The sequence below is a fragment of the Nonomuraea sp. NPDC049758 genome (assembly GCF_040674635.1).
Lineage (GTDB): Bacteria > Actinomycetota > Actinomycetes > Streptosporangiales > Streptosporangiaceae > Nonomuraea.
Genome location: NZ_JBFAMZ010000001.1, coordinates 508367 through 739052, shown reverse-complemented (window position 1 = coordinate 739052; position 230686 = coordinate 508367). Strand labels below are relative to the sequence as shown.

Below are 230686 nucleotides of genomic sequence, written 5' to 3'. Positions count from 1 at the left end.
GCCCGACCAGTCGCCCTTCGGCCAGCAGCCCGACCAGGCTCCCTTCGGGCAATCTCCGCACGGCCAGCCCGACCAGGCCCCGTTCGGGCAATCTCCGCACGGGCAGCCCGACCAAGCCCCCTTCGGGCAGTCTTCGCACGGTCAGCAGCCCGAGCAGGCCCCGTTCGGGCAGTCTTCGCATGGCCAGCCCGACCAGGCTCCCTTCGGGCAGTCTTCGCACGGCCAGCCTGACCAGACCCCCTTCGGGCAGTCTTCGCACGGGCAGCAGTCCGAGCCGTACCAGCAGCAGCCCTACCAGCCGGCCAGGGCCGCGCTTCCCGCCGCGTCCGCCGAGCAGCCCTTCGGCAACCCCCAGGCATCGGCCGGTCAGCCGTTCGGGCAGCCGCAGGGCTTCGGCCAGGACCAGGGGTACGCCCCGCCCGCCTACACCCCGTCCGAGACGCTGCCCGACACCGGCTACCAGCCGCCGGCCGGCGAGTACACTCCCGCGCCGTACGTCCCGGCCGACAGCCAGCCCAGCGCGTACGGCCAGTCCGGCTACCCCACCCCCGACAACCCGTACGCCCCGAGCAACAGCTCCCCGAACGCCTTCGCCGACCAGGCGTACCCGAGCGGCGAGACCAGCCCGAGCGTCCCGTACCCGCAGGCGGACCCGCAGCAGCCGTACCAGGACCGGCAGAACGCCTTCGACCAGCAGGGCGGCCAGCAGGGCGGCCAGCCGTTCACCGGCTACTCCGGCCACCAGTACGCCACCCCCGCCTTCCAGGAGCCGGACCCGCCCGTGGACCCGCGCTCCCAGCAGCTCCTGGACGCCTACCAGCAGGCCGAGACCTACCAGAGCTCGACGGCCGCCTCCGGCACCCAGCCCGACCTGCGGGTGCCCGACTACGCCGGCCAGCCGGCCAGGCCGTACGACGACCCGTTCGGCCACCCGCAGCAGGCCCAGCCGTACCAGCAGCAGCAGAACGCCTACGAACCCCAGCAGGGCCAGTACGAGCAGCCCCAGACCTACCGCCCCACCCACCAGGCCCCGGCCGGCTGGAACGAGGCGCAGAGCGAGTCGACGATGCGGCTCGACCCCTCGCAGTTCGGGGACGCCCTGGGCGCCCAGAACCGCCCGGGTGACGACCCAATCGACCCAACGGCCATATACACGCCCAACGAGCCACGCAGGTAACGGACCGGCAAACGACGGCTAGAGAGAAGGTGGCCCAAAGGGCGGGCGTCTACCCCGCCCTGGTACGGTTCCGACCGCTGACAGCGTTGAACGAACCGGGTCGAAGCCTTGCTGTGCAGGGGGCCTCGGCCTGGTGCGAACACCACATGCCGAGCACACCGGGGCGAGAGTCGGTCTTTCCCCGGATACCGTCATGCCGCTTGACGTCACGTACGGCACGCGCGTGTAATTACAACCATGTTGTTACGCCTTCCCGTGGGTGGGTAGGAGGAAGGCGTCCATGGGGGGCTCCATTGCGGGCGGGCGGCAGGGAGGTGTGCAGTGACCGATCCGGTCATCGCACAGGATCAGCTTGACGCTGAAGAACTCGGATGGCAGGAGCGTGCGTTGTGCGCGCAGACCGATCCGGAGGCGTTCTTCCCGGAAAAAGGCGGCTCCACCCGAGAAGCCAAGAAGGTTTGTCGATCGTGCGAGGTCCGTGCCGAGTGCTTGGAGTACGCGCTCGAACACGATGAGCGCTTCGGCATCTGGGGTGGGTTGTCGGAGCGGGAGCGCAGACGGATCAAGCGCCAGGCCGTTTAGGGGATATGAGCGAAAGGGTCACGCGGTAGCCCGCGTGGCCCTTTTTCGCGTGTGATGTCACCTGTAGGGTGGGCGCGCCTGATCAACGCTGGAGTCGCCCGCCCATGTCACGCCCCCTCGTCACCGCGATCGTCGTCGCCCATGACGGCGGCCGCTGGCTGGGGGACACCTTGCGCGCGCTGGCTGGTCAGAGCCGCAGGCCGGAGCGCGTCGCCGGGGTCGACAACGGCAGCAGGGACGGCTCGGCCGACCTGCTCGCGCAGACGCTCGGCGCGTCCAACGTGCTCACGCTCCCGCGCTCGGCCTCCTTCGGCGACGCGGTGGCGGAGGTGCTGGACCGGCTGCCGCCGTGCGGCCAGGACGAGTGGCTCTGGCTGCTGCACGACGACTGCGCCCCCGACCGGCGGGCGCTGGAGGCCCTGCTCATGGCGGCCGAGCAGGATCCCAAGGCGGCGGTGCTCGGCCCGAAGCTGCGCGACTGGCTCGACCGCAGGCGCCTGCTCGAACTGGGCGTGACCGTCGGCCTCACCGGACGCAGGGACACCGGGCTGGAGCCGCGCGAGTTCGACCAGGGGCAGCACGACGGCACCCGGGAGGTGCTCTCGGTCTCCACGGCGGGCATGCTGGTCCGCCGCGACGTCTGGGAGCGGCTCGGCGGCCTCGACCCGCTGTTCCCGCTCTTCCGCGACGACCTCGACCTGTGCTGGCGGGTGCGCAACGCCGGGCACCGGGTGCTGGCCGTCACCTCGGCGGTGGCCTGGCACGCCGAGGCGGCGGCCCGCAGACGGCGGCGCATCACGGTCAGCGGCGACCATCCGCGCAGGCTCGACCGGCGCAACGCGATGTTCGTCGTCATGGCGAACCTGCCGTTCCGCGTGATGGTGTGGGCGCTGCTGCGGAACCTGGCCGGGTCGGCCCTGCGTACGCTGCTGTTCCTGGTGGGCAAGCAGCCGGCGAACGCGCTGGACGAGATGGTGGCGCTGGGGTCGATCCTGGCGCATCCGTTCCGGCTGCTGAAGGCGCGCAGGGCCCGCCGCGAAGGCCGTAAAAAGGGATTTATTCGTATAAAGCGGTTGCTGACGCCGCCGGGGGCGGCCTACCGGCGGCTGACCGACATGGTGCAGAGCTTCCTCGCCGGCGCGGGCCCCGTCGACTCCGCCGGCCGCCACCACCACGCCACTCCCGAGGACGACGAGGGCGGCGCGCCCGCCGACACCGGCGCGGTCAAGGGCTTCCTCCGGCGGCCCGGCGTCGTCCTCATGATCGCCCTGGCCGTGATCTCGCTGGCCGCCGAACGGTCGCTGCTCGGCGGCGACCGGCTGGGCGGCGGCGCGCTGGTCCCGGTCACGGGCGGCGCGGGCGATCTGTGGCGGTTCTACACCGAGGGCTTCCACGACATCGGGCTCGGCTCCACCGATTGGGCGCCGCCGTACGTGGCGCTGCTGGCGCTGGCCTCGACCCTCGCACTCGGCAAGACGTGGCTGGCGGTGTCCGTGCTGCTGCTCGGCTCGGTGCCGCTGGCCGGGGCGTCGGCGTACCTGGCGACCCGGCACGTCATCCCGGCGGTGCCCGCGCGGGCGTGGGCGGCGGGCACGTACGCGCTGCTGCCCGTCGCGACCGGCGCGATCGCCTCCGGACGGCTCGGCACGGCGGTGGTGTTCGTGCTGGTCCCGGTGTACGCCGCGCTCGGCACCACGCTGCTGTCCGGGGAACGGCGCCGCGCGCGGCGCGCGGCCTGGGCGCTCGGGCTGCTGCTGGCCGTGGGGACGGCGTTCGTCCCGCTGGTGTACCCGCTCTTCGCGGTGCTCGGCGTGCTGGCCGCCGTCGCGTACGGCGGGGTGCGGCGCGGCGTGGTGACCTCCATGGTGATCGCGCTCGCGGTGCCCGTCGCGCTGCTGCTCCCGTGGCTGGCCGGGCTGGTCACCGACCCGGGCCGGATCCTCCTGGAGGCGGGCCTGCACGATCCCGCCCTGGTGGCGGCGGGGCTCGCGCCGGAGTCGCTGCCGGCGCTCAGCCCGGGAGGGCCGGGGCTGCCGCCGTTCTGGGTGACGGCCGGGCTGGTGGTGACGGCGCTGGCCGCGCTGCTCATGCGCCGCCAGCGGCTGATCGTCGCGATCGGCTGGGGCATCACGTTGTACGGCGTGCTGGCGGCCGTCCTGGTCAGCCGGATCAGCGTCGAAGGGGCGCGGGCCTGGCCCGGCGTGCCCCTGGCGTTCGCGGGGACCGGGCTGCTGGTGCTCGTCGGCCTGACCGCGCACCGGCTGGCCGAGCTGCGGGCCGACGGCGGGCTGCGCCGGATCGGCGCGTCCCTGGTGGTGGCCGCGGCGGTGAGCACGCCGATCCTGGCCGCCGGCTATTGGGTGGCGTACGGAGTGCGCGGCCCGCTGACCGGCCACGCCCCCGACGTGCTGCCCGCGCTGGCCGCGTGGAGCACCCGGCACGGCGAGCGCACGCTGGTCGTCAAGGGGGACGCCTTCACCGTGCTGCACGGCCGTACCCCGCTGATCGGCGAGGCGGAGCTGCCGGTCGCGTCCGAGGGACGGTCGAAGGTGGCGGACGCGGCGCGCGGCCTGGTCGGCGGCCGTGGCGGAACCGACGCCGCGACGCTGGCCCAGCACGGGATCGCCATGCTGGCGGTGGCCGCGCCGGTGCCGCCGGCACTCGCCAGGTCGCTGGACTCCCAGCCGTCGCTGGAACGCATGAGCCTGTCGGAGGCGGGCGGCCTGTGGCGGCTGACCGAGCCGTTCACCCGCGTGCCCGCCCAGCCGGCGGACGTCCTGCACGCGCCCTGGTTGTGGACCCAGGGCGTCCTGGCCCTGGTCGTGCTGGTCCTGGCCATGCCGGGACGCCGGGGGAGCGGCGCGGTCGAGGGCGTCGAGGCGGCCGTCCCCATGCCCGCGGGGGTGCGATGAAGGCGTTCGTGGAGAACAGGTTCGGCCTGCTGGTGCTGGTCGTGGTGGCCCTGTCCGCCCTGTACGGCGTCGCCCTCGTCACCCGCCCGGCCCCCGTCCCGGCCAGGGCCGAGGGGCCGCGGAAGGTCGCCGTCGAGTCGGTGACCGCCGTCTGCCCCGGCGCCGAAGGCGCGCGGATGAACGTCTACCTGCCCGGACGCCTGTCCCACGAGGTCATGAAGAACGCCGAGCCGTACGTGACGAACGGCCCGGGAGCGCTCGAAGCCGGATACACCACCCGGGTGACCTCGGGCGCGGCCCGCGGGTTGTCCGGGGTGCGCTGCACGGAGCCGGCGCAGTCGGCCTGGCTGGCCGGCCCCGGCCCCGCGGCGGCCGACGTGATCCTGCACCTCACCAACGCCGACAAGGCCCCGGCCCAGGCCGACGTCGAGGTGTACGCGGCCGAGGGCCTGGTCTCCGGCGACGCGGGCCGCGGCCTGGAGATCGCGCCCGGCGAGCACAAGGAGATCGACCTCAAGACGCTCGCACCCGCGGCCGACGTCATGGCCGTCGGCGTGACCACCGTCTTCGGCCGGCTCGCGGTCGCGGCCAGGGCGTCGATGCGCGGCGGCGGCGTGGACTGGCTGCCGCTCGCCGCGCCCCCGGCCACCCGCGTGGTGGTGCCCGGCATCCCCGGCGGCGGCGGGCGGCGTGAGCTGCTGGTCGCCGCCCCCGGCGAGAACGACGTGTCCGTGCAGGTCAAGGCGGTCAGCGAGGACGCCGCGTACGCGATGAGAGGCCGCGAGAGCGTCGACGTGCCCGCCGGCAGCGTGGTCGCGCTGGACGTGACCACCGGGATCGGCGGCGAGTCGGCCGCGCTCGTGCTGACCGCGCCCGCGCCGATCGTGGCCGGGCTGGTCGCCACCGGCACCGGGCAGCGGCTGGACGTGGCGTTCACCGCGGGCACGCCCCCGCTCGACCTGGGCAGCGCGGTCGCGGGCAACGGTCCGGGCACGCGGCTGCTGTTCACCGCGCCGGACGGGCCGGGCGAGGTCAGGGTGCAGGAGGTGCCGGCGAAGGGCGCGGCGGGCAGGCCGTACGACGTGGCGGTGCCCGCCGGGCGGACCAAGGAGGTGCGGCTGCGCGGCAAGGGCGAGTTCGCCGTGGTCGTCACGCCCGTGTCGGGCCAGGTCTACGGCGGCCGGGTCATCGAGGAGCGGGAGAAGGACGGCCTGCTCCTCACCGCCCAGCCGCTCGCGCCCGCGCGCGTGTGGACCGTGCTGCCCGCGCTGACCGACAGCGCCCGCGTGGTGCTGCCCGACTGAGCCACGGATGAGCCACAGGGGAGCCGCGGGTCAGCGGCGGTCGTCGTAGCCCGGGTCGACGGTCTCGGGGGCGAGGCCGAGCAGCGTGGCGACCTGCTCGACCACCGTGTCGTGCACCATCGCGCCCAGGGTGTCGCGGTCGCGGGCGCGCGCCTCCAGCGGACGGCGGTAGATCACCACCGCGGCCGGTGACTGCCCGCTGGCCGCGTCGGCCCGGCCGAACGGGATCGGCTCGGTGCCCATGCTCGGGCCGTCGCCCAGCTCGTTGAGCGGCGGCACCTCCTCGACCGCGAACTCCACGGCGGACAGCTGTTTGTCCCACCGCGGCCGCAGCCGGTCGACGGCGTCGAGGACGAGGTCGTCGAAGCGCTCGCTGCGGGAACGGGCCATGGGGACGTGGGAGGGGGCGAGGGGGCCGCGCAGGCCACGACCGTGGCGATCGCGCCGTCTGGGACCGCGCTTTGGAGTCACCGCCCAAGTGTAAGGGCACGTGCCCGCGAACCCCCGGAGCCCCCGCCCGCGTCGCCGCCCTCAGGGAGCGGGGGAAGGAGCGCTTCCGACGGACGCCCTCGCGCCCGGCTGTTCGTTCCGGCTGTTCACCTTCCTCGGTCGTCGATCAAGGAATCCCGAAAGTGCGGCACGACCGGTGTGGCGTCGGCGGCGAGGGGGCAAGGTTGTCCCTCAGGCGCGCGCATCGGCGCATGTGGGTGGAAAGCCTGCGACAGGTGTCCGAATTGTGGCGACACGCTCGTTAAGAGCGCTCAGATAGTGGCGCCTCGCACTCTTACCAGATACGGTCCCTCCGTGAGCCCCGTCCGCCGCTGTTCCCGCACCGCTTGCAGCCAGCCTGCCGTCTTCACGCTCACGTACGTATACGCCGACTCGACCGCAGTTCTCGGCCCTCTGGCGACGTACGCCGAGCCACACTGTTACGACCTGTGCGCCGAACACGCCGAGCGGCTGACCGCTCCCCGCGGCTGGGAGGTCGTCCGGCTCCCCACCGACGGCAACTCCCCCAGCTCAGACGACCTGGAGGCGCTGGCCAACGCGGTCAGGGAAGCCGCCAGGCCCACCCCGTCCGGCAGCGGCGAGCCGGTCGGCCAAGGGGTCGAGGTCGGGCGCAGGGGCCACCTGCGCGTTCTCCGGTCGGCCCAGCAGCACCGCGACCGGTAGGCTCGTTTCACACGACAAACGACCTAGGGGCGGAGCTGGAGAGTGGGCGACCTCGCCAAGATCTTCAAAGCGTACGACGTTCGCGGGGTGGTTCCCGACGAGCTCGACGAGCCGATCGCCGAGGCCGTGGGTGCGGCGTTCGTCGAGGTGACCGGAGCCGCGTCCGTCGTGGTCGCCCATGACATGCGAGAGTCCTCCGTGCCGCTGGCCGAGGCGTTCGTCAGGGGGGCCCGCTCGCGCGGCGCCGACGTCGTGTTCGCCGGGCTCGGCTCCACCGACCTGCTCTACTACGCCAGCGGCAGCCTGGGCCTGCCCGGCGTGATGTTCACCGCCAGCCACAACCCGGCCCGCTACAACGGGATGAAGATGTGCCGCGGCGGCGCGGTGCCGATCGGCGGCGAGACCGGGCTGGCCGAGATCCGCGACCGCGCGGCCGAGCTGCTGGGCGCCCCCGCCGCCCCGACCGGGTCGCTGATCGAGAAGGACCTGCTGTCCGGCTACGCCGCCCACCTGCGCGGGCTGGTCGACCTGTCGGCGATCCGGCCGCTCAAGGTCGTCGCCGACGCCGGCAACGGCATGGCCGGCCACACCGTCCCGGCCGTGTTCGAGGGCCTGCCGCTGGAGCTGGTCCCGCTCTACTTCGAGCTCGACGGCAGCTTCCCCAACCACGAGGCCAACCCGCTGGAGCCGCAGAACCTCCTCGACGTGCAGCGGGCAGTCGTCGAGAGCGGCGCCGACCTGGGCCTCGCCTTCGACGGCGACGCCGACCGCTGCTGGGTGGTCGACGAGCAGGGCGCGTCCGTCTCGCCGTCGGCCGTCACCGCCCTGGTCGCCACCCGCGAGCTGGCCAAAGACCCCGGCGGCACGATCATCCACAACGTGATCACCTCGCTCGGCGTGCCGGAGATCGTCCGCGAGCATGGCGGCACGCCCGTGCGCACGCGCGTCGGCCACTCCTTCATCAAGGCGGAGATGGCCCGCACCGGCGCGATCTTCGGCGGCGAGCACTCCGCCCACTACTACTTCCGCGACTTCTGGTTCGCCGACTCGGGCCTGCTCGCCGCGATGCACGTGCTGGCCGCGCTCGGCGAGCAGGAGCGCCCGTTGTCCCAGGTGGTGGCGGCCTACTCGCGCTACCACGCCTCCGGCGAGCTCAACAGCGCGGTCGCCGACCAGGATGAGGCGCTGGCGCTCGTCCGCGCGGCCTTCGCGGGCCGCGGCGAGGTCGACGAGCTCGACGGCCTGACGATCACCGGCCCCGACTGGTGGTTCAACCTGCGCGCGTCCAACACCGAGCCGCTCCTCAGGCTGAACGCCGAGGCGGCCGACGAGAGCAAGATGAAGGCGATCAAGGACGAGGTCCTCGCCATCGTGGGAAGGGTGTCACTGTGAAGATCGACGACTGGCTGCTGGAGATCCTGGCCTGCCCGGCCTGCAAGGCGCCCCTGCGCGCCGAGGCCGAGACCGAGGAGCTGGTCTGCACGGACTGCGGTCTGATCTACCCCGTGCGCGACGACATCCCCGTTCTGCTGGTCGATGAGGCAAGGAAGCCGTGACCTGGGAGCCCGGGCGGCTCGATGACCAGCAACACCTCACCGCGGCCGATCCGGGCGGCATGCTGCTCGCGGTCGCGGCCTCGGCCGCCCAGGTGCGCACGGGTCACCGTGCCGCGGTCGAGGCCGGCGTCGACCGGCTGTCCGCCCAGGGCCGCCCGCGGGCCGTCGTGGTCGCGGGCATGGGCACGGCGGGCCTGACCGGGGACATCCTCGCGGCGGTGTGCGGCAACGGCGTGCCGGCGCCGATCGTGACGTTGCGGTCCTACCAGTTGCCGGGCTGGGTCGGTGCGACCGACCTGGTCATCGCCGTCTCCGCCACCGGCGACGACGACGAGACGGTCTCCGTCGCCGTCCAGGCCGTCCGGCGGGGGTGCGGGCTGCTGGCCGTGTGCCCGCCGGGCTCGCCGCTGGAGGCCGTGGCCGTGCAGGCGTCGGCGATCCACGTCCCGGTGCGGGTCGAGGGGCAGCCGAGGTCGGGGCTGTGGCTGCTGACGGTTCCGGTGATCGTGGCCGCGTCCGCGCTCGGGCTGGTCACCGCCGGGTCCGAGGTGTTCGAGCGGGTGGCCGCGATCCTGGAGGACATCGCCAACCGCTGCCGTCCCTCCAGCGAGTCCTTCGTCAATCCGGGCAAGTCCCTCGCCATGGACCTGGCCGAGAGCATCCCGATGATCTGGGGTTCCTCTCCGGTGGCCTGCGCGGCGGCGTACCGGCTGGCCTGCCAGCTGAACGAGACCGGCAAGTACCCCGCGGTCTTCGGCCAGCTGCCCGAGGCCGGCCACAACCAGGTGGCGGCCCTGGAGGGGCCACGGGCCGAGCGGGACATCTTCGCCGACGAGGCCGGGCCGACGCTCAGGCTCGTCATGCTGCGCGACGTCGAGGAACATCCCCAGGTCACGCGGCAGCGCGAGGCGTCGTTGCGGCTCGCGCACGACCGTGACGTGCCGGTCACCGAGCTGACCGCGGAGGGCGTGCATCCGCTCGAACGGCTGGCCGCGCTCGTCGGCCTGGCGGACTACGCCGCCACCTACCTGGCCCTCGGCTACGCCGTCGATCCGACGCCTGTGGCCACGATCACTGAGCTTCGGGCCAGGGTTTCCCAATAGGATCCCATGTCAGGGTCTTTTTAGGTGATCTTTATGAGCGGAGACGTCCGGTGAGCGCGAGTGGTGGCACGAAGGCAATCATTGCGGCGCTGAGCGCCAACCTGGCGATCGCGGTGTCGAAGTTCGTGGCGGCGTTCTTCACCGGGTCGTCCTCGATGCTGGCCGAGGGCATCCACTCGGTCGCCGACTCGGGCAACCAGCTCCTGCTGCTGATCGGCGGGAAACGGGCCCAGCGGGCCAGCGACAAGACCCATCCCTTCGGCTACGGGCGCGAGCGGTACTTCTACGCGTTCGTGGTCGCCGTCGTGCTGTTCACGATCGGCGCGGTCTTCTCCCTCTACGAGGGCTGGCACAAGATCTCCGAACCGGCCGAAGTCGACAGGCCCATCTGGGCGTTCGCGGTGCTGATCTTCGCGATCATCGCCGAGGGCTTCTCCTTCCGTACGGCGATCAAGGAGTCCAACCCGCTGCGTGGCAAGCAGTCGTGGTTCGCCTTCATCCGCCGGTCGAAGTCGCCCGAGCTGCCCGTCATCCTGCTGGAGGACCTGGGCGCGCTGCTCGGTCTGATCTTCGCGCTGTTCGGCGTGACGATGGCCGTCATCACCGGCGACGGCGTCTGGGACGGCATCGGCACCCTCATGATCGGCGTGCTGCTGGCGATCATCGCGGTCGTGCTGGCCGTCGAGACCAAGTCGCTGCTGCTCGGTGAGGGCGCCTCGCCCGAGGTCGAGGAGCAGATCCGGGCCGCGCTGGAGGGGGCGCCCGAGGTGGCCAGGATCATCCACATGCGCACGCTGCACCTCGGCCCCGAAGAGCTGCTGGTGGCCGCCAAGATCGCGGTCGAGCACGACGACACGGCCGGCGAGGTGGCCCGCGGCATCGACGAGGCCGAGCGGCGCATCCGCGACGCCGTGCCGATCGCGCGGGTGATCTACCTGGAGCCCGACCTCGACCGGCTGCGCACGACGACGAGCTGACGCTCGTCCCGGAAGCCGGCCGCGCACGACGGCCGGCTGACGCCCCGTGGGGCGTGTGACGCTCAGCCCTGGGGTCGTAGGAGCCTCAGGGCCTTCTCCTTCTCGAAGTCCAGGGCCCGGCGCGGCACCTGGATACGGCCGATGCGCACGCCCAGGTCGCGCACGGCCGCGGCCACCTGCGGCTCGCTCAGCACGCGCAACGCGAAGGCCAGCTCGGCGGGCGAGACGTCGAACCGTTTCTCCAGCTCCACCCCCTGCGCCACGGCGGCCAGCTCCTCGGGTCCGAATCTGCGGTGCGCCCCCCGCTCACGGACCGGCGGCAGCAGGCCCAGTGCCTCCCGGTATCGGAGCATTCGTGGGGACATGCCGAGCCGCTTGGCCGCTTCCGTGATGCGCATCCTTACATTCTTACGTCAGTTTCGCTGTCTCGGAGATGCGGGGCTGCCCGAGCGCCGCCTAAACTCGTCCGCGACAGCAATCGTGACGCGAGGGGAATCCCGATGGACTTCAAGGTCGCCGACCTTTCACTTGCCGATTTCGGCCGTAAGGAAATCCGGCTCGCCGAGCACGAGATGCCCGGCCTCATGGCGATGCGCAAGGAATACGCGGCCTCCCAGCCCCTCCGCGGCGCGAAGATCATGGGCTCCCTGCACATGACGATCCAGACGGCCGTGCTCATCGAGACGCTGGTCGCGCTCGGCGCCGAGGTCCGCTGGGTCAGCTGCAACATCTTCTCCACCCAGGACCACGCCGCCGCCGCGGTCGTCGTCGGCCCCGAGGGCACCGTCGACGACCCCAAGGGCGTCCCCGTGTTCGCCTGGAAGGGCGAGACGCTGGAGGAGTACTGGTGGTGCACCGAGCAGGCACTCACCTGGCCCGGCGGTGACGCCCCCAACATGATCCTCGACGACGGCGGCGACGCCACGCTCCTCGTGCACAAGGGCGCCGAGTACGAGAAGGCCGGGGCCGTGCCCCCCGCCGGCGCCGACGACCCGGAGGAGTGGCACGTCATCATCGACCTGCTCACCCGCACGGTCGGCGAGGACAAGCGCTGGACGCGCATCGCCGAGAGCATCAAGGGCGTGACCGAGGAGACCACCACCGGCGTGCACCGTCTCTACGAGATGCACAAGAACGGCCAGCTCCTCTTCCCGGCGATCAACGTCAACGACTCGGTCACCAAGTCGAAGTTCGACAACAAGTACGGCTGCCGCCACTCCGTCATCGACGGCCTCAACCGCGCCACCGACGTGCTCATCGGCGGCAAGGTGGCCGTGGTCTGCGGCTACGGCGACGTCGGCAAGGGCTGCGCCGACGCGCTGCGCGGCCAGGGCGCCCGGGTCATCGTCACCGAGATCGACCCGATCTGCGCCCTCCAGGCGGCCATGGACGGCTTCCAGGTCACCACGCTGGAGGACGTCGTCGGCATCGCCGACATCTTCGTGACCACCACCGGCAACTTCAACATCATCACCGCCGAGCACATGGCGCAGATGAAGCACCAGGCGATCGTCTCCAACATCGGCCACTTCGACAACGAGATCGACATGGCCGGCCTGGCCAAGCTGCCCGGCATCGTGAAGAACAACATCAAGCCGCAGGTCGACGAGTGGGTCTTCGCCGACGGCCACTCGATCATCGTGCTGGCCGAGGGCCGCCTGATGAACCTGGGCTGCGCCACCGGCCACCCCAGCTTCGTCATGTCCAACTCCTTCACCAACCAGGTGATCGCGCAGATCGAGCTGTTCACCAAGACGGCCGAATACCCGATCGGCGTCTACACGCTGCCCAAGCACCTCGACGAGAAGGTCGCCCGCCTCCACCTCGACGCGCTCGGCGTCAAGCTCACCGAGCTGACCAAGGAGCAGGCGGCCTACATCGGCGTGCACGTCGAGGGCCCGTACAAGTCCGACCACTACCGCTACTGATCGGCCGGGCGGCTCCGGGAGGGGGTCCCTCCCGGAGCCGTGCCTTTTCGCGAGGGGCTGGGCATGGATCTCTGGGAAAGCGGCGAGCGGCAGATCTCCTGGGCCGCGCGCTCGATGCCGGTGCTGACCGCCATCGGTGAGCGGTTCGCGCTCGAACGCCCGCTCGACGGGCTCAAGATCGCGGCCTGCCTGCACGTCACCGCCGAGACGGCCGTGCTCATGGGCGCGTTGAAGGCGGGCGGCGCCGAGATCGCGCTGGCCGCCTCCAACCCGCTGTCCACCCAGGACGACGTGGCCGAGGCCCTGCGCGCGTACGGGATCGCCGTGCACGCCCGGGCCGGGGTCGATCGCGCCACCTACTACCTGCACATCCACCAGGCCCTCGACCTCGGCCCCGACCTCGTGCTCGACGACGGCTGCGACCTGGTGAACATCCTGCACACCGAGCGCACCGACCTGCTGGAAGGCGTGAGCGGAGGGTGCGAGGAGACCACGACCGGCATCATCCGGCTGCGGCAGATGGCGGCCGAGCAGGCGTTGCGCTTCCCGGTCGTGGCCGTCAACGACACCCGTACGAAGCGCATGTTCGACAACCGGTACGGCACCGGGCAGTCCACCCTCGACGGGATCATGCGCGCCACCAACACCATGCTCGCCGGTCGTACGGTCGTGGTGGCCGGGTTCGGGTTCTGCGGGCGCGGCGTGGCCGAGCGGGCCAAGGGGCTCGGCGCGCGGGTCGTCGTCACCGAGATCGACGCCGTAAAGGCCCTCGACGCCACCCTGCAGGGCTACGAGGTGCGTCCCATGGCCCAGGCGGCGATGATCGGCGACCTGTTCATCACCGTGACGGGCAACCGGGACGTCATCAGGGCCGAGCACCTGTCCGTGATGAAGGACGGCGCGATCCTGGCCAACGCCGGCCACTTCGACGTCGAGATCGACGTGCGGGCCCTCGACGAGATGGCCCGCGAGGTGCACCGGGGGGTGCGCCCGAACACCGACGAGTACGTCATGCCCGACGGCAGCCGCCTGCTGCTGCTGGCCGAGGGCCGCCTGGTCAACCTGACCGCCGCCGAGGGCCATCCGGCGGCTGTCATGGACATGTCGTTCTCCGCGCAGGCGCTGGCCGTGGCCTGGCTGGCGGGGCAGCGGGCGGGCCTGGTGCCCGGCGTGTACGACGTGCCGGAGGAGATCGACCACGAGGTGGCCAAGCTCAAGCTGGCCGCCGCCGGCATCGGCATCGACACGCTGACCCCGGAGCAGGAGGACTACCTCCACTCCTGGCGGGTCGGCTCCTAGGAGACCAGAGCTCCTAGGAGACCGGAGCTCCTAGGAGGCTAGAGGGCCGCCTGCATCTCCTGCATGCGGCGGATCTCGGCCGTCTGGGTGACGCTGACGTCCGTGGCCAGCTCCTCGATCTTGATGTGCGAGCCCGCGGTCAGGACCCGGTCGGACATCTCCAGGGCGCCCAGATGATGTTTGATCATCAGCTCCAGGAACAGCCGGTCGAAGTCCTTGCCCGTGGCCGCCTTCAGCGCCGCCATCTGCTCGGGCGTGGCCATGCCGGGCATGTCGCCGTGCGCCGCGTGGTGGTCGGGCACCTTCTGGTCCTGCTCCTTGAGCCAGGTGGTCATGAACTGGATCTCCGGGCCCTGGGCCGTCTTGATCCGGTCGGCCAGGCCCTTGAGCTTGCCGGAGTCCGCCCTGGTGGGAGCCAGGATCGCCATGTCGAGGGCCTGCCGGTGATGGACGATCATGTCCTGGACGTACGTGATGTCGGCGGCGTTGGCCGTGGGCCCGGGGACGGCGGTGGCCGCCTCTCCCGGGGCCAGCGTGCGGGCCTGCTCGCCGGGACGGCCAGGGGCAAGCACCGGCGCGGTGGAGTCGGCCCGCGGGGCGGAGGACGCGCCGGAGGAGCAGCCGGACAGGGCAATCAGCGTGCCCGCGATGACGATGAGCGCGCCGCGCACTCGGCCTCCTGACTGGCTCGGGACGAGAATGCGGACTCTAGGCCATATACCGCTCCAGCGAAAGAGGTTGAAACGGAACAAGATTTGACACATTGGACACTGGCCAGGTCCTGGCGGCGTGAGCGACGATGGCGGAGATTTATGCCCCCTTTATAGGAGGACCACGGAGTGTTCACCCCCCGCAGGGCCCTCATCCTGGTCGCCGCCCTCGTGGCGGCAACGGGCGCCACACTGCCCGCCCAGGCTGCGGACATCCCGGCTCCCGGCGAGATCGTCATGAGCTCCAACATCACGCACGTCACGAACGTGCCCAAGCCACAGGCGCTGTCCGACATCCACACCGACATGGCCTTCCAGGGCGACTACGCCTTCGTCGGCAACTACTACGGCTTCTCGATCTACGACATCAAGCAGCCGAAGAAGACGTCGCTGGTGAGCTCGGTCGTGTGCCCCGGCGGCCAGATGGACATGTCCGTCTACGGCAACCTGCTGTTCGGGTCCGTCGACTCCTCGCGCAACGACGACTCGTGCAGCAGCACCTCCCAGAGCGCCTCCGTCAAGGAGTCGTGGGAGGGCATGCGCATCTTCGACGTGAGCGACAAGTCCAACCCCAAGTACGTCAAGTCGGTCGAGACCAACTGCGGTTCGCACACCAACACGCTGGTGCCCGGCCGCGACGGCAAGAACGTCTACATCTACGTCTCCTCCTACGGCCCCAACGCGAACTACCCGGACTGCAAGCCCCCGCACGACCTGATCTCGATCATCAAGGTGCCGCTGGACAACCCCGCCGCCGCGGCCGTCATCGGGACGCCGAACCTGTTCCCCGACGGCGGCAACCCCGGCCTGCCGCTGCCGTACCCGAACGGCAAGTCGGCCACCACCGGCTGCCACGACATCACCGCCTACCCCGAGAAGGGCATCGCCGCGGGCGCCTGCATGGGCGAGGGCGTCCTGCTCGACATCTCCGACCCCGAGCAGCCCAAGGTCACCGCGAAGGTGCGCGATGACGTGAACTTCGCGTTCTGGCACTCGGCCACGTTCAACAACGAGGGCACGAAGGTCGTCTTCACCGACGAGCTGGGCGGCGGCAGCCGGGCCACCTGCAACGCGGCCATCGGCCCGAACAAGGGCGCCAACGCCTACTACGACATCGTCGGCGGGCAGCTCGTGTTCAAGGGCTACTTCAAGATCGCCCGTCACCAGGCCGACACCGAGAACTGCGTCGCGCACAACGGCTCGCTGATCCCGGTCAAGGGCCGCGACGTCATGGTGCAGGCGTGGTACCAGGGCGGCATCTCGGTGGTGGACTTCACCGACTCCGCCCACCCGCAGGAGATCGCCTACTTCGAGCGCGGGCCGGACGAGACCGCTCCGCCGCTCGACGGCGGCTTCTGGTCGGCGTACTACTACAACGGCTACATCTACGGCTCGGACTTCAACCTGGGCCTGGACGTGCTCAAGCTCAACGACCCGCGGACGAACCAGGCCAACAGCGTCAAGATGGGCCAGCTGAACGCGCAGACGCAGGGCTCGTACCCGGAGCACGGGCGCGGCGTCCCCGGCGGCAACTGACCCGCTGCATGATCCCGCGCCGCCGGCTCACTGCGGCGGCGCGAACCCGCCCGGAGTCGCCTTCGGCGGCTCCGGCGCGGGCCCCGGCTGAGGCCGCCGCGGAGCCCCCTGCGGATGCGCTTGGGGGTACGGCGCCTGCGGGTACGGCCCCTGCTGCTGGTACGGCCCCTGCGGCGCATAAGGCCCCGGCTGCGGGTACGGCGCGTACGGCGTGGGCCGCGACGCGGCGCCGGCTGCCAGGGCGGCCTGGCGCGCGAAGCGGGCCTCCTCCCGCCGCCGGCGCTCGGCCAGCACCGCGCTCAGGTACGCGTGCGGCGGCACCCCCGCGGGCGCGGCCGGCGACACGAAGGCCGCGGTCTGCGTCGCGATGCGCGCCCCCATGTCGTGCTGGACCTGCGGCGTGAGGTCGTGCCAGCGCATCAGGTACTGCCGGGCGGCCTGCGCCACCTCCTCGGGAAGCTGGGAGAGCTCCAGGGTGGCGGCCCACGCGGCCAGCGGCGGCGGCATGAGGATGGCCTGCCCGCTCTCGCGCGGCCCCCGGTCGGAGATCACGATGGTTCCGGCGAAGATGTCGCCGAGCCGCTTGCCCCGCTGGGAGACCAGCGAGGAGATCAGCGCGGGCGCGCCGGAGAACATCCAGAACTCCACCAGCCCGGCCAGCCCGCGGAACAGCGCCTGCCGGAAGCGTTCCGGGCTGCCGTCGTCGGCGACCACCCGCAGGCCGAGCGCCAGCTTGCCGAGGCTGCGGCCCCTGCTGAGCGTCTCGAAGAGCACCGGATAGCCGATCATGACCAGCACCAGCAGCACGATCATGGCCGCGCCGAGCATGGCGTCGTCCGTGACGACCGCGAACGCGCCGAGGAGCATGTACGCGCCGATCAGCACGACGAGCTGCACCGTCATGTCGATGACGAACGCCAGCGCGCGCGAGGGCATCTGGGCCACCCGCACCTCGACGACGACGGCGTCCCCGGTCACAACCTCTGACATATGTGGAGCCTAACGGCAATGCCGCATTGATCGAGCGGCCACAATGGTCGGGTGGACATCGATGCGTTCGTCACAGCACACCGCCCCGTCTGGGACCGGCTCGACCACCTGGTCAAGAACCGCTCCTCGCTGACCGGCGCGGAAGTGGACGAACTGGTCGACCTCTATCAGCGGGTGTCCACGCACCTGTCCATCGTGCGTTCCTCCTCCCGCGACGCGGTGCTGGCCGGACGGCTGTCGGCGCTGGTGGCCAGGGCCAGGTCGGCGGTGACCGGCGCGCACACGCCCGCCTGGCGGGAGCTGGCCCGCTTCTTCACCGTCTCCTTCCCCGTGGTGGCCTACCGGGCGCGGTGGTGGTGGCTGGCCGCGGCGCTGGCCAGCATCGCGGTCGCGTGGGTGCTGGGGGCGTGGGTGGCCGCCAACCCCGACGTGCAGGCGTCGATCGCCTCGCCGGACGAGATCGCCCAGCTCGTCGACCACGACTTCGCCGACTACTACTCCGAGCACCCCGCCGCCTCCTTCGCCAGCCACGTGTGGGTCAACAACGCCTGGGTGTCGGCCCAGGTCATCATCTACGCCATCCTGCTCGGCATCCCCATCCCGTTCATCCTCTACAGCAATGCCGAGAACGTCGGTGTCTCGGCCGGACTGATGGCCTCCAGGGGCAAGCTGGACATCTTCTTCGGCCTGATCACACCGCACGGCCTGCTGGAGCTGACCGGCGTCTTCCTGGCCGCCGCCGTCGGCCTTCGCCTGGGCTGGACGGTGATCGATCCGGGGCCGCGCAAACGGCTGGAGGCGCTGGCCGAGCAGGGCCGGGCGGTGATGAGCGTCGCGCTCGGGCTGGTCGTGGTGCTGTTCGTGTCCGGCCTGATCGAGGCGTTCGTGACGCCGTCCGGGCTGCCCACGGCCGTGCGGGTGGGCATCGGCGTGCTCGCCGAGGCGGCCTTCCTGGCGTACGTGATCGTCTTCGGCCGCAGGGCCCTGCGCGAGAACGAGACCGGCGACGTCGAACGCGCCCCCGACGTCGCCCCCACGGCCTAGCAGCCCTCGGTCTAGAGCCGGCCCGCGGCCTTCAGCGCCAGGTAGGCGTCCGCCAGCGCGGGCGCGATGTCCTCGGGCGGCGCGTCCACGACCTCGACGCCGTGCCGGCGCAGCCTGGCCGTGATGCGCCTGCGCGCGAGCTGGGCCTGCTCGGCCGCCGCCGCGTCGTAGACCGCCTCGGTGCTGCCGCGCCTGGCCGCCATGGCCGCCACCCGCGGGTCGGACACGCCGGCGACCAGCACCAGGTGCCGCGAGGACAGCTGCGACAACACCGGCATCAGGCCCTCGTCGAGCGCCGCCGCGTTGAGGTCGGTGAGCAGCACGACCAGGCAGCGCCGCTTGGCCCGGGACAGGACGGCGGCCACCATGCCCTGCCCGTCGGCCTCGACCAGCTCGGCCTCGATCGGCGCCATCACGTTGACCAGCGACGACAGCAGCTCGGTACGGGACGCGCCGCTCACCCACGCGCGCACCGCCCGGTCGTAGGCCAGGAAGTCGACCTGGTCGCCGGCCCTGGCGGCGAGCGCGGCCAGCAGCAGTGCCGCGTCCATCGACCAGTCGAGCCGCGGCCAGCCGGGGGCGGGCCGCGGGTCGGGACGTACCAGCAGCCCCGGACCCTGCGCGGCGGCCCCGGCCAGGGGCAGCGGCGCGTCGCCCACCCGGCCCGCCGACGTGCGGCCGGTGTCGAGCACGATCAGCACGCGCCGGTCGCGCTCCGGCCGCCACGTGCGCACGACCACGTCGTTGCGGCGCGCCGTGGCCCGCCAGTCGATGGAGCGCACGTCGTCGCCCACCACGTACTCGCGCAGCGAGTCGAACTCGGTGCCCTGCCCGCGCACCAGCGCCGGATGCCGGCCGTCGAGCTCGCGCAGCCGCGCCAGCCTGGACGGCAGGTGCTTACGCGACAGGAACGGCGGTAGCACCCGCACCGACCAGGGCGAACGGTGGCTGCCCTGACGGGCGGCCAGGCCGAGCGGCCCGACCGAGCGCACGGTCACCGCCACCGACGACCGGTCCCCGCGCCTGGTCGGGTTGAGCGTGACCACGATCCTGCGCCGCTCGCCGCCCGGCACGTCGAGCTCGGCGACCCGGGGGACGGCCCCGGCCGAGGGCGGCCAGGCGTCCCTGATCCGGCCGCGCACCCGCCGGCGGCCCGGGTTCTCCACGATCAGCTCGACCGTGGCCGTCTGCCCCAGCCGTACGAGCGTGTCGCCAGAACGGTGGAACCGCAGGGGCCGCACGGCGCCCGCGAACACCAGGTCCACGATGATCGCGGCGGCCAGCAGCAGGCAGACCCCGGCCAGCGCGGCCCCGGGCTGCGGCGCGAGCAGCACGACCACGATCCCGGCCGCGGCGAGCAGCCCGGCGCGTCCCGTCAGAGCCATCGGCGCCTCCCGGCCGAGCCCGCCGCGGACCTCTCGCGTGCGTCGGAGCGGGCCATCAGCGCGGGACCGGGACCGAGGCCAGGATGCCGTCGAGCAGGCCGTCGGCGGTCGCGCCCTCCAGCTCGGCCTCGGGCCGCAGCTGGACGCGGTGCCGCAGCGCCGGCCTGGCCAGCGCCTTCACGTCGTCGGGCGTCACGTAGGGGCGCCCGGACAGCCACGCCCACGCCCTGGAGGCGGCCAGCAGCGCCGTCGCGCCACGTGGCGAGACGCCGAGCTGCAGCGACGCCGAGCTCCTGGTCGCGCGGGCCACGTCGACGATGTAGCCGAGCACCTCGGGGGCCACGTGCACCTGGGAGACCGCCTCGCGGCCGGCCGCCAGGTCCTCGGCCGTGGCCACGGCCTTGACGTCGGACAGGTCGCGCGGGTCGAAGCCGCGCGCGTGCCGTTCGAGCACCGAGATCTCGTGGTCGCGCGGCGGCAGCGGCACGGTCAGCTTGAGCAGGAACCGGTCGAGCTGGGCCTCGGGGAGCTGGTAGGTGCCCTCGTACTCGACCGGGTTCTGGGTCGCGCAGACCACGAACGGGTCGGGCAGCGGACGGGCCGCGCCCTCCACGCTCACCTGCCGCTCCTCCATGGCCTCCAGCAGCGCCGCCTGCGTCTTGGGCGGGGTGCGGTTGATCTCGTCGGCGAGCAGCAGGTTCGTGAAGACCGGCCCCTCCCTGAACTCGAACTCGCTGGTCTTCGCGTCGTAGATCAGCGAGCCGGTCACGTCGCCCGGCATCAGGTCGGGCGTGAACTGCACGCGCTTGAAGTCGAGCGCCAGGGCCGCTGAGAGAGTGCGCACCATCAACGTCTTGGCCACGCCCGGCACGCCTTCGAGCAGCACGTGCCCCCGGCACAGCAGGGCGATGACGAGCCCGGTGACCACGGCGTCCTGGCCGACCACGGCCTTGGACACCTCGGCCCGCAGCGCGCCGAGCGCCTCCCTGGCCGCCTCGCCCGAGGGGGCCACGCGGAAAGTCTCCTCAGAGTTCACTGACCTGCCTTTCGATGGAGTCCAAGTACCCGGCCAGCGCGACGAGCCCGGCGTCGTCGGCCGGCGGCGGGCCGTACAGTGCGGCGCCGACCACCTGCGGGTCGTCGGCGATGCGCGCCGCCAGGGCCGCGACCAGCTCGTGCGGCCCGGCGCCCTGGGCCAGTCCCAGGCGGGGCGTGAGCCGGTCGACCGTGCCGGCGCGCAGCGAGTCGGCGGCCCGCTGCCTGGCCCGCCTGGCGCGGTAGAGCCTGCCGCGGCCCTCGACCGTCTCGGCGGCCCGCACGACGACGGGCAGCTTCTCGGTCACCACCGGCCCGAGGCGGCGCCCCCGCCAGAACGCGACGAGCGCCACGGTCAGGCAGGTCATCAGGATCGCCCACGGCACGCTCGGGGGCATCAGCTCGTACATCGATTTGCCCTCGGAGCCGGGCAGGTCGAGCGGGGGCGGATTGTCCGGGCGGACCAGCCAGGTGACGGGCCTGCCGGTGCCGACGAGGTTGAGCGCGAGGGCCGCGTTGCCGTCCTCGGGCAGGCGCAGGTTGGTCATGAACGCGCCGTCGCCGACGACCGTGGTGGTGGCGCCGTCGCCGGTGCGGTAGCTGACCAGGGAGTAGCCCTCGCCCGCCGGGTAGCAGGAGGCGGCGCCGGGCGGGCCGTTCAGCACCAGGCCGCCGACGTGCGCGCTGCCGGCCCGCGTGGCGGCGGGCAGCGCGCACCCGGGCTCGCGGGAGCGCACCCGCGACGGCTCGCGCTCGGTGCTCGTGCCGGGGGCCAGCACGCCGAGGCCGGGCAGGTCGCCGACGATCAGCCGGTCGCCGGGGATCTCGGCGAGCCGGTGCTCGTCGAGGTAGGTCAGGTCGGTGACCAGCAGCAGCCGGCCGCCGCCCGCGGCCTTGGCGGCGGCCGCCTCGACCGAGTCGACCCGGTCGACCTGGACGCCCCGCGCCCGCAGCAGCTCCGCCAGCGCCTTCGACCCGGCGAGCGAGGTGTCGGCGGGGTCGAGGAAACGCGAGGGGCCCCGCTGCGGGCCGAGCAGCACCGCGGCCACCGCGACCAGGACGACGACCAGGCCCAGTACGACGATCACGCGGCTCGCCCGCCAGGTGGAGCGGGCGGTGGGGGAGGTGGCGGCGGAGGGCCCGGCGCCCCCCGGCGCGGAGGTGGTGACCGGGGTGGTGGCCGGGGTGGTGGCCGGGGTGGTGTTCGCGCTCGGCGCGCTGCCGGCCGCGGCCGGCTCCGAGTTCCAGACGCTCACGACGGCCCGCCTCCCACGGCGAGCGGGACGGGCCGCGCCTGGCGCAGCCGCTCGTCCAGGTCGCTCATCGCCTGGTACGCGGCCTGCGTGCCGGGCACGCCGCCGTAGCTGACGTCGTCGAACGAGCGCGCGGCGGCGGCCAGCTCGGCGGCGAAGCCGGGCAGCGCCCTGCCCGCCTCGGCGGCCAGCTCGTCGGCCGTGCGGCCCGGCATGCCGTCCACCAGGGCGCGTTCCTCCAGGTCGCGGGCGATGGCGCGGAGGCGTTCGCGGATGGCCTGCGACCATTCGCCCTCGGCGGCCAGGCGTTCGGCGGCCCTGCGGTGCTCGGCGGCGTTGAGCAGGCGCTCGCCGTAGAGGCCGCCGACGGCCATGGCGTTCCGCCGGGCGGTCCTGCGCAGCCGCCAGCCGACCAGCAGGATCACGCCCAGGATGATGAGCGTGATCACGACCGCGGCGATGATCCCGCCGGCCGGGCCGCCGCCCGTCACGGCGTCGGTCAGGTCGCCGATGAACTGGACGAAACGCCGGTAGAGCTGGTCGAACAGGGATTCCTTCTCGTATCCGGGCTTGAGGAGCTCCTCGGCCGCCTTGCGCGCCGCCTCCTCCCGGCCGACCGGGCTCACGACCTGGCTGAGTTGGACGGGTGCCAGAGGTCGTCGGCCGAGGCGTGCACCCAACCCTGGCGCTGCTGCTCGATCGCCGCCGTCTGCAGCACGAGGTCGAACGCCTCGCCGCGCATGCGCCGGTCGGCGTAGAGCAGGCCGGAGACGCCGGCCTGGAAGGGATAGGCGAACATCGAGCTCAGCGTGGCGCCGGCGGCGATGAACACCGCCGCGACCACGGCCGAGCCGGGCGAGCCGCCGCCGAGCATGCCGATCAGCGTCCCGCCGAACGAGAACGGCACCGACAGCACCCCCGACACCAGGCCGACCAGCAGCGACGTCAGCAGCAGGATGCCGAGCACCCGCCAGAAGTCGCCGGTCACCAGGTGCCACGAGCGCCGCATCGCGTCGATCGGACCCCTGCCCTCCAGCACCACGGCGGGCGCGGCGAACGCGAAGCGCGTGGTGATGAACAGGTAGTACGGGATGAACAGCAGGACGAACAGCCCCATCACGCCGATGGTCAGCCCGACGCCCTCGGATGAGGAGACGTTCATCGCCAGCGCCACCACGACCAGCGCGAGGACGATCAGGGGCACGACCATCATGGCGGCCATCAGCCCGACGACCCCGAACAGCGCCGGGAGCCGGCCCTTGCTGAGGTGCCAGGCCTCGGCTGCGGTGATGTTGCCGCCGAAGACGGCCCGGCCGAGGATGCGCGTCAGCACGCCGGTCAGCACCGTGACGACGACGAACTGGATCGCGTACGAGACAAACATGCCGCTGTACTGGGCGACGAGGCCGTAGAAGCTGTCGAGACCGGCGGAGGCGGCCTGCGGGTCGTCGAGGATGTCACCCATCGAGCCGAGCATGACCGCCTGTCCCACGGCCAGCGGCACCGCGCCGAGCAGGGCGGCGACGGCGGACAGGCCGAGCACGGCCTTGGGGTTGGACCTGATCAGCTTGATCGTGCCGTCGAGGATGTCGCCGAGCCCCAGCGGCCGCAGCGGGATGATGCCGGGCCGCAGCGCGGGCGGCGGCATGTAGCCGTAGCCGGGCTGCTGGTAGCCGCCCTGCTGGTATCCCGGCTGTTGGTATCCGGGCTGCTGGTGGCCGGGCTGGGGGTACCCCGGTTGCGGATGACCGGACTGCGGGTGGCCCGGCTGGGGGTAGGGTGGCTGAGGCCCCGGCGGGCCGTAGGGCGGCGGCTGGGGGGCTTCGCCCTGCGGCTCGTACGGTTGGCCGTACGGCGTCTGCGTGGGCGATCCCGGCGCGGTCCACGGTGAAGCCTGCGGGGCGCTGTAGGGCGGGGGCTGTTCGGCAGACCAGCCTGGGGGCGTCTCGGGCGTGCGTCCGTGACCGTCTGACATATCCCAATCCTGGCACGCTGGGCGGGTGGCTGGTGTCACCGAGGTGATTCGCCGGCTCATCTTGCCCTCATTTATCGGCGAAACGGGGCAAGGAAGGCAGCCGGGGATGGCCGAAAGTCGCTCCGTTACCGCAGACTGGGTTTGTGGTTGCCGGGGGAACCTAAAATTCGCCTTTCGCAGGGCTCATGTCCCACACATGGGCCGACCAAGGGTAACCTTCAGCGATCGTGCGGGTATGTCCCACAATGCGTAGAACGAATGAGGGGCCATGAAAGGTCGCGTGCTGGTCGTCGACGACGACGCCGCTCTCGCCGAGATGCTCGGCATCGTGTTGCGCGGAGAAGGCTTCGAGCCGTCCTTCGTCTCCGACGGCGACAAGGCCCTCGACGCGTTCCGGGATACACGCCCGGACCTTGTCCTGCTCGACCTGATGCTGCCGGGCGCCGACGGCATCGACGTGGCGCGCAGGATCAGGGCGGAGTCGGGGGTGCCGATCGTGATGCTCACCGCCAAGAGCGACACGATCGACGTCGTGCTGGGGCTGGAGTCCGGCGCCGACGACTACATCGTCAAGCCGTTCAAGCCCAAGGAGCTCGTGGCGCGGGTGCGGGCGCGGCTGCGCCGCACCGACGAGCCGACGCCGGAGATCCTGCAGATCGGCGACATCACCATCGACGTGGCCGGCCACTCGGTCAAGCGCGGCGAGGAGACGATCAACCTCACGCCGCTGGAGTTCGACCTGCTCGTCGCCCTGGCCCGCAAGCCGCGCCAGGTCTTCACCCGCGAGGTCCTGCTGGAGCAGGTCTGGGGCTACCGGCACGCCGCCGACACCCGGCTGGTGAACGTGCACGTGCAGCGACTCCGCGCCAAGATCGAGAAGGACCCCGAGCACCCCGAGATCGTCGTGACGGTCCGCGGCGTGGGCTACAAAGCCGGCCCCGCCTAGCCTTCGCCCCGCCCCGCCATGCCCCCGACCAGAAAAGCCCGCCGACGGACGATCCGCCAGATTCTCGGCGGCGTCCGCCGGAGGGTGCGCCGTGCGGCGAGCCGGGTGCGCAGCGTGTGGCGGCGCTCGCTCCAGCTCCAGGTGGTCACCAGCACACTGGTGATCTCCGTGACCGTCGTGGTCGTCCTCGGCACGTTCCTGTCCGATGAGATCAACCGGTCCGTGGTCGCGAGCAGCCAGCAGTCGTCGCTCAACGAGGCGTACGCCGACCGGCTGCAGATCGCCGACGCGCTGATCCCGCCCTCCGACGACGGCGCCAAGGCCCCCGACACCGACCAGAAGGTTAACCCGCTCGACGAGGTCATGGACACCGTCACCGGGTCGGGCGAGGACGGCTCCAAGAAGCGCTACGACGTGCTCATACTCAACGAGGACGTGCCAGGCATGTCGCGGGCCTCGGGCCGGGTGGTGCAGGACGACGTGCCCGCCTCGCTCCGGCAGCGCCTGCAGAAGTACATGAACCGGGCCGAGTACGGCAAGACCGAGGCCCAGATCGAGTCGATCAGGTTCGCCGGGCAGAGCCAGGCCACGCTGACGTTCGTGGTCGGCGGCGTCGTGCACGAGCCCATGACCGGCGACGACTACCAGGTCTACCACTTCTTCCCGTTCAGCGAGGAAGAGCAGCTGCTGTCCAACGTCCGGCTGGCCATCGTCGTGGTGGGGCTCGGGCTGGTGCTGCTGCTGGCCGCCATCGCCTACCTGGTCGCGCGGCAGGTCGTCACGCCCGTGCGGCTGGCCCGCCAGGCCGCCGAGCGCCTGGCCGCCGGCAAGCTGGACGAACGCCTCAAGGTGCGCGGCGAGGACGACCTGGCCCGCCTGGCGAACTCGTTCAACGAGATGGCCGCCAACCTGGCGCTCAAGATCCACCAGCTGGAGGAGCTGTCGCAGGTCCAGCGCCAGTTCGTCTCCGACGTCTCCCACGAGCTGCGCACGCCGCTGACCACCGTCCGCATGGCCGCCGACCTGCTGTACGACGCCCGCGAGGACTTCGACCCCATGGCCGCCCGCTCGGCCGAGCTGATGCAGGCCCAGCTCGAACGGTTCGAGTCGATGCTGGCCGACCTGCTGGAGATCAGCCGCTACGACGCCGGCGCCGCCACGCTCGACGTCGACTCCGTGGACATGCGTGACGTCGTTCACCGGGCCATCGCCGACTCCGAGGCGCTGGCCGAGCGCCACTCCACCCGCTTCGACATCCGCCTGCCGCACGAGCCGTGCATGGTCGAGGTCGACAACCGCCGCGTCGAGCGCATCCTGCGGAACCTGCTGTTCAACGCCATCGAGCACGGCGAGGGCAGGGAGATCGTGGTGACCGTGGGGGCCGACCGGGACGCCGTCGCCGTCGCCGTGCGCGACCACGGGATCGGGCTCAAGCCGGGCGAGGAGACGATGGTCTTCGACCGGTTCTGGCGGGCCGACCCGTCCAGGGCCAGGACCATCGGCGGCACCGGGCTCGGCCTGGCCATCTCCCGCGAGGACGCCACGCTGCACGGCGGCTGGCTCCAGGCATGGGGGCAGCCGGGCGAGGGCTCGCAGTTCCGCCTCACGCTGCCCAGGCTGGCCGGCGCCGACCTGAAGGGCTCACCGCTGTCGCTGGTGCCGCCCGAGATCGAGATGCGGCGCACCTGGCGCAGCCACATGACGCCGGTGCTGCTCCCGGCCTCGGGGGACGGAGGCGGCCATGAGGAGGACTAGACGGGTGGGCGCCGCGGTCGCCCTCGTCGCGGCCGTGGCCTGCGCGGGCTCGGGGTGCACCGTGATCCCGGTGAGCGGGCCGTACACGGTGAGCGACACCGGGGGCGGCGATCCGCTGAACAAGCCGTTCCAGCGCATGATCGCCGTCCCGCCGCGCGACGACTGGGACCCCGAGCACCTCATCCAGGGGCTCCAGGCGGCCATGGCGGCCTACCCCGACGACCCCACCGTGCTGGCCAGGTACCTGACGCCCAAGGCCCAGGCCAAGTGGAAGGCGTCCGGGCCGGTGACGGTGATCGAGGACGCGTACCAGGTGGACCCCCCGGGGGAGGGCGACGAGCCGGAGACCTACGGGCTCAAGGGCAAGCAGGTCGCCCGCATCGACCCCGACGACGCGTACGTGCCGCTGTCGGGGAACGCGCCCGAGCGGCTGTTCGTGCTGAAGAAGGACGCCCGGGGCGCCTACCGGGTCGACGACCTGCCGGACGGGCTGCTGCTCACCAAGTCCGACGTGGCGCGGGCGTACCGGCTGACCAACCTGTACTACCTCAACGGCGCCCGCGAGCGCCTGGTCGTCGACCGGGTGTGCCTGCGGCTCAAGCCGACCGAGACCTTCGCCCAGACCATCGTCAAGCGGCTGCTCAAGGGGCCGAGCAGCGCGCTGCGCGGCGCCGTGGGCACCGTGTTCCCCGAGGGCACGCGGGTCGAGTCGGTCGGCACCGGCGAGGACCGCGTCCTGATCAACTTCTCGGGCCCGCTCCTGCCGCTCGACCTGGGCGAGAAGGCCGCCCTGGTGGCGCAGCTCAAGTACAGCCTGACCACCAACAAGGTCGCCAACAGCCGCACCATCGAGGTGCAGGTCGACGGCGAGCAGTACTGGACCGAGCCGCCCAACCTGGAGGCCCACTGGCTGGACAACGGCGGCCCCACGCCGTACTACACCAGCAAGGGTTCCGTGCACGTCATGAGCAACGAGGGCCCGGGCGTCGCCGTGTCCGGGCCGGCGGGGGAGGGGAACACCGACTTCAAGGCGTTCGCGCTGTCCACGCAGCAGACCGGCGCGATCGTCGCGGCGCGCACCTCCACCGGCGTCTCGATCGCCGGGCTAACCCCTGAGGGCCGCTGGCAGCAGGTCATCGAGGGCGCCGACCTCACCGACCCCACCTGGCGCCGCGACGGCTCCCTGTGGACGTTCGACCAGCACAACAAGGTGGTCCTGCGATACGACCCCAACGGCGGACGCGGCCCCGAGCGCGTCTCCGCCCCCGGGCTCGACGGCCTCGACGTCACCGCGTTCCGGATCGCCAGGGACGGCGTGCGGGTGGCCCTGCGCACCGGCAAGAACACCGTGCAGCTCGGGGCGCTGAGCGAGGGGCTCAACGGGCCCATGCTCGGCAACCTCCAGACGCTGACCTCGACGGAGGTCGAGTACGAGATCGAGGACATCGCCTGGGAGGACGACGAGCACCTGCTGGTCCTCATCAAGAGCAAGGCCGGGCAGATCCTGAACGAGATCGACATCGGCGACGGCGAGACCATCGGGATCCCGCTGAAGGACCGGCTGGCAGGGGTGACGGCGCTGAACGGGCGGGTGCTCGCGGAGGCGAGCACCGAGAAGGGCCCCAAGATCATCGAGCTCAACCAGGACCGCCAGGGCTGGACCAGCAAGATCGAACCCAACGCCAGGAACCCCTTCTTCCCTCTGGGCTGAACCCACCCCCCGAACCGCCTTCCACCTGGGTTCGGTCGTGCCTGGAGCGGTCCTCCGCCCGGACTGCGAGGGGCCCGGCCCCCTCCTGAGCTGGAGGCGGGTTCCGGAGCCGCGGAACTGTCGGTGCTGAGGGGCATGCTGGGGGCGTGTCGGCGGGGGTGCTTGATGTGTTTCTGCCGCAGTCCTGCGTGGGCTGCGGGCGTGCCGGGGCGCGGTGTTGCGCCGGGTGCGCGGCCGGGATGGCGGTCGCGCCCGCCAGGCGCGGGCCTGAGCCGGGCCCGCCCGGCCTGCCCGAGTGCTGGTCGGCCACGTCGTACGAGGGCGCGGCCCGCGCGGCGATCCTGGCGTACAAGGAGCGGGGGGCGGTGGGGCTGGCCGGCGTGCTGGCGCAGGTGCTGGCGTTCACCGTGCTCACGGCGCTGGGCGCGGCGGCCGGAGCGGGGGCCGGGTGGGCGCGGGGGCCGTTCGCCGTCGTGCCGGTGCCGAGCGCGAGGAGGGCGCTGCGGGTCCGTGGGCACGATCCCATGGGCCGGGTGGCGGTGCTCGTCGCCCGTCATCTGGTCGCGTCCGGCGTGCGGGCCGAGCCGTGGGCGGCGCTGCGGCAGGCTCGGCGGGTGGCCGACCAGGCGGGCCTGAGTTCCACGCAGCGCGCCGCGAACCTCGCCGGGTCCCTCTGTGTGGCCGGGCGCGCGAAAGGCCCTCCAGCGCCGTCTGCGGTGCTGCTGGACGACGTCCTGACCACCGGCGCCTCGCTCACCGAAGCCGCGCGAGCACTGCGCGCCGCCGGGCTGCGGGTGCCGTTGGCGGCCACCGTCGCCGCGACACGCCGAAGATCTTGAAACTGCTCTGCATCACTGTCGGTAAAGAAAGATCCAATTCTTGGGGACGTCTTGAAGGGGGGATGTCTCTTCCCGGGAACAAGAGGTGGCACAGCTCAGGCGACCGGAAGCCGCGTGGCCACAGGGGTTGGCGGCCGCCGGCGTGGGGGTCATTCGGACGTCCGGAACACCGGGAAAATCACGGAAAGTGATCCTTTGGTCGAGCCTCCGGCTGACATTCGCCCAGGATGCGGATAGCGTTCTGACATGGCACCCGTCCGGGTCCGTGGTTGCGCAGAGTCGGTGTCCCCGGCTCTGCTAGCCGAGGCCAGCCGCAGGCAAAACGGTCCACGTAAGGCGACTCTTTGTCGACCGATCACGGTGCGGCTTAGGGGTAAGTCCTGCCTTCCCGAGGGTCCAGATGTCCCTCGCCAGAAGAGAAGGGCAGTAGTGGCAACAGAGCTGCGAAATCCTCAGCAGGCGAATGTGGGGTCGAAGACCAGGTCGGCCGGACGGGTGCCACCCGAGAACCCGGTGACGTCGTGGCGGAAGAGGGTAGCGGTGACAGAGAGGCGGACAGGAAACCCCGTCCGGTACGCACATCGTCGGGCGCTCTTGCTCAGTCGTTAGACGAAGGGGGGCTGTTGCATGGACATCATCGTCAAGGGTCGGCACACAGGAGTGAGTGACCGGTTCCGAGACCAGGTGACGACCAAGCTGGCCAGGATCGAACGTCTGGACAACAAACTCATCCGAGTCGATGTGGAGGTGTCCAAAGAACGCAACCCTCGCCTCGCCGACCAGCGCGAGCGCGTCGAACTCACCATCCATTCGAAAGGCCCGGCCATCCGCGCCGAAGCCTCGGCCGACGACCGGTTCGTAGCCCTCGATCTAGCCCTCGACAAGCTGGAAGGCCGCCTCCGCCGGCTGGCCGACCGGCGCAAGGTCCATCACGGCAACCACTGCCCGCCCTCGGTGGCGGAGCTCACCGCGACGCTCCCTGATGTCGCCGGCCCGCCGTCCCGGGGAGCCAAGCCCGTCCCCGAGCCGGCCGAGTCCTACGAGGACCTGCCGGTGCAGGAGGACAAGCTCGACGACGACATCGTCCCGATCGAGATGGACGGCGACGGCCCGCTCGTCGTGCGGGAGAAGTTCCACAGAGCGGAACCCATGACCATCGACCAGGCCATGCTCGAGATGGAACTGGTCGGGCACGACTTCTACCTGTTCCGTGACAAGGAGAGCGGCCTGCCGAGCGTGGTCTACAACCGGCGCGGGTACAACTACGGCGTGTTGCGGCTCGTAGAGCCCTGATCGCACACCGGAAGATCTTCTCGACCACCCGAGGACCGTGCCATACGTGCCATCATGGCGGTCCGACGGCTCTGGCCCCCCGACGAGGAGGAGACGTGAGCGAGCTCAGTCAGGTTCAGATGAGCGAGCGAAGCGAGGGTACTGACGGGACAACCGCCATGCGGACCGCCGCTACGGCCCCGACCGGGCGTGACAGCGGAGCGGCCGTCCGATGAGCAGGTTCCCCGTGAGCAAGGCAGGCGCAAGTCGGACCGAGGAGGGCTCGTGACCGAGTCCGGCGAGGTCCGCACGGCAGACAGCGAGCCGATCCGCGTGCTGATCGTTGACGATCACGAGCTGATCCGGCGAAGCCTGGCGTTGACGCTGGCCGCGGAGCCCGACATCGAGGTGGTCGGTGAGGCGAGCGACGGGCAGGAGGCGGTCGAACTGGCCGATCGCCTCATGCCCGACGTCGCGCTGATGGACGTGCGCATGCCCCGGCAGGACGGGATCGAGGCGACCAAGAGCATCAGGGCGTCCGTCCCGAGCACCCGCATCATCATGCTGACGGTGAGCGACGAGGAGGAGGACCTCTTCGAGGCCATCAAGGCCGGCGCCACCGGTTACCTGCTGAAGGACGTGCAGATCAACGACGTGCCCGCCGCGGTGCGGGGCGTGCACGAGGGCCAGTCCTTAATCAACCCGGCGATGGCCGCCAAGCTCATCAGCGAGTTCGCGAACATGAGCCGCAAGGAGGCCGAACGCCCGCCGCAGCTCCCCGTCCCCCGGCTGACCGACCGCGAGATGGAGGTCCTGCGCCTGGTCGCCAAGGGCATGAACAACCGCGAGATCGCCAAGCAGCTGTTCATCTCCGAGAACACGGTGAAGAACCACGTCCGCAACATCCTCGACAAGCTTCAGCTGCACTCGCGGATGGAAGCGGTGGTCTACGCGGTACGCGAACGCATGCTGGAGATCACCTGACCCTGGCGCGGTCCCGTGCGGAGGCCGCCGGCCGCGCCCCCTGATGACGTGACGCCGGCGCGGGCTCGTCAGAGCGCTGCCGATCGCGTGATCACGTGACAGGGGCGGGCGCGGCCGGAGTGCCGGCCCGCTGATGAGCTACGGCCGGGGCGCGGTCAGGAGGTGGGCGAGCTCCGGAGGATCGGTGCGTTCGACGCGGACGGCGTCGCAGCCCACCCAATCGGCGGCCGACCACAGGGCGTCGCGGAAGGCGTCGGCCCACTTGGCCGGGGACAGGCCGGGCTCCAGGTGGACCTGACGGGCGACCAGGGTGGTGCCCTCACGAGCCGGGTCGACCCGGCCGATCAGGCGGCCCCCGGCCAGCACCGGCATCGTGAAGTAGCCGTGGACCCGCTTCTCCTTGGGCACGTAGAGCTCAAGCTGGTACTTGAAGCCGAAGACGCGCTCGGTGCGGCCGCGGTGCCAGATCAGGGAGTCGAACGGCGACAGCAGCGTCGTGCGGTGGCGGCCGCGCGGCTCGGACTCCAGCGCCTGCGGATCGGCCCACGCGTTGGCCTGGCCCTTCTTGGCCGGCCAGCCCGCCACCTTGACCGGCACCAGCCCGGCGGCGCCGCTGAGCAGGGCCTGGTCGAGCATCGCCGCGTACTTGCCCTTGAGCCGCAGGAAATCGAGCAGGTCGGTACGGTTGGCCACCCCGAGCGACCGGCCCGCGATGGCGGCCAGCAGGACGACGCACTCCTCGTCAGGCAGGTCGTCGGCCAGCAGGTCGGCGGGCACCACGCGCTCGGTGAGGTCGTAGACGCGGCGCCAGCCGACGCGGCGCACGCAGGTGATCTCACCGATGTCGAGCAGCCACTCCAGCCCGATCTTGGAGTCGGACCAGTCCCACCACGGGCCGCCGTTCTTGGCGCCGCCGACGTCGGACGTCGTGAGCGGGCCCGAGTCGCGCACCTGCTGCAGCAGCTTGTCGACGCTGTCGGGCACCTCGTGCCAGCGGTAGCGCCGGTCGCGGTAGGCGCGGCGCCGGAAGGCGTAGAGCGGCCAGTGCTCGATGGGCAGGATGCAGGCTGCGTGACACCAGTACTCGAAGCTCTGGGCGGGATCGTGCCAGTAGGCGCGCTCGACCGTGGGCCTGCCCACCGCGCCCAGGCGCGCGTAGGCGACCAGCTCGTGGGAGCGGGCCAGGACGGAGATCGTGTCGAGCTGTACGGCGCCGAGCCGGCGAAGCATGCCGCGCACCCCGCCCTTGCGCGCGTCGGCGCCGATGAGCCCCTGGGCGCGCAGGATGACCCGGCGCGCCTCGTCGGCGGTCAGGTCGGTCACGTTCGTCATGCGGCGAACCCCGCGAGGCTTTGGGGGACGGTAGGGCTATCCATGGGAGGAATTTAGCGGCGCCCACCGACAGAATCGGCCCGCTCCCCGGCACGCCCCGGCCGGGAAAGACGCGCCGGGCGAGGGGTGGGAGGGGCGGGGCCGGGTGGGGGCGACACGCCGATGTGCTGGGGTTGGGGAATTGGATGCCGAGAACAAAGAGTCCAGGAGGGGCCGGGCATGGGAACGGCGGGCGCCCGGTTCGTCGGGGCCCGCCGTGTGCCGGGTGGGTCAGCGGTGGTCTTCGGCGCGCATGCCGACGCGCGGCGCGTCGATCACCACGTCCGTGAAGATGTCGAAGACGAGGGCGAGGATGCCGCCGACGACGAACACGCCGGCGCCGACCCAGACCAGCGTCCAGTTGTCGGCCGTCAGCCCGAAGCCGGCCACGATGGTGCCCACCACCATGACAGTCACGGCCAGCCACGAGGAGGCGCGCCCGCCGTGGTTGCCGAGATTCTCCGTGTGCTCGGACTTCTTCCCCTCAACCATGACTAAATCCTTCCTTTGCCGGATATCCCGCTATTGGTGCGAACCGGCGCTCAACCGGCATACCCTCTGCCTTGGCCCCATTCTCCCAGACGTGTCCGGCGCCCTCGTCGTCACGGTGGCTGTGTCTGGTTGCGGAACCGCCTACGATGGCAACCGGGGAAGTTTGTCTCGGCCTCTCCTCCTGGCGGCGCCGCCGGGGTAGACCTGCGAGGAGCTTTACATAAAGTGGCAGCCATTCTCGACAAGATCCTACGTGCCGGCGAAGGCAAGACTCTGCGCAAGCTCAAGCGGATCGCCGATCAGGTCAACTCCATCGAGGACGACTTCACGAGCCTGTCCGACGCGGAGTTGCGCGCGCTGACCGACGAGTTCAAGCAGCGTTACGCCGACGGCGAGAGCCTCGACGACCTGCTTCCCGAGGCGTTCGCGACCGTCCGCGAGGCGGCCCGCCGCGTGCTCGGCCAGCGGCACTTCGACGTGCAGATCATGGGCGGCGCCAACCTCCACCTGGGCAACATCTCCGAGATGCGCACCGGTGAGGGCAAGACCCTGACCTGTACGTTGCCCGCCTATCTCAACGCCCTGTCCGGCAAGGGCGTCCACGTGGTCACGGTCAACGACTACCTGGCCAAGCGCGACGCCGAGACCATGGGCCGCGTGCACCGCTTCCTCGGGCTGGAGGTCGGCTGCATCGTGTCCGGGCAGGCGCCCGACGAGCGTCGCAAGCAGTACGAGGCCGACATCACGTACGGCACCAACAACGAGTTCGGCTTCGACTACCTGCGCGACAACATGGCGTGGTCGCTGGAGGAGTGCGTCCAGCGCGGCCACAACTTCGCGGTCGTCGACGAGGTCGACTCGATCCTCATCGACGAGGCCCGCACGCCGCTGATCATCTCCGGCCCCGGCGAGCAGTCGGGCAAGTGGTACAGCGAGTTCGCCAAGATCGTTCCGCGGCTGCGCAAGGGCGTCGAGGCGAAGAACCCGGGCGAGGAGAGCACCGGCGACTACATCGTCGACGAGAAGAAGCGCACGGTCGGCGTCCTGGAGGCCGGCGTCGAGAAGGTCGAGGACTGGCTCGGCATCGACAACCTCTACAAGCCCGAGCACACCCACCTGGTCGGCTTCCTGAACAACGCGCTCAAGGCGAAAGAGCTGTTCAAGAAGGACAAGGACTACATCGTCGCCGACGGCGAGGTGCTCATCGTCGACGAGTTCACCGGCCGCGTGCTGCACGGCCGGCGCTACAACGAGGGCATGCACCAGGCCATCGAGGCCAAGGAAGGTGTGAAGATCAAGGACGAGAACCAGACTCTCGCCACGGTCACCCTCCAGAACTACTTCCGCCTCTACGCCAAGCTGTCCGGCATGACCGGCACGGCCGCCACCGAGGCCAACGAGTTCCACCAGACGTACAAGCTGGGCGTCGTCCCGATCCCGACCAACCGGCCGATGGTCCGCAAGGACCAGCCGGACGTCGTCTACAAGACCGAGGACGCCAAGTTCAACGCGGTCGTCGAGGACATCAAGGAGCGTTACGAGGCCGGTCAGCCGGTCCTCGTGGGCACCACGTCGGTGGAGAAGTCCGAGCGGCTGTCCAAGGCGCTCAAGCGGCGCGGCGTGCCGCACGAGGTGCTCAACGCGAAGAACCACGCGCGTGAGGCGTCGATCATCGCCGAGGCGGGCCGCAAGGGCGCCGTCACCGTCGCCACGAACATGGCCGGTCGAGGCACCGACATCATGCTCGGCGGCAACTCCGAGTTCCGCGCCGACCTCGAACTGCGCCAGCGCGGCCTCGACCCGGTCGACACGCCGGAGGAGTACGAGAAGGCCTACCCCGAGGCGCTGGAGAAGGCCAGGGCGGCCGTCAAGGCCGAGCACGACGAGGTCACCCAGCTCGGCGGCCTCTACGTCCTCGGCACCGAGCGGCACGAGTCGCGCCGCATCGACAACCAGCTCCGCGGCCGTTCCGGCCGTCAGGGCGACCCCGGCGAGTCGCGCTTCTACCTCTCGCTCGGCGACGACCTCATGCGCCTGTTCAACGCGGCCAGGGTCGAGCTGATCATGAACAGGCTGAGCATCCCCGACGACCAGCCGATCGAGTCGGGCATCGTCTCCAAGGCCATCGCCTCCGCCCAGCACCAGGTCGAGCAGCAGAACTTCGAGATCCGCAAGGAAGTTCTGAAGTACGACGAGGTCATGAACCGGCAGCGCAAGGTGATCTACTCCGAGCGCCGCCGCGTGCTGGAGGGCGCCGACCTGCACGACCAGGTGCGCGGCTTCATCGGCGACGTGATCGACGGCTACGTCGCGGGCGCCACCTCCGAGGGCTTCGCCGAGGAGTGGGACCTCGACCGGCTGTGGAAGGCGTTCGGCGAGCTCTACCCGGTCACGGTCACCATCGACAACCTCGTCGAGGAGGCCGGCAGCCGCGAGGAGCTGACCGCCGAGTTCATCTCCGAGAAGATCAAGGCCGACGCCCTGGAGGCGTACGCCAGGCGCGAGGAGCAGCTCGGGGCGGAGGCCACGCGCAACTTCGAGCGTCAGGTCATCCTGTCGGTGCTCGACCGCAAGTGGCGCGAGCACCTCTACGAGATGGACTACCTGCGCGAGGGCATCGGCATGCGGGCCTACGCGCAGAAGGACCCGCAGATCGAGTACCAGCGCGAGGGCTTCGAGATGTTCTCCGCGATGCTGGAGGGCATCAAGGAGGACTCCGTCGGCTTCCTGTTCAACCTCGAGGTCGAGGTGCAGGAGAACCCGATCGTCGAGGAGGAGGACGCCGCGGTCACCGAGACGCGGTCGATCATCTCCACCGCCCTGCGCGCGCCGCAGCGCCCGGCCGAGCTCGAGTACTCCGCCCCCGGCGAGCAGGGCGACGTCGAGCACACGCGGGTGCGCACCACGTCGGCCGAGCGGGCCGCGTACGGGAACGTCGAGCGCAACGCGCCCTGCCCCTGCGGGTCGGGCAAGAAGTACAAGCGCTGCCACGGCGACCCGAAGAACGCCGTCTGACCCGCTGAGGCGGCCCTGAACGGGCCCCCGTCCCCCTGCGCGAGCAGGGAGGGCGGGGGCTTCGTCGTTCGTGCGCGGGGCGGCTAGGGGGCCGGCGGGGCGGGGGGTTCGTGGCCGGGGGTGGGGATGTTCAGGCGGCGGATCAGGAACGCGAAGATCAGATAATAGAGAACGAAATACAGCAGCCCGAAGCCGATGATCAGCCCGAGCCGGTGGGTGTTCGATTTGCTGGCGTTCAGCAGCATGTCAATGGCGCCGCCGGAGAAGGTGAAGCCGAGCCGCGCGCCCAATTCCGCCATCAGGGCCATCGACAGCCCGGTCAGCAGGGCGTGCACCACGAAAAGCACCGGCGCGACGAAAATGAAGGCGAATTCCAGCGGCTCGGTTATGCCGGTGATGAACGCCGTCAGCCCGGCCGACAACATGATGCCGCCCACGGACTTGCGGCGCTCCGGCGGGGCCGCCCGCCACATGGCGATGGCGGCCCCGAGCAGCCCGAACATCATGACGGGGAAGAAGCCGGTCATGAAGATGCCGGCGCCCTGCTCGCCGGCGAAGTAGCAGTTCAGGTCGCCGGCGGCGTCCCGGGTGGCGCCGTTCACGCCGGCGCGGCACTCGGGCAGGGTGAACCAGACGATGGTGTTGAGGAAGTGGTGCAGGCCGACGGGGATCAGCAGGCGGTTGGCCACGCCGTAGATGCCGGTGCCCACGGTGCCGTGGGCCGAGAGCCAGTCGCCCACGCCGGACAGCCAGTCGCCCACCGGCCGCCAGGCCAGCCCGAACACCACGCCGAGCAGCAGGGCGGCGACGGCGGTGATGATCGGGACCGAGCGGCGTCCGCCGAAGAAGGCCAGCCACGGGGGCGGCTTCAGCCGGTAGAAGCGCTGCCAGAGCAGCGCCGCGGTGATGCCGATGACGATGCCGCCGAGCACGCCGGTGGGGTTCTGGGCCCCCAGGTTGAGCATCGGCCCCTGCGGTGTGGTGACGACGACCTTGTCGTAGACCGCGCCGTGGCCCGCGTCGTAGAAGAGCGTGCGGCTGACGCGGTCGAACACCAGGTAGCCGACCAGGGCGGCGAGGGCGGTGGAGCCGTCGGACTTGCGCGCGAACCCGATGGCGACGCCGATCGCGAACAGGACGGGCAGGTTGTCGAACAGGGCGCCGCCGGCCGCGGCCAGGACGTTGGCGACGGGCAGCATCCAGGGCAGGAGGGCGCCGAGACCGTCCTTGCCGAGCAGGTCGTCCTGGCCGAAGCGGAAGAGCAGGCCGGCGGCGGGCAGCACGGCGATGGGCATCATGAGCGAGCGGCCGATACGTTGCAGCACCGCGAACGTCGCCGACCAGGGCGACGCGCCCATGGTCCTCACCCCCGCTCGGTGGTCCGTCAGCGGGGGAATGCCAGGTTCCTACCACGGCGGGCGTGGCGGAAAACGGCCGCTAGGTCTCGCCGGAGTCGAGGTCGGGCTCGGGTTCCCGGCCCGGCGTCATGATGTCGAACCTGCGGATGAGGAAGGTGAACACGACGTAGTACACGACGCCGTAGATCAGGCCGAGCAGCAGGATGCCGGGCAGGTTCTGGGTGTTGGACTTGCTGGCGTTCAGCAGCATGTCGAGCAGGCCCGCGGAGAAGCCGAAGCCGAGCTGCCCGCCGATGAGCGTGGTGAGCGCCATCGCCAGGCCGGTCAGGACGGCGTGCGCGACCAGCAGCGCGGGCGCGACGAAGATGAACGCGAACTCGATCGGCTCGGTGATGCCGGTGACGAACGAGGCCAGCCCGGCCGAGAGCATGATGCCGCCCACCGTGGCCCGGCGGTGCGGGGGCGCGGCCCGCCACATGGCCAGGGCGGCGGCGGGCAGGGCGAACATCATGACGGGGAAGAAGCCGGCCATGAACTGGCCGGAGTGCGGGGCGCCGCCGAAGTAGCAGTTCCAGTCGCCGCCCAGCACGTGACCGCCCACCTCGCACTGCGGCACGACGTACCAGACGACCGAGTTCACGAAGTGGTGCAGGCCGAGCGGGATGAGCAGGCGGTTGATCAGGCCGTAGATGCCGGTGCCGATCGGGCCGATGGCGGCCAGGGCCTCGCCGGCATGCCGGATCCACTCGCCGAGGACCGGCCAGAGCCAGCCGAACAGCACGCCGAGGAGCAGCGCGACGATGGAGGTGATGATCGGCACGAACCGGCGTCCGCCGAAGAAGGCCAGCCACGGCGGCAGCTTGATGCGGTGGAAGCGCTGCCACAGCAGCGCGGTGACCAGGCCCATCACGATGCCGCCGAGCACCTTGGTGGGGTTCTGCATGCCGTAGTTGATGACCTCTTTGATGCCCTGGTCCTGGACCTGGCGGATGGCCACGGTGTCGCGGATGTCGGAGCCGAAGAACATCACCTTGGTCACCCGGTCGAACACCAGGTAGCCGACGACGGCCGCGAGCGCCGTGGTGCCGTCGGCCTTGCGGGCGAAGCCGATGGCCACGCCCACCGCGAACAGCAGCGGCAGGTTCTGGAACAGCGCGTCCCCGGCCGCGGCCAGCACCTCGGCGACCTGGCTCATCCACGCGAACCCGGGCACGTCGGCCAGGCCGCCGGGGGCCGGGCCGTTGGAGCCCAGCATGTCGGGCTGCCCGAACCGGAAGAGCAGCGCGGCCGCGGGCAGGGCCGCGATGGGCAGCATCAGCGAGCGGCCCAGCCGCTGGAGCACGTTCATCACGCGTGCGAACGGCGAAGGCCGGGCGGCGGCGGTGGTCTCGTTCACCGGGCGTTCCTCCGGGGGGTGGGAGTCAGGCGTCCGCCGGGCAGGCCGTCCGGGCCCGGCGGAGTGGCCCTAGCCCCGTCTAACGGGCATTTCGAGGATGGTCCGCAGCTGATAGCGGTCAGCGCGGTAGGTGGACACGCCGAGCTCCGCGCAGACGCCGCCGGAGAAGGACCTGCGCTGGAGCAGCAGCACGGCGCCGCCGCGCGGCAGCTTCAGCAGGTCGGCGTCGCTCGGGTCGGCGATGCCGCCGTCGATGGTGAGCTCGCCGGCGTCCATGACCAGCCCGTAGCGGCTCTCCAGCAGCTCGTACAGCGATTTGTCCGACAGGTCGTAATCGGCCAGGTCGGGGGCGAGCTTGACCGGGATGTGCGCCCGTTCGATGGACAGCGGCTCGCCGTCGGCCGTACGCAGACGTTCGATGAAGTGCACTTCCTCACCCGGCTGGATCCCCAGCTCCTTGGCCAGGTGGGCGCTGGCCCGCACGATGCGGCGGTCGAGGTCGCGCGAGCCCGGGATCATCCCGCGCGCCCTCATGTCGTCGGTGAACGACGTGAGCTGCAACGCCAGCTCGATCTTGGGCCTGGCCACGAACGTGCCCTTGCCCGGCACGCGGTGCAGGCGGCCCTCGGAGACCAGGTGGTCGACGGCCTGCCGCACGGTCATCCTGGACAGGCCGAACCGCTGGCAGAGCTCCCGCTCGGACGGGATGGCCGCGCCGATGCTGAGCTCGTTGCTGTCAATGAGGTCCAGCAGGATCTCGCGAAGCTGGAAGTACTTGGGCACCGGGCTATCCGGATCGATGTGCGCCACGGATCCTCCCCTCGATCGGCAAAGAAGAAATCTGGATCTGGTGGTGCGGCAGTCTATGGGCAGATTTCTTGTTTGGTGGTCATGGGCTATGGTTCGTACTGGTCTAGTCCGGACTAGACCACATGTCGCGAAAGACGGTCAAGTCCGATACCGGATGAATCGAGGGATGAGCTCAGGATGACCACCAAGATGCGCAGTGAGATCGCCGAGCAGCCGGAAGCGCTGCGGGCCACGCTCGACGCCCTGCTCCCCAGGGTGGGCGAGGTGAAGGCGGTGGGCGAGCAGACTCGCCAGCTGCTGTTCATCGCGCGTGGAACCTCCGACAACGCCGCAGTCTACGGCCGCTACCTGGTCGAGTCCCACGCGGGCCGGATGGGCGCGCTGGCGGCGCCGTCCATCGCGACGACCTACCGGCGCAAGCTCGACCTCGACGGCGTGCTGGCCGTCGCGATCTCCCAGTCGGGCCGGACGGAGGAGATCGTCGAGACCCTGGCCTGGGCCAAGGACTGCGGCGCGAAGACGGTCGGCATCACCAACGGCGGCGAGGACAGCCCGCTCGCCCAGGCGGCCGACGTCGCGCTGTGCACGATGGCCGGCGAGGAGAAGGCCGTCCCGGCGACCAAGACCTACACCACGCAGCTTGCCGCGCTGGCCGTGCTCGCGCTGGGCCTGGGCGCCGACGTGAACGCCGAGGACCTGCGGCGGGTGCCCGACGCGGTGGAGAAGCTGATCGCCGAGCCGGGCGACCTGGACGCGGTCGTCGAGGGGCTGCTGGACAAGCCGGGCGTGGTGGTGTCCGGACGCGGGCTCGCCTTCTCCACGGCCCTGGAGACCGCGCTCAAGCTCAAGGAGGCCTGCTACCTGCACGCCATGGGCCTGTCCTACGCCGACCTGCTGCACGGCCCGATCGCCGTGGTCGACGCCGACACCCCGGCGCTGCTGGTGGCCGCCGAGAACAGCCCCACGCTGTCCGGCACGGTGGCCCTGGCCGAGCGGGTCGTGGCGGCGGGCGCGGCGGCGTACACGATCGGTGGCGGCGACGCGCTCGCGCAGGCCGGCACGGCCGCGCTGAACGGCCCCGACCTGCCCGAATGGGTGGCGCCGATGGGCCTGATCATCCCCGGCCAGCTCCTCACCGAAGCGCTGGCCCGGCGCCTCGGCATCGACCCCGACTCGCCGCGCGGCCTCAACAAGGTCACGCAGACGGACTGAGCGAGGCACCTCGTTTAGCCTGGTCACGGAGTTGGAACGAGGGAGGACCGGATGGCGGCGGATGTGAATGCGATCATCGCCGGTCTCGGCGGTGCCGACAACATCATCGAGATCGAGCCCTGCATCACCCGGTTGCGCACCGAAGTGCACGACGCGTCCAAGGTCGACCAGGCCGCCCTCAAGGCGGCGGGGGCGCACGGCGTGATGGCCGCGGGGAACGTGGTCCAGGTCGTCGTGGGGCCCGAGGCGGACACGATCGCCAGCGACATCGAGGACATCATCGGCTAAGGGCGAGACCATGACGACTGTTCTCGCCCCGGTCGAGGGGGCGGCTGTGGGGTTGGCCGCCGTGCCCGATCCGGTTTTCTCCGCGGGCATGGTGGGACCGGGAACGGCGATCGACCCGCTGCGGGGGCCCGGCAAGGCCGTAGCCCCCATAGCGGGAAAAATCATGAAACTGCATCCGCATGCCTACGTCATCGTGGGGGACGACGGCAGGGGCGTGCTGGTGCACCTGGGCATCGACACGGTGCAGCTCAAGGGGAAGGGGTTCCAGCTGCTGGCGGCCGAGGGCGACAGGGTCAGCGCGGGGCAGCCCGTGGTGGCGTGGGACCCGTCCGTCGTCGAGGCAGGCGGACGGTCCCCGGTCTGCCCCGTCGTGGCCCTGGACGCCCTCTCGGAGTCGGTGACCGGCGTCGTCCAGGGGGCGGTGCACGTGGGGGACGAGCTGTTCACATGGACGTAGACACCGTCGGCGCGGTCCCCGAGACCGGCGTGCGACGCCCCAGCGGCACGGTCGTACCGGCAGAAGACGTCACAATAGGCGTGCCCCCAGCCATGCCGGCGCCCGGCCCGACCGCGAGCGGCCGGCCGCCATTCACGCAAGGGTCCAGCTGGTCTGGACCGGGTACAGGAGGAGAGGCTCATGGGTGAGCGCAAGGTCACGGTCGCGGCGGAGGTGGGTCTGCACGCCCGTCCCGCGGCGACGTTCGTGAAACGGGCCCAGCTGGCCCCGATGGACATCAGCGTCGCCAAGGCCAGCGGCGGCGGCGCCCCGGTCAACGGCAAGAGCATCCTCGCCATCATGGCGCTCGACGTCCGGCAGGGCGAGACCGTCGTGATCACGGCGGAGGGCGACGGCTCCGAGGAGATCCTGGACGAACTGGCCACGATCGCCGGAGCGCCATGAACCTGCGGGGGGTTGGGGTCAGCCCGGGAATCGGGCACGGCCCCGCGTACGTTCTGACCGCCTCTGTGCCCGAACCCCCCGAGGGCTGCACCTACACCGGTGAGGCGGAACAGGAGAAGGAGCGGGCCACGGCCGCGCTCTCACAGGTCGCGGGCGAGCTTGAGGCCCGCGGCAACCAGGCGGGCGGCGAGGCCGAGGAGATCCTCAAGGCCCAGGCGCTGATGGCCGAGGACCCCGGTCTGGTGGTGAAGGTCAGGACCCTCATCGACCGGGGCCTCGCCGCTCCCCGGGCGGTCTTCGAGGCGTTCACGAAGTACCGGGACGTGCTCAGCGGGGCCGGCGGCTACCTGGGCGAGCGGGCCGCCGACCTCGACGACATCAGGGACCGGGTGATCGCCCTGCTGACCGGGCACCCGATGCCGGGGCTGCCGGCCGCCCCCGAGGTGCCGTACGTGCTGGTCGCGACCGACCTGGCGCCCGCCGACACGGCTCTGCTGTCCAGGCGGGACGTGGCCGGGTTCGTCACCGAGCAGGGCGGCCCCACGAGCCACACCGCGATCATGGCCAGGGCGATGGGCGTGCCCGCCGTGGTCGCCTGCCCGGGGGCGACCGGCATCCCCGCCGGCGTCCCCGTCCTGGTGGACGGCACGACGGGCGAGGTGAGCCTGGAGCCGTCCGACGACCACGTGGCCGGCGCGCGGGACGCGGCGGCGGCGAAGCAGGCGGCGATCGGGGCGGCCAAGGGACCGGGCCGGACCGCCGACGGGCACGCGGTGCCGCTGCTGGCCAACGTCGCCGGCCCCGCCGAGCTGGCGGAGGCGCTGGCCGCGGGGGCGGAGGGCGTCGGGCTCTACCGGACCGAGTTCCTCTTCCTCGACCGGGCCGAGGCCCCCGCCGTCGAGGAGCAGCGACGGGCCTACCGGGCGGCGCTGGAGGCCGTGCCCGGCGCCACCGTGGTCGTGCGCACGCTCGACGCGGGCGCCGACAAGCCGCTGCGGTTCCTGCCCGCCCCCGCCGAGCCGAACCCGGCGCTGGGGGAGCGCGGGCTGCGCCTGTTCAGGCGCTTTCCCGAGGTGATGGACGCGCAGTTGCGCGCGCTGGCGGCGGCGGCCGAGCACGCGCCGGCCGAGCTGCTGGTGATGGCGCCCATGGTGGCCACGGCCGAGGAGGCCAGATGGTTCGCCGACGCCTGCCGCGCGCGCGGGCTGTCCAAGGTGGGCGTCATGATCGAGATCCCGTCGGCGGCGCTGCGGGCCGGGCAGCTGGCCGGGGTGGTGGACTTCGTCTCGCTCGGCACCAACGACCTGGCCCAGTACGCCTTCGCCGCCGACCGCCAGCTCGGCACGGTGAGCGGGCTCCAGGACCCGTGGCAGCCGGCGCTGCTCGATCTGATCGCCATGTCCTGCGGCCATGGCAAGCCGGTCGGCATCTGCGGTGAGGCGGCCGCCGATCCGGCTCTGGCGTGCGTGCTGGTCGGGCTGGGGGCGACCACGCTGTCGATGGGGGCGGCGGCGCTGGGCGCCGTGCGGGCGGCGCTGGCCGCGCACACGCTGGAGCAGTGCAGGATGGCGGCGCGCACCGCGCGGGCCCAGGTCACGGCGGCGAACGCGCGCGCGGTCGCGCGCACCCACCTGCCGGGGCTCGCGGCGCTGGGGGTGTGAACGGGCCGTTTTCGGGTCGCGGGACTCGTGCGGGCCGCGGCATGGATACCTTGGAAGGCATGTTCAGACGGATCGGCCCGGCAGGGCTCCTGGTGTTGGCGCTGACCGCGTGCGGCGGCGGCGGTGGCGCCCCGGCGAGCGCGGCCCCGGCGGGCGACGGGGCCACCCCCGCCGCCACCCCCGCGGGCAGCACGACACCGCAGAGCCCGCCGCAGGCCGCGTCCGACCCGGTGCTGCGGGCCCTGCGGCGGATGACGCTGGAGGAGAAGGTCGGCCAGCTGTTCATGCCCGTCCTGTACGGCACCGCCGCCGACACCGTCTCCGGCGAGAACCAGGCCCGCTACGGCGCCCAGACCCCGGCCAAGGTGATCGCCCGCTACCACCTGGGCGGCGTCATCCTCTTCCCGGCGAACGTCAAGTCCACGGCCCAGGTCGTCCAGCTCACCAACGGCCTGCAGGAGGCGTCGAAGAAGGTCCCGCTGCTGGTCGGCACCGACCAGGAGAACGGCCTGGTGTCCCGCATGTCCGCGCTGATGACCGATTTCCCCGGCGCGGCCGAGATCGGCGCCACGAAGGACCCGGCGAACTCCAGGGCCGTGGCCAGGGCGACCGGCGAGGAGCTGCGGGCGCTCGGCGTCAACCTCGACTTCGCGCCGGTCGCCGACGTCAACGTCAACCCGCGGAACCCGGTCATCGGCAGGCGGGCCTACGGCGACGACCCGGCCGCGGTGGCGAAGATGGTCGCGGCGGCGGTCAAGGGCTTCGGCGACGCCAAGGTGGCGGCCACGGCCAAACACTTCCCGGGTCACGGCGACACCTCCGTCGACAGCCACACCGGCCTGCCGGTGATCAAGCACACCATGGCCCAGTGGGAGAGGATCGACGCGCCGCCGTTCAGGGCCGCCGTCGGCGCCGGGGTCGACGCCGTGATGAGCGCCCACATCGTCTTCCCCAAGCTCGACCCGTCGGGCGACCCGGCGACGTTGTCCAAGCCCATCCTGACCGGCCTGCTGCGGCAGAAGCTCGGCTTCAAGGGCGTGATCTCCACCGACGCGCTCAACATGGAGGGCGTGCGCAAGAAGTACGGCGACGGCGAGGTGGCGGTGCGCGCCGTGCTGGCCGGGGCCGACCTGCTGCTCATGCCGTACGACCTGGGCAAGGCGTACCAGGCGGTGCTGGCGGCGGTGAAGTCGGGGCGCGTCTCCGAGGACCGCCTCGACCAGTCGGTGGTCCGGCTGCTCAGGCTCAAGCAGAAGAGGGGCCTGCTGTCGGCGGCGCCCGTCGCGTCGGCGCAGCAGGCGGCCGGCGTGCTGCGCTCGCCCGAGCACCGCAGGCTGGCCGCCAAGGTGCGGGCCGCGGGGTAGGCGCGAGAGCCGATTCGCGGGGTTCTATCCTAGAACCGGATTCGAGCGAGGAGGCGGTCGTGGTCGCAGGGGTGCTCATCGACTGGGGTGGCGTGCTCACGACCAGCCTGACCGACTCCATCGCCCGGTGGCTCGCGGCCGACCGGATCGACGCCGAGCACTACCGTTCGGTGATGCGCGAGCTGGTCGACCACGCCTACCGGGGCGGCGAGGGGCAGAACGTCGTGCACGCGCTCGAACGCGGCGAGCTCGACGGCCCGGCCTTCGAGCGCGATCTGGCCGCGCGGCTGCTCACCCTGGACGGCGTGCCGCCGGTGGCCGAGGGGCTGCTGGAGCGCATGTTCGCGGGCTTCGAACGGGTTGACGCCATGTACGACATGCTCCGCGACGTACGGAAAAATGGTGTTAAGACGTGTTTGTTGTCTAACTCCTGGTCGAACACCTACCCGCGCCACGAATGGGACGGCCTCTTCGACGCGGTCGTGATCTCCGGCGAGGTCGGCATGCGCAAGCCCGAGGAACGCATCTTCCGCCACGCCCTCGACCAGGTCGGACTGCCCGGCGACCAGTGCGTCTTCATCGACGACATCGAGGCCAACATCCTGGCCGCCCGCGAGCTCGGCATCACCGGCATCCACCACCGCGACGCCGACACGACCCTCACAGAGCTGGAGACCGTACTCCGGCTCACGCTGCGACGGGCATGATGGTGCCCTTGCGATTTCGGAAAGGTTCGTGATGCGCGTCTATCTGCCGTGCACCCTCCCCGCCCTCGCCCGCGCGGTCGAGGCGGGGGAGCTGGGTCCGGCCCCCCTGACCGGTTACGCGGTGACCCCCGCGCTGACCGAGTGGTACGCCTCGGGCGACACCGAGGAACTGGAGTACGTCGCGCTGACCGAGGCGGCCCGCGCCTCGCTGCGCATGCTGGCCGCCGACCGCGCCGACGGCGTGGCCGCCGCGCACCGGCGGGTGGTGGTGGCCGCCGAGGTGCCCGACGGCTCGGTCTCGGCCGGCGTCGACCTGGAGGAGCGGGCCCGCGTGCGCCTGGCCGCGGCCGTCCCGATGGCGAAGGTGGCCGCGGTGCACGTCGACGACCACGACGCCGTCGGCGACATCGAGGCCGCCGTCGAGGCGTTGCCCGCCGCCGACGACGGCGACGACGACGCCCGCTTCACGGTCGACGGCGCCGAGGCCCACGAGCTCATGTGGTACGCCACCCAGGAGATCCCGGACCTGCTGGGTTCATAGGATCGTCACCCTTGTCGAATAAGCTTGCTGGGACATGACAAAACACATCATCTGGGATTGGAACGGGACGCTCTTCCACGACGTCGAGGCCGTCGTCGGCGCCACCAACGCCCTGTTCAAGCCGTACGCGCTGCCTGAGCTGACCGCCGACGGGTTCCGTGCGGTCTACACCCGCCCCATCTGGGTCGCCTACGAGCGGCTGCTCGGCAGGCCGCTGGCCGAGGGGGAGTGGGAGCTGCTGGACGACGGGTTCCACGAGCACTACTTCAGGCTCAGCGCCGCCTGCGGGCTGGCCCCCGACGCCGAGGTGGTGCTCGGGGGCTGGGCCGGCACCCAGTCGTTGTGCTCGATGGCTCCCCACGCCCATCTCGTGCCGATCGTCGAGTCCTTCGGCATCACCCGGCACTTCACCCGGATCGACGGGCTGGTCGGCACCACGGGCGGCGAGAAGGCCGTGCACATGACGGCGCACATCCAGGCCCTCGACCTCGACCCCGGCGAGATCCTGGTGATCGGCGACAGCGTCGACGACGGGCTCGCCGCGCGGCACGTGGGCGCGCGGGCGGTGCTCTACACCGGCGGCATGACCACGCGGGCCGAGCTGGAGGGCACCGGCCTGCCCGTGGTGGACACGCTCGCCCAGGCGCTCCAGTACGCCTGAGGGGGATATGCCGGATCCGCCGGGGGGCAGCCCCCGGCCGGGCCGGGGCCGTACCCTTGCCGGGAACCCCTCAGGAGGTCGCCATCAACCGCCTTGTGCTCTGGAACGTCGATCTCACCCTGGTCGACGTCGCCATCGTGACCCGGGACGCCTATGCCGAGGCGTTCCGCGCCGTGACCGGCCGGCCGCTGGTCAAGCTCGTGCCGCCGCTCGGCCGTCCCGACTCCGAGATCGTCTTCGAGACGCTGGCCGTCAACGGCATCCCGGCGCAGGACGACCACCTGCCCAGGTTCCTGGCCGCCCTCGCCCTCGCCTTCGCCGACCGGCGCGGCCGGCTGGCCAAGGAGGGCCGGATGATGGCGGGGGCCAAGGACGCGCTGAAGTCGGTGGCCCGGCTCGACGGCGTCGTGCAGTCGGTGCTGACCGGCACGATCAAGGGCAACGCCGTGCACAAGCTCAAGGCGTTCGGGCTGGACAGGTACGTCGACTTCGAGCTCGGCGGCTACGGCGAGGAGGTCTACCCCAAGGCGACGCTGCTCCAGGTCGCGCAGGGGAGGGCCAAGCAGCGGCTGGGCACGCCGTTCACGGCGGCCAACACGGTGGTGATCGGCGACTCCACGCGCGACGTGCAGGCCGCCAGGATCGGCGGGGCCGCCGTGATCGGGGTCGCCTCGGGGCGGTCGACGGCCGCCGAACTGCGCGAGGCGGGCGCCGACCTGGTGCTGCCCGACCTGTCGGACGCCTCGGAGGTGGTGGCCGCGGTGGCCGGCCTGACCTCCCCGCTGGACCGCAAGGCCGGCTGACCCCGCCCGGTCGCCCCGCCTCCGCCGACACGACACCCAGCCCCGGCTGACGCGTCCCCGTGCGGCGCGTCAGGGCAGGGCGGCGAGGAAGCGGGCGGCGACGGGGGCCGCCACGGCCGAGCCGGCGCCGCCGCCCTCCACGATCACCGCGAACGCCACGTCCCCTTTGTAGCCGATGAACCACGAGTGCGCGGGCGGCTCCTTGCCCGAGCCGTACTCGGCCGTCCCGGTCTTGCCCGCGGTGCCCGCCGGGAAGTGCGCGCCCTTGGCGGTGCCGTCCGTGACGACGGCGGGCATGAGCTTGCGCAGGGCCGACACCACGCCCCGCTCCAGCGGGCGCGGACGGTCGTCGGAGGCCATCTCCTTGGACACGATCCGCGGCGGGATCCAGGCGCCCGAGGCGATTGCGGCGGCGACGGAGGCCATGTTGAGCGGGCTGGCCAGCACCCGGCCCTGGCCGATGGAGGCCGAGGCGAGGTCGGTGTCGTCCTTGGGGTCGGGGAACTCGGCCCGCACGGCGGGCACGCCGGGCCTGATCGGGGTCCCGAAGCCGAAGCTCCTGGCCACCTCGGCCAGCCGGCCGCCGTTCAGCTCGGCCACGCTCATCTCGCCGAACGTCGTGTTGCACGAGTGCGCGAAGGCGTCCTGGAAGGAGAGCGTGCCGTAGTCCTTGAAGCCGGCGTTGTGGAAGGGGAAGCCGCCGATGTTCTTCTCGGCCGGGCAGGTGACCGTCCTGCCGGGCTCGACCCCGTCCGCGACCAGCGCCGAGGCCGTCACGACCTTGAACGTCGAGCCGGGCGGGTACTTGCCGAGCAGCGCCCGGTTGAAGCCGCCGGGCTTGTTGACCACGGCCAGGATCTCGGCGGTCGAGGCGCGCAGCGCCACCAGCGAGGCCGGCTTGGTGACGCCTTCCAGCGCAGCGGCCCCCGCCGCGTGCACCTTCAGGTCGATGGTGGTGCTGAACGGCTTGGTGCCGCCCGGCTTGGCCAGCGTCTCGACCAGCTCGTCACCCTTGTAGAGGCCGATGATGGAGTCGCCGCCCAGGTCGAAGCGGTCGGGGTAGGTCTGCTTGATGCCCTCGACCAGCTGCTGCACCGAGCCGGGGGCGTCCGCGCCGCCGATCTCGGTGCCGTCGGCGGCCAGGACGCGGGTGGAGTCGCGCTTCTGGGCGACCAGGCGCAGCGAGAGGCCCTTCCTGAGCTTGGGGTGGATGGTCGCCGGGGTCCAGGCGACCTTCCAGGCGCCGTCCCGCTCGACCAGCTTGAGCCGGCCGCTGTACGTCCAGTCCCGGGGGCCTCGCAGGCTGACGGAGAAGCCCAGGTAGCCGTCGTCGTCCGGGCCGTTGTCGGCGAAGGGGCCGGTCGAGCGGGGGCGGGTGAAGGTGGCCTGCTCGGCCTTGAGGTCGGTGAGGAAACGCCGGTGCCAGGCCTCGAAGTCGGTGGGCGGGTCGGCGACGAGCCCCCGCATCTTCGCATAATCCTGGACGGACCAGGCCGAGAGGTATTCGTCGGTCGTCTGCTCGGGTGAGCCCTTCGTGCGCAACAGCCAGACCGTGGCCCCCGCCGCCACGATCAGCACGACAAGGACGGTCAGGACCAGCGGCCACCTGCGCCGCCGTCCGCGACGCGATCCCTCCGGCCGGGCGCGCCCGTACAGTGTCCCCGTTTGTGATGCCATGGCCCGAGGACACCAGAGACGGAGGAGTCCCGTCCAATATTGATATGACAGCTATATGGATATAAATCTAGATATAGTGGCTGGTCATGGACTTGGTCCGGCATCTCCGCTACTTCGTCGTCGTGGCGGAGGAACTGCACTTCGGGAACGCCGCGATCCGCCTCGGCATGGCGCAGCCGCCGCTCAGCCAGCGCATCAGACGTCTGGAGGAGGAGCTCGGCGTGCAGCTGTTCGACCGCTCCGCCCGGCAGGTACGCCTCACCGAGGCCGGGCGGCTGCTGCTCGGCGAGTCCCGCGAGATCGTCTCCAGGGTCGAGCGGCTGCGCGAGCTGGCCCGCCGCGGCGACGGCGGCGTGCTCAAGATCGGGGTGCCGCCCGACCTGGCCGCCTCCGTGATCGCCGCCCTGGTCGCGGGCTTCCGCGCGGTCAATCCGGACGTACGGCTCGTCCCCGTCGAGACCTGGACGGCCGACCAGGTGTCCGCCCTGGCCGGAGGCACGATCGACGTCGGGCTCGTCCGCCATCCGGTCGCCGCCCCCGGCCTGGACTTCGGCCAGGTGCTCGTGCAGCCTCTGGGCGTGCTGCTGGCCGGGGACGACCCGCTGGCCGGGGCCGGCGAGGTGCACCTGACCGATCTGGCCGGGCGCGAGCTGCTGATGCCGCCCAAGGAGGGCGAGCCGGGCTGGCACGCCGAGACGCTGGCCGAGTGCCGCCGCCACGGGTACGTGCCCGGCCAGGTGCACCAGGGCGCCGGGCTCGGCCTGGTGCTCGCCGGCCAGGCGGTGGCGTTCGGGCCCAGGGCGGACGTCCCTGGGCTGGCCTGGCGGCCGCTGCTAGGCTCGCCGATCGCGTGCCGGGTCTCCACGGCCTGGCGCGCGGCGACGGGCCCGAAGCAGGACTGGGTCGCCGAGTTCTCGGACGTCGCCGTACGCACGTTGAAGGAGAGCGCCGGGATGACCGACGAGGGCGCCGCGCCCGCGCGGCGGATCAGCCGGAGGCCGGGGATGCTGGCATGAGCGATCCCGACTACGCGGCGCTGTTCCGGATGGCCGGGGTGACGGGCTGGCTGCACGCCTGCGACATCGACTCCGGACGGGAGTCCGGCCACGGCGCCGACGAGCCGATGCCCCTGGCGTCGGTGTACAAGCTGCCGCTGCTGGTCGAGTTCTGCCGGCAGGCCGACGCCGGGCGGCTGGACGCGACGGCCCCGACGACCGTGACGTCCGGCCAGCGGGTCTCGGGGCCCACGGGCCTGTCGGCCATGCTCGACGACGTGACGATGTCGCTGCGCGATTTGGCGTACCTGATGATGGCGGTGAGCGACAACACCTCCGCCGACGTGCTGCTCGACCGGGTGGGCATGGACAACGTCAACGCCATGCTGGACGCCTTCGGCCTCGACGGCACCCGGATGCTGCAGAGCGGCCGCGACCTGTACGAGACCATGGAGCTGGACACCGGCCACGGGTGGCCGTACCTGGATCTCGACGACATCTCCCGCATGCGGGCGCTCGACCCCGCGCACACCAACCGCAGCACCCCGCGCGAGATGACCCGCCTGCTGTCCATGATCTGGCGGGACGAGGCCGCCTCGCCGCAGTCGTGCTCCTGGATGCGCGGCGTGCTCAACATGCAGGTGTGGCCCCACCGGCTGGCCTCGGGCTTCCCGTACGACGACGTCGAGGTCGGCGGCAAGACCGGGTCGCTGCCGACGCTGCGCACCGAGGTCGGCGTGGTCGAGTACCCCGACGGCGGCCGGTACGCGGTGGCGGTGTTCACCCGCTCGTTCAGCACGGCGGTCATCCAGCCGCGCGCGGACGCGGTGATCGGCACCGCCGCCCGTATGGCGGTGGACCACCTACGGAGGTAGCAAGTTATGGGGGAGGTCAGGTATGACTTTCCACCTGACGGGCGACAGGATGGGGCACATGGTTGCTGAAGGTGCGCTTCTCTGGGAACCGACCGGCGAGGTCGTGTCCGCCGCCAAGCTGACCCGCTACCTGGAGTGGCTGGGGCGGTCCGGCGCGAGCTACGAGGAGGTGTGGCAGTGGTCCGTCGACCGTCCTGAGGAGTTCTGGACGTCGATCTGGGACTACTTCGACGTCGTCGGGGAGCGCGGCGACGGGCCGGTGTTGTCGGGGGAGATGCCGGGGGCGACCTGGTTCGCGGGCGCCGAGGTCAACTACGCCGAGAACGCGTTGCGGCGCACCGAGGGCACCGCCCTGGTCTTCGTCTCCGAGGACGGCGCCCGCCAGGAGCTGACCCACGCCGAGCTGCGCGACGAGGTGGCCCGCGTCCGCACCGGCCTGGCCAGGCTCGGCGTCACCAGGGGCGACCGCGTGGCCGGCTACCTGCCGAACATCCCGCAGGCCCTGATCGCCTTCCTCGCCACGGCCTCGCTCGGCGCCGTCTGGTCGGCCGGCTCGCCCGACTTCGGGGTGCCGAGCATCGTCGACCGGTTCCGGCAGATCGAGCCCAAGGTGCTCATCGCGGTCGACGGCTACCACTACAACGGCAAGACCTACGACCGGTCCGACGCCGTGAACGAGATCGCCGCCGAGCTGCCCACGCTGCGCGCCACGGTCTGGATCCCCTACCTGTCGGCGGCCGGCGAGGGCCGCGCCCCCCAGGAGGCCGAGCCGGCCGCCGCGCACGCCCGTTCGGTGCCGCACGGCGAGGTCATCGGCTGGGCGGGGCTGCGGGCCGAGGCGGGGCCGCTGGAGTTCGAGCGGGTGCCGTTCGGCCATCCGCTGTGGATCCTCTACTCCAGCGGCACGACCGGGCTGCCCAAGCCGATCGTGCACGGGCACGGCGGCGTGCTGCTGGAACACCTCAAGTCGCTCGCCTTCCACCAGGACCTGGGCGAGGGCGATGTGTTCTTCTGGTACACCACCACGGGCTGGATGATGTGGAACTACCTCGTCGGCGCCCTGCTGGTGGGGGCCACGCCGGTGCTCTACGACGGCTCGGCCACGCATCCCTCGCCCGCCGCGCTCTGGCGGATCGCCGCCTCGGAGAAGGTGACGTACTTCGGGGTGGGGGCGCCGTACATCATGGCCTCGCTGAAGGCCGGGCTGCATCCGGACGGGCTGGAGCGGCTGCGCGGCATCGGCTCGACCGGCTCGCCGCTGCCGCCCGAGGGCTTCGCCTGGGTCGCCGCCGAGCTGCCCGGCACGCCGATCGGGTCGTTCTCCGGCGGCACCGACGTGTGCACGGGGTTCGTCGGGGCCACGATGCTCCACCCGATCAGGGCGGGGATCATCCCGTGCCGGTCGCTGGGGGCCAAGGTGGAGTCGTACGACCCCAAGGGCGAGCCGGTGATCGGCGAGGTGGGCGAGCTGGTGCTGACCCGGCCGATGCCCTCGATGCCGGTGATGTTCTGGAACGACCCCGACGGGCGGCGCTACTTCGACAGCTACTTCGACGTCTACCCGGGCGTGTGGCGGCACGGCGACTGGATCAAGATCAACGAGGACGGCAGCTGCGTCATCTACGGCCGCTCCGACTCGACACTCAACCGCGGCGGCGTGCGCATGGGCACCAGCGAGTTCTACCGCGTCGTGGAGCGGTTCGACGAGATCGCCGACAGCCTCGTGATCGACACCGGGCAGCTCGGCCAGGAGGGCAGCCTGCTGCTCTACGTCACCCTCGCCGAGGGCGCCGAGTTCGGCGAGCGGCTCGAACGCGCCCTGTGCGCGGCCCTGCGCCAGGAACTGTCGCCCCGGCACGTGCCGAACGAGATCCGCGTCGTGCCCGGCATCCCCCGGACGTTGTCCGGCAAGAAGCTGGAGGTGCCGGTGCGCAAGATCCTGCTCGGCACGCCCGTCGAGGAGGCGGCCAACCCCGACGCCATGGCGAACCCGGAGGTGCTGCGGCACTTCAGCCCGTGACGGGGAGGGCTCAGGGCTCCAGCCCGAACAGGGGGAGGCAGGCGTCGAGGTTGCGGATCTCGACGTCGGGGGACGGCGACCAGTTCTCGCGGGCCATGCGGAAGCGCCGGGTGACGACCGGCTCGCCCCTGCGCGCGTGGACGGTGACGCCGTCCTCGCGGTAGCCGAGCTTCCTGGTCACCGCCAGCGAGGCGTGGTTGTCCTCGAACGCCTCCGTCACGGCGTGCCGGGCGCCGAGGCCGGCGAAGGCAAGGTGCAGGACGGCCCTGCGCATCTCCGTGCCGATGCCGCGGCCCTGGAACCGCCGGCCCAGCCAGGAGCCCGTCTTGACCTCGCGGGCGACGGGAAAGCTGGTCGCCATGACGCCCTGGGTGCCGACGACCTGGCCCTCGTGCACCACGACCAGCTCCAGCGACCAGTCGTCGGCGGTGAACCCGGCCCAGTTGCGGAAGTGGTACTGCACCGTACGGCGGGCCCGCTCGGCCGGGGGCGCCTCGGTCCACGGGAACAGGAACGGCATGAAACCGGCCTCGTGGACGCCCTCGGCCGCCCGGTCGGCCAGTTCGTCGAGGTCGTCGAGGGTGGGGTGCCGCAGTTCCAGCCGCGGCGTGGTGATGGAGAGCTCAAAGAGCGGCCAGTTACGCATATTCCGGCATACTTCCAGGCGTACCTCCGCGTGCGCGACTCCTTTTTTGCCCGGCCCCGAACTTTGCCGGAAAGGATTTGCCGAACGGTGTGCGTTCCGGGTGTCGCCTTGGCTAAGGTTGGGGCTGTTCGGAGGGGTGAAAAGAGGCCGGGCGGGTGAACGCGCAGCTCGCTCCCCGGCCTCTGGAGAAAAGGCGGATGCGTCCATGGCGCATCCGCCTTTTCTTTGTTCCGCTGATTTCGCGCGGGTCTCGCCTCGGTCCACGCTTGCTAAAGGTTTGACCGTGCCGTCGCATAAAAGCGATATGCCGGTTTTTAGTGGGATTTGCCAGTGTCGTGAATTGTCGGCGATCTGGGTAGGCGTTGACCTATGATCACAAAGGTTCGGAGAGCGGTTGTTTTCGCCGCTCTCGGGTGTGGTGGGCTTCCCTTCCTGGCCGGTACGCCCGCCGTGGCGGACACGCCGGACAAAGCGGACAGGGCGCACACGGCGGACGCGGCGGACACGGTTGACATAGAAGACAGGGCGTACCGGCCGGACAGGGTGGACCAGGCAGAGAGGGCCGACCGGGCGGACAAGGCGGATCGGGCGGACAAGGCGGTGCCCGGCGGGGGGATCGTGCTGCGGCCGGGCGACCGCGGCGAGACCGTCAGGCGCCTCCAGGAGCGGCTGCACCGGAACGGCTACTACTACGGCAGGCTCAACGGCGTCTACGACGAGCAGACCAAGTTCGGCGTGTGGGCCTTCCAGAAGCACCGGCACCTGCGTCCTCAGGGTGCGGTCGGGCCGGAGGTGTGGCGGGCCTTCGACCGTCCGGTGCGGATGAGGCCGCTGGTGCCGCGCGGCGAGGCGGACCGGGTCGAGATCAACCTGCGCTACCAGCTGCTCATCGTCTACCGCCACCGCCGTCCGGCGCTCATCTCGCACGTCTCGACAGGCGCGCGGGTGAACTACTGCGAGAACGGCCACTGCGGCAACGCGATCACCCCGACCGGCGACTTCCACGTCACCAGCCGCGCGCCGGGCTGGACCGAAGGCCCGCTCGGCACGATGTACGACTCGCTCTACTTCGTCGGGGGCATCGCCATGCACGGCTCGTCGAAGGTGCCGCTGCGGCCCGCCTCGCACGGCTGCGTCCGCCTGCCGCTGCCCACCTCGAAGCGGCTGTTCGACATGGTGAAGATCGGCGAGCCGGTCTATGTGCGGGAGAAGTAGGTCAGACGCCTTGCGGCAGCCGGAACAGCCGGTCGGGGTCGTAGGTGGACTTCACCTCGGCCAGGCGGGCGGCGTTGGGGCCGTAGTAGGCGCCGCGCCAGCCGGTCAGGTCGGGGTCGACGTAGTTCACGTAGGCGTGCTCGCCGAAGTGCGGGGTCAGCTCGCCGTGCAGGCGGCGCAGCCACGTCCGGTCCGTGCCCTTCGCGTAGTACTGCACGCTGTAGAGCGCGGCCCGGTGCGGGAACGCCGTGGCCGCGGGCTTGACCCGGCCCACCGCGCCGCCGAGCGCGTCCAGCAGCACGGCGTGCCGTCCGCCGCGCGCCACCCCGTCCACCAGGCGGCGCACGCCGTCGGCGGGGAGCTCGGCGTAGGCCAGGTGCGACTTGGCGGCGAACGCCTCCCGCCGCGGCCGGCGGCACTGCGCCACCGGCCGTGACGCGCATCCCGCCATGATCATCATGGCCTCCCGGTACGACGTCGTCCGCACCGACCTCGACGACGGCGCGCCGACCCGCGCGACCAGCGGGGCGAGCAGGCGGTCCAGTGACGCCTTCGTGCCCTCGTACGTGCCGACGAGGAGCACGTCCAGGTCGCGTTCCTCGCGCGCCAGGTGCAGCGAGGACCACAGCTCGTCCGGCGCGGACGGCGCCCACGACTGCCAGGCGCGCACCGCGGCCCCGGCCCTGGACCACGGCCAGTGCAGGAAGAACACGGTCAGGTCGCGGGTGGCGTGGGTGCGGAAGGTGAAGGAGACCGCGACGCCGACGTTGCCGCCGCCACCGCCGCGGCAGGCCCAGTAGAGGCCGGAGTGGTGGGTGGCGTCCGCGGTCAGCAGGCGGCCGTCGGCCGTGACCACGCGTACGGACTCCAGGGTGTCGCAGGTCAGGCCGTACTTCCTGGACACCACCCCGATGCCGCCGCCCAGCGCCAGCCCGGCGATCCCGACCGTGGGGCACGAGCCCGCGGGGATGCTCACGCCATGCCGGGCCAGCCCGTCGTAGACGTCGACCAGCTTGGCGCCCGCCCCGATCGTGGCCCGTCCGGCGGCGTAGGCGACCGTGTTCATCCGGGACACGTCGATGACCAGGCCGGTCCCGGTGGACCAGCCCGCGTAGGAGTGGCCGCCGGAGCGTGGGGTGACCGCGACGCCGCTCGCGCGCGCGAAGGCCAGGCACGCCGAGACGTCCGCCGGGCTCGCGCAGTAGGCCACCCCGCCGGGCCTGATCCGGTCGTAGGCCGGGTTCACCAGGCGGCGGGCGGTGTCGTACCCGGAGTCGCCGGGCAGCACCAGCGTGCCGGCGAGCCGCCCGCGCAGCCGCGCCCAGTCCGGCGGCGGCGCCGACCGTCCGGCGCCGAGCGCGCCGATCAGCTCCGCGCCGCGCGTGCCGGTGCCGTGGGGACCCGGGCCGTACGGTCCGGCGCCGGTGGCCGGCGCGGCGGGCGTCCGCGCGTCGGCGGCCAGTGCCAGCGGCGCGAGCGCGGTGAGGTGGAGAAAGTCGCGGCGGTCCATGGGCGTCCCCCGTCGGTCGTGTCGAACCGATCGATGAGACGCCTGGCCCTCCGGACAAGTTCGTCACAACTACATCACTACCGACATCACCCCGCTGTCCCGCCAAATCCGAAGATGTTGGTACTGGCCCCCACCCGCGTCAGCCCGGGGGCCTTCCGCATCACACCGTCCTTGACCAGCCGCAGCGGCGACGTGGGCGGCTTCGGCGCCTCCCCGCTCGTCTGGACGATCCGCAGGGCCAGCGCCGGGCACATCTCGACCGCCCGCCGCGCGTCCTTGACCATCCACCCCGGCACGTTCCGGAACGACGGGAACCCGTAGTCGTCCAGCTCCACGAACTCCGGCAGCAGGTGCGCGCACAGGCCGTGCCCCTGGCAGCGGGTCCAGTCCACCTCCAGCCGGTACTCGGGCTCCACCTCCGGCTCGGGCATCGGCAGCACGCCGCGCACCGGCCGGCCGCACGAGCCGTGCTCCAGGTGGAGTGCGATCTCGCTCTCGAACGCGTCCAGCGCCGACAGCACGAACTTGGCCGTGCCGTCGGGATGGAAGCACGCGCCACGCCGCTCGACGGCCCGCACGCACCGGCGCACGGCGTCCACGGAGCCCGTGCCCTCGGCGATCGCGCACAGGGCACGCGCCACGTCGGGCAGCCCCAGACGGCAGGGCCCGCACTGCCCGGCCGACTCGGCGGCCAGGTACGAGGCCACCCTGGCCGCCTCGCCCAGCGGGCAGGTGCCGTCACCGAGCGGCACGATGATCCCCGCGCCCAGCGTGGCGCCGGCCAGCTTCATACCCTCCCGCGAGATCACCGCCGACCCGGCCACCTCCGCCGACAGCCACGCGCCGTGGTAGCCGCCGACCAGCACGCCGTCCCCGGCCTCGGCCTCGCACAACGCGAGCACGTCGGCCAGCAGGACGCCGGTCGGCGCCTCGATCACCGCGCCGTTGGCCGCGCCGCCGCTCACCGTGAGCAGGATCGTGCCGGGCTCCTTGCTGGTGCCCACCTCGGCGTACTTCTGGGGGCCGTACTCGGCCAGCAGCGCGAACTGGGCGTAGGTCTCGGTGTTGGACAGCAGGGTCGGCAGCCCGTCCACGCCGCTCGTCGCGGCCCGCCGCTTCCTTCCCGGCGGGATGGCCTCCTCGCCGTTCACGCCGCGGACGAGCGCACCGCCCTCCCCGCTGATGAACCTCTCCGCCAGCCCGACGACCCGGATCGGGATGCGGCTCTCCGAACCGCCCGACACGTTCGCGGCCCGGCGTTCGGCCACTGCCGCCGCCACGGACGACTCGGCCACCTCGCCCTCGACCGTGGCCACGACCACCTCGCGGGCGCCCAGCGCCTCCGCCGCCAGGATGGCGCCGTCCAGCACGAGGTGGGGGTTGCGGGTGAGCAGCATGGCGTCCTTGGAGCTGGCCGGCTCGCCCTCGGCGCCGTTGACCAGCACCACGCTCTCGCCCGTGCCCGCCGCGTCGGCCACGGCCCGCAGCTTGCGGGCGAACGGGAAGGCGGCGCCGCCCCGTCCGCGCATGTCGACCTCGTTCACCATGGAGATGAGCTCGGCCAGCTCGCGCGGCCGCGGCTCGCCGTGCAGTGTCCGGTGCGCGGGCAGGTCGAGCCGCCGGCAGTGGTCGAGCCCGGCGGTCAGCCGCGCCGGGCCCATCCGCAGCACGCGCGGCACCCGGTGCGGGATCACGACCGGCTCCCCGGGGTCGCGCGGCGCGGGTTCATCCGGCCTCCCGGTACCTGCGCCGCGCGTCGGCCAGGCTCACCGGCGCGTCGGCGGCCGCCGTGGCAGCCGCTGTGGCCGCGGCCGTCGCCCGCGGCCGCTCGACGGGCACGTCTGCCGCCACCCCGGCCGTCACGGCGGGCGCCTCCACCCTCTCCGGTACGACGGGCGGCCTGCGCAGCGTGGCCAGCACCCGCACGATCAGCGCGGACCCGACCGCGGCCAGGCACGCCACGTACGACCAGGCCACCCAGCCGGCCGGCGACCGGCCCGCGGTCAGCCCGTGCATGATCGCGATGGGCCAGGCCAGGTAGGCGGCCGAGTGCAGCAGCCGCCACAACCACGGCGTCCCCCGCACGGCGAAGCGGCCCCTGAGCATCCCCGTGGCCACCGCCACGACCATCAGGTCGAAGGCGAGCGCGCCGAACCCCACGTAGATCCCGGCGACCGGCACGACCGCCGCGCCCGGCGGCGCGTGTCCCAGGCTGATCATGAGGACGATGTGCGTGACCAGGTAGGCGAGCCCGATGAGGGCGGTGGCGCGGTGCGCGAGCTGGGCCCTGACCCGGTTGGGCGGGGACAGGAACACGCGTTCGGTGGTGACCAGGCCGAGCGCGACCGTCGCGGTCAGCAGCACCAGGGCGAACACGCCCGCGTAGAACTCTAGGAAACTCACTCCTCGGCCGAGCAGCGCGACGCCGCGTTCTGTCCTGGCCAGCGCGAACACCGACAACAGGACGGCCGTCAACGAGGCGCTCGCCCCCAGCCGGACGTTCCTTGTGTCCAGCTTGGTGGGGGCGTGCCGGGGGTGTCGTCTGTGGAGCATCTATTTCCCTCCAAGGTCGGGTGAGGGTACGACTCGGAAGGCTGATGGGGACGTGTCAGCAGCGGCGACCCCGGTTGATGCACGAGACGACGAACTGCATCAGCCGTTCGGGCATGACGTTGGCGAAGTCCGCGTGGTCGGTGACCGGGTTGTGCTTCTGTTCAGGGAACGCGTCCACGGCGAACGACGGACCCTGTGGAACCGTGTAGGCGAGGAGCATGCGCAGTTGCGGAATCGCCCTGGTGCCTTGCGGACAAGCGCCGTTCTGCCCGGGGAAGACCACGTGCGTGCGGTGATTGGCGCTGTCGGTGTTCTGACCGTCCCAGCAGCTGGGGAAATCCAGAATACGAAGAACCTGACTTCCGCGCGGGCAAAGCGGATATTTATCGGGACTTATGCGATTTGTGAATCCTGTGCAGCTCCAGCGGGCGCGGGCGTTCGCGGCGCCGTTCGTCCCCGCCTTGGCGTCGCCGGTGATCAGGCGCAGGAACCTCGGCATCGCGACGACCCTGGAGGTCGCGTTGCCCCGGAACTGCAGGCTCACCGTGCCGGCGCGGATCACCCGGCCCACGTTGCCGTCGGGGTCCTGGGCATTCGCGTCCACTTTGCGGTCGCGCAGAACTGGCCAGAAGTAAGTGGATTTATCCCCTAGGCGGCAGGTGGTTCCGGCGGCGGCCAGGCTCTCGTCGGTGGAGAAGCCGTCCGTGGACAGGTTGCCGACGTAGTCGTGGAGATGGTGGGCGCCGTTGCTCACGCCGGGGGCCACGATGAAGTTGTCGGGGTTGTTGTGACCGTTGCGGTTGGTGCCGCACTGAGCGACGAACGTGCCGCGTGAGCCGTTCCGGCCGATGCCGGCGTCGAGCCTCAGGGGCTGGACCTGGCGGATGTCCACGAAGTCGGTGACGAACGGGCCCAGGTCCTTGCAGTCGTCGTCCTGTGAGGCCGTGGGGGAGGGGGAGGCGGTCCGGGGCGGCCGGCCACGCCGGTCCTGCGACTGATCACCGGGGTCCTGCGGGTTCTGAGGATTCTGGGGGTCCTGCGGGTCTTGGGGGTTTTGTGGGTCCTGGGGGTCCTGGGGGTCCTGGGGTGTGGCCGTGGGGGTGCGGGGGGAGCGGTCGCGGCGGAACAGGGCGTCGCCTGGGTCCTCCGGCTCCGGCGACTGCGCCGGGTCGCGCAGCACGATCCCGCCGCCCTGCACCTGCTGATCCCCGTCCTGCCCCTGCCGGTCCGGCGCCTGCTGGTCGGGCGCCTGCTGATCCGGAACCTGCTGGTCCGGCACTTGCTGGTCCGGGGCCTGCTGGTCGGGTGCCTGCTCGTCAGGCGCCTGCTGGTCCGGGGCCTGTTGGTCGGGGGCGCGGTCGCGCTGGCGGCGGGAGTCGTCCTGGCTCGCCTGGGCCGGGTCGCAGTGGTCGGCCCGCGCCGGGGCCACGCCGATGACGGCGGCGGACACCAGGCCGCCCGCCGCCACGGCAAGAGCGGTCATGGCCGCGGCCATGCGCCCGGTTCTCATGGTTGTCAGCCGTTGCATGGTGGGAGGTACGCGGGCTTACACCATCAGGTTCACCCATGACCGGAGATAGTTAGAAATAACTGGAGTTATCGGAGTGGCTGCCGGACCGATAACGAAGGTGTAAAGATGTGCCCCGTGCTAGGTCACCTCGACGGCAGGTTCGAGAGTGCGGATGCCGAGGCGGAACATCGCATCGCGGTGCTCTATCAGGAGTTCGGCGGCCCTCTGCTGCGCCACGTACGCAAATCGACTGGAAACGATCTGCAATGGGCCGAGGACGTCGTACAGGAGACCCTGGTCAGGGCCTGGCGAAACTCGGCAAGACTGCAATGGGAACCGAGCCTTTTATGGGCGTGGCTGCTGACAGTGGCCCGCCGCATCGTCATCGACGGACGCCGACGGAAGAGCGCCCGGCCTCACGAGGTCGAGCCGCCCGAAGTCGACCAGATGTCGGTGCCGGACGGCTCCGAACGCGCGCTGTCGGCGATCGTCGTCGCCGACGCGCTGCGCAGCCTGTCCGCCGAACACCGCGAAGTCATTGAGCAGACCTACCTCCGAGACCGTACGATAAGTGAAGCGGCGGAGATTCTGGGGATTCCGCCGGGCACGGTGAAGTCCCGGCTCTACTACGGCATCCGGGCTCTCCGCGAACAGTTGCGTGACAAGGGGGTAGCCGGCTGATGCACGACGGGGTGGCCGCCTACGTCCTCGGCGTCCTCGACGAGGAGGAGCACGAGGCGTTCGAACGCCACCTCGACGCGTGCGAGCGGTGCCAGGCCGAGCTCATCGAGCTGGCCGAGCTTCCCGACCGGCTCGACGACCTCAAGACCGCCCCCTCGGCCTCCGGCGACGATCCCCCCATGTCGATGTCACGTTGACGTCTATGCCCTTTTCGGGTGATATCGGTACGGCGAGGCATACGCCCGGAATCAGGGCCGGGCGTTCAGGGGGAGGTGTTCGGTGGGCATCGACGGTGATGCGCCCGTTCCCCCCGCGCCGGCGGTCCGGCGAGGAAGGCGGCCGGCTGCCGCCCATCTCCCCGGACGTACCCGTCTGCACTACTTCCCCTTGCTATGGGAACGAAGAGCCTGGCTATGAACAGCCATGGCAAACCCTCACAAAGGAGTGAGAGCGAAATGCCGCTCGACGAGGCCAAGGATGAGCTGCTGCAAAGAGCCGCGGAGAGTTGCGCGGTCGGCAGCGAGCACATGAGCGCGGAGGAGGCCCTCTCCTTCCTGCGGTTCTACTACCGCCATGTCGCACCCGAGGACCTGCTCGACCGCAACCCCGTCGACGTGTACGGCCCGGCGATGTCCCAGCGACAGCTCGCCGAGGTACGCCCCCAGGGCCGGGCCGCGGTCCGCGCCTACACCCCCACGCTGGAGGAGAACGGCTGGGACCCGGGGCACTCGGTCGTCGAGGTGGTCACCGACGACATGCCGTTCCTCGTCGACTCGGTCACCATGGAGCTCGACCGGCAGGACATCGGCATCCACCTCGTGGTCCACCCCCAGATGCGGGTGCGCCGCGACATGACGGGCCGGATGCTCGTCCGCGGTCAGGAGGACGTCACCGGCCAGATGCTGGTCGAGTCGTGGATCCACATCGAGATCGACCGTCAGGCCGACCCCGGGGTCCTCAGGCGCGTCGAGGCCGACCTGCAGCGGGTGCTCGCCGACGTGCGGTACGCGGTCGAGGACTTCAGGAAGATGCGGGCCCTGGCCGTCCAGACGGCCGAAGACCTGAGCATGAACCCGCCGCCGCTGGAGCCCGCCGAGGTCGAGGACAGCCTCGACCTGCTGCGCTGGCTCGCCGACGGGCACTTCACGTTCCTCGGCTACCGCGAGTACCGGCTGGAGCACACCGAGCAGGGCGAGATACTGAAGGCCCTGCCCGGGGCCGCGCTCGGCATCCTGCGCGATGACAAGGTGGGCTCCGACAGCTTCTCCGCGCTGCCCGCGGAGGTGCGCGCCAAGGCCCGCGAGAAGCAGCTCCTGATCATCACCAAGGCCAACAGCCGGGCCACCGTCTACCGCGCGACCTACCTCGACTACATCGGGGTCAAGCTGTTCTCGCCCGAGGGCGAGGTGATCGGGGAGCGCCGCTTCCTCGGCCTGTTCACGCACGTGGCCTACAACGAGTCGATCTCCAGGATCCCCGTGCTGCGGCGCAAGCTGGCCGAGGTGCTCAACGCCGCCGGCCACGCGCCCGACAGCCACGACGGCAAGGACCTGATCGAGATCCTGGAGACGTTCCCGCGCGACGAGCTGTTCCAGACCTCGGTCGCCCAGCTCCTCCCGATCGCGCTCGGCGTGCTGCGGCTGCGCGAGCGCAAGCAGGTCAAGCTGTTCCTGCGGCGCGACGACTACGGACGTTACATCTCCTGCCTGATCTACCTGCCCCGCGACCGCTACACCACCAAGGTGCGGCTGAAGATGCAGGAGGTGCTGCTCAAGGCGCTCGGCGGCAGGTCGCTCGACTACAGCGCGATGATCGGCGAGTCCGTGCTGGCCCGGCTGCACGTGGTCGTGCGCGGTGAGCGCGGCAAGCAGCTCCCCGCGCCCTCCGTCGACGTGGAGGAGCTGGAGGCGCGCCTGGCCGCGCTCACCCGCTCCTGGGAGGACGACCTGGCCACCGCCCTCGACGAGATGACCTCCGAGGAGGAGGCTCCCGCGCTGGCCAGGAGGTACGTCTCCGCCTTCCCCGAGGGGTACAAGGCCGACTTCCCGCCCAAGGTCGCCGTGGTCGACCTGCACCGCCTGGAGCAGCTCGTCGCCGACGGCGAGGAGGTGGCGATCAACCTCTACGAGCCGTACGACGCCACCGAGGGCGAGCGGCGGCTGAAGATCTACAAGGTCGGCTCGCCGATCTCCCTGTCGGAGGCGCTGCCCCTGATCCAGCGGCTCGGCGTCGAGGTCGTGGACGAGCGGCCGTACGAGATCGACCGCGACGGCGACGCGAGCACCAAGAACGCCTGGATCTACGACTTTGGCCTGCGCTACACCCCCTCCCTCGAGGTGGACAGGAACGACTTCAAGCGGCTCTTCCAGGACGGCCTGAGCGCCCTGTGGCAGGGCCGCGTCCAGGCCGACAACTTCAACGCCCTCATCCTGCGGGCGGGCCTGACCTGGGAGCAGGTCGAGATCCTGCGGGTCTACGCCAAGTACCTGCGGCAGGCCGGCAGCACGTTCTCGCAGCTCTACATGGAACGCGTGCTGCTGGGCAACGTGCGGCTGGCCCGGCTGCTGGTCCGCCTGTTCGAGGCCAAGCTCGACCCGAGGCGCGGCGACGACGTGCGGGTCGACCTCGTGGAGGCGCTCAACGAGGAGATCCTGGGCGCCCTCGACGAGGTGGCCTCCCTCGACGAGGACCGCATCCTGCGGGCCTACCTGGAGATGATCCAGGCGACCCTGCGCACCAACTACTTCCAGACGGTCGACGGGCAGCGCAAGCCGTACATCTCGCTGAAGGTCGACCCGCAGGCGATCAGCGTGCTGCCGTTGCCGCGGCCGAAGTACGAGATCTTCGTGTACTCGCCCCGCGTCGAGGGCGTGCACCTGCGCTTCGGCAAGGTCGCCCGCGGCGGCCTGCGCTGGTCCGACCGCATGGAGGACTTCAGGACGGAGATCCTCGGCCTGGTCAAGGCGCAGATGGTGAAGAACACCGTCATCGTGCCCACCGGGTCCAAGGGCGGGTTCGTGGTGAAGCAGCCGCCCGCGTCCGGCAACCGCGAGGACGTGCTGGCCGAGGGCGTGGCCTGCTACCGGATGTTCATCTCCGGCCTGCTCGACATCACCGACAACCTGGTCGACGGCAAGGTCGTGCCGCCCGCGGACGTGGTCAGGCACGACGGCGACGACACCTACCTCGTGGTCGCCGCCGACAAGGGCACCGCCACCTTCTCCGACATCGCCAACAGCGTGGCCAAGGAGTACGGCTTCTGGCTCGGCGACGCCTTCGCCTCCGGCGGCTCGGTCGGCTACGACCACAAGGCCATGGGCATCACCGCCCGCGGCGCCTGGGAGTCGGTCAAGTACCACTTCCGCACCATGGGCGTGGACGTGCAGACCACCGACTTCACCGTGGCCGGCATCGGCGACATGTCCGGCGACGTGTTCGGCAACGGCATGCTGCTCTCCCAGCACATCCGGCTGGTGGCCGCCTTCGACCACCGGCACGTCTTCATCGACCCGGCGCCCGACGCGGCCCGCTCGTTCGCCGAGCGGCAGCGCCTGTTCGACCTCCCGCGCAGCTCCTGGGACGACTACGACCCGTCGCTGATCTCCGCGGGCGGCGGCGTGTTCCCGCGTACGGCCAAGTCGATCCAGATCACCCCGCAGATGCGCGAGGCGCTGGGCATCGAGGCGGGCGTCAGCTCGCTGGCCCCCAACGACCTGATCAGCGCCATCCTGCGGGCCCCCGTCGACCTGCTGTGGAACGGCGGCATCGGCACCTACGTCAAGGCCGGCTCGGAGTCCCACGCCGACGTCGGCGACAAGGCCAACGACATGCTCCGGGTGGACGCCGGCGACCTGCGCTGCAAGGTCATCGGCGAGGGCGGCAACCTGGGCTTCACCCAGCTCGCCCGCATCGAGTTCGCCCTGAACGGCGGCCTGGTCAACACCGACTTCATCGACAACTCGGCCGGCGTGGACACCTCCGACCACGAGGTGAACATCAAGATCCTGCTCGACCAGGTCGTCCGCGACGGCGAGCTGACCGACAAGCAGCGCAACCAGGTCTTCACGTCGATGACCGACGAGGTCGCCGACCTGGTGCTGCGCGACAACCACGCCCAGAACGTGGTGCTCGACGCGACCCGCGCCCAGGCGGTCGACATGCTCCACATCCACGCCCGCTACCTGCGCAAGCTCGAACGCGACGGGCTGGTCAACCGGGAGCTGGAGTTCCTGCCCTCGGACAAGACGCTGGCCGAGCGGCGGCAGGCCAGGCTCGGGCTGACCGCGCCGGAGTTCTCGGTCCTGCTGGCCTACACCAAGCTGGTGGCCGACGCCGAGGTGCTGGGCTCCGAGCTGCCCGACGACCCGTACCTGGCCTCCTGGCTGGTGTCGTACTTCCCGTCGGACCTGCGCGAGCGGTTCCGTACGTACATGGACGCCCATCCGCTGCGGCGCGAGATCATCACGACCTGCGTGGTGAACGAGCTGGTCAACGCCATGGGCACCACGTTCATGTTCCGCTTCGCGGAGGAGACCGGCGCCTCCACGTCCGACATCGTGCGGGCGTACCTGGTGGCGCGGGAGGTCTTCGACCTGCCGAGCTTCTACCGGGCCGTGGAGGCGCTGGACAACGAGGTCGACACCGCCACCCAGATCGCCATGCTGCTGGAGGGCCGCAAGCTGGTCGAGCGCGGCACCCGCTGGCTGCTGGTCAACCGGCGTCCGCCGCTCGACCTGGCCGGGTCGGTCGGCTTCTTCCTCAAGGGCGTCAACGGGCTGTCCGCGCACATCCCCAAGCTGCTCACCGGGCCCGACCTGGCCGCGTACGAGGAGCGCCGCGACTCCTTCGTGGCCCGCGGGGTGCCGCAGGAGCTGGCCGAGCGGGTGGCCGCGATGGTGCCCGCGTACTCGACGCTGGACCTGGTCGAGGTGGCGTCCCTGACGGGCCGTCCGGTGAACGAGGTGGCGGAGGTCTACTTCGACCTGGCCGACCGCCTGCAGCTGGCCCGCCTGCGCGAACGCGTCATCGCCCTGCCCAGGGACAACCGGTGGAACTCCATCGCCCGCTCGGCGCTGCGCGACGACCTGTACGCCGCGCACGCCTCGCTGACCCGTGACGTGCTGGCCCACAGCACGTCCGGGCTGCCGCCCGAGGAGCGGCTGGCCCGGTGGACCGACGGCAACGCGGCCGCCGTGGGACGCGCCCGCCAGACGCTGTCGGAGATCTGGGAGAGCGACCACTTCGACCTGGCGACGCTCTCGGTGGCCCTGCGCGCGATCCGCACGCTGGTGGCCGCCAGCAACCTGCCTCACACGGAGGCGTAGGAACCGCCCGAGGGGGCCCTCACTCGCCGCTGGCGCGGGTGAGGGCTCCGTCGTGGGCGACGACCCGGGCGGCGGCCGGGGCCGACAGCGGGGGCACCGCCGTGGCGTACTGGTGGACCTCGGTGAGCTTGAGGCTGCGGCGCACCGACGAGGTCGAGATGGCCCAGCCCGCCTCCGGCGGCACCGGGATGATGTAGGTGTTGTTGGCGACGGTGCGGGTCGAGGTGTTGCGCGACAGCGAGTACTGGATCAGCGCGCCGCCGTCGGCCGTGCGCAGCGCGTAGACCGGCCAGTTGTCGGCGCTGAAGATCGAGTCGTAGCTGAACCCGTCCTTCTTGGCCGTCTCGCGGTCGGTGGCGATCTGCTTGGCCACCTCCGTCGTGTACGGCCCGTCGGCGAGCAGGCCCGCCGTCACCCCGGCCGAGCCGGTCTCGGCCACGCTGGCGTGCACCGGGCCCATGTACTGGGGGCTGATCGTGACGGTCTTGTCGTCGGGCGTCAGCGCCGTGGCGTAGCCGTCGGCGTCGAGCCGCACCCGCGGCAGCTCCTGGCCCGGCAGCAGCTGCGCGGCCGAGCTGAGCAGCCAGTCGTCGCCGCTCTTGGCGAACGTCAGCAGCGTCGGCTGCCCGTTGCGCGTGGCCAGCGCGCTGAACCAGGGCGCCCGCTCGCCCTGGGCGAACCTGGGCACGTAGAGGGTCGGCGAGCCCCAGGCGTAGCGCGGCGGGCGGTCGCCGGTGGACTCGAAGGCGGCCTGCGTGAGCGCCAGCTGCCCGTCGCGGACCAGGTCGGTGCCGAGGAGCAGCCGCCCCGTCACGGGGCTCTCCACGCGCAGCACGTCGTCGGTGGGCAGGATCTCGGCGACCGCCTCGGCCGCCTCCTGACGCGTGACGGCGGGCGGCGGCGCGCTGGGCGAAGGGCTCGCCGCGCCGGTGGCGCCCGCCTTTCCCTGGGTCACCGCCGGGGACGTCTGAGCAGGGCCTGTGCACGCGGTCGCCGCGGCCAGCACGCCGACGGCGAGCGCCAGCATCTTCCCCCGACCGTATGCACGCACCTCGCCATGTTATTCGTGCACGCGAGGGTCGCGTACCCTAGGGAGACGTGGCAGGCATCGATCCGGCAGAAGAGATCAACGAGCTCGCGAACACGCTCCGCAGCATCCAGGACGTGCTCGACCTCGACGCGATGCGCAAGCAGATCGAGGAGCTGGAGCAGCAGGTTGCCGCCCCAGACCTGTGGGACGACCCCGAGCAGGCGCAGAAGGTCACGAGCAAGCTCTCCCATCTCCAGGGCGAGCTCAACCGCGTCGAGGGCGTCGCGCGCCGTCTCGACGACCTGAAGGTGCTCTACGAGCTCGCGGCCGAGGAAGGCGACGACGACACGCGCCTCGAGGCCGACAAGGAGCTGGAGTCACTCAAGACCGACATCGGCGCCCTTGAGGTGCGCACGCTCCTGTCGGGAGAGTACGACGCCCGCGAGGCGCTCGTCACCATCAACTCCCAGGCCGGTGGCGTCGACGCCGCCGACTGGGCGGAGATGCTGCTGCGCATGTACCTGCGGTGGGCCGAGCGCAAGGGCTACTCCACCGAGGTCTACGACACCTCCTACGCGGAGGAGGCCGGCATCAAGTCGGCCACGTTCACCATCAAGGCCCCCTACGCCTACGGCACGCTGCGCGGCGAGCATGGCACCCACCGGCTGGTCCGCATCAGCCCGTTCGACAACCAGGGCCGCCGCCAGACCTCGTTCGCGGGCGTCGACATCGTGCCGGTCGTCGAGCAGACCGACCACATCGACATCAACGAAGACGACCTGCGGGTCGACGTCTACCGGTCCTCGGGCCCCGGCGGCCAGGGCGTCAACACCACCGACTCGGCGGTGCGCATCACCCACCTGCCCACCGGCATCGTGGTCTCCTGCCAGAACGAGCGCTCCCAGCTCCAGAACCGCGCCTCGGCCATGAACGTGCTCCAGGCCAAGCTGCTGGAGCGCAAGCGGCAGGAGGAGGCGGAGAAGATGTCGGAGCTGCGCGGCGCGACCACCACGTCGTGGGGCACGCAGATCCGCAACTACGTGCTGCACCCGTACCAGATCGTGAAGGACCTGCGTACGGGCACCGAGGCGGGCAACCCGTCGGCGGTGCTCGACGGCGACCTCGACGGGTTCATCGAGTCGGAGATCCGCTGGATGCGCAGGGCGGAGTCAGGCACCGACTAGGTGCCTGAGCACCAGCGTCGCGAAGAGCAGCACGAGGAGCAGGACGACGACGAGGGCGGGTGACAGTCCGGCGAAGCCGTGATTGTGCATCCGCTCCCTGTTGGCTCGGCAGAGGGGGCAGCGGCCCTCGATCACGGGGTGGGCGCACTGCGCGCATACGAGGTGTTCACAACTCATGACAGCCCCAAGTCTAGCCGCACAATCGTTTTGTTTCCGTTATGGACGTTCCATGCCAGTCTTCCCCCTAGACTGTCGTCTGGCCAATCGGAACGTCGATCATCAGTAAAGACGGCGCCCCCGATCGGCCGGCGGCGGGAAATGGGCATGTGCCACCCTCGCTTCCGTCCTGACCCCTAGACTGGCATGCCGTGATGCTCTCGTGATCCATTTCGATAATGTCACCAAGGTCTACGCGAACCAGAACCGGCCCGCTCTCGACCACGTCTCCGTCGACGTGGACAAGGGCGAGTTCGTGTTCCTCGTCGGCCCTTCGGGGTCAGGCAAGTCCACGTTCCTGCGTCTGGTCCTGAAGGAGGAGCGGCCCAACTCCGGGGCGATCCACGTCGCCGGCAAGGATCTGGCCCGCCTCTCCAACTTCAAGGTGCCCCACCTGCGCCGCCGCATCGGCTGCGTCTTCCAGGACTTCAGGTTGCTCCCGAACAAGAACGTCTACGAGAACGTGGCGTTCGCCCTAGAGGTGATCGGCAAGCCCAGGCGGTTCATCCGCAAGGTCGTGCCCGAGGTCATCGAGCTGGTCGGCCTGGAGGGCAAGGCCCATCGCATGCCCGACGAGCTGTCCGGCGGCGAGCAGCAGCGTGTCGCCATGGCCCGCGCGTTCGTCAACCGGCCGATGATCCTGCTGGCCGACGAGCCCACGGGCAACATCGACCCCGCGACGAGCATCGGCATCATGAAGGTGCTCGACCGCATCAACCGAACTGGCACCACGGTCGTCATGGCCACGCACGACGCGGCCATCGTGGACTCCATGCGCAAACGCGTCGTCGAGCTGGAGGACGGGAAGATCGTCCGTGACCAGTCGCGTGGCGTGTACGGCCAGGCGTACTGACAGGGAGCGGCAGACACAACATGCGGGCGAACTTCATCTTCTCCGAGGTCTGGATCGGCCTCCGTCGCAACCTGACCATGACGATCGCGGTCGTCATCACCGTGGCAGTCGGCATGGCGATGCTGGGCGTCGGCCTGATGATCAACGCCCAGGTCTCCATGCTCAAGTCCTTCTGGTTCGACAAGGTCGAGATCTCGGTCTTCCTGTGCACCAAGGGCACCGCGATCCCCGAGTGCAACGGCAAGGCCGTCACGCCGGCCCAGACGAAGGCGTTGAAGACCCGTCTTGAGAGCCTCCAGGGCGTCAAGGAGGTCTTCTACGAGGACCAGAGCACGGCGTACGAGAACTTCAAGACGGCCTACCAGGCCAGCCCGACGCTCGTCCAGGCCACCAGGGTCGAGGACATGCCGCAGTCGTTCCGCGTGAAGCTGGTCGACCCCGACAACTACCAGCCGGTGATCGACGCCGTGAAGGGCCAGCCGGGCGTGTCCCAGGTGATGGACCACAAGCAGCTCATCGGCAAGTTCTTCGACCTGCTCGACAAGCTGTCCTTCTACGCGCTGGCGGTCGCCATCGTGCTGGTGCTGGCCGCGGCGTTGCTGATCGGCAACACGGTGCGATTGTCGGCGTTCAACCGGCGCCGGGAGACGGGGATCATGCGCCTGGTGGGCGCCTCGAACCTCTACATCCAGCTGCCGTTCGTCATGGAGGGCGTGATCGCCGGTCTGATCGGCGGCGTCTTCGCGGCCATCATCCTGATCGTGACGAAGGTCCTGCTGTTCGAGGAGATCGCCGGCTACTTCGGCAGCGGCATGGCCCAGCTCGGCTGGGACGCGGTGGCCCAGACCATCACGCTCACCATGGCCATCGGCGTCGTGATCTGTGTGCTGGCCTCGTTCGTGACGCTCCGCCGATACCTCAGGGTGTGAGGAATCGCCGGTAAGGTCGAAGCATGCCACGTGAGACCGGGCGGAAGGTCATCGCCCAGAACAAGCGGGCCCGGCACGACTACCACCTTGAGGACACCTTCGAGGCGGGGCTCGTGCTCCAGGGCACGGAGGTGAAGTCGCTCCGCGAGGGCCGCGCCTCGCTCGTCGACGGCTACGCCAGCATCGACGATGGCGAAGCGTGGCTGCTCAACGTGCACATCCCCGAATACATGCAGGGCACGTGGACCAACCACGCCGCCAAGCGCAAGCGCAAGTTGCTGCTGCACCGCAAGGAGATCGAGAAGCTGGCCGCCATGACCAAGGAGGGCGGCCTCACGATCGTCCCCACGGTCCTGTACTTCCAGGACGGCCGGGCCAAGGTCGAGATCGCCGTCGCCCGGGGCAAGAAGGACTGGGACAAGCGGCAGTCGCTGGCCGAGCAGCAGGCCAAGCGGGAGATGGCGCGGGCCCTGCGGCACCGCAACCGATGAGAGCGGCGGCACTCTAACCGATGACACGCGCGCGCCGCACCCTTGCCGCGACCGTCACCCTGGCGGTCGCGAGCATGACGCTGACCGGCTGCTTCGAGGAGTCCTCGCCGCACGACGCGGTGCGCGACTTCCTCGTGGGCTGGCAGTCCGAGGACTACGCCCTGGCCGCGGGCCGCACCGACGGCGACCCCGCCAAGGTGGGCAAGGCCCTGGCCAACGCCAAGCTGGAGCTCGACGCGGCCTCGTTCCGCTTCAAGATCAAGAGCGTCAGCGTGAACGGCGAGGAGTCCAAGGCCGACTTCCGCGCCGAGGTCGACCTGGGGGAGAACACCCCGCTCTGGGCGTACGACGGCTCGCTGCCGCTGCACCTGGTCGACGGCAGCTGGAAGGTGCGCTGGTCGCCGTCGGTGCTGCATCCGCAGCTCAAGGAGGGCCAGCGGTTCGCGGTCGAGACCAACCCCAAGCCGCGCCAGCCGGTGGTCGACCGGGCCGACGACCCCCTGCAGAACGAGCTCTACGTCTACGTCGTGGGCGTGGTGCCGTCCGCGCTGGGCGACCGGGCCGAGGACGTCGTGGCCAAGCTGTCGGCGATCACCGGCTACGCCCAGGACCGGCTGCTCAGCCGGATCAGGTCCTCGCCGCCCGACAAGTTCGTGCCGCTGGTCACGTTCGGGCGCTCGCGTTACCTGTCGATGAAGTCGAAGCTGGCCGGCATCTCCGGCATCCAGACCGACCCGCAGCCGCAGCCCATCGACCCGGCCGCCCCCAAGCAGATCGTCGGCAAGGTCAGCGCGCTCACCCCCGAGGACGAGCAGAAGCTCGGCGGCCCCCAGCGGGCCGGCGACTCGATCGGCCAGAGCGGCCTGCAGCAGGCGTACCAGGACTATCTGACCGGCTCCACCGAGACCAAGGTGATCACCCTCGATCTCAAGACCGGCCGGCAGGTGGCCAAGCTGCAGGAGTGGCCGGGCCGCCAGAACGTCTCGGTCAAGACCACGATCGACAGCCGCGCCCAGGCGGCGGCCGAGCGGGCGGTGGCCGAGACGGCCACCAGCGCGCTGGTGGCCGTGCAGCGTGACACCGGCGAGATCCTCGCGGTCGGCACCAGCGGGCTCAACCAGGAGAAGGACGCGCTGGCGGGCAGGTTCCCCGCGGGCACGGCCTTCTCGATCGTGGCGGCCGACGCGCTGATCAAGAGCGGCGTCAGCACCAAGCAGCGGCTGGCCTGCCCCGCCGAGCGCACGGTGGGCGGCGCCAAGTTCGTGCACACCAGCCAGACCGCCGGGGTCACGTCGTCGGCCACGTTCCAGGACAACTTCGCCAAGGGCTGCGTGACCGCGCTGGCCTCGCTGGCCCGCCGGGCCAGCGCCGGCGGCCTGGCCGCGAGTGCCAAGGCGTTCGGCATCGGCCAGCCGTGGCGGCTGCCGCTGAAGTCGTTCAGCGGGGCGATGCCCGAACTGTCCAGCGACGCCGACAAGGCCAGGGCCATCGCGGGCCAGACCGTCGAGGTCAGCCCGCTGTCGATGGCGCTGGTCGCGGCGGCCGTGGGGTCGGGCACCTGGCGGCCGCCGGTGCTCGTGACCGCGCCCGCGTCGCCCGATCCGGCGGCGGAGGTCGTCCCTACCAAGCAGCCGGACGCCGTCCCGATGGATCCGAAGGTGCGCAGCGCGCTGACCGCGATGATGCGCGCCGGAGCGGTCGGCAGCCCCGCCCAGGCGGGCCGGGGCAGGGTCTACGGCGTGCGCGCGACGGCGGGCACCCAGGACAAGCCCATGACCTGGTTCGTCGGCTGGCAGGGGGACGTGGCGATCGCCGTCCTGGCCAAGAACTACGACGCGGCGGCGGTCGCGGGCAGCTTCTTCTCGGGCCTTCGTGACTCTGCGTGAAAATCTTGTGACGGGGAGCAACCGTTCCGGGTCGTGGCTGCGTCTTACTGAATGACTGGGCCCGCTCGGGGGGTTGCGGACTCAGTCGCCGTGATGAGATCAGGACTTCATCTCGGGGGAAGTCCTGCCGTCCGGACCGGCTCGACCCTGCCGGTCGGCCCCCGGGAGCGCGTGCTGCTGTGCCACGCTCCCGGGGGTTTCGCCATGCTGGAATTAAGTTGGCGTTGGGGGCGTTGTCCCCTGTAGATTCAGTGTTGCTCGCCTCTGCGTGATGATCAGCGTGAGGCGTGTTGACAACTGCACAGGGGGTGACTGGCTTCGACTTCGATCTTGCAAGCCAGGTGAAGCGGGCCGAGGACTGCGGACATAACCTCGTTAATCCTGTGACCGCAAAACAATAAGTGCCAATTCCAAGCGCACTGAGGTCGGCCAGGGTTCCCTGGCCCTCGCTGCCTAAGTAGCGAAACCTCTGTCAGCCCGGGAGTGCCTTCGGCCCGGTGTCTGGCATCGTTAGAAGGCTCAACCGATCGACCCGGCCACGGGGGAGATCGGGAAATCAAACAGTGGCTGAGCCCGTCGGCGACTCGCCTGCGTGATCGCCGGGGCTGAGAAAAGCACAGCAGGCTGCGCCCGGAGAAGCCCTGACTTGGGGTTGAAGGACGCGGGTTCGATTCCCGCCACCTCCACGTGATCAAAAAAGCCTCCGACCTGCCGATTACTCGGCGGGTCGGAGGCTTTTCGCTGTCCGGAAGACGTGCGCGTCCCGGCTCAGAACGTGCGCAGCCAGCGGCGGAGGCGGTCGAGGGGGGTGCGCGGCTCCAGTGGGGGCAGCAGGCGGCGCAGCTCGTCGTCGGTGGCCGGGCGGGCGTCGAGCGCGGCCTGGCGCAGCGGTTTCGCGTCCACCCGCAGGCCGCCGAGCACCTGGACGGTCACCGTGCCGCGGCGCACCGCGTAACCGTGCGTGTCCTCGCGGCGGACGTAGGTGAGGCCGGAGCCGGCCGGGGTGCACTTCTCGGCGAGATGGCAGACGTCGTCGGTCTGGCTGACGGACAACGTGATGTGGACGCTCTGGCCGCCGTTGCCGGTGTGGTCGGAGGGCGTGTAGACCAGGCCCGCCGGGATGCCCATGAGCTGTGGGGTGTAGCCCGGGACGCGCGCCGTGTAGTAGTCGCCGGTCTGTTCCTGGTCGCCCAGTTCGCGGGCGGTGGCCGGGCGCAGGCTCCGGGCGGCCGACCGGAGCAGGTCGCGGGGGACGGCGGTGCTGCCCACCACCGTGACGTACCGGCGGCCCACCCGTACCTGGTAGCCGTGCTCGACCGGGCCCTGCCGGTGAACCAGGCCGCCGGGCTCGGCCGTGCAGGATCCGGTCGGCAGGTCGGCGTCCTGCGCGGTGGGCTGGCCGCACACGGCCGCGCCCGGCAGGAGCCGGTCGTGGGCGACGATCCTGACGTACCGGTCAGGCGGGATGGCGGCCGGGTCCGCCGGAGTGAAGCCGGAGCCGCCCAGCCCGCCGCCGTAGTCCCGGTCGTCGGGCCGGTAACCGGGGACGGCGACCACGTACGCGGTCTCCCGATGGAGGTTGCCCGCCGCCAGGCGTGCCTCCAGGTCGTCCGGCGGCTCCTGGCGCAGCACGGCCACGCCCGCCCCCAGGAGCGCCACGCTCAGCCCGAGCGAGACGCCCTGGTAGCGCCACCCGCGCAGCAGCGTCCCAGCCACGAGGGCGTACGGAACGCCGCCGAGCACGGCCGCGAGCGGCAGGTCGCGGCTCACCCCGAGGCCGGCTACGTCGGTCACCACCCAGCCGAGGGCCCAGCCGGCGGTTCCCAGGCCCAGCACCAGCAGCGCCCACAGGAACCGGCCGCCGCGCGTCGCGCCGAGAACGGACACGCCGCGGGTGGCCCTGATCACGACGACCAGGTAGCCGAGCAGGGCCGCCACGCCCACTGCGGCGGCGGCGAGGAACGCCGCCTCGTCGCCGGCGAACAGCACGGCCGGCAGGACCAGCCACGCCGTCGGCAGGAAGACCGATCCGGCCGCCCAGGCGCCGACGAGCTGGGCCAGGACCAGCAGCGGCCGCGACGCGATCCCGCCGGGTGGACGGTCGGCCGCGATGCCCGTCAGCCCTTGCCGCTGGTTCGGACGACCGCCGGGCGGCACGGGTTCGGTCAACGGGACGGCTCGAGGATCGTCTTGATGTGCTGGTTGCGCATGTTGATGAGGTGGGTCAGGTGGCGGCGCAGGACCAGCAGCTCGGCCAGGCGGCCCAGGGGGCCGGCGGGGGCGGCGAAGTCGACGACGTCGGTCATGAGGGTGGCGCCCGCGTGCGGAGCCGCCTCGAAGCGGTGTTCGTGCCGCCAGTGGCGGAACGGCCCGGACACCTGCTCGTCCACGAAGTACGCGGGCCGTTCCCAGGCGCTGATCGTGGAGGTCATCCGCCAGGTGAGGCCGAAGTGCCGGGCCTGCCAGGTGACCCGGTCGCCGAGGCCGAGCAGGCCCGTGGTGACCCCCGCGACGGCGCGTTCCGACGAGCCGGCCATGGACGCGGTGTGGGTCTCGACCGAGAGCGACGTGTCGAAGAGCACGTCGGGGGGAGCGAAGACCAGGGTCACGGTCTCGAAACGCGCCATGGCGGCATCCTAGGGATCCCCGTGGGCGCGTGGGCCGAGGGGGTCGGGCTAGTGGGCGCAGCCGGCGTACTCGTCGAGGCGCCGGAACATGGCGGCCAGCATGAGCGGGAACATCGCGACGTGCGCGACGAGCATCAGGACGCCGCCGTCGATGACGCCGAGCCAGAGCAGCGGATAGAGCGGCACGATCGGGACGAACATCGCCGCGCACATCTCCAGCGTCGCCGGCCAGCGGTGGCCGCGGAAGCGCATCCACACGGCCATGCCCACCGACATGTCGACGGCCATGATCAGGTACGCGAGCTCGGGCGACTCGTCGTGGGAGACGGAGAGGCCGACGGCCGACTGGAGGGCGCCGAGCGCGAACATGCCGACGAACATGGCGACGATCATCTCCACGTAGTGGAGGGCGAACTTCGACCAGCGGCGGCCGGTCGCGGAGGGGGTCGCGGGTGCGGGAGGCGTCGGTGTCATGGCTCCGACTGTGGCCGGGTGGGGGGACGGGGACGAGGGGCGAAGCCGTACATGTCCGGAAAGTTGGGTTCTTGGTCTTCCGGACCTACAGTCGTGCCATGGAGTACCGGCGGGTCGTGGTCGTCGCCTACGAGGCGGCCGAGCTGCTCGACATCGCGTGCGTCAGCTCGACGCTGGAGAACGCGAACTGGCACGGCGCCTCACCGTACTACCAGGTACGGCTGGCCACCCCCGGCGGTCATCCCGTGACCACCGCCGGCGCGCTGGTGCTGCAGGCCCAGCTTGCGCTGGAGCGGATCACCGGGCCGCTCGACACGCTCATCGTCTCCGGCGGCACCGGCCACGTGGACGCCGCGGCGAATCCGCTGGTCGTCGGCCATGTCCGCAGGCTGGCGCGGGAGAGCAGGCGGGTCGCGTCGGTGTGCACCGGCGCGTACGTGCTGGCCGCCGCGGGACTGCTCGACGGCAGGCGCGCCACCACCCACTGGCGGGAGGCGGCCGACATGGCCGCCCGCTACCCGCGCGTCACCGTGGACCCGGCCCCGATCTTCGTCCGCGACGGCGAGGTGGCCACGTCCGCGGGGGTCACCGCCGCGCTCGACCTCACGCTCGCCCTGGTCGAGGAGGACAACGGCGCCGAACTGGCCAGGACGGTGGCCCGTGGCATGGTCACCTACCTGCAACGGCCGGGCAACCAGGCCCAGATGAGCATGTTCGTCAGCCCTCCGGCGCCCGCCGACGGCCTGGTCAGGCGGATCGTGGAGCACATCTGCGCGAACCTGGCCGCCGACCTCACCGCGGCCACGCTGGCCGCCGCGGCGGGCGTCAGCGAACGCCATCTCACCCGGCTGTTCCTCCGGCATCTGGGGCAGACGCCGGGCAGGTTCGTGCGGCGGGCCCGTACCGAGGGGGCGGCTCAGCTGCTGGCCTCGACCTCGTTGCCCATGTCCGCGATCGCCGTACGGTGCGGGTTCGGGACGGCCGAGACGCTGCGCCAGGCGTTCGTGGACCGGTACGGCATCCCGCCCTCCCGCTACCGGCTGACCCAGTCGTCCGCGACCGGCTGATCGCCATTTATCCCGCCCGAAAAGGGCAATCCGGGCTAGGGTGTCTGACTTGAGCCTTTTCTGAGCATTAAGGTGATCAGCAGATGCGAAAGACGATCGTGCTCCTCGGGGCGGCCGTCGTCCTGTCCGGATGTGGCATGTTGCCGGGCGGGCAGCCGCAGACCGCCGCCAAGGAGGCGACCACCACCGCCCCCGCGCCGCCGCGGACCGCGCCCGCGCAGACGGCGCCGCCGCAGGCGGACGTGGTCATCGCCACCCGTGAGGCCAAGGTCGGCTCCGGCGGCCAGTACGGCAAGGCCCGCGTCGAGATCACCGCCCTGATGCGCCAGGGCAGGACCGTCACCCTCAACTGGACGATCACCGCCGTCGAGGGCAAGGTCAACGTGCACAACGGCCTGGGCGGCGGCGCGCTCGACTACACGGTCTCCAACGTCTCCCTGATCGACCCGGTGAACGCCAAGCGTTACCGCGTCGCCCGCAACGGCACCGCCGCCGACGCCACCTGCGTGTGCTCCGGCACGCAGGGCCAGTTCCTGGAGGCGGGGGAGTCCAGCACGCTGTACGCGGTCTTCGCCGCGCCGCCGCCGGAGGTCACGAAGGTCAACGTCGAGATGCCGATGCTGGGCGTGCTCACCGATGTTCCGCTCTCTTAGCCTGGCGTTGGCCCTCGTGCTGACGCCCACGCCTGTCCCGGTCCCGTCCGACGCCGCCGGCCCGGTGGAGGACCTGGTGCTGCCGGTCGAGGACATCGTCGGCGAGGTCGAGTCCATGGACGGCGCGCAGAGCGAGACCAGGCAGGGCCGCAAGGTGACGGTCGCGCTGACCAGCGACGTGCTGTTCGCGCTGGACAAGTGGCGGCTGACGCCCAAGGCCCGCAAACGGCTGGCGGACGTGGCCGCGAAGGTCGAGGCGGAGGGCGCGGGCGGCGTCGTCAGGATCGAGGGGCACACCGACGACCAGGGGAGCGACGCGTACAACCTGACGTTGTCGCGGCGGCGGGCGCAGGCCGTGCGCACGGCCCTGGAGAGCCTGCTCGGCGGCGGGAACGTGACCCTCCAGGCGGCCGGATACGGCGAGCGGCGGCCCAAGCTGCCCAACCTGGTCGAGGGCAAGCCGGTGGAACGGAACCGGGCGAAGAACCGGCGCGTGGAGATCGTCTTCACGGCCCGGCAGTAAGGGGTTGAGGGGTCGGCCTGGCGCTGACACGGCGGCCCCGTCGGGCCGTCACTCGGCCTTGAGCTCGCCGAGGGTCACCGTGACGGTCTGGGTGCCGCCGTCGGGGCGCAGGATCTCCACCTTGACCTGGTCGCCGGGCTTGAAGGCGGTGACCTCCTCCGCCAGCGCGGCCATGGTCGTGGTCTTCTTGCCGTTGATCGAGAGGATCACGTCACCGGCCCGGATCCCGGCCTTCTCCGCGCCTCCGCCCTTCTCCACGCTCGCCACGCCCACACCGCTCGGCTGCCCGGTGGCGCCGATGACCGTGCTGCCGCGGATGCCGAGCGCGGCCCGGTGGCTGTTGGTGACCTTGCCGTTCTTCACGATCTGGGCCGCGATGTCGGTGGCCGTGTTGCTCGGGATCGCGAACCCGATGCCGGGCGCGGCCCCGCCGCCGAGCTGAGGGTCGGTGGCGGCGAGGGTCGGGATGCCGATGACCTCGCCGGCCAGGTTCACCAGCGCGCCGCCGCTGTTGCCGGGGTTGATCGCGGCGGAGGTCTGGATCGCGCCGCTGATGGTGGCGCCCGGCGACTCGGGGCTCTGGGGCTCGCTGACGGTACGGCCGAGCGCCGAGACGATCCCGTTCGTGACGCTGCCCGACAGGCCCAGCGGGTTGCCCATGGCCAGGACGATCTGGCCCACCCGCAGCTTGCCCGAGTCGCCGAACCTGGCCGGGCGCAGCCCGTCGGGCCGGTCGACCTTGATCACCGCCAGGTCGCCGGCGCCGAACGCCTTGACCAGCTTGGCCGGGCGGGGCGCGCCGCCGGTGGCGATCGTGACGTTCATCTCGGTCGCCTCGCCGACCACGTGGGCGTTGGTGACGATGTGACCCGCCGTGTCGTAGACGATGCCGGAGCCGAGGCCCACCTTGGTGTTGATCTGCACGATCGACGGCAGGACGTCCGTGATGACCCGCTCGTACGCGCTCTCCAGCGACTGCGGCGCGCTCCCCGGCGCCTCCGCGGAGGCGGTCGGCGAGCCCGGCGTGGTCGTGGCCGGGCTCGCGGTGGCCGTGGAGGTGGACGCCGGGATCGACGGGGACCGCCCGCAGGCGGTGAGCAGTACGACGGCTGCCAGTCCGGCGACGATCTCCCTCATGGGGAGATGTCTGCCCAGCTCAGCGGGAAAGATACGCCTCCCGGACGTCCCGTCTGCTGAGTTTGCCCGTGGGGGTGCGCGGCAGCGACTCGCGGTACTCGATCACCCGGGGGTGTTTCATCCGGGCCAGCCGGGGCCCGCAGTGCCGCAGCAGCTCGGCGGTCAGCTCCGCGCCGCCCGTCACGCCCGGCACGGGCTGGACCAGCGCCACGACCCTGTGCCCCCACTCGGGGTCGGGCACGCCGATCACCGCCACGTCGGCCACCGACGGATGTTCGAGCAGCGCGGCCTCGATCTCGGCGGGGTAGATGTTGACGCCGCCCGAGATGATCAGGTCGGTCCTGCGGTCCAGCAGGAACAGGTAGCCGTCGGCGTCGAGGTAGCCGATGTCGCCGGGGGTGTAGGCGGCGCCGCGCATGGCCGAGGCGGTCTTGCCGGGGTCGCGGTGGTACTCGAAGCGGTTGATGCCGCCGATGTAGACCGTCCCGGGTTCGCCGGGGGCAGCCTCGTGGCCGTCGTCGCCGATGATCGTGAAGGCCATGCCGTCGAGGGCCCTGCCGACCGTGCCCGGCCTGTCCAGCCACTCCTGGGACGACACCATCGTCGCCACCGCGGCCTCCGTCGAGCCGTAGTACTCCCACAGGACGGGACCGAGCCAGTCGATCATCGCCTGCTTGGTGGCGGGCGGGCAGGGGGCGGCGCCGTGGTAGAGGTGGGTGAGGGAGGACAGGTCGTAGGTCTTCCGGTCCGGCACGGCGAGCAGCCGGTGGAACATCGTGGGCACCATGAACGCGTTCGTCACCCGGTGCCGCTCGATCAGCGCCAGCGCCTCGGCGGCGTCGAACCGTTCCGGCGCCACGATCGAGTGGCCGAACTGCAGCGCCATCATCGCCTGGCCGTAGGGGGCCGAGTGGTAGAGCTGCGAGCACACCAGGTGCACCCCGTCGGACGGCAGGCCGAAGTGCCGCCAGCTCTTGCGCATCAGGATGGGGTAGAGGTCCTCGGGCGTCAGGTCGAGCAGCCGGCGGCGCACGCCCTTGGGGCGGCCCGTGGTGCCGGAGGTGTAGAGCATCATCGAGCCGGCCCGGCGGTGCTCGGGCGCGGTGCCGGGCCGGCCGTCGGTCAGGTCGGCGACCGTGAGCGCGCCGGGGGAGACGACCACGTCGGCGCCGCAGTCGGCGACGATGTAGTCGATCTCCTCGGCCGTGAAGTGCCAGTTGACCGGCACCAGGTAGGCGCCGATCTGGTAGGTGGCCAGCATCATGGTGAGGGCGTCGAGCCCGTTCTTCAGCACGGTCACCACGGCGCCGCCCGGCCGGACGCCGCGCGCGACCAGGCCGTGGGAGGCCCTGTTGGCGCGGGCGAGCAGCTCGCCGTAGGTCGCGCCGTCGTCGCCGAGCAGGGCGGGACGGTCCGGGTCGGCGGCTGCGATCTCGTAGAAACCCCTCATGTCCGCAGACCATACAGAATTAGATTCTGCTGGGGGAATAGAGGAATTATCCTGCTCTTCGGTGACGTAACCTCAAGGCCATGGCGGACGTCGGCGACGAGAGATCAGCACAGGACACCCAACCTTTTCGCAAGGTCGTCGTGCCGCCTGCCGAGCAAGTCGTGCCGCCTGCGGAGCAGACGGTCAAGATCCCGCGTCCGCCGCGGCCGGGTGCGTCCCAGCCGGTGCAGCCGACCCCCCAGCCGCCGTCCGGCCCTCAGCTGTCGTCCGGCCCGCAGCCGCGTCCCTACCCCGGGTCGCCCTCGGGTCCGCAGGTGCGCGCGCAGCCTCCGTCCGGCCCGCAGGGACGCCCGCCGCACCCGCCGCAGTCTCCGGGCGGGAACCAGCAGCTCCAAGGCGGCGGCCGGCAGGGGCCGGGACAGGCGCAGGGGCCTGGGCCAGGGGTTGTGCACGGGCAAGGGCAGGCCAACGCGCAAGGGCCTGGGCTCGTGCAAGGGCCGGGGCAGGTCCATGCGCAAGGGCAGGGGCAGCGGCCGGGGCAGGGGAGGGCGTCGCAGCATCAGCCTGTGCAGGTGTGGCCGCCGGGAGCGCCCAGGTCGCCCCAGCCTCAGCCCCAGTCCCAGCCGGGCGCCGCCGGTCCCGTGACGCCGCTCGTCACCAAGCCGCACAAGCGTGGCATCGGGGACATCCCCATCCGCGCGATCTACCTGGCGGGCGCCATCCTCGTCACCGTCACGGCGGTGCTGCTGATCTTCGTCGTGTTCTCCGGCGACGTGCCCACGACCGGCGACCCCGCCGGGACGACGGTCTCCGTCGCCCCCGTGCCGGCCGCGACCGCCACCCCGACCGCCTCCCCGACCCCCAGCGAGACGCCGGTCGCGCTCCCCTCGGTGCCGGCGAGCAAGGCGTTCCCCACGTTGCCGGGCAAGGCGTCCGTGGTGAGCGGGATCATCTCCGACAAGACGAGCGGCATCAGCTACCCGCGCCTGGCCGCGCCCTGGGACGCCAAGTCGTTCGCGCCGTTCACCGTCGCCCAGCGCATCGGCAAGGTGGCGGTGCCGCACACCGTGATCGCCTCGGCCATGTTCCCCGGCGACGCCCCGGAGAAGAAGCCCTCCAAGGACGCCGACTACCGCGAGATGGCCGTCCGCGCGGCCCGCTGGGCGCTGCGCACGCAGTATCCGGCGGGCGCCGAGCTGACCTCCTGGACCGGGTCCGCGAAGGTGCCGGTCGGCAAGGGCTGGTCGCTGGGCTACAAGGTCACCTACGTCTCGGGCGGCAAGACCGAGACCGCCCAGGCCGTGGTGACGGTCGTCGAGGTGGGCAAGACCAAGCCGGCGATGCTGCTGGCCTCGATTCCCGAGAAGAACAAGGCGCGATGGGCTGATTTGAACACACTCGTCCAGCAGGTGCGGCCCCTCTAGGCCAGAAGCATGCTCTAGAATATGGTTCTGGGCATCGGGCACTGACTTTGACCTGGCTGGAGGATGAGCAATGGCGATCGGATTGAGCGAGGAGCACGAGGCGCTCCGCGACTCGGTGAGCGGCTGGGCCGAGCGGAACATCCCCTCGGAGCTGCTGCGATCCGGGTCGGACGAACGTCCGCCCTTCTGGCCGGGGCTGGCCGAGCAGGGGCTGCTCGGCCTGCACCTGCCCGAGGAGTCCGGCGGCTCGGGCTACGGGCTGCTGGAGGCGGCAGTCGCCGTCGAGGCGCTGGCCGAGAAGCTCGCCCCGGGCCCGTACGTGCCGACCGTGCTGGCCAGTGCGGTCATCCACGCCTCCAAGCGGCACGACCTGCTCGAAGCCCTCGCCGACGGCACACTGACGGGCGCCGTCGCGCTGTCCGGCTCGCTCACCGGCTCCCGCGCCGACGACGGCTCGCTGGTCGTGTCCGGCACGGCCGACCCGGTGCTGGCCGGCTCGCTGGCCGACGTGCTGGTGCTGCCGGTGACCACGTCCGAGGGCGAGGAGTGGATCGCCGTCGACGCCTCGGCCGTCACCGTCACGCCGGTCCGGTCGCTCGACCTGACCCGGCCGGTGGCCAAGGTGGAGCTGTCGGAGGCGCGCGTGCCCGCCGAGCGCGTGCTCGACGGGGTGGAGAGCCCCGACGTGCTCAACCTGGCCGCGATCCTGCTCGGCGCCGAGGCCGCCGGGCTGGCGTCCTGGTGCGTCACGGCCGCCGCCGCCTACGCCAAGGTACGCGAGCAGTTCGGCCGGCCGATCGGCCAGTTCCAGGGCATCAAGCACAAGATCTCCCGGATGCTCGTCGCCCTTGAGCAGGCCCGCGCCACCGTCTGGGACGCCACCAGGGCCGAGGGCCGCGAGCTGGAGTACGCCGCCGCCGTCGCCGGGGTGATGGCCCCCGACGCGGCCGTCCAGTGTGCCAAGGACGCGATCCAGACGTTCGGCGGCATCGGCTACACCTTCGAGCACGACGTGCACCTCTACTACCGGCGCGCCCTCACCCTGCGCGCCCTGCTCGGCTCGTCGGCCGAGTGGGCCGCCTCGGTGACCGCGCTCGCCCTGCAGGGCGTCGGCCGCGAGATGGAGATCGACCTGCCCGAGGGCGCCGAGGAACTGCGCGAGGGCATCCGTGCGGAGATCGCCGAGATCGCCCGTCTTGAGGGCCAGGAGCAGAAGCGGGCGCTCGCCGACCGCGGGTTCGTCATGCCCCACCTGCCCCGGCCGTGGGGCCGCGCGGCCAAGCCGCTGGAGCAGGTGCTCATCGCCCAGGAGCTCAAGGCCGCCAAGGTCAGGCTGCCCGCGATGATCATCGGCGCCTGGGTGGTGCCGTCCATCGCCGTGTACGGCACGCCCGAGCAGCAGGAACGTTTCCTGCCCAAGACGCTCAGCGGCGAGATGATCTGGTGCCAGCTCTTCTCCGAGCCGGGCGCCGGCTCCGACCTGGCCTCGCTGCAGATGAAGGCGGAGAAGGTCGAGGGCGGCTGGCGGCTCAACGGCCAGAAGATCTGGACGTCGGTCGCCCACGTGGCCGAATGGGGCATCTGCATCGCCCGCAACTCCTCCGAGGGCACCAAGCACGAGGGCATCACGTACTTCCTGGTGGACATGAAGGCGCCCGGCGTCACGGTCCGGCCGCTGACCGAGATGACCGGCGAGAACCTGTTCAACGAGGTCTTCCTCGACGACGTCTTCGTCCCGGACGACCTGGTCGTGGGCGAGGTCGGCGACGGCTGGAAGGTCGCCCGCAACACGCTGTCCAACGAGCGCGTCTCGCTGTCGTCGGGATCGGGCGGCACCGGTGCGTCCGTGCCCGACCTGCTCGGGCTGATCGGCCGGCTCGGGCGCGAGCTCACGCCGGCCGAGGAGCAGGAGGTGGCCGGGGTCGTGTGCGAGGGGCACTCGATCAACGCGCTGTCGCTGCGGGTCACGCTCAAGCAGCTGGCCGGGAACGAGCCGGGCGCCGACGCGTCCGTACGGAAGCTGCTGTCCACCTCGCACGCCCAGCACGTCTCCGAGACGGCCGTCGGCCTGCTCGGCGCCCAGGCGGTGGTGGCCGCCGACATGAAGCTCGGCGACGCCGGCTACTGGAACCGGGCGGTGCTCGCGACCAGGGCCATGACCATCTACGGCGGCACCACCGAGGTGCAGCTCAACATCATCGGCGAGCGCATGCTGGGCCTGCCCCGGGACCCCGAGCCCGGTAAGTAACACATGTGAGGCTTCGGCGGCTAATCTCCCTTGTGCCCGGACTGTCGGTCCTGGCCCGAGGGAGAGGCGGTGTCACGGTGCGCGAAGGCCGTGCGGGCCGCTGGGGGCCGGCGGCGCTGGGGCTGGGGCTGGCGGTGCTGGCGCTCGGCCCGGCGCTGGGCTGGGGGCTGGTGCTCCGGTACGACCTGCTCTTCGTGCCCGACCCGCCCCTGTGGCCCGACCGCGGCGGCTTCCCCCGGGCGGTGCCCAGCGACCTGGTCGTGGCGCTGCTGTCCAGGGCGTTGCCCGTGGAGATCGTGCAGAAGGCGGCCCTGGTCGCCGTGTTCGTGCTGGCCGCGACCGGGGCGGCGGCGCTGGTGCCGCCGGAGCGCAGGCTCGCCCGGCTCGTGGCCGCCGCGTTCTACGCCTGGAACCTCTACCTCGCCCAGCGGCTCATGCTCGGCCAGTGGGCCCTGCTCCTGGGCGTGGCCGGGCTTCCGTGGGCGATCCGCGCGCTCACGCGGGAGACCTCCGGAGGGTTCGCGCGGTTCGGGCGGCTGGGAGTGGCGTTGCTGCCGGCGGCGGTGGGCGGGTTCCAGGCGATGCTGGTGTCCTGGCTCACCCTGATGCCGATCGCCGTCGCCCGGCGCAGGGTGCCGGTCGCCGCCGGGGTGCTGGTCGCGTACAGCCTGCCGTGGGCGGTGCCCGCGCTCGGCTCGGGCGCGGTGACCGACCCGGCGGGCGTGGACGCGTTCGCGGCCCGCGCCGACGGGCCCTTCGGCGTGCTGGGCAGCCTGCTCTCGCTCGGCGGCATCTGGAACGCCGAGGCCGGGCTGCCGGGCCAGGAGGCGTGGTGGACGGCGACCGCCCGGCTCCTCCTGGTCCTCGCCGGCCTGTACGGCTACGCCCGCCTCCGCACGGCCCCCGAACGGCCCGCCTGGTGGGGCGGCCTGGCGGTGGCGGCGACCGCCGGGTTCTGCGCCGCCGGGCTGGGCGCGTTCCAGCCGGGACGCGAGGCGCTCAAGTGGCTCATCGCCCTGTGGCCTGGATTCGGGCCGCTGCGCGACGGCCAGGTGTACCTGGCTCCGCTGGCCCTGCTGACGGCGGTCGGCCTGGCCTCGGTCCTGCGGTCGGGCGCGCTCGCGCTGGTCGGGGTGCTGGCCCCGGTACTGGCCCTGCCGACGTTCGCGCTGGGCGCGTTCGGCCGGCTGGAGGCGGTGACGTACCCGGCGGAATGGTCGGCGGTCCAGCGGATCGTGGACGGCGACCCGGCGCCGGGCGCGCTGGCGTCGTTGCCGTGGGGCGCCCATCGGGCCTTCGCCTGGAACGGCGGCCGGGTGGTGCTCGACCCGGCGACCAAGCTGTTCCGGCGCCGGGTGCTCTGGGACGACACGTTGCTCGTCGGCCTGCCCGGCGGCGGCCGGCTGCGGGTGCGCGGCGAGGACCCGCTGAACCGCCTCGCCGGTGACCTGCTGGCCGCCGGCGCCTACGGCGACCTGCCCGCCAGGTATCTCCTCATAGCCGCGGGCGAGAACGGGTTCCCGTCCGTGCCGCCCGGCTGGAGAACGGTTTTCGACGGCGAAGAGCTGCGCTTGCTGCGGCGTTGACCGGCTGTTTCATGATGTACCGGAGGGTAACTTGCTTTATCACGGTTTGACCAATGTTATGGATTCAAGACGAAACACGTTCTAGTCTCGGCACACCGCGTCACCGGAAGGAAGGGAGAGCTTCGTGTTGCGACTTCTCGTGGCCCTGGCGATAGGAGCCCTGCTGGCGGTCGGAGCCTCCGTCGCGGTGGTCAACGTGGCCTCACCGTCGCTCACCCCGCCCAACCAGCCGCTCTACAACTACGGCACCAGGTGATCCATCCCGCTTGACGCGGGGCCATACACAGCGAGCACGGAGTGTGGCTCCGCCATGCCCGCATGCCCGCCGACGAGGAGTGATGGTGGTCTTTACCGGTGAGCGCAAGGCGGACACGGCACGGCTGATCGAGCCGCGGAACAGCGACGCGACGGCGGGAGAGCGGCCACTCGCGGGCGTCCGCGTGGCGATGCTCAACTTCCGCGAACCCTGCCAGTCGACGGCCGGCGGCGCCGAGGAGTACGCCTGGCAGGTCAGCCGGTTCCTGCTGACCCAGGGGGCCTCGGTCGTGTTCCTCACCGGCCGCCAGCGCGGGCAGCGCCGCGCCGAGGTGCTCGACGGCGTCGACCTGCGCAGGATGGGCAACCCGTACCTCGTCTACCTGCTGGTCCCGCTCTGGCTGCTGATCCACCGGCGGCGCGTGGACGTCGTCATCGACACCATGAACGGCATCCCCTTCTTCTCCCCGCTCGTCGTCCGCCGCCGCACGCCCGTGATCAGCCTCGTGCACCACGTCCACGACCGGCAGTTCCACGCCTTCCTGCCCGCCTGGCTGGCCCGGATCGGGTGCTTCGTGGAGGGCGAGGTGGCCCGGCTGGTCTACCGGCGCTGCCTGACGGTCACCGTCTCGGAGTCGTCGAGGCACGACCTGGCCACGAAGTTGCGCTGGCTCGCGCCGGTCACCGTCGTGCCGAACGGCTGCGCCGAGCCCGCGCGCAGCGAGCCGCCGGCCGCCGTGGGCGAGCCGGCCCTCGTGTATGCCGGCCGCCTGATCGGCCACAAGCGCATCGAGCGCGTCGTGGACCTGGCCGCCGAGCTCGGCGACGCCTGGCCGGGCCTGCGGGTGCACGTCGTGGGCCGCGGCCCCGAGCGCGACGCCCTGGCCGCCCGGATCTCCGGCCGGGGCCTGGACGGCCGGGTCGAGCTGCACGGCTTCCTGCCCGAGCCGCGCAAGAACGCCCTGCTGGCCGCCGCCCGGCTCAACGTGACGGCCTCGGAGTTCGAGGGCTGGGGGCTGACCGTGATCGAGGCCGCCGCGCTCGGCGTGCCGACCGTGGCCTACGACGTGGCCGGGCTGCGCGACTCCGTGCGGGACGGCGTCACCGGCTGGCTCGTACGGGACGGCGAGAGCCTGGCCGAGGTGACCGGCCGCGCGCTGAAGGAGCTGGCCGACCCGCGGCGGCGGGCGGAGGTGGCCGCGGCCTGCCGCACCTGGGCCGGGGAATTTACGTGGGCCCGAACTGGGGCTAACATGACCGGACTTATCCTGGCGAAACTCCAAGATTGCGGCGGAGCCCCTCAGTGACCCAAGCCTCGCCTGGACCCCCGGGGGAACGCGGGGACTCCATCGTCGAGAGCTACGAGGCCCGGATCAGGCACAGGCTGCGGCTGCTCGCCTCCTGTCTGCTGCTCGGCGCCATCGCGTTCAACACCTCGACCGAGAAGATCATCCCCGAGACGAAGCTCGACATGGCGGTCAACCCGCTGGGCTTCCTCGGCCGGGCGCTGCACCTGTGGGACGGCGCCTACTTCGGCCACCTGCAGAACCAGGCGTACGGCTACCTGTTCCCGATGGGCCCGTTCTACGCGATCTTCCTCAATCTGGGCATGGAGTCGTGGGTCGTCCAGCGGCTGTGGATGTCGCTGGTGCTGTGCGTCGCCTTCCTCGGCGTGGTCCAGCTCGCCCGCGCGTTCGGCGTCGGCGGCCCGCACACCCGCGTCCTGGCCGGCTTCGTGTACGCGCTCGCGCCGCACGCCCAGGCGCTCATCGGCATCAACTCCTCGGAGTTCCTGCCCAGCGCCGTGCTGCCGTGGATCCTGCTCCCGCTGGTCAAGGGGGCCAAGGGCGAGCTGACGCCGCGCCGGGCGGCCGCGCTGTCGGCGTTCGCCTTCCTGTTCTGCGGCGGCGTCAACGCGGTGGCCGAGGCGGCCGTGCTCGTGGTGCCGATGGTCTACCTGCTGACCAGGCGCGGCGGGCCGGTCAAACGCCGCCTGATCGCCTGGTGGCTGCCGCTGGTCGCGCTCGCCTCGCTGTGGTGGGCCGTCCCGCTGCTCACGCTCGGCGGCTACATCTTCTCCTTCCTGCCCTACATCGAGACCGCCACCGCGACGACCGGCGTGACGTCGCTGGTCAACGCGCTGCGCGGCACGTCGAGCTGGCTCAGCTTTCTCACCGTGGACGGCCAGACCTGGCTGCCCGACGCCCACCAGCAGTCCACCGTCCCGTGGCTGATCGTGGTCACCGCCGCCGTGGCCGCGCTCGGCCTGGCCGGGCTCACCCTGCGCCGGCTGCCCGAGCGGCCGTTCCTGCTGATCAGCCTGCTGTGCGGGATCGCGATCATCACCACCGGCCATCCCGGCACGCCGCACGAGCAGTTGATGGTCGGGCTGCTCGACGGCCCGCTCGCCGCCTTCCGCAACCTGCACAAGTTCGACGCGCTGATCAGGCTGCCCGTCGCGCTCGGCCTCGCCGGGCTGCTCTCACTGGCCCGCCCGCGCCTGCGCACGCCCCTGACCGTGCTGGCCGCCGGGCTCGTGACCCTGTCGGGCCTGCCCGTCCTGTACGCCGGCCTCGCCCCCGCCGGCGGCTTCACCGCCATCCCCGACTACTGGCGGCAGGCCATCACCTGGCTCAACCGCAACGCCGGCGACGGCATGGTGCTGGCCGTGCCGGGCGCCAAACGCGGCGAGTACCTGTGGGGCCGCCCCCTGGACGAGCCGCTGCAGGCGCTCTCGCAGGCCCGCTGGGCCACGCACACGATCGTGCCGTGGGGCTCGGCCGGCATCTCGCGGCTCATGGCCGCCGTGGACGACCGCCTGGCCACCGGCAAGGGCTCGCCGGGGCTGTCCGCCACGCTGCGCCGGATGGGGGTGTCGTACCTGGTCGTCCGGAACGACCTGGACCGGGCGACGATCGGCACGGCCTGGCCGGTCCGGGTGCACCAGGCGCTGGAGGACTCGCCCGGCGTCTCGCTCGTGGCCCGGATGGGGCCGGGCGTCGGCATCGCCCAGTACGGCCGGGCCGCCGCCTGGCTGGACCAGCCCTACCCGGCCGTCGAGATCTACCGCGTGGCCGGCGCCGCGCCGCTGGTCGGCACCGTGGACGCCACCCGCCCGCTGCGCGTCGGCGGCGCGCCGGAGTCCGTGCTCTCCCTGGCCGAGCAGGGCCTCCTGGACGACGACCGGCCCGTCCTGCTCAACGACGACGCGGGCGTGGTCAAGGTGCCCGCGCACGACACGATCCTGACCGACACGCTGCGCCGCAGGGAGGTCGCCTTCGCCGACCTGCGCCGCAACGCCAGCGCCACGCTCACCGCCGACGAGCCCCTGCGCGGCAGCTCGCCCTCCAGCGACCTGCTCGACCCCGGCTGGGCGCGGTACGTCTCCACGGCGGGCCTCACCGGCGTCGCGGGCGTCACCGCCTCCAGCTCCGAGGCCGACGTCGGCGCCGCGGCGAACAGCCGCGAGCCGGGCCACCAGCCCTTCGCCGCCCTGGACGGCGACCGCCGCACGAGCTGGCGCTCCACCGGCTGGAACGGCGCCGTCGGCGAGTGGCTGGAGGTGACCTTCGCCGAGCCGCTGACGATCCCCACGATCCAGGTGGCGTTCGAGAACTCGCCGATCGGCCCGCCGCCCAGCGAGGTCGTCGTGGAGACCGGCGCCGGCTCGCTGCGCCAGAAGGTGCGCGCGACCGCCGACCCGCAGGAGCTGGCCGTGCCGAAGGGGCCGGTCGAGCGGCTGCGGGTGAAGGTCGTCGCCACCGCGTACGAGCCGGGGAACCGCCTCGGCGGCCGGGTCGGCATCACCGAGCTCGCCATCCCCGGCGTCCGGCCCGGACGCTCGATCGTCGTGCCCGACCCGCGTGAGGACACCGGCGAGCCGGCCACGATCGCGGTCGCCAGGACCGGCGACGTGCCCGGCTGCGTCCGGGGCTCGGCCGCCTGGAGCTGCGCCAAGGGCCACGAGGTGCTGGGCGACGACGGCAACGGCTTCGACCGCTCCTTCGTCACCGGCAAGGACGGCGCGTACGGCATCTCGGGCCGCGCCACGGTCACCGACCGCGCGACGATCGAACGCCTCAGCACGCTGCCCGGCGACTCCCTGAGCGTGCGCGCCTCCTCCACCGCGGTGGACAGCGGCGCGGCGGGCGGCCGCTGGGCCTTCGACGGCGACCCGAAGACGGCCTGGTTCGCCGACCCGCTCGACCCCAGGCCCACGCTGAACGTCGAGCTGGCCCGCGAGACGAAGCTGTCGCAGATCCGCGTCATCACGCCCGACTCCTACCTCGGCGCCCCTCCCGTCCGGGTGACGATCCGCGCGGAGGGCGGCGTCCGGCAGAGCTGGGTCGGCACGGACGGGCTCGTCCGCTTCCCCGAGATGAAGGCCAGGAAGGTCGCGCTGGAGTTCGGCGCGTCCGGCGGCCGGCCCATCGAGATCAGCGACGTGGCCTTCCCCGGCGTGCGGCCGCTCGGCGCGCTGACCGGCTTCAGGCTCACGCTGCCGTGCGGCTTCGGGCCCACGCTCACCATCGACGGCAACGAGGTGCACACCGCCGTCACCGGCGGCACCCTGCACGACGTGGTCACCGGCCGGCCGGTGACCTTCGAGACCTGCGAGCGGCTGCAGCTCGTGGCCGGTCCGACCCGGCTGTCGGTGCGGCCGGGGGAGTCGTACCGGGTCGAGTCGGCGGTCGTGCGGCACGAGCCGGGCAGCCCCGCGGCCGGGCCCACCGTCATGCGGCGCACGCCGGTCACCACGTGGGCGGCCGGCGAGCGGGTCGTCCAGGTGAACGTCCAGGACGACGCCTACCTGGTGGTCAACGAGAACTTCAACGCCGGCTGGAAGGCCACGCTGGGGGCCGCGGCGCTCAAGCCGGTCCGGCTGGACGGCTGGCGGCAGGCCTGGTTCCTGCCCGCCTTCACGGCCGGGACGGTGACGCTCACCTACGAGCCGGACGAGCCGTACCGGGCGGGGCTCGCCGCGGGCGGGGCGCTGGCGCTGCTCGTCGCCGGGCTGGCGCTGGTGGGCAGGGGCCGGCCGGGACGCCATCTGGCGCCCGTCCTGGCCGGCCGGCCACGGATCCGGCACGTCGCCGTGTTCGCCGTGGCGCTCGGCTACTGGGTCGGCGGGCCGGCGGGGGCGGGCGTGGCCGGGGTGGCGTTCGTGCTGGGCGCCTGGTCGCGTCCGCTGCGGGAGGCCGAGCACCTGCGCGGACGGCGGCGCTGGACCCTGCTGCTCGGGCCGCCCGGCGGGCTCGCGCTCTACCTGGCCGCCACGGTCGCGGTGGCGCTCGGTGCGGGCGGCCTGTGGGCGCAGCTGCTCTGCCTGCCGCTGCTCGGGCAGCTTCTCGTCGAGGTGGCGGCCAGACGCGCGCCGGCCCGGCAGACCACCGTACCGATCACCGTCGCCGCAGGCGGCCCGACCATGACGAGTGTTCCGTGACCGACACGATCAAGCCGCGTGCGGGGACCGTCATCACGGTTCCCGGCCCGGTGGCGCGTGCCGCCCGGTGGGCCCGCCGCCACGGCGTCCTGCTGGCCGGGCTGGTGCTCATCGCCGCCGCGGTTGCGGGCAAGGCGGCCGTCGTCCAGGAGGCGTACTTCAAGGAGGACGACTACGAGTTCGTGGCCAGGGCGATGGAGGGCGACCTGTCCTTCGACTACCTGACCCGGATCCATTTCGGCCAGTTCATGCCGGGCGGCTTCCTGGTGGCCTGGCTGGTCTCCCGGCTGCACCCCTTCGACTGGGGCTGGGCGGCCGGGACGGTGCTGGCGCTGCACGCCCTGGCCGCCCTGGGCGTGCTGCGCATGCTGCGGGTGGTCTTCGGCAGGCGGCCGGCGACGCTCGTGCCGCTGCTGGTCTTCCTGCTCGCGCCGGTCACCGTGCCCGCGCTGGCCTGGTGGGCGGCCGGGCTCAACACCGTGTTCCTCCAGGTCGCGCTGCCCATGGCGGTCGCCTCGCACTGGCACCACCTGCGGACGGGCCGGCTGCGGCACGCCGTGGCCGCGGCGCTGTGGGTGCTGGTCGGGCTGCTGGGCTTCGTCAAGGGGTTCGCGCTGCCGCTGCTGCTGTTCGCCCTCACCGCGATCTACCACGGCGGCCTGCGCGCCGCGCTGCGCCGCCACCTGGCCGCGTGGGCCATGTACGTCACCGTGCTGGTGGCCTTCGGCGCGCTCTACGTCCAGCGGTCGTCGTCGGCGCCGAACACCGGGGCGCTGCCGATCTTCGACCAGGCCCTGGGCTTCCTGTGGGAGCTGCTGGGCAAGACGTTCGCCACCACCGTGCTCGGCGGGCCGTGGCGGTGGTTCGCGGGCGGCGACTGGGGGGTGGCCTCGCCGCCGCTGCCGCTGGTCATCGCCTCCCTCGTCGTCCTGGCCGCGCTGGTGGTGGTCACCAGCCGGTACCGCAGGCGGGCGATCCTGGCCTGGGCCACGCTGCTGGGCTACCTGCTCGTCGCGGACGCGTTGCCGGTGTTGTGGGGACGCGTGCACCTGCTGGGCTCGTTCGTCGGCACCGACACCCGGTACGTCGCCGACGCCGTCCCGCTGCTCGCGCTGGTCGTGGGCCTGGTGCTGCTGCCGCTGCGCGGCGAGGAGGAGCCGTACCGCAGGGCGCTGCCGGCGCGGGAGCGGGTGACCGGGGCGGCAGGCGCGATGCTCGGGCTGTTCGCGGGCGCGTCGCTGGTCACGGTGACGCTCTTCGCCGGGTACCTGGGGGCCGAGCGGCGGCACGACTACATCGAGACCGCCCGCGCCGAGCTGGCCAGGGCGGCCCCCGACAGCGTGATCTACGACCGGCCGGTGCCGACGGAGGTGCTGCCGAACTCGTACGGGACCTACAGCCTGACCTCGCGGGTGCTGGGCGCGCTGGCCACGCCAGCGCTGAGGGCCAGGATGCAGGCGCCGCCCGCCGCGCTCGACGGCCTGGTCTTCGACGACCAGGGCCGCCTGCGCCCGGTGGACGTGCAGGGCATCCCGCTCGTGCCCACGACCCGCGACCGGTGCTGGCCGGTGACCGGCGGGACCGTCCAGGTGCCGCTGGACAACCGCGTCACCCGGGCCGAGGGCACCCTGGTCAGGCTGGGGTACGCGGCCCGGTCCGACACGACGGTCACCCTGTGGATGGGCGACCGCGCCACCGACATGAAGCTGCGCGCGGGCTTCGGCCGGGTCTTCGTGCTGGCCGTGCCGGGCGCGGACCGGATCGTCGTGCACGACGTGCCGCCCGGCCTGTGCCTGGGCGACGTGACGCCGGGACAGGCGGTGCCCCGGCCGTGACCGCCCCGAGCCGAAGGAGCCTCGCGCTGGTGCTGGCCGCCGTGGGGGCCTTCCTGCTGACGCTCATCCCGCTGAGCCGCCTGTACGTCTACGACCGGGTGCTCAAGGCCCCGCTGGAACAGCAGAGCATGACCAGGGCGACCGCCGAGTCGGCCACGTACGTGGACCCGGCGACCATGCGGCAGACGACCGGCGACCTGGTCCAGACCCGGTGGCTGATCGGCGACGTGCTGGCCGGCGACGACGACCGCGCGGTGTGGGGCGAGTCGGTCTCCCTGGCCACCCGCGACGGCCACCGCCTGGACTACCACGAGCGCCGCCTGGCCTTCGACCGGCGTACCGGCGAGATCGTGAACTGCTGCGGCGAGTACCTGGACGAGGACGTCTCCGTCCGGCAGACCGGGCAGGCCTTCCGCTGGCCGTTCAACGCCGAGCGCCGCGACTACCCGCTGTTCGACCTGCGCCTGCGCCGCCCGGTGACGGCCGTCTTCGACGGGGTCGAGCGGGTGCGCGGCGTCGAGACCTACCGCTACGTCCAGCGCACGCCGCGCCGGCTCGTGCCCGGCGAGACGCCGCCGCTGCCGCGCCGCCTGCTCGGCCTGCCCGGCAAGGGCGACGTCGGCCTCGGCCGCTACGCCGAGATCCGGCGCACGTACTGGGTCGAACCGGTCAGCGGCCTGCCCGTCAGGACGCTGGAGGAGGTGACCGAGACGCTGGTCACCGCGGACGGCCGGGGCCGCCTGACCGCCCTGGACGCGGACTTCCGCACCGCCGAGCCGGACGTCGCCGCGGCCCTGGCGACGGCGGCCGCCTACAAGCGCTGGATCCTGCTGCTCGGCACGGTGGCGCCGGTCGGCGGCGGCCTGCTCGGCGCGGGCTGCGTGGCGGCCGCCCTGTGGTTGTCGCGGCGGCGCTCACCTGCGGCGCAGGACGAGGAGCAGGTTCCAGGTGACCAGCTCGCGGATGCCAGGTAGGTGGACGACGTGCCTGGCCCAGCGTGGATGGTAGCGAGGGATCGCGTCGAGGACCTCCACGTCGCGCCTCCTGCGCGCCCAGGCCAGCGGCTTGGCCACGCCGATGGCGTACATGCTCTCGCCGAAGACGTTCTTGGGCGGCCTGCCGTGGGCGCGGGCGTAGCGGCGGGCGGCGTAGTGGCCGCCGAGGTAGTGCCAGGGGGAGGTCTCGTGGCCGCCCCAGGGCGAGAACCAGATCGTGTACGACAGGTAGACCACGCCGCCCGGCCGGGTCACCCGGACCATCTCGTCGGCCATCCGCAGCGGGTCGGGCACGTGCTCCAGCACGTTGGAGGAGAAGCACACGTCCACCGAGCCGGTGGCGAGCGGCAGGTCGAGCGCGCTGCCGAGCACGGCGTCGCGGGGCGGCACGCCGTCGCGCAGGCGCATCTCACCGGCGTCGCAGTCGACGCACAGCGGCCGCGCGCCGACCGCGCGCAGGGCGTCGGCGAAGTAGCCGGGGCCGCCGCCGATGTCGGCCACGGTCGCGCCGGCCAGGTCGGTGTAGGTGGCGAGCTGGGCCACCGTGTCCCTGGCCAGGGTGCCGTAGAAGAAGTCGGGGTCGCTCTGCTCCAGACGGAAGGCGCGCAGCAACCGGACGGATCTGCCGAGATCCGCTCGGAACGGTTCGGTGTCCACGGCGCGGAGCTTACTGCAGTGGAGGGATACGTCCATGGCTGAAGACGTCAAGCGAGCCGAGCCCTTCCAGATCACCATCCCGGCGGTGCGCACCGGGCCGGTCATCGGCATGGGCCTGCTGATCGTGCTGATCTCGCTGGTGTTCCGGGCCAGCCTGCTCAGCAAGGCCTACTTCGTCGAGGACGACTTCCTCTTCGTGGCCGGGGCCGGCGACAGCGGGCCGACCTGGGAGTACCTGATGAGGGTGCACAAGGGGCACCTCATGCCGGGCGCGCTCGGCCTGGTGTGGCTGCTCACGTCGGTCGCGCCGTACAGCTGGGCGCTGGTGTCGTTCGTGACCGTCGCGATCCAGGGGGCCGCCTCGGTCATGTTCCTGGTGCTGCTGCGGCGGCTGTTCGGCGACCGGGCGGCGGTGCTCGCCGCGCTGACCGTCTACGCGTTCGCGCCGCTCACCGTGCCCGCCATGAGCTGGTGGTCGGCCGCGCTCAACGCCGTGCCGCTGCAGCTCGCGCTGATCGCGGCGCTGGCCGCGCACGTCAGGTACGTACGCGAGGGCAGGGGCCGCTGGCGGGCCCTGGCCTGGACCGCCGTCGGGATGGCCTTCTCCACCAAGGGGGTGTTCATCCCGTTCGTGGTGCTCGGCGTCACCAGCGCCTACCTCGGGCGTGGCCTGTGGGCCCGCGCCCTGCTCGCCGAGCTGCGCCGGCCCGTCTGGTGGGCGCACGGCCTGCTGCTGGCCGGGTACGCGCTGCTCTACTGGCTGCGCCGCGACACCGCCGGGGCCGACGCGCTGACCGGCCCGAAGGCCGAGGTGGTCCCGGGGCTGCTGCGCAGGCTGCTGGGCGAGACCTTCCCGACGGGGGCGGTCGGCGGCCCGCTGCGCTGGGGCGGCGTCACCTCGACCGGCGGGCTGGCCGACCCGGCCCCGGTGACCGTGGCCGTGGCGTGGGCGGTGCTCGCCGCGCTGGTCGTGGTCACCTGCGTGTACCGCAGGCGGGCCTGGCGGGCGTGGGCGATCCTGGCGGCCTACGTGGTGGTCGCCGACGCGGTGCCCACCGTGATCGCGCGGGCCACCGCCTGGGACCTGGTCGGCGCCGAGACCCGGTACGTCGCCGACGCCGCCGTGCTCTTCGCGCTCTGCCTGGCGCTGGCCGTCATGCCGGTGGAGGACGAGCCCGACGTCTTACGCCGGCCGGTGCCGGCGAGCATGCCGGCCGTCGGCGGCGCGCTGACCGCCGTCTTCGTCGTCATGTCGCTGATCTCGATCAACACCTTCGGCGACACGCTCACCGGCGACCGGGTCAGGACGTACCTGGAGAACGCGAGAGCCTCGCTGGCCGCGGCGGCGGGGGAGGCCGACATCTACTCCCGTCCCGTGCCGCCGGAGATCGTCCTGCCGTGGAACGGGGAGCGCCGGATGACCTCGTACGTGCTGGCGCCGCTGGCCGACGAGGCGACCAGGGAGCGCATGCGCGACCCGCGGCCCTCGGCGGAGCCGTACGTGCTGGACGACACGGGCAAGCTCGTCCTGGTGGGGCGGGTGGTGCCGTTCTTCGACGCGGTCAAGGGGCGCAAGTGCTACCCGGCGGGCAAGGAGTTCCCCGTCGAGTCCTTCGGCGGGCCCGGCGTGGTGGTGGCCATGTCGTACGTCAGCCCGCGGCCCGTGCAGGTCGTGGTGGAGGTCGGCGAGACGCAGCGGGCGGCCACGCTGCCCGCGACCGGCGCCATGGGCGCGCTGTTCTACGTGCCGCACGACGGGCCGGGCAAGGGCATGCGGATCACCGCGGCCGGGGCGCAGGGTCAGGCGTTCTGCCTCAGGGCGGTGGCCTTCGGCGAGCCGGGCCCGGCGGCGCGCTGAGGCACCAGGCGGATCAGCCGCCTGGCCGGCTCCTCCACGTAGCGGTGGGTGAGCCCGGCCATGGTGACCGTGATGGCGGTGACGGCGACCAGGTTGACCAGGAGGTTGCCGGTCCACGGCCGCTGGCCGGTGAAGTCGTACCAGAGGTAGAGGATGACGAACTGCCACAGGAAGACGCCGTAGGAGATCTGGCCCAGGTAGCTCATCACCCGGCCGCCGAGCAGCTCGTGCACCCGCGTGGGCCGTCCGGCCGCCAGCGCGGCCGGGGCGACCAGGCAGAAGGCGACGAGCGTGTAGAGGCCCTGCTCGGTGAACGCGGTCCAGATGCTGCCCAGGCCGACCGCGCGCGGCCCGGTGAGCGGCGTGGCGGCGATGAGGTAGGCCAGGCCCGCGATGACCCACAACGTGCCCCAGGAGGAGGCCAGCGCGGCGCTCAGCCGCCGTGCGCGGCCGTCCTCGGCCCTGGCCCAGACGGTCAGCACGGCCAGCGCCATGCCGGGCACGAAGAACGTCCAGGAGCGCGGCAGCCACACGTTCATCCAGGGCCGGTAGTCGGGGAAGTACTCGAAGATCGTGTACACGTAGGACAGCGCGCCGAAGGCGGCCAGGCCGATGAGCAGCCGCCGTCCCCTGGTCCGCAGGTCGGGGTCGCCGCGCAGGGCGAACCTGCGCAGCACCGCCGCCATCAGCGGGAGCGTGAGGTAGAAGGTCAGCTCGACCGCGAGGCTCCACATCTGGCCGAGCCCCTTGGGACCGAGGCCGTACCACCAGGGGGTGATGTCGTAGGTGTGCACGAGGAACAACATCTGCGCCCACGTCCAGGGGTCGGCGCGGTGGGCGTCGCCCCACAGCAGCAGCGCCACGGCGACCACCAGCCAGTACGCCGGCATGATCCGGAAGAAGCGTTTCCACAGGTAGCGACGGGTGTCCGGGGCCCGGTCGCCGAGCAGCACCTGCGCCGCCCACGGCCGGTACAGCAGCAGGCCGGAGAGCGTGAAGAAGATCGGCACGCCGATCTCGCCCCTGGACAGCACGCCGCCCAGGAACCCCGGGTCCAGCGCCGTCCCCGCCTCCATGGACACGTGGAACAGCAGGACGGCGAAGGCGGCCACGGCGCGCACGCCGTCGAGCGAGGTCTGGTGTCCTGAGACCACCGGCACCCCGCCCGAAGTAGAACCTGTTTCGGTCACGTTTCCGCATCCCTGGTGACGTCGGTCACTCGTCGCAATAACATACCGGCGAGTAGGTAGTTCGTTTCAGTACTTAACCACCCAAACAGGCGTCAGTGCACCTGCGCACATGGAGGGTCCATGAACCGGGTCGTCGTTGGCAGCGTCCTCATCGCCGTCGGGGCATTCCTCATCGTTCTGGCTCCCCTGGTGCGTCTCCAGGTCGCGCCCGCCTTCATGGCCGCCAAGGGCGACCAGTACAGCATCAGCAAGCTGCACGCGACGGGCGCCCAGTACTTCAGCATCCCGGACGGCAAGGTGCTGACCGCCGACCTCGACATCATCGTCACCACCCGCGGCGACGTGAAGGAGGCCAACGACGACCGCGTCGTCTGGGACGAGTTCACCGCCGTCAACGACGTCACCAACAGCAAGCCGGGCATCAACTTCAGCGAGCGGCGCAGCGCCTTCGACAAGCGCTCCGGCGTCGGCCTCAACTGCTGCGGCGCCAGCATCGACAAAGCCCCGGTGCAGCTCCAGGGCCAGATCTACAAGTTCCCGTTCGACGTGGAGAAGAAGACCTACCAGGTCTTCAACGCCAGCGCGGGCAAGGCGTTCGACGCCAGGTTCGTCGGCGAGGAGCAGGTCAACGGGCTGGCCACGTACAAGTTCGAGCAGACCGTCCCCGAGACCAGGACGCAGACGCTGAACGCGCCCGCCGCCTGGTTCGGCATGGGCACCTCGGGCGACGTGCAGCTGAACCGGTTCTACTCCGGCACCGTCACCTACTGGATCGAGCCCACCACCGGCGCGCCCGTCAAGCAGGAGCAGGTGCGCAACGAGGTGCTCAAGAGCCAGGACGGCATCGAGCGCTCCAAGGCGTTCGTGGCCACCGCCAAGATGACCGACGACACGGTCAAGGGCCTGGTCGACAGCGCCGCCGAGGGCAAGAGCCAGATCAACCTGATCAGGACCACGCTGCCGGTCGTGCTCGGCGTGGTCGGGGTCGTCCTGCTCCTGGGCGGCCTGCTGCTCGCCCTGCGCGGCCGCCGGTCCGCATGAGCCAGGGCGTGGTCGCCCGGCCCTGGTCGCCCGCGCCCGCGCTGGCCCTGGTCAGGGCGGCCCGGCCGCGTCAGTGGCTGAAGAACCTGCTCGTCCTGGCCGCCCCCATGGCGGCCGGGGTGCTCGGGCAGCCGGGCCGCCTGCTCGCGGCGCTGCTCGTCCTGGCCGCCTTCTGCCTGGCCGCCAGCGGCTCCTACCTGCTGAACGACGCCTCCGACGTGGAGGCCGACCGGCTGCACCCGCGCAAGCGCCGCCGGGCCGTCGCCTCCGGCGCGGTGTCGGTGCGCACGGCCCGGGTGGCGGGCGTCGTCCTGCTGGTCCTCGCGCCCGCGGTCGCCGCGCTCACCGGCGGCTGGCAGTCGCCCGCGGTCGTCGCCGGGTACGTCGCCCTGACCCTGGCCTACACGACCTGGCTCAAGCACCAGGAGGTCGTGGACCTCATCGCGGTCGCCGGATGCCACGTGATCAGGGCCTACGCCGGAGCCGTCGCCGTCGGGGTGCCGGTGACCGGCTGGTTCCTGGTGGTCGTCTCGCTGGCCGCGCTGCAGCTGGTGGCCGGCAAGCGCGAGGCCGAGCTGCGGTCGCGGGGCGTGTCGGGGACGCGGGCCACGCTGGCCGCCTACCCGGCCGCGTACCTGACGCACGTGCGGATCATGGCGTCCGGGGCGATGATCGTCACGTACTGCCTGTGGGCGCTGAACGCGCACGAGAACGTGTTCTACGGGCTCAGCATCGTCCCGTTCCTGCTCCTGGTGCTCCGGCACAACCTGCTGGTCGAGCGAGGCGGCGGCGAGGAGCCCGAGGAACTGGTGATCCGCGACCGGCCCACCCTCGTCTTCGCCGCCGCGCTGGTCGTCCTGGTGGGGCTCGGGATCTACGCGTGAGCACGTTCCTCACCGGCTGGGGCCGCACCTCGCCCACCCCCGCCGTGCTGCGCCGCCCGCGCTCCCTGGACGAGCTGCGCGACCTGGTCGTGGCCGCGCCGGGCCGCGGTGTCGTCGCCCGCGGGCTCGGCCGCTCGTACGGCGACGCCGCCCAGAACGCCGGCGGCCTCGTCCTCGACTGCACCGGCCTGGACGCCTGGAGCTTCGACGAGCGCACCGGCGTCGTGACCGCGGCGGGCGGGGTCAGCCTGCACGAGGTGATGACGGCGCTGGTGCCCCGCGGCTGGTTCGTGCCCGTGAGCCCCGGGACCAGGCACGTCACGGTCGGCGGGGCCGTCGCGGCCGACGTGCACGGCAAGAACCACCACCGCGACTCCTCCTTCGGCGCGCACGTGCGCTCGCTCACCCTGGTGACCGCCGACGGCGCCGCCAGGGTGCTGCGCCCCGGCGATCCGCTCTTCCGGGCGACCGTCGGCGGCATGGGCCTGACCGGGGTGGTGGCCGAGGCGACGTTCGGGTGCGTGCCCGTCGAGTCGTCCCTGATGCGGGTGGACGTACGGCGCACCGCCGACCTCGACGAGACGCTCGACGTCATGGCCCGCACCGACGACCGCTACCGCTACACGGTGGCCTGGATCGACCTGCTGGCCCGCGGCCGCCGGATGGGCCGCAGCGTCCTGACCAGGGGCGACCACGCGCCGCGCGACGGGGACAAGGCGCCACCGGTCTTCGCGCCGCGCGCCCGGCTGCACGCGCCGCCGTGGGCGCCGGACGGGCTGCTCAACGGGCTCAGCGTGCGCGCCTTCAACGAGCTCTGGTACCGCAGGGCGCCGCGGAACGCGACCGTCACGCAGGGCATCGCGCCGTTCTTCCACCCGCTCGACTTCGTCGAGGGCTGGAACCGCATGTACGGCCCGCGCGGCTTCGTGCAGTACCAGTTCGTGGTGCCGTTCGGCGCGGAGGAGACGTTGCGCGGCATCGTCGGGTCGTTGTCGGCGCACGGGACGGTGTCGTTCCTGACCGTGCTCAAGCGGTTCGGTCCCGGTTCGGGCGGGTTCCTGTCCTTCCCCGTGCCCGGCTGGACCCTGGCCCTGGACATCCCGGCCGGTCGGCGCGGCCTGAGCGGGCTCCTGCGCGGCTTCGACGAGCGCGTCGCGCAGGCCGGAGGACGGGTGTACCTGGCCAAGGACGCCCGGCTGCGCGCCGACATGATGGCGTCGATGTACCCCGAACTGGAACGATGGCGGAGCATCAGGGACGAGGCCGACCCGGAGGGCCTGTTCCGCTCGGACCTGTCCAGGAGACTACGACTGTGACCACCACTTCTGACGCGAGCCGAGCGGCCGCCGCTGCGGGGCGGGAGGCGTCGTGAGGAACGCGCTCGGGGCCGTGGACAGCGTGCTGCTGCTGGGCGGGCGGAGCGAGATCGGCCTGGAGATCGTCCGGCTGCTGGTCGGGCTGGGCGCGACCAGGGTCGTGCTGGCCGCCAGGGGCGAGCTCACGCCGCCGGCGGACCTCGCCGCCGAGGTGCACGTCCTGCCGTTCGACGCGCTGGACGTGGGGTCGCACGCGGCCGTCCTGGCCGGGGCCGTGGAGCTGGTGGGCGACCTCGACGTGGTGATCTCCGCGTTCGGCGTGCTCGGCAGCCAGGACGACTACGACGCCGACCCGGCCGCCGCCGCCGAGGCCGTCGCGGTCAACTACGGCGGCCACGTCTCCGTGGACCTGCACGCCGCCAGGGTCCTGCGCGAGCAGGGGCACGGCACCCTCGTGGTGCTCTCGTCGGTCGCCGGGGCCCGGGTGCGCAGGGCCAACTTCGTCTACGGCTCGGCCAAGGCCGGGCTCGACGGGTTCGCGCAGGGGCTCGGCGACGCGCTGCACGGGTCGGGCGCGCGCGTGCTGATCGTCCGGCCGGGTTTCGTGATCGGCCGGATGACGAAGGGCCTGCCCCCGGCGCCGCTGTCCTCGACGCCCCGCCAGGTGGCCCTGGCCACCGTGCGCGCGCTGCGCGAGGGCGCGTCGTCCGTGTGGGTGCCGCGGGCGCTCGGCACGGCGTTCGGCCTGCTGCGCCTGCTGCCGCGGCCGCTCTGGCGGCGGCTGCCGCGCTAGAACGCGTTCCAAGCCGGAAGCTTACCGACGAAAGGTTCTAGAGTAGAACACGTTGCAGTTCGGCTGTGGCGCGGCTTATCGTCGGGCCATGCGGACACGGGTCACGGACATGTTCGGAATCGAGCTCCCGATCTTCGCCTTCAGCCACTGCAGGGACGTGGTCGCCGCGGTCAGCCGCGCGGGCGGCATGGGAGTGCTCGGCGCGCTCTACTTCACCCCGGAAGAGCTCGAGATGGAGCTCAAGTGGATCGACGACCACGTCGACGGCAGACCGTACGGCGTGGACGTGGTCATGCCCGCCTCCTACGAGGGCGCCGACTTCGCCCCCGAGGAGCTGGTCGGCCGCCTGCAGGCGATGATCCCCGAGGGGCACCGCGCGTTCGTCGAGAACCTGCTGGGCAGGCACGGCGTGCCGCCCCTGTCGTCCGACGCCGACCCCGGCCGGGTGCTGCTCGGCTGGACCGACGCCACCGCGCGCCCCCAGGTCGAGGTCGCGCTCCGCCATCCCATCGCCCTGCTGGCCAACGCCCTCGGGCCGCCCCCGGCCGACGTCGTGGAGCTCGCCCACCGGCACGGCGTCAAGGTCGCCGCCCTCGCCTCGACCCCGCGGCACGCGCTCAAGCAGGTCGAGGTCGGCGTGGACGTCGTCGTCGCCCAGGGCACCGAGGCCGGCGGCCACACCGGCGAGATCTCGACCATGGTGCTCATCCCGCAGGTGGTGGACGCCGTGGACGTCCCCGTCCTGGCGGCGGGCGGCATCGGGAACGGCCGGCAGATGGCGGCCGGCATGGCGCTGGGCGCGGAGGGCGTCTGGACCGGCTCACTCTGGCTCACCGTCGAGGAGGCCGACACCCCCGAGATGGCGAAACGCCGCATCCTGGAGGCCACCTCGCGCGACACCGTGCGCTCCCGGAGCTGGACCGGCAAGCCCGCCCGCCTGCTCAGGAACGAGTGGACCGAGGCGTGGGAGTCGCAGGAGTCGCCGGGCACGCTGCCGATGCCGCTGCAGTTCATGCTCGTCTCGGACGCCCTGCGCCGGATCGGCCGCTCGGACGCCTCGGAGCTGGCCACGTTCCCCGCCGGGCAGGTCATCGGCCTGACCAACCAGGTGCGCTCGACGAAGGACGTGGTGTTCGGGCTCGTGGAGGAGTACGCGGAGGCCCTGGAACGCCTCGATCGCATCACCCGGGACTGATCGCCCGGCTGTTACCGTGGGGACGTGCCGGTCTTGTACGTGCCGTACCACCTCGATGAGCACCAGCCCGATCTCAACGTGCCGCTGCCCGACGGCGTGCCCGTCGCCGAATTCACCGTGGAGCTGCCCGGCCAGGACGTCTGGTCCCGCCTCGGGCGGCTCTACGACGCCGTCGCCACCACCGTCGAGCGGACCGTGCGGGCGGGGGAGCGGCCGGTCGTGGTCTCCGGCGACTGCACGGTGTCGATCGGCATGACGGCGGGCCTGCAACGGGCCGGGCTCGACCCCTCGATCGTCTGGATCGACGCCCACGGCGACCTCCAGACGCTGGAGACGACCACGTCCGGCTACCTGGGCGGCATGGCGCTGCGCTTCCTGCTCGGCTACCGCTCCCGCGACGTGGCCGACCGCCTGGCCCTGCGCCCGCCGCCGGAGGAGCGCGTGCTGCTCGTCGACGCCCGCGACCTCGACCCGCCCGAGGCCGGCTACCTGGCGTCCTCGGGCGTGACCCGGTCGAGCCTCGACGAGGTGACGCCCGAGACCCTGCCTCCCGGTCCGCTGCTGCTCAACCTCGACCTGGACGTCCTCGACCCGTCCCGCCTGCCCGGCCTGCGCTACCCGGCGGCCGGCGGGCCGGACGTCCCGGCCCTGCTGCGGGCCGTGCGGGTGGTGCTGGACAGCGGCCGGCTCGCCGCGCTCAACCTCGCCTGCACGTGGCATCCGGGCCGGGACGACCCCGGCGGCGTCCGCGAGCACCTGGTGACGACGGTCCTCGACGGCCTGCGGGACTGACTCCTTCCCGCAGGCCGTGGTTCTTCGACAGCGCTCCCTCGGCTCTCGGTCAGCCGAACATACCGGGCACGTAGTCGCCCGCGGGCTGCTGGATGATGACGTTCACCCGGTTGAAGGTGTTGATCAGGGCGATCAGGCACACCAGCGCCCCGAGCTGCTCCTCGTCGTAGTGCTTGGCGGCGTTCGCCCAGACCTCGTCCGGGACGCCGCCGGCGCCGTCGGCGATGCGGGTGCCCTGCTCGGCCAGCTCCAGCGCGGCCCGCTCGGCCTCGGTGAACACCTTGGCCTCGCGCCAGGCGGCGACCAGGTTGAGCCGGATCGGGGTCTCACCGGCGTGCGCGGCGTCCTTGGTGTGCATGTCGGTGCAGAAGCCGCAGCCGTTGATCTGGCTGGCCCGGATCTTCACCAGCTCCTGCGTGGTGTGGGGCAGGCCCGAGTCCATGATGACCTTGTTGGTGCCGATGAGGTGCTTCATGACCTTGGCCGCGACCTGGTTCTCGAAGAGGTTGAGACGGGCTTCCATGACGCGCTCCTTGTCGTCGTCGACTGCTTCCACCTCTCGGACGGGGCAGCCGGACGGGATGTGACAGGAACGGATGTGACGTGCGTCTCTCCTTACGGGGAGTGGTCAGCGGCCTTCGTAGCGGGCCGGGCGCTTCTCGCGGAAGGCCCGGGTGCCCTCCTTGGCGTCCTCCGAGCCGATCACCGGCCAGCCCAGCTCGTCCGACACCTTCAGGGCCTCGGGCTCCGGCATGCCCAGGGTGTCCCGGTACGTCCGCAGAATGGCCTGGACCGCCAGCGGACCGGAACCGGCGATGTCGGCTGCCAGTTCCCGGGCCGTCTCCAGCGCCCGCCCGTCCGGCACGACCCGGTTGACCAGCCCCATCGCCAGGGCCTCGGCGGCGGTCACGGAACGGCCGGTGAGCAGCAGGTCCATGGCGTGGCAGTACGGGATCTGGCGGGGCAGCCGGACCGCGCAGCCGCCCATGGGGAAGAGTGCGCGTTTGGCCTCGAACAGCCCCAGGGTGGCCGATTCCGCCACCACTCTGAGGTCCGTCCCGACCAGGAGCTCCGTGCCGCCGGCGACTGCGTATCCCTCGACAGCGCTGATGATGGGCTTTGTCGGCAAGTCCTCCCTTAAAAGCCCTTTCCAGTGAAAATTCGGGATCTGGGCGGCTCTTGCTTGAACCTCTGGATCGGTCGAGGGTTGGCCCATGGCCTTGAGGTCGGCCCCGGCGCAGAACGTGCCCTCCGCCCCGGTCAGGATCGCGACCCGGATCGAGGGCTCGGCCGACGCGTACGCCCACGCCGAGGCCAGCCCGATCAGCATGTCCGAGGAGAGGGCGTTGCGGGCCTCCGGCCGGTTCATCGTGACGGTCAGGACGTGGCCGTCGCGTTCCACCCGGCAGTGCGGGGTGCTGATCGGCAGAAGCTCCATGTACGCCTCCCAAGTCCCAGAAGCTACTGAATCAAGCGCTTGCTACGAACTTTACCCGCGGGATACGCTCCCCACAGCAAACGAGAACAAGTTCCTGTTTTGCTACGCCTGAGCTGAGGAGATCAGATGGGCACGCTCGGTTTCTGGAGGCTGGCGCAGGCGGATCCCGAGTGGATCGCGGCCGTCGACCCCGACGGCACGGAGCACCGCGCGGGTGACCTCCTGGCCCGTTCGAACCGCCTCGTCCACGGGTTACGCGAGCTCGGCCTGGAGCCGGGCGACGGAATCTGCGGCCTGGTCCCGAACGGCGCGGACGGCCTCGTCCTCTACCTGGCCGCGCTCCAGGCCGGCTGGTACTACACGCCGATCAACTGGCACCTCACCGGTCCGGAGATCGGCTACATCGTGTCCGACAGCGAGGCCAAGGCGTTCTTCGTCCACCCCCGCTTCCTCCAGGAGGGCGCCAGGGGAGCCGAGGCGATCGAGCCGCACCGCCGCTTCCTCCTCGGGGACGGCGGCCAGGACGGCTTCCGCCCGGCGGCCGAGCTGACCGCCGGACAACCGGACACCGCGCCGCCCGGCCGCACGGCCGGCGCCACCATGCACTACACCTCGGGCACCACCGGCCGGCCCAAGGGCGTCAGGCGCACGCTGAGCGGCCTCGACCCCGACGACGGCGCCGAGCTGATGACCTTCCTGCTCGGCCTGTTCGGCATCACGGCCGGGCCGCCCAACGCGCACCTGGTCACCTCGCCCAGCTACCACACCGCCGTCACCCAGTTCGGCGGCAGCGCCCTGCACATGGGCCACACCCTCGTCTACATGGACAGATGGGACGCCGAGGAGACGCTCCGGCTGTGCGAGCGCTACCGCGTCACGAACTCCCACATGGTCCCCACGCACTTCAAGCGCCTGCTCGCGCTCCCCGAGGCCACCAGGGCCAAGTACGACCTGTCCTCGCTCAAGTGGATGATCCACGCCGCCGCCCCCTGCCCGGTTCCGGTCAAATGGGCGATGTTCGAGTGGTGGGGCGACTGCATCTACGAGTACTACGCGGCCACCGAGGGCGGCGGCACCCTGGCCACGCCCGAGGGCTGGAAGGCGCATCCGGGCACGGTCGGCTCCGCCTGGCCGATCAGCGAGCTGCTGATCGCGGACGACGAGGGCGAACCCGTACCGACCGGCACGCCCGGGACGATCTACATGAAGATGATGGGCGTGCCCTTCGAGTACAAGGGCGACCCCGACAAGACCGCCGCGAACCGGCTCAAGGACTACTTCACGGTCGGCGACATCGGATACCTGGACGAGGACGGCTTCCTCTTCCTCTGCGACCGCAAGGCCGACATGATCATCTCTGGCGGGACGAACATCTACCCGGCCGAGATCGAGAACGAGCTCATGATCCACCCCAAGGTCGCCGACGTGGCCGTGTTCGGCATCCCGGACGACGACTGGGGCGAGCAGATCAAGGCCGTCGTCGAGCCCGCGCCGGGCGTCGCGCCGGGTCCCGAGCTCGCGGCCGAGCTGATCGCCTCGCTGGAGGGCCGCCTGGCCCGGATGAAGTGGCCCAAGAGCGTCGACTTCATCGCCGAGATGCCCCGCGAGCCCAACGGCAAGCTGCTCAAGCGCAAGCTCCGCGCACCGTACTGGGAGGGTCACGACCGTGCCATCTGACGATCCGCTGGTCGCCCAGCACGTCCTGGAGTTCCCCGGCGGCTACACCCGCACGACCGGGCCGGTGATCGGGCGCTTCCTCACCGAGTTGCGCGGCCGCCACATCGTCGGAGTGCGCACGAACGAGGGCAAGGTGCTCGTGCCGCCCCTCGAATACGACCCCGCCACCGGCGACCCCGTCACCTCCGAGTACGTCGAGGTCGGCCCGGCCGGCACGGTGACCTCCTGGGCCTGGGTGCCCGAGCCCCTGCGGAACCACCCGCTCGACCGGCCCTTCGCCTGGGCGACGATCCTGCTGGACGGCGCCGACACCGCGCTCGTGCACGCCGTCGCCGCCGACGGCCCCAAGGCGCTGTCGAAGGGCTCCCGGGTCTGGCCGGTGTGGCGCGACCGGCCCACGGGCCACATCACCGACATCTCCCACTTCGCGCCCGAGGTCACGAAGATCGTGTCCAACGTGCGGGCCGAGTACCGCCTCCAGGCGGGCGGCTCGCTCCGCGTCTTCCTGGAGGGCGTCGAGCGCGGCGTCTTCCTCGGCGGACGCTGTGAGCAGTGCGACCAGGTGTACGTGCCGTACCGGATGTCCTGCCCCCAGTGCGGAGGTCTCATCCCGGAGACGCTCGAACTCCCCGACACCGGGACGATCACCACGTTCGCCATCAACAACCTGCCGGATCCGCGCGCGCCGGAAGTGCCGTTCGTCTCCGCCTACATCCTGCTCGACAACGCCGACATCCCCATGATCGCCCTGATCGGCGACGTACCCGCACACGAGGTGCGCCAGGGCATGCGGGTCAGGGCCGTCTGGGTGCCCGAGCAGGAGCGGAGCAAGTCCATGGCGAACATACGCTGGTTCGCCCCCACCGGCGAGCCCGACGTGGAGCTGTCATGAGAGAGGTCGCGATCGTCGCGTTCGCGCAGACCGTCCACACCGACCACGACACCGGGCTCACCGAGCCCGAGCTGATCCTGCCCGTGATCAGCGAGGTCAAGGAGCGGACCGGGCTGACCCGGTTCGGCTTCACCTGCTCGGGGAGCTGCGACTACCTGGCCGGGGCGCCGTTCTCGTTCGTCAGCGCCCTGGACGCGCTCGGCGCCTGGCCGCCCGTCTCCGAGAGCCACGTCGAGATGGACGGCGCCTGGGCCCTGTACGAGGCGTGGGTCCGCCTCCAGCACGGTGACATCGACTCGGCCCTGGTCTACGGCTTCGGCAAGTCGTCGCTCGGCGACCTGCGCACCATCATGACCCTCCAGCTCGACCCCTACTACCTGGAACCCCTCGGCCTCGACCAGCTCTCCCTGGCCGCACTCCAGGCGAACGCGCTCGACGCGGACAGGAAACAGCTCGACGAGATCGTCCGCAGGTCCAGGGCGGACGGCAGGAGCAACCCGTACGCGCTCGACCTGCCCGAACCGGACGGCGAGGAGGTCGCGGTCGAACCCCTCAGGAAGACGGACGTGCCGCCCGTCACGGACGGCGCGGCGGCGATCGTGCTGGCCACGGCGGAACTGGCCGGACGGCTCACCAGCCGCCCCGCGTTCGTCAAGGGCATCGCCCACCGCATCGAGCCCCACTACCTGGGCATGCGGGACCTGGCCAGGTCGGCCTCCGCGGCCGACGCCGCACGAGCCGCCGGCGTCGGCAAGGGCCCGGTCGAGGTGGCCGAGCTGCACGCCCAGTTCCCGCACGAGGAGCTGATCCTGCGCGAGGCGCTCGAACTGGGCGGCGACACGCTGATCAACCCGTCCGGCGGCCCGCTCGCCGCCAACCCCGTCATGGCCACGGGGCTCATCCGCATCGGCGAGGCCGCGCGGCGCATCCTCGACGGCGGCGCGAGCCGCACCGTCGGGCACGCCGCCGGCGGCCCCTGCCTGCAGCACAACCTCGTCACGGTCCTGGAGGCGTGAATCATGGGCAACCGCTGCGCGGTGATCGGGGTCGGGCAGACGCACTACACCACCAAGCGCAGGGACGTCTCCATCGCGGGCCTGGTCCGCGAGGCGGCGCTGCGGGCCCTGGAGGACGCCGGGCTGACGTTCAAGGACATCGACGCCGTCGTGGTCGGCAAGGCGCCCGACCTGTTCGAGGGCGTGATGATGCCCGAGGCGTACCTCGCCGACGCGCTCGGCGCGGCGGGCAAGCCGATGATGCGGGTGCACACCGCGGGCAGCGTCGGCGGCTCGACGGCGCTGGTCGGCGCGAGCCTGATCCAGGGCGGCGTGCACGAGCGGGTGCTCGTGGTGGCCTTCGAGAAGCAGTCGGAGTCCAACGCCACCTGGGCGCTGTCCACGCACCTGCCCTTCAGCGCGTCGCTCGTGGTCGGCGCGGGCGGCTACTTCGCGCCGCACATCCGCGAGTACATGCGCAGGTCCGGCGCGCCCGGCCACATCGGCACGCTGGTCGCCGTCAAGGATCGGCTCAACGCCCTGAAGAACCCCTACGCCCACCTCAGGATCCCCGGCATCGACCAGAAGATGGTCGAGTCCACGCCGATGCTCTGGGAGCCGATCCGCTACCTGGAGACCTGCCCGTCCAGCGACGGCGCGTGCGCGATGGTCCTGGCCGCCGAGCACAAGGTCACCGGCACCCCCGCCTGGGTGCACGGCACCGCCATGCGCTCGGAGCCCATCTTCCGGGCCGGCCGCGACACCGTCAGCCCCCAGGGCGGCAAGGACTGCGCCGCCGACGTCTACCGCCAGGCCGGCGTCACCGACCCGCGCCGCGAGATCGACGTGGCCGAGGTGTACGTGCCCTTCTCCTGGTACGAGCCGATGTGGCTGGAGAACCTGGGATTCGCGGCGGAGGGCGAGGGCTGGAAGCTGACCGAGTCCGGCGCCACGGCCCTCGACGGCGACATCCCGTGGAACGCCTCCGGCGGCGTGCTGTCCAGCAACCCGATCGGGGCCTCGGGGCTGATCAGGTTCGCCGAGGCCGCGCTCCAGGTGCGCGGCCAGGCCGGCGAGCACCAGGTGGACGGCGCCCGCACGGCGCTCGGCCACGCCTACGGCGGCGGAGCCCAGTTCTTCGCGATGTGGATCGTCGGACGGGAGAGACCCTGATGGAGTTCAACCACGCGGACCTGTTCGAAGCACTCGCCGACGTGATCGGGGACCGCACCGCCGTCATCTGCGGCGACCGGCGGCGCACCTACGCGGAGCTGGACGCCGAGGCCAACCGGCTCGCCCATTACCTCGCCGGCCTGGGCGTGCGGCCGGGCCAGCACGTCGGGCTGCATCTGTACAACGGCGTGGAGTACCTGGCCGGGCTGCTGGCCGCGCTCAAGATCCGGGCCGTGCCGATCAACGTCAACTACCGGTACGTCGAGGCCGAGCTGCTCTACCTCTACCAGGACGCCGACCTGCGCGCGCTGGTCTACGACGTCGAGTTCGACCCCCGCGTGGCCGCCGTCGCGCACCAGGCGCCGCTGCTGGAGCACCTGATCGCGGTCGGCGGCGAGTCGTCGATCGCCTCGGCGGTGCCGTACGAGGCGGCGCTGGAGCGCGGCAGGCCGGAACGCGGCTTCGCCCCGCGCACCGGCCAGGACGTCTACATCATCTACACCGGCGGCACCACCGGCATGCCGAAGGGCGCGATGTGGCACGTCGAGGACCTGTTCATGGCCTTCGGCGGCGGCAACCCGTACGGCGACCCGCGCACCACCCCGCAGGAGGTCATCGACGAGGCCGTCAAGGCCACGCCCATGATCATGATGGCCACCTCGCCGCTCATGCACGGCGCCGCGCAGATGGCCACCTTCATCAGCTGGTGGGCGGGCGGGACGATGGTGCTCGTCCCCAAGTTCGACGCGGGCGAGGTGTGGCGGGCGGTCGAGCGTGAGCGCGTGCTGACCATGAGCATCACGGGTGACGCCATGGCCAGGCCGCTGGCCGAGGCGCTGGAGACGGGCGCGTACGACCTGTCGTCGTTGTTCGTCGTCAGCTCGACCGGCGCGATCCTGAGCGGCGCGGTCCGCGACCGGCTCCAGGGCCTGCTGCCCGACGTCATGATCGTGGACAGCTTCGGCTCGACGGAGTCCGGCTACACCGCCTCCGCGCTGCCCGGCTCCACGCCCGAGACCGGGCTGCGCTACCAGCCCAACCCGTCGGCCAGGATCAGCGTCCTGGACGAGCGGGGACGTCCCGTTCCGCCGGGTTCGGGGCAGATGGGGACGGTGGCCAGGTCCGGGCGGGTGGCGTTCGGCTACTACAACGACCCGGACAAGTCGGCGCGCACGTTCGTCACCGACCCCGACGGCACCCGCTGGCTGCTCACCGGCGACCTGGCGACCGTGGACGCCGACGGCACCGTGCACGTGTTCGGCCGCGGCTCGCAGTGCATCAACACCGGCGGGGAGAAGGTGTTCCCCGAGGAGGTCGAGGCCGTGCTCAAGGGCCATCCGGCGGTGTTCGACGCGGTGGTGACCGGCGTGCCGGACGACCGGTGGGGGAGCCGGGTGGCGGCGGTGGTCGAGCCGCGTCCCGGCGTCGAGGTGACCGCCGCCGAGCTGGACGTTCACTGCCGGGCGTCGTTGTCGGGGTACAAGGTGCCGCGTTCGTACGCGTTCGTGAAGGAGATGGTCCGCTCGCCCGCCGGCAAGGCCGACTACCGCTGGGCCAGGCAAACCGCCGAGGCCGCCACCCCCTGACCACTCCCGACTCACCGCCTGACCGGGGCCCGCCTTCCCCCTGGCCTGGCCCCCTCCGCGCAGGCCGCGCCCGCCCTCCTGGCCCGGCGCCCTTGTCAGGGGCTCGCCTTGCTCCTGGCTCGGCGTCGTCGCTCGTGGGCTCAGGCCGCGCGGCGGGCTAGGTCGTGCGTAGTTCGGCCTCCACCTGGGCCGCCTCCTCGCGCCTGCCGGACTTCTCCAGCAGCCGCAGCCGGCCGCGCAGCACGTCGCGCAGCAGCTCGGTGAGTTCGCCGTTCCCGCCGTTCGGGCCGTTCGCGGTGGTGCCGCCGGCGGTCAGGAGGCCGCGCAGCAGGCCGTGCGCGACCCGGAGCGCGGTGTCGGCCGCGTCGTCCCTGCCCAGCTCCTGCTGGCAGAAGCCGAGCCGGGCGTGGGCGACGGCGGCGGCCGGCTCGTCGTCGATCACCTGGGCGCCGCGATGGAAGACCAGGCTGGCCTCCAGCGCCCGGCCCGACTCCATCAGCGCGTCGCCCAGCATGAGCAGGGCGCGGGACAGGATGCCGCCGAGCAGGGGGTTCGCGGGGGCATGGCGTTCGAGCACGGCGACGGCCTCGCGCAGCGGCCCCACCGCCGCCGCCGGCTGCTCGCGCAGCCGGAGCGCGGCGGCCAGCGTCAGCCCCGCCCCCGCCCGGCTGACGTGCAGCGCCTCGGCGTTCATGCCCGTGGTCAGCAGCTCGTCGTAGATCGCGATGGCCTCGCGGGCCCGCTGCTCGGCCTCCGCCGCCGCGCCGGGGCGCAGCAGGGGCAGCAGCTCCGAGCTCTGCGCCAGCGAATCGGCCAGGATCGCCCGGTACGTCAGCTCGCCCGGCGACCGCCTGGCCAGCCGGATCAGCTCCTCGGCCAGCGCGCCCGCCTCCCGCGCCTCGCCCAGCATCATGTGGCACCTGACCAGGCGCTGGGTGGCCAGGGCATGCCTGAGCGTGCGCGGCGGCAGGCCGGTGACGGCGATCCTGGCGTACTCGGCGGCCTCCTCGGGACGCCCGGCGGCCAGCAGGTCGTCGGCGACCGTCCCGGCCACCTCGGCCGCCGCCGCGGGCCGGGCGAGCCGGACGTGCAGCCGCATGGCCTCCACCAAATGGGCCAGCGCCTCCTGCGTCCGGCCGGACGCGCGCAGCACCTGCCCGCGCACCTGGATCGCCTGCGCGCGCACGCCGAGCAGCCCGGCCTCGCCGCCCCGCGCCTCCGCGGCGCGTTCCTGCTCGGCCAGCGACCAGGTCACCGCCTCCAGCGCGGCCTGCGGACGGTCGAGGGCGGCCAGAGCAGCGCCGAGCTGGGCGTACGTGACGGCGGCGACGGCGGGCTCGTCCAGCTCGTCGCAGAGGTCGGCGGCGCGTTCCGAGTGGGCCAGCGCCTCCACCGGCCGACCGGCCTCCAACAGCCTGACCGCGTACCTGTTCAGCGTGTCGGCCAGCGCCCTCCCGTCCTCGGACAACAGGTCCACGGCCTGCTCAAGGACGGTCAGGTCGGCATCGCCGAGCGCGGCCAGCGCCAGGCCCAGGGAATGCCGGTGGCGGGCGTCGAACGCGGCCAGCCCCTTGAGGACGCGGACGGCCGGAGCCGCCGTCGCGCCGCCGAGCATGAGGCAGCGGCCGAACCGCTCGTGCAGCAGCGGGTTCTCGCTGACCGGGGCCTCGCGTTCCAACGCCTCGGCGAACGCCGTCAGCAGCGGTAGCAGCCTGGCGGCCGTCCTCGGGGTGGCCGCGCGCAGGTGGGCGGACAGCTCGTCCACGGCCGTGGTGAGCACGTCGGGGTGCGGAAGCGGACGTACCCGGAGGATCTGGGCGTACAGGTCGGTCCCGGCGGACGGGCCGTGGCCGGTCACGCGGAGCCGGGCCAGACGGGCCAGCGCTCGCACGTGCACGCCGGCCAGGTCCCGGGTGAGCGGGCCCTCCTCGGCCATCAGGGCGACGCCCTTGGCCAGTTCGGCGGCGGCGAGGTCGCGTTCGTCCAGGTCGGCGTGGCACAGGCCGCTGAGCTCCAGGCAGGTGGCGGTGAGCAGACGGGTGCGGTCGGGCGGCTCGGGCACGAGGATGTCCAGCGCGCGGGTGACCGATTGGAGCGCTCCTGCCACGTTCCCGGCGGCCAGCCGGAGGCCCGCGTGCAGACGCAGCGCCCCCGCGAGCACGACCGGGGACTCCAGCCGCTCGGCCACCAGCCCCTCGCACACCGCGACCAGCCGCTCCGCCTCGCCGTCGGCGACCTCCAGGCGGCCCGTGGCCTCCAGCGCCACGACCTCCAGGACGAGCAGCTTGGCCAGCTCCTGCTGCACCACGAAGCTGACCTCGGCCTGCGGCCCACACGCCTCGACAGCACCCCGCAGATACGGCACCGCCTCTGAATACCGCCCCAACCCCACCAGCGCACGCCCAACCGCCCCCACAACGGCCCCACCCACGACCGCCCCGCCTACCACCGTCCCGCCGACTCCAGCCCCGTCGGTACCCCCGCCGCCCACGCCCGAGCCGCCCACGCCCGAGCCGCCCACGCCCGAGCCGCCCACGCCCGAGCCGCCCACGCCCGAGCCGTCCACGCCCGAGTCGTCCAGTCGCGGGCTGTTCAGGCCCGCGCCACCTGCGCCGTTCGGGTCATTCCCGTCGCCGGGGGCGTCCGGTGTCGCGTGGCGTCGCAGCAGGTCGGCGGCCTGGGTGGCGAGGAGGAGGCCGTCGCGGGCGCGTCCGGTTTCGGCCCAGGCGCGTGCCAGCGCTGCCTGGGCGGCGGTGTACGCCTGCACCCGCGCGGCTTGCGGCCCGTCCCGGGTCTGCGGCCCGTCCGCGGCCCGTGGCCTGTCCGCGGTTTGCGGACCGTTCGCGGGCGGCGGTCCGGCGGGGACTTGCGGGTCTTCCACGACCCCGGGGCTGCGCATGACCTGTGGGCCTTCCAAGACCCCAGGGTCGCCCATGACCGGTGGGCCTTGCAGGACCGCAGGGCCGTTGGCGAATGCGGGGCTGTCCGTGGGTTCCAGGGCGGCGCGGCGTTCGAGCAGGGTTCGTTCGGCTCTGGCCACGTCGGGTGGCGGGGTGATCAGGGTGGTCATCCAGGGCTGTTCGGGTTCTCCGGCCGCGGCGGCGGTGGGGTCGGTCGTCGACTCCTGCCAGGCTCGGATCTCCTCACGATGTCGCTGGTAGGACGCGTCTTCGGTGCTCAGAGTGTCGTACAGAGCGGCCGCTGCCTCCGCATGGGCCCGGGCGTCGGCAGGGCGGTCGAGTTCGGCCAGGCAGAGGGCGAGCAGGTGTCCGGAGCGGGCCCTGACGGCCTTGTGCCGCTCGTCCAGTTCGGAGGCGAGGATCGAGGCGTCCTGGAGCGGGTCGAGCGCGTCGCGGGGACGCGCGTCGGTCAGCAGCAGTTCGCCCAGGTCGAGGAGCTGGACGGTCAGGGCCGGGCGGTGCTCGTCGGGTTCGAGCGCGACCAGCGAGCGCAGGTTCCGCACCGCCTCGGCGGCGAACCGCTCGGCCTGGTCCAGGTCGTCCAGCTCGCGGTGCAGCCCGGCCAGCAGGCCCGCGGCCTCGGCCAGCATCAGCCGCAGGCCCGGTTCCTCGTCCGCCAGGCCGCGCAGCCGTACGACGGCCTCCGCGGCGGGTGCGACGGCTTCGGCCGCCCTGCCATGCTCACCGAGCCACCCGGCCAGCAGGCACAACCGCTGAGCCAGATCCCTGTCGGTCGGCGCCGCGCCCGCCACGGCGGCGGTGACCGCCACGGTGAGACAGGCGGCCAACCCGGGCAACGCCCCCGGCTCGGGACCGGGAAAGGCGAATGGCGGGACAGGCGCGGGCACCCGCCTGACGACGCCCGGCATGACGGGCGGTCCGGTGACTGGCGTGGTGGCCGGTCTGGTGGCGTGGGACGAAGGGGGCTGTCCGGCGTCAGGCATGGCGGTCGGTCTGGTGACGCCGGGCATGGTGGGCGGGCCGTCGTCGGGGGTCTGTTCGGGGCTGGGTGACGGGGATCGTGCGGCGGTGGGCGCGGGGGGCTTGGGCAGGGGAGCGAGGGTGGGGCTTGTGGGGGAGGTGTGGGCTGTGAGGATGTCGGTCAGGGCCGTGGCGGCCTCGCCGGCACCGCCCGCCGCCGCGAACGCCTCCACCGCCTCGGCCGTCCGTCCCGAGTCCAGCAGCGCGCACGCCAGGTTGTGGTACGCCTGCCCGGCCCGTCCCGCGTACCGGGGGTCGTCCTCGGACAGGATGCGGAACCGGGTCGCCGCCTCCTGGGCGGGCCTGAGCGCGCTGCCGGACTCGCCCGCGAGCAGCAGGCACGCCCCCAGGACGAACAGCGCCTCCGCCTGACCGGCCGCCTCCTCGTACGGGGGAGCGGCCGCGAAGATCTCCACGGCCTCGGCGGCGGCCACCACCGCCTCACCCACCCGGCCCACGGCCGACAACCGGGACGACAGCCGGGCCAGCGCCCCCGCCAGCGCGGTCCGCCTGCCGCCTGCACGGAAATGCCGTACGGCCAGCTCGGCCAGCGTCACCTCAAGGGCCCGCAACCCGAGCGGCGGCCCAGCAATGGACGAACCCCATGAATCCGCTCGGGAATCCACCTGCGCATCCGCCTGCGGTTCGAAGGGCAGCGCCGCCACCGCCGCGGTCGTCGCCCGGTCGGCCGGCAGTTGCGTGAGCGCGGCGTTCAGCAGGTCGCCGAGCCGGGTGGCCGGGTTCGCCGCCGCCTCCGCGACCAGCGCCCCGATCCTGGACGTCACCAGCGAACGCAGCGCCCGCCCCACCTCCGCCCGCTCCGTGCCCAGGCGGAGCACGTCGAGCAGGCGTGCCAGGTGCCCGGCCGTCCGTCGCTCGTGGTCGTGCACGGCCAGGACCAGCGCGTCCAGGCCCTCGGTCTCGGCGAGCGCCTGTTCGGCCACCAGGTCCGGCCCGAGCGGGCAGAGCCGGTCCACGCCGGGGAAGACGCGTCCCAGCCAGTCGGCGACGACCGCCGCGGCCTGCGGATCGCCGTGCAGGGCGGGCACGGCCGACAGCAGGCCAGGGAGCTCGGCGGGGGTGGGGGCGGTGAGCGTGAGCAGGGCGACGGACTGCCGGGCGGTGGTCTCGTCCACCTGGGCGCGGCCGGCGGGCCAGACGGTGGCCCACTGGTCGCGTTCGCGGTCGAGGAAGCGGCTCAGCAGCTCCTCGCCGACGGTCACCACCGCGCGCGTCCGGGTTCCGCTCCGGCCGCCGGGACGGAAGGCGTTCCAGGACGTCCCGGGGCGGGGCTCGGGCGCCGTCCGGTAGGGCGGGGCGCCGATCCCGCCGCCGGGCAGGGCGTCCGGGACGGTGGGCGCGGGCAGGACCTCCGTCTCGCCGCCGCGCAGCCGCAGCAGAGCCGCCAGGTGGACGCGGAGCGGCAGGCCGTACTCGGGGTCGTCCAGACGTGGGGGCGTGGGCAGCGCGGCCCGGCTCGGCGCGAACGCCTTCATCGCCGTGAACGCATGCTCGGTGCGCTCGTTCAGGGTGAGCGGGTGCTGGTTGAGCTGCACGGTCGTGGTGTTGAGCCGGCGCAGCCAGCCGCCCGCCGCCGTGTCCAGCCGCCGCCACCACTCCGCCTCGCCGGGCTCGCGGGCCAGCAGCAACACCCGTACGCGGGGGTTGTGCCCGTGCTTGGCCAGCCGCCGTACCAGCTCGCCCACCAGCGGAGCGGACGGCTCCGGCGACTCCACGACCACCAGCGAAGGCCGCACCGCCTCCAAGGACACCGTCGCGCGCCCGGACAGGGCGGCGAGCGCGGCGTCCAGGGCCAGGAAACCGGCGTCCCAGCCCGCTTCCCGCAGTTCCTCGCACAGCTCCCCGGCCAGCCGGGTACGGCCCGTGCCGCTCCGCCCGGTGACCACCGCGACCGACAACGCGGCGGGCTCCCCGGCCCAGGCCCGCAGGGCGGCGAGCTGCCCGTCCCGCCCCGAGTACGGCACCACGGCGTGCCGCGGCAGCAGCAGCCGCCAGTCCGGGCAGTCGGACGGCAACGGCTCCCGCGCCGGGAGCAGCAGCCCGGACAGGACCACCCGCCCGTCACCGGCGGAAACCCTCTCCAAGGGGCCCGGCGCGGCCCCGGTCAGCTCGCGGAACCGGTCGTCGCGCAGCAGCACGCCCACGGGCACCGCGTCGAGCCGCCCCCGGGCGTGCCCGGCGGCCGAGGCCGTGACGACGGCGGTGACCTGGCCGGCGGGCTCGGCCAGCAGCGCGGCGCCGGTCAGGCCCGCCCACACCTCCATGGGAGGCGGCGGGCCGGGTACGTCCATGCTGAGCGTCCGCGACGCCGGGCCCGTGGGGGCGGCGGCGGTTCCGGACAGCACCCGGACGTCCCTGAACCCCGACCGCCGCCGCGCCTGCGGGAACCCCATGGCCAGGCACGGCACCCGTTCCCCGGACAGGGCGGCCCACCGAAGGTGTCCGATGCCGGGCACGTCGGCCCAGGGCGGTCCGGGCACCCGCAGCAGCACCGCGCCGTGCCCGCGCCAGACCTGCTCGGCCGCCGCCCACCGGGACGACCACGGCGGGCGCACCTGGCAGGGCGCGCCGGGGTCCACCACGAGGGACGCGGTCAGCACGAGGTCCGTGCCGATCACATGGCCGGTCCCGGTCACGCCGACCACGTCGTCGTGACCCGAGTAGACCTCGACGACTCGTTCGAGGCCGAGGCGGTGCGGTGGCGCGTCCATGGGTCCGCCTAGCTGCTACGTCCCGGCTTTTCGTCCCCCGATCGATCTCACTATCGCATTAAGAGCGGGAAATTTCGCGGCTTGTCATGCCTTCTCGGTTGTGAGCCATGCGGCCAGCCCGAGGTAGACCAGGCCGCTGCCCACGTCGAGCCGCCGCCGCGCCCGTACGGACCCGCGCAGCCGTCCGGCCAGCGTGGACGACAGCAGCGCGTACATGCCGTCGCTGACCATCCCCAGCACCAGCCACAACCCGCCGAGCATCAGGATCTGCGGCCCCACCGGCCCCGCCGCCGGGACGGTGAACAGCGGCAGGAAGGTCAGGAAGAACAAGGCCGTCTTCGGGTTGAGCACGTTGACCACGAACCCCTCCCAGAACAGCCGCCGCCTGGACTGCACCTGCAGCTCGACGACCTCCTCGGACTCCCCGCCGCGCTTCATCAGCTTGCGCAGGCCGAGCCAGAGCAGGTACGCCACGCCCACGTACTTGACGACCGTGAACGCGGTCGCCGAGGCCGCGATCAGCGCGCTGAGGCCGAGGGCCGCCGCGCCGATGTGGACCAGCGAGCCGGCGTGCACGCCCAGCACCGAGACGAACCCGGCGGACCGGCCCTGGGAGACGCTGCGGGTGACGATGTAGAGCACCGCGGGGCCGGGGACCACGAGCAGTCCCAGCGTGGCCGCGCAGAACAGCGCGATATGCGTGATGTCCGGCATGTGCTCATCGTAAGGACGCCGTCAACGGCTTTCCCCGGCGGGCGGCAGGCTTGCGCCGAGCGCTTCGAGCAGGGCGCCGGTGGCCGGCGGGTGCGGCGGGTCGCCGTAGACGGCGGCGTAGACGTGCCTGGTGGAGCCGGGCACCTGGGCCGCCGCGACGTCGGGGTTGCGGTGGGCGGTGAGCGCCAGGCCGGGCAGGACGGTCAGGCCCATGCCGGCCGCCACGAGCGCCTGCACGGCCACGATGTCGTCGCTGGTGAAGGAGATGCGCGGCTCGAACCCGGCCTTGGCGCAGATGTCGAGCAGGTGGCTGCGGCAGCGGTCGCAGCCGGCGATCCAGGGGGAGTCGGCGTGGTCGGCCAGCTCGCCGCCCGGCTCGGGGGAGACCAGGTAGCTGGGGTCGTCGAGGAGGTGGATCAGGTGCAGGCCGGCGTCCTCGGGGGCGGTGTCGTCGTACCGGAACATGACGGCGACGTCGACGCGGCCGGCGCGCAGCAGCCTGAGGGCCTCGGGCGGCTCGGTCTCGGTGAGCTCCAGCCGCAGCCCGGGATGGGCGGCCGCCAGGCGGCGGACGGCGGACGGGATGAACGTGCCGAGCGCCGACGGGAAGGCGGCCAGCCGCACGCGGCCCTCGCGCAGGCCCACGTGGGCGGCCAGTTCCTCGGCCGTGGCGTCGATCCGGCCGATGATGTCAGCCGCGCGGTCGGCCAGCAGCCGGCCCGCCTCGGTCAGCCGGATGCCGCGCCCCACCCGCTGGACGAGCTTGGCGCCGGTCTCGGCCTCCAGCCGGGCCAGGTGGTGGCTGATGGACGGCTGGGAATAGTGGAGCTCCTTGGCGGCCGCGGTGAGCGACCCCTTGCGGGCCACCGCGACGAGGACGCGGAGCCGGGCGACGTCGAGCATTCATCAATCGTATCTATCAATAGGCCAGAAGACTTCTGTTGGACCTATCGATCGCCATGAGCCACCGTAGAGAGGGAGGACAAATTGCCACATTTACCTAGGAGGACACCGTGAACATGGTCGCGACCACCACCAGGCCAGGGCTCGACGTTCTGGTGTCCGGCATCTCCGAGATCGTGGCCAGGAAGCTCGGCGCCCGCGAGACTGCGTTCGCCGTCGCCGACCTGCTGCGCGACCGGCTGCCCGGCATGGACATCCTCACGCCCGAGGAGCGCCTCGGCACCCCCGACCGCTACGCCTCCCACCTGCTGCACGCCCAGGACGAGTTCTCGATCGTGGCCGTCGTGTGGCGTCCCGGCCAGTACACGGTCATCCACGACCACGTGTCGTGGTGCACGTTCGGCATCCTCAGCGGCGTCGAGCACGAGACGCTCTACCGCGACATGGGCGACCACCTGCTGGAGATCGGACGCGCCGACAACCGGCCGGGCGAGGTCAGCGGCTTCGCCCCGCCCGGCGACATCCACATGGTGCTCAACACCAGCGACGAGGTCGGGGTGTCGCTGCACGTGTACGGCGCCGACGTCGGCAAGCTGGGCAGCAGCGTGCGCCGCGTCTACGAGCTGCCGGTGCGCTGAGCCCGCCTCACCTGATGCGGCCGTGGAGCAGCTCGACCAGGGTCTGGTGGGTCTGCTCGATCGGCCGCTCGGGGTAGAGGGCGCGGCGTTCGATGGCGACCGTCAGGACCATGCCGAACAGGGCGGTCGCCGCCGTCTCCACGTCGAGGTCGGGACGGATCTCACCGCTCGCGGCCGCCCTGCGCAGCACGCCCGCGTACACGCCGAGCGCGCTCTCGCGCAGCCGCGCCACCGCCTCCTGCCAGGCGGTGCGCCACATCTCGGCCAGCAACACCCGGGCGAACGGGCCGTGTTCCTCGAAGAAGCGCAGCTGGCCGAGCACCACCGAGTCGAGGGCGGCCACGCCGCTCTCGCCGGTGTCGGCGGCGGCCAGCGCGCCCGCCAGCCGCTCGATCGAGTGCTCCAGCAGCGCGGAGAACAGGCCCTCCTTGCTGCCGAAGTTGTAGAACACGGTGCCCTTGGCCACCCCGGCGCGCTCGGCGATCGCGTCGACCGTGGTGGCCGCGTAGCCCTGCTCGGCGATCAGCTCGACCGCCGCCGTGAACACCTTCGCCCGGGTGTCCTGCCTGCTCACAGCGACAGCTCGGGGTGCAGGCGCTTCATGGACCAGACGCGGCCCCGCTCCACCGCGAGGGTGGTCAGCGCGAGCCCGAGCACGAGGAATGCGGACAGCACGCCGCAAGCCTGCCACACCACGGTCAGATCGCCGCCACTGATCAGCCTGCGCAGCGCCGAGACGACCCAGCTCATCGGCAACCACGGCGAGATCGTCTGGAAGAACCCGGGCGAGGTCTCGATCGGGTACGTCCCCGCCGCCGAGGTGAGCTGGAGCATCAGCAGCGCCAGCCCCACCACCCGGCCGGGCGGCCCGAGCAGCGCGTTGACCGCCTGCACCACCGCCAGGAACGCGGCCCCCGCCAGCAGCAGCAGCCCGATCACCCCGAGCCAGTGGGCCGCCTCCAGGCCGAGCGCGAACCGCAGCACCGCCGCCAGCACGCCGACCTGGGCCGCGCCCAGCGCCACCGCGGGCAGCCAGCCGGCCAGCGCGATGCGCACCGCGCCCTGGGTCCCGGCCAGCCGCCGCTGGTTCAGCGGCTTGAGCACCATGAAGGTGATCATCGCGCCCACCCACAGCGCCAGCGGAAGGAAGAACGGCGCGAAGCCGGTGCCGTAGTTGGGGACCTCGTTGTCGACCGTCTTGGCCAGCCGCACCGGGTCGCTCATCACGTCGGCGCGGGCGGCCCGCTGCTGGGCGTCGTAGTCGGGGATCTTCTCCGCGCCTTCGCCGAGCCCGCCCGCCAGGTCCTTCGAGCCCTTGGCGAGCTGGTCCATGCCCTTGTCCACCTGGCCCGCGCCGTCGTGCAGCCGGCCGACCCCGGTGCGCAGGGTGCTCGCGCCGTCGCTGAGCTTGACCAGCCCGCCGCCGAGCTGCCCGAGGCCGCTGGTGACCTGGGCCGAGCCGTCGTGCAGCTTGGTCGCGCCCTGGTAGAGGGTGCCCGCGCCGGTGCCGGCCTTGGCCAGGCTCGCGTCCACGGTCGCCGCGCCCGCGGCCAGCTTGGCCAGGCCGTCGTCCAGGGCGTTCACCTGGGTCCTGACCTGGTCGACCTTGGGGCCGATCTGCGGGGCCACGGCCGCGATCTTCCTGGCGTTCCTGGCCAGCTCGCGGGCCTGGGCGGACAGGGCGGAGGCGCCGCCCGTGCCGCCGGTGCCCGCCGAGCCGGCCTGCTCGGCGGCGCGTTCGGCGGCGTTCGCCGCGCTGCGCAGCAGGGAGCGCACCTCAGGGTCGGCGTCCGCGCCGAGGCGGTCGAGCGCGGCCTGGGCCTGGGAGGCGGCCTCGCGGGCGCTGCCCGCCGCGCGGGTCGCGCCGGTGCCCGTGCCGGAGCCGTCCGCCAGCCGGTCGGCGGCGTCGGCCACCTGCTCGGCGGCGTCGGCGACCTTCGGGCCCCACTCGTTCAGCACCGGCACGTACTTGTCGGCGAGCTGGTTGACCGCGCGCGTCTGGGTGTGGACCTGGTCGGCTGCCTTCCGGGTGCCCTTCCGCAGCTCGGAGGTACCCTCGCTGCGGAGCTTGCGCAGGCCGTCGCGCAGCTCGCCGATGGCCTGCTGCGCCTTGCCGATGCCGCCGGTGACCTGGGCCGAGCCGTTCCGCAGCTTGCCGGTGGCGGTGTTGGCGCTGTTCAGGCCGACGGAGAGCTGCTGGGCGCCGTTCTCGGCGGTGCCGAGGCCGGAGTTGAGCCGGGAGACGCCGTCGCCGGCCTTGACCGCGCCGTCGTGCAGCTTGCCGGCGCCGTCGGCGGCCTCGGTGGTGGCGTCGTGGATGTCGCCGATCGAGACGAAGACCTTGTCGAAGTAGTCGTGGATGGCCGTGCGCTCGGCGGCGGCGCGCACCTCGTTGAAGACCGCGTCGGAGATGCTGCCCACGATGTAGCTGCGGCCGGTGTCCACGCGCAGGCCGAGCTGGGCGGGGGTGGGGGTCGTCGTGTCGTCGGACGGCGAGGCCAGGCGGGCGCTGAAGTCGGCGGGCACGGTGAGCGACAGGTAGTAGCTGCCGTCGGCGACCCCGTCGGCCGCCTGCCGGGGCGTGGCCTCGTGCCAGGCGAACGTCCGGCGTTCGCGCAGCTCGTCGGCCAGGTCCTGGCCCGCGTGCAGGGTCTTGCCGTCGACCGTGGCCGGGCGGTCCTCCATGACCAGCGCGACGGGGACCCGGTCGAGGTTGCCCTGGGGGTCCCAGAACGACCACAGGTACAGTCCGGCGTACAGCAGCGGCAGCACGATCACCGCCGCCAGCGCAGCCCGGGTCAACCGGGACCGCAGCATGCCCTTCATCACAGCTCCACGAGGTGGTCGTAGCGGGCGGGCGGGCGCACGCAGCTCGCGACCACGGCCGTGCCGAGGCCGGCGCCGAGGTCGCGCAGGAGGTCCCAGAGCTCCCGTACGCGGTCGTCGGGCAGGCCCGCGTCCACGTTGTCGGCGAGGATCACCGCGGGCTCGTCCAGCAGGGCCAGGGCGATGCCGAGGCGCACCTGCTGCTCGCGGTCCAGCTCGCTCACCGGCGTCGTGTCCGGCGCCGCGAGCCCCGCCCGCTTCAGGACTTCCTGGTACGGCTTGCGCCTGCGCTCGCGCAGGTGCTCCTTGACCGTCAGCGCTCTGTCGAGATCCGTCACGCCGTCGACCAGCGCGAGCGCCGCCGCCTTGCGGATGGCCCGCGGCCTGGTGTGCCCGGCGACGGAGAGCGTGCCCGTGGTCGGCTTCATCCGCCCGGCCAGCGTGAGCAGCAGGCTCGTCCGCCCGCTGCCCGCCGGTCCGGCGACCGCCGTGAGCGTCCCGGGGCCCGCCTTCAGCGAGACCGCCGGGTACACCCCCTCGATCGACAAGCCCTGCGCGACGATCACCACAACCCCATCTCTTGAACTGACTGGTCAGTACAAAAGATTACCTCGTGATGCGGTGCGTCACACTGTGAGATACGCCTCGAACCGCTCGGCCAGCTCCTTCGGCCGCGACAGCATGACCATGTGACTGCCCCCGATCTCGTCGGGCATGACACCGAGCCGTTCCCGGACCACCCGCCGCATGAACTCGGGCGGGAAGAACCGGTCGTCCCGGCAGAGCAGGAACCGCGTCGGCACGTCGGGCCACGCCGCGCCCGGCCACGGCTCGACGGACGACTTCTCCGCCTGCGGACGCCCCCGGGACAACTCCTCCTGCGCCAGCTCCTCCGGGACGTCGTGCATGTACTCGGCGATCGTGTCCAGGCCCTCGGCGCCTCGGTAACCGGTGTTGGCCCACCACTCGCCCGGCGGCTCGCCCGGCGCCGGGATCATGGCGGTGACCAGCACGAGCAGCTTGACGGGCAGGCGGTCGCAGACCAGCGGGGCGACGAAGCCGCCCCACGAGTGGGCCACCACGACCAGCTCGTCCGCCTCGCCGACGGCCCGCGCCACCGTGTCGGCGTAGTCGGCCAGGCCGGCCGACTCGTCCTCGATCGGCAGGTCGACGGCCACCGTGCGGTGGCCCCGGGCGCGCAGCTCGGCCTCGACCAGATGCCAGTCCCAGGCGGAGCTGCCGCCGCCGTGGATCAGCGCGAACGTCGCCATCCGCCTCACCTCCGCGCCGTCGTGCCGGAAACGCCCCGCGATGCCTCGCTCATGGTTGCTGCTCCCTCGTCGTGTCCCTGTTCCCGACGCAGTATGGCGAGCGGCTGCGACAGAAAAGTCTCGCAACTTTTATTGCGCAATTTTCCTTTCGCATCTAGCGTGAAGGCATGGCAAGCTCCGATCGGCCCCGCGTCCAGGACGTCGGCACGCTCAAGGCGCTGGCGCACCCCCTGCGCATGAAGCTGTACCGCGCGCTCAAGGTCGCCGAGCTCGCGACGGCCTCGCAGCTGGCCGAGCAGGTGGACGAGGCGGTCTCCCTGGTCAGTTACCACCTGCGCAAGCTGGCCTCGCACGGCCTCATCGAGGAGACGCAGGGCGGCCGGGGCGACGCCCGGGAGCGCTGGTGGCGGACGTCGGCGGAGAGCTTCTCCACCCGCAACTCCGACTTCCGCGACAGCCCCGAGGGCGTCGTGGTCCACCAGACCCTGTCCCGCCTGCACGCCCGCCAGCTGGCCGAGATGTACGACGGCTACCTCGACGCGCAGTGGGCCTGGAGCGAGGCCTGGCAGGACTCGTCCTTCGGGTCGGAGTTCCTGCTGTCGCTGACCGCGGAGGAGTTGCGCGCCCTCAGGCAGGAGATCGACGACGTGGTCGTGAAGTGGACGGCCCGCGGCAGGGCGGCCGGCGAGGCGGGGGACACCGAGGGCCGCGAGAACGTGGCCGTGCACCTGTACGGGTTCCCGTTCACGACGTGAGGAGAGAGCAGGATGAATCCCGACTTATACCTACTTGTCGAGCGAGTGCGCGGGCAGGAACTGCGCGCCGCCGCCGCCCGGACACCCCGTCGGACACCCCGGACGCACCCGGGGACGGTCGCCCGCGCCTGGGAACGGCGACTGGGCTGGGCCCTGGTGGAAACCGGCCTCCGCCTGGTCAGCCGCGGCACGACGAAGCAGACACGCCGCCTGGCGGACCACCACGCCTGACCCGCGCCGACCGGCCCGTGCCGCCTGACAAGCCGACCGGCGCTCTGTGCATCGCGCCGCCTGGCCCGCCGGGCGTCCTAAGCGGGAGCGGTCCCGTTCAACCCCTTCAGGACCGCGCGTTCGACCGGCGTCGGCGCGGTGCCGGTGAGGTCGAGCAGGCCGGTCGGCACCAGCGGCGGCTGGGCCATGAACCGCGGCACGCTGCCGCGATGCGGCTGGGCCGCGTGGATCAGGAACGGGTGGCACAGGAAGACGTCGCCGGGCGAGCCGGTGACGGTGACCTCCCGGCGCCCCTCGCTGAGCGGCACGGCCTCCCCGCACAGCGGGAACCATTCACGCCCTTCGTCCCCGGAATCGGCGAGCAGGGCGGGCACGTCCAGATGTGAGCCGACGCGTACCCGGGTGGGGGCGTCGTCGCGGCCGACCTCGGAGAACAGGAACAGCATGAGGAGGGCCCGGCCGCGCGAGCGCAGGTTCACCCGGTACTCGCCGGCGTCACCGGCGAAGCTCGCCTCCAGGTGCCAGCCGTCGTCGCCGGGCTCCTCGTCGCTGGGGAAACGCAGCGGGAAGGTGCCGATGCCCATGGGCGCGGTCCACCGCCCGGCGCCCACGAGCTGGTCGTAGGCCTCGTGCAGCGCCTGCGTGTTGGCCGCCGCGCGGAACGGCGGGGTCGCGATCCAGCCCAGCCGCACCACCGGCTGGGTCCAGCTCGACGGGTCGTCGGGGTCGCAGCCGCTGGCCGCCCACAGCTCGGCCCGGCACTGCTCGGCCGTCTCCCGGGGAACCGCGCCGGGCAGCCGGACGAACCCGTCCTCGACGAACGACTCGATCTGCTCGTCGGTCAACATGCGCAGCCCCTCCCGGCGGTTTCCGCGGAACGTCGTGCAGTCTGACGAACGGCGGCCAGGAGGGGCAACGCAATTTCCGGCCCGTGCCGAGCGGGCGGGGGAACGATGTTCAGACGCCGAGCGCCGACGGCAGGCTCAGCTCCTGCAGGAACAGCGCCTCGGCGGTGGCCACCCGGCGCAGCTCCTCAAGGTCGACCCGCTCGTTGGGGGCGTGGATGGCGGCGTCCTCGTCCTCGGCGCCGAACAGCAGGATCTCGGCCGCCGGGTACTGCTTGAGCAGCGTGTTCACCAGCGGGATCGACCCGCCCGCGCCCACGTCGCGCGGCGGGCGGCCGAACGCGCGCTCCATCGCCCGGTTGAGCGCCGCCCGCGCCTTGCCGCCGGAGTCGGCCTGGAAGCCGGACCCGACGGTGAAGTCGTCGAACGACACCTGCACGCCCCACGGCGCCACCTGGCGCAGGAACTCCACCACGGCGTTGACCGTGGTCTTCGGGTCGCCGGACGGAGGCACCCGGACGGTCACCCGGGCCCGCGCCGCCGGCTGGACCGCGTTCACGGCGCCCGACACGGTCGGCACGTCGAGGCCCGTGACCGTGATGGCGTACGAGGCCCACAGCCGGTCGGCCAGCGAGCCGGAGCCGACCAGCGAGACGCCGTCCGCCACGCCGGCGGTCTTCCTGAACTCCTCCTCCGAGGGCCCCTGGCCGAGGAAGCTGCCGCGCGGCAGGCCGGGCACCCGGATGTCGCCGTTCTCGTCGTGCAGCGCGGTCAGCATGCGCATCAGGGCGGCCAGCGCGTCGGGGGCGGCGCCGCCGAACGAGCCGCTGTGCACGGCCTCGCGCAGCGTGCGCACCTCGATGGTGAAGGCCGCCATGCCGCGCAGCGACGTCGTGACCGCCGGGTCGCCGACGCGCGGGTTGCCGGTGTCGGCGACCACGATGGCGTCGGCCCGCAGCAGCTCGGGGTTGCGCTCGACGAAGGCCTCCAGGCGCTCGCCCGCGTACTCCTCCTGGCCCTCGATGATGACCTTGATGCCCACCGGGAACCGGCCCTGGAAGGCGCGCAGCGCGGCGATGTGGGAGATGATGCCCGACTTGTCGTCGGCGCAGCCGCGGCCGTACAGCTTGCCGTCGATCAGGGTGGGCTCGAACGGCGGCGTGCGCCAGGCGGCCAGGTCGCCGGCGGGCTGCACGTCATAGTGCGCGTACAGCAGGACGGTGGGCGCGCCGGGAGGGGCCGGGGCCTCGCCGTAGATCGCGGGGAAGCTGCCTTCGACGGCGACCTGCTGGACGTGCGGCAGGCCCGCCGAGCGCACGAGCTCCTCCGTCGCCGCCGCGGCGGCGTAGACCGGCTCCTCCGGGTGCCCGGGGAAGGCCACGGAGGGAATGGCGGCGAGCCGCTTGAGCTCCTCGATGGCTCGGGGCATCGCGGCGGCGACGGCGCTCTCGATCTGGTCAGGAGTCACGGGACGGTCCCCCGGGGGTCGTTCTCGGCAGTTTGGTCTCATTGGATCACAGAAGGTTCCACAGTATGGAAACGGGCATGACCCGCGCGTTAATCTACCTGCGGATTTCGTTGCTGTTACACAACGGTTCTGCGGATCTCGATTTTCTTGCATAGTGCTGCGACCGATTCGCTTGGCAAACCGCAGGTGAAGATGCACACTGTGGGGAGTTCAACACGAGGGAAGATAACCATGACGCAGCCGGAAAACGACGTCCTGAAGGCCGCGCAGGACAACCTGTGGTTGCACTTCACGAGGCACAGCGCCTACCAGGAGAACGAGATCCCGACCATCGTGCGCGGTGAGGGGTCCTATATCTACGACATCCACGGCAAGCGTTACCTCGACGGCCTGGCCGGGCTGTTCGTCGTCCAGGTCGGGCACGGGCGTGGCGAGCTGGCCGAGGCCGCCGCCAAGCAGGCCCAGGAGCTGGCCTTCTTCCCCTTGTGGTCCTACTCGCACCCCAAGGCGGCCGAGCTGGCCGCCCGTCTGGCCGAGCAGGCGCCGGGCGAGCTGAACCGGGTCTTCTTCACCACCGGCGGCGGCGAGGCCGTCGAGACCGCGTGGAAGCTGGCCAAGCAGTACTACAAGCTCGTCGGCAAGCCGCTCAAGCACAAGGTCATCAGCCGCCAGATCGCCTACCACGGCACCCCGCAGGGCGCCCTGTCGATCACCGGCATCCCGGCGTTCAAGCAGATGTTCGAGCCCCTCGTGCCCGGCTCGGTGCGCGTTCCGAACACGAACCACTACCGCGCCGACGAGATCAGTGGCATCCCCGGCATGTCGCCGGAGGAATACGGCATCTGGGCGGCCGACCGCGTGGCCCGCGCCATCGAGATGGAGGGCCCCGACACGGTGGCCGCCGTCTTCGCCGAGCCCGTCCAGAACGCCGGCGGCTGCTTCCCGCCGCCTCCCGGCTACTTCCAGCGCCTGCGCGAGATCTGCGACGAGTACGACGTGCTGCTCGTCTCCGACGAGGTCATCTGCGCCTTCGGCCGCCTCGGCACCATGTTCGGCGGCCAGAAGTTCGACTACGTGCCCGACATCATCACCTGCGCCAAGGGCCTGACCAGCGGCTACTCGCCCATCGGCGCCATGATCGCGCACGAGCGGCTGTTCGAGCCGTTCAAGCAGGGCGACAACATGTTCGCCCACGGCTACACCTTCGGCGGCCACCCCGTGTCGGCCGCCGTGGCCCTCGCCAACCTCGACATCTTCGAGCGCGAGGACCTGCTCGGCCACGTCACCAAGAACGAGCCCCTCTTCCAGGCCACCCTCGACGACCTGCGCGACCTGCCGATCGTCGGCGACGTGCGGGGCTCGGGCTACTTCTGGGGCATCGAGCTGGTCAAGGACAAGGCCACCAAGGAGACGTTCAACGCCGAGGAGTCCGAGCGGTTGCTGCGCGGATTCCTGTCCAAGGCGCTGTTCGACGCCGGACTCTACTGCCGGGCGGACGACCGCGGCGACCCCGTGATCCAGCTCGCGCCCCCGCTGATCGCGGGGCAGAGGGAGTTCGACGAGATCGGATCCATCCTGCGGGGTGTGCTCTCGGAAGCGTGGGCGCGCCTCTAACACCCTCCCCACCCGGTACGACGAAGTGCCGGTCTCCGAAAGGATCCCTACGATGAAGATCGGCGTCCCTGCCGAGGTCAAGAACCACGAATACCGTGTGGCGGTCACCCCCGCCGGTGTTCACGAGCTGGTGCGGAACGGTCACGACGTCACCGTCCAGCGGGGTGCCGGCCTCGGCTCACACATCACCGACGAGGAGTACCTCGCCGCGGGCGCGAAGATCCTCGACAACGCCGACGCCGTTTGGGCCGGGGCGGACATGGTCCTGAAGGTCAAGGAGCCCATCGCCGAGGAGTACCACCGCCTGCGCGAGGGCCTGGTCCTGTTCACCTACCTGCACCTGGCCGCCTCCCCCCCGTGCACCGACGCCCTGCTCGCCGCCAGGACGACCGGCATCGCGTACGAGACCGTGCAGGTGGGCCACACGCTGCCGCTGCTCGCCCCGATGTCGGAGGTCGCGGGCCGGCTCGCGCCGCAGGTGGGCGCCTACAACCTCATGCGCTTCAACGGCGGCCGGGGCGTGCTGCCCGGCGGGGTGCCCGGCGTGGCCCCGGCCAAGGTCGTCGTCATCGGCGGCGGCGTCTCGGGCCTCAACGCGGCGCAGATCGCCGTCGGCATGGGCGCGGACGTGACCGTGCTCGACACCAACATCGACCGGCTCCGCCAGATCGACGCCATCTACCAGGGCCGGCTCAAGACCCTCGTGTCCACCTCGTACGCGATCGAGCGCGAAGTGCTGCAGGCCGACCTGGTCATCGGCGCGGTGCTGATCCCCGGCGCCAAGGCCCCGACGCTGGTCTCCAACGACCTGGTCGCGCGGATGAAGCCGGGCTCGGTGCTCGTGGACATCGCCATCGACCAGGGCGGCTGCTTCGAGGACTCGCGGCCGACCACGCACGCCGAGCCGACGTACACGGTGCACGGCTCGATCTTCTACTGCGTGGCCAACATGCCCGGCTCGGTGGCCAACACCTCCACCTACGCCCTGACCAACGCGACGCTCCCGTACGCGGTCAAGCTCGCCAACCTGGGCTGGCGCGACGCGCTGAAGGCCGACCAGGGCCTCGCGGGCGGTCTGAACACCCATGACGGCCTGCTCACCAACGAGCCGGTCGCCCAGGCGCTGGGGCTGCCGTACACGCCGGTCGCCGACCTTCTCTGATCCTCTTCCCGGGGCGCGGCCGGCGGTCGCGCCCCTAATGCACTCCCAGGCGGCGCCGCAGGTCGCGGGCGGTGGCGAGGACGTGCTGGATCTCGCCCGTGCCCGGCCACGGCGCGCTGCCGGGGCGCAGCAGCGTGCCGCGCACCGACGCCAGGTGCTCGACCGCGCTGCGGTGCACCCCGCTCCGCTCCACCAGCCAGCCGATCACGTCGGAGTGGTCGTGCAGCGGCCTGGTCACCAGGTCCCAGGTGCCCAGCACCTCCGTCAGGTCGGGCACCGACAGCGGCACGCCGCCCCTGCGCCCGGTGGCCGCCGCCGCCAGCTCCGCGCGGGCGGCCAGCTCGGGCTCGGCGGTGCGCGCCCACGTCTGCGGCGGCGGGTCGGCCAGCCACTCCTCGGCCTCGCCCAGCTCGCCGGCGACCGTCAGCAGCCCGCCCAGCTCGACCGCCGCGCCGTGGTGGCCCGCCCGCGCCGCCTGGCGGAACCAGTGGCGGCCGCCGGCCAGGTCGCCGAACTCGGCGATCAGCAGCAGGCCGTAGTTGAAGGCGGACTCGGCGTCGCCGCCCGCCGCCGCCCTGCCGAACCAGTGGCTGGCCGCCGGGGTGTCGCCGAGCTCCACGCAGACGAACCCGGCCATGCGCTGGTCCTCCAGCCGCCCGGCGGCGGCCGCGCGCTCGTACCAGGCGCGGGCCGTACGCAGGTCGCCGCGGGACAGGGCGATGGCGCCGAGCCGGGAGGCGGCGCCCGGGTGCTCGTTCTTGGCGGCCAGCCGGTAGTAGGCCTCGGCGCCCTCGGGGTCGCGGCTGGCGTGCAGGTAGAGGCCCATGCAGTGGGCGGAGTCGGCGTGGCCGCCCCTGGCGGCGTACTCCCACCAGCGCACGGTCTCCTCGTCCTCGCCGGCGGAGTAGGCCAGGAAGCCGAGGTCGTGGGCCGAGGCCATGTCGCCGTCGTCGGCCGCCCTGCGGTGCCACTCGCGGGCCACGCCGGTCTCGCCGGTGTCCTCGCACAGCAGCGCCAGCCGGCGGGCCGCGGCGCGCGACCCGGCCAGGGCCGAGCGTTCGAACCAGGCCCGCGCGGCGCCGGCGTCGCCGCGCTGTTCGAGCAGGAGCGTGGCCAGGTTGGCGGCGGCCTCCGCGTCGCCGGTGGCCGCGGCGGTCTCGTACCAGATGACCGCCTCCTCCAGGCTGCCGTGCTTCTCGTGCCAGACGCCCAGGTTGTACGCGCTGTCGACGTTGCCGCCCGCGGCCGCCAGCTCCCACCAGAGCCGGGCCGCCGCGCGGTCGCCGCGCTGGGCGTAGAGCTTGCCGAGCCGGTGGGCCGCCTGGGCGTCGCCCTGCTGCGCGGCCACCAGCAACTCCGGCTCGTCACCCACCCGTGGCGCCGGAACGGCCGGCGTCGCCACCTCTCCCTGCCACCAGGCCATGGCGACAGAGTGGCACGTGATCATACGATCGCGAACCGTAATCGCCGACAACGGCCCTAGGAGAACCTGATGAACCCGGAATACATCCCCATCCCGCACACGTAACGCAGCGAGCCGGGGCGGTGCGGCGGCAGCCGTACGGTGGCGGGCAGGACCACGTCGCGCCCGTCGATGGTGACGGTGCCCGTGCAGCCCGGATCGACCAGTTTGAAGATGACCTGGACCGGTACGTTCGCCGGGACGGACACGGCGGCGGGCCGGTAGCCCTCGCGGGTGGCGTAGACCGTGACGGTCCGGGCGGCGGGGCCGGCGGCGGCCGGTGCGGCCTCACCCGTCCAGCCGCCCAGGTTGAGCCCGGCCACGACGGTCCAGAGCCCGGCGGCGACGGCGACGACCCCGGCGAACCTGGCCAGCCGGGTGCGGGAGATTCGCCGCAGCACGTAGCCGAGCAGCGCGAACGCCGGCGCCGTGCCGACCACGAACCCCGCCATGGCCGCCGCGCCCGACAGCGGCGAGCCGCTGGAGACGGCGAGCATCTCCATGCCGATCGTCACCCCGCAGGGCACCAGGACGGTGGCCGCCCCCAGCAGCGGCGCCTTGTACCCGGACGGCCGGACGGGCTCGGCGCACGCGTGCCGCCCGCCGCGCATGAGCCGGATCGCGAACACGATCACGGCGCAGCCGGCCGCGACCAGGAGCACGGCCCGCGCCCGCGGCGGCAGGCCGACCGCCGAGCCGAGCAGCCCGAGCAGCGCCCCCACCAGCGTGTACGCCGCCAGCCGGCCGGCCAGGAACCAGGCCACCAGCGCCGGGTCGCGGCCGGGGCGGTGGCCGACCAGGCCCACGAGCAGCCCGCCCTGGGCGGCCGTGCACGAGGCCGTGCCCGCCACCAGCCCGGCTGCCGCGCCCCCGACGAACAGGGTGACCGCCTCCACGCTCAGCCCTCCCCGCTCGCGCATGCTTTTGGGGGAAACGTAACGCGGCAGGCCGGATGCGGCCAGTGACAGTTCTTGTACCCTTAGTGATGTTTAGGTGGTTGCGCCCTTGAGCACGGACATCTTCTCGAAGAACTCGTCGTCGCCCATCTCGCCGCGGGCGTACCGTTCGGCCAGGATCCGCTCCGCCGACGCGGTGGGCCGGTCGGGGACGGCCGCCGGGCGACGCCCCCGCCAGCCCTTGCGGCGGGCCGTGACGGCGAGCGCGATGAGCGCGACCCAGAACAGGCCCCAGAAGACCGGGAAGACCGGCCAGAGATGCGGATGCATGACTTCCTCCTTCGTCCTGCCTCCAGGGTCCGCCTTCCGGCGGCGCGGCGAATCGCCCGCCGGGAGCCGCCGCCGCTGCGCCCGGGGGAGTGCTCGGACGAGCCCGGCGTACGCCTGAGGAGGTAGCGCGCCGGTGCGCTTCATCGTCCGAAGGACGGGTGCGCGCAGGGCCGCCGGGCCTCGATGAGGAACCTGGACGAATGGGCGATGAACGGGCCCTCGGCCTCGATGAGCTCGTGCAGCTCGCGCAGCCTGTCGCCGTAGCGGGCGACCGAGAAGCCCGGCACGATCCAGATCACCTTGCGCAGGAAGTAGATCACCGCGCCGATGTCGCGGAACTCCATGCGCAGCCGCTCGGCCCGCAGGTCGACCACCTCCAGCCCGGCCGCCTCCGCCTCCGCCACGGCCTGGCGCGGGTCGCGGGCCGAGCCGTCCTGCGGGCCCATGAAGAACTCGGTCAGCTCGAACACGCTGCGCGGGCCGACCTGCTGCGAGAAGTACGCGCCCCCGGGACGCAGCACCCGGGCGATCTCCGCCCACCAGGTAGCCACCGGATGGCGGCTGACCACGAGGTCGAAGACGCCGTCGCGGAACGGCAGGCGCGGCTCGTCGTCGTCGGCCACCACGTACGCGCCGCGCGGGCGCAGCCGGGCGGCGGCCAGCGCCAGGTTGGGCGGCCACGACTCGGTCGCCACCGTCACCTTCGGCAACGTGGGCAGCCCGGCCAGGATCTCGCCGCCGCCGGTCTGGACGTCGAGCGCCGCCCGCGCCCCCGCCATCCGCCCGGCCAGCAGGCGGGAGTAGCCCCACGAGGGCCGCTCCTCGGTGGCCCGGCCCGCCAGCCAGGAGAAGTCCCAGCCGGCCACGGACACCGTGTCGGCCTCCTCGACCAGGTCATCGTATGTACGCCGCATCCTTCGACCATGTCAGCGCCCCGGCCCCGGCTTCAACCGGATTTCTCCCGTGTCGCCGATCAGGCGACCCGGGCCCGGACGGCCGCGCGGTCGATCCCGAGCTGGTCGATCAGCCGGGCCACCGGGTCGTGGCGGTCGCGCTCCAGGAGGGCGAGCAGGAGGTGGCGGGGCACCTGCGGCCTGGTCTTCCGGCTGGTGGCCCCGATGGCGGCGTTGATCACCGCGCGGGCGCTCGACGTGAGCGCGGTGCCGGGGACCGGCGGATGCCGGCGGGGTGTCGCGCGCGGAGCCTGGCCGAGGTCGAGGCCGATCGAGCGCAGCGCCTCGCGGTCGAGCTCGTCGAGCGCGGCGCGTGCCCCGGCCAGGTCGACGCCGAGCGCCCGCGCCGGCTCGGCGGCCGGATCGTGCAGCAGGCCGAGCAGCAGGTGCTCGGTGCCGAGCCGCCGGTCGCCGCGCTGCCTGGCCTCGTCGAGCGCCGCGCTGACGACGGCCGCGAAGGGGCTCTTCTCCTTGCCGAACATGGCGATCCTCACTTTCCGTATCTGGCGTGCACGGACTGCCGCGACATGCCGAGCGCGTCGCCGATCTGTTCCCAGGTCCAGCCCTGCTCCCTGGCCGCCGCCACCGACGCCGCCTCGACCTGCTCGGCCAGCCGGTGCAGCGCGCCCACCGCCCGCAGGCCGAGGGCGGGGTCGTTCGACCTGATGCGTTGAGACAGCTCTTCCATGTCCACGGTGTCAGGCTAGATTGACAGCGACGATTTTGTCAATCTAGCCTGACAGGCATGGACGACGTGATGATCGTGGGAGCGGGCCCGGTCGGGCTCATGCTCGCGGGCGAGCTGGCGCTGGCCGGCTTACGCCCGATCGTGCTGGACAAACGCCCGGAACCGAGCGAGCTGCCCAAGGCCAACGGGCTCGCCGGGCAGATCGTGGAGCTGCTCGGCCACCGCGGCCTGCTCGGCGACCTCGCCGAGGGCAGCGGCTTCGCCGGCCCCGCCCCGGGGTTCCCGTTCGGGCAGGTGCCGCTGCGCTTCGCCGGGCACGACGACATGCCGCTGCGGCTGCTGCTGATCCAGCAGCCCCGGCTGGAACGGCTGCTGACCGAGCGGGCCGCCCGGCTCGGGGCCGAGATCAGGCGCGGCCACGAGGTCCTCGGGCTGGCCCAGGACGAGGAGGGCGTCACGCTGGAGCTGTCCACCGGCCGGGCCCGCGCCCGGTACGTGGTCGGCTGCGACGGCGGGCACAGCACCGTCCGCGCTTTGGCGGGCATCGGCTTCCCGGGCACCACCGACGACGAGGTGCTGCGGCTCGGCCACTTCGCCCGCGACGAGCAGGGCCCGTTCCAGGCGCCGCGCGTCGAGGGCCTGGAACCCGGCTGGAACCGCACCCCGGCCGGCCGGCTGCTGCTCACCTCGCTGCGGCCCGGCGTGCTCATCGCGGGCGTGCGCGAGCGCGGCACGCTGCCCGGCGGCCCGGTGACCCCGGACGACTTCCGCGCGGCCGTACGCCGGGTGATCGGGCGGGACCTGCCGCTGGGCGAGCCGATCTGGCTGTCCGGCACGGTCGCCCAGGCCCGGCTCGCCGAGCGTTACCGGGCCGGGCGGGTGTTCCTGGCCGGGGACGCCGCCCACCTGTTCCCGGCGGGCGGGTCGGCGCTCAACGTGGGCCTGACGGAGGCGGCCAACCTGGCCTGGAAGCTGGCCGCCGTGCTGCTCGGACGGGTGCCCGCCGGGCTGCTCGACACCTACGAGGAGGAGCGCCGTCCGGTGGCCGCGCGGGCGCTCGCCCAGACCCGTGCCCAGGCGGCGCTGGAACGGGCCCCCGGCCAGGACGGCGACGCCCTGCGCGCGCTGCTCGCCGAGCCGCCCGCCGACGTGCTGCTCGTCCGCCCCGACGGGTACGTGGCCTGGGCCGGGACCGGCGGCCTGGCCGAGGCGGCGCGGGCGTGGTTCAGCGCGGGACCGGCCGCCGTCAGAGCCAGCCCGGCTTGACCAGGCCCGACTCGTAGGCGATGACCACGAGCTGGGCGCGGTCGCGGGCGTGCAGCTTCATCATGGCCCGGCTGACGTGCGTCTTGGCCGTGGCCGGCGACATGAACAGCTTGGCGGCGATCTCGTCGTTGGTCATGCCCGTGCCGACCAGGGAGAGCACTTCGCGCTCGCGTTCGGTGAGCTGGTCGAGGCCCTGGGTGGCGACCGGCTCCTTGGCGCGCGAGGCGTACTCGGCGATCAGCCGCCGGGTCACGCTCGGCGACAGCAGCGCCTCGCCCGCCGCCACCACCCGCACGGCCTGGATGAGCTCGGCCGGCTCGGTGTCCTTGACCAGGAAGCCGGACGCGCCGCCGCGCAGCGCCTCGAAGACGTACTCGTCCAGCTCGAAGGTGGTCAGGATGATGATGTGCGGCCCGGGCGGCATCAGGCGGGTGGCGGTCAGGCCGTCGGTGCCGGGCATGCGGATGTCCATCAGCACGACGTCCGGGGCGTGCTCGCCGGCCAGGCGCACCGCCTCCGCGCCGTCGGCGGCCTCGGCCACCACCGTCATGTCGGGCTGGGCGTCCAGCAGGGCCTTGAAGCCCGCCCGGACCAGCGCCTGGTCGTCGGCGAGCAACACCTTGATCACGTTGGGTTCTCCTCGGGTAGGGGCAGACGGGCCTCGACCTGGAAGCCGCCGCCCGACGGGCCGGCGACGAGCGTGCCGCCCAGGGCGGAGGCGCGCTCGCGCATGCCGGGGATGCCGTTGCCGCTGCCGTCCTCCGACAGCACGGCGGGCTTGGTCGCCCCCGTGTCGGCGACCACGATGACCAGCTCCGTGGCGCCGTACTCCAGGCGCACCGACACCCGCGAGCCGGGCGCGTGGCGGGCGGCGTTGGTGAGCGACTCCTGCACGATCCGGTACGCGGCCCGCTCGACCTGCGGCGGCAGCGGCCGTGACCCCACCCGCCTGAGCGAGACCTCCATCCCCGAACGCTGGACGAGGTCGTCGAGGCGGTCGAGCCCGGCCGTCGGGGAGCGCGGTGCGCCCTCGCGCAGCACGTTGAGCACCGAGCGCATCTCGCCCAGCACCTCCTTGGACGCCGTCTTGATCGTGGCCAGGGCCGAGCGGGCCTGCTCGGGGTTGGCGTCGATGAGATGCAGCGCGGTGCTGGCCTGCACGTGGATGAGCGAGATGTTGTGCGCGAGCACGTCGTGCAGCTCCTGGGCCATGGTCAGGCGCTCCTCGCTGGCCTGCCGCCTGGCCTCCTCCTCCGCTACGCGCTCGCGCTCGGCCCGGCGCTCCCTGACGATCCTGACCAGCTCGGCCACGACCATGAACAGCAGGATGAACGCCAGGATCGACACGCTGTGGAACAGGTCCCGGTTGCCCACCCACCAGGCGTAGCTGAGGAGCGAGGTCACCGTCATGGTCGCCATCGTCCAGGCCATCAGCCGTCTGCCCCCGGTGACCAGGAGGAACAGCAGGACGCCCGGGCTGAGGAAGGCGGGGCCGTAGGCGTAGCCGCCGATGAGGAACAGGTCCATCGCGCCGAGCGCGACGGCGACCGTCAGCAGCGGGAACCGCCTGCGGAAGAGGATGGCCAGCGGCCCGACCAGCAGCAACGCGTACGCGTACGGATCGAGCTGCTCCCTGAGGAGACGCTGGCCCCATGTCGCGCCCTGGGCGATCACCAACTGGGCGACCGCCACGATCAGGGCGAGATAAGGGTCGAAACCGGACTTCCTGCGCACGCCTCCACGCTAGGCCACCGGCGGCGCGCGCGACATCATCCCCTTGTCCGAGGGGGCCCTACCACGACGGGCGTAGCTGGGTCATCGTGGACACCATGCGCCGTGTGATCTTCTCCGCAGCAGCAGTCCTCATCTCACTCCTGCCCGCCGCGCCCGCGTCGGCGGGCCCCCAGCAGAAGGCCCCGGTCGCCGAGGGGTACGGAGGCGCCGTCGCCACCGTCGACCTCGACGCCAGCAAGGCCGCGATCTCCGTGCTGAGACGCGGGGGCAACGCCGTCGACGCGGCCGTGGCCGCCGGAGCCGTGCTCGGGGTCACCGAGCCGTACTCGGCCGGCCTGACCGGCGGCGGCTTCATGGTGTTGTACGACGCCAGGCAGCGCAAGGTCGTCACCATCGACGGCCGCGAGACCGCCCCGCGCGCGATGACCGCCACCAGCTTCGAGGGCATCCCGTTCGACGAGGGCGTCACCAGCGGCCTGTCGGCGGGCGTGCCCGGCACGCTGGCGCACTGGGACCTGGCCCTGCGCCGGTTCGGCACCCTCTCGCTCGGCCAGGCGCTCCAGCCCGCCATCGAGGTGGCCTCCCGCGGCTTCGTCGTGGACCAGACGTTCCACGACCAGACCGCCGCGAACGCCGACCGCTTCAAGGACATCACCTCGACGGCCCGGCTCTACCTGCCGAACGGCGCCCCGCCGCCGGTCGGCTCGGTGTTCCGGAACCCGGAGCTGGCGAACACGTACCGGGAACTGGCCCGGCGCGGCCCCGGCTGGCTGTACGGCGGCCGGCTCGGCGCGGAGATCGTCGCCACCGTGAAGAAGCCGCCGGTCACCCCCGGCAGCACCCGCAACGTCAGGCCCGGCCTGATGGAGCTGTCGGACCTGCGGGACTACCGCGCCCTCCTGCGCGAGCCCACCAAGATCTCCTACAACGGCATGGACGTCTACGGCATGGCCCCGCCGTCCTCGGGCGGCTCGACCGTCGGCGAGGCGCTCAACATCCTGGAAGCCCTGCCCAAGGTGGGCCTGCACGAGTACCTGGAGGCGTCCAGGCTGGCCTTCGCCGACCGCAACGCCTACGTCGGCGACATCCCCGGCGTGCCGCTGCGCGAGCTGCTGTCCGACGGGTTCGCCAAGGAGCGGGCCTGCCTGATCGGCGACAGGGCCTTGACCAGCCCGGTCGCCCCCGGCAGCCCCGACGGCACGTACGGCGCCTGCGCCACTCCGACCGGCAGCGCGACCCCGATCGCGGACGAGGGGCCGGAGACCACGCACCTGGTCGTCGCCGACCGCTGGGGCAACGTGGTCGCCTACAACCTCACCATCGAGTCGACCGGCGGAAACGGCATCGTGGTGCCGGGCCGCGGCGTGCTGCTCAACAACGAGCTGACCGACTTCACCTTCGGCCCCGCCCCCGGCGACCCCAACCTGCCCGGCCCCGGCAAGCGGCCGCGCTCGTCGATGGCGCCCACGCTGGTGTTCGACCACGGCAGGCCGGTGCTGGCCGCGGGCTCGCCGGGCGGCTCGACGATCATCACGACCGTGCTGCAGATCCTGGTCAACCGGTACGAATTCGGCATGAGCCTGCCCGACGCCCTCGCCGCGCCGCGGGCCACGCAGCGCAACACCGCCCAGACGCAGGCCGAGCAGGCGTTCCTCGACAAGTACCGGGCCGAGCTGGAGGCCAAGGGGCACGGCTTCGTGCTGAACCCCGAGATCGGCGCGGCCACGGCGCTGGAACTGCGCGGCCACGGCCTGGTCCAGGCCGTCGCCGAGCCCGTACGGCGGGGCGGCGGCAGCGCCCTGGTCGTGAACCCGCGCTGAGCGCGCACGGCGGCGGCCCCCTCGCGGGCCGCCGCCACTCGCCGGCTTGACCCCGGTATGAGGGAATGTTTGCCCAGGTCACGGGGTTGTAACGGGCATCGCGACGCGCCATGCCGCCGGGCGAAACCGCCTGCCGCAGCTCATCAGCCGCCGTCGCGGCATCCCGACAGACACCCGTGGGCGGCTCCGGCCTGCCCTCAGGAGGAACCCCGTGAAGCCGAACGTCAAGAAGCTGTACGCGAGCGCCCTGCTGGCCGCCACCGCCGCCGTGTCGGGCCTCGGCCTGACGTCCGCCCCCGCCCACGCCGACGGCCTCACCTACGGCCAGGACGTCTCCCACTACCAGCCGGACCACGACTGGGCCGCCAGCGGCGCCGCGTTCGGCATCGTCAAGGCCACCGAGGGCGCCACCCGCGTGGACGCCTCCTTCGCCCGCCACTGGGCCGACCTGGGCACGAAGGGCAAGGTGCGGGGCGCCTACCACTACGGGCACCCGTCGAACGACCCGATCGCCGAGGCCGACCACTTCCTGTCCGTGGTCGACCGGCAGCCGGCCGCCAAGGGCGACCTGCTCGCGCTCGACCTGGAGACCACCGACGGCCGGTCCGTGACCGAGGTCAACGCCTGGGCCAAGAAGTGGCTGGCGCACGTCCAGGCCAGGACCGGCGTCACGCCGCTGTTCTACAGCGGCTGGAACTTCGCCGACGAGTATGGCCACGGCCTCCAGCGGTACCCGCTGTGGGTCGCCCGCTACGGCAAGGGCCCCGGCCAGGTGACCGCCCCCGCCGACTGGAAGACCTGGACCATCCACCAGTACGCCGACGCGCCGGTGGACCAGAACGTCTCCGCGCTCACCCCCGTCCAGCTCAAGGCGCTGGGCCGCAGGTGACCCGCCGTCCTCAGTGGATGAGTTCGTACGCCTCCGGCCGCACCTTCCGCGTACGGGCCCAGTACTCGAAGCTGAAGCCCGGCCAGATCGTCCGGTTCACTCCGTGCTCGTCCAGATACCAGGAGCGGCAGCCGCCCGCGTTCCACACGAGCGGGTCCAGGCGCGCGTGCAGCCGGCGGTTGAAGGCGTCCTGGGCGTCCTTCCTGACGTCCAGCGCCCTGGCCTGGGTCCTGGAGAGCAGGCGCAGGCACTCGATGACGTAGCGGACCTGCGACTCGATCATGAAGACGACCGAGTTGTGGCCGAGGCCGGTGTTCGGGCCGAGCAGGAAGAACAGGTTCGGGAAGCCGGCGGTGGTGATGCCGTGGTAGGTCTCGATGCCGTGCTGCCAGGCGTCCTGGATCTTCAGGCCGTTCCGGCCGGTGATGCGCTGCTCCTGGAGGGCCTCCACGACCTTGAATCCGGTGCCGTAGACGATCACGTCGGCCGGGTGCTCCGCGCCGGTCGTGGTGACGATCGAGCGGGGCCGGATCTCGGCGATGCCGTCGGTGACCAGGGTGACGTCCGGCCTGGTCAGGGCCGGGTAGTAGTCGCTGGAGACGAGCACGCGCTTGCAGCCGATCGTGTAGCCGGGCGTCAGCCTGCGGCGCAGGCCGGGATCGGGCACCTGCGCCGCCAGGTGCTTGAGCGCCAGCACCTCCTGCGCCTTCATCAGGCGCGGGTGCACCGCGAAGCCGAGCGCCCGGCTCTCCAGCGCCCAGTAGATGGCTCCGCGCAGGGCCCGCGCCATGCCGGGCAGGGCCAGGACGCGCCGGGCGGCGGGGGAGAAGGCGAAGTCGGGCTTGGGATGGATCCACGGCGGCGTGCGCTGGAAGACGGTCAGCTCGCGCACCCGGGGGGCGAGCTGCGGGACGAACTGGACGGCGGAGGCGCCGGTGCCGACGACGGCGACGCGCTTGCCGGTCAGGTCGACCGAGTGGTCCCATTCGGCGGAGTGGAAGGAGGGGCCGGCGAAGGATTCCCTCCCCCCAATTTCCGGAAATTTCGGGATGTGGAGGGCGCCGATGCCGGAAACGATCGCGTTCGTCCGCATGGTTGCGCCGTCGTCCGTGGTGACCGTCCAGTTCCGGTGGTCGTCGTCGTACTCCAGGGACGTGACGTGCTTGTTGTAGCGGATGTGGGGGATTACTCCGTACTTGTCCGCGCACCTGCGCACGTAGTCACGGATCTCGGCCTGCGGGGCGAACATCCGCGACCAGCCGGGGTTCAGCTCGTACGAGTAGGAGTACATGTGCGACGGCACGTCGCACGCGCACCCGGGGTAGGTGTTGTCCCGCCAGGTGCCACCGAGGTCGGCGGCCTTCTCCAGGATCACGAAGTCGTGGTAGCCCGCCTCCTTGAGCTTGATCGCCATGCCGATCCCGGCGAAGCCGGTGCCGATGATCACCAGTCCTGGCTCAGCCACTGAACCTCCTGACCTGCTCAGCGGCGGGTCTCCCAGGAGAAACGCGCCCGGCGCGGCTTGATGTCCGACGTATTGGACATGTCGTCCAATGTAGTCAGTCGTCAGCCGCCGGTCCAGTCCGAATGAAGCCCGTCACACCGACCGGCCGGTATGTCCAGCATGTGCGGAGACGGCAAAGACCCGCCACGGCGTCGGGGCGGGTGGGGTGTCCGTATGCGGTTGGGTGCTAGCGGAGCAGCAGGAAGGCGGCGACGCCGATGATCACGATCACCACGGCGACCGCGAGGATCGGCAGCAGCGGCGACTTCTTGGGGGCCGCCGCGGCCTCCTGCTCCTGGCGCTGTGCGAAGGCGCGGAACTGCTGGGTGTTGCCCGCGGGATCGATATGCTGGTCAGACATGGCCAGCAGCCTAGCGCGATGGCATGGTCCATTTGCACCCCTTTGCCACTACCTATAGGCATGGGCTGATGAGGGGACCACTCCACCCGGCGGATAGCTTTGAGGCATGCTCCGGACCCTGCTCTCACCCCGCGTCGTGGGGCTGCATCTGCTGACGATCGGGGTCCTCGTCGCGTTCATCATGCTCGGCCGCTGGCAGCTCGGCGTGTTCCAGGACTCCGGCAAGCCGCACGCCGCCGTCGATCCGGCCCCCGTGGGGGTCGCCACGCTGGCCCAGGTGGGCGGGCAGATGGAGGGCGAGGCCGTCGGCCGCAGGGTCGCCGCCGAGGGCACGTACGAGGCCGACCGGCAGCTCCTGGTCGCCGACCGGCGGCCCGACGTCGACGCCCCCGGCGGCAACGTCTCACGCGGCCACGGCTACTGGGTGCTCACCCCGATCAGGCTCGACGACGGCACGCTGATGCCGGTCGTGCGCGGCTGGGCGGCCAAGGCGGACGATCCGGGCGTCGCCGCCGTGCCGCAGGGCCGGGTCACGGTGTACGGGCGGCTGCGGGGCCAGCAGGGCACCGACAGCGTCCAGCGGCGGGCCGAGGGGCTGCCTCCTGGACAGGTGCAGACCGTGTCCACCGGAGAGCTGATCAACCTGTGGACCGGCCAGAAGCTGCGGACCGGTTTCCTGGTGGCGCAGCCGCCGTCCGGCTCGCTCACGCAGGTGAAGATCCGGCCGCCGGAGGTCGGTGGCACGCTGACCTGGCGTAACCTGGCTTATGCCGCAAACTGGTGGATCTTCGCTGGATTCGCCGTCTTCATGTGGTTCCACTTCGTACGCGACGCCGTACGGGCGGATCGGGACCGCGACAAGTCCCCCGAGATGGTTCTGGAAGGTTAACGGTGGAATCGGCTCTCAAGCCCTTCCGGGTGCTCGCCTACGTGGTCGGCGTCATGCTGCTCGTCCTGTGCGTCGCGATGGTGCTGCGCTACGGCTTCGGCGCCGCCGAGCTGTCGAAGATCGTCGCGCCCATCCACGGCGGCCTGTACATGATCTACCTCATCACCGTCATGAACCTGGGCATGAAGGCGCGCTGGAGCTGGCCGTACATGCTCGGGGTCATGCTCGGCGGCACGGTCCCGTTCCTGTCGTTCTACGTGGAGCGCAGGGTGCACGGCCGGGTGCGGTCGGAGCTGAGCGCGGCGAGGGCCTGACGACCCCCGCCGCGGCCCGCGGGCCTCAGCCGCCGATCCCGCGCCTGCGGGCCCGCTTGAGCCGCTCGCGCTGCGACGGGTCGAGCATGAGGTAGCCGACCACCGGCGCCGCGACCGCGCCGAGCACCACCAGCAGGGTGATCCAGCCCGGCAAGAAGATCAGCGAGAGCAGAACCGCGGCGCCTGCGCCGATGACGTACTTCTGAACTGGCGACATCCCTGGCTTCCTCCGAACGCGGAGCCCGTGCCCCGCCTCTCCCACATTCTGCGTCGCCCGTCCAACGAGTGGACCCGTGCCTGAGGTTCCATGACGCGATGTATCTCAATTGTTGCGGGACCAGAGGGTGAGGTGGATCGAGCCGTATGTGCGGGTCTGTCCTGGGACGAGCGTTCTTTTGAGGGTGCGGTAGCGCTCGTCGTCGGCGTACTTCGTCCCGATCCTGGGGGAGATGAGCCAGACCCGGTCCACGCCCTTCAGGGCCGCGTCCAGTTCGGCGGCCGTGCGCGGGCCGGGCGCGCCGGGCGCGCGGGTGAGGTCCGTCAGGCGGTCGTACGGGGCGCCGTACACGGCCACGAACAGCCGGAAGCGCTGCGGCACGAACAGCACCCGGTCGCCCGGACGTTCCTCCGCGGCCAGCGTGGCGGCCAGCGTGCGCAGGTCGTCGGGACGGGCGGCGGGCTGCCTCATCGCCGCCTGCGCGGGGAACACGAGCACGGCGAACAGCACCAGGACGGCGACCGGCACGGCCCGCCACCGCACCCCGGCCAGGCCGATCCCGGCGAGCACCGCGAGCAGCGGGACCGCGAAGAGCACGTAACGCGGATGGTAGACGGGCTGGACCTGGGAGATCGCGAACGACAACGCCACCGGCAGCACCGCCCACACCGCCACGGCCGGGGCGCGTGCGGCTCCCCACAGCGCGGCGGCGAACAGCACGACCGCGCCCGCCCCCGCGACCTCGCCGGGGAAAGCGGCCAGCTCGGCCCAGCCGGGGGCCCTGAGCCAGAACACCTGGGCGTCCCGCTGACCGGCGGCCAGGACGAGCAGCGGCACGAGGGCCGCCCCCGCCGCGCCGACCGCCACCGACGACCGCACGACGGCGGGCGCCGGGTTCGCGGTGAGCCGGCGGCGGAGGGCGGGCAGCCAGGCGGTGAGCAGGTGGGCGGGGACGAGCAGCAGGGCGTACAGGTGCAGCCAGCCGAGCAGCGCCACGCTCGCGCCGTAGGCCGCGCAGACCCCCGCGCCGGGACGGTCGAGCAGCTTGACCAGGAGCCACGTGGCCAGCACGGCGACCGCGCTCACCAGGGCGTACGAGCGGGCCTCCTGGGCGTACCGGGCGGCGATGGGGGTGAGGGCGTACAGCAGACCGGCGTACAGGCCGGCGGGGGTGCCGTCCAGGCGGCGGCCCAGGGCCGCGACGCCGAGCGCCGCGGCCGTGAAGGCGAGCACCGAGGGCAGCCGGACGGCGATCTCCGGCGGCCAGGGAAGCGCGGCGAAGGGCCGCAGGAGCAGGTAGTAGAGGGCGTGGACGGCGTCGAGGTCGGCGAGGAAGCGGCGCAGCTCGCCGAACGACATGCGCGCGACCAGCGCGCTGACCGACTCGTCCCGCCACAACGACGGTCCCGAGAGCCCCCAGAACCCGGCCGCCGCGGCGACGGCGGCGGGCACGACCGGCCACCACCGGCCGGCGTCCCGCGTGGCGGCGCCCGCGGGACGCGGCAGGACGGGCACGCGGGTCATCGGCGCGGGCCCATGACCGCCCGCAGCTCGTGCCGGAGAACGTCGGGGGCTGGACGGTCGGCCGGATTGCCGGACAGCAGGCGCACCAGGACGGGGGCCAGCGCCCCGGCCCGCGCCAGCGACGCCCCCGGCGCGGGCGGCACCCCCTCCACGGCCATGAACAGGGTGGCCCCCAGGGACCACAGGTCGGCGGCCGGGCTCGCCACCCCCTCCGGAGCCGTGTACGCCGGGACGGTGCCCGACCGCAGCGGCGCGACCAGCGTGGCCCGCCCCTGGTCGGAGATGAGCACGCCGCTCGGCTGCACCGCCCCGTGCCGCCCGCCCATGGCCTGGAGCTGGTCGAGCAGGGCGAGCCCGATCTCGGCCACCTCGGCGGGCGGGAGCGGTCCAAGGGCGCGGACGACCTGGTCGAGCGGCTGGTCGAGAGCCAGCCTCTCCAGCGTCGCGCGGACCACCTCCACCGGCGGCGACCCGGCGGGATGCAGCATGGCGCGGATCAGCGACCGCAGCGGGTCGGCGCCCTCGGCGGGCACCTGGCCAGGCGGGCGGCCCTCGACGGCGAAGTGCAGCGTGGCCGCCAGCGACCACAGGTCGGCCGAGGGCCGCATGCTGAGGCTCGGCACCCCGAACCCGGTGAGCACCGCCCTCCCGGTGCCGGTCAGCAGCACGTTCCCGGGGCTGACCTGCCCATGGACGATCCCGGCCGCGTGCGCCACGGACAGCGCCGACAACACGCAGACGCCCATCCTGGCCACCTGGACGACCGGCAGCGGCTGCCGCGCGCGTACCGCCTGCTCCAGCGACACCCCCGAGACGAACTCCATGACCAGCCAGGGCACCCGGTCCTCGACCAGCACGCCGAGCACCCGGGCGATCGAGGCGTGCCGCAGCCCCGCGGCCCTGCGCGCCTCGTGCAGCGCGGACTCGCGCAGCTCGGGCGGGATGCGCAGCTCCCTGACCGCGACGTCGCGGTGTTCCGTCTCGTCGAAGGCCAGCCGTACGGACCCCGCGCCCAGGGGGTTGAGCAGCCGGTAGCGCCCGGCCAGCTTCCTGGTCTCAGCCATGTCGAGTGCACGATAGCGCTCGCCCGGCCCGCCCGGCCATCACGCGGTCCGGCCGGTCAGCCACGCCTCGTGGGCGTCGTGCAGCCTGCTCCAGAGCCGCTCCTCGTCCTGGTCGGTCAGGTCGTCGAAGGTCAGCGAGAACACGTCGGCCAGCGCCGCGAAGTAGTCGCGCGCCGTGTCCAGGGTGATCGAGTGGCTGCCGGCGCCGACGCGGGTCAGGACGAGCCCGCGCAGCGTGTCCACGCCCGAGGCGTCGCGCCTCTGCACGACGGCGGTGCGCACGAACCCCGAGGACGGTGACGTCGACAAATGGTTGTGCATATCAGCGAAAGCGGACATCTCTGTCGGGGCCCGCTCGAAATCCATCCCTACGAACGAACCGCTCGGGTCATGGTCGAACCGCCACCCGCCGGGCGCGACCTGCGACGGCCGCAGGACGTACGTGAACGGCCCCTGCCGGTACGCGCCCGCGACCAGCGGCAGCGGCTCGTGCACGCCGTCCCCGAGGCCGAGGTCGGCCAGCCACTCGCCGCCCGGGTTGTCCTGGCTCGGCAGGCCGCGCACGGTCAGCACGAGGTGGTTGCCGGTGACGCCGGGCTCGCTGCCGGGGTTCTGCACGCCGCCGACGTGCCTGGTGACGTCGTAGCCGAGGGTCCTGATCAGCTCGGAGAAGGCGCCGTTCAGGTGGTAGCAGTAGCCGCCGCGGCCTCTGATGATGCGCTCGGCGGACTCGACGGGATCGAGGGAGGTGGGGCGGCCGAGCCAGATCTCCAGCGCTTCGTAGGCGACCTTCTCGACGTGCGCGACGTGGAGCGCGCGCAGGCCCTCGGCGCTCGCGGGGGCGTCTATCAGGTGGGACAGGCCTAGACGGCTGAGGTAGCCAGCGGTGTTCACGCGGCAAGTCTGCACCAGATGTGCACAAATTATGGAGTGTCGTCTGCACAGCGCACTTCTAGGCTTTCGTACGTGGCAGAGCAGCGGCGTGTCCTCGTGGTCGAGGACGATGTGACGATCGCCCTGGCCGTGCGGAACAGGCTGGCCGCCGAGGGTTTCGACGTCCGGGTGGCGGGCGACGGGCAGGACGCCCTCGTCCAGTACGGGAAGGCGGAGCCCGACCTGGTGATCCTCGACCGCCTGTTGCCCGGTCTGGACGGGCTGGAGGTGTGCCGCAGGATGCAGGCGGCGCGCCCGGTGCCCGTCCTCATGCTGACCGCGCTCGGCGAGGAGACCGACGTGCTGGTCGGGCTGGGGGTGGGGGCCGACGACTACCTGGCCAAGCCGTTCAGCATGCGCGAGCTCGTGGCCAGGATCCACGCGCTGCTGCGCCGGGTCGAGCGGGCCGCCCAGCTCGCCGTCGAGGACACGGTGATCAGGGTGGGCGAGGTGGAGATCGACACGGCCGCGCGCCGGGTGTTCGTGGGCGGGATCGAGGCCCAGCTCACCAGGACCGAGTTCGACCTGCTGCGGCGGCTGGCCGAGCGCCCTGGCCAGGTCTTCGAGCGCGACCGGCTGCTGTCGGACGTGTGGGGCTTCTCCGAGGCCGCCGCGACCAGGACCGTGGACAGCCACGTCCGCGCGCTGCGCCGCAAGCTCGGCTCCGACGTGGTGCGCACCGTCCACGGCGTGGGCTACGCCCTGGTCCGGCAATGAGACCGCTCGACTTCCTCGGCCGCATCAAGGTCAAGCTGGGCATCGTCATCGTGCTGGCGGTGGGCACCGCGTTCGTGGTGAACGAGGTCGGGCTGAACGCCGGGTTCACCCGGGACGTCCGGATCGTGGTCGCGGTCATCCTCGCTCTGATCATGGTCCAGGTGCTGGCCATGGGCATGACCAAGCCGCTGCGCCAGATGGCCAGGGCCGCCCAGACGATCGCCAAGGGCAGCTACGGCCTGCGGGTCAGCGCCACCTCGCGGGACGAGGTGGGCGAGCTGGCCAGGGCGTTCAACGCGATGGCCGCCGACCTCGGCGAGGTGGACCGGCAGCGGCGCGAGCTCGTCGCGAACGTCAGCCACGAGCTGCGCACCCCCATCACCGGCCTGCGCGCGGTGCTGGAGAACGTCGTGGACGGCGTCTCCGCGCCCGACCCGGTCACCATGAGGACCGCGCTCGCCCAGACCGAACGGCTCGGCCGCCTGGTCGCCCAGCTCCTCGACCTGTCCAGGCTGGACTCCGGCGTCCGGCTGATCGAGCCCGAGGCCGTCGCGCTGGCGCCGCTGGTCGAGCAGGCCGTGCGGGAGGCGTCGCTGGCCCGTGAGGACGTCACGATCGAGGCGTCGGTGCCCGGCGGGCTGGGGGTGCGGGCCGATCCCGACCTGCTGGCGCAGGTGCTGGCGAACCTGCTGGACAACGCCGTACGGCACAGCCCGCCCGGGGGCGTGGTGACGGTGGCGTGCGGCGCGGAGCGGGACGGGGCTCGGCTGGTGGTGGCCGACCAGGGGCCGGGCATCCCGGCGGCGGCACGGGGGCGGGTGTTCGAACGGTTCTCCCGGCTGGACGCGGGGCGCGCGGCCGACTCCGGAGGCGCGGGGCTGGGGCTGGCGATCGTCAAGGAGGTCGTGGAGCTGCACGGGGGGTCGATCCGCATCGACGACTGCGCGGGGTGCCGCATGGTCGTCGATCTACCAGGAAGGACGACGATGACGGACACACCGTTCGACACGGGGGCGAACCGGAGCCACGACGACCGCCTGAGAGACCCGCTCCCCCCAGCCGCCGCCCCCCACGCCCGCGGCGCCGTCCCCACCCCGGCTGCCGGCACCCTGGCGCCCCAGGGCACGACGGCAGGCCAGGCCATGACGACGGGCCCGGACCTGACGCTGGGTCACGGCATCACTGCGGCCCCTGGGACGACGGTGGGCCAAGGCATCCCGGCGGTTCCAGGAGCGACGGTGGGTCAGGGCACCCCGGCCGGCCAGGACGCGATGGCGGCTCAAGGCCCGACCGCGGCTCAGGGGGCGATGGGCGCTCAGGGCGCGATGGGCGCTCAGGTCGCGACGGCAGGGGAGGGCGCGGCGGCCTCGGGAACGCCGGTCCGGCCGGCCACGGCCGAGGACGCGCCGCCGCCCGCTCCTGCAACGACGGACCCCAGCCCGCTCGCCGCGTCCGGCCACCCCAGAGGGGTCGACGTACCCGCGGAGTCCGGCGCCCCCAGAGGGGTCGACGTACCCGCGGAGTCCGGCGCCCCCAGAGGGTCTGAGGTCTCCACAGGAGCTGGGGCGCCCATAGAGGGCGGCATCCCCACAGCGGGGGCCGGGGTGCCGGTGGGAGGCGGGGCCTATGGGGCGGTCGGTCCGGCGCAGCCCGCGCCGGTGGGGGTGGCTCCGGGGGCGGTTGGGAGCGGGGGGCTGGCCAGGATGGTCGGTGGCGGGGTTCTCGGGGTGATCGTCGGGTTCCTGGGCGGTCTGTTCGCGGCCGTGCTGGTTTCGATGACCGTCGGCGACGGCCTCGCGCTCGTCACCCTCGTGATGGTGACCGCCCTGGGCGGCGCGCTCGGCATGGCGCTGGGCGCGGGCTCAGCGCGCAGAACGGCGGCCTACCAGGCCGCCTACCAGGGCGCCGCGCACCAGGGCGCCGCCTATCAGGGCGCCGCGCACCAGGGCGCCGCCTATCAGGGCGCCGCGCACCAGGGCGCCGCCTATCAGGGCGCCGCGCACCAGGAGGTCGCCTACCAGGGGGCGGGCCGGGCAGGGGGCGGGGGTGGGCAGGTGTATGTGCCGCCGCCGCTGTTCCCCAGGCCCGAGCTGCCCGCCCCGCCGCGCTGGCTGCTGCCGGCCGCCACGGGCGCGGGCGTGTTCGCCGCCGTGGCGCTGCCCGACGCGCAGGTCGGCCTGGGGATCGTGCTCGTCGCCATGGTGCTCGGCGCGGCGGCGCTGCCGGCCGTGCTGCGCAGGATGACCCCGTGGACGCTGGCGTTCGGGATGACGGCGTACTGGCTGATCTCCATGACGGCCGTGCGCGACGCGGACTGGTTGGTCGCGATCCTGCTCATGGCGGGGGCCGGGCTGGGCGCGCTGGCGGTGTCCGGGGCGGGGGCGGGATGGCTGGGCGTGATCAGGGGCGGCATGTCCGTGGTGCTCGCGCTCGGCCCGGTGCCGTGGTTCCTCGCCGGGCCGTTGCGGAAGCTGACCGCCAGGCGGCGGATCCTGCCGGTGCTCGCGGGGCTCGGCATCACGGTCGTGCTGGTGCTGGTGTTCGGGCTGCTGTTCGCCTCGGCCGACGCGGTGTTCGCCGCGTACGTCGAGCGCCTGACCAGCACCCCGGCCTGGGCCGACTCGGTGCCTTCACGGATCTTCGTCTTCGGGTTCGTCGCCGTGCTGCTGGCCGCCACGGTGCTGGTCGCGCTGCGGCCGGTGATCGACCCGGTCGGTCCTGAGCACAAGTTCGGCGTGAGCAGGAGCGTGTGGCTGGTGCCGCTGGTCGCGGTGAACCTGCTGTTCACGGCGTTCGTGGCGGTCCAGATCAGGGTGCTGTTCGGCGGCGACGGCTGGGTGCTGCGGACGGCGGGCCTGACCTATGCCGAGTACGCCAGGCAGGGGTTCTTCCAGCTCGTGGTGGTCAGCGTGTTCGTGCTGGGCATCGTCGCGGTGGCCGGGGGGCTGCTGCGGACCGAGCGCGGCGAGCGCTGGCTGCTGGCCGTCATGCTCGGCGTGTTGTGCGGGCTCACCATGGTGGTGCTGGTCTCGGCCCTGCACCGGATGAGCCTCTACACCGACGCCTACGGCCTGTCGCGGCTGCGGATCTCGGTGCAGGCGACGGTGTGGTGGCTGGGCGCGCTGTTCGCGCTGGTGCTGCTGGCCGGGGCGGTACGCCTGGCGGGCCGCGGCTCCGGCTGGCTGCCGCGCACGATCGTCCTGGTCACCGGGCTCGGCCTGGGGGCGTTCGCGATGGTGAACCCCGATCTGCAGGTCGCGCAGACCCAGGTCGAGGTGCGCGGCGTGACGAACATGGACTCCGACTACCTGGGCGACCTCGGCGCGGAGGCCGTGCCCGCGCTCGACCGGCTGCCCGAGCCGCAGCGCAGCTGCGTGCTGGCCGACGTGGTCCGCGCCAACGGGCTCGACCGCCCCGACCCGTGGAACGGCTGGAACCTCGCCCGCGCGCGGGCCAGGGACCTGCTGGCCGAGCGGCCCGTCGTCCGCTCGATCACGTGCCCATCGGCGTCCTCGCGGGGCTCTGATTGAATCTTGGTGTGAGGTTCGACGTAGTCATCAGCGGCGGCCGGGTGCTCGACGGCACGGGCGCGCCGCCGTACCGGGCGGATGTGGGCATCGCGGGCGACGAGGTCGCGGCGGTCGGCAGGCTGGGCGGCGCGCAGGCCGGGACGGTGATCGACGCGACCGGCCGGTTCGTCGCGCCGGGCTTCGTCGACTGCCACGCCCACGGCGACGCCGCCGTGTTCGACCCGGCCGTGCAGCTCGCGGCGTTGCGGCAGGGGGTGACCACGTTCGTCCTGGGACAGGATGGTCTGTCCTTCGCGCCGGGGTCGGCGGAGACCGTCGCCTACGCCTCCCGCTACTTCGCCGCCGTCAACGGCGCCCTGCACGAGGGCCCGCTGAGCGTGGCCGAGCTGCTCGACGGCTACGACCGCGCGGTGGCGCTCAACACGGCCTACCTGCTGCCGCACGGCACGATCCGCTACGACGTCCTCGGGCCCTCGCCGGAATCGGCCTCGCGGGCGGAGCTGGCCGCGATGGTCGAGCGGGTCGAGCGCGGGCTGTCCGAGGGGGCGGTCGGGCTGTCCAGCGGGCTGGAGTACCTGCCGGGCCGCTACGCCGACGCCGCCGAGCTGGCCGCCCTGTGCGCGCCGCTCGGCGGCCTGCCGTACGTCACCCACATGCGGGCCTACGGCGCGAACGCGGGGGTCGGCATGGCGGAGGTCGTGGACATCGCCGGCCGTTCGGGCGCGGCCGTGCACGTCTCCCACCTGCACGGGCCGGCCGACGTGCTGCTGCCACTGGTCGGCAGGGCCCACGACGACGGCGTCGACCTCACCTTCGACACCTACCCCTACCTGCGCGGCAGCACGATCCTGGCCATGGTGGTGCTGCCGCCGTCCGTGCCGGGCGCCGACACCGACGCGGCGCTGGAGATGATCGCCTCGCCCGAGCTGGACGGCTGGTGGGCGGGGCTCGGCGAGGTCTACCCCCGGCTGACCGTCTCCCACGCGCCCGGCCTGGAATGGGCCGAAGGGCTCGCCCTGCCGGACGCCGCGGAGCGGGCCGGCATGACGCCCGCCGCCTTCTGCCGCCACCTGCTGGTGGCGACGCGGCTGGAGGCCGGGTGCGTCTCCGCGCGTCCCGACGAGGGCCCGGCGGGTGAGGAGTCCGTACGACGGATCCTGCGCCATCCGTCCCACACCGGCGGCTCCGACGGCATCTACGTGGGCGGTCATCCGCATCCGCGCGGGTTCGGGGCCTTCGCCAGGTTCCTCGGCCGGCACGTCCGCGAGCTGGGCGACTGGACGTGGGAGCAGGCGGTCGTGCACCTGGCCTCCCACCCGGCCCGGCGGTTCGGGCTCGACCGGCGCGGGCTGGTACGCGCCGGACACGTCGCCGACCTGGTGGTCTTCGACCCGCTCACGGTGTCGGACCGGTCGACGTACGCCGATCCGCGCACCCCCGCGCACGGCGTGGACGACGTGCTCGTCTCCGGCGTACGGGTGCTGACCGGCGGCGAGCTGACCGGGGCCAATCCCGGACGGGCGCTTCGATCACGCTGATCCCGCCTGGGATAAGGTCAGACGCGGATAAAAGGGGGGGTGTCGTGCAGGTGATCCTTGGGCAGTCCGTCCTCGACGGCGAGCTCGGCTTTCCGCTGATGATCGTGCACCGCGACGCGCTGGAGCACAACGTGGCCACGATGGCGGCCTTCGCCCGCGACCACGGCATGGAGCTGGCTCCGCACGTCAAGACGCACATGTCGCCAGAGATCTCCGCGATGCAGCTCGAAGCGGGCGCCTGGGGGCTGACGGTCGCCACGACCCGGCAGGCCAGGATCGCCCGCGGCTACGGCGGCGACCGGATCATGGTGGCCAACCAGGTCGTCGACACCGCCGGGCTGACCTGGGCCGCCGGAGAGCTCGACCGCGACCCCGCCTTCGAGTTCCTCAGCTTCGTCGACTCCGAGGCCGGGGTGGACATCCTCGCCCGGCACGCCTCGACCCGGCCGTTCCGGGTGCTGGTGGAGCTCGGGCACGAAGGCGGACGAGCCGGCTGCCGCACCCTCGACGAGCTGCTGAAGGTGGCCGCGTACGCGCAGGAGACGCCCGGCGTCGAGCTGGCCGGCGTCGCCGGGTACGAAGGGGCGCTGAAGAGCGCCGACGAGGTGCGACGGTACCTGGGCGGGCTGCAGGAGGCCGTCGAGCACGTCCGCGTGCGCACCCCGATCCTGACGATCGGCGGCAGCCAGTGGTTCGACGTGATCGGGCGCGAGCTGGTCACCACGCACGCCAGGATCCTGCTGCGCAGCGGCGCGTACGTCACCCACGACGACGGCTACTACCGGGAGCGCACGCCGTTCAACCGGATGGAGGGCGAGCTGCGGCCGGCCCTTGAGGTGTGGGCGCACGTGCTGTCCACGCCCGAGCCGGGCCTCGCGATCGTGGGCATGGGCAAGCGCGACGCGCCCTACGACGAGGGCCTGCCGGTGCCGCGCCGGAGCGGCGTCACGATCACGAAGATGCAGGACCAGCACACCGTCGTCCGGGCCGACGGGCTCAAGCCGGGCGACCTGCTGGCCTTCGGGATCTCACATCCGTGCACCGCGTTCGACAAGTGGCGCGTGCTGCCGTTGGTGGACCGGGATTACCGTGTCGTCGGCACGATTCACACCGATTTCTAGGGAGATTCCGTGAAGAAAGAGCTCAAGACCACCGAGGGCGCCGCGCCGGTCGGAGCGTACTCCCAGGGGCTCGTGGTGGGCGACTTCGTCTTCACCTCCGGCATGGGCCCGCTCGACCCGCACACCGGCGAGATCGTCGGCGACGACGTGGCCGCCCAGACCCACCAGGTCATGAAGAACCTCGGGGCCATCCTCGCCGCCCACGGCCTCGGCTTCGACGACGTCGTCAAGTCGACGGTCCACCTCCAGAACGTGAAGGAGGACTTCGCCGCGTACAACGAGGTGTACAAGTCCTATTTCACCCAGCCGTACCCGGTGCGGACGACGGTGGGCTCGCAGCTCATGAACATCCTGGTGGAGATCGACTTCGTCGCGCACAAGAGCGCGTAAGGTCTGCACGTGGACAGTTCGGTATACGTCTTCGCCGAGGACCTGCACGGTGAGGGCGTCGAGCGGGTGCTCGACAGGATCAGCGCGTACGGCGTGGGCGGGGTCACGGTCGGCGCCGTCCACCACGCCGCGCGCGACGTCACCCCGCACGGACTGTCCCGGCTGACCGTCAGGCACGACGGCGCCCACTTCACCCCGCCGGCCGAGCTGTTCGACGGGCTGCGGCTCGCCCCCGTGCCCGGCCACGTCCACGCCCTCGACGGGCTGCGCGAGGCGTGCGCCGGGCGCGGCCTGAAGCTCCATGGCTGGACGGTCTTCCTGCGCAACGCCACGCTCGGCAACGAGCACCCCGACGTGACCGTGCGCGACTGCTTCGGCGACCGCGGCTCGCTCGTCGACCTGTGCCCCGCCCATCCCGACGTGCGCGAATACTCCGTCGCGCTGGCCAGGGCGGTGGCCCGGCTGGGCGTCGAGAGCGTGGTCGCCGAGGCGCTGCACTTCACGCCGGTCGAGCCGCAGCGCTCGTTCGTGCAGCTCGGCCCCATGGACACGTTCCTGTTCGGGCTCTGCTTCTGCGACTACTGCATGCGCCGGGCCACCGACCTGGGCGTGAACGCCGAGGTGGCGCGCGAGGAGTGCGCGCGGATCGTGGGCGGCGTCTTCGACGGCGACCCGGCCGCGCAGGGCGAGGTGACCAGGGCGGCGCTCACCGCCTACGCCGGGCCCGAGGTGGTGGCGTACGCGCGGGCGCGCTCGGAGACCGTCACCACGCTGGTCTCCGAGGTGTCGTCGGCGGTCGCGGAAGAGGGCTCCAGGCTGGTCTTCATCGACTCCACCGGGGCGGTGAAGGGCTACCGGGACGGCCTGCCCACGCCGGGCCTGGCCGCCCACGACGCCTGGCAGCTCGGCGTGGACCTGGTGGCGCTGGGCGACCTGGTGCCCGCCTTCGGCGTGCTGGCGTACGCGCGGGACGCGGCGCGGGTGGCCGACGACGTGGGCGCGTACCTGCGGTCGGTGGGCAAGGACCGCGAGGTGCGGGCGGTGCTGCGGCCCGGCTACCCCGACAGCGACTCGACCGACCGCCTGGTGGCCAAGGCCAGGGGCGCGAAGGCGGCGGGCGCGCTGGCGGTCGATTTCTACGCCTACGGTCTGGTGCCGCACCCGGTGCTCGACCGCATCCCGGCCGCCCTCGCCGCCGCCGGCTGACCCACCAACTGCTCAGAAGGCGTCGAGCAGGGCCGAGACGGCCTTCTCTGCGAAGCCGCCGGGCAGCGGCAGGCCGCGGAAGACCGTGCGCATCCACACGGCCCCGGCCAGCAGATCCATGATCAGCAACGGGTCGGCCGACGCGCTCAGCTCACCCCGCCGCACCGCGCGCTCGAACACCACGCGTTCCCGCGCGAACCGGTCGGCGAAGAACCGGCGGGCGTCGAGCTCGGGATGGCGCACGGCGGCGGCCAGCGCCGCGACCGCGATGTCGCTGCCGGGCGGCTCGGTGAGCAGCCGCCCGACCTGCTCGACCAGCGCCACCAGGTCGCTCCGGAACGACCCGGTGTCCGGCGGCTCGAACGCCAGCACGCCGGACTCGACCAGCGCGGCCCCCAGCAGCGCCGCCTTGGACGGCCACCACCGGTAGATCGTCGTCTTGTTGACCCCCGAGCGCTCGGCGACCCCCTCGACGGTCAGCCCGTCGTAGCCCTTCTCCGCGACCATCCACAGGGTCGCGTCGAAGATCTCCTGCTGCTTCCTCGGCGCCATAGGTCATTTTCTCCCGGCGAACGCCATGGCCACGCCGAGCCCCAGGTAGACGACGCCGCTGACGTACCGCAGAGCCTTGGCGCCCCTGGTCAGGCGGGTGCCGAGGGTGCCGGCGGTGAGGGCGTACACGACGTCGGAGACGAACCCCAGGAGCAGCAGCGTCAGGCCGAACACGACGATCTGCAGCGCCGGCGAGCCGGCGCCGGGGTCCACGAAGTGCGGGAGGAACGCCACGAAGAACAACGCCACCTTGGGGTTGAGCACGTTGACCAGGACCCCTTCGAGGAACACCTTGGCCAGCGGCTGCACGGGCGGCGTCCCGGCCTGCGCGTCCTTGGCGGTGAAGGCGCGCACGCCCAGGTAGACGAGGTAGGCCACGCCGGCCCACTTGACGACCGCGAACAGCGTCGCCGACCGCGAGATCACGTACGAGAGCCCGGCCGCGGCGGCGGCGATGTGCACCAGCGTCCCGGTCTCCACGCCGAGCGCGCTGGCCAGCCCGGCGGCCCTGCCCTGGGCCAGGCCCCTGGCGGCGATGTAGAGGTGGTTGGGGCCGGGGACGAGCACCAGAGTGAGCGAGGCCGCCGTGAAGAGCACGAAAGTCGTCAAGGAGATCACGAAAGAGCAGCGTAGAGCGGGTCCGGTTCGACGATGAGGGCCAATCCAGCGGCTGCCGGGCGGACCAATGGAATGTCACAGGCGCGTGGCACACTTGCTGGCGTGAACGGTCTTCTCGTCGGGCGCTCGGCCGAGCTGTCCAAGCTCGTGCGTGTGCTGGAGTCCGCGGCCGACGGCACGGCCGGGGTCGCGCTCGTCGGGGGCGACGCGGGGATCGGCAAGACCCGCCTGGTCGGCGAGCTGGTCGCCGAGGCGCGCGAGCGCGGCTTCCACGTCATGGTCGGCCAGTGCGCCGAGCTGGGCGACGCGCTGCCCTACCTGCCGCTGGCCGACGCGCTGCGCGGGGCCGAGCCCGGCGTGCGCGAGGCCGTCGCCGCCCATCCCATGCTGGGCCAGCTCCTGCCGGGCCGGGAGAGCGGGGCGCCGTCGGCCGGGCTCACCCAGCAGCGGCTGTTCGGGTCGCTGCTCGGGCTGCTGGCCGACGTCCAGCCGGTGCTGTTCGTGATCGAAGACCTCCACTGGGCCGACCGTTCCACCCGCGACCTGCTGGTCTTCCTCAGCCGCATGCTCCAGAGCGAGCGCGTCTGCGTGGCCGGCACCTACCGCACCGACGACCTCCACCGTCGCCATCCGCTGCGCGCGGTGCTGGCCGAGCTGAAGCGGCTGCCGTCGGTGACGAACGTGGAGCTCGGCCCGCTGGAATCCGGCGAAATGTCGGACTATGTCACCACCTTGGGGCAGGTGGACGCGCAGGAGCTCGGGCTCATCGTCTCGCGCGCCGAGGGCAACCCGTTCTACGCCGAAGAGCTGTTCGCGGCCATGTCCGAGGGCGACAGCCTGCCCGACGGGCTGGCCAGCCTGCTGCTGTCGCGGGTCGAGGTGCTGTCCGAGGCCGGGCAGCGGGTGCTGCGCGCCGCCGCGGTGGCCGGCCGCCGGGTGGAGGACGACCTGCTGCGCGAGGTGGCGGGGCTGCCGCTGGCCGAGTTCGAGGAGGCGGTCAGGGAGATCGTCTCGCGCGGCCTGCTCAAGGTGCAGGGCCATGGCTACGCCTTCCGCCACGCCCTGCTGCAGGAGGCCGTCTACACCGACCTGCTGCCCGGCGAGCGCACGCGGCTGCACGCCGACTTCGCCCGGCTGCTCACCTCGCCCGCCGAGCTGGCCCACCACCACCTCGCCGGCCACGACCTGGCCGGGGCGCTGGCGGCCTCGGCGCAGGCGGGCCGCGAGGCCGAGCGGCTGGGCGCGCCCGCCGAGGCCCACAACCACTACGACCAGGCGCTCGGCCTGTGGGACCGCGTCGAGGGCGCCGCCGGGCTGGCCGGGGAGAGCCGGGTCGCGCTGGCCTTCCGCAGCGCCGTCGCGGCGGCCGACAGCGGCGACAACCACCGCGCGGTCCACCGGCTGCGCGCGCTGCCCTCGACCTCCGAGGTGGAGGAGCGGCTGGCGTACTACCTCTTCGAGACCAACGACCCGCCCGGCGCGATCGCGGCGGCCGAACGCGCGGTCGAGAGCGCCGAAGACGAGCCGAGCCTCGCCCGTGCCCTCGCCACGCAGGCCCGCACGCTGCTGTGGACGCCGCGCCACCACGAGGTCGAGCCGCTGACCGCGCGCGCCCTGGAGACGGCCCGCGCCTGCGGCGCCGTCGACGCCGAGGTGGGCGCGCTGCTCACGCTGGCCAGTTACGTCGAGCAGCGGGGCGACGTCGCCCGCGCCCATTCGCTGGTCGAGAGCGCCTCCGCCCGGGAGACCGGCGACCTGGCGATGGACCTGCGGGCCCGCTTCCACCACGCCCGCATCCACTACGAGCAGGGCCTGCTGGCCCAGGCCGCCGAGGTCGCCGACGACGGCATCAAGCTGGCCGTCCACACCGGCCTCAACTGGAGCACCTACGGCACCGACCTGCGCTTCCTGCGCCTGCTCATCCACTACGTCGCGGGCGAGTGGGACGCCGCGGAGGCGGTGGCCGCCGGGTTCGGCGCGCGGGTGGGCACGTTGTCGGAGGCCATCCTGTCGTCCTTCGCCCTGTTCATCGAGGTGGGGCGGGGGTTGCCCGCGGTCGAGGCGCGGCTGGGGTGGCTGCGCCCGTTCTGGCACGATCCGCTGGCGACGTACATGTCGCGGGGCATGGCCGCCGAGCACGCCCTGTGGAACGGCGACCCGGCCGCCGCGCTCGACCACGCCCACGCGGCCATGGCCACGCTCGACGAGGGCGAGTCGGGCACGCTGCGGCTGGCCGCCGTCAGCCTGTGGGCGATGGCCGAGCTGGGCACCACCGAGGGGGCCGACGACCTGCTGGCCCGCGCCCGGTTCGCCGCCACGAGAGGGCCGACCGGCGACGGCGGCCACCTCGGTCCCGAAGGTCAGGCGTGGGCGCTGCGCGTGGAGGCCGACTGGCACCGCCTCTACGGGCGGCTCGACGTCGAGCTGTGGCGCAAGGTGGTCGCGGCGTTCGACTTCGGCTTCGTCTACGAGGTGGCCAGGGCGCGCTGGCGGCTGGCCGAGGCGCTGCTCGCGGCCGGTGAGCGGGAGGCGGCGCAGCAGGAGTGGTCCCTCGCCAAGGAGGCGGCCGGCCGGCTGCGGGCCGCGCCGCTGGAGGCCGCGCTGCTGGAGTTCGGCAGGCGGGCCAGATTCGGCGGCGGGCAGGCCGAGGGCGGGCTCACCGCGCGCGAGGTCGAGGTGTTGCGGCTGGTCGCCGAGGGGCTGACCAACAAGGAGATCGCCGGGCGGCTGTTCATCGCGCAGAAGACGGTGAGCGTGCACGTCTCCAACATCCTGGCCAAGCTGGAGGTCTCCACCCGTACCCAGGCGGCCGCCGCCGCCCGCGCGCACGACCTCCTCTGATCGCCTCCGGCTGCCGGGCTTCCTCGCCTGCGCGGCCGGAGCGGCCGAGCGCGGACAGGCGGGGGTGAGTCCGTACATCTGAGACGCCACGTGCGGCCATTTGGGGCGATGTTTGCGGTTCGCCTCGTAGCGTCCGAGATCGGGACCTCTCACCGGAGAGCGATGGCGGGCCCGGCCGGCTCGCGTCGACCCGTCCTGTCGTGACGGGTCGGCCCGATGCGCCGACCCGTCCTGCCTCGAAAAGGAGCAGTCTCATGCCTACTCTCGCCACGTCACTGCCCGCTCTGGCCGCCGCCGGGCTGACCGTACTGGCTCCGGCCGTCGTCCCGGGGGCCGCGCACGCCGCGGCCGTGATCTCCTGCACCGTGTCCGGCCAGGCACAGTACATTCCCGGGGCGCAGCGGCTGCTGCACCTGGACCATTCCGTCAGCCGCCGGGAGCCGTGGAACTGCGTCGACCACAGCGGCACGGGCGTCACCGCGGCCCGGCTCAGAGCCAGCTTCAACGGCGTGAACCCGAGCTGCGGCGGACGCACCGTCACCAGGGGGCGCCCGTCCGGCGAGGGCAACGCCTTCGACCGCGTGTTCGGCGACCGCGACGCCGAGGACCGCAACCTGTCCAACCGCATCGTCTACAACCGGGAGGGCCGCAGCCTGGCCGACCGCATCGTCCACGACCAGGACGAGCGCAACCTGGCCGACCGCATCGTCTACGACCGCGAGCGCTGGGGGCAGTCCGACGGCGTCATCCGCGACCGCGCCGCCGCCGCCGGGACCGCCGCGCCCGGGATCGCCCCGCCCGGAGGCACCGGCACGGTCACCATCGACTGGACCATCAAGGGCGCCAGGCAGACCAGCAAGGCCAGCGCGCGCATCGTCGAGGTCGTGCACGACACGGCCAAGGTGTCGGGGACGATCCAGTCCGGGCCGTTCAGGGGCAGGACGTTCACCGGCCGGTTCGACACCTACCTGCTCGGCGGTTCGGGCACGTGCGTCTCGGGCTCGTCCGGCAGCGTGCTGCACGCGGGCTTCAAGGGGCAGGTCAGCGTCGGCTGACCGGCCACCCCACCGGGCGCGACCGGCGCCTGGCCCCGTACGGGCGGCCAGTCCGCCGGTCCCGTCCGGCCGCGCCTCTTGGTAAGTTGTCCTGAGGTGTGCCGGGAAGTCTGGTCGGCGATTCCGTCGTCGACCGTGGAGTTCTCCTTGAAGGCTTTCCCGGGTGGTCCGCCGTGACCGTCACCGCGTGGCTGGCGGTCGCCGTCTTCCTCGTCTCGTACACGCTGATCGCCACCGAGAAGGTGCACCGGGTCGCCGCCGCGCTCGGCGGCGCGGGGATCATGCTGGTGCTGCACGCCACCGACGGCGGCGCGGCCTTCTTCGACGAGCACACCGGCATCGACTGGAACGTCATCTTCCTGCTGCTCGGCATGATGGTCATCGTCGGCGTGCTGAAACAGACGGGTGTCTTCGAGTTTCTGGCCATCTGGGCCGCCAAACGGGCCAGGGGGCGCCCGTTCCGGCTCATGGTGCTGCTGATCCTGATCACCGCGGGCGCGTCGGCGCTGCTGGACAACGTGACCACCGTGCTGCTGATCGCGCCGGTGACGTTCCTGGTCTGCGAGCGGCTGGCGCTGCCGGTGGCGCCGTTCCTCATCGCCGAGGCGATGGCCTCCAACATCGGCGGCACCGCCACCCTGGTCGGTGACCCGCCCAACATCATCATCGCCAGCCGCGGCGGGCTGACCTTCAACGACTTCCTCGCGCACCTCGCCCCGCTGATCGTGGTGCTGCTCGTGGTCTTCATCGGGCTGTGCCGGGTGATGTTCCGCCGGTCGTTCCGCTACGACCCCGAGCTGGCGGCCGAGATCATGACGCTCGACGAGCGCGAGGCCATCGCCGACCGCAGGCTGCTGTGGCAGTCGCTGACCGTGCTCACGGTGGTGATGGCGGCGTTCGTGCTGCATCCCGTGCTGCACTACGAGCCGTCGGTGGTGGCGCTGCTCGGCGCGGGCGTGCTGGTGGCGCTCACCAAGGTGACCACCGAGGAGGCGATCGCCGAGGTCGAGTGGCCCACGCTGGTGTTCTTCGCGGGGCTGTTCGTCATGGTCGGCGCGCTGGTGGAGACGGGCGTGATCGCCCAGGTCTCCCAGGCCGCCGCGCAGGCCACGCACGGTCAGCTCGGGCTGACCACGATGGTCCTGCTGTGGGCCTCGGCGGGCCTGTCCGCCATCGTCGACAACATCCCGTACGTGGCCACCATGAGCCCGATCGTCGCCGACCTCGTCCAGGCCAACGGCGGCGAGGGGCCGGCGCAGGTGTTGTGGTGGGCCCTGGCGCTCGGCGCCGACCTGGGCGGAAACGCCACCGCCGTGGGCGCGGCGGCGAACGTGGTCATCCTCGGCATCGCCGCCCGCAACGGCACGCCGATCAGCTTCTGGCAGTTCACGAAGTACGGTCTGATCGTCACCGCGACGACGGTCGCGCTGGCGACGCCGTACCTGTGGCTGCGTTACCTGGTGTGACGCAGCTCATGTCACACCCGGGGGCCACAAAGGCTCTCAAAGGACATGATGCCTGGAATGACGGACGTTTTCGGCGGCCACAGGGAGCTGCTGTTCTCCATCGTCTACAACATGCTCGGCAGCGTCTCCGACACCGAGGACGTGCTCCAGGACACCTGGCTGGCCTGGTCGTCGCGGGACCCGGACGAGATCGGGAACCCGCGCGCCTACCTGGTGCGCATCGCCGTGAACCAGGCGCTCGCGCACCAGTCGGCGCTGCGCCGCCGCCGCGAAACCTACGTCGGGCCGTGGCTGCCCGAACCGCAGCCCCGCCGCCGTACGCCAGCTCGCGCACCGGGCCCGCGAGCACGTACAGGCCCGGCGTCCGCGGTACCGGGTGGACGCGCACGTCCAGCAGGAGGTGACCGAGCGGTTCGTGGCGGCGGCGTTCGGCGGCGACCTCGACGCGCTGATGGGGCTGCTGGCGCCGGAGGTGACCCTGTGGGCCGACGGCGGCGGCAAGTCCGTGGTGGGCGGGCCGCGTCCGGTCCGGGGCCGCGACAAGGTGGCCCGGCTGCTCGTCGCGCGCACCGCCCGGCCGATGGAGGGGCTGGACATCCAGTACCGGGAGACCAACGGGGACCCGTCGGCGGTGGTGTTCGTGGAGAACGCGCCGTTCGCCGTCATGGTCGTCGATCTGACCTCCGACGGGTCGCAGGTGCGCGACATCTACACGGTCGCGAACCCCGACAAGCTCTCCCGGGTGCGTAAGGAGCCGGGGGCGGACTAGCCGACGGTCTCGGGCACCGGGCTCTCGACGGGTGCGGCGGCGGCGCGGGCACGCAGGCCGAACGCGGTCACCAGCACGGCCGCCACCGCGACGGCCACCGGGACGGCCAGGGCGATCCGGAGCGAGTCCAGGGTCGGCGCGGCGCCGCCGCCGAGCGCGGCCACGTTCACGGCGGTGACCGCCGACAGGCCGAGCGCGGTGCCGAACTGCATCGCCGTGTAGAGCAGGCCGCCGGCCAGGCCCTGCCGGTCCTCCGTCACGCCCTCGGTCGCGGCCATGGTCAGCGGGCCGTAGGTCAGCGAGAAGGCCAGGCCGAGCAGGAGCATGGTGGGCAGCATGGCGGCGTACGTCCAGTCCGGGCCGACCGGCAGGAACAGCACGTACGCCAGCGCCGACAGCACGATCCCGGCGAACAGCACGCGGGCGTTGCCGAACCTGTTCACCAGGCGCGGCGTGAGCGTGGGGGCCAGCACCGTGTCGATGCCGATCACCAGCATGGCCAGGCCGGTCTGCAGGGTGCTCCACCCGCGCACCTCCTGCAGGTAGAGCGTGGCCAGGAACTGGAACCCGGCGAACGAGGCCAGGAACAGCAGCGCGCCCAGGTTGGCCCGGACGAGCGGCCCCGAGCGCAGGATGTCCAGCCGGACCAGCGGGTTGGACGAGCGGCGTTCGATCAGCACGAACACGGCGAGCAGCAGCAGCCCGGCGGCGAACGTCGCGACGGTGACGCCGGAGCCGTCCGCGGGCGCCTCCAGGCGGACCACGCCGTACACGAGCAGCAACATCGAGCCGGTGATGGTCAGCGCCCCGGCCAGGTCGAACGAGCCCCGCACCCGTTCGCCGGAGTCCTTGACCAGCGGGACCGCGGCCAGCAGGATCACCGCCGACAGCACCACGGGGGCGAAGAACACCCAGCGCCAGCCGATCGAGGCCAGCAGGCCGCCGGCGACCAGGCCGAGCGAGAAGCCGCCGGCCGCGGTCCCGGCGTACACGCCGAGCGCCTTGGTGCGCTGCGGGCCCTCGGGGAAGTTGCCGGTGACCAGCGCCAGCCCGGCGGGCGCCATGAACGCGGCGGCGACCCCCGTGACGAAGCGGGCGACCAGCAACATCCATCCTTCGGTCGCCAGGCCGCCCAGGCCGGAGAAGAGCAGGAACACCGTCAGCCAGGTCAGGAACATGCGGCGGTGGCCGAGCAGGTCGGCGGCCCGGCCGCCCAGCAGCATGAAGCCGCCGTAACCCAGCACGTACGCGCTGACCACGCCGCTGAGCGTGCCGGTGGACAGGCCGAGGTCGGCGCGGATCGACGGCAGCGCCACGTTGAGCATGGCCACGTCGATGCCTTCCAGGAAGACGGCCCCCGCCAGGACGAACAGCGCGGCCCACGCGCGTGCCCCCATGCGGGGGTGGTTCACGGGAGACATGGTGAATTCCTTCCATAATGGTCGGTTCCTTCTTGTAACCAGCAGCATTTTTGGTCACCATAAGGAGCCATGGAAGACGGAACTTCGATGTCCCTCGGTCACTGCGGGGATACCGACTACGACGTGCTGCAATGGGACCAGCGGGAGGACTGCGAGGTCAGGCAGATCCTCGACCGGATCGCCGACAAGTGGTCGCTCCAGGTGATCGCGCTGCTCGACCGGCGCAGCCTGCGCTTCACCGAGCTGCGCCGCATGATCGACGGCGTGAGCCAGCGCATGCTGACCAGGACCCTGCGTCACCTGGAGCGCGACGGCCTGGTGAGCCGTACCGTCTACCCGACCGTCCCGCCCCGCGTGGACTACGCGCTGACGCCCCTCGGCGGCACGTTGCACGCCACCATCCGCGCCTTGGTCACCTGGACCGAGGAGCACCAGGGCGAGATCGCCACGGCCCGCGCCGCCTACGACGTGCGGATGGCGGCCGAGCAGGCGGCGGCGGCCGAGGAGGAGGCCGGGCGGGAGGCCGTCGCGCGCGGCGTGCTCGCGGGCCTGCGCTGACCGACCTGGTGGAGGCGGGCCGGTCAGGACGGGATCAGCGCCGGGCGGCGGCGAACTCCCCGATGGTCACCGGACGACGCCCGCCGACGCGCTCGATGCTCTCGGTGACCCGGTAGAGCGGGTGGTCGCCGGAGCCGATGAAGCGGAAGATCGCCCACAGGTGGCTCAGGTGCTCGACGGCGTACGGGTCGCGGTACACGTCGTGCGCCCGCCGCTCCCACTCCTCGGGCGGCAGGTCCGTGTAGCGCACGCCGAGGGCGTCGGCGGCCTCGGCGGCCGTCGCCATCTGGCCGGTCACCAGGCACACCGGGTCGGCCGGCGCCGGGTCCAGCAGCAGGCCCGCGCCCACCCGCGCCACGTCGGCGGCGGCGACGAGCGGGATCAGCGTGTCCGGAGGGCCCAGCGGGAGGGCCAGCTCGCCGTACGCGTCCGCCACGACGGCCAGGTTCTCGAAGAAGACCGCCGCGCGCAGGTGCACCGCGCCCACCCCAGCCCAGTCGAAGACCTGCTCCGACAGCCAGTGGCGGCGCATGCGCGGCGTCCCGGCCTCGGGCTGGGCGTCGAGCTGGGAGACCTCGACCACCCGCTCGACCCCCTCCTCCCTGGCCGCCGCCGCGAACGCGCCGGTCGCGTCGAGCAGCCCGGCCGTCACCGGATAGGTGAAGTACGCCCGCCGCACCCCGCGCATCGCGGGCCGCACGTCCCCGATCTCGCGCAGGTCGCCGACGACGACGTCCGCGCCGAGCTTGCGCAGCTCGCCGGCGCGCTCGTCGTCGGAGTGCACGAAGGCGCGCACGGCCTGGTCGCGCTGGAGCAGCTGTTCGGCGACCTGCCTGCCGGTGCCGCCCTGGGAGCCGCCGGCCGCGCCCGTGACCAGGATCATCGTCCGCTCCTTCCCGGCAGGGTGAGCCTGAGCAGCCCGAGCGCTTCGAGGTCGCGCAGGAACGGCTCGGCGGGGAACGCCTCGGCCGGGGCGAAGACGCCGGCGCCCGGCCCGTGCCCGCCGGCCAGCCGCACGGCGGCCTCGACCGAGGCCAGCGCGCTGAGCCGCCACAGGTCGCGGCCGGTGATCCGGCCGGCCGCGCCGCCGTCCTCGGTGACGACCTGGACGGCCACGGTGAACTCCGAGCCCGCCCTGGTCTCCGGGTCGACGGCCTCGCCGGTGAAGGCGCCCTCCTCCTCGAAGGTGTGCGCGGTGAGCTGCGCCTCGACCCGGCGGGCCGGCACGTGCCTGGGCACGGTGACGACCTCCGACGACGGGATCGGCGCGATCATCGTGCGCGGTCCGAGCGGCGGCGGGAAGGGGAAGACGGCGTTGCGCGGCTCGACGTACCCGACGTGCTGGGCGCCGTCGCTGAAGGTGATGCGGCGGGTGTCGGCGAACAGCAGCTCGGCGGTCCTGCGCGCGCCGGTGGTCAGCCGCCAGCCGGACACGGCGTACGCGCTGGTCACCCGGTCGATGCCGGTCAGCCCGGCGGACACGGCCGCGGCCAGCAGGTCGCCCATGCCGCCGTAGAAGCTCATGGCCGTGATCATCGTGATGCCCGCGGCCGCTGCGGGCACGGACATGGTGTCGAACATCCACTTGGTGTGGTGCTGCTCAAGGGCGTGGTCGACGTAGTGGCAGCCGGACGCCGCCGCGGCGCGGGCCACGGGCCGGCCGGTGTCGGTGAAGGGCCCGGCGCAGTGGACCAGCACGCCGGCCTCGGCGGTGAGGGCCCGCAGGGCGTCGGCGTCGTCGAGCGGGGCCTCGTGCACGCGGGCTCCGCCGAGCTCGTCGGAGACGGCCTTGAGGCGGGCGGCGTCGCGGCCGGCCAGGATCACCTCCAGGCCGCGGGCGCGTAACTCCGCCGCCACCAGGCGTCCGGTATGACCACTTGCTCCGTAGACGGCGATGGGTTCTGCGGACACGATCGGCCTCCATGTTCCATACTTCTGGTACGCGTTTCGAACATACGTACTAGGAGTATGGAAGTCAATGAGCCGCCGTACCCAGGCAGAACGCACGGACGAGACGACGGCGCGGCTGGTGGGCGCCGCGCGCCGGCTGTTCGGCGAGAACGGCTACGCCGACACCTCGATCGACGCCGTCGCCGCCCGTGCGGGGGTGACCAAGGGGGCCGCGTACCACCATTTCGGCGGCAAGCCGGCGCTGTTCCGGGCGGCGTTCACCGGCGAGCTGGCCGAGGTCGCGGCGGCCCTGGAGCACGCCGGGGCCCAGGAGGACGACCCGCTGGCGGCGCTGCGCCGGGGCCTGCGCACCTTCCTGGAGCACTGCCTCGACCCGGGCTTCCGGCAGATCGTGCTGCTCGACGCGCCCTCGGTGCTGGGCTGGGAGACCGCCCGCGAGATCGAGTACGACCACCTGCTGCGCGTCCTGGCCGGCGGCCTGCGCCGGGCCGCCGAGGGCGGCCGGATCGAGGGCGGGAACGCGCCCGCCCGCGCGCAGCTCGTGTTCGGCGCGGTCTGCGAGGGCGGCATGCTGCTGGCCCGCTCCGCCGATCCGAACGCCGACCTGCCGCTGATCGCCGCCGAGCTGGACCGGCTGCTGTCGGCGCTGCGGCCGTCAGCGGCCGGTTGAGTGGCCGGTCCGGTGCCGGGGAGCGTGGGGCGGCGCGTGGCCCGGCGCCGCCGGAGTGGTCGCGGGGCCGGGCGAGCCGGCGGGGGACTGGGTCGCGTTCTGCTTCACGGGCACGTACACGCGCACGGCCCCGGCGTCGCGGAAGGTGAAGATCATGGGCACGGTGGCGCCGCGTACGCCGGTGACCGTGCCGAGCGGCTGCTCGCCCGCGCCCACGGGCTGGCCGGGCCGGATGTCGGCGGCGGCACCGGAGAGCTGCACCGAGCCGCCGCCGTCGACGGTGATCCGCTGGAGCTGGTCGGGCTTGTGGCCGTCGTTGATCAGCACGGCGTAGAGGGTCTGCTCGGAGGCGGGCGAGGACGGGGTGGCCGCCTGGCCGGGAGCGGCCCGGAGGTAGGCGTTGCGCACGTGTATGACGCCCTTGGCGTCGGCGTTCGCGCCCTCGTTCTGCGGCAGGTGCTGCCCTGTGTCGTATCCGGTGTTCGTGCAGCCCGTGACGCCCAGGGCCAGGATCGCGGCACAGATGATGGGACGCTTCACGACGCCCTCCCCGTTCGATACTCGACGTCACCGTTCCGTTACCCGCGATGATGGAGGCGAACCCTTGAGAAAAGGCCGATTTTCCTACCGGAAGTGTGGGAGAATGGAGTATGGGCTTGGACCGGACCCGCTCGCCGAGTGAGCGCGCCGAGACTCCGCTGACCGCCGCGATCATGGCGGGCCGCTGGATCCGCACCGCCGCCGTCGACGACGGCAGGGGCCGCCACTGGCGCGCCAACCCCGACCCCCGTGGCAGGTCGGCCGCCGCCGGCGACTCCGCCTCCCTGTACGCGGGCGCGGCCGGCATCGTGCTGTTCTTCCTGGAACTGGCCGCCGCGACCGGCCACGAGGCGTACCTGGACGACGCCCGCAGAGGCGCCCGCTACCTGGCCGCCACCTGGCGCGAACGCGCCGACCTGACCCTCTACCACGGCCTGACCGGCACGCTCGTCGCGCTGATCGAGGCCGGCTGGGCCTTCGGCGACGGCGTCTTCGAGGAGGAGGCCGTCGCGGTGGCCGACACGATCGTCCGCGCCGCCCGCCCGCTGGACGGCGGCCTCGGCTGGACGCGCGAGCCCGCCCAGCGCGGCGACGGCGGGATCGTGCTCGGGCTGCTCCAGGCCGCCGCCGCGCTCGGCGTGCGCGGCTACGAGGAGACGGCGGTGGCGGCGGGCGAGCGCATCGCCGGGCTCGCCGTGCCCGGCCATCGTTTCGGCGACTGCGCCGACCTGCCGCTCGACGCCGTCACCCCGGGCTTCCTGTCCGGCACGGCGGGCACCGCCTTCCTGCTGGCCAGGCTCCACGGCGTCACGGGCGAGCGGCGTTTCCTGGAGGCGGCCGCCCGTGGCGCGGGCTTCGTGCGCGAGGTGAGCGCGGTGGCGGGCAGGTGCGCCGTCGTCCCGCACCACGTGCCGCAGGGGCGCGACCTGCACTACCTGGGCTTCTGCTCGGGCTCGGCGGGCGTGGCCCGGATGTTCTACGAGCTGTACCGGGTCACCGGCGACCCCGGCCACCTCGACTGGGTCGAACGGCTGGCGCACGGCGTCGTCGAGAGCGGCGCCCCCCTCCGGCAGACCGACGGCTTCTGGAACGTGGCCTGCCAGTGTTGCGGCGCGGCCGGGCTGCTCGAACTGTTCGTCGGCCTGTGGGCGGCGACCGGCGACGAGGCCCGCCTCGCGCAGGCCCAGGTGCTCGCCGGGCACCTCATCGGGCGCGGCGACAACCATGACGGCCAGGGGTTCCGCTGGTACCAGGCGTACCGGCGGCTGCGGCCGGGCGAGGTGAGCGCGGACACCGGATACATGGTCGGCGCGGCCGGCATCGGGGCCGCCCTGCTCCACCTCGACGCCGCCATGCAGCCCCGGCAGGCGCGCCGGGTCATCCTGCTGCCGGACAACCCCTTCCCGGCGATCCCGGTGCCACCCGCCAAACTTCGCGATTCATCCCAATGAGGTATTCCCTTTAAAACCAGTAGGGAATATTGACTTGAGGCTCGCGGCGGCCTAGCGTCGTTGGCATGAGCCAGGGCACTCTCCTGACCAGGCGCCCGCACGTGGACTTCGGCCACGTCGCCAGCGCCCAGTGTCGTTGATCACGGACCAGCAGCCGCCCGCCTTCCCCTGAGCGCTCCAGCGTGGCCGACGCCGTCCACGCCTCCGCTGACGAACCCTTACGTGCCCCCTTCCCGGCGCTCCCGGCCCGGCCGCCGGGAGCGGCGTGAGCACGCCCTCTCTCCCGTGAGGAGCCTTTCCGTGATCGCAATCAGACCCGTCCGCCCGTACCGAGCGGAGGCCGGCGCATGACCGACACCCTGCCCGACCAGCAGACCGTCGGCGCCGACGTGTTCCGCCAGGCGCTCGCCGTGCACGCCAGCGGAGTGGTGGTGATCACCGCGCAGAGCGAGGGCATCCCCGTGGGGCTCACCGCCACCTCGTTCTCCTCGGTCAGCCTCGACCCGCCGCTCGTCTCCTTCTACGTGGACCAGTCCTCCACCACCTGGCCGTGGTTGCGGGGGGCCGACCACTTCGCGGTCAACATCCTGGCCAGCGACCAGGCCGAGCTGGCGGCGCGGTTCGCGCGCAAGGGGGTGGACAGGTTCGCCGCGCCCACGCGGTGGCGGGCGGGGCCGCTCGGCGCGCCGCTGCTCCAGGACGTCTCCGCCCACCTGATCTGCCTGCCGTACGAGACCGTCGAGGTCGGCGACCACGTGCTGGTCGTCGGCCTGGTGGCCGAGGCGGCCACGCACAACGCCGGCCGCCCGCTGCTCTACCACCAGGGCCGGTTCGGCCGCTTCCTACCCCACCAGGAGAACCTGTGACCGCCACCACCGGCACGCCGGTCTACGCCGGCCCGCTCGACCGGATCGCCTACGGCCGCTACGGCCCCGGCCGCCTGCACCTGTCGGCCGGCTGGGACCGCCCGGTCTACCCCTTCCAGGACCGCGTCACCGCCGACGGGACCAGCGGCTACCGCGCCGAGCCCGGCCGCTACCACCTCTACGTGGCCTGGACCTGCCCCTACGCCCAGCGCGTCGCGATCGTCCGCAAGCTCAAGCGCCTGGAGGACGTCGTCTCGCTGTCGTACGTGGACGACGAGCGCGACGGCCGGGGCTGGGCCTTCAGGGAGCGCAGGGGCCCGGACCCGGTCAACGGGTTCGCCTTCCTGGAGCAGGCCTACGACGCCACCGAGAAGGGCTACCCGGGCCACATCTCGGTGCCCGTGCTCTGGGACAGGGCGCGGCGCAGGATCGTCAGCAACAACTTCCCCGACATCACGATCGACCTGGCCACCCAGTTCGAGAAGTGGGCCGACACCTCGGTCGACCTCTACCCCGAGCACCTGCGCGCCGAGATCGACAAGCTGAACGCGTGGATCTACCACGACGTCAACACCGGCGTCACCCGGGTGGCCCCCGCCGGCACCGAGGCCGCCCGCGAGGACGAGCGCCACCGCGTCGTCTCGGCCCTGGAACGCCTGGACGAACGCCTGGCCGAGCGGCGTTTCCTGACCGGCGACACGATCACCGAGGCGGACGTGCGGCTGTGGGTGACGCTGGCCAGGTTCGACGCGCTGCACAACCGCGAGCACCTCATCAGCGAGCGCGAGCTGCCCGACTTCGAGCACCTCTGGGGCTACGCCCGCGACCTCTACCAGCGCCCGGCGTTCGGCGAGACCATCGAGGGCCTGCCCGCCGCCTGGGACACGCCGCACGGGCGGGGCCGGTGACGGGCAAGAGGCAGGTGCACCTCGCCGCGCACTTCCCCGGCGTGAACAACACCACCGTGTGGGCCGACCCCCGGTCGGGGAGCCAGATCGACTTCGCCTCGTTCGTCCACCTCGCCAGGACGGCCGAGCGCGGCACGTTCGACTTCTTCTTCCTGGCCGAGGGGCTGCGGCTGCGCGAGCTCAAGGGCCGCATCCACGACCTGGACGTGGTCGGCAGGCCCGAGGCGCTGACCGTGCTCAGCGCCCTGGCCGCGGTGACCTCGCGGCTCGGGCTCGCGGGCACGGTCAACGCCACCTTCAACGAGCCGTACGAGCTGGCCAGGCGGCTGTCCACGCTCGACCACCTGAGCGAGGGCCGGGCCGCCTGGAACGTGGTGACCACCTCCGACGCCTTCACCGGCGAGAACTTCCGCCGCGGCGGCTTCCTCGACCCCGCCGACCGGTACCGGCGGGCCGAGGAGTTCGTCCGGCTGTCGCGCGAGTTGTGGAACTCCTGGCAGCCGGACGCCGTGCTCGCCGACCAGGGCGCGGGCCGCTTCCTGCGGGAGGGCGCGATCGGCACGGTCAGCCACCGGGGCAGGCACTTCACCGTCGAGGGCCGGTTCACGCTGCCGCGCTCCCCGCAGGGACACCCGGTGATCATCCAGGCCGGCGACTCGGACGACGGCCGCGAGTTCGCCGCCGCCCACGCCGACGTGGTCTTCACCCCGCACGCCAGGCTGGAGGACGGCAGGCGCTTCTCCGCCGACGTCAAGGGCCGCCTGGCCCGGTACGGCCGGGAGCCGCACCAGCTCAAGATCATGCCCGGCGTGACGTTCGCCCTGGGCGACACCGACGAGGAGGCCGCCGAGAACGCGGCCAGGATCCGGCGGCAGCAGGTCGGGCCGCAGACCGCGATCGCCTTCCTGGAGCAGGTGTGGGGACGGGACATGTCGGCCTTCGACCCCGATGGACCGTTCCCCGACGTCGAGCCGGACCTGTCCCAAGGCGTCTCCCAGGGACGCGTGCCGATCAAGGACCGCGCCGAGGTGGCGGCCAAATGGCGGGCGCTGGCCGAGGAGAAGGGGCTGAGCATCCGCGAGCTGGTGATCGAGGTCACCGGACGGCAGACGTTCGTCGGCACCCCCGAGGGCGTGGCCCGGCAGATGGACGAGCACGTGCAGGCCGGCGCGGCCGACGGCTTCATCCTCGTCCCGCACCTGACCCCCGGCGGGCTGGACGAGTTCGTCGACCGGGTGGTGCCGGCGCTGCGCGAACGCGGCGTCTTCCGCACGGAGTACACCGGGACCACCCTGCGCGAGCACCTGGAGCTGTCATGACGCTGCACCTGGCCGTGGCCCTGGACGGCGCCGGCTGGCACCCCGCCGCCTGGCGCGCGGCCCCCGGCACGCGGCTCTTCTCGGCCGGTCACTGGGCGGGGCTGGTCGCCGAGGCCGAGCGCGGGCTGCTCGACTTCGTCACCATCGAGGACGCCCTGGGCCTGCAGTCCACCCGGCCCGACGGCCCCGACGACCGCACCGACCAGGTACGCGGCCGGTTCGACGCGGTACTGCTCGCGGCCCGGCTGGCGCCGCTGACCACCCGGATCGGCCTGGTGCCGACGGCCACCACCACGCACACCGAGCCGTTCCACGTGGCCATCGGCATCGCCACCCTCGACCACGTCAGCGGCGGCCGGGCGGGCTGGCGGCCGCAGGTCTCGCCGCGGGCGAGCGAGGCGGCCCACTTCGGCCGCCGCCGGTTCGCCCCGCTCGACCAGGTGCTGAACCGGCCCGGCGGGGTGGACCTGTCGGCAGACCCGCACGTCCGCGCCCTGTTCGCCGAGGCCGCCGACGCCGTGGAGGTGGCCCGGCGGCTCTGGGACAGCTGGGAGGACGACGCCGAGATCAGGGACGTGGCCACCGGCCGGTTCGTCGACCGCGGCAGACTCCACCACATCGACTTCGAGGGCGGGTTCTTCTCGGTGCGGGGGCCGTCCATCACGCCCAGGTCGCCGCAGGGGCAGCCGGTGGTGGCCGCGCTGGCCCACGCGCGGCTGCCGTACGAGTTCGCGGCGGGCGGCGCGGACGTCGTCTTCGTCACGCCGCGCTCGGCCGAGCACGCGCGGGAGATCGTCGAGGAGGTCCGGGGGCTCTCCGGCGACCTGCGGATCTTCGCCGACCTGCTCGTCTTCCTGGGCCCGGACGCGGCCCGGCGCAAGGCACGGCTCGACGAGCTGGACGGGGCCGAACTGACCTCCGACGCGGCGATCTTCACGGGCGACGCGGGGGAGCTGGCCGGCCTGTTGCTGGAGTGGCGGCGGGCCGGGATCGAGGGCTTCCGGCTGCGGCCGGGGGCGCTGCCGTACGACCTGGAGCGGATCAGCCGGGAGCTGACGGCCGAGCTGCGCCGGCGCGGGGCCTTCAGGAGCGGGTACGAGGCCCGGACGTTACGCGAGCTGCTCGGCCTGCCGCGCCCGGCGAGCAGGTACGCGGAGGTGTCATGAAATTTCTGGGCATCACATTGATCGTCCACAGCGACGGCGAGGATGCCGTCGAGCGCGGCTCGATCCTGGTCGGCAGTCCGCAGCAGATCATCGACAAGGTGCTGCGCTACCACAAGCGGTTCGGGCACGAGGTCATGCACCTGCCCGCCGACGCCGACGGCCTGACGCCGGGGCAGCACCGGGAGACGCTGGAGCTGTTCCAGGCCGAGATCGCGCCGGCGCTGCGCGCGGAGATCCCCAGCCGCCCGTTCCCGGGGAGCGCGTCATGAGCCTGTCCGTCCTCGACCTGGCCCCCATCAGCTCGGGCGGCACCGCGGGCCAGGCGTTACGCGACACGATCGAGCTCGCCCGGCGCGCGGAGGAGTTCGGCTACGCCCGCTACTGGCTGGCCGAGCACCACTTCGCCCCGGGCGTGGCCGGCTCGGCCCCCGCCGTGCTGATCGGCCTGGTGGCGGCGGCCACCGCGACGATCAGGGTCGGCTCGGGAGCCGTGCAGCTCGGCCACCGGACGCCGGTGTCCGTGGTCGAGGAGTTCGGGATCATCGACGCGCTGCATCCGGGCCGGCTCGACCTGGGCATCGGGCGCTCGGGGCGGCGCGGGGCCGAGCCGGCTCCCGCACGTCCGGCGAGCACGGAGGCCAGGGTGGTGGACGGGCTGCTCGTCCCGCCGCCCTTCGACTGGTCGCGGCTGGCCAGGATCCCCCGCCTGGCCTTCCAGACGAGCCTGCTCCAGCAGCCCGGAGCGGTGACGCCCGACTTCGCCGACCAGGTCGACGAGGTGCTGGCCCTGCTCGGCGGGACCCACGAGGCGCACGTGACGCCCGGCGAGGGGGCCGACGTCCAGGTGTGGATCCTGGGCAGCAGCGGCGGGCAGAGCGCCCGGGTCGCGGGGGAGCGCGGATTGCCTTTCGCGGCCAACTACCACGTCAGCCCGTCGAGCGTGCTGGAGGCCGTTGCGGCGTACCGCGAGGCGTTCAAACCGTCGGACGAGCTGGCCGAGCCGTACGTGATCGTGTCGGCCGACGCGGTGGTGGCCGAGGACGAGGCCAGGGCGCGTGAGCTGGCCTCGCCGTACGGGTTGTGGGTGCGCAGCATCAGGACGGGGGCGGGCGCGATGCCGTACCCGACGCCACGGGAGGCGGCCCGGCACGTCTGGACCGAGGCCGACCGCGCGCTGGTCAAGGACCGGATCGACACCCGGTTCGTCGGCACGCCGCGGGCCGTGGCCGAGGGGCTGCGCGTGCTGCGCCGGGTCACCGGGGCCGACGAGCTGCTGGTCACCACCATCACCCACGACCCCGCCGACCGCGTGCGCTCCTACGAACTGCTCGCCGAGGCCTGGGCGCGTCCGTGACCCGGCGACGCCTCTGACGCCGCGACCGAAGCCTTTGGTGGCTTCGGTCGCGCGTTTGCTGTAGCCTTTTCCTACTTTTTAGGTATGTTTTGTCTGAAAGGCAGTACCCCCATGTCCTCATCCAGCCTGCGCACCGCAGCCGTCATGCTCGCCGTCGTTGGGCTCCTCGGCGCCTGTGGCGGCCAAGGGGGTGCTGCCGGCGCGGCGCCGTCCAGCGGTCAGCCGGTCTACGGCGGCACGCTGACCTACCTGGAGCACCAGCCGCCCACCTGCCTCTACCTGCCGGCCGCCGGCTTCTATCCCAACGGCGGCATCCTCAACCAGATCACCGACAAGCTGACCTGGCAGAACCCGCAGACCCTGGAGATCGAGCCCTGGATCGCCACCAAGTGGGAGGTGAACGACGACGCCACCGAGTACACCTTCCACCTGCGCCAGGGCGTGACCTTCAGCGACGGCAGCCCGCTCGACGCCGCCGCCGTCGCCGCCGACTTCGACGTGTACGGCCTCGGGAACACCGAGCTCAAGCTGCCGGTCGCCGAGTTCGTCAACAACTACGAGCGCAGCGAGGTGGTCGACCCGCTGACCGTGAAGTTCCACTTCAAGAAGCCCTCTCCCGGCTTCCTCCAGGGCACCTCGGTCATCGGGGCCGGGCTGGTGTCGAAGAAGACGATCTCGCTGCCGTACGAGCAGCAGTGCCAGCTGAAGAACATCGTCGGCTCGGGCCCCTTCACGCTGAAGAAGCAGATCGTCGACAAGGAGGTGGACCTGGCCGCCCGCAAGGACTACGACTGGGCGCCGCCGTCGTCGAAGCACCAGGGGCGGGCGTACCTGGACGAGATCAAGATCATCGTGACGCCCGAGGACAACGTCCGGGTCGGCGCGCTGACCTCCGGCCAGGCCGACTTCGTGCGCTACGTCCAGGCGTACGACGAGAAGACCGTCAAGGACGCCGGCTTCCAGATCTACGCCGAGCCGACCAGGGGCGTGAACAACGGCCTGTACCTGCGGCCGTCCAACAGCATCCTGAAGGACCTCGACGTGCGCAAGGCGCTGCAGGCGGGCACCGACGTCAAGGAGGTCGTGGACACCCTGTTCACCGCGAGCTACCCGCGGGCCACCTCCGTGCTCAGCCACCTCGCCCAGGGCTACCTCGACCTGTCCAAGGACCTGGCCTACGACCCCGCCAAGGCAAACCAGCTGCTCGACAGAGCCGGCTGGACCAGGGGCGCAGACGGCGTGCGCGAGAAGGACGGCGTCAAGCTGCGGCTGGGCGTCTTCGTCGCCGGCCCGCAGCCGCTGTCCAAGCAGACGCTCGAACTCGTCGGCCAGCAGTGGGCCAAGCTCGGCGTGCAGCTGGAGATCCGCCCCGCCGACGCCGGCACCCAGGCCGTGGACATCAAGGACGCCGAGAAGACCGCCGTCGCGCACAGCATGGTCGGCCGCGCCGACCAGGACGTCATCAAGAGCCACTTCCACAGCCAGAACCGCGACGTCATCCTGTCCAAGGACAAGAAGCTCGACACCCTGCTGGAGGAGGAGTCCGCCGAGCCCGACAACGCCAAGCGCAACGCCAAGGTCGGCGAGATCCAGCGGTACGTGATCGACCAGGGCTACGCCATCCCCCTGTTCGAGGAGCCCCAGGTGTACGGCGGCGCGCCGTACGTCAAGGGCGTGGCCTTCGAGGCGGTCGCGCGGCCATGGTTCTACTCGGCGTGGAAGGCCCAGCAATGACCAGGTATCTCCTGACGCGGGCCGGGCAGGCGGTGCTCGTGCTGTGGGCCGCCTTCACCGCGAGCTACGTGCTGCTGCAACTGCTGCCCGGCGACTCGATCCTGATCAAGTTCCAGAACCCCGAGCTCGGCCTGTCGCCGCAGCAGATCGCCGACATCCGGGCGTACTACAGCGGTGGCTCGCCGGTCGGCGAGTACCTGCGCACCCTGACCGGCTTCCTCACCGGCGGCTTCGGCTACTCGATCGACACCGGCACCCCGGTGGTCGAGCGCCTGGGCGAGGCGTTGCCCGAGACGGCCCGGCTGGCCTCGGCGGCGTTCGCGCTGGCGGTGCTGCTCGCCGTGGTGATCGCGTTCGTGGCGAGCTACAGCAGGACGTCGTGGCTGCGCGGGGCGCTGCTGTCGGTGCCGTCGCTGTTCATCTCGGTCCCGGCGTTCTGGCTGGGGATCCTGCTGATCCAGGTCTTCTCCTTCCGGCTGCGGCTGGTGCCGGTCATCGGGGGCGGCGAGCTGCAGCAGCTCGTCCTGCCGGTGCTGACGCTGGCCGTGCCGATCTCGGCGCCCATCGCCCAGGTGCTGGCGCGCGGCATCGACCAGGTGTACGCGCAGCCGTTCGTGCCGGTGATCGCGGCCAAGGGCGCCACCCGCTGGTGGATCCTGTGGCGGCACGTGGCGCGCAACGCCGTCCTGCCGACGCTGACCGTGGCGGGCCTGACGTTCGGCGAGCTGATCGCGGGCTCGGTCGTGACGGAGACCGTCTTCGGCCGCAACGGCATCGGGCGGCTCACCGAGCAGGCCGTGACCGCCCAGGACACGCCGGTGATGCTGGCCGTGGTGGTGCTCGCCGCGGCGGTGTTCGTCCTGGTCAACTTGGTGGTGGACGTGTTGTTCCCGGTGCTCGACCCGCGGCTGAAGGCGGCGTCGTGAGGGCGGGCCTGATCCTGGCCTGGACGGTGATCGCCGTGGCGCTGCTGTGGGCGGTCGTCCCGGGGCTGTTCACCGGGTACGACCCGATCGCCGGCGTGCCGGTCGAGAAGCTCCAGGCGCCGAGCGGGCAGCACCTGTTCGGCACCGACGCCGTCGGCCGGGACGTGTTCGCGCGGGTGGTGCACGGGGCCGTGCACTCGCTGTCGGGGGCGTTCGTCGCCGTCGCGGTCGGCCTGCTGCTCGGCACGCTGCTCGGGCTGCTGGCCGGCTCGCTCGGCGGGGTGCCCGACGCCGCCGTCATGCGGGTCGTGGACGTGCTGCTGTCGGTCCCCGGCCTGCTCCTCGCCCTGGTCGTGATCATCCTGCTCGGCCCGGGGACGGTGAACGTGGCCGTCGCGGTCGGCGTCGGCTCGGTGGCCGCGTTCGCCCGGCTGTCGCGGTCGGAGGTCGTCCGGGTGCGCCGCACCGACTACGTCGAGGCCGCGTTCGGCAGCGGCGGCCGGTTCACCGCCGTGTTGTGGCGGCACGTGCTGCCCAACTCGCTCGGCCCCGTCGTCGCGCTGGCCGCCCTGCAGTTCGGCGTGGCCATCCTGGCCATCTCGACGCTCGGCTTCCTCGGCTACGGCGCCGAGCCGCCGACCCCCGAGTGGGGGCTGCTCATCGCCGAGGGCCGCAACTACCTGGCCACGTCCTGGTGGCTGACCACGCTGCCCGGGGCCGTGGTGGTCGCGGTCGTGCTCGCCGCCGGCCGGATCAGCCGGTCCATCGCCAAGGAGTCCTCGTGAGCCTGCTCGACGTCCGCGACCTCGCGGTCTCCTACGACGGCCGCCCGGCGGTCCACGGCGTCTCCTTCGCCGTCGAGCCGGGCGAGGTGGTCGCGGTCGTCGGCGAGTCGGGGTCCGGCAAGACCACGACCGCGCACTCGATCATCGGCCTGCTGCCGCGCAACGCCTCGCTCGACCGCGGCAGCGTCCTGCTGGGCGAGAACGACCTGGCGAGCTGGTCGCCGCGGCGGATGGAGTCCGTCCGGGGGGCCCAGATCGGGCTGGTCCCGCAGGACCCGTCCAACTCGCTCGACCCGGTCAAGACGGTCGGGGCGCAGATCGCCGAGGTGCTGCGCATCCACAAGCGCGGCGACCGGGCCGCCGTCCGGCGCCGGGTCGTCGAACTGCTCACCCGCGTCGGCCTGCCCGACCCCGAGACGCGGGCCCGCCAGTACCCGCACGAGCTGTCCGGCGGCATGCGCCAGCGCGTGCTGATCGCCATCGCCGTCGCGCTCGAACCCCGGCTGATCATCGCCGACGAGCCCACCAGCGCCCTGGACGTCACCGTGCAGCGGCGCATCCTGGACCTCATCGACGACCTGCGCGCCGAGTTCGGCACCGCCGTGCTGCTGGTCACCCACGACCTCGGCGTGGCCGCCGGCCGCTCGGACCGGCTGGTCGTCATGAAGGACGGCCGCGTCGAGGAACAGGGCCCGACCAGGGCGATCCTGGCGGCGCCCGCCGCCGACTACACCCGCAGGCTGCTGCACGACGCCCCCGCGCTGTCGGCCCGCCCCTTCCGCGAGCCGGTGGCCGCCGAGCCCGCGATCGTGGTGCGCGACCTGGTCAAGGAGTTCCGGTCGGGGCGGCGGCCCTTCCGGGCCGTGGACGGCGTCTCGTTCGAGGTGCCGCGCGGCACCACGCACGCGCTCGTCGGGGAGTCGGGGTCCGGCAAGACCACCACCGCGCGCATGGTGGTGCGCTTCGCCGAGCCCACGTCGGGCACGGTCACCGTCGCCGGGGCGCCCGACGGCCGCGGCTTCCGCCGGCACGTCCAGCTCGTGCACCAGAACCCGTACGGGTCGCTGGACCCGCGGCAATCGGTCGCCGACATCGTGGAGGAGCCGTTGCGCAACTTCCGGCTCGGCGACCGCGCCGCCCGCCGGGCCCGCGTCGCGGAGCTCCTCGACCGGGTGGCGCTGCCCGCGGACGTGTCGTCGCGCCGGCCGCGCGAGCTGTCGGGCGGGCAGCGGCAGCGGGTGGCCATCGCCCGCGCGCTGGCCGCCGGCCCGGAGGTGCTGGTGCTCGACGAGGCCGTCTCGGCGCTCGACGTCACCGTCCAGGCGCAGATCCTCGACCTGCTCGGACAGCTCCAGCGCGACCTCGGCCTGACCTACCTCTTCATCTCGCACGACCTGGCGGTGGTGCGGCAGATCTCGCACACCGTCTCCGTCATGAACAAAGGACGCATCGTGGAATCAGGATCCACCCGGCGGGTCTTCACCGACCCGGCCGACGACTACACCCGCGAGCTGCTCGCCGCCATCCCGGAGCCGGTGCGATGAGGCTCGGCTTCTTCACCCGGGTCCTGGACGAGGCGCCCCCGGCGGAGCGCTACCGGCTGGCCGCCGAGCAGATCGCGCACGCCGAGTCGCTCGGGTTCGACACCGCCTGGGTGGCCCAGCACCACTTCGACGGCGAGGAGGGCGGGCTACCCGCGCCGCTGGTGTTCCTCGCCCACGTGGCGGCCCGTACCAGCCGCATCCGGCTCGGCACCGGCATCATCACGCTGCCGCTGGAGCACCCGGTGCGGGTGGCCGAGGACGCCGCCGTGCTCGACCTGCTCACCGGCGGGCGGCTGGAGATCGGGGTGGGCAGCGGCGGGACGCCGTCGTCGTTCGGGCCGTTCGGGCACGACAGCGGCGACCGCGCCGCCCTGTACGCCGAGCACCTGTCGATCCTGCTCAGGGCCTGGTCGGGGGAGGACCTGGGCGGCGGCAACCGGCTCTACCCGCCCGCGCCCCGGCTGCCCGGCGCGATCTGGGAGGCGACGTTCTCGGCCGCCGGAGGAGCGCGCGCCGGCCGCGCGGGCAACGGGCTCATGCTCTCGCGCACGCAGCCCCGGCCGGCCGACGACCCCCAGGCGACGCTGGCCGACCTGCAACGGCCGATCGTGGACGCCTACTACGAGAACCTGCCCGCGGGCGTCGTCCCGCGCATCGTGGCCTCGCGGACCGCGTTCGTGGCCGACAGCCGGGCCGAGGCGCTGCGCTGGGCCGAGCGGGGGCTCGGGCGCGGCCGGCTGCCGTGGGAGCTGCCCGGCGGCGACCTCGACAGCCGCATCGCCGCCTTCGACGTGCACGTGGGCACCCCGCAGGACGTCATCGACAGCCTGCGTGCCGATCCGACCCTCGAACGGGTCACCGACCTGGTCTTCCAGGTGCACTCGGTGGACCCGCCGCACCCGCTGGTCCTGCGTTCGACCGAGTTGCTGGCGACCGAGGTCGCTCCCGCGCTCGGCTGGCTCCCCTCCACCGAAATGAGCTCCACATGATCAACGACGTCATCGACCACCTGGCCGGGATAAGACCGGGCTCCCGCCTCGACAAGCTGCGCGACCTGCGGCCCGCCGCCCGCGAGCACGCCCAGCGCGGCTTCGACGCGCTCTTCACCCCCGACGAGGAGGGCGAGGTCACCCTCGTCGAACGCGACGCCGTCGCGGCCTTCGTGGCCGGGCTGCACCGGGACGCCGTCGTCGCCGGCTTCTACGCCGACCGGCTCGCCGAGCTGGCCCCCGGCCTGCTGAAGGCCGTCGAGACCGAGGTCGAGGCGGGCGCCACCACCGGCCCGTACGGCGTCTACCCCGCACCGCTGGCCGCCGAGAGCGACGAGGGCCTGCGCTACCGGGTCCGCAACCCGGACGAGCTGGGCGTCCGGCTCACCGCCGCGTTCGAGCACGCGCACCTGCTGGTGTTCCGGCCCCGCGAGGCCGGCGAGCAGGCCCTGGAGGCGCTGGCCGCGGCCGGCTGGAGCCCGACGGGCGTGGTGACGTTGTCGCAGCTCGTCGCCTTCCTCGCCTTCCAGGTCCGGGTGGTCGGCGGCCTGCGGCTGCTCAACGCGGAGGTGGCGGCGTGAGCACCGGCTTCACCCAGGAACAGCTCGGCTGGCGGCCCTGGCTGCCGCCGCTCGCGCCGGAGGAGCTGACCGAGGCCCACTACGAGGCGCTGGTGGACCGGGCGCGGGCGTCGTCGCCGTACTTCCTGCTGCTGGCCCGCGACCCCGAGATCCTGCACGCGCGCACCAAGACCGACAACGACATCTTCTACAACGCCGACGGCGGGCTGCCGCGCGCCGAGCGCGAGCTGGCCGCGACCGCGACCTCGCGGCGCAACGGCTGCGTGTTCTGCGCGTCGGTGCACGCCCGCTTCGCCGCCCACCACTCCAAGCGCCCGAAGGACGTGCAGCGCCTGCTCGACGAGGGGGTGGACGCGCCGCAGGACGGCACCTGGCGGGCGGTCGTCGACGCCTCGGTCGCGCTGGCCGCCACGCCCGTGGAGTTCGGGCCCGAGCACATCGCGGCGCTGCGCGCGGCCGGGCTGGACGACCTGGCGATCAGCGACACCATCCACGCCGCCGCCTTCTTCAACTGGGCGAACCGGCTCATGCTCTCACTCGGCGAACCGGAGGACCACCGATGACCGACCGTCACCTCGACCACCTCGTCTATGCCGTTCCCGACCTGCTCGCGGGGGTCGAGGACTTCGCCGCGCGCACCGGCGTGCGGCCCGTCCGGGGCGGCAGCCATCCCGGGGGCACCGCGAACTACCTGGTGCGCTTCGGGCCGACCGCGTACCTGGAGATCATCGGGCCGGACCCGGAGTCGGAGGTGCGGCCGCGGGCGTTCGGGCTGGCGACGCTGACCGAGCCGCGCCTGGCCGCCTGGGCCGTGCATCCGCAGGACCTGGACAAGACCGTGGAGCTGGCCCGCGAGCGCGGCTACGACCCCGGTGACGTGCAGCCGCTGTCCCGTCGCACCCCGTCCGGCGAGCTGCTGGAGTGGCGGCTCACCCGGCGCGAGGACCCTGCCGCGATCCGTGCGGTGCCCTTCCTCATCGACTGGGGGACGACCACCCACCCGGCCGCCACGGACCTGCCGCGGCTCGGCCTGGTGTCCTTCGCTGCCGTCCATCCCGACCCCGGCGCGCTCCGCCGCGACCTGGCCGCCCTCGACGTGACGCTCGACGTCACCGAGGGGCCGGAGCCCGGCCTGCGGGCCGTCGTCGACACCCCGCTCGGCCACGTGACCCTGAGCTGAACCCCGTTCGAGAGAGAAAGACCCATGAGCACCCTTCGCGAGTACCTGTCGCACAAGCGCGCCGCCCTGCTGGCCCGCCGGGAGGCCCCGGCGGGCGGCCCGGTGCCGCTGCACGCCCACGTCACGGCCGAGGGCCGCAGCGGGATCCGGCGCATCAGGATCAGGGACTTCCAGATCATCAGCGACAGCGGCCCCGACTTCGCCGGCTACGACCTCGGCCCCGGCTCGCCCGAGCTGCAGGCCGGCGTCCTGGGCAGCTGCGTGACGCACATCTTCCTGATCAAGGCGGCCGAGCTGGAGGTGCCGATCGACTCCCTGGAGGTGGACGTCCGCGCCGAGTACGACCCGAAGGCCCAGCTCCCGGGCGACCAGGGCGTCCCGGTGTACCCGCACAACTTCCGCTACGAGGTGCAGATCGGCTCGCCCGCCACGGACGAGCAGTTGGCCGGGCTGCACGCCGAGGTCGAGCGGGTCTGCCCGATCCTCAACCTCATCCGCAACCCGCAGCAGATCAGCGGCTCGATCGTCCGGGTGGCGGATCCCGCGCAGCTGCCCGTCGCGTAGCGGGACGGCCCCGCCCCCCGAGGGCGGGGCCGGTCAGCCGGCCGTGAAGCCGGAGAACAGGGCTAGGGCCAGGGCCAGGGCGACGACCACGTTCACCACCGTCGCGGCGGCGAACACGGCGACCGGCCGCCAGCCGGCCGCCCGCAGCGCCGCCAGCCGGAACTCCAGCCCGATGCTGACGAACGCCAGGATCAGGAACCAGGTCCGCAGGTCGTTGGCGACCCCGACGACCGCCTTGCCCCGGCCCGCGGGGACCGTCGTGAGCCACCAGGTGGCGATCACGGACGCGGCGACGAACCCGAGCACGAACTTCGGGAAGCGCCGCCACAACTCGGCCGCCCCCGGCCGTTCGGCGTCCGCCCGCCGCTCGACCCGGAAGGCGAACCAGGCGGTCAGCGCGACCACGACGACGCCGATGAGCGCGTTCTGGGTGACCTTGACGATCGTGGCGATGGCCAGGGCGTCGTCGCCCGCGATCGTGCCGGCCGCGGTGACGGCGGCGGTGGTGTCGATGTTGCCGCCGATCCAGGCCCCCGCCACCTCGGGCGGAAGCCCGAAAGCCGAGGCCAGGGCGGGCAGCACGAAGATCGACGGCAGCGCGAACGCGATCACCAGGCTCGCGCTCCACCGCAGGCGCGGCCTGGGCGCGGTCGTCGTACGGGAGCTGGAACGCGAGGCCGCCCGCCGCGGCTACCTGCGCATTCACCTGACCACCGGCCCACGCCAGCCCGAGGCCGTCGCCCTGTACCTGGCCGGCGGCTACACCCCGCGCTTCGACCCGGACGAGCGTCCGGCGCGCGGCCCGCTGCCTTTCGTGAAGAGTCTGTGACCCAGCGTGGGATTGACGAGCGCCCTCCCTTGCTCCTATAAACACTCTAAAGCCACTAAATAAGTGGGAAATAGGGAGAAGAGATGAACGCTCGCAGGGTTCGCGTGACGGTGGCCACCCTGGCCGCCCTGGCGCTCACGACCATGGCGGCCGCCTGTGGGGGCAGCGGCAGCCCTGCGGACAGCGGAGCCAAGAGCGGGGGAGCCGGCGGCACGCAGGTGCGTCTGGGCTTCTTCCCCAACATCACCCACGCCACCGCGCTGGTCGGCGTGGAGAAGGGCATCTACGCGAAGCACCTCGGCGCCGCGCCCAGGACCAGCACGTTCAACGCCGGACCGGCCGCGATCGAGGCCGTGTTCTCCGGCGCCATCGACGCCACCTACGTCGGCCCCAACCCGGCCATCAACGCCTGGTCGAAGTCGAAGGGCCAGGCCATCAAGATCGTCGCCGGCGCGGCGTCCGGCGGCGTGTTCCTCGTGGTCAAGCCCGGGATCAACTCGGTGGAGGACCTCAAGGGCAAGAAGATCGCCACCCCGCAGCTCGGCAACACCCAGGACGTCGCGCTGCGCTACTGGCTGACCGAGAAGGGCATCAAGACCGACACCAAGGGCGGCGGCGAGGTCTCGATCGTGCCCCAGGAGAACTCCCAGACCATCCAGACCTTCGCCACCGGCGACATCGACGGCGCCTGGGTGCCCGAGCCGTTCGCCAGCCGCCTGATCAAGGAGAGCGGCGGCAAGGTGCTGGTCGACGAGCGCGACCTGTGGCCGAACAAGCAGTTCGTGATCACCCACCTCATCGTCCGCCAGGAGTGGGCCAAGGAGCACCCCGACCTGCTCAAGAAGCTGATCGAGGCGCACGTCGAGGCCAACGACGTCATCGCGAAGGACCCGGCCGGCGCCGCGCAGACCGCCAACGCCGCCCTGCAGAAGCTGACCGGCAAGGCGCTCAAGCCCGAGGTGCTGGACAGCGCGTTCAAGAACATCACCTTCACCAACGACCCGATCGCCTCGTCGCTGGTGGGCAGCGCCGAGCACGCGACCAAGGTCGGCCTCCTCGACCCGGTCGACCTGAACGGCATCTACGACCTCAAGGTCCTCAACGAGGTCCTCGCCGCCAAGGGCCAGCAGGCCATCTCCGACAAGTAGGAGGCGTACGCGATGTCCGCTCCGCTCACGGAGCAGGTCACCGGCCGGGTCGACGGGCAGAGCCCCGCGATCCGGCTGGAGGCCGTCTCCAAGCTCTACGGTCAGGGCCGGACGGCCCTGCAAGCCCTCGACCAGGTCTCGCTGTCGGTGGCGCCCGGCGAGTTCGTCTGCCTGCTCGGCGCGTCCGGCTGCGGCAAGAGCACGCTGCTGTCGCTGGTCGCCGGGCTCGACCGGCCCACGACCGGCCGGATCGACGTGGACGACGCCCGCGTCGCGCTCATGTTCCAGGAGCCCGCGCTGTTCCCCTGGCTGACCGTCTCGGCCAACGTCGAGATGGCGCTGCGCGCCAAGGGCGTGAGCAAGCGGGAACGCCGGGACCGGGCCGCCGAGTTCCTCGACATCGTCCACCTCAGCGGGTTCGGCAGGAAACGGCCGCACGAGCTGTCCGGCGGCATGCGCCAGCGCGTCGCCCTGGCCAGGGCGCTCGCCCAGGACGCCGACGTGCTGCTGATGGACGAGCCCTTCGGCGCCCTGGACGCCATGACCCGCGACCTGCTGCACGACGAGCTCGAACGCATCTGGCGGGAACGCGCCCTGTCGGTCCTGTTCGTCACCCACAACGTGCGCGAGGCCGTCCGGCTCGGCGACCGGGTCGTGCTGCTGTCCAGCAGGCCGGGGCGGGTGGTCGAGGACTTCCCCGTCGCGCTGCCGCGGCCCCGCCGTACCGACTCGGGCGAGGTGGCCGAGCTGGCGGGGGAGATCACCGGCCGCCTCCGCCAGGAGGTCCTGCGCCACGCCCGTCAGGAGGAGCCCGCATGACGACGACGGACACCCACGCCCAGCAGCTCGCCGGGCTCGACGCGCTGGAGCTGGGCACCGGCCACCGCGCCGGCCTGGCCTCCCGGCTGTGGGCGGGGTTGTGGCCGATCGCCACGGCCGTGCTCATCGTGCTGGCCGTCTGGCAGGCCGTGGTGTGGGCGGGCTGGTGGCCCGAGTACGTCTTCGCCGGGCCGGTCACCACGCTCGCCGAGCTCGGGCACCGGCTCGGCGACCCCGAGTTCTACACCGCGCTGACGGTCACCATGCGCCGCGCGGTCACCGGATTCGCTTTGGCGATCGCCGCCGGGCTGGTCGTCGGCGCGCTGGTCTCGCGGATCGGGCCGCTGCGCCGCGCCACGGGCTCGCTGATCACCGGGCTCCAGACGATGCCGTCCATCGCCTGGTTCCCGCTGGCCATCCTGCTGTTCGGGCTGTCAGAGAGCGCGATCCTGTTCGTGGTGGTGCTGGGCGCGGCGCCGTCCATCGCCAACGGCCTGATCACCGGGGTGGACTACACGCCGCCGATCCTGCTGCGCGCCGGGCACATGCTCGGCTTCCGCCGGATCGCGCTCTACCGGCACGTCATCCTGCCGGCCTCGCTGCCGTCGTTCCTGGCCGGGCTCAAGCAGGGCTGGGCGTTCGCCTGGCGCTCGCTGATGGCCGGTGAGCTGCTGGTCATCATCGCCAACCAGGCCTCGCTGGGCGAGCAGCTCCACTACGCCCGCGAGCTGGCCGACTCGCCCGGCCTGCTCGCCACCATGATCGTCATCCTGGTCATCGGCATCGTGGTGGACCGCGTCTTCGGCCTGGCGGACGGCGCGCTGCGCCGCCGCTGGGGCCTGCACCAGGTGAGCGCCTGAGCAGTAGACGGCCATGCGGATCTCCGCCAGAACCCAGTACGCCCTGCGCGCCGCGGCCGAGCTGGCCGCAGCGCCGCCGGGCCCCATGCCCGCCGAGAAGATCGCCACGGCCCAGGGCATCCCCCGCAAGTTCCTCGACAACATCCTGCTGCAGCTGCGCCGGGCGGGCCTGCTGCACAGCCAGCGCGGCCCCGACGGCGGCTACTGGCTGGCCAGGCCCGCCGGCGAGATCACCCTCGCCGACATCGTGCTGATCGTCGAAGGCGTCTCCGAGGGCGGCGACCACGGCGGCTATCCCGGTGTGGCCAGCCCGCTCGCCGAGGTGTGGAGTGCGCTGCGCGACCACGAGGAGATGATGCTGGCCGACATCACGCTGGCCGACATCGCCCGCGCGAGCGTGCGGCTGGGCGACGAGTGGCGCTGAGGGACGTCCCTAGCCCGCCACGCCGTTCTCCCAGGCCCAGGCGATGATCTCGACGCGGTTGCGTATGCCCAGCTTGTCGAGGACGGCCGAGATGTGGCCTTTCACGGTGCTCAGCGAGATGTGCAGGGCGGCGGCGATCTCCCGGTTGGTGCGTCCGGCGGCCACGGCGCGCACCACGTCGGTCTCCCGCTCCGACAGCGGGTGCACCGCTCCCGTCGCGCGCGGCGCCCGCCTGGCCAGGCGGCCCAGCAGGCGCGGCGTGATCGACGGCGAGATCAGGGCGTCCCCGGTGCTGGCCGCCCGTACGGCCTCGGCGAGCAGGGCCGGGCCGGCGTCCTTCAGCACGAACCCGGCCGCGCCGCAGCGCAGCGCGTCGTAGACGTACTCGTCCAGGTCGAAGGTGGTGACCACGACCACCGGCAGCGGGTCGGGCACGCCGGCGCCGGCCAGGGCGCGGGTGACCGCGATGCCGTCCATGCCGGGCATGAGGATGTCCACCAGGCAGACGTCGGGGCGTACCCGCCGGGCCAGCTCCACGGCCTCGGCGCCGTCCCGGGCCTCGGCCACCACGCGGATGTCGGGCTGGTCCTCCAGGATCAGCCGCAGGCCCCGGCGGACCATCGCCTGGTCGTCGGCCAGCAGCACGCCGATCGTCATCGCCGCCTCCCGGGTGGTCCTGCGAGAGGCAGGGTCGCGTGGACCGTCCAGCCGCCCTCCGGCCGGGGGCCCGCGCGCAGGGTGCCGTCGAGGGCCTCGACGCGTTCGCGCATGCCGAGCAGGCCGTAGCCGCCGCGGTTCCGGGACGGCGGTGCGGGCGGCGCGTCGTCGGCGACCTCGACCACGACCGCGTCGTCCCGCCCGGTGACCGTGACCTCGACGGTGACCGCGCGGGCCGCGTGGCGGGCGACGTTCGTCAGCGACTCCTGGACGATCCGGTAGACGGTGCCGGCCACCTCCGGCGGCCAGCTCTCGGCCTCGCCGGGGACGCGCAGGGTCACGGGCGGGCCGTCGAAGCCGCCGACCAGGTCGGTGAGCCGGCCGGGCGGGCCGGGTACCTCGTCACCGGCCTCGCGCAGCAGGCCCACGACGCGGCGCAGCGCGGCCAGGGCTCCGGCGCCGGCGTCCTCGATGTCCTCCAGCGACTCCTCCAGCGGGCCCGACCCCCTGCGGGCCAGCAGCCGGGCGGCCTGGGCCTGCAGGACGATGCCGGTCAGGTGATGGGCGGCCACGTCGTGCAGCTCCCTGGCCAGCCTGCGGCGCTCGTCGTGCCGGACGCGATCGGCGGTCGACAGGCGGCGCGCCGCCAGCAGCCGCAGGCCGCCGCCGACGCCCAGCGCGGCCAGCCACCAGGCCACGTTGAGCCCCACCGTGGCCCCGTTGTGCGCGCCGGGCACGCTCGCCGCGGCGACCGCGAGCCCACCGGCCGCGACGGCGCAGGCGGCCTGTACGGGAAGCGTCCTGACCGCCGACCCGACCAGCACGGACAGGCCCAGCGCCATGGCCGGTCCGGGTTCGTTCGGCAGCCCGGCCCACGCGGCGACCAGGACGGCCACGGCCGCCACCGCCAGCCCGCCCACGGCCGTCCACACCGGGGCCAGGCGGCGCGCCAGGGCCAGCGCGCACACCGCCGCCCCCGCCGCGCAGTCGAACACCCAGTAGCCGCCGCCCCAGCTGCCGGCGATCAGACCGGCCCAGAAGACCAGCACGGCGACGGCCGCCACCGCCAGCGCGGCCTGCGCCGTCACGGCCGCGGCCCGCCGCCCGAAGGGCCAGGCGAGCTCCGGCCGGTTCCGCACGTTCACGCACCCAGGCTAGGGAGGCGGGCCCGCCCGGCACACCGGCCGAAAGTACGGTCGCCGCGCGCACCCCAGGACAGGGAGGCCGGCCCGCCCGGCATCCCGGCCGAAAGTACGGTCGCCGCGGCCCGAACCCTGCTTTGGACCCTCCCCGCGGCCCGCCGCCCGCCGCAGGATGAGGCTTCATGCCCTATGACGACCCGCGGCCCGCCCGCGCCCTGCCCCAGGACGACACACCCCACAGCACACCCCCGGCCGCCCCCGGGCGGTCGCGCATCATCGCGCTCGACGTCGTGCGCGGTTTCGCCCTGTGCGGGATCCTGCTGGCCAACGTCCAGCCGATCTCGCACGTCGGCACCGACGCGGTCACCGCGCAGCAGGCGACGCTCGACGACACCGCCCGCTGGCTGGGCCTGCTCGTCGAGCAGCGCTTCTTCCCGATCTTCTCGCTGCTGTTCGGCGTCGGCTTCTCGCTGCTGCTCGACTCCGCCGCCGCCCGCGTGCCCCATCCGCGGGCGTTGCTGCTGCGCAGGCTGCTCCTGCTGGGCTGCATGGGCCTGGCGCACATGTTCCTGCTGTGGCGCGGCGACATCCTGACCGTCTACGCGGTCGTCGGCCTGGTGGTGCTGCTGCCCTCGACGTGGTTGCCGCGCTGGGCCGTGGCCGGGCTCGCCGCCGTGCTCGTCGTCGCGGCGCTGGTCGTCTTCGGGGGCGGCACGATGCTGGTGCCCGGCCTGTTCCTGCTGGGCTCGGCCCTCACCAGGTACGGCGTGATCGACCGGATCGAGAGCTCCACCCGCGTCCCGGCGCTGCTGGCCCTGGGCCTCGCCGCGGCCACCGTCCCGGCGCTCATGTGGCAGGCCGCAAGCACGGGCGTCCCCCTGCCGATGGCCGTGTCCGGGCTGCTCATGGCCGGTCTGTACGTGTGCGTCCTGCTCGTCCTGCTCCGGACCCCGCTGCGCCCGGTGTTGCGGGCCGTCTTCGCCCCGCTGGGCCGCATGGCGCTGACCAACTACCTGAGCGCCACCGCCCTGGTCCTGGTCCTCGGCAAGCTGGCCGGCGGCCCGCCGGAGGGCTGGACGCTGCCCACGATCGTGGGGATCGCCGCCGTCATCCTGGCTCTGCAGTGGGTGTGGTCCACCCTCTGGCTGCGCCGGTACCGCTTCGGCCCGCTGGAATGGTTGTGGCGCTGGGCCACCTGGGGTCGCCGTCCCGACCGGCGGGCCCGGTGAGGCCGTAGGGAATTCTGCGACGAACCTGCAACCCTCCGCCCGGCCGGCCGCGTTGGGAACGGGCGAAGGGAGATCACCACATTGGACGCTCATGACGGCTTCCGCGAGTTCGTCATCGCCCGGCAACAGGCGCTGATGCGGACCGCCTACCTGCTCGTGGGCGACCCTCACCAGGCCGAGGACCTGCTCCAGAGCGTGCTGGTCAAGGTCGTCCGGCACTGGCACAAGCTGGCGCGGGACGGCAACCCGGAGGCGTACACGCGTAAGGCGCTGGTCAACCAGTACATCTCGTGGCGGCGCCGGCCGAACCCCGAGCTGCCCAGCGCCGACCCGCCCGAGCGCGCGGTCACCTACGACGACGACGCGCTGGACCGGATCGTGCTGCGCCAGGCGCTGGACAAGCTGACGCGCAAGCAGCGCGCGGTGATCGTCCTGCGCTTCTGGGAGGACCTCACCGAGGCCCAGACCGCCGACGCGCTCGGCTGCGCGGTCGGCACGGTGAAGAGCCAGACCCATCACGCGCTGGCGCGCCTGCGCGCGCTGGCCCCCGACCTCGTGGACTCGCGAACCCCTCAGGAGGCGGCCCGATGACCAGACTGCGTGACGCGCTGAACGGCATCGCCGAGGAGGCGCCCCCGGTGAACCTGGCCGACCTGGCGGTGGCGGGGTACCGGCGCAGACGCCGCGCCTCGGCGACGCTGGCGGCCGCCGCGACGATCGCGGTGCTGGCCGGAGTGACGGCGACCGTGCTGGTGGCCGGGCCGCGACGGGTGCCCGCCGCCGCGCCGCAGGCCGCGGCCACGGCCGTGCCTGTCCTGCCCGAGGGGAAGGTGGGGACGCTCAGCCACGCCTACCGGCAGAGCTGCCTGCCGCCCAAGGGGAAGAGCGCGCCGCCCGGCTGCGTGGACGGCGAATGGCGGGTGGTCACCGCCGACGGCAGGACGTACCGGGTGCCCCAGGCGCTCGCGAGGACCGCCGGGAACGACCGCGTGCCCGTCGCCCTCAGCCGCGACGGGCGCATGTTCGCCTACTACGACGAAGACGCGGAGGCGCACGTCGTCCGGGACATGGTGACCGGCGCGGAGACGGTCTCCGCCGCGAAGGTGACGGCGGAACGCCTCGGCGCGGGCTCCATGCTGGTGGTCTCCGACGACGGCCGCCACCTGGCCTTCGACCCGCGCGAGGGCACCAGGGACCCCGGCCTGCTGATCGACGTGCGGACCGGCGCGACGGTGTCCGTCCCCGGCGTGTACGAGCCGGTCGCCATCAAGGACGGCGTCGCCGAGCTGGTCCGCTACCGCAAGACCGACCTGCTGTTCATGCCGGTCGCCGGCGGCGGCAGGCCGGTGCGCTTCGACGGCGTCTTCATCATGTTCAGCGAGCTCGCCCCGGACGGCCGCACGGTGGCCGCCTTCGAGTTCCCGCCCGGCAAGAAGGTCCTGCCCGAGTACATGACCCGCCGGCTCACCGTGCTCGACACCAGGACCGGCCGCACCGTGCGGAAGGTCTCGGTCAAGGGCCTGCCGAAGGGGGCGCGCATCGACAACGCCACGATCTGGCAGGGCCCGTCGGAGGTCACGCTCGCCGTCGAGGTCGGGAAGGACACCCGGGCGTACGCGGTGGACGTCCGCACCGGCAGGACCAGGCTGGTGGCCAGGTATCCCGGCTCGCCCAGGGGGCTGGTCACGCCCGGAGCCGTCGGCGGGCTATGAGGCTCCCGGGAGCGCTGCCTGTACGGAGGCCAGGCAGCGCTCCACCACGGGACGCGGGTCGAAGGCGTAGTCCCCGGCCCCGAACAGCTCGAACGTCATCGCCCCCCGGTAGCCCCTGCGGTCCAGCGCGGCCAGGTACTCCGTGAGCGGCAGCTCGCCGTCGCCCCAGGCCAGGTGCCCGGTGGGGGAGCCGTCGATCAGGTGCACGTGCCTGACCCGGTCGCCGAGGGCGTCGAAGTAGTCGTCCACGCTCTCCCCGGCCGCCGCCATGGCCACGGTGTCCAGCACCGCGCCCAGGTTCGGGGCGCCCACCTCGTCGATCATGCGGGCCAGCGTGGGCGCGTCGTCGACCAGGTTGGACTCCACCCGCTGCAACGCCTCCAGCACGCACGACACGCCGAGCGTGCCGGCGTAGGCGCAGATCTCGCCGATCGCGTCGGCCGAGCGCCGCCAGGCGGCGGCGACCGGCTCGTCCTCGAAGCCCCGGCCCGGGGTCAGCAGCAGCAGCTCGGCCCCCAGCTCGGCGGCCAGTTCGGCGGCCCGGCGGAACATCGCCACGCTCGCGGCCCGCAGCCGGCTGTCCGGCGAGGCCAGGTTGACGGGGTAGGCCACCTGCTCGGGCGTCAGGCAGCGGACGGCGAGCCCCCGCCCGGCGGCGCGGCGGCGGATCGCCCGCGCCTCGGCGTCGCTCAGCCACGGCACGTGCAGCTGTGGCGCGACGCCCCACAGCTCCAGGTGCTCGCGCCCGAGCGCGGCGGCGTCGTCGAGGAAACGGTCGAAGGGCAGGTGCTGGTAGGCGAAGTTCGAACCGGTGACCTGCCGCAGTGACAACGACATCAGACTCACTTCCCGACCCCGTCGGCGAGGCCCTTGACGATGTAGCGCTGGCCGAGGAAGAACAGCAGCACCACGGGCAGCGCCGCGATCACCATCCCGGCGAAGACGACGGGGAAGTCCGTGCCGTGCTTGCTCATCAGGCCGGTCAGGCCGACCGGCAGCGTCTGCACGCCGGCGCCGCTGGTGAAGACCATCGCGAACAGGTACTCGTTCCAGGCGAACAGGATGTGCAGCAGCACGGTCGAGGTGAGGATCGGCTTGCACATCGGCAGGATGATCCGCCAGAACGCGGTCCAGCGGCCGCACCCGTCCATCTCGGCGGCCTCGTCCACCTCGCGCGGCAGGTCGATCATGTACGCCCGGATGAGGAACGTCGTGAACGGGATCCGGAACGCGGTGTAGAGGATCAGCAGCGCCCAGAAGCTGTTGTACAACCCCATGGCCTGGAACATCTTGACCAGCGGCACGAGCGCCACGGTCGGCGCGAGCATGAGCCCGCCCAGGATGGCCATCGTGACGAACCGGTTGAACGGGATGTCCACCCGGGTCAGCCCGTAGGCCGCCCACGCGCTGACGAACACGGTGGCTAGCGTGGAGGTGAGCGTGACCAGCACGCTCGTCGTCAGGTAGTCGCTCACCCCCCGGTTCCACGCCTTCTGGTAGCTCTCGAAGCTCCAGCTCGACGGCAGCGCGAACGGGTTGCCGAACAGCTCGCTGTTGGACTTGAACCCGTTGAGCACCATCCACAGCAGGGGATAGAGCACGACCACCGCGAGGCAGAGCAGGAACGCCCAGAGGAACACGCGCGCGATCACGCCGAGGAAGTCGCGGCGACTCACCATTCCACCCTTCTCTTACGGGTGACCCACATCTGTCCCACGGCGATGCCGAGCGTGATGACGAAGATCACCGTCGCGATGGCGGCGGCGTAGCCGAAGTTGTTGCGCACGAAGCCGCTGCGGTAGAGCCAGGTGCCCAGGACCTGGCTGGAGTTGTCGGGGCCGCCGCTGGTCATCACCATGACCTCGTTGAACACCTGGAAGGCGCCCGAGACGGTGACCATCATCATCAGCCCGGTCATCTCCCGCACGAGCGGCACGGTCACGTGGAAGAACCGCCGGACCGGGCCGGTGCCGTCGATGGCGGCGGCGCCGTAGATCTCGCGGGGGATGCGCTGGATCGCGACCGCGAACAGCAGCGTCGAGTAGCCGAAGCCCTGCCACTGGCTCATCGCGATGATCGCCGACATGGCGGTGCTCTCCTGGCCCAGCCACGCCTGGGCCAGGCCGTCCAGGCCGATCGCCCTGAGCAGGTGGTTGAGCGGGCCCAGGTTGGGCTCGTAGATGAAGTAGAAGAGCAGGCCGGCGACGGTCATCGAGATCGCCGACGGGATGAAGTACACCGCCCGCAGGCCGCGCTGCCACCGCTCACTGCGGACGCCCTCGATCAGCGCGGCCAGCAGCAGCGCGCCGAACACCTGGAAGACGATCGAGACCACCGCGTACAGGACGTTGTTGCCCAGCGAGGACCAGAAGACCGGGTCGTCGATCAGCTTGCGGTAGTTGTCGAGCCCGACGTACTCCTGGGTGCCGCGGTAGATGTCCCATTTGAGGGTGCTGAACTGGAAGTTCTGCACCAGCGGCAGGTAGACGAACACCACGACCAGCGCGAGCGCGGGAGCCACCCACGCCAGGCCGAGCGCCCGTTGACGTATGGCACGCACCGGCATGCTCTCCCTCCGGCCGCCCGGCCTACTTCGCCGACTCCGACGCCTCGCGGACGCTCGCCAGCACCTTGTCGGGGGTCGAGCCGCCGCTGATCAGCGCCTCGCCGCCGGCCAGCCAGGCGTCGGCGACCTCGGGCACGGTGACGGTGTCGAGCCACGCGGCCAGCCGCGGCGCCTTGTTGACCTGCTCCATGCCCTCGTAGACGGCCTTGCTGGAGGTCTCGGGGCTGACCGCGCCGACGACCGTGCTGGGCTGCCCGTACGGGGGCGCCGACAGGGTCTTGGCGTTCTGCGTGGAGGTCACGAACTTCATGAAGTCGACGGCCAGCGCGGCCCGCGGCGACCTGGCGTTGATCAGGTAGCCCTCCGGCGCGCCCTCGACGGTCTTGGGGTCGCCGGCCGCGTTCTGGGGGGCGGGGAGCTGGAAGATGCCGAAGTCGTCCGGCTTGAGGCCGTTCTTGTCGGTGGCGTTGTCGAACTCCAGGACCTCCTGGTAGTACATGGCCGCCTTGCCGTCGTGGAAGGCCTGCTGCGCCGAGCTGTAGAGCACGCCGTTGGTGCCCTTGCCGGTGTCGGTGCAGGTGTCGACCAGGGTCTTGAACCGGTTGAGCGCGGTCACGTAGCCCGGGTTGTCGAGCTTGGCCGTCTTCGGGGTGAAGTCGGCCTGCAGGACGTCGGCCGGCACGTCGTAGGCGAAGAGCTGCTGGAGGTAGTGCAGGGCGGGCCAGCCGTCCTTGTTGCCGAAGGCGATCGGCTCGTAGCCCGCCTTGCGCAGCGCCGCGCAGCTCCCGACCAGCTCCTCGAACGTGCCGGGCACCTTGACGCCGGCCTTGTCGAAGGCGGTCTTGTTGTAGCCCATGAACTTGCCGTTGCCGTACAGCGGGATGCCGTAGTACTTGCCGTCGTAGGCGAAGGCCGACAGCGAGCCGGGGCTGAACGTCCTGCCCCACTCGGTGTCCGGGCCGATCACCTTGCTCAGGTCGGCGGCCCGGCCGCCGCGCACGAAGTTCTCCGCCCAGTTGCCGCTCCAGGTGAAGAAGACGTCGGGCAGCGCGTCGGAGGCGGTCAGCGTCTTGGTCTTGTCCTTGATGCTCTGGTCGGTCTCCTGGATGAGCTCGACCTTCACGCCCGGGTGCTGCTTCTGGTACGCCGCGGCCAGGTCCTCGAAGTACGGCTGCAGCGGCTCGCCGGCGAACTTGGTGAGGATGCTCAGCGTGCCGGAGAAGTCGGGCGTGGCGGACAGGTCGGCGGCGGGGGCCGTGGCCGCTCCGTCGCCGCCGCCGGAACAGCCGGCCAGGGCGAGCGTCCCGAGGAGCGCCGCGAACGACGTCATTGCGCGAGGGCGCATGGGCTTCCTTTCTCTCGGAGGGAGAGGGGGACCTGCCGGTCCGCGGTGGGGGTGTTGGCTGACTGTACAGATGAACTGATACCGGTACCAGACCGCAAAGCAAGATTTTCTTTCCGAGCGCCTGCCAGTGGGCTTTTTCCTGCGATGAAACAGCAGTAAGAGGCGGGTTCTCGCAGGTGAGGTGTTGACGCGCGGCCGGATCCTGTGTCAGCGTGACCTCCGCGTGATACCGGTATCAGGCCGCTGGACGCCGCCGGCCCGCAAGCTTTCCCGAAAGGACGCGAAGATGCTCGGATTCAACGAGCCGGAATTCCTGTCGCAGCTGGCCAGCACCGTGGCCCTGCGCCCCCAGATCGAGGAGCTCGTCGATCGGCTCGTGGACCAGGGGTTCGACACCCTCCTGCTGGTCGGCGCCGGCGGCACGTACGCCCAGATGTGGCCCTACGAGCACCTGGCCAGGCGCAGCTCGACGCTCGACGTGCGCGCCGCGATCGCGGCCGAGCTGGTCGTCTCGGGCGACGCCCGGCTCGGCGAGCGCACGGTCGCGATCTTCACCTCGGTCTCCGGCACCACCGAGGACAGCCTGCGCGCGATCGAGTACGTCAAGGACAGGGGCGCCTACACGGTCGGTTTCACCGGCTACCCCGACTCGCCGATCGCCAAGGCCGTGGACGCCGTGCTGGTGTCGGAGCCGAAGGCGTGGCCGTTCGACCAGCAGATGTTGCTGTTCATGGGCCGCCTGCTGTCGCGCCGCGGCGAGTTCGAGGGCTACGGGAAGCTGGCCGGCGAGCTGGCCGGGCTGCCGGGCGTGATGCTGGAGGTCGCCCGGCAGGCCGAGCCGGTGGCCGCCGCGTTCGCCGAGGCCCACAAGGACACCGACTACCACTTCCTCATCGGCGGCGGGAACCTGTGGGGATTCACCTATCTGTACTCGATGTGCATCCTTGAGGAGATGCAGTGGCTGCGCACCACCAGGGTGCACAGCGCCGAGTTCTTCCACGGCTCGCTGGAGCTGCTGGAGGAGGACACGAGCGTGCTGATCTTCCAGGGCGAGGACGAGACGCGCCCCCTCACCGACCGCGCCGAAGCCTTCGCCCGGCGCATCTCCAAGGACGTCACCGTCTTCGACACCCGCGACTACCCGCTCGACGGCATCAGCCCCGAGTTCCGCGGCCTGCTCGCGCCGCTCGTGCTCGACACGGTGCTGGGCCGGGTCAGCAAGCACCTGGAACGCGTCCGCGACCACTCGCTCGACCTGCGCCGCTACTACCGGGTCATGGACTACTAGGCCGCCGCCACCCCGCTCCCGCTCCCGTCCGCCGGGGCGGGAGCGGCCCCGGCCTGCCCATCCCGAACCCCCTCGGCACAGGAGAAACATGAGAGTCCTCGGCTTCGGCGACAACATCGTCGACCGGTTCGTCGATCGGGGCATCGACTATCCGGGCGGCAACAGCGTGAACGTCGCCGTCTACGCGGGCCGCCTCGGCGTCGAGGCCGCCTACCTCGGGGTCTTCGGCGACGACGACCTCGGCGGCTTCCTGCGCGAGGCGGTCGCCGCGCAGGGCGTCGCCGTCGACCGCTGCGTGGTGCGTCCCGGCGAGAGCGGCGTGTCGCGGCTGCGCGTGGACGACGGCGACCGGGTCTTCCTGGGCTGGAACGGCGGCGGCGTCACCGTGCGGGAGCCGCTGGCGCTGACCGGCGACCTGCTCGCCTACGCCGGCTCGTTCGACCTGGTGCACTCCAGCGTCTACTCCGGCAGCGAGGACGAGCTGCCCGCGCTGGCCGGCCTGCGCCCCCTGGTCAGCTTCGACCTGTCCAGCGAGGACGACTACCGCGCCCCCGCCTACCTGGACCGCGTCTGCCCGCACGCCGACCTGGTGCTCCTGTCCTGCTCCCACCTGGACGCGGCTGGCACCCGCGACCTGCTGGCCCGTGCCGTGGCGAGCGGCGCCCGCCTGGCCCTCGGCACCAGGGGCGTGGACGGCGCGATGGCCTACGACGGCCACGACCTGGTCGCCGCCCCCGCCCGGCTGGTCGAGGACCCGGGCAAGATCGTCGACACCATGGGCTGCGGGGACGCGTTCCTGGCCGGGTTCGCCGTCTCCCTGCTGCGCGACGGCTGGCGCAAGGGCGCCGCGCCCGGCCGCGGGTCGGTCCTGCGGGCGCTGCTGGCCGGCGCGGAGACCGCCTACGACCAGTGCTTCGTCGAAGGCGCCTTCGGCTTCGGCAGGCCCGCTCCGCGCGGCTAGCATGGGCGTGCCCGCGACCCCCCAGAAACGAGGAACCCGTTCGATGGCAGCCGACCGGAGCCAGTCGGGGCGGCCGACGATCTCGGAGGTGGCCGCCGAGGCCGGCGTCGGCCGCGCCACCGCGGCCCGCACCCTCGGCGGCTACGGCTATGTCAGCCCGGAGCTGCGCGAACGGGTGCTGGCGGCGGCCGAGAAGCTCGGCTACCGCACCAACGCCCTGGCCCGCAGCATGTCCACCGGGGTCAGCCACACGCTCGGCGTGATCCTGGCCGACATCGGCAACCCGTTCTTCGCGGGTGTCATGCGCGGCATCTCCGACGCCTCGCGCGCCCGCGGGTTCGACACGATCGTGCTGAGCACGTACGAGCGGCTCGACGAGGAGGTGGCGGCCACCGACGTGCTCATCGACAAGCGGGTCGACGGCGTCATCATCGCCTCGGCGGCCGTGGGCCGCGACGAGGTCAAGCACATCAGGGCGGCCATGGGCCGGGGCATCCCGATCGTGCTGGTCGACCGCGCGGTCGCGCCGCTCGACCTCGACACGGTCGTCATCGACAACCGCGGCGCGGCCCGCGAGGCGGTCGAGGTGATGATCGCGGCCGGCCACCGGCGCATCGGGTTCGTGTGGGGGCCGTCCTCGGTCGATCCGCCCGTGACCAGGCGGGCGCTGCTGGAGAAGGCCCGCAACGTGTGGACCGACGGCGAGCGCCTGCGCGGCTACCTCGACGCGCTCGACGACGCCCGTATCCCCTTCGATCCCGAGCTGGTCATGACCGGCCCGAAGACCGAGGAGTGGGCCACCCAGGAGGTGGCCCGCATGCTGGCGCTGCCCGACCGCACCACCGCCCTGTTCTGCACCGAGACCGACGCCGTGACCGGGGCGCTGCGGGCCGTGCGCGCCGCCGGGCTTTCCTACCCGGCCGACATCTCGCTCATCGGCTTCGACGACAGCGCCTGGGCGGCCGTCATGGACCCGCCGCTGACGATGATCGAGCAGCCGGTCCACCAGCTCGGCGCGAAGGCCGCCGAGGTGCTGCTCGACGTGCTCGACGGGGCCGAGCCGCGGCACGACGTGCACACGCTGCGCTCGCGCCTGGTCACCCGCGCCTCGGTCGCCCCGCCGCCGTCCTGAGCGGGTGGCCGGCGGTCAGGGATGGGTGACCTGGGGCGAGGTGGTCACCACCTCGCGCGTGGGGCGCGGCGCGGGCGTGGTGCGCGGACGGCCCGCCGCCACGAACACGACCGCCGACAGCAGCGTCATCGCGACCACGATGACCAGGATGAACGCCATCTCCCTGCGGGTCACCGGGCAGCGGCGGCGGCGGGCCGGTTTGGCGTTGAGCGCGTCGATGCGGCAGGCGAAGTCGCGGTCCTGCCAGCGCAGATCCTGCTCGATCTCGGCCAGGATGCGGCGTTCGCGGTCCGACAGGCTCATGGCCGCCGCTCCCGTCCCGCGACGCCGTGGGCGGGGGCGGGCGGTGAGGTCAGCGGTTCGGTCATGTCGTTCTCCGTCGCTCCCGGTCAGAAGTAGCCCCCGTCAGGGCGGCCCGGTCGGGGTCGGCCTGGTCAGAGGGCGTCCCGCTGGTGAGGCACGCCTTCGTGGCGGCGCGCTCTGGCGGGTCGCCGGCGGCCCCGAAGGCCCGCGATTCCTGGCGTACCCGGCGGCGCAGGCTCGATGCGGCGCCTTACCGCGCCCGGTATGAACCGTTACGCCCGGTGTGCGATGTCCGCCCAAATCCAGACATTTCCTTCACCTGGCGTCGATTTCCGGCTTACCGGACATCGGGCGGGCCGGTCAGCTGTCCGGCTTCTCCACCAGCGGGGTGTCCACCAGGTGCTCGATCAGGAACCAGGTCTGGAGCTCGTTCGTCCTGATGACGTCGGAGACCAGCAGGTCGTTGGTGCCGTCGTCGCCCATCTCCTGCGCCCGGGCGGCCGCGTCGTGGGCGGCCACGAGGATGGTCTCGTGCGCCTCGATCAGGCGCGAGAGCATGGCGGGCACCTCCTCGCAGCCGTTCGGCGGGCGCGGGATCACGGTGATCTCGGCCACGTGCCGCGGGTCGCCCACCGCGACGCCGCCGAGGGTCTGCACGCGCTCGGCCATCTCGTCCACCAGCGCGATCTGCTCCGAGGCGTGCTTGTCCAGCAGGAGGTGGAGCTGGTAGAAGGTCGGGCCGCGCATCAGCCAGTGGTGCTTCTTGTACAGGCTGTAGAGGATCTGGGTGTCGGCCAGGATCTGGTTGAGGCGCTGGCAGGAGTACTCGCGCGCGTCACGGGAGAGGCCGAGCGGGAACATCCGCACGGTGCCGTACTCCTGGATCTCCACGCCGTTCACGTGCAGCCACGGCTGGCTGTCGGGCTTCGACCGGGTCGGCTTGGCGGAACGTTTGGTGGGCATGTACATCTCCTCAGATAGTCGGAACAATCGCCCGTAAACCTCCCCTCCGGCGCGCCAAGCGCCCCCACGAGCCCGCACAAGAGCCGGTCAACATCCGGTGCCCGCGATCGTTTGCCCGCAGGTCAGAGGGGTAGCCGGAGCGATGGGCGCGGGGAGGGAGCCCCGTGCCCGGTCCGCCGGGAGGGGGATGACCATGCGACGCAAAGAGCCCGAGGACGAAGAGACGCCCGCGGCCGACCTCGAAGGCCCCGCAGGCGAGGAAGAGTACGACGAGGAACGCGAGCGCTTCGAGCACATGAAGGAACTGAACCCGGACGACTTCGAGTGACCGCCGCCGCCCGGCGACCGGGCGGGAGCGGGCCGGGCAGGGCCGACGGCCGGGCGGGGACGGCGCAGGTGGAGAGGTCAGCGGCGGCGCAGGCCGTGGGGTCAGCGCAGGTCGATGAGGGCCAGGCCGGTGGCGGGGTCGTGGCGGCGCCGCAGGTAGCTGGGGGACTGCGTGACGATCACCTCCAGCGTCGGCCACACCTGGCCGCCCAGCAGGTGGCCGCCGCGGGTCGTGCCGTCGGGCAGGCCCACGACCGCATGGGCGTGCAGGGTGGGCCGCACGTCGTCGTCGGGCATGGCGAAGTCGCCGATCAGGGAGAGCACCTCGGTCTGGCGGTCGACCGGGATCGGGACGTAGCGGAGCGCCTCCGGGTCGAAGAAGCCCAGCGTGACCTGCCGGAACCCGCCGATGCCGGTCAGCCGGGCGGCGCGGACGCCGTTGTCGGCGGCCCACGCCGTCAGGCTCTCGACCACCTCGTCACCGGGGTCGAGAACCACCGCGTACGTCTGCTCCTCGACGGTGGAGAGCCGCTTGCTGCGCATGACGATCTCCTGCCCGCACGGCGCGCGGGCAACCCGGTCACTTCCAGACGGCCTTGGCCAGGATGTTCCCCAGCCCGGGGGTCTTCCACTGGTCGACGACCAGCACCTTCTCCTTGCGCAGGTACCAGATGCGCTGGGTGAAGGACACCGGGACCGGCTTGCTGGTCTTCGTCTGGCAGCCCAGTCTCCACTCGGTGAAGCGGGCCTGGTGCCCCGCCCCCACCTGCACGGTCGCGGCGCGGGACGGCCGGACGGGCGGCACGCCCTCCAGGTAGCGCCGGTCCGGGACGCACTCCACGACCCCGCTGCTGGGGTGGTACGGCTGGCCCGGCCGGTACGTGCCGCCCTCGGAGGCGTAGGCGATGGCCCGCGGCCCGCCGAGGGAGAAGCCGGGGCACTCCGTCGCCCGCTTGGAGCAGGCCCCGGTGATCACGTCGAGCCCGCCGATCGGATCCTTCTTCACCTTCCAGGAGACCGGTATCTGGATGGTGAACCCCCGGAACGACACGGGTTTGGTGGCCTGCGCGGGCGTTCCGGTCAGAACGAGTGCCGCGCTGAGCGTCAAGGTCATGAGCACGGCGGCGATCCTAGATCCTGACGTCGCTGGACTGTCAAGCACCGATAAATCGGCAAAAATGATCGCAACTTTGCTGGCGATCATCGCATCCAACCAGCCGTGAACGCGTTGACCCCCGACGACCCGCAACGCCTGGGCGGCTACTGGCTCGCCGGACGGCTGGGCGCCGGCGGTCAGGGCGTCGTCTACGAGGCCTACGCCGAGGACGGCGCCCGGGTGGCGATCAAGGTGCTGCACGGCGACGAGGCCGGACGGCTGGCCAGGGAGGCCGAGGCGGCGCGGCGGGTCGCCTCGTTCTGCACCGCCCGCGTGCTCGCCGCCGAACTGGACGGCCCGCGCCCCCACATCGTCAGCGAGTACGTCGCCGGGCCGAGCCTGCGCCAGGCGATCGCCGCAGGACGCCGCTTCCTCGGCGGCGACCTGCACCGCCTGGCCACGGCGGTGGCGACGGCGCTCACCGCCATCCACGAGGCCGGCGTGGTGCACCGCGACCTCAAACCGGACAACGTGCTGCTCGGCCCGGACGGCCCGCGGGTCATCGACTTCGGCATCGCGCGCACCGCCGAGATGTCCCTGACCGCGACCGGCCTGGTGACCGGCACGCCGACGTACATGGCGCCCGAGGTGTTCGGCGGCCAGCGGGCCGGCGCGCCCGCGGACGTGTTCGCCTGGGGCTGCGTCGTGCTCTACGCGGCCACGGGCGCCGACCCGTTCGAGGCCGAGAGCCTGGGCGGGGTGATGCACCGGGTGTTGTCGGCCACGCCCGACCTGGCCGCGCTGCCGGACTCGCTGCGCCCGCTGGTGTCGGCGGCGCTGAGCAAGGAGCCCGGCCGGCGTCCCGAGGCCCGTCAGCTGCTGCTCGCGCTGGTCAGCGGGGACGGCGGGCTCGACACCGCGCGGCTGCTCGAACGCGGCCGACAGGCCGCCCACGTCGCCGGGACGGTCGCCGACCCGGCGCTCGGCACGCTGGCCGAGGACTCCTACACGCTGCTGGCCCCCGCGGAGCGGGAGCTGGCGCCCGAGGTGTTCCTGCGCCTGTTCACCGTGGACGGCATGGGCGAGCTGGCCACCCGGAAGGCCGCCCTGGACGAGCTGGTGGCCGGCCGATCGGCGGCCGAGACGCCGGCGGTCACCAGGATCCTGGAGGTGTTCGCGTACCTGCTGGGCCGCGACGGCCGCGAGGTGTGGCTGGCCCGTCCGGCCCTGCCGCACGCCTGGCCGCGGCTGCGCCGCTGGATCGAGGCCAACAGGGAGGGGCTGGCCGTCCACGGTCCGATCCTGGCCGCCGTCCGGCGCTGGGACGACGGCGGCCGCAGGGACGGCGGCCTGTTCCACGGCACGATGCTGGACGAGGCTCTGAGCTGGGCGGCGACCGCCCGCCGCGACATCAGGCTGTCCCAGGCCGAGCGCGACTTCCTGGAGTCGTCGGCGCGGCTGGCCAAACGCCGGGCCCGCCGTGCCCGGCTGCTGACGTTGAGCCTGGCGGGGCTGCTGGTCGTCGCGCTGGTCGCGGGCGGCGTGGCGGTCCAGCAGAGCAGGCTCGCCGCCGCCCGCGCCGACGAGCTCCAGGACCGCCTGACGACGTCGGAGTCCACGCGCCTGGCCGCGCGCGCCGAGGCGACCCGGCGGAGCGATCCGGTGCTCGCCGGGCTGCTCGCCGTGGCCGCCTGGCGGCTGCGGCCCACGCCGCAGGCCAGGGCGGCGCTGACCGCCGCGCTCGCGCAGCGCGAGCGCGGCATGTTCCGCGACCCGGCCGCCGCCCGCAGCACCCTGCGGGCGCTGGGAGCCGACGGGCGCACGCTGCTCAGCGTCGGCCAGGACCAGGCGCGGCTCTGGGACGTGCGCACGGGCCGGCGCGTCACGCTGATCTCCGGCCTGGGCCTCGGCCGCGAGCGGGTGTCCGACATCGGGCTGTCCCCCTCGGGCCGCACGCTGGTCGCCGCCACCACGCGCCGCGCCCGCGCCTGGGACGCCGGCACCGGCCGCCCGGTCGGCGACTGGCCGCTCCACCGGATCAGGGACCTGGTCGAGGGCTGGCAGGACGTCGTCCGCCGGCACGAGGGCCGCAAGGTGATCGTCAGGCCGGACGACAGCGAGCAGTGGGAGGTCGCCGACCCCGCCGCCCGGCGCGGCACGCTGAGCCCCGACGGCCGGTGGCTGGCCACGTCCGGCGAGGGGACCCTGACACTGAAGCAGACGGAGGAAGGCTGGACAGAGGAGGTCGGCGAGGGCACGGAAGGCGTCTGGAACAAGGGCGATCCCGTCTTCGACCGCACGGGGCGGCTGCTGGCCACCGTCACCGACGCCACCGTCCAGTTCTGGCGGCTGCCCGACAGCCACCTGCTGAGCGCCGTCCCGGTGCGCGGGGACGTGGACGCCGGAACCCGCCCGGCCGCCGCCTTCGACGGCACGACCTTCCGCTACCTCGTCGGCGACCAGGTGTTCGCCGTGGACGTCGCCGACCTGGTGAACGAGCCGGTCGAGGGCCCGCCTCACGAGCGGGCCGACCTCGGCGAGGACGGGCTGCACCTCGTCGTGGACGGCACACTGCGCCAGGTCAGGGGAGGGACGTCCGGCCGCCTGCCCGCCGCGCACGCGCTCGCCTTCAGCCGCGACGGCCGGAGCCTCGCGCTGCTGTCCGGCCACGACGTCAGCGTCCTGGACACCGCGACCAGGCAGCCCGCGGGCGGGTTCACCGCGGGCGCGGGGCGGGCGCAGCCCGAGCACGTCCGCTTCAGCCCGGACGGCGCCTGGCTCGCGCTCGTGCTCGACGGTCCGGGAACCGGCGAGGACGCGGTCGAGCTGTGGGACTGGCGGGCCCGCCGCCGCCTGTGGAGCACACCCCTGAGCCAGGTCGTGGACCTGACGTTCGCGCCCGACGGCGGGCGGCTGGCGGTGACCGGCCTGGACGTGCGCGTGCTGCGGGCGGCCGACGGCCGGGTCGCGGGCTCGCCGTTCAGCGTCTTCGGCAAGGACGTCCTGGGCTCCTGGGTGCGTTTCACCCACGCGGGGGACGGGCTGGTCGTGTTCGACTCGCGCGGCCGGCTGAGCACGTGGGACGCGGGCGGCCGGCGGCTGACCGAGGAGACCGAGGGCTTCTCCTTCATCGACCCGCCGGCGTACTCGCCGGTCGAGGACCTCGTCGCGGTCAACGCGGGGCAGGGCCGCGTCCGCCTGATCGACCCCAGGACGGGCGGCGACCTCGGCCTGTCCGCCGATCCGGGCGGCGGACTCGACCGCGACGAGGGCGAGCTGCTGTCGATCGCCTTCGCCCCCGACGGGTCGCACGTCCTGACGGTGGACGCCGGCGGGACCGTCGGGCGCGTCCCGGCCGCCGCCGAACTGGTGGCGCGGACGGTCTGCGCGCGCGCCGGGCGGGCGCTGACCGAGCGGGAATGGCGGACGTACGTGCCCACGCTGCCCTACCGGCCCGTCTGCGGCTGACCGCGCCGGATCAGGTCAGGGTCCCTCACCCGGGATTGTCAAAACGCCGTCGCGGGGGATGTACTGCCGTCCGGAAAGCCGATCTTTCCGTTCGGCCTACGAGGGAGGCACGGTGGACTTCGCGATCCTCGGCACGATCCGGGTCAACGGCCCCGGCGGGCGGGTGCACCTGAGCCGCAAGCAGCGGGCCGTGCTCGGCGTCCTGCTGCTCCACCCGAACGCGACCGTCTCCAGGGAGCGCCTGATCTCCGCCGTCTGGGACCATCCGCCGCGCTCGGCCCTGGCCAACATCCAGACCTACGTCCACCAGCTCCGGCGGTCCCTGGAGGGCGGCTGCCTGCTGGTGCGCACCGAGGGCTCGGGCTACGCCTGCGAGGTCCCGCCGGACAGCCTGGACCTGCTGGTGTTCGAGGACACCCTGCGGCTGGCCCGGCGGGAGCGGGCGGCGGGCGACCTGGCCGCGGCCGAGCGCGCCTACGCCGGGGCCGTCGCCCTGTGGCGCGGTGCGCCCGCCGAGGACGTGCCGCTCACCGGCGCGATGGCCCCCCGGCTCCTCGAACTGGAGGAACGCCTCGCGGTCGCCCGGTCGGAGTGGATCGACGCCCGGCTCGCCCTCCGGCAGGACGACCTCGTCGCCGAGCTGCGCGCCCTCATCGCCGCCCACCCGCTGCGCGAGCGGCTGTGGGAGCAGCTCGTGATCGCCCTGCACCGCGGCGGGCGGCGGGACGAGGCGCTGGAGGCCTTCCGCGAGGCCCGCGAGCTGCTGGTCGCCGAACTGGGCCTGGAACCCGGCCCCGAGCTGCGCCGCCTGCACGCCGCGCTGCTCGCCGGCGACCCCGACCTCGACCGGCTGCCGGGGGCGGCCGCGGCGGCCGATCCGCGCTTCCCGGCGGCCGTTCCGGCCGACCAGTGGCCCCGGGCGGCCGTCCCGCTTCAGGCGTTGTGCCAGCTTCCGGCCGACACCGCCGACTTCGTCGGCCGGGAGCCGGAGATCGCCGAGCTGCTGCCGCTGTTACGGGCGCGCCCGGACCGGCTCAGCCCGCCGATCGCGATCCTGTCGGGGCTGCCCGGCATCGGCAAGACCACGCTCGCCGTGCACCTGGCCCACCTGCTGCGCGCCGACTACCCGGGCGGCCAGCTCTTCGTCCGGCTCGGCCAGGACGCTCGCGGCCCGCGCGACCCGGGCGAGCTGCTCGACGTGCTGCTGCGCTCCCTCGGCCTGGACGGCGCCATGATCCCCGCCTCGGCGGAGGAACGCGCCGGGCTGCTCCGCCAGCGGCTGGCCGACCAGGCGGTGCTGGTGGTGCTCGACGACGCCGTGGACGAGGCTCAGCTCCGCCACCTGCTGCCGGGCACGCCGCGCGGCGCGGTCCTGGTGACCTCCCGCTCGCCGCTGCCCGCGCTGGAGGGCGCCGTCCGGCTGCCGCTCGACCTGCCCGGCGAGGGGGACGCCCGGCTGCTGCTCGAACGCGTGGCCGGCCGTGACCGGATCGGCGCCGCGCCGGACGCCGCCGAGGAGATCCTGCGTTCCTGCGGCCGGCTGCCGCTGGCGCTCAGGGTCGCCGGCGCCCGCCTGGCCATCCGCCCGGTCTGGCCGGTCCGCGAGCTGGCCACCCGCCTGGCCGGTCACGACCTGGACGAGCTGGTCGTCGGCGGCCTCGACGTGCGGGCGACGTTCGAGCCCGGCTACGCGGCGCTGCCGGAGTGGGCCAGGCACGCCTTCCGCCTGCTCGGGCTGGCCGGGCTGGACAGCGTCGCCGAGTGGACCACCGCCGCCCTGCTCGGCCTGCCCGCGCGGGAGGCCGACGCCGTCCTGGAGACGCTGGTCGCGCGCGGCATGCTCACCTCCACCGAGATCGACGCCGCCGGTCAGCCCCGCTACCGGCTGCACGACCTGCTGCGCGTCTACGCCAGGGAACGCGCCGAGGCGGAGGAGCCCGCCGGGCAGCGGCACGCCGCGCTGACCCGGCTCGCGCTGGAAAGCCTCCGCAGGACCAGGGCCGCCGCCCGCGGCCTGCCCATCCCGCTGTCCCCGCCCTACGAACGCGGAGAGCCCGCCCTCGGCACGCCCGCCGACCCGACTTCCGGCACGCCCGTCGGCACGGTGTGGTTGTCGGCCGAGCGGCGCACGCTGGTGCTCGCCGTCACCACCGCCGCCGAGCTGGGGCAGGTCGCCACCGCCGCGGAGCTGGCCCACCACCTGACGGGCTACCTGACGATGGAACGTTTCCTGGCCGACGCCGAGCGCGTCCAGCACGCGGTGATCGCGGCGGCCACCGCGGCGGGCGACGAGCGCACGGCCCTGCGGTCCAGGCTGCTGCTGGTCAACATGGACATCGAGCGGGGCCGCTACCCGGCCGCCGACGCGGCGTGCGGGGAGCTGCTGGCCGCCTTCGAGCGGGTCGGCGACCCGCACGGGGCCGCGTACGCGCTGATCAGCCGGGCCGCCGACCGCCACGGCTCGGGCCGGCTGGACGAGGCGCTGGCCGACGCGTACGCGGCGATCGAGCTGCTGGCCGCGCACGACGACGCCGCCGGCCTGGCCTACGCCTGGACGTGGCCGATCTGGATCCACATCGAACGTGGCGAGCACGACCAGGCCGTCAGGATCGCCCGTGCCCGGCTGGCGGAGACCGGCGAGGAGGACCACGGCACCCGCGGCAACCTGCTGCGCGCCCTCGGCACCGCCTGCTACCAGGCGGGCGAGACGGCCGAGGCGGTCGCGTGCTACCGCGAGAGCCTGCTGACCGCCCAGGCCGTCGGCGACCGGGTCGAGATGAGCAAGGTGCTGCGCAGGCTCGGCGAGGCGCTGGGCGCGCTCGGCCGGTTCGAGGAGGCGGCCGAGACGCTGGCGGCGAGCCTGCGGCTGTTCGTGGAGTGCGGCGACGTCCTGGGCGAGGCGCTGAGCGGGCACGCACTCGGCGTCGTCCGGCTGCGCCAGGGCGACCCGCGCGAGGCGCTGCGGCACCTGGCCGCCGCGCTGGACCGGCTCGGCCGCGACGGCCCGCAGGTGTGGCGGGCCCGCACGCTCACGGAGATGGGCCGGGCCCACGCCCGCCTCGGACGGCACGAGGAGGCGGCCGCGGCCTGGCGGCACGCCCTGCCGCTGTTCGGCGACACCCCGGAGGGCCGCCAGATCGCCGCCTACCTGAAGGACCACCCCCGCGACCAGCCGTGACGGTCACCTCCGGGCCGGGCGCGGGCCTGCGGCTCAGTCCTGGAGCCATCGCACGACCGGGGTGCCGGTCGCGCCTGCCAGGCGGGCCTCGCGGCGGGCCTGGCCCGGGGTGGCGCCCTCGCCGACGAGCGCGCCGCCGTCGTCCAGCGCGGCCCACACCCCCTCCGGCGCGCCGGCCGGGACGTCCAGCGCCCGGTTCACCGCGGGCCGGCCCGGCGCGGGCGTGCGCCGGGCCGACCACCGCCGCCAGTACAGCCACTGGACGAAGATCAGCGGGCCGAGCGCGGTCAGCAGCGGGATCGGCCGCCCGCCGCCCAGCACGACGACGATGGAGACCGCCAGCAGCACCGCCTCCAGCCCCGCCGCCCACCAGGCCGCCGCCTTCCCGTACGCCCTGACCGCCACCGCCGGCCAGATCGACAACATCAGGCAGTCCCCGAGGCCGATCAGCGAGGGGTTCTCGCCGTAGGAGGTGGCCAGCACGGGAGCGAACGGCAGCCCCTGCATGCGCTGCACGAAGTCGAGGGTCAGCGAGGACAGCCCGGTGGCCAGCGTGTCGTAGACGGTGAGCGCCACCGCCAGCGCGGCCACCTGGCCGGGCGTGACCGCCGCCTGCACCCACAGGTTCACCGCGCCGACGACGAGCAGCATCAGCAGCACGTCGTTGACCACCAGCACCCCCGCCGGCCATCCGGCGAGGTGGACGGCGACGTCGGCGGCGCACAGCAGCAGCACTGCCGCCGTCGCCCACCGGCCGCCCAGCACGGGCGCGAGCGTGAGCTGCCCCAGCGTCAGCACCACCAGCCCGAAGACCGACACCACGACGCCGGTCGGCAGGTGCAGGTACGCGAACGGCATCACCACCAGCGCGGCGACCATGACCGCGATGTCGGAGCCCACCATCCGGCCGACCGGCGGCCTGGCCATGACGTAGCGGCCCAGGTAGGCGGCGGTCAGCGCGACGGTCAGGGCGACGAGCGCGTACAGCGCCGGCACGTACGGGTTCATCACAGTCCTCGCTCGAAGCTGAGCTCCAGCAGGTCGGCGCGGAGCCGGCAGGGGGCAGGCAGGTCGTCGGCGGTCTCGACCAGGACGATGCCGTCCAAGGGCAGCCCGTGCGCCCGCTCCTCCAGGCGGCCGAGCAGGCCCGCGTCGGACTTGCCGGCCACCACGTACAGCAGGGAGCCCTCCAGCGACCAGCGCGTGGGCAGCGGCAGCGCGTGCTCGGCCTGCAGCACGTCCAGCACGTCGCGCGTGGTGAGCCCGCCGGGGGACACCCGCCCGAGCACGCGCGAGGTCGCGGGCAGCGCGGCCAGCGCGCACGACGGCTGCTCGTCCGCGCGCAGGACCCTGACCAGGTCGCCGGTGACGTACCGGAGCAGCAGGGTGGTGTCGCGGTAGGTGGAGTACGGGGTGACCACGATGGTGCCGACGGCCCCCGGCTCGGCGGGCCGCAGGGTGACGGGGTCCAGGATCTCGACCAGCCCCTGGTCGGCCGGCAGGTGCAGGTGGCCGTCGGCGCAGACCCGGCCGCCCACGGGGGCGATCTCGGTCATGGAGTAGCCGTCGCGGACCTGCGCGCCGAACGTGTGCTCCGCGCGCACGCGCAGCGCGTCGGTCAGCACCTCGCCGCCGGACCAGATCGTGCTCAGGCCGAAGTCGCCGGCCTGCCAGCCACCCCGCTCGGCCTCCTGGACCAGGGCCGCCAGGTAGGAGGCGGTCACGTTGAGCTGGGTGATCTGCGGGTGTTTGCCGGGCACGTGCATCGGCGTGGCCAGCCGGTCGAGCGCGACCGCCGGATCGACGGCGCCCAGGTGCACGAACGCGGCCCCGGTCCGCGTGACGGCCCGCTCGGTGAGGATCTGGGCGATGGACCGTGAGCTGATCGCGTTGGCCCACAGGTCGGCGGAGCGCAGGTTGCCGGCGAGCATGAGCGCCAGCGCCGACATCGAGGACATCAGCTCGATCTCGTACGCCGAGAACCACACCATGGTCGGCGTCCCGGTCGTCCCCGTCGTGTGCGCGAGCACGACCGGGCGGGCGCGGTCGGAGACGAAGGCGGCGGGCATGCCGCGCAGGTCGGCCTTGGACGTGGGCGGGATCGTGGACAGCGTCGCGGGCGTGATCGAGCCGGGGTCCACGCCGTTCGTCTCGAACCAGCGCCGGTAGTAGGGGCTCTCGGCGGCCGCGTGGCGGACCGTGCGCCGCAGCCGCCGCCGGGTCAGGTCCTCCTGGAGCTCGGGGTCGCTGCCCGCGAGCATGTCGTCGGCCCCCTCGCCGGGGGACCCGAACGTCTCCAGGGTCACGCGCATGTCGTCGGCCAGCGCGTTCACGTCCCGCAGGCGGAACCTGCGGCCCGACATCATCGACCAGGCATAACCGAGCTGGCGTACCGCGGTGCCGAACACGCCTCGTCCTTCCGCTCGTGTGGGGGGTGGCCCCCCGGGAGACGCGGTCCCCCGGGGGTGCACGCGAGGGTGATCAGCCGTTCAGCACGAAGATGGCGGTGGACAGGGCGCTGACGGCGTACTTGGCGTAACGGCGAGCGGTCTTGACCATGAGGATCTCCCTGGTTGCTCGGGGCGCACGGGTGGCGCCCGCTGAGATCCAAGGATGTGCGTGGGCGCAAGAGAGCCACTACAGGTCCACTACAAAGGGGGCCTCACACCAGCGTCAGGTAGTGGGCCAGCTCGGCTGCCGAGTCCGTGGCGATCCCGACGTGGCCGTCCGGGCGCACGAGCGTGTGCCGCACCCCGCCGTACGGCTCGGCCGGCGCGTACGTCCGCACCTGCGGGCCGCCCGGCACGCGGGGCGCGGGGTCCGGCGACAGCAGCGTGAAGTGCGGGCCGCGCAGCAGGTCGAACAGGCGCGCCCGGGAGCCGCCGGCCAGCCGCAGCGGCCCGTCGGGCATCCGCTCGCCGCCCGCGCGGGCCAGCGAGCCGCCCCGGTAGCCGACCCGGAGCTGGTAGGTCTCCTCGTCCCGCTTGTACGACTTCCGGTCGTGCAGGTCCGTGCTGAGGCCGAGCACGCGGGCGGCGACCGGGCGGCGCTCCTCCTCGTAGGTGTCCAGCAGCGACGCCGGCCCGCCGGTCAGCGCGCGGGCGAGCTTCCAGCCCAGGTTGTAGGCGTCCTGGACGCCGGTGTTGAGCCCCTGGCCGCCCGCCGGGGAGTGCACGTGGGCGGCGTCCCCGGCCAACAGCACGCGCCCGGCGCGGTAGGCGTCGGCCAGCCGGATGTTGACCCGGTAGAGCGAGGACCACAGCAGCTCGGTGACGCGGGCCGCGCGCAGCATCGAGCGTTCGGCGAAGAGCCGCTGGAAGCCGGCCAGCGTCAGGTCCGGCGTCGCGCCCGGCCGGAGCGGGGCCATGAACTGGAAGGCGTCGGTGCCGGCCATGGGGTACAGGGCGACCATCCCCCTGCCCGGCCGCACCCAGGCGTGGATGTGCTCGCGGTCCAGCCCCTCGACGCGCACGTCCCCGAGGACCATGCGCTCCTCCTCGCGGGTCTGGCCGGTGAACCCGATGCCGAGCGCCTTGCGCACCGTGCTCCTGCCGCCGTCGGCGGCGACCAGGTGGCGGGCCCGCAGCGTCGTCCCGGTGCCGAGCCGGGCCGTCACGCCGTCCGCGTCCTGCTCGAAGCCGGTCAGCTCGGCGCCGTGCTCGACCGCGCCGCCCAGCTCGGCCAGCCGTTCCCGCAGCAGCTTCTCGGTGCGCCACTGCGGGTGCATGCGCACCATCGGGTACGGCACCTGCTCGCTCGCCGCCGCCGGCCGGTGCATGCGGCCCTGGTAGACCGGCAGCCGCCCGATCCTGACCCGGATCGGCGGGTAGGGCGTCGTCCCGGCCAGGACCCGGTCGACGATCCCGAGGTCGTCGAAGATCTCCAGCGTCCGCGGCTGGAGGCCCTTGCCCTTCGAGCCCGCCGAGGGCGCCGCCGCCCGCTCGACGACGCGGTGGGCGATCCCGCGCCTGGCCAGCTCCACGGCGAGGGTGAGGCCGGTGGGCCCGGCGCCGACGATGAGCACGTCCGTCTTGTCCGTCATGGGGGGACCGTGCCAGGAGCCGCTGCCAGATCTCTGTCAGCGCCCTGCCGGAGGTCACGAGCAGGGCGGACGGTAGGGCAGGTCGTCGAAGTAGCGCCGCCACTCGGCCCGGGTGAGCGGCATCCCGGCGGCCTCGCAGACGCGCGCGGCCACCGACTCCGGCCGCAGGTCCCACAGCCGCAGGTCGTGCCCGGCGGCCGAGACGAGGGTGTGGTCGTCGGCGTACAGGACGGTCCCGAGGTCGGGGTGGGACAGCTCGGCGATCGGCCGGCGGGAGCGCAGGTCCCACAGGCGGGTGGTGCGGGAGGCGTCCGTGGTGGCCAGGGCGGCGCCGTCGGGGCTGAACCCGGCGACCAGGACGGTGCCGCCGTGCCCGCGCAGGACCGCCGGACGGGGGGCGCGGCCCGGATCGGCGATCCTCCAGACGCGGGCGGTCCGGTCGTGGCCGGTGCTGACCAGCACGTCGCCCTTCGGGCCGAAGCGCACGCCGGCCACCGCGTCGGCGTGCTCCTCGTGGTGGGCGACCTGGTCGAGGGCGCGGCGGCGCACGTCCCACAGCCGTACGCCGCGGTCGGCGCCGCCGCTGGCCAGCAGGCCGCCGCCGGGGCTGAAGTCGAGCGCGCCGACGTCGCCGAAGCCGTCGCGGGCGGCCAGGCGGCGCGGCGGGCCGGTGACGTCCCAGAGCAGCAGCCGGCCGCCGTGGTCGCCGGTGGCCAGGACGCGTCCGTCGGGGCTGAGCGCGGCGACCGCGAGGCCGCGCACCGGCAGCCGGACGTGCCGGGCCGGGCGGTAGGGGTCGCGGATGTCCCACACGGTCACGGCCACGCCGCGCTCGACGGTGGCCAGGCGGCGGCCGTCGCCGCTCAGCGCCGGAGCGGCGGCTGCTGGAACGTTCCAGCGTGCCAGCAGCACGCGGTGGCGGGGATCGCGGACGTCCCACAGCGCGCCGCCGCGCGTGCCGGTCGTGGCCATGAGCGTCCGGTCCCGGCTCAGGACCAGCCCGGTCACCGGGTCGGGCACGCGCACCGGATGGCGCCACTGGTAGAAGGCGCCGGCTGCCGAACCGGTGGCCAGCGCCTGGCCGTCGGCGGTGAAGGCGAGGCCGAGCACGCGGTCGGGGTGCGGGAACGAGGTGACCTCCGCGCGGGTGGCCACACTCCACAGCCGGACCGCGCGGTCATCGCCGGCCGCGGCCAGGACGGTGCCGTCCGGGCTGAACGCCAGGGCGCCGGCGGGGTCGCCGTACCGGACGGGCCGGTCGCAGCGGCGGGCGCGCAGGAGGCAGAGCCAGGTGCCGCGGGCGGGCGCCGACCAGGCCAGCGCACCGCCGTCGGGGCTGATCGCGAGCGCGGCGGGGCCGTCCTGGAGGCCGGTCGCGATCGTGTCCGCGGGGGAGGCGGGCCGCGCCGGGTCCCACAGGCGCACGCTGCCGTCGTCGTGGCCGGTCACCACCGTGTCGTCGCCGACGGCGAAGCGGGTGACCTGGGCGGAGGCGCGTACCGGGGGCAGGGCGACCGGGCGGCCGGCGAGCCGCCAGCGCCGGACGCCGTGCGCGGCGGCGGCCAGCACCGTGCGGCCGTCCGGCGTGAACGCCGCCGTCGCCGCGCCGGGCAGGGCGGCGACGTGCCGGGGTCGGGCGGGGTCCACGACGTTCCACACCTCGACCCCTTGCCGGGTGGCCGCCAGCAGGACGCGGTCCCCGCCGGACGGCCGGAAGGCGAGCGCGCCGACCGGCCCGGCGGCCCGCGGCAGGGTGGCCAGCGGGGTGCGGCGGCGCGAGTCGGTGGCGTCCCACAGCTCGACCACGCCGTTGTCGGCGCCGGTCGCGAGCAGGGCGTGGTCCTGGCTGTAGGCGATCGCCCGCAGCCGGTCGCCGGCCGAGCGCAGGCGGGTGGCGTACGGCTCGGCGGTGTCGAGCAGCGTGCCGCGGGTGCCCGGGGTGTCGGCCAGGCCCTGGGCGGCCACCGCCACCTGCATCGCCAGCGCCGGGTCCGTGGCCCGCAGCGCCCGTGCCTGGACGGCGGCCCGCTCGGCGAGCGCGGTGACGCGGGCGGCGCTCGCCCGGCCGCTCTTCTGCCACGCCAGCCCCGCGCCCGCCCCGGCGACCAGCACCAGCACCACCAGCGCCACGACCAGCCCCCGCACCCTCCGCCCGACCGGACACCCCCTGCCGCCCCCACCGGAGCCGGAGGAGAGTGCCGCGGCCCCTCCGCGAGGGGAGGAAGCCGCCGCCTCCGGGCCAGGAGAAGGCCCAACGGGCTCCCCGAGAGGAGGGGGCTCCTGCCGGTCAGGGGAGGGAGGAGCGGGTTTCTTCCGGTCGAGGGAGAGCAGAGCGGGTTTCTCCCGGTCGGGGGAGGGGGGAGTGGGCGCGGGGCCGGGGGGGAGGGGTGGTGCGGTGGCGTGCCGGTAGGCGGCGTGGGTGAGCGTGTCGCCGTCGCGGCGGTGCCAGGTGGCGCGCATCGCGTGGGACAGGCGCGGCAGCGCGTCGGCCACCGCCGGGGCGTCGTCGCGGACGCCCAGGTCGTGCAGGATCGTCTCGGCCAGCCCCGGCTCCAGGGACAGCCCGGCGACCCGGGCCGGTTCGGTGATCGCGCGGCGCAGCTCGTCGCCGGTCATCGGCCCGAGCGGCAGCGACCGCGTCCGCAGCGCCTCGACCAGCGGCGGAAACCCCAGGCACCGCTCGTAGCAGCCGGCCCGCATCCCGATCACCACCGGCAGCCCGCCCGCCGCGAGCGCGCACAGCTCCTCGACGTACGCCTTGCCCCCGGCCCCCACCCGAGCCGTGAACAGCTCCTCGAACCGGTCGACCACCAGCAGCGCGCACTCCTCCACCGGTCGCCCCCCGCCCCGGACCGGCGAACCGGGCGTACGCCACAACACCCCGGCGCGCCCCCGCTCGGTCGCCACCGCCGGCGAACCCGCCAGGACGGCCGGCACCAGCCCCGCGGCCAGCACCGACGTCTTGCCCGACCCCGCCGCCCCGGCCAGCACCACGGGATGGGCGGCGCGCGGCTCCCCGAGCAGCCCCACCAGCTCGGACACGACCCGCTCGCGCCCGAAGAACCACCTGGCGTCCCCGGTCGTGAACGGCCCCGGCGGCCAGGGGCACGGATCCCGCGCGCACCGGTCCCGCTCGCTCCCCAGCCCCGCGCCGAACCCGTCGTCCATCCCGCTCCCGTCACTCACTGAAGTTGATCGGGGACTCAGGGTACGCGGGCCCGACAGGCGGCGTACGCCGGTCGGCAAGGCGGCATCGCCCGGACCGGCGCGAAGCCGGGGACGCTCAGCCCTTGCGGCCGACGCCCGCGCAGTAGACGGCCTCGCGGTCGGCGTACAGCGTCTCGGGGACGGGACGCCAGCGCGGCAGCGGCACCACGCCCGGCTCCAGCAGCTCCAGCCCGTCGAAGAAGCTCGTGACCTCGTCAAGGCCGCGCAGTGTCATGGGCGCCCCGCCGCTCTCGTTCCAGTGGCGCACGCCCTCTTCGAGCCGCCTGCCGACCACGCCGTGGGAGATGGCCAGGTGGCTGCCCGGCGCCATCGGCTCCAGCAGTTCGGCGATGATCGAGCGGGCCTGGACGGTGTCGGGGAGGAAGTCCACGACGCCGAGCAGGGTCAGCCCGATCGGCCGGTCGAAGTCGAGGTGCTCGGCGGCGGCGGCCAGGATCTTGCCCGGCTCGCGCAGGTCGGCGTCGACGAAGGCGGTCGTCCCCGCGGGCGCGGCCCGCAGCAGCGCCCGCGCGTGTGCCAGGACCATGGGATCGTTGTCGACGTACACGACGTGACTGTCCGGGGCCACCGCCTGGGCGACCTGGTGGGTGTTGTCCGCCGTGGGGATGCCGGTGCCGATGTCCAGGAACTGCCGGATCCCCGCCTCCCCGGCCATGTACCGCACCGCGCGGCCGAGGAACTCCCTGTTCGTACGGGCCAGCACCGGCAGGTCGGGCACGGCGGCGAGGATCTGCTCGCTCACCATCCGGTCGATCTCGTAGTTGTCCTTGCCGCCCAGCCACAGGTCGTAGATACGGGCGGGGCTCGGAACATCGGTGTTCAGCGAACGTTCGCTCATCGCGACGCCTTCCGGACGAAAGGGGCTACGGGGGAGATCGTAGTCCCAAGATCCCTACAACGGGCACGTCCGGGCGGCCGGGCCTAGGCTTCCGGGGATGATCCACTTACCTCCCGCCCGAGCCAGGGCCGACGTGCACGTCTCCTATCACCAGATCGTGGTCGGCGAGCCGGGCCGCGCCCATCCGGGAACCGTCCCCAACGGACTGACCGCCTCGGCGCCCGGCGCCGCCGTGATCCGGACGGGCATCCACACCGGCGTCGTGGACGTGACCGTACGGCTGGCCGAGACCGCTCCGCCCCTCGACCCCGAGGGCTGGGACGAGAGCGAGGAGGTGGAGCTCGTCACCGTCACCGGCGAGGTGCGCCTGTCCGGCATGATGCACTCCCCGCCGGACGCCCTGCCTCTCCTGACACCCCAGGGGCCGGGCCGTTACGGCATGCGCGTGCAGGCCCGCGGCCGGGACGTCGACCCGGCCGCGGTGCCGAAGGTGCCGTTCGAGTTCTACCTGGTGACCGTCTGGCCGGTGGAGACCGGGCCGGAGGCGGCGGCGAGGCTCGGCTTGGGGGTCGCCGAGGAGCTTGGCCTGCCCGACAAGCCGACCGAGATCCAGCGATGGATGCGCGAGCACGGCCTCCCGCACTCGGAGCGCGGCCGCAAGGCGTCGGGCCGGGACGAGCGGCCTGCGCTGCCGCATCCGGTACGGGTCACGGTGGGGGCCGCCGACCATCGGATCCGGATCGACAACCCCTTCCAGGACACCGCCGTCCCGCCGCCGCTGCCGGACGGGCTGGTCGCCGCCGCCCCGACTCGCTGCTCATCCGTACGGCCAAGCGCGCGGGACGCGTCGGCCTGCACGTTAACTGGCACGACGGCCCGCCCGCGGCGGCCGCCCGAGGCTGGGCGGAGAGCGAGGAGGTCGAGTTCGTCACCACCACCGGAGTGATGCGCGTCCGGGGCGTCGCCGACGAGCCGATCGACCTGACGCCCCAGGGCGCCGGGCGGTACGGCCTGCGCGTCCACGGCCGTCGCCGGGACCGGCCGACGCCGTCGAACCAGCCGTCGGAGGCGTACCTGCTGGTCGTGTGGCCCATCGCCCTGGGGGCGGCCGTGGCCCGGTGAGGCGGGGGCTCAGAGCAGGCGGCGCTGGACGGCGTCGGCGATGGCCGTGGTGACGATCCACTCGACGACGGCGGCGTCGGGCGGGTCGTCCTCGCGGCCGGCGAACAGCAGGTGGGCGCTGCCGATCAGGGTGAGCGCGAGGGCGTCGACGTCGGCGTCGACCGCGATGCGGCCCATCTCGCGCTCGGCGGTGAGGTAGGCGGCGATCATGGTCGTGGCCTCGCCGAGGAGCGGGAGGCCGGCCGACCCGGCCTGGCGCAGGCGGGCGCGCAGGCCGTCGCGGGAGATGACGAGGCTGACGACGGCCACGGCGACCGAGCCGAACAGCTCCAGCAGCGCGAGGGTGAGGTTCCCCGCGACGGTGCCGGTGCCCGCGCTCGCCCGCAGGGCGGCGGACTGGGCCTCGACGCGGCGGATGCGGTCGGTCACCAGCTCGGCGAGGAAGGCGTCGAAGTCGGCGAAGTGGCGGTGGAGCACGCCCTTGGCGCAGCCCGCCTCGGTGGTGACCGCGCGGCTGGTCAGGGCGTTGGGCCCGTCGCGGAGCAGGATGCGCTCGGCGGCGTCGAAGAGCTGTTCGCGCACGTCGCGGAGGGCTATGCCGGTGGGCACCGGGCCGGTCTCCTTTCTTGGCGAATCCCGTTCAGGGTAGACGAGTGGGCAGGTGCCCATTAGAGTGGGCGCATGCCCACTAACACCTCCGAGAACGAGCCGCACCTGCACCGGCGGATGGCCGAGTCCTTCGGCGCCGACGCCGACCGCTACGACCGCACCCGCCCCCGATACCCCGAGGAGATGGTGACCCGGATCGCCGCGTCGAGCCCCGGCCCCGACGTGCTCGACGTCGGCATCGGCACGGGCATCGCGGCCCGCCAGTTCCAGGCGGCCGGCTGCCGGGTCTCCGGCGTGGACGTGGACCCGCGCATGGCCGACCTGGCCAGGCGCGACGGCATCGAGGTGGACGTGTCCGCCTTCGAGTCCTGGGACCCGGCCGGGCGCACGTTCGACGCGGTCGTCGCCGGCCAGACCTGGCACTGGATCGACCCGGTCGCGGGCGCGGCCAAGGCGGCCCAGGTGCTGCGGCCCGCAGGCAGGCTGGCGCTGTTCTGGAACGTCTTCCAGACGCCGGACGCCCTGGCCGAGCCCTTCGCCGAGGTCTACCGCCGGGTGCTGCCCGACCTGCCGGCGCTCGGCCAGGCCGGCCCGGCCGTGGGCATGTACACGTCGCTGCTCGACAAGATCGCCGACGGCGTCCGGGTGACGGGCGCGTTCGGCGAGCCCGAGCGGTGGGACTACGCGTGGGAGCGCCACTACACCCGCGACGAGTGGCTGGCGCAGGTGCCCACGCACGGCCCGGTCACCGGGTTGCCGCCGGAGCGGCGCAGCGCGCTGCTGGCGGGCATCGGGGCCGCGATCGACGCGGTGGGCGGCGCCTTCACCGTCCACTACGACGCCCTGGTGCTCACCGCCGTCCGACGGGCTGAGTAGCCGTTACTCATGCGGTCATGGGAACGCGCGCGGACGATCCTCCTCAGAGCGACACCCCAGGAGGAACCACCGTGAGCGTCACACATGGCATGAGAACCGGGCGGAAAGGGCCGGCGCGGTGGCGCGGGCGGCTCTCGTTCGCCGCGATCGGCGTGCTGGTCGCCGCCCTGATCCCGGCGCTGGCCACGCCGGCGTCGGCCGCGGTCCCCGGCTTCTCGCTGACCTTCTCCATCGACTATCTCCGCCAGATCGAGGACCCGGACAGCGGAGGCGTCGGCGACGGCGACTACTACCCGAAGGTCAGGATCGCCGACGGCCCGCTCGAGACGGGCCCGCGCATCGAGGACGACGAGTTCGAGCCCCTCGGCCTGCCCGAGGCACCGGGCGGCTGGGTCTTCACCAAGTCCGACCTGCCCGGCGACCAGCCGACCGTGAACATCACCGTCGCCCTCTGGGACTATGACGGCGGCCTCAACACCAACGACGACCGCATGGACATCAGCCCCCAGAACGACGACCTCGACCTCGACCTCGTCTACGACGTCCGCTCGGGCACCCTGTCGGGCGACGGCGTCCAGTTCGGCACGCCGTGCGTCGACTCCCAGGGACGGCAGAAGGGGCAGACGTGCGCCGAGGGCGACGGCGACCACGGCTTCCCCAGGGACAACGACGGCAGGAAGACCAGGATCGGCTTCACCGTCTCCACCGTGATGCCCGACACCGACCACGACGGCATCCCCGACCTCGTCGAGCTGTCCGGGATCCGCGACCGGAACGGCGGGGTCATCGCCGACCTCCCGGCGCTCGGCGCGGACCCGTGCCGCAAGACGATCGTGCTGCAGGCTGACTACATGGCCGACACCAGGCACTCCCACCGGCCCAAGCCGGACGCGATCACCCTGGTCCGGAACGCCTTCGACGCCGCGCCGGTCAAGGCGGAGAACCCGTGCCCGTACCCCGGGACGCACCGGGACGGCGTCGACTTCGTCTACCTCCAGGGCACGCAACTGCCCGAGCAGGCCGCCATGGGCCTGGCCGACGACAGCGACTTCCGCGACGCGCGCACCGCCGACTTCCCCGCCGAGCTGGCCCGGTACGCCCATTACGCGATCTTCGCCCACGACCTCGTCGTCACCACCGCGACCGGGAGCTCGACGTCGCCGGGCACGTCGGGGCAGTGCTGCGAGCCCACCAGGGACAACAACAAGGACTTCATCGTCACCTTCGGCTCGTGGCGGACGATGTGCGTGGCCGACTTCGGCGTGGACTACGGCGGCGACGGCCGGCTCCAGACCGCCGCGGCGGGCGACGACGTGGTGATCGGCACCCAGATCCACGTGGGCCCGGACCGCACGTGCGACACCACCAGCGCGGACCCGACCGACCGGCAGGTGCTCACCGTCGGGACCGGCCGGGACGACGCCGAGGTCGGCACCGTCCAGGACCAGGCCGGGACCATCATGCACGAGCTCGGCCACGCCCTGGGCCTGCGGCACGGCGGCGACGTCAACGACCAGTGGAAGCCCAACTACCTCAGCGTCATGAACTACTTCTTCCAGTCGGGCATCCCCACCGGCCCGCCGCCGCTGCTGGTCAACCAGCTCAGGGACTGGAAGATCGGCGCGATCCGGGTCGGCTACTCCAGCGGCCGCCTGCCCCCGCTCGCCGAGGGCACGCTGAACGAGTCCGCCGGCATCGGCGACGGCACCGACCACACCTTCTGGTGGACCGACAACCTCGCCAACCCCACCAGCACGTTCCGGCCGCTGCGCTCGGCCGCCGGCAACGCGCCGATCAACTGGAACGACAACACCGCCCCCGGCACCGGCGCCCCGCTCATCGACACGGGGACGGTGAACGTGGACGTCAACGCCAGCGGCGGCAGCACGACCCTGCGCGACCACGACGACTGGGCCGCCGTCAAGTACCGGGCCGCGCTCTCGCCCGACGCCAAGGGCTGGGCCTGCAGCAGCTTCCCCGTCTCCGCGCCCACCTGCAGCGGCTCGGGCGGCGAGCCGGAGAAGGAGCTGGACTTCACCGCCGCCGTACGGCAGGAGATGTCGTTCTTCAACCTCTACGACCCCGACATCGTCACCGCCAAGAGCGTCGACAAGCGCGACGCCGAACCCGGCGACACCCTCACCTACCAGGTGAAGCTGGACAACGTCGGCACCGGCCCGGCGGCCCCCGTAGGCGTGACCGACACCCCGCCCACAGGGCCGGCCCAGGCCCGCCAGGTTCCCTACCTGGGCGCCGGACGGTCCACGACCGAGACGTTCACGTACACGGTGCCGTGCGACACGGCCGACGCGGCCGTCCTGACCAACACGGCCACCGCCACCGCGACGGACACCGCCGGCGGCCCCGAGGCCGACACGGGCGACAACACCGCCAAGGCCGCCACCACCGTGCACGCGCCGCGGCTCACCCTGACCAAGACCGCCCCGGCCACGGTGAACGCCGGCGAGGCGATGACCGTCGGGTTGCGGGCGGCCAACGTCGGCAGCGGCAGGGCCACCGGCGTCGTCCTCACCGACACGCTGCCCAAGGAGGTCTACTACAGCGGCGCGCTCGACCGCGGCACCGGCCCCCGGCCCGGTACCGTCACCCGCAACCCGGACGGCACCACCACCCTGACCTGGACGCTCGGCCCCCTCGACCCCGGCGCGGACGTGTCCGTGGGGTTCACGGCCCGGCCCGGCCTGCTGTTCACGAAGGGCGCCGAGTTGCCCGACACGGCGGCCGCCGCGTACCGGAACGCGGGCGGCTGCGTCTATGAACCTGCCACGGCGTCCGCCACGACGACCGTCACCGAGGTCGTCCCGACCCGCGACCCGCGCTCGCACGGCTACTGGAAGACGCACCAGGAGGCTCGCACCGCCGAGTTCCTGGCCCGCGTCCAGGCCACCGACCAGCGCTTCGACAGCCAGGCGGACGGCGAGCTGGCCGACGCCGAGGCCGTCGCCGCGCTGTCGGCCGGCGGCCCGCAACCGGGGCCGGCCCGGTTCCAGCTGCTGGCCGCGCTGCTCGACCTGGCGGCCCGGCAGGTCAACGCGAGCACCCGGCTCGACTCGCCGCTCGTCCGGCGGCTCGGGGTGCGCACGGTCGGCGAGGCGGTCAGGTACGCCTTCGCCACCCTCGCCCTGCCGCCCGGCGGCGCGGCGGCCGGGCGGTACTCCGACACCACCTCGATGCTCGACGAGATCGTGAACAACCGGAGCGAGGTCTACTGACCCCGCCATGAGGGCCCACCATGAGGGCCCTGCCAGGAGGACGCCGCGACGGGCTCAGGCCGGTTGCGGCGTCCGCGGTCCGGTCCTGGCCGGGGCGTAGAGGCCGAGGCGGCGCAGGGCCGGCGCGGTCATCATGGTGGTGATCAGGGCCATCAGCACGAGCACCGTGAACGTGCCGGGCGCGATCAGTCCCATGCCGAGCCCGGTGCTGAGCACGACGATCTCGGTGACGCCGCGGGCGTTCATGAGCACGCCGAGCCCGAGCGCGAGGCGCCCCGGCATGCCGCCCGCCCAGGCGATCACCCCGGCCGCGCCCAGCTTGCCGAGGACCGCGGCCGCCAGCAGCACCGCCCCGCCCAGCAGCACCACCGGATGACCGAACGCCAGATGCACGTCGGTGCGCAGCCCGATCGAGGCGAAGAACACCGGCAGCAACATCGCGCGGTTGAGCGAGCCCAGGCGTTCGGGCACCGCGCCCAGCACGGGGGCGTCGCGCGGGAAGGCCACCCCGGCCAGCAGGGCGCCGAAGATGGCGTGCACGCCGATGGCGTCGGTCGCCGCCGCCAGGGCGAAGATCAGGCCCAGGACCAGCGCGAGCGCGGCCGGAGCGGGCAGCCGGCGGGCGGCGTGCCGGGCCGCCAGGGCGGCGAGCGCGGGGCGTACGACGAGGGTCACGGCGAGGACCAGGGCGGCGGCCAGCCCCAGCGAGGTCAGCACGCCCGCCGGGGAGCCGGCGTGCGCGAGGGCGATCACCGCGGCCAGCGCGCACCAGGCGAGCACGTCGGCCAGCCCCGCGCACAGGATCGCCAGCGAGCCCAGCCGGGTGACGGTCAGCCCGGCCTCCTGGAGGATCCTGGCCAGCACGGGGAACGCGGTGACGCTCAACGCCGTCCCGGCGAACAGGACGAACGCCGTGCCCGACGCCGACGGCCCGGCGAGCGCGCCGGCGAACGGGACCGCCGCGACCGCTCCCAGGGCGAACGGCACGGCCGTCATCGCCAGCGCGGCGACCCCCACGACCACGCGCTGCCGGCCGAGGGCGGCCGGGTCGAACTCCCGCCCCACCGTGAACATGAAGACCGCCAGCCCGGCCTGGGCCAGCAGTTCGAGCTGGGGCGCGACCCAGCCGGGCAGGATCAGCGCGGACACCCCCGGCGCCAGCGAGCCCAGCGCGGACGGCCCGAGCAGCAGCCCGGCCACCATCTGCCCCACCACGGACGGCTGGCCCGCCCGGCGTGCCAGGACGCCGCCCAGCGAGGCCAGCCCGCCGATGACCGCCACGGCGAGGAACAGCCGCAGGATCGACTGGGCGGGCGGCACCCCGGCGGGCGCGGCCGGCGCCGCCGGAGGCCCCGGCTGCTGCGCGCCCGGCCCGAACACCAGCACCATCGACACGCCCGCCACGGCGATCAGCAGCAGCGCGACCGCCAGGCCCCGGGCCGGGGCGGGCAGCAGGGCCTGTTCGGTGTCGTCGAGCGGGTCGTGTCCGCGCATGTCGCACCTTCCTGCGTACTCCGCGATGGGTTCCCGGCCCCTTCGCCGGGTCAGTCGGCGGCTGGGAGCGGACGGGCCGCCCGCCGGCCGATCAGCAGCAGGGCGCCGACGGCGGCGACGATGCCGACGGCGATGACGGGGATCAGGGCCCGATAGCCGAGCTCGCCGGCCACCAGGCCGAACAGCGGGGGACCGAGCAGGGAGCCGAGGCTGCCGGCCTGGGCGATGACGCCGTTGCCGACGTCGGCGTGGTCGAGGCGCTCCAGGATGAGGGGGAGCGCGGCGAAGACCAGGGCGCCGAGGAAGCCGTTCTCCATGGAGATGACGCCCGCGCCGGTGAGCGCGCCCCCGGCGGAGCCGCCGGCGTACAGGATCCAGGCGGCCGGCACGACGAGGAAGCCGGACAGGGCCAGCACGCCGACCCGTACGCCCCTGCGCAGCAGGATGCCCACCGCCAGCCCGCCGGCCACGCCAAGCAGCGAGACACCCGAGGTGAGCGCGCCCGCGGCGGCGGCCGAGCGGCCGTACTGCTCGATGAGCAGCGTGGGCAGCAGCACGATCACCGGGATGGTCACCAGCGCGGTCAGGCAGAAGGCCGCGGCCAGCACGCCCGGCCAGGTCAGCGCCCGCGCCCGGGGCACCGGACCGGCCGCCTGCGCCGCGCCGCCGCGCGGCAGCCGCGCCCACGTCACCGCGGCGACCAGCAGCGTCAGCCCGGCGATCAGGCCGGTCCAGCCGCGCCACCCCAGCGCGTCGCCGGCCGCGCCGCCGGCCAGCGTGCTGGCCCCCAGCCCGACCGGGACGAACGTCGCCCAGACCGACAGGGCGGTGCCCCGGTCGCGCTCGTGGGCCAGGCGCAGGATCAGCGCCGGGCAGGAGATGGTGACCAGGACGTAGCCGACGCCCTCGACGCCGCGGGCGACGAGCAGCCAGGCGAAGTCGTTCGCCGCCATGCTCGCCGCGCCCGCCGCCGCGATCAGGACCAGCCCGGTGACCAGCGACCGCCCGGTGCCGAACCGGCGGACGAGATAGCCCGCCGGCAGGCCGACCGCGGCCCCGACGCCGACCACCGCCGAGATCACCCAGCCCAGCTCCGACAGCGACAGCCCGAGCTGGGCCGCCATCGCGGGCCCGACCGAGGAGAACTTGCCGAGGCTCATCGCGCCGACGACCCCGCCGACGTAGACGAGCAGGATCGTCAGCCAGGGGGAGCGCCGCGGGGACGCCTCCGTGATCTTTGCCGCCGACCGGGGGTCCATGAGTCTCCTTCGCACTGCGCTCCGCGGGCCAGGGTTCCCACGTCCGATCTTCGCCATGCCGGCGGCGCCGATCAACCCGCTTCCCCCGTGGCGAAGATGCCGATGCCCGACTCGGTGACGTTGACGGCCCCGGCCGACAGCAGCGCGTCGATCGTCTCGGACACCTCCCGCCTGGGCAGGACGCCCTGGAGCACGACCATGGTCCCGTCCGCGAGGTCGGCCCCCGCGCGCCACGACTGGCCCGGCATCGCGGGCACCACCTCGGCCAGCCGGTCGGCGGGGGCGCGCACGGTCAGCAGCACGTGGGCCGGGCCCACCCAGGCGGCGCGCAGCAGCAGGGCGACGTTCCTGATCACGCCGCGCCTGGCCGGGTCGGCGTAGGCGGCCGGGTTGGCGACGAGCTGCGCGCCGCAGGTCCGCACGGTCTCGATGACGCGCAGGTCGTTCTGGCGCAGCGAGTGGCCGGTCTCCACGACGTCCATCATGGCGTCGGCCAGCTCGGGGATCTTGGCCTCGGTCGCGCCGTAGGACACGACCACCTCGGCCCGGCGTCCGGCCTCGCGGAAGAAGCGGCGGCCGATGTTCGGGTACTCGGTGGCCACCCTGACCCCGTCGTCGAGGTCGGCGGCGCTGCGGGCGGGGTGGCCGGACGGCACCGCGAGCACCAGCCGCCACGGCCGTTCGGTGTTCCTGGAGTAGTCGAACGACTCCACCACCTCGACCTCGGCCCCGGTCTCCTCCACCCAGTCGGCGCCGGTGAGCCCGAGGTCGAAGGTGCCGTCCCCGACGACCAGGGGGATCTCGCGCGGCTTGTAGAAGGCCACGTGCGACACGCCGGAGTGGTCCACCGTGCCGCGGTAGGAGCGCTCCGAGCGCCGCCGTACGGGCAGCCCCGCGGTCGCGAACAGCTCCAGGGCCCGCCGCTCCAGCGAGCCCTTAGGCAGGGCGAGCGAGATCATGGTTCCTCCTGACGGGCGCGGCGGGGACGGTGGGGGCGCAGGGGTCACACGTGCAGCAGCCGGTCGATGCCGACGACGGGCGGTTCGGGCAGGCACGACGGCCGCACCTCGATCTCGCCCACCACGAGGTCGTCCGGCCAGGAGTCGACGATGGTGGCCACGCAGCGGGCCACCGACCGGGTGCTCATCTTGTGCGGCGAGCCGTCGCCGTCGAGGTTGGCGATGGCGCCCGGCGAGACCAGGCAGGCGCGCACCCCGTTGCGGCGCTCCTCCAGCAGCAGCGTCTCGACCAGCGCCTTCAGCCCGGCCTTGGTGGCGCTGTAGGCGGCCCCGCCCTCGAAGTACCGCGTCCCGGCGTGGCTGCCCATGGCGACGAACATCCCGCCGGCGGCCCGCAACGCCGGCAGGACGGCTTTGAGCAGGTGGAAGCAGGCGCTCAGGTTGATCGCGACCAGCCGCTCCCAGTCCTCCGCGCGCAGCTCGGCGATCGGGTCGAGCACCCGGTCCACCGCGTTGGACACGCAGACGTCGAGCCGGCCGGCCGCGCCGAGCACCTGGGCGGTCGCCTCCGCGATCTGCGCCGGGTCCGCTAGGTCGCACCTGTGCTCGCCGAGCCAGTCCTCGCCCGCGAGCGAGCGGTTCAGGGAGAAGACGCGGTAGCCGCGCTCGCGCAGCTCCTCGGCGATGGCCCGCCCGCTGCCCCGGTTGCTGCCGGTGACCAGCGCGGCCGGGCTCTCATGTGATGACATCGAGGACGCGGCTCCACTGGTTCACGATCTCCTCGCCCGCCACGCCGTCCCGGAACAGGTCCTTGTCCAGCGGGGAGCCGTCCTGGTGGCGCAGGCGCATGCAGTCCTGGGAGATCTCGGAGATGACGGTCAGCCCGCCGTCGGCCGTCCGGCCGAAGATGAGGCAGAAGTCCCACACCTCCAGCGGGCGCAGCCAGGACCGCAGCACGTCGTTGACGGCGAGGGACAGCTCGCGCATCTCCTCCACCGGCAGGCCGAGCGCCCGCAGGTAGTCCTCGCCGATCGGCTGGTCCTCGGGGTCGGTCCGGTAGTCGAACTTCACGACCGGGCGCGGCAGCGGGGCGCCGTCCTCGAACAGGCCGGGGTACTTGCGGGTGGTCGATCCGGTGGCCCGGTTCTTGACGATCACCTCGAACGGCGGCGCCGGGCAGTAGTCGGCCACGTACGAGTCGGCCGCGACCCGTTCCCGGAACGCGCACGGCACGCCGGCGTCGGCCAGCCGGGCCGCCGCCCTTTCGTAGAAATCGAGCCGGAGCGGCCCGGTGCGCTCGACGATTTCATCGCGGTGGTACGTGAAACTGCGCAGGCTGGGGATTATCTGCACCAGGCACCGCCCCTCGGGCAGCAGCCACAGACGCTTACTGCGCCCGACGATATCCGGCTCGCCCCGGCCGGCCGGAGTTCCCGGATCTGATCCGTTATCCACGTCGCCTCCATCCGCCGACAATGGCCCACACAACTTGATATTGCGGGCACCTCGCTGTCAAGGCGGCGTGACCCTGGAAAAAGGAGCACTTGACGTGGCTCTCGCGGTCTTGATATGTCGTCCGCCCTTGCCCGGAGCACTGGAAGAAAGAGTACTTGACGGGTCCCGGCGACCGGACGGTACTGTCTTCAGAAATTGAAATTCCCGAGCCTAATTAGAATCCCAATGGGGGGAGGATCGTTGTCGGAATATGAGCGCATAGCTCACTCGAAGATCACGCGTAAGTTCAGGTCCGCGGGGCAGCAGCTCTTGTTCTCGCGGGGGCGGCGGGGCGAGGTGTCCGACGCGAACGGCGTGCCGTACATCGATTTCGTCATGGGTTATGGCCCAGTGATAATCGGTCACGCGGACGCCCAGTTCAACGAAATTCTCTGTGGTTATCTCGGCAACGGAGTCATGCTGCCGGGCTACACCACGTTCCACCAGGAATACCTCGACCGGCTGCTCGGCGAGCGGCCCGGCGACCGCGGCGCGTTCTTCAAGACCGCCTCCGAGGCGGTCACCGCCGCCTTCCGGCTGGCCGCGATGCGCACCGGGCGGCTCGGCATCATCCGCAGCGGCTACGTCGGCTGGCACGACTCCCAGATCGCCGACTCGCTCAAGTGGCACGAGCCGCTGCACTCCCCGCTGCGGGAGAAGCTGCGCTACACCGACGGCATGCGCGGCGTCGGCGAGTCCGAGCCGGTGGCCAACTGGGTGGACCTGCGCCTGGAATCCCTCGCCGAGCTGCTGGAGCGGCACCGCGGCCGGCTCGGCTGCTTCGTCTTCGACGCCTACCTGGCCTCCTTCACCACGGCCGACGTGCTGCGCCAGGCCGTCGCCATGTGCCGCGAGGCCGGCCTGCTCACCGTCTTCGACGAGACCAAGACCGGCGGCCGGATCTCGCCCCTCGGCTACGACCAGGACAACGCCCTCGGCTCCGACCTGATCGTGATCGGCAAGGCGCTGGCCAACGGCGCCCCGCTGAGCATCCTGGCCGGCGACGCCGACCTGCTCGCGCTGGCCGAGAAGGCCCGGCTGAGCGG

202 protein-coding genes, 1 other RNA gene and 1 pseudogene (2 of these 204 cut by a window edge) are annotated in these 230686 nt (G+C 72.6%); 123 read left to right on the top strand and 81 right to left on the bottom strand.

The window, feature by feature from the left end; all coding sequences use genetic code 11:
* The 4 genes from AB0J46_RS03420 to AB0J46_RS03405 all read left to right on the top strand — a co-directional run.
* On the top strand, window positions 1-1177 hold the 3' end of the coding sequence (locus AB0J46_RS03420; RefSeq protein WP_364325786.1) for a hypothetical protein. The gene continues 1436 nt to the left of window position 1, outside the view; 1177 of the gene's 2613 nt are visible here — the last part of the coding sequence; its start codon lies off the left edge, out of view; its stop codon occupies window positions 1175-1177.
* Window positions 1178-1498: 321 nt separating this feature from the next.
* On the top strand, window positions 1499-1759 hold the full coding sequence (locus AB0J46_RS03415; RefSeq protein ID WP_020546325.1) for a WhiB family transcriptional regulator: 261 nt from the start codon (window positions 1499-1501) through the stop codon (window positions 1757-1759).
* 104 nt (window positions 1760-1863) lie between these two features.
* Complete coding sequence (locus AB0J46_RS03410; protein WP_364325783.1) at window positions 1864-4671, top strand: glycosyltransferase family 2 protein; 2808 nt, start codon at window positions 1864-1866, stop codon at window positions 4669-4671.
* The gene (locus AB0J46_RS03405) at window positions 4668-5975 is read left to right on the top strand and encodes a DUF5719 family protein (RefSeq protein WP_364325780.1); all 1308 of its coding nucleotides are present in this window, start codon (window positions 4668-4670) and stop codon (window positions 5973-5975) included. The genes AB0J46_RS03410 and AB0J46_RS03405 overlap by 4 nt, the downstream gene beginning before the upstream one ends.
* A gap of 30 nt (window positions 5976-6005) precedes the next feature.
* Here AB0J46_RS03405 and AB0J46_RS03400 read toward each other — a convergent pair whose 3' ends face one another.
* Window positions 6006-6365, bottom strand: a complete 360-nt coding sequence (locus tag AB0J46_RS03400; RefSeq protein WP_221762053.1) for a metallopeptidase family protein — start codon at window positions 6363-6365, stop codon at window positions 6006-6008.
* Window positions 6366-6779: 414 nt separating this feature from the next.
* Here AB0J46_RS03400 and AB0J46_RS03395 point away from each other — a divergent pair, with 414 nt between their 5' ends.
* Genes AB0J46_RS03395 through AB0J46_RS03375 form a run of 5 tightly spaced genes read left to right on the top strand, consistent with a single transcriptional unit; the run spans window position 6780 to window position 10784 of the window.
* Window positions 6780-7148, top strand: coding sequence for a DUF3499 domain-containing protein (locus AB0J46_RS03395; RefSeq protein WP_352323386.1), 369 nt, complete (start codon window positions 6780-6782; stop codon window positions 7146-7148).
* A gap of 42 nt (window positions 7149-7190) precedes the next feature.
* A complete protein-coding gene (locus tag AB0J46_RS03390; protein WP_364325777.1) occupies window positions 7191-8540 on the top strand; it encodes a phosphomannomutase/phosphoglucomutase in 1350 nt (449 codons plus the stop codon).
* The gene (locus AB0J46_RS03385; RefSeq protein ID WP_352323388.1) at window positions 8537-8704 is read left to right on the top strand and encodes a Trm112 family protein; all 168 of its coding nucleotides are present in this window, start codon (window positions 8537-8539) and stop codon (window positions 8702-8704) included. The genes AB0J46_RS03390 and AB0J46_RS03385 overlap by 4 nt, the downstream gene beginning before the upstream one ends.
* Complete coding sequence (locus tag AB0J46_RS03380) at window positions 8701-9807, top strand: SIS domain-containing protein (protein WP_364325774.1); 1107 nt, start codon at window positions 8701-8703, stop codon at window positions 9805-9807. Before AB0J46_RS03385 ends, AB0J46_RS03380 begins: the two co-directional genes overlap by 4 nt.
* A gap of 50 nt (window positions 9808-9857) precedes the next feature.
* Window positions 9858-10784, top strand: coding sequence for a cation diffusion facilitator family transporter (locus tag AB0J46_RS03375; RefSeq protein ID WP_358282744.1), 927 nt, complete (start codon window positions 9858-9860; stop codon window positions 10782-10784).
* Window positions 10785-10846: 62 nt separating this feature from the next.
* Here the strand turns inward: AB0J46_RS03375 and AB0J46_RS03370 are convergent, their stop codons facing one another.
* Window positions 10847-11182: a MerR family DNA-binding transcriptional regulator gene (locus AB0J46_RS03370; protein ID WP_352323391.1), complete on the bottom strand. Its 336-nt coding sequence runs from the start codon at window positions 11180-11182 to the stop codon at window positions 10847-10849.
* A 102-nt stretch (window positions 11183-11284) separates the two neighbouring features.
* Here AB0J46_RS03370 and ahcY point away from each other — a divergent pair, with 102 nt between their 5' ends.
* The gene (ahcY, locus tag AB0J46_RS03365) at window positions 11285-12712 is read left to right on the top strand and encodes an adenosylhomocysteinase (RefSeq protein ID WP_364325769.1); all 1428 of its coding nucleotides are present in this window, start codon (window positions 11285-11287) and stop codon (window positions 12710-12712) included.
* 63 nt (window positions 12713-12775) lie between these two features.
* Window positions 12776-14011, top strand: a complete 1236-nt coding sequence (locus tag AB0J46_RS03360; protein ID WP_357990511.1) for an adenosylhomocysteinase — start codon at window positions 12776-12778, stop codon at window positions 14009-14011.
* A 38-nt stretch (window positions 14012-14049) separates the two neighbouring features.
* On the opposite strand, the gene AB0J46_RS03355 is transcribed toward AB0J46_RS03360, so the two are convergent.
* Window positions 14050-14682: a DUF305 domain-containing protein gene (locus AB0J46_RS03355; RefSeq protein WP_364325766.1), complete on the bottom strand. Its 633-nt coding sequence runs from the start codon at window positions 14680-14682 to the stop codon at window positions 14050-14052.
* A gap of 168 nt (window positions 14683-14850) precedes the next feature.
* On the opposite strand from AB0J46_RS03355, the gene AB0J46_RS03350 reads away from it, so the two are divergent.
* Window positions 14851-16257 carry a hypothetical protein gene (locus tag AB0J46_RS03350; protein ID WP_364325763.1) on the top strand — a complete coding sequence of 469 codons (1407 nt, stop codon included), beginning with the start codon at window positions 14851-14853 and terminating at the stop codon, window positions 16255-16257.
* Between the two features lie 27 nt (window positions 16258-16284).
* Here AB0J46_RS03350 and AB0J46_RS03345 read toward each other — a convergent pair whose 3' ends face one another.
* Window positions 16285-17247 carry an RDD family protein gene (locus AB0J46_RS03345; RefSeq protein WP_364325760.1) on the bottom strand — a complete coding sequence of 321 codons (963 nt, stop codon included), beginning with the start codon at window positions 17245-17247 and terminating at the stop codon, window positions 16285-16287.
* 51 nt (window positions 17248-17298) lie between these two features.
* Here AB0J46_RS03345 and AB0J46_RS03340 point away from each other — a divergent pair, with 51 nt between their 5' ends.
* Window positions 17299-18291: a stage II sporulation protein M gene (locus AB0J46_RS03340; RefSeq protein ID WP_364325757.1), complete on the top strand. Its 993-nt coding sequence runs from the start codon at window positions 17299-17301 to the stop codon at window positions 18289-18291.
* Between the two features lie 11 nt (window positions 18292-18302).
* On the opposite strand, the gene AB0J46_RS03335 is transcribed toward AB0J46_RS03340, so the two are convergent.
* From AB0J46_RS03335 to AB0J46_RS03315, 5 genes are read right to left on the bottom strand one after another with little or no spacing between them, the layout of a single operon-like run.
* Window positions 18303-19676: a DUF58 domain-containing protein gene (locus AB0J46_RS03335; RefSeq protein ID WP_364325754.1), complete on the bottom strand. Its 1374-nt coding sequence runs from the start codon at window positions 19674-19676 to the stop codon at window positions 18303-18305.
* Between the two features lie 55 nt (window positions 19677-19731).
* Window positions 19732-20688, bottom strand: a complete 957-nt coding sequence (locus tag AB0J46_RS03330) for a MoxR family ATPase (RefSeq protein WP_364325751.1) — start codon at window positions 20686-20688, stop codon at window positions 19732-19734.
* Window positions 20689-20701: 13 nt separating this feature from the next.
* Window positions 20702-21967 (bottom strand): DUF4350 domain-containing protein, encoded by a 1266-nt coding sequence (locus AB0J46_RS03325; RefSeq protein ID WP_364325748.1) that lies wholly within the window; start codon window positions 21965-21967, stop codon window positions 20702-20704.
* Entirely contained in the window at window positions 21964-22590 is a 627-nt protein-coding gene (locus AB0J46_RS03320; protein ID WP_364325745.1) for a DUF4129 domain-containing protein, read from the bottom strand. Before AB0J46_RS03320 ends, AB0J46_RS03325 begins: the two co-directional genes overlap by 4 nt.
* Entirely contained in the window at window positions 22587-23939 is a 1353-nt protein-coding gene (locus tag AB0J46_RS03315; RefSeq protein WP_364325742.1) for a glycerophosphoryl diester phosphodiesterase membrane domain-containing protein, read from the bottom strand. The genes AB0J46_RS03320 and AB0J46_RS03315 overlap by 4 nt, the downstream gene beginning before the upstream one ends.
* A 268-nt stretch (window positions 23940-24207) precedes the next feature.
* Between AB0J46_RS03315 and mtrA the strand changes: the two genes are divergently transcribed.
* From mtrA to AB0J46_RS03285, 6 genes are all read left to right on the top strand, one after another.
* A complete protein-coding gene (gene mtrA / locus AB0J46_RS03310; RefSeq protein WP_043620615.1) occupies window positions 24208-24885 on the top strand; it encodes an MtrAB system response regulator MtrA in 678 nt (225 codons plus the stop codon).
* 84 nt (window positions 24886-24969) lie between these two features.
* Window positions 24970-26640, top strand: a complete 1671-nt coding sequence (mtrB, locus tag AB0J46_RS03305; protein ID WP_364325739.1) for an MtrAB system histidine kinase MtrB — start codon at window positions 24970-24972, stop codon at window positions 26638-26640.
* Window positions 26627-28351, top strand: a complete 1725-nt coding sequence (locus tag AB0J46_RS03300; protein WP_364325736.1) for an LpqB family beta-propeller domain-containing protein — start codon at window positions 26627-26629, stop codon at window positions 28349-28351. Before mtrB ends, AB0J46_RS03300 begins: the two co-directional genes overlap by 14 nt.
* 239 nt (window positions 28352-28590) lie before the next feature.
* On the top strand, window positions 28591-29190 hold the full coding sequence (locus AB0J46_RS03295) for a ComF family protein (protein ID WP_364325733.1): 600 nt from the start codon (window positions 28591-28593) through the stop codon (window positions 29188-29190).
* Window positions 29191-29817: 627 nt separating this feature from the next.
* The gene (raiA, locus tag AB0J46_RS03290) at window positions 29818-30483 is read left to right on the top strand and encodes a ribosome-associated translation inhibitor RaiA (RefSeq protein WP_358282772.1); all 666 of its coding nucleotides are present in this window, start codon (window positions 29818-29820) and stop codon (window positions 30481-30483) included.
* A 264-nt stretch (window positions 30484-30747) separates the two neighbouring features.
* Window positions 30748-31446 (top strand): response regulator transcription factor, encoded by a 699-nt coding sequence (locus AB0J46_RS03285; protein ID WP_352326269.1) that lies wholly within the window; start codon window positions 30748-30750, stop codon window positions 31444-31446.
* Window positions 31447-31584: 138 nt separating this feature from the next.
* Here the strand turns inward: AB0J46_RS03285 and AB0J46_RS03280 are convergent, their stop codons facing one another.
* Window positions 31585-32778 carry a crosslink repair DNA glycosylase YcaQ family protein gene (locus tag AB0J46_RS03280; RefSeq protein ID WP_364325729.1) on the bottom strand — a complete coding sequence of 398 codons (1194 nt, stop codon included), beginning with the start codon at window positions 32776-32778 and terminating at the stop codon, window positions 31585-31587.
* Between the two features lie 270 nt (window positions 32779-33048).
* A complete protein-coding gene (locus tag AB0J46_RS03275; protein ID WP_357970282.1) occupies window positions 33049-33309 on the bottom strand; it encodes an HGxxPAAW family protein in 261 nt (86 codons plus the stop codon).
* Window positions 33310-33534: 225 nt separating this feature from the next.
* On the opposite strand from AB0J46_RS03275, the gene secA reads away from it, so the two are divergent.
* The gene (secA, locus tag AB0J46_RS03270; RefSeq protein ID WP_364325725.1) at window positions 33535-36324 is read left to right on the top strand and encodes a preprotein translocase subunit SecA; all 2790 of its coding nucleotides are present in this window, start codon (window positions 33535-33537) and stop codon (window positions 36322-36324) included.
* Window positions 36325-36407: 83 nt separating this feature from the next.
* Here the strand turns inward: secA and AB0J46_RS03265 are convergent, their stop codons facing one another.
* The 3 genes from AB0J46_RS03265 to AB0J46_RS03255 form a co-directional block, all read right to left on the bottom strand.
* The gene (locus tag AB0J46_RS03265) at window positions 36408-37682 is read right to left on the bottom strand and encodes a PTS transporter subunit EIIC (protein WP_364325722.1); all 1275 of its coding nucleotides are present in this window, start codon (window positions 37680-37682) and stop codon (window positions 36408-36410) included.
* A 79-nt stretch (window positions 37683-37761) separates the two neighbouring features.
* On the bottom strand, window positions 37762-39078 hold the full coding sequence (locus AB0J46_RS03260; protein WP_358282778.1) for a PTS transporter subunit EIIC: 1317 nt from the start codon (window positions 39076-39078) through the stop codon (window positions 37762-37764).
* A 69-nt stretch (window positions 39079-39147) separates the two neighbouring features.
* Entirely contained in the window at window positions 39148-39888 is a 741-nt protein-coding gene (locus tag AB0J46_RS03255; RefSeq protein ID WP_357703032.1) for a GntR family transcriptional regulator, read from the bottom strand.
* Window positions 39889-40065: 177 nt separating this feature from the next.
* Between AB0J46_RS03255 and AB0J46_RS03250 the strand changes: the two genes are divergently transcribed.
* From AB0J46_RS03250 to AB0J46_RS03205, 10 genes are all read left to right on the top strand, one after another.
* On the top strand, window positions 40066-41100 hold the full coding sequence (locus AB0J46_RS03250; protein ID WP_364325717.1) for an SIS domain-containing protein: 1035 nt from the start codon (window positions 40066-40068) through the stop codon (window positions 41098-41100).
* Between the two features lie 51 nt (window positions 41101-41151).
* Complete coding sequence (locus AB0J46_RS03245; RefSeq protein ID WP_352349299.1) at window positions 41152-41388, top strand: PTS glucose/sucrose transporter subunit IIB; 237 nt, start codon at window positions 41152-41154, stop codon at window positions 41386-41388.
* Between the two features lie 10 nt (window positions 41389-41398).
* Complete coding sequence (locus AB0J46_RS03240; protein ID WP_364325714.1) at window positions 41399-41845, top strand: PTS glucose transporter subunit IIA; 447 nt, start codon at window positions 41399-41401, stop codon at window positions 41843-41845.
* Between the two features lie 180 nt (window positions 41846-42025).
* Entirely contained in the window at window positions 42026-42289 is a 264-nt protein-coding gene (locus tag AB0J46_RS03235) for an HPr family phosphocarrier protein (RefSeq protein WP_352321677.1), read from the top strand.
* Window positions 42286-43950: a phosphoenolpyruvate--protein phosphotransferase gene (gene ptsP / locus AB0J46_RS03230; RefSeq protein WP_364325711.1), complete on the top strand. Its 1665-nt coding sequence runs from the start codon at window positions 42286-42288 to the stop codon at window positions 43948-43950. The genes AB0J46_RS03235 and ptsP overlap by 4 nt, the downstream gene beginning before the upstream one ends.
* A gap of 59 nt (window positions 43951-44009) precedes the next feature.
* The gene (gene nagZ, locus AB0J46_RS03225; RefSeq protein WP_364325708.1) at window positions 44010-45314 is read left to right on the top strand and encodes a beta-N-acetylhexosaminidase; all 1305 of its coding nucleotides are present in this window, start codon (window positions 44010-44012) and stop codon (window positions 45312-45314) included.
* A 59-nt stretch (window positions 45315-45373) separates the two neighbouring features.
* Entirely contained in the window at window positions 45374-46021 is a 648-nt protein-coding gene (locus tag AB0J46_RS03220; RefSeq protein ID WP_364325705.1) for an HAD family phosphatase, read from the top strand.
* A gap of 31 nt (window positions 46022-46052) precedes the next feature.
* A complete protein-coding gene (locus AB0J46_RS03215) occupies window positions 46053-46562 on the top strand; it encodes a hypothetical protein (RefSeq protein ID WP_357990569.1) in 510 nt (169 codons plus the stop codon).
* 34 nt (window positions 46563-46596) lie between these two features.
* Entirely contained in the window at window positions 46597-47223 is a 627-nt protein-coding gene (locus AB0J46_RS03210) for an HAD hydrolase-like protein (RefSeq protein WP_352321686.1), read from the top strand.
* Between the two features lie 95 nt (window positions 47224-47318).
* The gene (locus AB0J46_RS03205; protein WP_364325701.1) at window positions 47319-48026 is read left to right on the top strand and encodes a haloacid dehalogenase-like hydrolase; all 708 of its coding nucleotides are present in this window, start codon (window positions 47319-47321) and stop codon (window positions 48024-48026) included.
* A 69-nt stretch (window positions 48027-48095) separates the two neighbouring features.
* Here the strand turns inward: AB0J46_RS03205 and AB0J46_RS03200 are convergent, their stop codons facing one another.
* Window positions 48096-49604 (bottom strand): penicillin-binding transpeptidase domain-containing protein, encoded by a 1509-nt coding sequence (locus tag AB0J46_RS03200; RefSeq protein WP_364325698.1) that lies wholly within the window; start codon window positions 49602-49604, stop codon window positions 48096-48098.
* A gap of 185 nt (window positions 49605-49789) precedes the next feature.
* Between AB0J46_RS03200 and AB0J46_RS03195 the strand changes: the two genes are divergently transcribed.
* From AB0J46_RS03195 to AB0J46_RS03185, 3 genes are read left to right on the top strand one after another with little or no spacing between them, the layout of a single operon-like run.
* Window positions 49790-50719 carry a LysR substrate-binding domain-containing protein gene (locus AB0J46_RS03195; RefSeq protein ID WP_364325695.1) on the top strand — a complete coding sequence of 310 codons (930 nt, stop codon included), beginning with the start codon at window positions 49790-49792 and terminating at the stop codon, window positions 50717-50719.
* Complete coding sequence (locus tag AB0J46_RS03190; RefSeq protein WP_364325692.1) at window positions 50716-51573, top strand: serine hydrolase; 858 nt, start codon at window positions 50716-50718, stop codon at window positions 51571-51573. The genes AB0J46_RS03195 and AB0J46_RS03190 overlap by 4 nt, the downstream gene beginning before the upstream one ends.
* A 58-nt stretch (window positions 51574-51631) precedes the next feature.
* Entirely contained in the window at window positions 51632-53593 is a 1962-nt protein-coding gene (locus tag AB0J46_RS03185; RefSeq protein WP_364325689.1) for an acetoacetate--CoA ligase, read from the top strand.
* Between the two features lie 10 nt (window positions 53594-53603).
* Here AB0J46_RS03185 and AB0J46_RS03180 read toward each other — a convergent pair whose 3' ends face one another.
* Window positions 53604-54239 carry a GNAT family protein gene (locus tag AB0J46_RS03180; protein ID WP_364325686.1) on the bottom strand — a complete coding sequence of 212 codons (636 nt, stop codon included), beginning with the start codon at window positions 54237-54239 and terminating at the stop codon, window positions 53604-53606.
* 543 nt (window positions 54240-54782) lie between these two features.
* On the opposite strand from AB0J46_RS03180, the gene AB0J46_RS03175 reads away from it, so the two are divergent.
* Window positions 54783-55454, top strand: a complete 672-nt coding sequence (locus AB0J46_RS03175) for a L,D-transpeptidase family protein (RefSeq protein ID WP_364325683.1) — start codon at window positions 54783-54785, stop codon at window positions 55452-55454.
* 1 nt (window position 55455) lies between these two features.
* On the opposite strand, the gene AB0J46_RS03170 is transcribed toward AB0J46_RS03175, so the two are convergent.
* From AB0J46_RS03170 to AB0J46_RS03155, 4 genes are all read right to left on the bottom strand, one after another.
* Complete coding sequence (locus tag AB0J46_RS03170) at window positions 55456-56964, bottom strand: FAD-binding oxidoreductase (protein ID WP_364325680.1); 1509 nt, start codon at window positions 56962-56964, stop codon at window positions 55456-55458.
* 86 nt (window positions 56965-57050) lie between these two features.
* Window positions 57051-58658, bottom strand: a complete 1608-nt coding sequence (locus tag AB0J46_RS03165) for an NADH-ubiquinone oxidoreductase-F iron-sulfur binding region domain-containing protein (RefSeq protein WP_364325677.1) — start codon at window positions 58656-58658, stop codon at window positions 57051-57053.
* Window positions 58659-58689: 31 nt separating this feature from the next.
* A complete protein-coding gene (locus AB0J46_RS03160) occupies window positions 58690-59517 on the bottom strand; it encodes a hypothetical protein (protein WP_352349331.1) in 828 nt (275 codons plus the stop codon).
* Window positions 59518-59572: 55 nt separating this feature from the next.
* On the bottom strand, window positions 59573-61012 hold the full coding sequence (locus AB0J46_RS03155; protein WP_364325673.1) for a DUF1996 domain-containing protein: 1440 nt from the start codon (window positions 61010-61012) through the stop codon (window positions 59573-59575).
* A 150-nt stretch (window positions 61013-61162) separates the two neighbouring features.
* On the opposite strand from AB0J46_RS03155, the gene AB0J46_RS03150 reads away from it, so the two are divergent.
* The 3 genes from AB0J46_RS03150 to AB0J46_RS03140 all read left to right on the top strand — a co-directional run bounded on the left by AB0J46_RS03150 (window position 61163) and on the right by AB0J46_RS03140 (window position 67032).
* The gene (locus AB0J46_RS03150; protein ID WP_364325670.1) at window positions 61163-61708 is read left to right on the top strand and encodes a sigma-70 family RNA polymerase sigma factor; all 546 of its coding nucleotides are present in this window, start codon (window positions 61163-61165) and stop codon (window positions 61706-61708) included.
* The gene (locus tag AB0J46_RS03145; RefSeq protein WP_364325667.1) at window positions 61708-61905 is read left to right on the top strand and encodes a zf-HC2 domain-containing protein; all 198 of its coding nucleotides are present in this window, start codon (window positions 61708-61710) and stop codon (window positions 61903-61905) included. Before AB0J46_RS03150 ends, AB0J46_RS03145 begins: the two co-directional genes overlap by 1 nt.
* A 258-nt stretch (window positions 61906-62163) precedes the next feature.
* Window positions 62164-67032, top strand: a complete 4869-nt coding sequence (locus tag AB0J46_RS03140; protein ID WP_364325664.1) for an NAD-glutamate dehydrogenase — start codon at window positions 62164-62166, stop codon at window positions 67030-67032.
* A 19-nt stretch (window positions 67033-67051) separates the two neighbouring features.
* Here the strand turns inward: AB0J46_RS03140 and AB0J46_RS03135 are convergent, their stop codons facing one another.
* Window positions 67052-68083, bottom strand: coding sequence for a hypothetical protein (locus AB0J46_RS03135; RefSeq protein ID WP_364325661.1), 1032 nt, complete (start codon window positions 68081-68083; stop codon window positions 67052-67054).
* 47 nt (window positions 68084-68130) lie between these two features.
* Between AB0J46_RS03135 and prfB the strand changes: the two genes are divergently transcribed.
* From prfB to ssrA, 6 genes are all read left to right on the top strand, one after another.
* Window positions 68131-69246, top strand: a complete 1116-nt coding sequence (gene prfB / locus AB0J46_RS03130) for a peptide chain release factor 2 (protein ID WP_358282811.1) — start codon at window positions 68131-68133, stop codon at window positions 69244-69246.
* 379 nt (window positions 69247-69625) lie between these two features.
* Window positions 69626-70315 carry a cell division ATP-binding protein FtsE gene (ftsE, locus tag AB0J46_RS03125; protein ID WP_020541427.1) on the top strand — a complete coding sequence of 230 codons (690 nt, stop codon included), beginning with the start codon at window positions 69626-69628 and terminating at the stop codon, window positions 70313-70315.
* Window positions 70316-70335: 20 nt separating this feature from the next.
* A complete protein-coding gene (gene ftsX / locus AB0J46_RS03120) occupies window positions 70336-71244 on the top strand; it encodes a permease-like cell division protein FtsX (RefSeq protein ID WP_352321716.1) in 909 nt (302 codons plus the stop codon).
* 23 nt (window positions 71245-71267) lie between these two features.
* The gene (smpB, locus tag AB0J46_RS03115) at window positions 71268-71735 is read left to right on the top strand and encodes an SsrA-binding protein SmpB (RefSeq protein ID WP_352321717.1); all 468 of its coding nucleotides are present in this window, start codon (window positions 71268-71270) and stop codon (window positions 71733-71735) included.
* A gap of 20 nt (window positions 71736-71755) precedes the next feature.
* Complete coding sequence (locus tag AB0J46_RS03110) at window positions 71756-73621, top strand: penicillin-binding transpeptidase domain-containing protein (RefSeq protein ID WP_364325656.1); 1866 nt, start codon at window positions 71756-71758, stop codon at window positions 73619-73621.
* A gap of 304 nt (window positions 73622-73925) precedes the next feature.
* Window positions 73926-74310: a transfer-messenger RNA gene (ssrA, locus tag AB0J46_RS03105) on the top strand.
* Between the two features lie 79 nt (window positions 74311-74389).
* Here ssrA and AB0J46_RS03100 read toward each other — a convergent pair.
* From AB0J46_RS03100 to AB0J46_RS03090, 3 genes are read right to left on the bottom strand one after another with little or no spacing between them, the layout of a single operon-like run.
* Window positions 74390-75790 carry a hypothetical protein gene (locus tag AB0J46_RS03100; protein WP_364325653.1) on the bottom strand — a complete coding sequence of 467 codons (1401 nt, stop codon included), beginning with the start codon at window positions 75788-75790 and terminating at the stop codon, window positions 74390-74392.
* A complete protein-coding gene (locus AB0J46_RS03095) occupies window positions 75787-76248 on the bottom strand; it encodes an SRPBCC family protein (protein ID WP_364325650.1) in 462 nt (153 codons plus the stop codon). The genes AB0J46_RS03100 and AB0J46_RS03095 overlap by 4 nt, the downstream gene beginning before the upstream one ends.
* Before the next feature lie 48 nt (window positions 76249-76296).
* Window positions 76297-76722 (bottom strand): hypothetical protein, encoded by a 426-nt coding sequence (locus AB0J46_RS03090; RefSeq protein WP_364325647.1) that lies wholly within the window; start codon window positions 76720-76722, stop codon window positions 76297-76299.
* 98 nt (window positions 76723-76820) lie between these two features.
* On the opposite strand from AB0J46_RS03090, the gene AB0J46_RS03085 reads away from it, so the two are divergent.
* The 3 genes from AB0J46_RS03085 to AB0J46_RS03075 all read left to right on the top strand — a co-directional run bounded on the left by AB0J46_RS03085 (window position 76821) and on the right by AB0J46_RS03075 (window position 78965).
* On the top strand, window positions 76821-77789 hold the full coding sequence (locus AB0J46_RS03085) for a helix-turn-helix domain-containing protein (protein WP_364325644.1): 969 nt from the start codon (window positions 76821-76823) through the stop codon (window positions 77787-77789).
* A gap of 83 nt (window positions 77790-77872) precedes the next feature.
* Window positions 77873-78442 carry a lipoprotein gene (locus tag AB0J46_RS03080; protein ID WP_364325641.1) on the top strand — a complete coding sequence of 190 codons (570 nt, stop codon included), beginning with the start codon at window positions 77873-77875 and terminating at the stop codon, window positions 78440-78442.
* On the top strand, window positions 78426-78965 hold the full coding sequence (locus AB0J46_RS03075; RefSeq protein WP_364325638.1) for an OmpA family protein: 540 nt from the start codon (window positions 78426-78428) through the stop codon (window positions 78963-78965). Before AB0J46_RS03080 ends, AB0J46_RS03075 begins: the two co-directional genes overlap by 17 nt.
* A 48-nt stretch (window positions 78966-79013) precedes the next feature.
* Here the strand turns inward: AB0J46_RS03075 and AB0J46_RS03070 are convergent, their stop codons facing one another.
* Together AB0J46_RS03070 and AB0J46_RS03065 are read right to left on the bottom strand one after the other, a co-directional pair.
* A complete protein-coding gene (locus tag AB0J46_RS03070; RefSeq protein ID WP_364325635.1) occupies window positions 79014-80102 on the bottom strand; it encodes a trypsin-like peptidase domain-containing protein in 1089 nt (362 codons plus the stop codon).
* A 19-nt stretch (window positions 80103-80121) separates the two neighbouring features.
* The gene (locus tag AB0J46_RS03065) at window positions 80122-81552 is read right to left on the bottom strand and encodes an AMP-binding protein (RefSeq protein WP_364325632.1); all 1431 of its coding nucleotides are present in this window, start codon (window positions 81550-81552) and stop codon (window positions 80122-80124) included.
* 566 nt (window positions 81553-82118) lie between these two features.
* Here AB0J46_RS03065 and AB0J46_RS03060 point away from each other — a divergent pair.
* The 8 genes from AB0J46_RS03060 (at window position 82119) to AB0J46_RS03025 (ending at window position 95317) form a co-directional block, all read left to right on the top strand.
* Window positions 82119-82976 (top strand): hypothetical protein, encoded by an 858-nt coding sequence (locus AB0J46_RS03060; protein WP_364325629.1) that lies wholly within the window; start codon window positions 82119-82121, stop codon window positions 82974-82976.
* Between the two features lie 70 nt (window positions 82977-83046).
* Window positions 83047-85224 carry an acyl-CoA dehydrogenase gene (locus AB0J46_RS03055; protein ID WP_352349366.1) on the top strand — a complete coding sequence of 726 codons (2178 nt, stop codon included), beginning with the start codon at window positions 83047-83049 and terminating at the stop codon, window positions 85222-85224.
* A 77-nt stretch (window positions 85225-85301) separates the two neighbouring features.
* Window positions 85302-86810 (top strand): hypothetical protein, encoded by a 1509-nt coding sequence (locus AB0J46_RS03050; RefSeq protein WP_364325626.1) that lies wholly within the window; start codon window positions 85302-85304, stop codon window positions 86808-86810.
* A 124-nt stretch (window positions 86811-86934) separates the two neighbouring features.
* Entirely contained in the window at window positions 86935-87066 is a 132-nt protein-coding gene (locus tag AB0J46_RS03045) for a hypothetical protein (RefSeq protein WP_260477562.1), read from the top strand.
* 82 nt (window positions 87067-87148) lie between these two features.
* Complete coding sequence (locus AB0J46_RS03040) at window positions 87149-88372, top strand: glycosyltransferase family 4 protein (RefSeq protein ID WP_364325623.1); 1224 nt, start codon at window positions 87149-87151, stop codon at window positions 88370-88372.
* Entirely contained in the window at window positions 88369-92508 is a 4140-nt protein-coding gene (locus AB0J46_RS03035; RefSeq protein ID WP_364325620.1) for an alpha-(1->3)-arabinofuranosyltransferase family protein, read from the top strand. The genes AB0J46_RS03040 and AB0J46_RS03035 overlap by 4 nt, the downstream gene beginning before the upstream one ends.
* Window positions 92505-94343, top strand: coding sequence for a hypothetical protein (locus AB0J46_RS03030; protein WP_364325617.1), 1839 nt, complete (start codon window positions 92505-92507; stop codon window positions 94341-94343). The genes AB0J46_RS03035 and AB0J46_RS03030 overlap by 4 nt, the downstream gene beginning before the upstream one ends.
* On the top strand, window positions 94340-95317 hold the full coding sequence (locus tag AB0J46_RS03025; RefSeq protein ID WP_364325614.1) for a DUF3068 domain-containing protein: 978 nt from the start codon (window positions 94340-94342) through the stop codon (window positions 95315-95317). The genes AB0J46_RS03030 and AB0J46_RS03025 overlap by 4 nt, the downstream gene beginning before the upstream one ends.
* Here the strand turns inward: AB0J46_RS03025 and AB0J46_RS03020 are convergent.
* Window positions 95258-96031 carry a methyltransferase domain-containing protein gene (locus AB0J46_RS03020; RefSeq protein WP_364325611.1) on the bottom strand — a complete coding sequence of 258 codons (774 nt, stop codon included), beginning with the start codon at window positions 96029-96031 and terminating at the stop codon, window positions 95258-95260. The two genes, AB0J46_RS03025 and AB0J46_RS03020, sit on opposite strands and share 60 nt — an antisense overlap.
* Between AB0J46_RS03020 and AB0J46_RS03015 the strand changes: the two genes are divergently transcribed.
* Window positions 96030-97853 (top strand): hypothetical protein, encoded by a 1824-nt coding sequence (locus AB0J46_RS03015; protein WP_364325608.1) that lies wholly within the window; start codon window positions 96030-96032, stop codon window positions 97851-97853. The genes AB0J46_RS03020 and AB0J46_RS03015 overlap by 2 nt on opposite strands.
* On the opposite strand, the gene AB0J46_RS03010 is transcribed toward AB0J46_RS03015, so the two are convergent.
* Entirely contained in the window at window positions 97796-99043 is a 1248-nt protein-coding gene (locus tag AB0J46_RS03010; RefSeq protein ID WP_364325605.1) for an acyltransferase, read from the bottom strand. The two genes, AB0J46_RS03015 and AB0J46_RS03010, sit on opposite strands and share 58 nt — an antisense overlap.
* Before the next feature lie 120 nt (window positions 99044-99163).
* Here AB0J46_RS03010 and AB0J46_RS03005 point away from each other — a divergent pair, with 120 nt between their 5' ends.
* The 6 genes from AB0J46_RS03005 to AB0J46_RS02980 all read left to right on the top strand — a co-directional run bounded on the left by AB0J46_RS03005 (window position 99164) and on the right by AB0J46_RS02980 (window position 105064).
* Window positions 99164-100084, top strand: coding sequence for a DUF3068 domain-containing protein (locus tag AB0J46_RS03005; protein ID WP_364325602.1), 921 nt, complete (start codon window positions 99164-99166; stop codon window positions 100082-100084).
* Window positions 100081-100968, top strand: coding sequence for a decaprenyl-phosphate phosphoribosyltransferase (locus AB0J46_RS03000; protein ID WP_358282860.1), 888 nt, complete (start codon window positions 100081-100083; stop codon window positions 100966-100968). The genes AB0J46_RS03005 and AB0J46_RS03000 overlap by 4 nt, the downstream gene beginning before the upstream one ends.
* Complete coding sequence (locus tag AB0J46_RS02995) at window positions 100965-102284, top strand: FAD-binding oxidoreductase (protein WP_364325599.1); 1320 nt, start codon at window positions 100965-100967, stop codon at window positions 102282-102284. The genes AB0J46_RS03000 and AB0J46_RS02995 overlap by 4 nt, the downstream gene beginning before the upstream one ends.
* A 52-nt stretch (window positions 102285-102336) precedes the next feature.
* Window positions 102337-103077 (top strand): SDR family NAD(P)-dependent oxidoreductase, encoded by a 741-nt coding sequence (locus AB0J46_RS02990; RefSeq protein WP_364325597.1) that lies wholly within the window; start codon window positions 102337-102339, stop codon window positions 103075-103077.
* Window positions 103078-103165: 88 nt separating this feature from the next.
* On the top strand, window positions 103166-104272 hold the full coding sequence (locus AB0J46_RS02985) for a nitronate monooxygenase family protein (protein WP_358282866.1): 1107 nt from the start codon (window positions 103166-103168) through the stop codon (window positions 104270-104272).
* 24 nt (window positions 104273-104296) lie between these two features.
* The gene (locus AB0J46_RS02980; protein WP_364325594.1) at window positions 104297-105064 is read left to right on the top strand and encodes an arginase family protein; all 768 of its coding nucleotides are present in this window, start codon (window positions 104297-104299) and stop codon (window positions 105062-105064) included.
* Between the two features lie 49 nt (window positions 105065-105113).
* Here the strand turns inward: AB0J46_RS02980 and AB0J46_RS02975 are convergent, their stop codons facing one another.
* Together AB0J46_RS02975 and AB0J46_RS02970 are read right to left on the bottom strand one after the other, a co-directional pair.
* A complete protein-coding gene (locus AB0J46_RS02975; RefSeq protein ID WP_364325592.1) occupies window positions 105114-105587 on the bottom strand; it encodes a carboxymuconolactone decarboxylase family protein in 474 nt (157 codons plus the stop codon).
* 105 nt (window positions 105588-105692) lie between these two features.
* Entirely contained in the window at window positions 105693-106502 is an 810-nt protein-coding gene (locus AB0J46_RS02970) for a crotonase/enoyl-CoA hydratase family protein (protein WP_358282870.1), read from the bottom strand.
* Between the two features lie 126 nt (window positions 106503-106628).
* On the opposite strand from AB0J46_RS02970, the gene AB0J46_RS02965 reads away from it, so the two are divergent.
* The 5 genes from AB0J46_RS02965 to AB0J46_RS02945 are packed head-to-tail and all read left to right on the top strand — an operon-like array spanning window position 106629 to window position 112825.
* Window positions 106629-108179: an acyl-CoA synthetase gene (locus AB0J46_RS02965; protein WP_364325589.1), complete on the top strand. Its 1551-nt coding sequence runs from the start codon at window positions 106629-106631 to the stop codon at window positions 108177-108179.
* Window positions 108169-109071, top strand: a complete 903-nt coding sequence (locus AB0J46_RS02960) for an OB-fold domain-containing protein (protein ID WP_364325586.1) — start codon at window positions 108169-108171, stop codon at window positions 109069-109071. Before AB0J46_RS02965 ends, AB0J46_RS02960 begins: the two co-directional genes overlap by 11 nt.
* Complete coding sequence (locus AB0J46_RS02955; RefSeq protein ID WP_364325583.1) at window positions 109068-110087, top strand: thiolase domain-containing protein; 1020 nt, start codon at window positions 109068-109070, stop codon at window positions 110085-110087. Before AB0J46_RS02960 ends, AB0J46_RS02955 begins: the two co-directional genes overlap by 4 nt.
* A gap of 3 nt (window positions 110088-110090) precedes the next feature.
* The gene (locus AB0J46_RS02950; protein ID WP_352323091.1) at window positions 110091-111239 is read left to right on the top strand and encodes a thiolase domain-containing protein; all 1149 of its coding nucleotides are present in this window, start codon (window positions 110091-110093) and stop codon (window positions 111237-111239) included.
* On the top strand, window positions 111239-112825 hold the full coding sequence (locus AB0J46_RS02945) for an acyl-CoA synthetase (protein WP_364325579.1): 1587 nt from the start codon (window positions 111239-111241) through the stop codon (window positions 112823-112825). The genes AB0J46_RS02950 and AB0J46_RS02945 overlap by 1 nt, the downstream gene beginning before the upstream one ends.
* 157 nt (window positions 112826-112982) lie before the next feature.
* Here the strand turns inward: AB0J46_RS02945 and AB0J46_RS02940 are convergent, their stop codons facing one another.
* The 3 genes from AB0J46_RS02940 to AB0J46_RS02930 all read right to left on the bottom strand — a co-directional run bounded on the left by AB0J46_RS02940 (window position 112983) and on the right by AB0J46_RS02930 (window position 121115).
* Complete coding sequence (locus AB0J46_RS02940) at window positions 112983-119498, bottom strand: tetratricopeptide repeat protein (RefSeq protein WP_364325576.1); 6516 nt, start codon at window positions 119496-119498, stop codon at window positions 112983-112985.
* An 84-nt stretch (window positions 119499-119582) separates the two neighbouring features.
* Window positions 119583-120212, bottom strand: coding sequence for a LysE family translocator (locus AB0J46_RS02935; protein ID WP_364325574.1), 630 nt, complete (start codon window positions 120210-120212; stop codon window positions 119583-119585).
* A gap of 21 nt (window positions 120213-120233) precedes the next feature.
* Complete coding sequence (locus AB0J46_RS02930) at window positions 120234-121115, bottom strand: LysR family transcriptional regulator (RefSeq protein WP_364325572.1); 882 nt, start codon at window positions 121113-121115, stop codon at window positions 120234-120236.
* 116 nt (window positions 121116-121231) lie between these two features.
* On the opposite strand from AB0J46_RS02930, the gene AB0J46_RS02925 reads away from it, so the two are divergent.
* Entirely contained in the window at window positions 121232-121753 is a 522-nt protein-coding gene (locus AB0J46_RS02925; RefSeq protein WP_364326159.1) for a cysteine dioxygenase family protein, read from the top strand.
* Window positions 121754-121760: 7 nt separating this feature from the next.
* On the opposite strand, the gene AB0J46_RS02920 is transcribed toward AB0J46_RS02925, so the two are convergent.
* From AB0J46_RS02920 to AB0J46_RS02905, 4 genes are read right to left on the bottom strand one after another with little or no spacing between them, the layout of a single operon-like run.
* Complete coding sequence (locus AB0J46_RS02920; protein ID WP_364325569.1) at window positions 121761-122327, bottom strand: TetR/AcrR family transcriptional regulator; 567 nt, start codon at window positions 122325-122327, stop codon at window positions 121761-121763.
* The gene (locus AB0J46_RS02915) at window positions 122324-124579 is read right to left on the bottom strand and encodes a YhgE/Pip domain-containing protein (RefSeq protein WP_364325566.1); all 2256 of its coding nucleotides are present in this window, start codon (window positions 124577-124579) and stop codon (window positions 122324-122326) included. The genes AB0J46_RS02920 and AB0J46_RS02915 overlap by 4 nt, the downstream gene beginning before the upstream one ends.
* Window positions 124579-125145: an ATP-binding cassette domain-containing protein gene (locus tag AB0J46_RS02910; RefSeq protein ID WP_364325563.1), complete on the bottom strand. Its 567-nt coding sequence runs from the start codon at window positions 125143-125145 to the stop codon at window positions 124579-124581. The genes AB0J46_RS02915 and AB0J46_RS02910 overlap by 1 nt, the downstream gene beginning before the upstream one ends.
* 60 nt (window positions 125146-125205) lie before the next feature.
* On the bottom strand, window positions 125206-125850 hold the full coding sequence (locus tag AB0J46_RS02905) for an alpha/beta hydrolase (protein WP_364325560.1): 645 nt from the start codon (window positions 125848-125850) through the stop codon (window positions 125206-125208).
* 167 nt (window positions 125851-126017) lie between these two features.
* On the opposite strand from AB0J46_RS02905, the gene AB0J46_RS02900 reads away from it, so the two are divergent.
* The gene (locus AB0J46_RS02900) at window positions 126018-126605 is read left to right on the top strand and encodes a helix-turn-helix domain-containing protein (protein ID WP_364325557.1); all 588 of its coding nucleotides are present in this window, start codon (window positions 126018-126020) and stop codon (window positions 126603-126605) included.
* Between the two features lie 308 nt (window positions 126606-126913).
* Here AB0J46_RS02900 and AB0J46_RS02895 read toward each other — a convergent pair whose 3' ends face one another.
* Together AB0J46_RS02895 and AB0J46_RS02890 are read right to left on the bottom strand one after the other, a co-directional pair.
* On the bottom strand, window positions 126914-127684 hold the full coding sequence (locus tag AB0J46_RS02895; RefSeq protein ID WP_364325554.1) for a phytanoyl-CoA dioxygenase family protein: 771 nt from the start codon (window positions 127682-127684) through the stop codon (window positions 126914-126916).
* Window positions 127685-127793: 109 nt separating this feature from the next.
* The gene (locus tag AB0J46_RS02890; RefSeq protein WP_358282938.1) at window positions 127794-129149 is read right to left on the bottom strand and encodes a dipeptidase; all 1356 of its coding nucleotides are present in this window, start codon (window positions 129147-129149) and stop codon (window positions 127794-127796) included.
* Between the two features lie 231 nt (window positions 129150-129380).
* On the opposite strand from AB0J46_RS02890, the gene AB0J46_RS02885 reads away from it, so the two are divergent.
* Window positions 129381-130763: an aspartate aminotransferase family protein gene (locus AB0J46_RS02885; RefSeq protein WP_364325551.1), complete on the top strand. Its 1383-nt coding sequence runs from the start codon at window positions 129381-129383 to the stop codon at window positions 130761-130763.
* 52 nt (window positions 130764-130815) lie between these two features.
* Complete coding sequence (ald, locus tag AB0J46_RS02880) at window positions 130816-131925, top strand: alanine dehydrogenase (RefSeq protein ID WP_364325548.1); 1110 nt, start codon at window positions 130816-130818, stop codon at window positions 131923-131925.
* Between the two features lie 34 nt (window positions 131926-131959).
* Here ald and AB0J46_RS02875 read toward each other — a convergent pair whose 3' ends face one another.
* From AB0J46_RS02875 to AB0J46_RS02850, 6 genes are all read right to left on the bottom strand, one after another.
* Window positions 131960-133348, bottom strand: coding sequence for a tetratricopeptide repeat protein (locus AB0J46_RS02875; protein ID WP_364325545.1), 1389 nt, complete (start codon window positions 133346-133348; stop codon window positions 131960-131962).
* Window positions 133349-133404: 56 nt separating this feature from the next.
* On the bottom strand, window positions 133405-134307 hold the full coding sequence (locus AB0J46_RS02870) for a sulfite exporter TauE/SafE family protein (RefSeq protein ID WP_364325542.1): 903 nt from the start codon (window positions 134305-134307) through the stop codon (window positions 133405-133407).
* A 69-nt stretch (window positions 134308-134376) separates the two neighbouring features.
* Window positions 134377-134613: an SHOCT domain-containing protein gene (locus tag AB0J46_RS02865; RefSeq protein ID WP_364325539.1), complete on the bottom strand. Its 237-nt coding sequence runs from the start codon at window positions 134611-134613 to the stop codon at window positions 134377-134379.
* Between the two features lie 140 nt (window positions 134614-134753).
* The gene (locus AB0J46_RS02860) at window positions 134754-135527 is read right to left on the bottom strand and encodes a class I SAM-dependent methyltransferase (protein ID WP_364325536.1); all 774 of its coding nucleotides are present in this window, start codon (window positions 135525-135527) and stop codon (window positions 134754-134756) included.
* Window positions 135528-135586: 59 nt separating this feature from the next.
* A complete protein-coding gene (locus AB0J46_RS02855; protein ID WP_364325533.1) occupies window positions 135587-136060 on the bottom strand; it encodes a Clp protease N-terminal domain-containing protein in 474 nt (157 codons plus the stop codon).
* Window positions 136057-136254 (bottom strand): helix-turn-helix domain-containing protein, encoded by a 198-nt coding sequence (locus tag AB0J46_RS02850; protein WP_352326953.1) that lies wholly within the window; start codon window positions 136252-136254, stop codon window positions 136057-136059. The genes AB0J46_RS02855 and AB0J46_RS02850 overlap by 4 nt, the downstream gene beginning before the upstream one ends.
* 57 nt (window positions 136255-136311) lie before the next feature.
* Here AB0J46_RS02850 and AB0J46_RS02845 point away from each other — a divergent pair, with 57 nt between their 5' ends.
* Complete coding sequence (locus tag AB0J46_RS02845) at window positions 136312-137520, top strand: FAD-dependent monooxygenase (RefSeq protein ID WP_364325530.1); 1209 nt, start codon at window positions 136312-136314, stop codon at window positions 137518-137520.
* Here AB0J46_RS02845 and AB0J46_RS02840 read toward each other — a convergent pair.
* On the bottom strand, window positions 137501-138148 hold the full coding sequence (locus AB0J46_RS02840; protein WP_352349443.1) for a response regulator transcription factor: 648 nt from the start codon (window positions 138146-138148) through the stop codon (window positions 137501-137503). The genes AB0J46_RS02845 and AB0J46_RS02840 overlap by 20 nt on opposite strands.
* A complete protein-coding gene (locus tag AB0J46_RS02835) occupies window positions 138145-139254 on the bottom strand; it encodes a sensor histidine kinase (RefSeq protein ID WP_364325527.1) in 1110 nt (369 codons plus the stop codon). The genes AB0J46_RS02840 and AB0J46_RS02835 overlap by 4 nt, the downstream gene beginning before the upstream one ends.
* Window positions 139255-139349: 95 nt before the next feature.
* On the opposite strand from AB0J46_RS02835, the gene AB0J46_RS02830 reads away from it, so the two are divergent.
* Window positions 139350-141074, top strand: coding sequence for a gamma-glutamyltransferase family protein (locus tag AB0J46_RS02830; protein WP_364325524.1), 1725 nt, complete (start codon window positions 139350-139352; stop codon window positions 141072-141074).
* Between the two features lie 211 nt (window positions 141075-141285).
* Entirely contained in the window at window positions 141286-141963 is a 678-nt protein-coding gene (locus tag AB0J46_RS02825) for a GH25 family lysozyme (RefSeq protein ID WP_364325521.1), read from the top strand.
* Between the two features lie 10 nt (window positions 141964-141973).
* On the opposite strand, the gene AB0J46_RS02820 is transcribed toward AB0J46_RS02825, so the two are convergent.
* Both AB0J46_RS02820 and AB0J46_RS02815 read right to left on the bottom strand, forming a co-directional pair.
* Window positions 141974-143428: an NAD(P)/FAD-dependent oxidoreductase gene (locus AB0J46_RS02820; protein ID WP_364325518.1), complete on the bottom strand. Its 1455-nt coding sequence runs from the start codon at window positions 143426-143428 to the stop codon at window positions 141974-141976.
* A 226-nt stretch (window positions 143429-143654) separates the two neighbouring features.
* Window positions 143655-143828, bottom strand: a complete 174-nt coding sequence (locus AB0J46_RS02815) for a hypothetical protein (RefSeq protein ID WP_357990759.1) — start codon at window positions 143826-143828, stop codon at window positions 143655-143657.
* Window positions 143829-143934: 106 nt separating this feature from the next.
* Between AB0J46_RS02815 and AB0J46_RS02810 the strand changes: the two genes are divergently transcribed.
* Window positions 143935-144717 carry an SURF1 family protein gene (locus AB0J46_RS02810; protein WP_364325515.1) on the top strand — a complete coding sequence of 261 codons (783 nt, stop codon included), beginning with the start codon at window positions 143935-143937 and terminating at the stop codon, window positions 144715-144717.
* A gap of 2 nt (window positions 144718-144719) precedes the next feature.
* Complete coding sequence (locus AB0J46_RS02805; RefSeq protein WP_364325512.1) at window positions 144720-145031, top strand: DUF3817 domain-containing protein; 312 nt, start codon at window positions 144720-144722, stop codon at window positions 145029-145031.
* 25 nt (window positions 145032-145056) lie between these two features.
* On the opposite strand, the gene AB0J46_RS02800 is transcribed toward AB0J46_RS02805, so the two are convergent.
* From AB0J46_RS02800 to AB0J46_RS02785, 4 genes are all read right to left on the bottom strand, one after another.
* The gene (locus AB0J46_RS02800) at window positions 145057-145248 is read right to left on the bottom strand and encodes a hypothetical protein (protein ID WP_352322643.1); all 192 of its coding nucleotides are present in this window, start codon (window positions 145246-145248) and stop codon (window positions 145057-145059) included.
* A 105-nt stretch (window positions 145249-145353) separates the two neighbouring features.
* Entirely contained in the window at window positions 145354-146772 is a 1419-nt protein-coding gene (locus AB0J46_RS02795; protein WP_364325508.1) for a glycosyltransferase family 39 protein, read from the bottom strand.
* Window positions 146769-147836 (bottom strand): protein kinase, encoded by a 1068-nt coding sequence (locus tag AB0J46_RS02790; RefSeq protein ID WP_364325505.1) that lies wholly within the window; start codon window positions 147834-147836, stop codon window positions 146769-146771. Before AB0J46_RS02790 ends, AB0J46_RS02795 begins: the two co-directional genes overlap by 4 nt.
* 39 nt (window positions 147837-147875) lie before the next feature.
* Window positions 147876-148730, bottom strand: a complete 855-nt coding sequence (locus tag AB0J46_RS02785) for an arylamine N-acetyltransferase (RefSeq protein ID WP_364325502.1) — start codon at window positions 148728-148730, stop codon at window positions 147876-147878.
* Window positions 148731-148826: 96 nt separating this feature from the next.
* On the opposite strand from AB0J46_RS02785, the gene AB0J46_RS02780 reads away from it, so the two are divergent.
* The 6 genes from AB0J46_RS02780 to AB0J46_RS02755 are packed head-to-tail and all read left to right on the top strand — an operon-like array spanning window position 148827 to window position 157271.
* Window positions 148827-149486 (top strand): response regulator transcription factor, encoded by a 660-nt coding sequence (locus AB0J46_RS02780; protein ID WP_352350467.1) that lies wholly within the window; start codon window positions 148827-148829, stop codon window positions 149484-149486.
* The gene (locus AB0J46_RS02775; protein ID WP_364325499.1) at window positions 149483-153016 is read left to right on the top strand and encodes a DUF4153 domain-containing protein; all 3534 of its coding nucleotides are present in this window, start codon (window positions 149483-149485) and stop codon (window positions 153014-153016) included. The genes AB0J46_RS02780 and AB0J46_RS02775 overlap by 4 nt, the downstream gene beginning before the upstream one ends.
* An 8-nt stretch (window positions 153017-153024) precedes the next feature.
* A complete protein-coding gene (locus AB0J46_RS02770) occupies window positions 153025-154554 on the top strand; it encodes an amidohydrolase family protein (RefSeq protein ID WP_364325496.1) in 1530 nt (509 codons plus the stop codon).
* 44 nt (window positions 154555-154598) lie between these two features.
* Window positions 154599-155675, top strand: a complete 1077-nt coding sequence (locus AB0J46_RS02765; RefSeq protein ID WP_364325493.1) for an alanine racemase — start codon at window positions 154599-154601, stop codon at window positions 155673-155675.
* 9 nt (window positions 155676-155684) lie between these two features.
* Window positions 155685-156065: a Rid family detoxifying hydrolase gene (locus AB0J46_RS02760; protein ID WP_352349473.1), complete on the top strand. Its 381-nt coding sequence runs from the start codon at window positions 155685-155687 to the stop codon at window positions 156063-156065.
* Between the two features lie 9 nt (window positions 156066-156074).
* Window positions 156075-157271 carry a hypothetical protein gene (locus tag AB0J46_RS02755; protein ID WP_364325490.1) on the top strand — a complete coding sequence of 399 codons (1197 nt, stop codon included), beginning with the start codon at window positions 156075-156077 and terminating at the stop codon, window positions 157269-157271.
* Between the two features lie 12 nt (window positions 157272-157283).
* Here AB0J46_RS02755 and AB0J46_RS02750 read toward each other — a convergent pair whose 3' ends face one another.
* Entirely contained in the window at window positions 157284-157823 is a 540-nt protein-coding gene (locus AB0J46_RS02750; RefSeq protein WP_364325487.1) for a TetR/AcrR family transcriptional regulator, read from the bottom strand.
* A gap of 3 nt (window positions 157824-157826) precedes the next feature.
* Window positions 157827-158441, bottom strand: a complete 615-nt coding sequence (locus AB0J46_RS02745; RefSeq protein ID WP_364325484.1) for a LysE family translocator — start codon at window positions 158439-158441, stop codon at window positions 157827-157829.
* A 102-nt stretch (window positions 158442-158543) separates the two neighbouring features.
* Between AB0J46_RS02745 and AB0J46_RS02740 the strand changes: the two genes are divergently transcribed.
* From AB0J46_RS02740 to AB0J46_RS02720, 5 genes and pseudogenes are all read left to right on the top strand, one after another.
* Window positions 158544-161282, top strand: a complete 2739-nt coding sequence (locus AB0J46_RS02740) for an AAA family ATPase (RefSeq protein WP_364325481.1) — start codon at window positions 158544-158546, stop codon at window positions 161280-161282.
* A 254-nt stretch (window positions 161283-161536) separates the two neighbouring features.
* Window positions 161537-162337, top strand: a complete 801-nt coding sequence (locus AB0J46_RS02735) for a hypothetical protein (protein ID WP_364325478.1) — start codon at window positions 161537-161539, stop codon at window positions 162335-162337.
* A gap of 173 nt (window positions 162338-162510) precedes the next feature.
* The gene (locus AB0J46_RS02730; RefSeq protein WP_364325475.1) at window positions 162511-163803 is read left to right on the top strand and encodes an ArsB/NhaD family transporter; all 1293 of its coding nucleotides are present in this window, start codon (window positions 162511-162513) and stop codon (window positions 163801-163803) included.
* Window positions 163804-163848: 45 nt separating this feature from the next.
* Window positions 163849-164007: pseudogene (locus AB0J46_RS02725) on the top strand (sigma factor); the annotation flags it as partial.
* A 172-nt stretch (window positions 164008-164179) separates the two neighbouring features.
* Entirely contained in the window at window positions 164180-164572 is a 393-nt protein-coding gene (locus AB0J46_RS02720) for a hypothetical protein (protein ID WP_364325472.1), read from the top strand.
* Here the strand turns inward: AB0J46_RS02720 and AB0J46_RS02715 are convergent.
* Window positions 164569-165993 (bottom strand): MFS transporter, encoded by a 1425-nt coding sequence (locus AB0J46_RS02715; protein WP_364325469.1) that lies wholly within the window; start codon window positions 165991-165993, stop codon window positions 164569-164571. The genes AB0J46_RS02720 and AB0J46_RS02715 overlap by 4 nt on opposite strands.
* A gap of 69 nt (window positions 165994-166062) precedes the next feature.
* On the opposite strand from AB0J46_RS02715, the gene AB0J46_RS02710 reads away from it, so the two are divergent.
* Window positions 166063-166551 carry a helix-turn-helix domain-containing protein gene (locus tag AB0J46_RS02710; RefSeq protein ID WP_364325466.1) on the top strand — a complete coding sequence of 163 codons (489 nt, stop codon included), beginning with the start codon at window positions 166063-166065 and terminating at the stop codon, window positions 166549-166551.
* Between the two features lie 34 nt (window positions 166552-166585).
* Here AB0J46_RS02710 and AB0J46_RS02705 read toward each other — a convergent pair whose 3' ends face one another.
* Both AB0J46_RS02705 and AB0J46_RS02700 read right to left on the bottom strand, forming a co-directional pair.
* Window positions 166586-167434, bottom strand: coding sequence for an NAD(P)H-binding protein (locus AB0J46_RS02705; RefSeq protein ID WP_364325463.1), 849 nt, complete (start codon window positions 167432-167434; stop codon window positions 166586-166588).
* A complete protein-coding gene (locus AB0J46_RS02700) occupies window positions 167431-168462 on the bottom strand; it encodes a saccharopine dehydrogenase NADP-binding domain-containing protein (RefSeq protein WP_364325460.1) in 1032 nt (343 codons plus the stop codon). Before AB0J46_RS02700 ends, AB0J46_RS02705 begins: the two co-directional genes overlap by 4 nt.
* Before the next feature lie 67 nt (window positions 168463-168529).
* On the opposite strand from AB0J46_RS02700, the gene AB0J46_RS02695 reads away from it, so the two are divergent.
* Entirely contained in the window at window positions 168530-169132 is a 603-nt protein-coding gene (locus AB0J46_RS02695) for a TetR/AcrR family transcriptional regulator (RefSeq protein WP_364325457.1), read from the top strand.
* Here the strand turns inward: AB0J46_RS02695 and AB0J46_RS02690 are convergent.
* Window positions 169118-169672, bottom strand: coding sequence for a hypothetical protein (locus AB0J46_RS02690; RefSeq protein WP_364325454.1), 555 nt, complete (start codon window positions 169670-169672; stop codon window positions 169118-169120). The two genes, AB0J46_RS02695 and AB0J46_RS02690, sit on opposite strands and share 15 nt — an antisense overlap.
* Before the next feature lie 110 nt (window positions 169673-169782).
* Between AB0J46_RS02690 and AB0J46_RS02685 the strand changes: the two genes are divergently transcribed.
* From AB0J46_RS02685 to AB0J46_RS02610, 16 genes are all read left to right on the top strand, one after another.
* On the top strand, window positions 169783-171123 hold the full coding sequence (locus tag AB0J46_RS02685; RefSeq protein ID WP_364325451.1) for a lanthionine synthetase LanC family protein: 1341 nt from the start codon (window positions 169783-169785) through the stop codon (window positions 171121-171123).
* Between the two features lie 347 nt (window positions 171124-171470).
* Window positions 171471-171989: a flavin reductase family protein gene (locus AB0J46_RS02680; protein WP_364325448.1), complete on the top strand. Its 519-nt coding sequence runs from the start codon at window positions 171471-171473 to the stop codon at window positions 171987-171989.
* Window positions 171986-172897: a glutathione S-transferase C-terminal domain-containing protein gene (locus AB0J46_RS02675; RefSeq protein WP_364325445.1), complete on the top strand. Its 912-nt coding sequence runs from the start codon at window positions 171986-171988 to the stop codon at window positions 172895-172897. The genes AB0J46_RS02680 and AB0J46_RS02675 overlap by 4 nt, the downstream gene beginning before the upstream one ends.
* The gene (locus tag AB0J46_RS02670; RefSeq protein WP_364325442.1) at window positions 172894-174216 is read left to right on the top strand and encodes an NtaA/DmoA family FMN-dependent monooxygenase; all 1323 of its coding nucleotides are present in this window, start codon (window positions 172894-172896) and stop codon (window positions 174214-174216) included. The genes AB0J46_RS02675 and AB0J46_RS02670 overlap by 4 nt, the downstream gene beginning before the upstream one ends.
* A complete protein-coding gene (locus tag AB0J46_RS02665; protein WP_364325439.1) occupies window positions 174213-175382 on the top strand; it encodes an LLM class flavin-dependent oxidoreductase in 1170 nt (389 codons plus the stop codon). Before AB0J46_RS02670 ends, AB0J46_RS02665 begins: the two co-directional genes overlap by 4 nt.
* On the top strand, window positions 175379-175651 hold the full coding sequence (locus AB0J46_RS02660) for a hypothetical protein (RefSeq protein ID WP_364325436.1): 273 nt from the start codon (window positions 175379-175381) through the stop codon (window positions 175649-175651). The genes AB0J46_RS02665 and AB0J46_RS02660 overlap by 4 nt, the downstream gene beginning before the upstream one ends.
* Window positions 175648-176736, top strand: a complete 1089-nt coding sequence (locus AB0J46_RS02655) for an LLM class flavin-dependent oxidoreductase (protein ID WP_364325433.1) — start codon at window positions 175648-175650, stop codon at window positions 176734-176736. Before AB0J46_RS02660 ends, AB0J46_RS02655 begins: the two co-directional genes overlap by 4 nt.
* Before the next feature lie 111 nt (window positions 176737-176847).
* Window positions 176848-178470 carry a TIGR04028 family ABC transporter substrate-binding protein gene (locus tag AB0J46_RS02650; protein WP_364325430.1) on the top strand — a complete coding sequence of 541 codons (1623 nt, stop codon included), beginning with the start codon at window positions 176848-176850 and terminating at the stop codon, window positions 178468-178470.
* A complete protein-coding gene (locus AB0J46_RS02645) occupies window positions 178467-179396 on the top strand; it encodes an ABC transporter permease (protein WP_364325427.1) in 930 nt (309 codons plus the stop codon). Before AB0J46_RS02650 ends, AB0J46_RS02645 begins: the two co-directional genes overlap by 4 nt.
* The gene (locus tag AB0J46_RS02640; protein WP_358283008.1) at window positions 179393-180181 is read left to right on the top strand and encodes an ABC transporter permease; all 789 of its coding nucleotides are present in this window, start codon (window positions 179393-179395) and stop codon (window positions 180179-180181) included. Before AB0J46_RS02645 ends, AB0J46_RS02640 begins: the two co-directional genes overlap by 4 nt.
* Entirely contained in the window at window positions 180178-181725 is a 1548-nt protein-coding gene (locus tag AB0J46_RS02635) for an ABC transporter ATP-binding protein (RefSeq protein WP_364325423.1), read from the top strand. The genes AB0J46_RS02640 and AB0J46_RS02635 overlap by 4 nt, the downstream gene beginning before the upstream one ends.
* Window positions 181722-182714 carry a putative FMN-dependent luciferase-like monooxygenase gene (locus tag AB0J46_RS02630; protein WP_364325420.1) on the top strand — a complete coding sequence of 331 codons (993 nt, stop codon included), beginning with the start codon at window positions 181722-181724 and terminating at the stop codon, window positions 182712-182714. Before AB0J46_RS02635 ends, AB0J46_RS02630 begins: the two co-directional genes overlap by 4 nt.
* On the top strand, window positions 182711-183295 hold the full coding sequence (locus AB0J46_RS02625; RefSeq protein WP_364325417.1) for a CMD domain protein: 585 nt from the start codon (window positions 182711-182713) through the stop codon (window positions 183293-183295). Before AB0J46_RS02630 ends, AB0J46_RS02625 begins: the two co-directional genes overlap by 4 nt.
* On the top strand, window positions 183292-183858 hold the full coding sequence (locus tag AB0J46_RS02620; RefSeq protein WP_364325414.1) for an alkylhydroperoxidase domain protein: 567 nt from the start codon (window positions 183292-183294) through the stop codon (window positions 183856-183858). The genes AB0J46_RS02625 and AB0J46_RS02620 overlap by 4 nt, the downstream gene beginning before the upstream one ends.
* Entirely contained in the window at window positions 183855-184475 is a 621-nt protein-coding gene (locus AB0J46_RS02615) for a VOC family protein (RefSeq protein WP_364325411.1), read from the top strand. Before AB0J46_RS02620 ends, AB0J46_RS02615 begins: the two co-directional genes overlap by 4 nt.
* Before the next feature lie 24 nt (window positions 184476-184499).
* Window positions 184500-185039, top strand: a complete 540-nt coding sequence (locus AB0J46_RS02610) for an OsmC family protein (protein ID WP_364325408.1) — start codon at window positions 184500-184502, stop codon at window positions 185037-185039.
* Window positions 185040-185072: 33 nt separating this feature from the next.
* Here the strand turns inward: AB0J46_RS02610 and AB0J46_RS02605 are convergent, their stop codons facing one another.
* Window positions 185073-185621 carry a putative sulfate exporter family transporter gene (locus AB0J46_RS02605; protein ID WP_364325405.1) on the bottom strand — a complete coding sequence of 183 codons (549 nt, stop codon included), beginning with the start codon at window positions 185619-185621 and terminating at the stop codon, window positions 185073-185075.
* Between AB0J46_RS02605 and AB0J46_RS02600 the strand changes: the two genes are divergently transcribed.
* The 5 genes from AB0J46_RS02600 (at window position 185551) to AB0J46_RS02580 (ending at window position 189119) form a co-directional block, all read left to right on the top strand.
* Entirely contained in the window at window positions 185551-185868 is a 318-nt protein-coding gene (locus AB0J46_RS02600) for a GNAT family N-acetyltransferase (protein WP_364325402.1), read from the top strand. The genes AB0J46_RS02605 and AB0J46_RS02600 overlap by 71 nt on opposite strands.
* Before the next feature lie 83 nt (window positions 185869-185951).
* Window positions 185952-187016: an ABC transporter substrate-binding protein gene (locus AB0J46_RS02595; RefSeq protein ID WP_364325399.1), complete on the top strand. Its 1065-nt coding sequence runs from the start codon at window positions 185952-185954 to the stop codon at window positions 187014-187016.
* A 12-nt stretch (window positions 187017-187028) separates the two neighbouring features.
* Window positions 187029-187835, top strand: a complete 807-nt coding sequence (locus AB0J46_RS02590; protein ID WP_364325396.1) for an ABC transporter ATP-binding protein — start codon at window positions 187029-187031, stop codon at window positions 187833-187835.
* Window positions 187832-188695 (top strand): ABC transporter permease, encoded by an 864-nt coding sequence (locus AB0J46_RS02585; RefSeq protein WP_364325393.1) that lies wholly within the window; start codon window positions 187832-187834, stop codon window positions 188693-188695. The genes AB0J46_RS02590 and AB0J46_RS02585 overlap by 4 nt, the downstream gene beginning before the upstream one ends.
* 13 nt (window positions 188696-188708) lie before the next feature.
* Window positions 188709-189119 carry an Rrf2 family transcriptional regulator gene (locus AB0J46_RS02580; protein WP_364325390.1) on the top strand — a complete coding sequence of 137 codons (411 nt, stop codon included), beginning with the start codon at window positions 188709-188711 and terminating at the stop codon, window positions 189117-189119.
* A gap of 9 nt (window positions 189120-189128) precedes the next feature.
* On the opposite strand, the gene AB0J46_RS02575 is transcribed toward AB0J46_RS02580, so the two are convergent.
* Window positions 189129-189776 (bottom strand): response regulator transcription factor, encoded by a 648-nt coding sequence (locus AB0J46_RS02575; RefSeq protein ID WP_364325387.1) that lies wholly within the window; start codon window positions 189774-189776, stop codon window positions 189129-189131.
* The gene (locus AB0J46_RS02570) at window positions 189773-190921 is read right to left on the bottom strand and encodes a sensor histidine kinase (protein ID WP_364325384.1); all 1149 of its coding nucleotides are present in this window, start codon (window positions 190919-190921) and stop codon (window positions 189773-189775) included. Before AB0J46_RS02570 ends, AB0J46_RS02575 begins: the two co-directional genes overlap by 4 nt.
* Before the next feature lie 179 nt (window positions 190922-191100).
* Here AB0J46_RS02570 and AB0J46_RS02565 point away from each other — a divergent pair, with 179 nt between their 5' ends.
* From AB0J46_RS02565 to AB0J46_RS02555, 3 genes are all read left to right on the top strand, one after another.
* Window positions 191101-192147 carry a DUF418 domain-containing protein gene (locus tag AB0J46_RS02565; RefSeq protein WP_364325381.1) on the top strand — a complete coding sequence of 349 codons (1047 nt, stop codon included), beginning with the start codon at window positions 191101-191103 and terminating at the stop codon, window positions 192145-192147.
* 81 nt (window positions 192148-192228) lie between these two features.
* A complete protein-coding gene (locus AB0J46_RS02560) occupies window positions 192229-192738 on the top strand; it encodes a SigE family RNA polymerase sigma factor (RefSeq protein WP_352349556.1) in 510 nt (169 codons plus the stop codon).
* The gene (locus tag AB0J46_RS02555) at window positions 192735-193859 is read left to right on the top strand and encodes a hypothetical protein (protein ID WP_364325378.1); all 1125 of its coding nucleotides are present in this window, start codon (window positions 192735-192737) and stop codon (window positions 193857-193859) included. The genes AB0J46_RS02560 and AB0J46_RS02555 overlap by 4 nt, the downstream gene beginning before the upstream one ends.
* On the opposite strand, the gene AB0J46_RS02550 is transcribed toward AB0J46_RS02555, so the two are convergent.
* The 4 genes from AB0J46_RS02550 to AB0J46_RS02535 are packed head-to-tail and all read right to left on the bottom strand — an operon-like array spanning window position 193854 to window position 197770.
* Window positions 193854-194696: a TIM barrel protein gene (locus AB0J46_RS02550; protein ID WP_364325375.1), complete on the bottom strand. Its 843-nt coding sequence runs from the start codon at window positions 194694-194696 to the stop codon at window positions 193854-193856. The genes AB0J46_RS02555 and AB0J46_RS02550 overlap by 6 nt on opposite strands.
* A 5-nt stretch (window positions 194697-194701) precedes the next feature.
* Window positions 194702-195538, bottom strand: coding sequence for a carbohydrate ABC transporter permease (locus tag AB0J46_RS02545; RefSeq protein WP_364325372.1), 837 nt, complete (start codon window positions 195536-195538; stop codon window positions 194702-194704).
* On the bottom strand, window positions 195532-196419 hold the full coding sequence (locus AB0J46_RS02540; RefSeq protein WP_358283053.1) for a sugar ABC transporter permease: 888 nt from the start codon (window positions 196417-196419) through the stop codon (window positions 195532-195534). The genes AB0J46_RS02545 and AB0J46_RS02540 overlap by 7 nt, the downstream gene beginning before the upstream one ends.
* A 28-nt stretch (window positions 196420-196447) precedes the next feature.
* The gene (locus tag AB0J46_RS02535; protein WP_364325368.1) at window positions 196448-197770 is read right to left on the bottom strand and encodes an extracellular solute-binding protein; all 1323 of its coding nucleotides are present in this window, start codon (window positions 197768-197770) and stop codon (window positions 196448-196450) included.
* 286 nt (window positions 197771-198056) lie between these two features.
* On the opposite strand from AB0J46_RS02535, the gene AB0J46_RS02530 reads away from it, so the two are divergent.
* The 3 genes from AB0J46_RS02530 to AB0J46_RS02520 all read left to right on the top strand — a co-directional run bounded on the left by AB0J46_RS02530 (window position 198057) and on the right by AB0J46_RS02520 (window position 201151).
* The gene (locus tag AB0J46_RS02530) at window positions 198057-199058 is read left to right on the top strand and encodes an SIS domain-containing protein (protein WP_364325365.1); all 1002 of its coding nucleotides are present in this window, start codon (window positions 198057-198059) and stop codon (window positions 199056-199058) included.
* 88 nt (window positions 199059-199146) lie between these two features.
* Entirely contained in the window at window positions 199147-200019 is an 873-nt protein-coding gene (locus AB0J46_RS02525; RefSeq protein WP_364325362.1) for a PfkB family carbohydrate kinase, read from the top strand.
* A 43-nt stretch (window positions 200020-200062) separates the two neighbouring features.
* On the top strand, window positions 200063-201151 hold the full coding sequence (locus tag AB0J46_RS02520; protein WP_352349572.1) for a LacI family DNA-binding transcriptional regulator: 1089 nt from the start codon (window positions 200063-200065) through the stop codon (window positions 201149-201151).
* Window positions 201152-201166: 15 nt separating this feature from the next.
* Here the strand turns inward: AB0J46_RS02520 and AB0J46_RS02515 are convergent, their stop codons facing one another.
* Window positions 201167-201454, bottom strand: coding sequence for a DUF3040 domain-containing protein (locus tag AB0J46_RS02515; protein ID WP_364325358.1), 288 nt, complete (start codon window positions 201452-201454; stop codon window positions 201167-201169).
* Between the two features lie 360 nt (window positions 201455-201814).
* Window positions 201815-202417 (bottom strand): DNA starvation/stationary phase protection protein, encoded by a 603-nt coding sequence (locus AB0J46_RS02510; RefSeq protein WP_358283061.1) that lies wholly within the window; start codon window positions 202415-202417, stop codon window positions 201815-201817.
* A gap of 193 nt (window positions 202418-202610) precedes the next feature.
* Between AB0J46_RS02510 and AB0J46_RS02505 the strand changes: the two genes are divergently transcribed.
* Entirely contained in the window at window positions 202611-202745 is a 135-nt protein-coding gene (locus AB0J46_RS02505) for a hypothetical protein (RefSeq protein WP_358283063.1), read from the top strand.
* Between the two features lie 101 nt (window positions 202746-202846).
* Here AB0J46_RS02505 and AB0J46_RS02500 read toward each other — a convergent pair whose 3' ends face one another.
* Together AB0J46_RS02500 and AB0J46_RS02495 are read right to left on the bottom strand one after the other, a co-directional pair.
* Window positions 202847-203287 carry a PPC domain-containing DNA-binding protein gene (locus AB0J46_RS02500; protein WP_364325354.1) on the bottom strand — a complete coding sequence of 147 codons (441 nt, stop codon included), beginning with the start codon at window positions 203285-203287 and terminating at the stop codon, window positions 202847-202849.
* Window positions 203288-203324: 37 nt separating this feature from the next.
* The gene (locus tag AB0J46_RS02495; protein WP_364325351.1) at window positions 203325-203864 is read right to left on the bottom strand and encodes a hypothetical protein; all 540 of its coding nucleotides are present in this window, start codon (window positions 203862-203864) and stop codon (window positions 203325-203327) included.
* Window positions 203865-203963: 99 nt separating this feature from the next.
* On the opposite strand from AB0J46_RS02495, the gene AB0J46_RS02490 reads away from it, so the two are divergent.
* A complete protein-coding gene (locus AB0J46_RS02490; protein WP_364325348.1) occupies window positions 203964-207308 on the top strand; it encodes a serine/threonine-protein kinase in 3345 nt (1114 codons plus the stop codon).
* Window positions 207309-207420: 112 nt separating this feature from the next.
* Entirely contained in the window at window positions 207421-210486 is a 3066-nt protein-coding gene (locus AB0J46_RS02485; protein WP_364325345.1) for a BTAD domain-containing putative transcriptional regulator, read from the top strand.
* Between the two features lie 33 nt (window positions 210487-210519).
* Here the strand turns inward: AB0J46_RS02485 and AB0J46_RS02480 are convergent, their stop codons facing one another.
* The 5 genes from AB0J46_RS02480 to AB0J46_RS02460 form a co-directional block, all read right to left on the bottom strand.
* The gene (locus tag AB0J46_RS02480) at window positions 210520-211494 is read right to left on the bottom strand and encodes a hypothetical protein (protein WP_364325342.1); all 975 of its coding nucleotides are present in this window, start codon (window positions 211492-211494) and stop codon (window positions 210520-210522) included.
* On the bottom strand, window positions 211494-212894 hold the full coding sequence (locus AB0J46_RS02475; RefSeq protein ID WP_364325339.1) for an AMP-binding protein: 1401 nt from the start codon (window positions 212892-212894) through the stop codon (window positions 211494-211496). The genes AB0J46_RS02480 and AB0J46_RS02475 overlap by 1 nt, the downstream gene beginning before the upstream one ends.
* A 254-nt stretch (window positions 212895-213148) precedes the next feature.
* Window positions 213149-214528, bottom strand: coding sequence for an FAD-dependent monooxygenase (locus AB0J46_RS02470; protein ID WP_364325336.1), 1380 nt, complete (start codon window positions 214526-214528; stop codon window positions 213149-213151).
* Between the two features lie 54 nt (window positions 214529-214582).
* Window positions 214583-217696 carry a hypothetical protein gene (locus AB0J46_RS02465; RefSeq protein WP_364325333.1) on the bottom strand — a complete coding sequence of 1038 codons (3114 nt, stop codon included), beginning with the start codon at window positions 217694-217696 and terminating at the stop codon, window positions 214583-214585.
* 115 nt (window positions 217697-217811) lie between these two features.
* Entirely contained in the window at window positions 217812-218594 is a 783-nt protein-coding gene (locus AB0J46_RS02460) for an SAM-dependent methyltransferase (RefSeq protein WP_364325330.1), read from the bottom strand.
* A gap of 97 nt (window positions 218595-218691) precedes the next feature.
* Between AB0J46_RS02460 and AB0J46_RS02455 the strand changes: the two genes are divergently transcribed.
* On the top strand, window positions 218692-219540 hold the full coding sequence (locus AB0J46_RS02455; protein ID WP_364325327.1) for a hypothetical protein: 849 nt from the start codon (window positions 218692-218694) through the stop codon (window positions 219538-219540).
* The gene (locus AB0J46_RS02450) at window positions 219540-219716 is read left to right on the top strand and encodes a hypothetical protein (protein WP_364325324.1); all 177 of its coding nucleotides are present in this window, start codon (window positions 219540-219542) and stop codon (window positions 219714-219716) included. Before AB0J46_RS02455 ends, AB0J46_RS02450 begins: the two co-directional genes overlap by 1 nt.
* Before the next feature lie 9 nt (window positions 219717-219725).
* Here AB0J46_RS02450 and AB0J46_RS02445 read toward each other — a convergent pair whose 3' ends face one another.
* Window positions 219726-220325: a TetR family transcriptional regulator gene (locus AB0J46_RS02445; RefSeq protein WP_364325321.1), complete on the bottom strand. Its 600-nt coding sequence runs from the start codon at window positions 220323-220325 to the stop codon at window positions 219726-219728.
* A gap of 72 nt (window positions 220326-220397) precedes the next feature.
* On the opposite strand from AB0J46_RS02445, the gene AB0J46_RS02440 reads away from it, so the two are divergent.
* Window positions 220398-221201: a class I SAM-dependent methyltransferase gene (locus AB0J46_RS02440; protein ID WP_364325318.1), complete on the top strand. Its 804-nt coding sequence runs from the start codon at window positions 220398-220400 to the stop codon at window positions 221199-221201.
* A gap of 71 nt (window positions 221202-221272) precedes the next feature.
* On the top strand, window positions 221273-224434 hold the full coding sequence (locus AB0J46_RS02435; RefSeq protein WP_364325315.1) for a hypothetical protein: 3162 nt from the start codon (window positions 221273-221275) through the stop codon (window positions 224432-224434).
* Window positions 224435-224488: 54 nt separating this feature from the next.
* Here the strand turns inward: AB0J46_RS02435 and AB0J46_RS02430 are convergent, their stop codons facing one another.
* The 5 genes from AB0J46_RS02430 to AB0J46_RS02410 form a co-directional block, all read right to left on the bottom strand.
* Window positions 224489-225928 carry a cation:proton antiporter gene (locus AB0J46_RS02430; RefSeq protein ID WP_364325312.1) on the bottom strand — a complete coding sequence of 480 codons (1440 nt, stop codon included), beginning with the start codon at window positions 225926-225928 and terminating at the stop codon, window positions 224489-224491.
* Between the two features lie 50 nt (window positions 225929-225978).
* Window positions 225979-227187: an MFS transporter gene (locus AB0J46_RS02425; RefSeq protein WP_364325310.1), complete on the bottom strand. Its 1209-nt coding sequence runs from the start codon at window positions 227185-227187 to the stop codon at window positions 225979-225981.
* Between the two features lie 71 nt (window positions 227188-227258).
* Window positions 227259-228146 carry an ATP phosphoribosyltransferase gene (gene hisG, locus AB0J46_RS02420; protein WP_364325307.1) on the bottom strand — a complete coding sequence of 296 codons (888 nt, stop codon included), beginning with the start codon at window positions 228144-228146 and terminating at the stop codon, window positions 227259-227261.
* Window positions 228147-228190: 44 nt separating this feature from the next.
* Entirely contained in the window at window positions 228191-228895 is a 705-nt protein-coding gene (locus AB0J46_RS02415) for an SDR family NAD(P)-dependent oxidoreductase (RefSeq protein WP_364325304.1), read from the bottom strand.
* A complete protein-coding gene (locus AB0J46_RS02410; RefSeq protein WP_364325301.1) occupies window positions 228882-229601 on the bottom strand; it encodes a phosphoribosylaminoimidazolesuccinocarboxamide synthase in 720 nt (239 codons plus the stop codon). The genes AB0J46_RS02415 and AB0J46_RS02410 overlap by 14 nt, the downstream gene beginning before the upstream one ends.
* A 336-nt stretch (window positions 229602-229937) precedes the next feature.
* Between AB0J46_RS02410 and AB0J46_RS02405 the strand changes: the two genes are divergently transcribed.
* Window positions 229938-230686 carry the 5' portion of an aminotransferase class III-fold pyridoxal phosphate-dependent enzyme gene (locus AB0J46_RS02405; RefSeq protein WP_364325298.1) on the top strand. It continues 418 nt past the right edge of the window, so 749 of the gene's 1167 nt are visible here — the first part of the coding sequence; the start codon lies at window positions 229938-229940; its stop codon lies beyond the right edge, outside the window.

Bases quoted from the DNA above. Each gene is read 5' to 3' on its own strand.
- AB0J46_RS02795 (WP_364325508.1), bottom strand. From the start codon at position 146,772: ATGACCCGCGTGCCCGTCCTGCCGCGTCCCGCGGGCGCCGCCACGCGG.
- AB0J46_RS02775 (WP_364325499.1), top strand. From the start codon at position 149,483: ATGAGACCGCTCGACTTCCTCGGCCGCATCAAGGTCAAGCTGGGCATC.
- AB0J46_RS02790 (WP_364325505.1), bottom strand. From the start codon at position 147,836: ATGGCTGAGACCAGGAAGCTGGCCGGGCGCTACCGGCTGCTCAACCCC.
- AB0J46_RS02685 (WP_364325451.1), top strand. From the start codon at position 169,783: ATGGGCTTGGACCGGACCCGCTCGCCGAGTGAGCGCGCCGAGACTCCG.
- AB0J46_RS02500 (WP_364325354.1), bottom strand. From the start codon at position 203,287: ATGCGCAGCAAGCGGCTCTCCACCGTCGAGGAGCAGACGTACGCGGTG.
- AB0J46_RS02590 (WP_364325396.1), top strand. From the start codon at position 187,029: ATGTCCGCTCCGCTCACGGAGCAGGTCACCGGCCGGGTCGACGGGCAG.
- AB0J46_RS02575 (WP_364325387.1), bottom strand. From the start codon at position 189,776: ATGACGATCGGCGTGCTGCTGGCCGACGACCAGGCGATGGTCCGCCGG.
- AB0J46_RS03160 (WP_352349331.1), bottom strand. From the start codon at position 59,517: ATGCTCCACAGACGACACCCCCGGCACGCCCCCACCAAGCTGGACACA.
- AB0J46_RS02925 (WP_364326159.1), top strand. From the start codon at position 121,232: ATGGTCGCGACCACCACCAGGCCAGGGCTCGACGTTCTGGTGTCCGGC.
- AB0J46_RS02555 (WP_364325378.1), top strand. From the start codon at position 192,735: ATGACCAGACTGCGTGACGCGCTGAACGGCATCGCCGAGGAGGCGCCC.
- AB0J46_RS03360 (WP_357990511.1), top strand. From the start codon at position 12,776: ATGGATCTCTGGGAAAGCGGCGAGCGGCAGATCTCCTGGGCCGCGCGC.
- AB0J46_RS03020 (WP_364325611.1), bottom strand. From the start codon at position 96,031: ATGGACGTATCCCTCCACTGCAGTAAGCTCCGCGCCGTGGACACCGAA.
- AB0J46_RS02965 (WP_364325589.1), top strand. From the start codon at position 106,629: ATGGGCACGCTCGGTTTCTGGAGGCTGGCGCAGGCGGATCCCGAGTGG.
- AB0J46_RS02520 (WP_352349572.1), top strand. From the start codon at position 200,063: ATGGCAGCCGACCGGAGCCAGTCGGGGCGGCCGACGATCTCGGAGGTG.
- AB0J46_RS02545 (WP_364325372.1), bottom strand. From the start codon at position 195,538: ATGGTGAGTCGCCGCGACTTCCTCGGCGTGATCGCGCGCGTGTTCCTC.
- AB0J46_RS03210 (WP_352321686.1), top strand. From the start codon at position 46,597: ATGACAAAACACATCATCTGGGATTGGAACGGGACGCTCTTCCACGAC.
- AB0J46_RS03250 (WP_364325717.1), top strand. From the start codon at position 40,066: ATGACCACCAAGATGCGCAGTGAGATCGCCGAGCAGCCGGAAGCGCTG.
- AB0J46_RS02985 (WP_358282866.1), top strand. From the start codon at position 103,166: ATGCGGACACGGGTCACGGACATGTTCGGAATCGAGCTCCCGATCTTC.
- AB0J46_RS02565 (WP_364325381.1), top strand. From the start codon at position 191,101: ATGCCCTATGACGACCCGCGGCCCGCCCGCGCCCTGCCCCAGGACGAC.
- AB0J46_RS02595 (WP_364325399.1), top strand. From the start codon at position 185,952: ATGAACGCTCGCAGGGTTCGCGTGACGGTGGCCACCCTGGCCGCCCTG.
- AB0J46_RS02510 (WP_358283061.1), bottom strand. From the start codon at position 202,417: ATGCCCACCAAACGTTCCGCCAAGCCGACCCGGTCGAAGCCCGACAGC.
- AB0J46_RS02815 (WP_357990759.1), bottom strand. From the start codon at position 143,828: ATGTCTGACCAGCATATCGATCCCGCGGGCAACACCCAGCAGTTCCGC.
- AB0J46_RS02915 (WP_364325566.1), bottom strand. From the start codon at position 124,579: ATGAAGGGCATGCTGCGGTCCCGGTTGACCCGGGCTGCGCTGGCGGCG.
- AB0J46_RS02870 (WP_364325542.1), bottom strand. From the start codon at position 134,307: ATGCGCGAGCGGGGAGGGCTGAGCGTGGAGGCGGTCACCCTGTTCGTC.
- AB0J46_RS03275 (WP_357970282.1), bottom strand. From the start codon at position 33,309: ATGGTTGAGGGGAAGAAGTCCGAGCACACGGAGAATCTCGGCAACCAC.
- ftsX (WP_352321716.1), top strand. From the start codon at position 70,336: ATGCGGGCGAACTTCATCTTCTCCGAGGTCTGGATCGGCCTCCGTCGC.
- AB0J46_RS02525 (WP_364325362.1), top strand. From the start codon at position 199,147: ATGAGAGTCCTCGGCTTCGGCGACAACATCGTCGACCGGTTCGTCGAT.
- AB0J46_RS02830 (WP_364325524.1), top strand. From the start codon at position 139,350: ATGCGCCGTGTGATCTTCTCCGCAGCAGCAGTCCTCATCTCACTCCTG.
- AB0J46_RS03265 (WP_364325722.1), bottom strand. From the start codon at position 37,682: ATGGGCGCGTCGCCCTGGTCGGCGACGTTCGCGGTGCTGCAACGTATC.
- AB0J46_RS03345 (WP_364325760.1), bottom strand. From the start codon at position 17,247: ATGTCAGAGGTTGTGACCGGGGACGCCGTCGTCGTCGAGGTGCGGGTG.
- AB0J46_RS02945 (WP_364325579.1), top strand. From the start codon at position 111,239: ATGGAGTTCAACCACGCGGACCTGTTCGAAGCACTCGCCGACGTGATC.
- AB0J46_RS02715 (WP_364325469.1), bottom strand. From the start codon at position 165,993: ATGTCTCCCGTGAACCACCCCCGCATGGGGGCACGCGCGTGGGCCGCG.
- AB0J46_RS03170 (WP_364325680.1), bottom strand. From the start codon at position 56,964: ATGGACCGCCGCGACTTTCTCCACCTCACCGCGCTCGCGCCGCTGGCA.
- AB0J46_RS03400 (WP_221762053.1), bottom strand. From the start codon at position 6,365: ATGGCCCGTTCCCGCAGCGAGCGCTTCGACGACCTCGTCCTCGACGCC.
- ptsP (WP_364325711.1), top strand. From the start codon at position 42,286: ATGAACCTGCGGGGGGTTGGGGTCAGCCCGGGAATCGGGCACGGCCCC.
- AB0J46_RS03335 (WP_364325754.1), bottom strand. From the start codon at position 19,676: ATGGCTCTGACGGGACGCGCCGGGCTGCTCGCCGCGGCCGGGATCGTG.
- AB0J46_RS02900 (WP_364325557.1), top strand. From the start codon at position 126,018: ATGGCAAGCTCCGATCGGCCCCGCGTCCAGGACGTCGGCACGCTCAAG.
- AB0J46_RS02935 (WP_364325574.1), bottom strand. From the start codon at position 120,212: ATGCCGGACATCACGCATATCGCGCTGTTCTGCGCGGCCACGCTGGGA.
- AB0J46_RS02845 (WP_364325530.1), top strand. From the start codon at position 136,312: ATGGACGACGTGATGATCGTGGGAGCGGGCCCGGTCGGGCTCATGCTC.
- AB0J46_RS02940 (WP_364325576.1), bottom strand. From the start codon at position 119,498: ATGGACGCGCCACCGCACCGCCTCGGCCTCGAACGAGTCGTCGAGGTC.
- ahcY (WP_364325769.1), top strand. From the start codon at position 11,285: ATGGACTTCAAGGTCGCCGACCTTTCACTTGCCGATTTCGGCCGTAAG.
- AB0J46_RS03070 (WP_364325635.1), bottom strand. From the start codon at position 80,102: ATGAGGGAGATCGTCGCCGGACTGGCAGCCGTCGTACTGCTCACCGCC.
- AB0J46_RS02425 (WP_364325310.1), bottom strand. From the start codon at position 227,187: ATGGACCCCCGGTCGGCGGCAAAGATCACGGAGGCGTCCCCGCGGCGC.
- AB0J46_RS02600 (WP_364325402.1), top strand. From the start codon at position 185,551: ATGTTGCCGCCGATCCAGGCCCCCGCCACCTCGGGCGGAAGCCCGAAA.
- AB0J46_RS02440 (WP_364325318.1), top strand. From the start codon at position 220,398: ATGCCCACTAACACCTCCGAGAACGAGCCGCACCTGCACCGGCGGATG.
- AB0J46_RS03235 (WP_352321677.1), top strand. From the start codon at position 42,026: ATGGGTGAGCGCAAGGTCACGGTCGCGGCGGAGGTGGGTCTGCACGCC.
- AB0J46_RS02430 (WP_364325312.1), bottom strand. From the start codon at position 225,928: ATGCGCGGACACGACCCGCTCGACGACACCGAACAGGCCCTGCTGCCC.
- AB0J46_RS02750 (WP_364325487.1), bottom strand. From the start codon at position 157,823: ATGGCGCCGAGGAAGCAGCAGGAGATCTTCGACGCGACCCTGTGGATG.
- AB0J46_RS03215 (WP_357990569.1), top strand. From the start codon at position 46,053: ATGCGCGTCTATCTGCCGTGCACCCTCCCCGCCCTCGCCCGCGCGGTC.
- AB0J46_RS03190 (WP_364325692.1), top strand. From the start codon at position 50,716: ATGAGCGATCCCGACTACGCGGCGCTGTTCCGGATGGCCGGGGTGACG.
- AB0J46_RS02415 (WP_364325304.1), bottom strand. From the start codon at position 228,895: ATGTCATCACATGAGAGCCCGGCCGCGCTGGTCACCGGCAGCAACCGG.
- AB0J46_RS03090 (WP_364325647.1), bottom strand. From the start codon at position 76,722: ATGACACCGACGCCTCCCGCACCCGCGACCCCCTCCGCGACCGGCCGC.
- smpB (WP_352321717.1), top strand. From the start codon at position 71,268: ATGCCACGTGAGACCGGGCGGAAGGTCATCGCCCAGAACAAGCGGGCC.
- AB0J46_RS03195 (WP_364325695.1), top strand. From the start codon at position 49,790: ATGGACTTGGTCCGGCATCTCCGCTACTTCGTCGTCGTGGCGGAGGAA.
- AB0J46_RS03405 (WP_364325780.1), top strand. From the start codon at position 4,668: ATGAAGGCGTTCGTGGAGAACAGGTTCGGCCTGCTGGTGCTGGTCGTG.
- AB0J46_RS02515 (WP_364325358.1), bottom strand. From the start codon at position 201,454: ATGAGCCTGTCGGACCGCGAACGCCGCATCCTGGCCGAGATCGAGCAG.
- AB0J46_RS02535 (WP_364325368.1), bottom strand. From the start codon at position 197,770: ATGCGCCCTCGCGCAATGACGTCGTTCGCGGCGCTCCTCGGGACGCTC.
- AB0J46_RS03015 (WP_364325608.1), top strand. From the start codon at position 96,030: ATGGCTGAAGACGTCAAGCGAGCCGAGCCCTTCCAGATCACCATCCCG.
- AB0J46_RS02455 (WP_364325327.1), top strand. From the start codon at position 218,692: ATGATCCACTTACCTCCCGCCCGAGCCAGGGCCGACGTGCACGTCTCC.
- AB0J46_RS02695 (WP_364325457.1), top strand. From the start codon at position 168,530: ATGAGCCGCCGTACCCAGGCAGAACGCACGGACGAGACGACGGCGCGG.
- AB0J46_RS02905 (WP_364325560.1), bottom strand. From the start codon at position 125,850: ATGGCGACGTTCGCGCTGATCCACGGCGGCGGCAGCTCCGCCTGGGAC.
- AB0J46_RS02975 (WP_364325592.1), bottom strand. From the start codon at position 105,587: ATGGAAGCCCGTCTCAACCTCTTCGAGAACCAGGTCGCGGCCAAGGTC.
- AB0J46_RS02885 (WP_364325551.1), top strand. From the start codon at position 129,381: ATGACGCAGCCGGAAAACGACGTCCTGAAGGCCGCGCAGGACAACCTG.
- AB0J46_RS02480 (WP_364325342.1), bottom strand. From the start codon at position 211,494: ATGAACCCGTACGTGCCGGCGCTGTACGCGCTCGTCGCCCTGACCGTC.
- AB0J46_RS03005 (WP_364325602.1), top strand. From the start codon at position 99,164: ATGAACCGGGTCGTCGTTGGCAGCGTCCTCATCGCCGTCGGGGCATTC.
- AB0J46_RS02465 (WP_364325333.1), bottom strand. From the start codon at position 217,696: ATGGACGACGGGTTCGGCGCGGGGCTGGGGAGCGAGCGGGACCGGTGC.
- AB0J46_RS03065 (WP_364325632.1), bottom strand. From the start codon at position 81,552: ATGAGGGGTTTCTACGAGATCGCAGCCGCCGACCCGGACCGTCCCGCC.
- AB0J46_RS02710 (WP_364325466.1), top strand. From the start codon at position 166,063: ATGGAAGACGGAACTTCGATGTCCCTCGGTCACTGCGGGGATACCGAC.
- AB0J46_RS02615 (WP_364325411.1), top strand. From the start codon at position 183,855: ATGACCGACCGTCACCTCGACCACCTCGTCTATGCCGTTCCCGACCTG.
- AB0J46_RS02970 (WP_358282870.1), bottom strand. From the start codon at position 106,502: ATGGAGCTTCTGCCGATCAGCACCCCGCACTGCCGGGTGGAACGCGAC.
- mtrA (WP_043620615.1), top strand. From the start codon at position 24,208: ATGAAAGGTCGCGTGCTGGTCGTCGACGACGACGCCGCTCTCGCCGAG.
- AB0J46_RS03155 (WP_364325673.1), bottom strand. From the start codon at position 61,012: ATGGCCGCGGCCATGACCGCTCTTGCCGTGGCGGCGGGCGGCCTGGTG.
- AB0J46_RS02705 (WP_364325463.1), bottom strand. From the start codon at position 167,434: ATGATCCTGGTCACGGGCGCGGCCGGCGGCTCCCAGGGCGGCACCGGC.
- AB0J46_RS02655 (WP_364325433.1), top strand. From the start codon at position 175,648: ATGAGCCTGTCCGTCCTCGACCTGGCCCCCATCAGCTCGGGCGGCACC.
- AB0J46_RS02505 (WP_358283063.1), top strand. From the start codon at position 202,611: ATGCGACGCAAAGAGCCCGAGGACGAAGAGACGCCCGCGGCCGACCTC.
- AB0J46_RS02660 (WP_364325436.1), top strand. From the start codon at position 175,379: ATGAAATTTCTGGGCATCACATTGATCGTCCACAGCGACGGCGAGGAT.
- AB0J46_RS03080 (WP_364325641.1), top strand. From the start codon at position 77,873: ATGCGAAAGACGATCGTGCTCCTCGGGGCGGCCGTCGTCCTGTCCGGA.
- AB0J46_RS03075 (WP_364325638.1), top strand. From the start codon at position 78,426: ATGTTCCGCTCTCTTAGCCTGGCGTTGGCCCTCGTGCTGACGCCCACG.
- AB0J46_RS02955 (WP_364325583.1), top strand. From the start codon at position 109,068: ATGAGAGAGGTCGCGATCGTCGCGTTCGCGCAGACCGTCCACACCGAC.
- AB0J46_RS02950 (WP_352323091.1), top strand. From the start codon at position 110,091: ATGGGCAACCGCTGCGCGGTGATCGGGGTCGGGCAGACGCACTACACC.
- AB0J46_RS02585 (WP_364325393.1), top strand. From the start codon at position 187,832: ATGACGACGACGGACACCCACGCCCAGCAGCTCGCCGGGCTCGACGCG.
- AB0J46_RS03245 (WP_352349299.1), top strand. From the start codon at position 41,152: ATGGCGGCGGATGTGAATGCGATCATCGCCGGTCTCGGCGGTGCCGAC.
- AB0J46_RS02735 (WP_364325478.1), top strand. From the start codon at position 161,537: ATGCCTACTCTCGCCACGTCACTGCCCGCTCTGGCCGCCGCCGGGCTG.
- hisG (WP_364325307.1), bottom strand. From the start codon at position 228,146: ATGATCTCGCTCGCCCTGCCTAAGGGCTCGCTGGAGCGGCGGGCCCTG.
- AB0J46_RS02610 (WP_364325408.1), top strand. From the start codon at position 184,500: ATGAGCACCCTTCGCGAGTACCTGTCGCACAAGCGCGCCGCCCTGCTG.
- AB0J46_RS03110 (WP_364325656.1), top strand. From the start codon at position 71,756: ATGACACGCGCGCGCCGCACCCTTGCCGCGACCGTCACCCTGGCGGTC.
- AB0J46_RS02665 (WP_364325439.1), top strand. From the start codon at position 174,213: ATGACGCTGCACCTGGCCGTGGCCCTGGACGGCGCCGGCTGGCACCCC.
- AB0J46_RS03095 (WP_364325650.1), bottom strand. From the start codon at position 76,248: ATGGCGCGTTTCGAGACCGTGACCCTGGTCTTCGCTCCCCCCGACGTG.
- AB0J46_RS03140 (WP_364325664.1), top strand. From the start codon at position 62,164: ATGCCGCTCGACGAGGCCAAGGATGAGCTGCTGCAAAGAGCCGCGGAG.
- AB0J46_RS03040 (WP_364325623.1), top strand. From the start codon at position 87,149: ATGGTGGTCTTTACCGGTGAGCGCAAGGCGGACACGGCACGGCTGATC.
- AB0J46_RS02625 (WP_364325417.1), top strand. From the start codon at position 182,711: ATGATCAACGACGTCATCGACCACCTGGCCGGGATAAGACCGGGCTCC.
- AB0J46_RS02470 (WP_364325336.1), bottom strand. From the start codon at position 214,528: ATGACGGACAAGACGGACGTGCTCATCGTCGGCGCCGGGCCCACCGGC.
- AB0J46_RS03085 (WP_364325644.1), top strand. From the start codon at position 76,821: ATGGAGTACCGGCGGGTCGTGGTCGTCGCCTACGAGGCGGCCGAGCTG.
- AB0J46_RS02450 (WP_364325324.1), top strand. From the start codon at position 219,540: ATGCGCGTCCGGGGCGTCGCCGACGAGCCGATCGACCTGACGCCCCAG.
- raiA (WP_358282772.1), top strand. From the start codon at position 29,818: ATGGACATCATCGTCAAGGGTCGGCACACAGGAGTGAGTGACCGGTTC.
- AB0J46_RS03000 (WP_358282860.1), top strand. From the start codon at position 100,081: ATGAGCCAGGGCGTGGTCGCCCGGCCCTGGTCGCCCGCGCCCGCGCTG.
- AB0J46_RS02460 (WP_364325330.1), bottom strand. From the start codon at position 218,594: ATGAGCGAACGTTCGCTGAACACCGATGTTCCGAGCCCCGCCCGTATC.
- AB0J46_RS02630 (WP_364325420.1), top strand. From the start codon at position 181,722: ATGAGGCTCGGCTTCTTCACCCGGGTCCTGGACGAGGCGCCCCCGGCG.
- AB0J46_RS02810 (WP_364325515.1), top strand. From the start codon at position 143,935: ATGCTCCGGACCCTGCTCTCACCCCGCGTCGTGGGGCTGCATCTGCTG.
- nagZ (WP_364325708.1), top strand. From the start codon at position 44,010: ATGTTCAGACGGATCGGCCCGGCAGGGCTCCTGGTGTTGGCGCTGACC.
- AB0J46_RS03240 (WP_364325714.1), top strand. From the start codon at position 41,399: ATGACGACTGTTCTCGCCCCGGTCGAGGGGGCGGCTGTGGGGTTGGCC.
- AB0J46_RS03370 (WP_352323391.1), bottom strand. From the start codon at position 11,182: ATGCGCATCACGGAAGCGGCCAAGCGGCTCGGCATGTCCCCACGAATG.
- AB0J46_RS02650 (WP_364325430.1), top strand. From the start codon at position 176,848: ATGTCCTCATCCAGCCTGCGCACCGCAGCCGTCATGCTCGCCGTCGTT.
- AB0J46_RS03180 (WP_364325686.1), bottom strand. From the start codon at position 54,239: ATGCGTAACTGGCCGCTCTTTGAGCTCTCCATCACCACGCCGCGGCTG.
- AB0J46_RS02580 (WP_364325390.1), top strand. From the start codon at position 188,709: ATGCGGATCTCCGCCAGAACCCAGTACGCCCTGCGCGCCGCGGCCGAG.
- AB0J46_RS02645 (WP_364325427.1), top strand. From the start codon at position 178,467: ATGACCAGGTATCTCCTGACGCGGGCCGGGCAGGCGGTGCTCGTGCTG.
- AB0J46_RS02895 (WP_364325554.1), bottom strand. From the start codon at position 127,684: ATGTTGACCGACGAGCAGATCGAGTCGTTCGTCGAGGACGGGTTCGTC.
- AB0J46_RS03055 (WP_352349366.1), top strand. From the start codon at position 83,047: ATGGCGATCGGATTGAGCGAGGAGCACGAGGCGCTCCGCGACTCGGTG.
- AB0J46_RS02865 (WP_364325539.1), bottom strand. From the start codon at position 134,613: ATGCATCCGCATCTCTGGCCGGTCTTCCCGGTCTTCTGGGGCCTGTTC.
- AB0J46_RS02550 (WP_364325375.1), bottom strand. From the start codon at position 194,696: ATGTCGTTGTCACTGCGGCAGGTCACCGGTTCGAACTTCGCCTACCAG.
- AB0J46_RS02850 (WP_352326953.1), bottom strand. From the start codon at position 136,254: ATGGAAGAGCTGTCTCAACGCATCAGGTCGAACGACCCCGCCCTCGGC.
- AB0J46_RS03315 (WP_364325742.1), bottom strand. From the start codon at position 23,939: ATGTCAGACGGTCACGGACGCACGCCCGAGACGCCCCCAGGCTGGTCT.
- AB0J46_RS02860 (WP_364325536.1), bottom strand. From the start codon at position 135,527: ATGCGGCGTACATACGATGACCTGGTCGAGGAGGCCGACACGGTGTCC.
- AB0J46_RS03300 (WP_364325736.1), top strand. From the start codon at position 26,627: ATGAGGAGGACTAGACGGGTGGGCGCCGCGGTCGCCCTCGTCGCGGCC.
- AB0J46_RS03410 (WP_364325783.1), top strand. From the start codon at position 1,864: ATGTCACGCCCCCTCGTCACCGCGATCGTCGTCGCCCATGACGGCGGC.
- AB0J46_RS02680 (WP_364325448.1), top strand. From the start codon at position 171,471: ATGACCGACACCCTGCCCGACCAGCAGACCGTCGGCGCCGACGTGTTC.
- AB0J46_RS03145 (WP_364325667.1), top strand. From the start codon at position 61,708: ATGCACGACGGGGTGGCCGCCTACGTCCTCGGCGTCCTCGACGAGGAG.
- AB0J46_RS03280 (WP_364325729.1), bottom strand. From the start codon at position 32,778: ATGACGAACGTGACCGACCTGACCGCCGACGAGGCGCGCCGGGTCATC.
- ald (WP_364325548.1), top strand. From the start codon at position 130,816: ATGAAGATCGGCGTCCCTGCCGAGGTCAAGAACCACGAATACCGTGTG.
- AB0J46_RS03295 (WP_364325733.1), top strand. From the start codon at position 28,591: ATGGCGGTCGCGCCCGCCAGGCGCGGGCCTGAGCCGGGCCCGCCCGGC.
- AB0J46_RS02800 (WP_352322643.1), bottom strand. From the start codon at position 145,248: ATGTCGCCAGTTCAGAAGTACGTCATCGGCGCAGGCGCCGCGGTTCTG.
- AB0J46_RS02530 (WP_364325365.1), top strand. From the start codon at position 198,057: ATGCTCGGATTCAACGAGCCGGAATTCCTGTCGCAGCTGGCCAGCACC.
- AB0J46_RS02875 (WP_364325545.1), bottom strand. From the start codon at position 133,348: ATGGCCTGGTGGCAGGGAGAGGTGGCGACGCCGGCCGTTCCGGCGCCA.
- AB0J46_RS02930 (WP_364325572.1), bottom strand. From the start codon at position 121,115: ATGCTCGACGTCGCCCGGCTCCGCGTCCTCGTCGCGGTGGCCCGCAAG.
- AB0J46_RS03185 (WP_364325689.1), top strand. From the start codon at position 51,632: ATGGTTGCTGAAGGTGCGCTTCTCTGGGAACCGACCGGCGAGGTCGTG.